This window comes from Nocardia sp. NPDC057227 (genome assembly GCF_042669725.1).
Taxonomy (GTDB): Bacteria; Actinomycetota; Actinomycetes; order Mycobacteriales; family Mycobacteriaceae; genus Nocardia; species Nocardia asteroides_A.
The window spans coordinates 1-229,747 of sequence record NZ_JBHUXA010000011.1 but is presented as its reverse complement, the minus strand read 5'-3'; the positions used below and the strand labels follow the sequence as shown (position 1 = coordinate 229,747).

Here is a 229,747-nt window from a genome sequence, read left to right as displayed (position 1 = left end):
ACGCCACCCTTACCGCGCTGGCCGCCCAGCCGCGGCCGTGGATCGTGGAGAACGTCATGGGCGCGAGGATGCGCCGCGACGTCGTGCTCTGCGGCTCGATGTTCGGGCTTCGGACCTATCGCCACCGTCAGTTCGCCATCGACTCCCGGATCCCGCTGCTGCCGCCGGTGCCGTGGCATCCCCCGCATCGGGTCCGCACCAGCACCCGCGCCCGCAGGGAGGCGTTCGCCGCGGGCATGAACATCTCGGTCACCGGCGACGTCGGTACCTGGGTCGGCCCGGCCTGCATGGGCATCGACTGGATGACCGGAAACGAACTCTCCCAAGCGATCCCGCCCGCCTACACCCACCACCTCGGCACCTTCCTCCTCGACCACCTCACCGAACCCGGGACGGCGGTGGCCGCATGAGCGAGCAGCCCGAGCCCGCCAGCGGGGTGAACCCGATCGTCGCGAAAGCCGCCGCCGGGATCCGGAAACGGCGCCGCATGGTCGCCCCGATGCCCTCGTTCGCCCCGACCCCGGGACAGCTCGAACTGTTCCCCCTGCCCTCCGAAGGAGACCAGCCGTGAGCACCAGGACCACCACCACGACCGAGCACGACACCGACCCGTTCGACGCGATCCTCACCGGCGCCGGATACGCCCTGCTCTACACCGGCTACGCCGCCGCCCTGGCGATCAAATGGGCGATCCTGTTCCCGGCCATCTCCGCCCCGCTCGCCTTCGCCATCACCGCCGGGCTGGTGTTCGGGTGGCCGGTCGGGGTCGGGCTCGGGCTTGTGGCTGCCGCGGGGATCATGCTCTGGCGACACCGGAGTCCGGAGATGTTCGAGCGGTGGGTCACCGCCCGCGCCCGCACCCGGTTCCTGACCTGGTGGCGCTACACCCGCCGCTGGCGTCGCCTCCTCGCCGCCTGCAACCTGGTCGTCCACGAGGGTGAGCGGACCTTCTGCCCGCGGCTGCTCTCGGTCGCGGTCGGCGCCTCCACCGATGTGGTGCGGGTGCGGATGCTGGCCGGCCAATCCCCGGCCGACTTCGAGAACCGCGCCGAGCACCTGGCCCACGCCTTCGGCGCCGACGCTGCCCGCGTCACCATCACCGGTCCGGCCACCGTCGAACTCGCCCTCCGCTACGGCGACTCCCTCGCCGATGTCATCGCCCTGCCCGAGCACCGCCCTCTGCCCGGCGGGCTGGGCTCGACCGACAAGGACGCCGCATGACCGACACCGCCCCGGTGGTGAACGATGCTCCGCCGACGCCACCTTCCCGGGTGACGGCGGCGGATCGTCGTGCGCTCCCGAACCTCGACGCCATCGCCGAATCCGCCGCCGACAAGGAAGGCGTCTGCGCTCGTGTCCTCCCGATGCGCGCGGTCGAGGTGGACACCGGCCGGGTCTCCTACATCGGCGCCCCCTGCAAGTCGACCCTCGATTCGGTCTGCCCGGCGTGCGCGAAGGCAGCCCGCTACACGCGGATGATGCAGTGCAAGGAAGGCTGGTGCCTCGACGCCGAGCCGGAGGTGCCGACACCGGAAACGACTGCCGCACAGCATGATCTGCTCGCCGCCCGCGCGCACCTGTTCGGCGAGTACCAGAACGCCCGCACCGCCGGAGACGACGAACTCTGCGAATCGGTGACCGCGCTCGTGGCCGAGCTGGACCAGGAGTTGCGCGAACTCGGGGTGCGTGGCCCGTTCCCGCCGCTGGATGCCCGCCCCAAGCGCAAGGCCAAATCCACTCGGCGCCGCGACGACGTGCCCGACCTGCCGCGGCTCAAGGTCGCCAAGACCACCGTGGGCCGGGAGTATGGCGGCAAGTACCGGCCGTCCACGTTCTTCACCCTGACCCTGCCGTCCTACGGAGCGATCAACCGCACCCCTGGTGGTGCCGGGCAGATGGTCACCGACGGTTCTCCGCGTGATCCTGAGTCCTACGACTACACCCGGGCCGCTCGGGACATCGTGCACTTCAAGGCGCTCTGGGATCGGTGGGTGCAGAACCTCCGGCGCGCGGTGGGCTGGAACGTGCAGTACTTCGCCACCGTGGAGCCGCAGAAGCGCGGCGCCCCGCACATCCACGTTGCCCTGCGCGGCAGTGTGCCGAATGCGGTGCTCAAGCAGGTCACTGCGGCGACCTACCGCAACATCTGGTGGCCGCACCACGACCGCGAGGTCTACCGCGACGGGCACATGCCGGTCTGGGACTACCAGGCCGACACCTTCGTCGACCCGGACACCGGCGCCCCGCTCACCGCGTGGGAGGACGCGCTGGCGGTCATGGACACCGTGGATGAGCTGGAGCCGTCGCACACGATCCGGTTCGGGGAGCAGTCGAAGCCGGTGCAGATCCTCGCCGGGTCCGATGAGCAGGAGCGCAAGGTCCGCTACCTGACCAAGTACCTCACCAAGTCGGTGGGCGAGATTCTGTCCGCCGACAGCACGCGGGTGGCCGTGCACTACGACCGCCTGGAGGAGGAGCTGAAGCGCACCCCGTGCTCGCCGACCTGCGGGGTGTGGCTGCGCTTCGGCATCGTGCCCAAGGGCGCGAAGGCCAAGATGGTGCCCGGCCGGTGCAAGGGCAAGGCTCACCGCCGCGACACTCTCGGCCTGCCTGGTCAGCGGGTGCTGGCTTCCGGGCTGTGGACCGGAAAGACCGTGGTCGACCATAAGGCCGACCGTGCGGAGTTCATCCGCCAGACCCTCGCCGCGGTCGGCATCACCCGCCCCGAACGCCCCGAGCTGCGCATCAGCCTGGTCCGACCCGGCGATAAGGACGCTCCCCCGCGCTCGCACCTGATCATCGCCACGGTCTCCGAGCGGATCCGCCAGCGCGCCGAGTACGACGCCGCCCGCCTCGCACTCGCAGAGGGGCCACCCGGCCCACCCGACCCCGAATTCGCTCAGCAGTCCGCCGCATAGGAAGAGGTACCCGCCATGTCCAAGCTCCTGACCGAGCAGGAAGTCCGCAAGCTGATCCCGATCGGGCACAGCAAGTACTACGAACTCATCGGCACCGGTGCGCTGCGCTCGGTGAAGATCGGGCGCCGCCGCTTCGTCACCGAACAGGCCGTTGTCGACTACATCGCGGGCCTGGACCAGGCAGCGGCATGAGCAGACGGCAGCTGCCGCCGCAGATCACGAAGGTCACCCTGAAAGACGGGTCGACCCGCTACCAGGTGTTGACCGAGGCGGGGACGGACCCGAAAACGGGTAAGCGGCGGCAGACGAAGAAGCGGTACCGCACCGAGCAGGAGGCCAGGAAGGCTCTGGCCGAGGTGAGCGCGGCCGTGGCGAAGGGCGCCTATATCGCGCGGTCGGTGACGACGGTTGAGCAGGCGTGCGCGGAATGGCTTGCTGGCAAGCGTGTGGCTGCGAGTACGAAGGCTGCGTACCGTCATGCTCTCCAGCCGCTCCGGGATCGGCACGGCGAGCTTCCGGTTCAGCAGCTCACGAAGGCGCATCTGGACGACCTGGTGAGCGATTTGCAGGACGGCGAGTTCGTGTACGCGCATGGGCGCCCGTGCCGGACGTGGAACGCGCAGAGCTTGAATCCGATGCTCCGGCTGACGGGCAAGGTGCTGGCCTCGCAGATCGGCCAGGGACGGTTGGCGCGCAATGTCGCTGAGCTGGTGGACCGGGTGCCGGGGTCGCGGAAGGAGATGCAGACCTATACCGCGACCGAGGTCCGCAAGGTGCTCGCGTCGGCCGATCGGGCTCGCGCTGGGCACGCCTGGCATCTCGCACTGAGCGGCCTACGTCGGGGTGAGATCGGCGGATTGCGTTGGGCTGATGTCGATTTCGCTGCTGGCACGCTGACGATTGAGAACACTCGGATTCAGGTGGACGGCGAGGTGATCGAGAAGCCGACCAAGACCGAGAAGTCCAAGCGGACGCTGCCGCTCACCCCGGTGATCGTGGAGGCGCTCAAGCGGGCGCGGAAGGTCCAGGCCGCCGAGCGGCTTGCTCTGGGCATTGCCTACGGCGCGGGTGCGTACGTGGTGTGTGATGAGGCGGGTCACCCGGTGCATCCGGACCGGCTGTCGCGGGAGTGGAACCGCATCTGCGCCGCGGCGGGCGTCCGGCACATTCGGCTGCACGATGCCCGGCACACCTGCGGGACGCTGCTGCACCTTCAGAACGTCCCGATCGCGGTGGTGTCGGCCTGGTTGGGGCACTGCGATGCGGCGTTCACGATGCGCACCTACGTGCACAGCCAGCCCGATGCGTTGGCCGACGCGGCCCGGAGTTTGAACGCGGTTGTGACAAACCGTGACAAAACCGGAGGTACCCGGCCGATCCGGACCCGGCCGCGCCGGAAGACGACGGGATGACCAGCAAGTTCGTGGCGGAGACGGAGGGATTTGAACCCCCGGTCGCTCTCGCGACGCTCGCTTTCAAGGCGAGTGCATTCGGCCGCTCTGCCACGTCTCCAGTGCTGTCGATGGTAACGGACGAGCCGCTCAGCGGACGATGGAGAGCAGCGAGCGGTCGAGGCCGGTGACGCTCGCCGAGCCGGAAAGGCCGAGGGCGGAGTCGAAGTCGGCGAGCAGGACGCGGAGGGCGTGCCGGACGCCGTCGCGGCCTGCCAGGCCGAGTCCGTAGGCCCAGGGGCGGCCGTAAAGGACGGCCTTGGCGCCGAGGGCGAGGGCGATCAGCGCGTCGGAGCCGGTGCGGATGCCGGAGTCGAAGAGCACGTCGGCGCGGTCGCCGATGGAGGCGACGACGGCGGGGAGCGCGTCCAGGGCGGCGATGGCGCCGTCCACCTGGCGGCCGCCGTGGTTGCTGACGATCACCGCGTCGGCCCCGGCGTCGACCACCTGGCGGGCGTCGTCGGGGTGCAGCAGCCCCTTGACGGCGATCGGGAGGTCTGTCCATTCGCGCAGTTTGGCCAGGTCGGCGGGGCGCAGGGCGTGGTTGCCGAAGAGCCCGACCCAGGTGAGGATGGCCATCCGCAGCGCGTCTTCGGACTCCTCCGGCGGGGTGGCGAGCTTGGCGCGGAAGACCGGGTCGGAGAGGTAGTTGGCGATGCCCTTGCCGAGCAGGAAGGGCAGGTGCGCGTGCTCGAGGTCGCGCGGGCGCCAGCCGAGCGCGGGGGTGTCGGCGGTGACGATGACGGCCTTGGCGCCCGCGGCCTCGGCGCGGGTGACGAAGGAGCGGGCGAGTTCGTCGTCGGCGGGCCAGTAGAGCTGGTACCACCAGTCGCCCGCGGCGGCGCCGACCTCCTCGATGGTGCTGGAGGAGGCGGTGGAGAGCACCATGCCGAGCCCGAGCTCCTTCGTCGCCTCGGCGACAAGCACCTCGCCGCGTTCGCGCAGCAACTCCAGCACGCCGACGGGGGCGGTGAGCACCGGCGCGGCCAGCCGGGTGCCGAGCACCTCGACGGAGAGGTCGCGGGCGCCGGGGGCGGTGGTGCCGCGCAGCATCCGGGGCAGGATCCGGTAGTTGTCGAAGGCCGCCTCGTTGGCGGCGGCGGTGCGCTCGGCGGAGGCGCTGCCCGCGACGTAGGCGTACGCCTCCGGCGACAGTTCGCGCCGTGCACGCTCCGCCAGCCCGGCCGCCGTCATCGGCAGATCCGGGCGCAGCCCGCCGAGTCCGCCCAGGTAGATCTCGTTCTGGAAGTCGACGAAGCTGCTCACGCGGGGAACGCTAGTCCGTCGGCGTGCTTCGCGCAGCCCCCCGCGCGGATCGGCGAACGCGGGTCGGCGGCATGATCCGGCACCGAGCGGGCAGGATGGAGCCGTGCGCGCTGTGCGATTGACCGGATTCGGTGGCCCCGAGGTGCTGACCTGGGGCGAGACGCCCGACGTCACCCCCGCCAACGGTGAGGTGCTGATCGAGGTGGCGGCGGCCGGGGTGAACCGGGCCGACCTGCTGCAACGTCAGGGCAACTACCCGCCGCCGCCGGGGGCGAGCGAGACGCTCGGGCTGGAGTGCTCGGGGGTGATCGCGGAGCTCGGCGACGGCGTGCGGGACTGGTCGGTGGGCGACCGGGTCTGCGCGCTGCTCTCCGGCGGCGGCTACGCCGAGCGGGTCGCGGTGCCATCGGGCCAGCTGCTCCCGGTGCCTGCGGGGCTGGATCTGGCCGCCGCGGCGGGGTTGCCCGAGGTCGCGGCCACGGTGTACTCGAACCTGGTCAGCACCGCGGGGCTGCGCGCGGGGCAACTGCTGCTCGTGCACGGCGGCGGCAGCGGGATCGGTACGCACGCCATTCAGCTGGCGAAGCAGCTCGGGGCGCGGGTGGCGGTCACCGCGGGGTCGGCGGAGAAGCTCGCGCGCTGTGTCGAGCTGGGCGCCGATATCGCGATCGACTACAAGAACCAGGACTTCGTGGAGGTGCTGCGGGAGCACGGCGGCGCCGACGTCATCCTGGACAATATGGGCGCGGCCTACCTGCCCCGCAATATCGAGGCGCTGGCCCCGCACGGCCACCTGGTCGTGATCGGCATGCAGGGCGGCGTCAGGGCGGAGCTGAATCTCGGTGCGCTGCTGCGCAAGTGGGGCACCATCCACGCCACCAACCTGCGCGGCAGGCCCGCAACGGGGCCGGGCAGCAAGGCCGAGGTGATCGCGGGGGTGCGGGAGCGGGTCTGGCCGCTGGTGGCCGCGGGCGCGATCGTCCCGGTGATCCACGCCGAGGTGCGCGATCCGGCCGAGGCGCACCGGCTGCTCGACGGCTCGGACACCGTCGGCAAGGTGCTGCTGACCCTCGGCTAGCTCACTCCAGCGCGGAGAGCGCGCGGCCGAGCTGGTCGATCTCGAAGCGGGTGGTGTACGGGGCGAGCCCGACGGTCACCGCGCCGCCCTCGTCGTTCACGCCGAGCGCGTCGAGCAGCCTGCTGCCGCCGTGGATCCCGCTCACGGTGCCGATCCTGGCATCGGCCAGCTTGGCGGCGACCTTCTCCGCCTGCATCCCGGCGACGGTGAAGCTCACCGTGGGGATGCGGGTGGAGGCGCGGCCGATCACGGTGAGCCCGGTGATCCGATCCAGCACCTCCATCAGGTGCTCGAAGAGCTGATCGTGGTAGTCCTGCAGCGAGGTGATGGAGATTTCCAGCCGCTCGCGGCGGGTACCGCGGGCGCGCTCGTCCAGCCCGGCGAGGAAGTCGATCGAGGTGGTCAGCCCGGAGAGCAGCGCGTACGGGTGGCCGCCGACCTCGAGCCGCTCGGCGCCCTTGGCGTAGGGGTTGAGCGACATGGACGGGATCCGGTCCAGGAACGCGGGGTCGCGGAAGACCAGCGCGCCGACCTGCGGCCCGCCCCAGGACGGCGCGCTCAGCGCGACCACGTCGGCGTTCAACTCCTCGATGTCGATCAGCGCGTAGGGCGCGGCGCCGAAGGCATCGGCGACCAGCAGCCCGCCGACCTCGTGCACCCGGTCGGCGGCGACCCGCACCGACGGCGCCGAGCCGACGATCGGCGAGGCGGCGGTCAGCGCGACCAGCCGCGCGGTCGGGCCGATCAGCTCCTCGAACTGCCAGGCCGGCATCTCGCAGGTCTCGATCTCCACCTCGGCCCAGCGCACGTGCGCGCCGTAGCGGTTGGCGATGCGCAGCCAGGGCGCGACATTCGCCTCGTCGTCGAGGCGGGAGAGCACGATGCCGGTGCCGAGCCCGAGCCGCGAGCTGAGCGATTCGGCCAGCCAGGCGAGCAGCGCCGCGCGGTCGGGGCCGAGCACGACACCCGCCGGGTCGCCGCCGACCAGATCGGCCACCGCTACCCGAGCCGCCTCCAGAATTCCGGCGCTGCGCGCGGCCGCCGGATGCCTGCCGGTATGCGAGAAGGAAGACGTACGAAAACCGGTCGAGACCGCGCGCGACACCGAATCCGGCACCAGCATGCCGATCTGGGGATCGAGGTGAATCCAGCCGTCGCCCAGGGACGGAATGAGGCCCCGCACCCTCGCGACGTCGTAAGTCATGTCGGCCACTCTAGGGGCACCGACCGAGGCTGGGTAACCACGTTGCACCGCTCCCGTACCGAGGAGTAGGGCGACCTGGGAGTCAGCATGGCAATCGACTCGGCATGACAATCGACTTTCCGCAGGAATCCGTTGTTCGCGACCCGAACAGGATAGAACGCCGGGCCGTAACCGGAGGTGGGTACAGGTCAGGTGGTCACCTCGCCGGGCACACGACATGATGGAGCACATGACGCCATCGGACGAAACCCCGAATTCCGTCGTCGTGATCGGTCCGGACGGGCAGCCGCTGAGCATTCCCGTCGAGGCAGGCGCCCCCGGCGGCCAGGAATCCGACGACCAGGAGCAGAAGGAAGAGGCGGGCGAATCGCTCGCGGACATGGTCGAGCAGCCCGCCAAGGTGATGCGGATCGGCACCATGATCAAGCAGTTGCTGGAGGAGGTGCGCGCCGCCCCGCTGGACGATGCCAGCCGCAACCGGCTCAAGGAGATCCACAAGTCCTCGGTGCGCGAGCTCGAGCAGGGGCTCGCGCCCGAGCTGCGGGACGAGCTGGAGCGGCTGACGCTGCCCTTCACCGACGACACCGTTCCCACCGACGCCGAGCTGCGGATCGCGCAGGCGCAGCTGGTCGGCTGGCTGGAGGGGCTGTTCCACGGCATCCAGACCGCGCTCTTCGCCCAGCAGATGGCGGCGCGGGCGCAGCTGGAGCAGATGCGCCAGGGCGCGCTCCCGCCCGGCCTCGCGGTCGCCGACCCGCGCGGCGGCGGGCCGCACACCCAGGCCACCGGGGGTGCCGGTCAATATCTCTGAGAAACAGACCGATCAGCACCTGCCGGGGACGGGCGGCGATGCACCCGGCGGCATCCCGGCGGGCGGGCGCGCCGGGGTAAGGTCTGGCACCGTGCCCGCAGCTGCTGCTCGCCCCGACTCGGACCGGGAGAATACCGCCCCGACGGTGGATACCTCCGTGCCAGAGGACACCGTCGCGCAGGCGGAGAAGGATACTACCGCGCCCGCGCCGAACGACCTGCTCTCCGCACCGCCGATGAAGTCCGACTCCCAGACCTTCGCGCGCGCCTTCGGCGACTTCCGCACCGGCTTCTCGCAGCGCGAGCTCTGGCTCTCGCTCGGCTGGCAGGACATCAAGCAGCGCTACCGCCGCTCGGTGCTCGGCCCGTTCTGGATCACCATCGCCACCGGGCTGCAGGCGACGGCCATGGGCGTCCTCTACTCGATGCTGCTGGACCAGCCGCTGCGCGAGTTCCTGCCGTACGTGACGGTCGGGCTCATCGTCTGGAACGTGATCAACGCCAGCATCCTGGAGGGCGCCGACGTCTTCATCGCCAACGAGGGGCTGATCAAACAGCTGCCGTCGGCGCTGAGCGTGCACATCTACCGGATGGTCTGGCGGCAGCTGCTCTTCTTCGCCCACAACATGGTGATCTACCTGGTGATGCTGGTGGCGTTCGGCGTCTGGGAGGACGTGAGCTGGGCCAGCCTGCTCGCCATCCCCGCCATCCTGCTGCTCTTCCTGAACTGCATGTGGGTGTCGATCTTCTTCGGCATCTTCAGCACCAGGTACCGGGACATCGCACCGATCCTCGGCAGCACCACGCTCATGCTCTTCGTGCTGACCCCGGTCATGTGGACCACCTCCACGCTGGAGAACCAGATGGGGGCGGGCAGCGACCGGGCCAGGCTGGTCGAGCTGGTGCCCACCTTCCACTACCTGGAGATCGTGCGCGCGCCGCTGCTCGGGGAGCCGCAGGCGCTCCGGCACTGGGTGATCGTCGGGGTGATCACGCTGGTCGGCTGGGCGGTGGCGATCCTGGCGATGAAGCAGTTCCGTTCGCGCGTCCCGTACTGGGTATAGGAGCCCGATGACCGACCGTGTGAGTATCGAAACCCACCAGGCGTGGGTCGAGTTCCCGATCTTCGACGCCAAGTCGCGGTCGCTGAAGAAGGCGTTCCTCGGCAAGGCCGGCGGCGCGATCGGGCGCAACCAGTCCGACGTCGTCGTGGTCGAGGCGCTGCGCGACATCACGCTCTCGCTCAAGGAGGGCGACCGGATCGGGCTGGTCGGGCACAACGGCGCGGGCAAGTCCACGCTGCTGCGGCTGCTCTCCGGGATCTACGAGCCGTCCCGCGGCAGCGCCCGGATCCGCGGCCGGGTTGCCCCGGTCTTCGACCTCGGCGTCGGCATGGACCCGGAGATCTCCGGCTACGAGAACATCGTCATCCGCGGCCTCTTCCTCGGCCAGACGCGCAAGCAGATGATGGCGAAGATCGACGAGATCGCCGATTTCACCGAGCTCGGCGAATACCTCTCCATGCCGCTGCGCACCTATTCCACCGGTATGCGGGTGCGGCTCGCCATGGGCGTGGTGACCTCCATCGACCCGGAGATCCTGCTGCTCGACGAGGGCATCGGCGCGGTGGACGCGGAATTCATGAAGAAGGCGCGCAAGCGACTGCAGGAATTGGTGTCGCGCTCCGGAATTCTGGTGTTCGCGAGCCATTCCAACGAATTCCTCGCGCAGCTATGCGATTCGGCGCTGTGGATCGACCACGGGCGTATCCGGCAGCACGGGGGAATCGAGGAAGTGGTGCGGGCTTACGAAGGCCCCGACGCGGGGAATCACGTGGCGCAGGTGCTGCGCGAACTGAACGCCGATGGCGGCAAGGAACTGGAGCCCAACCAGGCATGAGTGAGTCACCGGGAGACGTCGAGGAGTTCGAGGAGTTCGTGCCGCCGGGCACGGGGCCCGACAAGCGGATCATCGCGGTGGTGGTGACGCACAAGCGGCGGGAACTGCTGGCCGAGTCGCTGAAGGCGGTCGGCTCGCAGTCCAGGCCGGTCGACCACCTGATCGTGGTGGACAACGGCAACGAGGACGAGGTCGCCGAGCTGGTCGCGCAGCAGCCGATCGAGGCGACCTACCTGGGCTCGCGGCACAACCTCGGCGGCGCGGGCGGCTTCGCGCTCGGCATCCTGCACGCGCTCACGCTCGGCGCCGACTGGGTGTGGCTGGCCGACGACGACGGCAGGCCCGAGGGCCCTGCGGTCCTCTCCACCCTGCTGACCTGCGCGGACAAACACGGCCTCGCCGAGGTCTCGCCGGTGGTCTGCGATATCGACGACCCGGACCGGCTGGCCTTCCCGCTGCGCCGCGGCGTGGTGTGGCGGCGGCTGCGCTCGGAGCTCGGCGACGACGACTTCCTGCCCGGCATCGCCTCGCTCTTCAACGGCGCGCTCGTCTCGGCCCAGGCGGTCGACCTGATCGGCGTGCCGGACCTGCGGCTCTTCGTGCGCGGCGACGAGGTGGAGGTGCACCGCAGGCTGGTCCGCTCCGGGCTGCCCTTCGGCACCTGCCTGCAGACGGCGTACCTGCACCCGAACGGCGCGGAGGAGTTCAAGCCGATCCTGGGCGGGCGGATGCACACCCAGTACCCGGACGACCCGGTGAAGCGGTACTTCACCTACCGCAACCGCGGCTACCTCATGTCCCAGCCGGGCATGCGGAAGCTGCTCCCGCAGGAGTGGCTCCGCTTCTCCTGGTTCTTCCTGGTGACGCGGCGGGACCCGGCGGGGTTGAAGGAGTGGTTCCGGCTGCGCTCGCTCGGGCGCAACGAGCAGTTCGGCAAGCCGGATTAATTCGGTTGCGCCCGCGGCGGCGGGCTGCGAGGGTAGGCGGCAACCGAACGAGCGAGGAATGGAGGTGTGCACTGTGACCACGGCCTTTGTCGTCGTGGCCGGGTACGGCCACGTGCGCACCTCACTCATTCTTCGCTGAGTCCGGGTCGGGCTCGGCGCCCACTCGAAGGACTTCCCTCACCATGGTCGATTACGACCTGTTGATTCCCTATGGCTGGAACACCACCGGTTACACCGTGCCCGACGGCACCGTGCCCGGCCGGGTGATCCGGACCGATCGCGGCGAATGCGATGTCGCGACACCCGCCGGGCTCGCCAGGGCCACCCTGCCCCGAGCCGATTCCGAGATCTCCGGGCTCTGCACCGGCGACTGGGTGCTGCTCGAAGCCTCCACCGGACTGCTGCCGCTCGCGGTGACCGCGCTGCTTCCCCGGCGCGGGGCGATCAACCGCTCGTCGGCGTCCGGGCGCTCCGCGGGGCAGGTGCTCGCGGCCAATGTGGACACCGTGCTGATCTGCGTGCCCGCCGACGGCGACGTCGACCTCGGGCGGATCGAGCGGCTGCTCGCGCTGGCCTGGGAGAGCGGTGCGCAGCCCGTCGTGGTGCTCACCAAAGCCGATGCGGCGGATGATGTTCCGCTCGAACCCGTGCGCGCGGTCGCGCCCGGCGCGACGGTGCTCGCGGTGAGCGCTACCAGCGGGGCCGGGCTGGAGGTGCTCACCGCCGTGCTGGACGGCACCGTCGTGCTGCTCGGGCCGTCCGGGGCGGGCAAATCCACGCTGGCCAACGCGCTGCTCGGCGAAGAGGCGTTCGCGACCGGGGCGGTGCGGTCGAGCGACGGCAAGGGCAGGCACACGACCGTGCACCGGGAGCTGCGGCCGCTGCCGCACGGGGGCACGCTGATCGACACCCCCGGGCTGCGCGGAATCGGGTTGTTCGACGCCGCCGACGGGCTGGAGAAGACCTTCAGCGATGTCGAGAACCTCGCGCGCGCATGCCGGTTCGGCGACTGCGGGCACGAGAGCGAGCCCGGTTGCGCGGTGCGGGCGGCGCTCGACTCCGGTGAGCTGACCGAACGCAGGCTGGCGAGCTATCGGAAGCTGCTGCGGGAGAACGCCTACATGGCGGCGCGGACGGACAAGCGGCTCGCGGCCGAGCGGGAGCGGGCCTGGAAGGACGTGCACAAGCAGCAGCGGCGGATGTATCGGCAGCGAGGCTCCGGAAAGTAAGGCTCGTTTCGGCGCTGTAGGGTCGGCTCGCACATTCGGTCCATCAGGAGGCTCACATGGCTCAGCCCGGGGGGTACCCACCATCCGGTCCCGTCCCACCGCCGTTCGGTTCGCCGGGTGGGGCGCCCGCCCCCGGTCAGGGGTGGGCGCCCGCCGGGCAGCAGAGTTCGCCCGGGATTCCGCAAGCGGGCTGGGCTCCGGCGGGCCGGCAGAGTTCGCCGGGCTATCCCCAGCAAGGCGGCCCTGCCGCCGGGCAGCAGAGTTCCCCTGGCGTTCCCCGAGCGGGCTGGGCTCCGGCGGGCCAGCAGAGCGCGCCGGGGCATCAGCAGCAGGGCGGGTACCCGGGGGCGCAGCAGGGGGGTTACCCCGGTGGGCCGCCGGGATACCCCGCTACGCAGGCACTTCCGCAGCAGTCCCTGCCGCAACCGGACCCGCCGGGGCTGACGGTCGACGCTTCGTACTCCCCGTTCGCGTTCCTGCTCGCCATCACCAAGCCGAAGATCCAGGTGAACGGCCACCAGGTGCCGGTGACCAGGTGGGGCCCGAACCACATCCCGGTCGGCCCCGGCCAGCACCACGTGCGGGTGAGCACACCGTGGCTGTTCGACATGGGCCCGGCGACGGCATCGGTCCCGGTGCAGCCGGGCCAGGGCACCCGGGTGTACTACAAGGCCCCGGTGGTGATCCTGCTGAACGGCGCGATCGGCCCGGTCCCGCAGAAGGCCCCCGGCCTGCTCTTCCTCTACATCACGTGGGGCTTCGTCGCGCTCATCTTCCTGCTCAACCTGATCGTTCTGGTCGGAGTCGCGAGCGCCTGAGCCCGTGACCAGGGCGTCCGCCGACGGCGGGCGCCCTTTCTCCGCACCCCCTATGCAACTGATTGCATAACCGCGCTACCCTGGTCCAGGCACATCCCGCCCACGACAGGAGCAGTCGATGACGGATCAGGCTTCCAAGCCCCTCGCGAACAGGACGGTCATCATGTCCGGCGGCAGCCGCGGCATCGGGCTGGAGATCGCGAAGCGGGCCGCCGCCGACGGCGCGAACATCACCCTCATCGCCAAGACCGACAAGCCGCACCCCAAACTGCCGGGCACCATCCACACCGCCGCGGCGGAGCTCGAGGAGGCGGGCGGCACGGTGCTCCCGTTCGTCGGCGATGTGCGCGAGGACGAGCAGGTCGCCGCGGCGGTGCGGCAGACCGTCGAGCGCTTCGGCGGCATCGACATCGTGGTCAACAACGCCTCCGCCATCGACCTCTCGCCCACCGAGGCGATCTCGATGAAGAAGTACGACCTGATGCAGGACATCAACTGCCGCGGCAGCTTCCTGCTCTCGAAACTGAGCATCGCCGCGCTGCGCGAATCCGCGGCCGCCGGGCGCAACCCGCACATCCTGACGCTCTCGCCCCCGCTGAACCTCGACCCCAGGTGGGCGGGCGGCTCGCTCGGCTACACCATCGCCAAGTACGGCATGTCGCTCACCACGCTCGGCCTCGCCGAGGAGCTGAAGGACGCGGGCATCGCGGTGAACTCGCTGTGGCCGCGCACCACGATCGCGACCGCGGCGGTGCGCAACCTGCTCGGCGGCGAGGAGATGGTCGCCACCTCGCGCACCCCCGACATCTACGCCGACGCCGCGTACCTGGTGCTGACCTCGCCGGCGAAGGAGACCACCGGCAACTTCTTCCTGGACGACGAGGTGCTCGCCGCGCACGGCATCACCGATCTGGAGAAGTACCGGGTGGTGCCCGGCGACGGCCCGCTCACCACGGACCTGTTCCTCTGACCGGTCGCACGGGGTGCCCCTCGGCGGGAGCACCCCGTGCGGGAATCACGGCCGGATGCCGTAGAGCCTTTCCCAGTTCTCCCGGCTGGTGAGCTCCGGCGCGGCGGCCCGGTACTGCTCCTGCAGCGCGGGCAGCTCGCGGCGCAGCCTGCGCAGCACCTTGAGCGCGCGGATCAGCAGGGCGCGGGCACGGGCCTTGTCGCGCTGCCGGATGCGCACCCCGGACTGCGAGGCATCGGTCACCACGACGTGGTCGAAGAGCGAGACGTGCCACCAGTACGCGTCCTCGCGGGTGATCCCGACCAGGCCGGGGCGGGTGCGCCCGGTCCACTGGCCGATCGCCCGCTTGATCAGCACAAGCAGCGCCCGGCTCGGCTCGCCGGACGCACGCTGGACGGCGATGTGCGTCGACGGCACCGGCGGGGTCGCGGCCGGGTGCTTGATCGTCTCCGGGTAGTCGGCGCGCTGGCCGCGGGCCTGGGCCAGCGCCTCGATTCCGCCGTCCCGCAGGGTCTTCGGGCCGCGCAGGAAGTCCTCGATGCCCTGCAGGGTGGTGTGCACCAGGCCGTACTGCATGGCGACCAGGTGCTCGGCGATATTGCGGAAGAGTTGCTTGCTGATCTTCCTACCGTCGAGATCGGTGTGCAGCGCGCCGACGATGAGCGAGTTGCGGGTGCTGAAGTAGCGCGCCCAGTCGTCGTAGTCCTTCCAGTAGAAGTCGGCGTGCCAGACCGCGGCGTTCGGCAGGGTCACGGTGACGAAACCGTGCTCCCGCGCGCGCACGCCGTACTCCACGTCGTCCCACTGGAAGAACATCGGCAGCGGCAGCCCGATCTTCGCGACCACCTCGGCCGGGATCAAACAGGTCCACCAGGCGTTGTAGCCCGCGTCGACCCGGCGCTCCTGGTTCTTCTTCAGCATGCTGGTGTTGCGCAGCGCCTTGGACACCTTCTGCCCGTGCATGAGCCGGTCCAGGTGCACCTCCTCGGCCCCGACGTTCAGGTAGTCCGGGTTGAGCAGGAAGAGCATCTGCGCGCCGACCAGCGTCGGCTCCACCGTGAGGTTGGCGAAGGCGTTGAGCCGCAGCACCGTCTCCGGCTCGCAGAGGATGTCGTCGTCCATCAGGATGACGTCGGCGTGCTCGTTCACCGCGGAGACCTCGTACAGGCCGCGGGTGAAGCCGCCCGCCCCGCCCAGGTTGGGCTGGCGGATGTAGCGCAGCTTCTCGCCGAGCACCGGCTGCACCTCGCGGTACCGCGGCCGCTCCTCGACCAGGTCGGTGCCCTGGTCGACCACGTACACCGCGTCGATCGCGGCGAGCACCGCCGGGTCGGAGGCGAGCGCGGCGACCGTCTCGGCGCAGTCGGCGGCGCGGTTGAAGGTGCAGATGGCGATGGCGACCGGGCGCATCCGCTCCGGGGCGGCGGCCGACCAGGTGAGCTCGGTGATGCCGAGCGCGCCACCGACGGCGTCCGCCTCGACCCAGAGCGCGCCGCCGTCGACGTACTGGTCCAGCGTGGCGCCCAGCGTCACCGGGCCGCTCGCGGCGACCTCGATGGAGTCGACGATCCGGCGGTGCCCGGCGATGTCGGAGGCCACCAGCCGCAGCCGCGCACCCGCCGCGACGTCCAGCACCAGCGTGACCTGCACCTCGGTGACCGTGGTCCAGCGCTGCCAGTAGGCCGCCGCGAACCGGCCGAAGTAGGTGTTGGTGTGTACCGTCGCGCCCTTGTCCAGCTGCAGCGAGAGGCGGTCGCGCTGGGCGCGCCCCCTGGTGACGACGGCGTACAGCTCGTCGCTGATCTTCGCCGATGGCCCGGTGAAGATCCCCCGCTGCAGCACCAGGCGGTCCGGAGCCCGGTGATCGGAGCGCAGCGCGGTGGGCGCCGCCTCGGCGACAGCTCGGTCGTTCGTTTCGGTAACGGCCTGCGTAGCCGACTGATCCATGAAGTCCTCGAAATTCAGTGTCGTGCCGACGGGACGGGCTGTGCATCCACCTTCGTCCCTGGATACCTTCGCGGCGGGCCCGAGGATATCAACGCGGCGAACCGGGCGCTTGCCCAGCACGGTCGCCGAGCGCGTCGTCGATGTCGTGCTCCAGGTCGGCCCGCGGACCGGTGAAGACGAAGGTGTCGTAGGCCCAGTAGCGGAAGAGCACCGCGACGATCTGGCCGATCAGGGTGCCGGAGATATTGTCCGCGAGCGGCGAGGAGAGATCCAGCACATAGCGGGAGAAGGCCAGGCAGCCGAGCTGCAGCCCGATCGCGATGACGTTGAAGAACGCGTAGAGCAGGTACTCCCGCGCCGCGCTCCCGCCCTGCTTGTGCGCGAACGTCCACCACTTGTTGCCGAAGTAGGTGACCACCGTCGCCACCACGATCGCGATGATCTTCGCGGGCAGCGGCGCGTGGTGGAGCACGCCCTCGCCGCCCCAGAACACCAGCAGGTTGTACGTCCCGGCGTCCACCGCGAAGCCGATCAGCCCGACAACGAGGAAGGCGCTACCCTGCCGCAGCGCGGTCAGCAGGCGGCGGCTCAGCGGTGCGGGAACGGTTTCGGCGGACTCGCGGGACGACACGCTCGCCGACGGTACACCGGGCACGCGGCAGCCGCGCCCGGCCCTGTACCCTCCCCGTGTTCCCTGTTCGAACCCACCGAGATCGAGGATTGACCCGGGTGGACTCCTCCGAGCTTCGCATTGCCGCCGTGGTCCCGTGCCACAACGAAGAGGCTTCGGTCGCCAAGGTCGTCGCCGACCTGCAGGCCGCCGTGCCCGGGATCGTGGTCTACGTCTACGACAACCTGAGTACCGACGCGACCTCCGAGCGCGCGCGGGAAGCGGGTGCGATCGTGCGCAGGGAGAACGTCAAGGGCAAGGGCAATGTGGTGCGCCGCGCCTTCGCCGACATCGAGGCCGACGTCTACCTCATGATCGACGGCGACGACACCTACGACGCGTCGGCCGCACCGCTCATGATCAAGACGCTGCTCGACGGGCCCTACGACCACGTGCTCGGGGTGCGCCGCCAGGACGAGTCGGGGAACGCGTACCGGGCCGGGCACGAGACCGGCAACAAGGTGCTGAACGGCGTGGTCGGCAAGGTGTTCGGGGAGAACGTCGAGGACATGCTCAGCGGGTACCGGGTCTTCTCCCGGCGCTTCGTGAAGAGCTTCCCCGCGGTCTCCCGCGAGTTCGAGATCGAGACCGAGCTGACGGTGCACTCGCTGCACCTGCGGGTGCCGCGCACGGCGGTGCCGGTCGGGTTCCGGGATCGCCCGGCGGGCAGCGAGTCCAAGCTGCGCACGTACCACGACGGGTTCAAGATCCTGAAGCTGATCGCCGGGCTGGCGCGGCACGAGCGGCCGGTCGCCTTCTACGGGCTCTTCGGCACCCTGGCCTGGCTGATCGCGCTGGTGCTCACCATCCCGATAGCGATCACCTACTACGACATCGGCGAGGTGCCGCGCTTCCCCACCCTCTTCCTCGCCTTCACCCTGCTGCTGCTCGGCAGCCTGGCCTGGACCGCCGGCCTCATCCTGGACGGCATCCGCCGCTCCCGCCACGAAGCCGCACGCCTCGTCTACCTGCGCTACAGCGCCGTCACCGACGACGGACCCCGCCGGTGACGGCGTCGGCCACCGGCACCCAGCCCTCCCCCTCCGGCGACGAGCCGGACCCGGCCGAACCCGCGGACTCGAAAGTCGAGCCCCGCCCGGCCCAGCCCACCGCGACCGAACCCACCGCGACCGAGCCCGCCGACGCCGAGCCCACCGACGCCGAACTCACCGCGACCGAGCCGGGCGACGCCGAGCCCGCCCACGCCGAGCCAGGCGTAACGCCGAACTCCACCGGTCCCTCCGGGGCCAAACAGGTCGAGCGGCCGAAGGCCGGGCGAGATGCGAACGCGGGCGCCGCGAACCGCTTCTTCCACAAGCTGGGCCCGGCGACAACGGCGTTCCTGATCCTCGCCGGACTGTTCGGCGCGATCTTCGCCGTAATAACCCCACCCTTCTGGGGCCACGACGAAATCACCCAGTTCGGAAGGGCCTACCAGGTAGCCCACGGCGGCCTCCTCCCCCAGGAGATCGAGGACACCCGAGGCATCGCCTACGGCGGCGACGTCCCGAAATCCATCACCGACCTGATGGGCTACGCCCTCACCGACTACACCACCAACGGCGACGAACAGAACCCGATGGCCGCCGACCCGTCCGCCTACGACCGCTACAAGTCCGCCCCGGTCTCAGCGGAAATGGACGAGGTCTGGTTCACCAACACCGCGGCGTACTCCCCCATCCCGTACCTCCCGAACGCCATCGCACTCCGCGCGGCCGAGGCACTCGACCTGAACGTAGGCGCGACCACCCTGGTCACCAGACTCGCGGGCTTGGCCGCCTACCTGGCGATCGCCGGCTTCGCCCTGTGGTCCCTGCGCGCCCACCGCATCCAGTGGCTCGCCTTCACCGTCGCGGTGCTCCCGATCGCGATCTTCCAGGCGGGCACCGTCACCGCCGACACCCTGACCAACGCGCTCGCCTTCCTGATCTCCGCACTCCTGGTCAAGGCGCTCTTCCTCGGCGACGGCCTGCGCCGCCCGGAGACCGCGGCACTCCTGGCCGCCACCCTTGCGCTGCCGCTCTGCAAACCCGCCTACATCCTGCTCGCCCTGCTCATCGTGGTGATCCCCGGCGACCGGCTCGGCTTCCGCGGCGTCTGGCGGTTCACCCATTGGGCCTTCGCCGCAGCGGGCGGCCTGCTCTTCGCCGTCTGGATGAAGGTGGCCGCCCCGACCGGCGACGGTATGAGCCTCATGCGCCCGGAGGCCCAGTGGGGCACCGTCCGCCCGGACGACCAGCTGAAGGGCATCCTCACCGACCCGATCACCTTCGTCGAGGTGTTCGGCGAGAGCATCTCGCGCCGGGACCAGCGCTGGTTCACCCAGTTCTTCGGCGAGCTCGGCTTCGCCTACATCGACGTGCCCGCGCTCTCCATCCTGGCCTGCCTGCTCGCCTTCGTGATCGGCATCGGCATCGGCGACCGGCTGCGCCCGGAGGCGGCGACCTTCCGCCGCACCCTCATCGTGGCGCTGGTGCTGCTCGCCAATGTGGCGATGATCTACGTGACGCTCTACATGTCGTTCACGCCGGTGGACTACTTCATCATCGACGGTGTGCAGGGCAGGTATTTCGTCCCGCTCGCGGTGCTCACCTTCGCGGTGCTGCTGCGCTGGCTGCCCTGGCGGCTGGCGCTGCCGGACGGCACCGCGCCGGGCCGGGGCGCCGCGCTGACCATCGTCGGCGCCACCGCCGTCGCGCTGATCGCGGCAGCGGTCAAGTACCACGTGCTGGTCTGGGGCTGAATTACAGCGGGAGCACCCGCTCGCCCGCTTTCCGGTAGGCGTCCTCGGTGTGCTCCTTGTACGGCCGCCACCACGCCTCGTTCTCCCGATACCAGCGCACGGTCGCGGCCAGCCCGTCGCGGAAATTCTCGTAGCGCGGGGTCCAGCCGAGTTCGGTGCGCAGCCGGGTCGCGTCGATGGCGTAGCGCTGGTCGTGGCCCGGCCGGTCGGTCACATGGTCGAAATCGTCCGGGGAGCGGCCGAATTCCGCGAGCAGCATTCGGATGACGGTCAGGTTGTCGGTTTCCCCGTCCGCCCCGATCAGATAGCTCCGGCCCGCCTCGCCGCGTTCCAGGACGGCCCAGACCGCGTGGTTGTGGTCGTCGACGTGAATCCAATCCCGGACCTGGTGCCCGGCGCCGTACAAACGCGGCCGCTGCCCGTCGATGAGATTCGTGATCTGCCGCGGGATGAACTTCTCCACGTGCTGATAGGGGCCGTAGTTGTTACTGCAGTTCGACAGCGTCGCGCGCACGCCGAAAGAGCGCGCCCAGGCTCGGACGAGCAGGTCGCTCGATGCCTTTGTCGCGGAGTACGGGCTGGACGGGTTGTACGGCGTCAGCTCGGAGAACGGCGGATCCTCCGAGGTCAGGTCACCGAACACCTCGTCGGTGGAGACGTGGTGGAAACGCACGCCGTGCCTGCGCACCGCCTGCAGCAGCGCGAAAGTTCCCACGATGTTCGTCTGCACGAACGGCCACGGGTCGGCCAGTGAATTGTCGTTGTGCGATTCCGCGGCGAAGTGCACCACCGCGTCGGTCTCCGCGGTCAGTTCGTCGACCAGCGCGGTGTCGGCGATATCGCCCTTCACGAATTCGATTCGGGCGGCGACCGAATCCAGCGATTCCTGATTGCCCGCGTAGGTGAGCGCGTCGAGCACCGTCACCCGGACGTCGGGGCGGTCGGCCACGGTCTGCCGGACGAAGTTCGCACCGATGAACCCGGCTCCGCCGGTGACGAGCAAGCGCATTCCGCGACTCTACCGCCGGGGCGGGGCCGTCCCGGAATCCCGGCCCCCGTCGAAAAGTCCGATTTGCCGCGCCAATCATTCTGCGGGACAGGTGATCTGCATCACAATCCGACCGGAAAGAACGATGTCGCAGGGTTTTAATCACGCCGAAACACCAGTTCAGCGTCTTGATTTCGGAGAACCCACGGACCACCAGGTCTGCTCGGTGAACGGAATTTGAACACCCGGTCACAGCGCATTCACCACGCGTTAGCTGACCTGGCCTTCGATCAGCGGGTCCCCTCCATCCGACCGCTCGATGAGGTTCACAACACATGTTCATCAAGAAATTCGCCGCGACGTCGGCTCTGCTGATCGCCGCGATCGGCGTCACCGCGGGCACCGTGAACGCGGCGCCTGCGGAAGCCCCGGCCGACGCGGTGAACTTCACCGCGCACGCCACCGAGACCGCCACCTTCATCTCCACCGACTCCGGCAAGCTGGTCGCCGAGGACGGCGTCTTCAAGGTCGTCGGCGCCGATGGCACCGTGCTGGCAGGCACCCCGCTGAGCTTCCGGCTCGACGAGTTCGAGTTCCCGATCGCGGCCGAGATCTCCGGCAACGACGCGACCCTGACCCCGCAGCTCGACCTGGAGAAGGCCGTCTACAAGCCGGTCGCGCTGCCCTACGAGGACAAGGCGCCCTGGAAGAACGAGTACGACCGCGAGCTCGCGGCGTTCAACCGGCTGAAGGACACCATCTCCGTCGGCGCCACCGTCGGCACCCTGGTCGGCGGCCTCTCCGGCGGCGCGCTCGGCTGCGTGCTCGGCGGCATCGCAGGCGCCACCGTCGCCTCCGCGACCATCGTCGGCCTCTTCGGCCCGTTCATCCCGGCCGCCGCCATCGGCTGCATCGGCGGCATCCTCGCCATCGGCGCGCTCGGCACCCTGGTCGGCCAGATCCTGATCACCGCCCCGGTGGCGATCGGTGCGGCCATCCAGTACTGGAGCACCCTGAACCAGCCGTTCGCCGCCCCGGCCAAGTAGTTCCGGCGCTCGAACAGCGGAACCCCGCTCGGACCAGGTCCGGGCGGGGTTCCGTCGTTTCAGGTGAACCTTGCCCCGCACCGGGGTGCGGGGCAAGGTTCAGAACTCGTCCGGCCGATCGATGTCAGGCCGTCCGAGCTCGCTCCTGGTGCTCGACCCGGTCCCGCACGAAGCGGGCGACCCGGCCGAGCGCGGCCCTGCCCTCGGGCAGGCTCGGGAAGATGCTCATGAAGGCGTGCACCTGGCCGCGCCACAGCTCCAGGCTGTGCGGCACGCCAGCGGCGGCGAGCCTGGCCGCCATCAGCTCGCTGTCGTAGCGCAGCACCTCGTCCTCCGCGGCGACCAGCAGCACCGGCGGCAGATCCGCCAGGTTGCCGTTGACCGGCGAGAGGATCGGGTCGAGCACGCCGTCGATCTCCGCGCCCAGCCGCACCACCGCGGCCAGCGCGGAGAGCGGGATGTAGGCGTCCCTGGAGACATTGACGTAGCCGCGCTTGGCCACGTGGTCCAGGTCGAGCAGCGGGGAGAGCCCGATCAGCCCCGCGGGCGCGGGCAACCCCTCCTCCAGCGCCTTCAGCGCGGTGGCGAAGGTCAGGTAGCCGCCCGCCGAATCGCCCGCGATCACGATCCGGGACGGGTCGGCGCCGTGCCCGAGCAGCCAGCGGTACGCGGTCAGGCAGTCCTCGACCGACTGCAGGATGGATTTGCCCGGTAGCTGCCGGTAGTCGACGTTCACCACGGGTAGCCCGGTGCGCCGGGCCAGGCTGGCGGCGATCGGCCGGTGCGTGCGCAGCCCGCACACCGCGAAGCCGCCGCCGTGCAGGTAGAGCACCGCACCGTGGCGCAGCGCGCGGGAGCCGCCCGCCGGGCGCAGGATCTCCAGCGAGAAGCCGCGCAGCCGCACCTGCTCGCGCTCGACCCCGCGCGGCTCGCGGCGCAGCCGGGAGAGGCCGTCCACCGCGGCCGCGGCGACGGGGATGGTGTGCCGGTTGATCGGCAGCTGCCGCAGCACCGGGCGGAGCACGCCGGAGCAGGTGGCGAGCAGCAGGCGGGCGGCCGGGCTCGGTCCGTGCGGGTTCATCACCCTGCCCGTGAGTTCGTCACTGATCGCGGTCATGGCGGTACCTACCTCACCCACGGGCGGAGCGTCCTCGCTGACGTCCCACTCCAGAAGATCACGACAAGTGTGATCCGTGCAACAACCATGCCCCGGCCGACCTGTTCGGCAAACCCGTCGTGACCATTTCGCGGTCGGGCTGGAACCTCCCCGTCTCCGGCGCCCCGGCGAGCTGGCAGACTCTGGGGCCATGCGCGGAATCATCCTGGCGGGCGGCACCGGCTCGCGCCTGCACCCGATCACGCGCGGGGTGAGCAAGCAGCTCGTCCCGGTCTACGACAAGCCGATGATCTACTACCCGCTCTCCACCCTGATGCTGGCCGGGATCACCGACATCTTGGTGATCACCACCCCCGAGGAGGCGGGCGCCTTCCGCAGGCTGCTCGGCGACGGCAGCGCCTTCGGCATCGCCATCGACTACGTGGTCCAGCCCGAACCCGACGGCCTGGCCAGGGCTTTCGTCCTCGGCGCCGAGCACATCGGCTCCGACTGCGCGGCACTCGTGCTCGGCGACAACATCTTCCACGGCCCCGGGCTCGGCACCGGCCTGAACCGCTTCCACGGGCTGGACGGCGGTGCGGTCTTCGCCTACTGGGTCTCCGACCCGACCGCCTACGGCGTGGTCGAGTTCACCGAGGGCAGGGCGGTCTCGATCGAGGAGAAGCCGAAGGCGCCGCGCTCCAACTACGCCATCCCCGGGCTCTACTTCTACGACAACGACGTGGTGGAGATCGCCCGCTCGCTGCGGCCGTCCGCGCGCGGCGAGTACGAGATCACCGACATCAACCGCGCCTACCTGGAGCAGGGCAGGCTGCGGGTGGACGTGCTCGCCCGCGGCACCGCCTGGCTGGACACCGGCACCTTCGACTCGCTGCTCGACGCGGCGAACTACGTGCGCACCATCGAGGAGCGGCAGGGGCTGAAGATCGGCGTGCCGGAGGAGGTGGCGTGGCGAATGGGGTATATCGATGACGACCGGCTGCGCGCCGCGGCGGAGCGGCTGGTCAAGTCGGGGTACGGCGGCTACCTGCTCGACCTGCTCGAGCGCGGACGGGACTGGTGAGCATGGAGATCAGGGAGCTGGAGGTCCCGGGCGCCTGGGTGCTGACGCCGCGGCAGTTCCGCGACGAGCGCGGCGTCTTCCTGGAGCAGTTCAAGGCGTCCGAGTTCGAGAAGGCCACCGGGCGGCCGCTGGATCTGAAGCAGGTGAACTGCTCGGTCTCCGCCGCCGGGGTGCTGCGCGGCATCCACTACACCGAGGACCCGCCGGGCCAGGCCAAGTACGTCACCTGCGTGCGCGGCGCCTTCCTCGACGTGGTGGTCGACCTGCGGCCCGGCTCGCCGACCTACGGGCGGTGGGACAGCGTCCTGCTCGACGACGTCGACCGGCGCTCGGTCTTCCTCGCCGAGGGGCTCGGCCACGCCATCCTCTCGCTCGCCGACGAGTCGACGGTGACCTACCTGTGCTCGCTGGAGTACAGCCCGGAGTTCGATCACGAGATCGACGCGCTCGACCCCGCGCTCGGCATCGACTGGCCGCGCGTCGGCCGGGACGGACAGCCGCTCACCCTGGTCCGCTCGCCCAAGGACGAGGCGGCGCCGCCCTTCACTCCCCGCTGACCGGGCGCCACCCGCGTGGAGTGGCACCCGGTCGGGTAGGCGGCTCAGCCCGCTGGCTCGAGGGCAGGCTCGACCGGCTTCCCGCGGCGGCGCACCAGCGCGGCCAGCGAGATCGCCGCGCCGACCGCGGTGACCGCGGCGGCGAACTCCAGCCCCGGCCGGTACGCCGCGAGCATCGCGGCCGGGCTGTCGTCGTGCGGCCCGGACGCGATGAGCGCCGTCGTCACCGCGAGCACGATGGCCGCGCCGACCTGCATGGAGGTCTGCAGCACGCCCGCCGCGAGCCCCTGCTCGTCGTCGTCGATCCCGGCGGTGGCCTGGATGTTGATGGCCGGGAAGCCGATCCAGCCGACGCCGATGAGCAGCACGGCGGGCAGCAGCACGGTGAGGTACGACGGCGCGGTATCGATGCGGAGGAACAGCAGGTAGCCGATGGTCATCACGGTGAGCGTCACCGCGATCACCGGCGCGGTGCCGACCCGGTCGACCAGCCGATCGGAGAAGACCGCCGAGAGCGTCACCATGAGCCCGACCGGGAGCAGCGCGAGCGCCAGCGTGAGCGGCGACCAGCCGAGCCCGTCCTGCAGGTACAGCGTGACGATGAACTGCCAGCTGAAATACGAACCGGCGAGCGCGATCACGGCAAGGCTGGCCCGGACCAGGGTGCGCTTGCGCAGGATGCCGAGCCGCACCAGCGGGTGCCGCACCCGCCGCTCGACGGCGACGAAGGCAACGAAGAGCACCACAACGGCGACGAACGAGCCGAGCGTGCGCGGGGTCGCCCAGCCCACCTCTGGCGCGGTGACCACGGTGTAGACCAGGAGCAGCATGGCCGAGGTGGAGAAGATCGCGCCGAGCAGATCGTGCCCGCCCTCCTCCGCCGCGCGGTCCTTCGGCACCAGCACCCAGGCGGCGGCCAGCGCGGCCAGCGCCACCGGGACCGGGAGCAGGAAGGTCCAGCGCCAGCCGATGCCGGTCATCAGCCCGCCGAAGAGCAGGCCGCAGGAGTAGCCGCCCGCACCGAAGACGGTGTAGATGGAGAGCGCCCGGTTGCGCGCAGGCCCCTCCGGGAAGTTGGTGGTGATGATGGAGAGCCCGGTCGGCGCGGTGAACGCCGCGGCCAGCCCCTTCACGAACCGGGTGAGGATGAGCAGCGGGCCGGAGCTCACCAGCCCGCCGGCCAGCGAGGCGACCGCGAAGACCGCGAGCGCGATCAGGAAGACCCGGCGCCTGCCGAGCAGGTCGGCGGTGCGCCCGCCGAGCAGCAGCAGCCCGCCGTAGCCGAGCACGTAGCCGCTGACCAGCCACTGCAGCGTTGCCGTCGAGAGATCGAGTTCGGCGCCGATCGATGGAAGTGCGACGCCGATCATGGAGACATCGAGACCGTCCAGGAACAGCACGATGCAGAGGGTGATCAGCATGGCCCAGAGCCGTGCCGACCAGCGGGCCGGATCGGTCGCCGCGGAGACGGCGCGATGCGTTGCCGGGGAAGTCATAGGCCGGAACATTACATGCACACGCATTAGATTCCAACGCATTAAATGTCGTTGCATGAGGTTGCCGTGGACACTAAGATGGGGCCATGTCGAACCTGCTCGGTGAGTGGCGGCGGCTCCTCGATCGCCACGCCGCGGTGAGCTGCGCCATGGAGAAGGCGCTGCAGCCGCACGACATCGGGCTGAGCGAGTTCGAGACGCTGGACCGGCTGGTCGACGCGGCCTGCGGCGACTACCGGATGAGCGAGCTCGCCGAGGACAGCCACCTGAGCCAGAGCGCGCTCTCCCGCACGGTCGCCCGGCTGGAGCGCGACGGCCTGGTCGCCCGCAGCATGTGCGCCGACGACCGGCGCGCCATCACGCTCTGCCTCACCGAGAAGGGCCGCGCGGTGTACGAGGCGGCCAGGCCAGCGCACCGCGCCGTACTCGCCGAAATGCTGTTCTGACAGCGGCTTTCACAGCGCGTTTCGGGCGTCCTCGATACCGCGGCGGGCGTCGACCGCCACCGCCTCGATCCCGGCGAAGGCGGCGCGGTACCGCGCTACCTCCTGCTCCTTGTCCACGAAGAGCGGGCCGGTGAAGGCCTCGACGTAGACCACCGGCGGCTCCGGGTAGGCGGCGGTGGCGCCGGGGTCGAACTCCAGCACCACGAAGCGGCCGGACTCCATGCCCGGGTGGTAGCCGGAATCGGCGGGGACCACGCGGATCCGGATGTTCGGCAGGTCGGCCAGCTCGCGCAGCCGGTCCAGCTGCGCACCGGCCACCTCGCTGCCGCCCAGTCTGCGCCACAGCATCGGCTCGGCGATCAGCACGTCCAGCCGCAGCGGCGCCGCCGACCGGGTGAGCTGCTCCTGGCGCACCGCCCGCAACCGCAGCCTGCGCTCGGTCTGCTCCGCGGTGAGCCCGGGACGCGCGCCCGCGAGCAGCGCGCGGGTGTATGCCTCGGTCTGCAGCAGCCCCGGCACGGTGTCCACCTCGTAGCTGCGCAGCGCCGACGCCGCCTCCTCCAGGCCGAGGTACACCTCGAACCCCTCCGGAATGGCGTCGCTGTACCCGGCCCACCAGCCGCGCGCCTTGGTCTGCCGCGCCAGCACGGTGAGCGGCTCGACCAGCTCGGTCGGCGCCGCGTAGACCTTGCACATGGCCTCGACGTCCAGCCCGCGCAGCGAGGTCTGACCGGTCTCGATCCGCCAGATCTTCGCCTCCGACCACTCCAGGTGCCGTGCGGCCGCCCTGGTCGTCATCCCCGCGCGATTGCGCAGGTCACGCAGCTGGCGGCCGAGCTGGCGGCGCGGCAGCGTGGAACCGGTCACTCCCCCTGGTTCGCCTGCTCCGGCGGTCACCCGGCGTGCGTTCATCGTCACGTCCCCCCTGTGTACAACTGTGCCCGTCGCAGCGGCGGGCGACCGGCCTCACCCCTCGGGCCGACGACCGCACCGGAGCGCGGGTTGATCGATCACGAACGCCCGGTTACCAATCCTGGGCACTCGGACGGCATTGTTTCACAGTAAGTCGGGCAATGACGATCACTTGGAACAGCCGACCCGGTTCTGTCGATCGATCGAAGGACATCGGTGTACTCATTTCCGTGAGCCGCGCCGGAAGCGCCAGAACTGCACGGCGCGAACATCTTCGGAGAGCTGGTTCACCGGCTCCGCGACATCGGAGAGCACCTGGAAGAGATCGTCGGCGAGATCGCTGATGTGCTCGACCCGCCCCGCCAGCCGGGCCGCGTTCACCAGGAACTCCAGCACCAGCCGGACCGCGGCCGCGATGGTCAGCCCGAGCGGCACCGCGACCAGCGCGGCCAGCACCCCGAGCACCGCGGAGAACTGCCACAGCGAGACGGTCAGCGCGATCGGCACCGCGAAGGCGAAGACCAGCCCGAGCAGGTACGCCAGCGGGAGCAGGGTGAGCGTGACCTCGCGCCGGAACCGGATGTCGAGCAGCCCGCGCACCGCGTCGGCCACCCACGCGCGCAGCGCCGCCGTGCTCTCGAACGGATCGCGGCGCTCCAGCGCGGCGCGCGGCCGCTCGCCCGCGGCCGAGCGCGCGAAGCGGCGGGCCGCCGCCTCCCGCCAGAGCACCCAGCGCGAGCCCGCATCCGGGTCCGGGTCGGCGGGGCCGGGGTCGGCGGCGGCAGGCGGCTCGCCCGGCGGCGGAACCACTTCCGCGCTGTCCGATCCCGCGCTGAGCGGGGGTTCGCCGGACGGCACCCGCGTGCTGTCGGAGTCGTTGCTCATCCCCGAATCCTCCCCGTATATCATCGCTCGGGCTACCGGCATCGAAGGGCGTCGAGCGCACTACCAGACATCGGCGATCCCGGTCGGGAATGAGACGAACCTGACAGTTCGTAATTTTTCGGCGAACCGCGTAACGCCGAGGACACCGCGCACCGATACCACTCGTGAATGCAGGACCTGACTCTGACCGGGGAATGGAGAAAGACAGTGCGTACCACGTTTCCGACTACCGTCTCGGCGGCCGCGATGACCGCCGCCGCGCAGGACTACACCCAGCGTGGATGGACGGTCGCCGAAACGGCCAACGGCCTCTGCCTGATCGCCGATGAGGCGGTCGCGGGCATCGAGGTCGCCGGCGAGCTCGCCGCGGAAGTCCGTCGTTTCCTCCGCGCCAACAACCTCACCGGCCCCGTGATCGAGATCCCCGGCGCCGAGCGTCGCGAGATCCACCTGGTCACCGGCGTCGCCAAGGCCGAGATGGCGCTGGAGGCGCTGCGCGAGGCGGGTGCGGTCGTGCACACCGACGGCGCCGGCATCCCGCTGCCGCCCACCCAGCTCTCCGCCGGCTCCGCCTCCTGGGGCGTCGCGCCGGGCGAGGCCCGCTGGGTCCCGCCGGTGGTCGCCATCGGCGCCGCCGTCCGCGCCGCGCTTGCCAACCGGCGCGCGCAGCTCACCAGCGTCGCCTGCTGATCGAAGCGGGATAACGCCCGCACCGACCACGACCGGTGTCCGCACCGCCGAGGAACTCCCCACCTCGGCACCGCGGGCACCGGTCGTTCGCGTCGGTATCGAGAGAAATTCCCGTCGTTCCTCTCACCATGGACGATGATGGGGGTATGGCCGCGAGCTCGAACACCAGGAACCTGCTGCGCACCTGCCCGCTCTGCGAGGCGGTGTGCGGCCTGCAGATCACGCTCGACCAGGACGACCACGTGGTCGCGGTCCGCGGTGATCGGGAGGATCCGTTCAGCAGGGGATTCATCTGCCCGAAGGGCGCCAGCCTCGGGCAGCTCGACGAGGACCCGGACCGGGTCACCGAGCCGCTGATCCTGGACCGGGCCACCGGCGTCCGGCGCACCGCGACCTGGGACGAGGCCTTCGCCCTGATCGCCGCGCGCATTCCGGCCATCGCCGCCGCGCACGGCAACCAGGCCACCGCGGTCTACCTCGGCAACCCCAACGCGCACACCGTCGCGGGCGCGCTCTACGCGCCCGCGCTGATCCGGGCGCTCGGCACCAAGAACCTCTTCTCCGCCAGCACCGCGGACCAGATGCCGAAGCAGCTGGCCAGCGGGCTGCTCTTCGGCGACCCACTCGCGGTCGCGGTGCCCGACCTGGACCGCACCGGCTACCTGCTGATGCTCGGCGCCAACCCGCTGGAGTCGAACGGGTCCGTCTGCACCGCACCGGATTTCCCAGGCAGGCTCAAGGCGCTGCGGGAGCGCGGCGGCAGGCTGGTCGTGGTCGACCCGCGGCGCACCAGGACCGCGGAGATCGCCGACGAGCACCTCTTCATCCGTCCCGGCAGCGACGCCTACCTGCTCTTCGGCATCGTGCAGACGCTCTTCGCCGAGGAGCTCGTCGAGGTCACGGTGCCGGTCAACGGGCTGGACGAGGTGCGCGCGGCGGCCGCGGAGTTCACCCCGGCCGCGGTGCAGCGCCGCACCGGCATCCCGGCCGAGACCGTGGTCCGGCTCGCCATGGAACTCGCCGCCGCGCCGAACGCCGTGGTCTACGCCCGAATCGGCACCTGCACCGCCGAGTTCGGCACGCTCACCCAGTGGCTGGTCGACGTGCTCAACGTGCTCACCGGCAACCTCGACTCCCCCGGCGGCGCCATGTTCGCCACCGGCGCCGCGCTCGGCATCGTGCGCAGCAAGCCGTTCCGCCCCGGCCGCTGGCGCAGCCGGGTGCGCGAGCTGCCCGAGGCCATGGGCGAGATCCCGGTGGCGACGCTGGCCGACGAGATCAGCACCCCCGGCGACGGGCAGATCCGCGCGCTGGTGACGGTCGCGGGCAACCCGGTGCTCTCCGCGCCGAACGGCCCGCGACTGGACTCCGCCTTCGCCGGGCTGGAGTTCATGGTGAGCGTCGACCGCTACGTGAACGAGACCACCAGGCACGCCGACGTCATCCTGCCGCCGCCGCGCACCCTGCAGTCGCCGCACTACGACTTCGCGCTGCTGCAGTTCGCGGTGCGCAACTACACCAGGTACTCGCGGCCGCTGGTGCCGCTCGGCGACCGGCCGTCGGAGTCCGAGGTGGTCGCCAGGCTGGCCGCGGCGGTCTCCGGGCAGCCGCACGGGCCGGAGGCGCTCGCCGCGCTGGACGAGTTCGTGATCGCGGGCATGCTGCACCGGGCCGGGCTGGACCAGCGCAGGCCGGAGCTGCAGGGGCTGACCAGCACCGAGCAGCGGATCGACCTCATGCTCCGGCTCGGCCCGTACGGCGCGTGGAACGGCGGGACACTGGAGCTGAACACGCTGCTCGAACAGCCACACGGCATCGACCTCGGCCCGCTGCAACCGCGGCTGCCCGACATCCTGCGCACCGCGTCGAAGCGGGTGGAGCTGGCGCCGCCGGAGCTGCTCGCCGACACCGAGCGGCTGCGCGCGGCGCTCACCGCGGCCGCGCCGGACGTGGTGCTGATCGGCCGCAGGCACCTGCGCTCCAACAACAGCTGGATGCACAACCTGCCCCGGCTGGTCAGCGGCACCAACCGCTGCACCCTGCACATCCACCCGGACGACGTGGCCCGGCTCGGGCTCGGCGAGCACGCGGTGGTGAAGTCGGCGGCGGGCGCCGTGACGGTGCCGCTGGAGCCGACCGAGGCGATCATGCCCGGGGTGGTGAGCCTGCCGCACGGCTGGGGCCACGGCGGCAGCGACCAGGGGGTGGCGCGCGAGCACGCCGGGGTCAACGCGAACATCCTCACCGACGACTCGGTGCTGGACGTGCCGTCCGGCAATGCCGTCTTCAACGGGGTCCCGGTTTCCCTCACCCCCGCGTGACACCGGCGAATACCAACCGGTTCACCAGAAAAAACTGAATTCGCCTGCCCGGCGCCCGCAAACTCTCGGAAAACCCTTGCGCACGAGCATTTCTGCGGAGACATACCTCGCATTCCGGTGAGCGCCGGGTGGGGTTCTCCCTAAACTGGTCGACGTTTTCGTTCGACGACCGGAGGGGGCGCCATGCCTGGTTCTCGACACGGCAGCGACGGGGAGCGCGACCTTCAGGAGCAGTACGGCAGTACCGCCAGGGCCGAGCGCTTCTACGACGAGCAGGTGCTGGATCACCTGAACCCGGCCATGATCGGGTTCATCGCGAAGATGGATATGGCGTTCATCGCGACCGCTGACCGAAAAGGCGAATGTGATTCCAGTTTCCGCGCGGGGGTCCCCGGATTCCTGCACGTGGTGGACGAGCGCACCGTCGCCTATCCCGAATATCGCGGTAACGGCGTCATGGCGAGCCTCGGCAATATCCTGGAGAACCCGCACGTCGGCATCATGCTGCTGGATTTCGTGCACGATCTGATCGGGCTGCACATCAATGGCAGCGCGCACATCGTCGAGGACGACGTGCTGCGCCCGCGAGTGCCCGACCTGCCCGCGCAGCACAAGGGCCGGGTGGCCGAGCGCTGGGTGGTTGTCGACGTCGAGGAGGCCTACATCCACTGCCGCAAGCACATCCCGCACCTCGTCCCGGCGGACCGGGAGCTGCGCGACTGGGGCACCGACAACGTCAGGGCCAAGGGCGGCGACTACTTCGGCGCCAAGGCGAGCCGGAGCGCGCTCAGCGGATCTTGAAGATGACCGCCCGCTGCACCACGAAGTTGATCACGGTCGCGGTGCCCTGGGCGACGACGAACGCAAGGAGCAGGGTGACCGCGGTGTCGTCGAGCCAGCGGTTGATCAGCGAGTTGATCCCCACCTGCACCGCGAAGGTGACGGCGTAGAGCAGGACCACCGCGAGGAAGCGGACGCGGCTTGGCGGCGCCTGGAAGGTCCAGCGGCGGTTGATCAGGTAGGCGGTGGTTGTACCCGCGATGAAGCCGATCGCCTTGGCGGCGTCCAGCGGCAGCCCGGCCGCCTTGTAGAGCAGGACATAGAGCCCGAAGTCGACCACCGCCGAGAGCGCACCGGTGAGCACGAACCGGATGATCTGCGTCTTCAGGTCGACGTCGGTGCCGCCCGGCTCGTCGACCAGGGGCAGCTCGGCGGGCAGCGGGAGGTGCGGTTCGGCTGACACGGGGAGAGCCTAACCCTGCCGTACCGAGGAGTACGACAGACGCAGATCCGCCTCGGCGAGGTACCTGTAGCCTCTATGCCGATGTCCACGAACGCTCCGACCGCCACCACACCGTCCACCGGTACCGGCAGCGCCGGTGACGCCGTCGCACTGCCGACGCGCACCCGCTCGCTGACCGGGTGGGGTCGCACCGCACCCACCTCCTCCGAAGTGCTCTCCACCGGCGATCCCGAGGTGATCGCCAAGGCCGTTGCCCTGGTCGCCGATGACAACGACGGCAAGCCCGCGCACCTGCGCCGCGGCGTCATCGCCCGCGGCCTCGGCCGCTCCTACGGCGACAACGCGCAGAACGCGGGCGGGCTCGTCGTCGACATGACCGCGCTGAACAAGATCCACCGGATCGACCGCGATTCCCGGCTGGTCGACGTCGACGCGGGCGTGAACCTGGACCAGCTGATGAAGGCCGCGCTTCCCTTCGGCCTCTGGGTCCCGGTGCTGCCCGGCACCAGGCAGGTGACGATCGGCGGCGCCATCGGCTCCGATATCCACGGCAAGAACCACCACAGCGCGGGCAGCTTCGGCAACCACGTGCGCTCGATGGAGCTGCTCACCGCCGACGGCACCGTGCACACGGTGTCGCCGAAGAAGAACCCCGAGCTCTTCTGGGCCACCATCGGCGGCAGCGGGCTGACCGGCATCATCCTGCGCGCGAGCATCGAGATGACGCCGACCGAGACGGCCTACTTCATCGCCGACGGCGATGTCACCGCCACGCTGGACGAGACCATCGCGTTCCACAGCGACGGCTCGGAGGATCGGTACGAGTACAGCTCGGCCTGGTTCGACGCGATCAGCCCGGAGCCCAAGCTCGGCCGCGCCGCGATCTCGCGAGGCAACCTGGCCAAGCTGGACCAGCTGCCGACGAAGCTGCAGAAGGACCCGCTGAAGTTCAACGGGAAGACCTTCCTCACGCTGCCCGACGTGTTCCCGAACGGGCTGGCGAACAAGTACACCTTCACCCCGATCGGCGAGCTCTGGTACCGCAAGTCGGGCAGCTACCGGGGCAAGGTGCAGAACCTGACGCAGTTCTACCACCCGCTCGACATGCTCGGGGAGTGGAACCGCGGCTACGGCTCGAACGGCTTCCTGCAGTACCAGTTCGTGGTGCCGCCGGAGTCGGTGGACGAGTTCAAGCGGATCATCGTCGACATCCAGAAGTCGGGTTTCTACTCGTTCCTGAACGTGTTCAAGCTCTTCGGCACCGGCAACCAGGCGCCGCTGAGCTTCCCGATGCCGGGCTGGAACATCTGCGTCGACTTCCCGATCTCGGCCGGGCTCAACGACTTCGTCACCTCGCTGGACCGCCGCGTCCTCGAGTTCGGCGGCAGGCTCTACACGGCGAAGGATTCGCGGACCTCCGCGGAGACCTTCCACCGGATGTACCCCCGGATCGACGAGTGGATCGCGGTCCGCCGAAGCGTCGATCCCACAGGCGTTTTCATGTCGGACATGGCGAGAAGGCTGGAGCTCCAGTGATCAATGCCGTTGGCAACCCGCAGACCATCCTGCTGCTCGGCGGAACCTCCGAGATCGGGCTCGCGATCTGCGCGGAGTACCTGAAGAAGGGGCCCGCCCGGATCGTGCTGGCCGCGCTGCCGAACGACCCGCTGCGCGACAGCGCGGTGGCCCAGCTGAAGGCCGCGGGCGCGACCCGGGTCGACCTGGTCGACTTCGACGCCCTCGATACCGACAGCCACCCCAAGGTGATCGACGCGGCCTGGGACGGCGGCGACGTCGACGTGGCCATCGTGGCGTTCGGGCTGCTCGGCAATGCCGAGGAGCTGTGGCAGAACCAGCGCAAGGCGGTGCAGATCGCAGGCATCAACTACACCGCCGCGGTCTCGGTCGGCGTGCTGCTCGGCGAGAAGATGAAGGCGCAGGGGTTCGGGCGGATCATCGCCATGTCCTCGGCCGCGGGCGAGCGGGTGCGCCGCTCGAACTTCGTCTACGGCTCGACCAAGGCCGGGCTCGACGGCTTCTACCTCGGCCTCGGCGAGGCGCTGCGGCCGCACGGCCCGCGCGTGCTCGTCATCCGGCCCGGGCAGGTGCGGACGACGACCACCGTGAACCACTGGGCGGAGACCGGGGCCAAGGAGGCGCCGTTCACCGTGGACAAGGAGCAGGTGGCCGCGCTCGCGGTGGCCGCGTCGGAGAAGGGCAAGGAGCTCATCTGGGCGCCGGGCACCTTCCGCTACGTAATGTCGGTGCTGCGGCACGTCCCGCGGCCGATCTTCCGCAAGCTGCCCATCTAGTTCCTTGACCAGCACCGGACCCCTGGCGATCCTGTCCCGCCGCGCCGCCGGGGGTATGGGCAACGCGCTGCTCGCCGCGGTGGTGGCCGCTGCCGTGGCCGCGGTGCAGCTGGTCGCGTTCTCGCTGGTCGAGTGGCCCGCGTTCAATTCGTCGAATGTCACGCGGGCGCTCACCACGGTGGGGCAGGTCGGTGCGGCGGTGCTGCTGGTCGCCGCGGTGGTGCTGCTCCGGCGGCACCGGCTGCCGTGGCTCGCGAGGCTGCTGTCCTGGGCCGGGATCTCGACCTTCGTCACGGTCACGCTCGGGATGCCGCTGGCCGCGACGAAGCTGTACCTCTTCGGGATCTCGGTGGACCAGGAGTTCCGCACCGAGTACCTGACCCGGCTCACCGACAGCGCCACGCTGCGCGACATGACCTACGCCGACCTGCCGCCGTTCTACCCGGCCGGGTGGTTCTGGCTGGGCGGGCGGGTCGCGAACCTGCTCGGCATGGACGGGTGGGAGGTCTTCAAGCCGTACGCCATCGTGGCGCTCGCGGTGGCGTCGGTGCTGGCGCTTGTGCTCTGGACTGAGCTGATCCGGGCTGATCTGGCGGTCGCGGTGACGGCGGCGACGGTCGCGCTCACGCTCGCGTACGCCGCGCCGGAGGCGTACAGCGCCGTGCTCGTGGTGCTGATCGCGCCCGCGCTGGTGCTGGCCTGGGGTGCGCTGCACCGGCCGGGGCCGCGCGGCTCCTCGGCCGGCGGGTGGGGTGCGGTGCTCGGCACCGGGCTGTTCCTCGGGCTGTGCGCGACGTTCTACACGCTGTACGCGGCGCTGGCGGCGTTCGCGGTGGGGCTCATGGGGTTGATCGCGGCGTGGTTCGCGGTGCGGGCGCGCCGGGCGGGGCGCGCGGGTTTGCGCGCGCGGCCCGCTTCGGCGCGCGGGGCCGCGAAGTTCGCCGGAAACCCCGAGGGTGCGGAGCCCGCCGACATCTCGGGGGCGCCGGCGTGGCGGGCGGCGGTGCCGCCGCTCGCCCGGCTGGCGGTGATCGCCGGGATCTCCGTGCTGGTCGCGCTGCTGGTCTGGACCCCGTACCTGCTGGAGTCGGTGACCGGGAAAGTCGCGCTCGGCGGCGGCGCCTTCCACTACCTCCCCGAAGCCGGGGCGGAACTCCCGCTGCCCATGGCCGAGTTCTCGCTGCGCGGCGCGCTCTGCCTGCTCGGCCTGGTCTGGCTGGTGGTCCGGATCGGTTCGTCCCGGCGGGCGCAGGCGCTCGGCATCGGCGTCGTCGCGGTGTACCTGTGGACGCTGCTCTCCATGCTGGCGACCGCGGCGGGCACCACCCTGCTCTCCTTCCGGCTGGAGCCGATCCTGCTCGTCCTGCTCGCGGCGGCGGGGACGTTCGGCTTCTTCGAGGGCGCGCGCGCCGTCTACCAGGCACTGAACGAGCCGGAGCGGTTCCGCGCGGTCGCCGTGGCGGTGGGGCTGGCCGGCGCGTTCGCCTTCGCGCAGCAGATCCCGCACGTGCTCGCCGCCGAGATCACCACCGCCTACACCGACACCGACGGCGACGGCGACCGCGCCGACAAGCGCGACCCCTCCGCGGTCACGCACTACCGGCAGATCGACGAGGCGCTGCGCGCGCAGACCGGCCGCGCCCCCGCCGACACCGTGCTGCTCACCGCCGACACCAGCTTCCTCGCCTACTACCCGTACTTCGGTTTCCAGGGGCTGACCTCGCACTACGCCAACCCGCTCGCCGATTTCGCCGGCCGCGCCGCCGCCATCCAGCGCTGGAGCGAGCTGGAGACGCCCGCCGAGCTGCTGGCCGCGCTGGACGCCGCGCCGTGGCGTGCGCCGGACGCCTTCCTCTTCCGGCGCGGCGGTGACGGTTACACCCTGCGGCTGGCCGCCGACGTCTACCCGAACGACCCCAACGTGCGCCGCTACACGGTGAGCTTCCCCGCCGAGCTCTTCGCCGACCCGGCCTTCACGGTCACCGATATCGGGCCGTTCACGCTGGTCACCGTAGCGCGCTGAGGGTATGGGAGGTGCGCGCCCTCGGTGCCGCCGCGGGCGGTCTATAGCATCAACGACCGTGCGACCGGACCGACCCACCGCTGCGTTCACCCGATACCGCCTGATCGCCCTCGTCTCCGGGCTGCTCGGGTTCGTACTCGCCCTGCTCACACCGCTGCTGCCGGTGCGCCAGGAGGCGACGGCGCTGGACTGGCCGCAGGCGGGGGCCGCCTCGGTCGAGGCGCCGCTGGTCTCCTACGTCCCGCTGCGCCTGGACGCCACGCTCCCCTGCGCACTGCTCGGCGCGACCGGGCCGGCCACGCCGGAGCAGGGCACGACCCTGCTCTCCACGATTCCCCCCGCTTCGCCGGACGCGAGCGCCAAGGGCCTCACCGTGACCGTCCGCGACGGCACCCTCTCCGTACTGCTGCGCGACGTCCCCATGCTCGCGGCCCCGGTGGCCGAGATCCAGGGCTGCACCGCGATCACCGCCACCGTGGACGACAAAGCCGCGACCGTTGAGTTCACCGGCGCGACGCGGGCGGACGGAACCGCGTTCCGCAACACCGTCACCCGCGACATCCGCCCGCAGCTGGTCGGCGTCTTCACCGACCTCGGCGAGCAGCAGCTCACCGGCGCGACCCTGCACGCCGAGCTGGACTCGCGCTTCACCTCCAGCCCGTCCCCGCTCAAGCTGACGGTCATGGTGCTGGCCGTGCTCGCCACCCTGATCGCGCTGTTCGCGCTGCACTTCCTGGACACCGCCGACGGCCGGAAGGCCCGCCGCGTGCTGCCCGCGCACTGGTGGCGGTTCACCCTCGCCGACGTCGCGGTGCTCGGCACGCTGGCGCTCTGGCACGTGATCGGCGCCAACACCTCCGACGACGGCTACATCCTGAACATGGCCCGGGTCTCGGAGAAGTCCGGGTACCTGGCGAACTACTACCGCTGGTTCGGGGTGCCGGAGGCGCCGTTCGGCTGGTCCTACGAGGTGCTGGCCTGGATGGCCCAGATCTCCACCTCCAGCCCGTGGATGCGGCTGCCCGCGCTGCTGGCAGGCATCGTCTGCTGGCTGGTGATCAGCCGCGAGGTGCTGCCCCGGCTCGGCGCGCGGGTGCGCCGCGACCGCGTCGCGCTGTGGACCGCCGGGCTGGTCTTCCTCGCCTTCTGGCTGCCCTACGACAACGGCCTGCGCCCGGAGCCGCTGATCGCCGCGGGCGCGCTGCTCACCTGGTGCTCGATCGAGCGCGCCATCGCCACCGGCAGGCTCCTCCCGGCCGCGCTCGGCGTGCTGATCGCCGCCTTCTCGCTGGCCGCAGGGCCGACCGGGCTGATCTGCCTGGCCGCGCTGCTCGCCGGTTCCCGCCCCGCGCTGGTGGTGCTGGTCCGCAAGGTGCGCGGCTCGAACCCGGTCGGCCGGGCGGGCACCGCGCTGCGCTACCTCGCCTACGGCGCGCCGATCCTGGCCGCGGGCACCGCGGTGCTGGTGGTGGTCTTCGCCGACCAGACGCTGGCGACGGTGCGCGAGGCCACCCGGGTGCGCACCGAGGTCGGGCCGAACGTGGCCTGGTTCGACGAGCGCACCCGCTGGGACTCGCTGCTCATGCTCGCCCCGGACGGCTCGCTCGCTCGCCGCTTCGGAGTCCTGCTCATGCTGCTCTGCCTGCTGGTCTGCGTGTTGCAGGTGCTGCGCAAGAACGGCATCCCCGGCACCTCGCGCGGGCCGTCGGTGCGGATTCTCGGCATCGTCTTCGGCGCGCTGCTGCTGATGATGTTCACCCCGACCAAGTGGACGCACCACTTCGGTGTCTACGCCGGGCTGGCCGCCTCGCTGGCCGCGCTGGCCGCCGTCGCGGTCGGCGTGAACGGCATCAAACAGACGCGCAACCGCGCGCTCTTCGCGGCGGCGGTGCTCTTCGTGCTCGCCATCACCTTCACCGGCTCGAACGGCTGGTGGTACGTCTCCAGCTACGGCGTTCCGTGGTGGGACAAGGCGCCGCTGGTGGCGGGCACGGGGCTCTCCACGCTGTTCCTCGGGCTGGCCGGGGTCGCGCTGCTGGTCGCGGCGGTGGCGCACTACCGCGCCCCGTTCCGCCCTGCGGGTGCGCCCGGCCGCTTCGACCGGCTCGCCGCGGCGCCGCTCACCGTCGCGGCGGCGCTGCTCGTGCTCTTCGAGGTGGCCTCGCTGCTCAAGGGCGCGGCCGGGCAGGCGCCCGCCTACAGCATCGCGCTCTCCAATGCCCGCGCGCTGGCCGGGCAGCCCTGCGCGCTCGCCGACGAGGTGCTGGTCGAGACCGACACTCCCGATTCGGTGCTGCTCCCGATCACCGGCACCGCCGCCGACGGCCTCGCCGCGAAGAACACCGGCTTCACCCCGGACGGCGTCGCGGCCGACCTCACCGCGGACGCCGAGGAGACCTCGAGCGGCGGCGCCAACTCGGTGGACGGCGGCGCCGAGAACAAGACGACCAACACGACCGGGGCAGGCACCGGCGGCGGCGTCTCCGACCGGACCGGGATCAACGGCAGCACCGTGGCGCTGCCCTTCGGCCTCGACCCCGCCCGCACCCCGGTGCTCGGCAGCTTCCAGGACGGCGTGCAGCAGCAGGCGTCGCTGACCACCGAGTGGTACGGCCTCAACCTCGGCGACAGCATGCGCCACGACCCCGCCTACCGGACGCTGGTGATCACCGCAGCGGGCCGGATCCGCTCGGTCGACGCCGACGGCGTCACCACCTACGGTTCCGACCTGAAGCTGGAGTACGGGGTGCGCGACGGCGATTCGGTGCGCGCGCTCGGCTCGGTGCTTCCGCTCGACATCGGGCCGTCACCGTCCTGGCGGAACCTGCGGGTGCCGCTGGACGGTATCCCGGTGGAGGCGAACGCGGTGCGGCTGGTCGCGGTGGACAACGACATCACCCCGAAGCAGTGGCTCGCCGTCACCCCGCCCCGGCTGCCCGCGCTCGCGACGCTGAGCAGCGTCGTCGGCACGGCCGACCCGGTGCTGCTGGACTGGCACGTCGGGCTGGCGTTCCCGTGCCAGCGGCCGTTCGACCACGCGCACGGGGTCGCGGAGGTGCCGCGCTGGCGCATCCTGCCGGACCGGGTCGGCTCGGACGCCTCCAATGCCTGGCAGGACGATATCGGCGGCGGCCCGCTGGGCTGGACCGGGCTGCTGCTCGACGCGCAGACCGTGCCGACCTACCTCGACAACGACTGGGGCCGGGACTGGGGTGCGCTGGAGCGCTTCACCCCGCTCGACCCGGCCGCGGTGCCCGCGACGGTCGCGGTCACCGAGGTGACCCGGTCGGGGCTCGCCGCGGAGGCGCCGATCCGGTCGCGGTAGCGGAGCAAAACCGTTGCCGGAGCGAACGTTCCACACAGGGTGCGAAGGCTCCGGTGACACTCCCGCTACCGTCCTGGCAGGTCGCCGGGCAGGGTTTCGCATCTTCGCAGCCGCGCGTCGGATTGCCCGGCGAACTTCCGAATGGATACGTACCCTGACCCGTATGACCACGGAATTCGATGACATGGAGCTGCGCGACCTCGTCGGATTGCTGAACGAGGAGGAGCAGCGCGAACTGCGCCCCGCCGTGCTGCGGATGCTGTCCAAGCTCCCTCCCCAGGAAGTACTCCGCAGGGAATTGGGGCGGCGGTTGACCAAGGTCTAGCCCCTGCGCGCCCGGTTGCCCGGGCACTCCGAGCGAACCGACGAAGGCCGTCGGGGAGGCGCTGAACCAGCGTCGCCCGACGGCCTTCGTCGTGTCGATACCTACCCCGCCGGCGGCCGCGCGAGCGCGGCCGCCGAACACCGCGGGTGCTACTGCGCGAACACCCGCAGCGGGCCTGGGGTCCAGAGCCCGGACCGGCTCACGGTGCCGGTCCGCAGCTGCGCCGGGACCGCCGAGCGGTACTGGTCGTAGCGCTCCAGCGAACCCCAGTCGCGGGCCCAGTCGTTCTCCAGGTAGGTGGGCACCGTGGTGGAGCGGGCCAGCATCTGCGAGAAGCCGAGCGGGCCGCCGAACTCCTGGGCCTGCCAGGTGTTCGTCGAGCTGATCGCCAGCGGCCGGTCCGGCAGGATGCGGTAGTTCGGCACCTCGGCGACGCCGTACTCGTGGTCGAACGGGCGCTGGCAGGGGAACTGCAGCCCGACCGCCCAGTCCAGCAGAATCGGCTGCTCGCGGCCGAGGTACCCGTTCAGCGAGCGCAGCTCGGGCATCCGCGGCGGGGTGAAGGCCAGCCACTGGTCGCCGATCAGGATCGGGTCGTTGGCCACGATGCGCACCGCGTCGGCCTCCGGCGCGATCTCGTCCAGCGGCACCCGCAGGTTGCGCCAGGACGGGAACGGGCCGATGTCGCGCGGCAGGTAGGTGCCGAGCTGCTGCACGGTGCCGTCCGGCTGCCGCTTGCCGTAGTCGACGGTGAGCGACTGGCCGTACTTCATGGCGCCGGTGTCGTCGTAGGAGAGGATCCGGCCTGCCGCGGTGATCACGACCAGCGGGCGCTCCGCCGAGCGCGGCGCCAGCTGGTACCAGCTGGAGGCCAGGTTGGCGGGCTGCTGCACGCCCTCCTGGTAGCTGCCGAGCACCGGGGTGCTCGCCGGGTCGAGGCCGTAGGGCAGCGCGACGGTGCTGCCGTTGACGCCGAGCGCGCCCTGGCCGCCGCCGGTGCCCGCGCTCTCGCCCTCGGCGAAGGCGGCGCCGACCGACTGGGTCGACGTGTTGCCGGTGCCCGGCTTGACCTCGACGCTGTCCGCGGAGAGGTCGTCCGGCACGCCGTTCGGGTCGAAGCCGACCGGGTTCGCGCCCGCCAGCGGGTCGGTGGCCGGGTTCGCCGGGTCGGCGATCGGCTCCAGCCTGCCGCCGTTCGGGTCCGGCTCGACCAGCACGTCGTTGGCCAGGCCGCAGGTGTCGCCGCTCAGCGCGTCGATATTGCCGCGGGCCAGCGAGTACCCCGGGTACTGCGAGACCGCGCCCTTCGCCAGCGACCCCACCTCGATCAGCACCATGAGCGCGGCGACGACGGTGAGCGGGATCGCGGCGAACCGGCGGATCCGCTGCCCGCGCGCGGAGCGCGGCGAACTCGGCGGCTTGGCGTACCCCTCGCGCAGCGAGAGCCAGGCCACCAGCGCCAGCGCGGCGCCGAAGAGCACGAGCATGAGCGTGTTGGACTGGAAGCCGGAGAGCGAGATCCGCTTGTCGAACCACGGGACGCCGAAGCTGGAGACATACCAGTAGCCGTTGATCCCGGAGAACGAGATCGCCAGCACGAACAGCAGCCCGGCCAGGAAGATCGCCCGGTTCTTCCGCGCCCGCAGCGCCGATGCCGACACCGCGACCGCGGTGACCGCCGCCAGCGAGCCCGCGATTCCCGCGTACGCGCCGAAGTGGTGCGTCCACTTGGTCGGGTTGAACATCATGAAGAAGATCGTCCCGAAGACGATGCCCATGAGCCGCCAGGTCGGCGCCGCCGCGATGCCGGGCACCCGGCGCCTGCGCAGCAGCACCAGCATGGTGGTGAAGAGGCAGAGCAGCATCACCAGGAAGGCGAAGCGGCGGGCGAGCGAGCCGTCCACCGTCTCCACGAACAGGTAGTAGTAGCGCAGGTAGTCCTCGTACCAGGCCAGGTTCGGGCCGGTGGCCTGGCGCACCCGGTTCGCCTCCTGGATGCCCGCGAAGGTCTGGTCGCTGTAGACGACGGTGAGCACGAGCAGCCCGGCGGCGGCTATCGGCGCGAGCAGCGCGGCGGTCGCGGCCAGGCTGCCGCCGAGCCTGCGCCTGGAGCGCACCGCGATCCGGACCATCGGGCGGATGCCCGCGAGCAGCGCGGCCACGCACATGAGCCCGGTCGGCGCGGCGGCGAGGGTGAAGGCGGCGACCAGGATCGCGATGGCGGCGGGCAGCAGCCTGCCGGTGGCCACCGCGCGCTCGATCGAGACCCAGGTGAGCAGCGCGCCGAGCGCGACGATCGGCTCCGAGCGCAGGCCGTTGTCGAACGGCAGCCAGAAGGCGAGGAAGACCAGGCCGCCGGTCCACAGCGCGACCCGGCTGGTCCGCACCCCGCGGCCGAGGCGGGGCACCACCTCGCGGCTGATCACCATCCAGCAGAGGATCGCGCAGAGCAGCGCGGGCACCCGGACCCACGGGCTGGCCGTGGAGATCTCGGAGAAGACCTGGATGACGTAGTAGTACCAGCCGAACGGCGCCTCGGGGACGCCGAACCAGCGGAAGTAGTTGGCCATGTACCCGGCGTCCGGGGCCACCCGCACCATGCTCAGGATGTAGCCGTCGTCGGAGGTGTTGGCGCCGATGAAGTGCCAGACCACGAGGGTGCCGAGCACGGCGCCGTCGGCGAGGGTCGGCTTCAGCCAGTTGCGCGGCAGGAAGCGGCGGTGGCCGCGGCCGTCGCTGCCGTCCAGCCTGGCCAGCGCGCCGAGCGCGAGCAGCGTGAGCAGCACCGCGCCGATCATCGCGCTCAGCTTGATCCAGGTGGGGCTGGTGCTGAACCTGGTGTCGACGTCCATGTCGAAGGAGAGCCCCGCCGGGACGTCGCCGCGCAGGTCGGTGAAGACGCCGACCACCTGCGGGCGCAGGTCACCGGTGAGCGTGCCCCCCACCGGCTTGCCCTCCGGCGTGAGCAGCCCGTCGAACACCGCCGTGGTGGCGTCGATATCCGAGCCGATCACGATCGTGCCGCACTCGCCCATGCGGGCGCGCTCCGCCGTCGCGACCACCGCGTTGCGGTCGATCACGTCGACCGCGGTCTCCGAGACCCGCACGAAGAGCGACTCCAGCGCGGCCCCCGTCCCCTGCGGGGGCGCCGTGGCCAGCAGCATCCCGCCCTGCGGCGGCAGCTGCTCCACCGCGGAGCACGGAATCGTGGCCCGCAGCTCCAGCGGCACCTGCGACATCAGCGGCGCCTGCACGTTCTCCACCACCCCGCCCTGCGGCCACTGCAGCGCCGCCGTCGTCTGCGTCACCGGCAGGAACGGCGTCGCCAGCGCCAGCAGCGCACCGAGCACACCGGCGATCAGCGCGATCAGGCGCGCGATGCGGTAGTCCTGCGGCGCGACCTGGGGCGCGGCGGGGGGCTTCGTCAACACAGCGGTAGCGGGGTCGGGCACGGTTGGCAATGCTAACCGCCCGCGTGTCGGCGCGGGCGCGCGCTCGCCCCCAATATGGCGGGGTTGTCCACAGGGGGTGCGGGCTGGGGATGAATCAGCAGCGGTACTCGCGCGCGACACCGGGAAGATGACGGCCCCTGATACACGTCCGGGGGCGCGGAGATGGAAAGCTGGGGGTATGACCAAGGTGAATCTCGAGACCAACCACGGGCCCATCGTGCTGGAGCTGGACGAGGCCAAGGCGCCGGAGAGCGCGCGCAACTTCGTCGAGTACGTGAAGGCCGGGCACTACGACGGCACCATTTTCCACCGCGTCATCCCGGGCTTCATGATCCAGGGCGGCGGGTTCGAGCCGGGTCTGCAGCAGAAGCCGACCCAGGCCCCGATCCAGAACGAGGCGGGCAACGGGCTGAAGAACCTCAAGTACACCGTCGCCATGGCGCGGACCAACGATCCGCACTCGGCCACCGCGCAGTTCTTCGTGAACGTGTCGGACAACGACTTCCTCAACCACTCCGCGCCCGCGGGCCAGGGCTGGGGCTACGCGGTGTTCGCCAAGGTCGTCGAAGGCACCGAGGTGGTCGACGCGATCGCGGGCGTCGCCACCGGCAGCGCGGGCCCGCACCAGGACGTGCCGAAGACCGACGTGGTCATCCAGAAGGCCACCCTCGTCTGATCGAGTAACCCGAATCGGCCCGCCCCGGAATCCCGGTGGCGGGCCGATCGCGTCAGAGCGGGAGCAGGTGGTGTTTGCGCGGGCTCGGCGCGACCTTCTTGTCCGCCAGCAGTTTCAGCGCCTTGCGCAGCTCCAGCCGGGTGGCCGACGGCTCGATCACGGCGTCGACGTAGCCGCGCTCGGCCGCCACCCACGGCGTCGCCATGGTGGCGTTGTAGAAGTCGATCATCTGCTGCCGGATCGCGGCGCGCTGTTCCTCGGGAGCCGCGGCGATCTGCTTGCCGCCGATCAGGCTGACGGCGCTCTCGGCGCCCATGACGGCGATCCGCGCGGTCGGCCAGGCCAGGTTGACGTCGGCGCCGAGCTGCTTGCAGCCCATCACGGCGTAGCCGCCGCCGTACGCCTTGCGGATCACAACGGTCACCTTGGGCACGCTGGCCTCGACGAAGGAGAAGAGGAAGCGCCCGCCGCGCTTGATCACGCCGATCTTCTCCTGCTCGACGCCGGGCAGGAAGCCGGGGGTGTCGACGACGAAGACCAGCGGCAGGCCGTAGGCGTCGCAGATCCGGACGAAGTGCGCGGCCTTGTCCGAGGCGCGGGCGTCCAGCGCGCCCGCGTAGACCATCGGCTGGTTCGCCACCACGCCGACGCTGCGGCCGTCCACCCTGGCGAAGCCGGTGATGACGTTGCGCCCGGCCGAGGCGCCGAACTCGTGGAAGTCGCCGTCGTCGAAGATGCGCAGCAGGATGTCGTACATGTCGTAGCCGGCGTTGTCGGAATCCGGCATGATCGCGTCCAGCTCGCGGTCGCCCGCGGTGACCTCCGGCTCCAGCCCCGGGTTCACCACCGGCGGCCGCTCGGTGCAGCTGGTCGGCAGGAAGCCGAGGTAGCGGCGCACCCAGTCGAAGGCGGCGGGCTCGTCCGCGGCGACGTGGTGAATATTGCCGTACTCGGCCTGGCTGTGCGCGCCGCCGAGCTCCTCCAGGCTGACATCCTCGCCGGTGACCTCGCGGATCACCTTCGGCCCGGTGACGAACATGTACGCCTCCTCGGTGGCGACCACGACGTCGGTGTTGATCGGCGCGTACACCGCGCCGCCCGCGCACTTGCCGAGAATCATGGAGACCTGCGGTACCAGCCCGGAGAGCGGCTCCTGCCTGCGGCCCAGCTCGGCGTACCAGGCCAGCGAGGTCACCGCCTCCTGCACCCTGGCCCCGCCGGAGTCGTTGATGCCGACCACCGGGCAGCCGACCTTGGCCGCGTACTCCATGAGGTGGGTGACCTTGCGGCCGAACATCTCGCCGACCGACCCGCCGTACACGGTCTGGTCGTGCGAGAACACCGCCACCGGCCTGCCGTCGACCAGGCCGTGCCCGGTGACGACGCCGTCGCCGTAGAGCGCGTCCGGATCGCCCGGCTTGCGCACCAGCGCGCCGATTTCCACGAAGGTGCCCGGATCGATCAGCATGCCGATTCGATCCCGCGCGCTCGGAATCCCCTTCTTCGCGCGCTTGGCCACCCCCGCTTCACCCGCCGGCTCCTGCGCCAGCTCCAATCGCTTGCGCAGGTCGGCGAGTTTCTCGGCGGTAGTGGTCACTAGTCCCCTTTCGACTTCTCGATGACGTCGAGCCTGGCACTGAGGTCGGCGCCGATCCGGCCGACCCGCGGCTCGTCGATGATCTGCAGGTGATCGCCGGGGATCTCGATGACGTCGAGGCTGGAGAGGTACTCGCCCCAGCCGCCGTTCGGCTTGCGCTCGGCGTAGCGCGGCTCCAGCTCGATCATGCCGTCGTGGTAGCGGTCGGCGAGGTAGAGCACGACGTCGCCGTCGTACCGGATCGGCTGCATACCGGCCAGGTGCCTGCCCTCGACCCAGGAGGTGCGCTGGTGCTCGAGCACGCCGCCGGGGATCTTGGCGCCGCTCAGCTTGATGAGCTGGCTGACGATCGTGTACTGCTCGTCGTCCGAGGCACTGGCCAGCTCGCGCAGCTGCTCCTCCGGCAGGTCGCCGTCGACGCCGTAGGTCTTGCGGGCGAACTCCTGGTAGCGCTGGATGCGGCGCACCCGCTCGTCCGGGCTGTTGTCCTCCGGCTCGGCCGGGATGGCCAGGTCGATCAGCCCGACCAGCCGGACGTCGGCGCCCTCGTCGCGCAGCAGCCTGGCCACCTGCAGCGCGAAGACCGCGCCGAGGGACCAGCCGTACAGCACGTAGGGGCCGTTGCCCTGGATCTTGCGCAGCTCGGGCAGGTACTGCCGCGCCCGCTCCTCGATATTGCCCTCGACCCGCTCGAAGCCGTACATCGGCGTCTCCGCGGGCAGCCGCTTGAGCAGCGGCTCGTAGACCAGGGTGTTGCCGCCGGAGGGGTGGAAGACGAAGACCGGCACCGCGGCCGAGCCCTCGGTCCTCGTCCGCAGCGGGCGGATGAAGCCGTCCACGTCGGCGCCGGTGTCCTGCAGCTTCCTGACCACGTCGGCGAGCTGCTCGATGCTCTCGCAGTCGAGCACGTCGTCCACCGAGACCTCGGCCTTGACCCGCTCGGTGAGCCGGGCGGCCAGCTTCTCGGCGGTGTCCTCGTCCAGGATCGGCAGGGTATCGAAGATGCCGCCGGGGGATTTGCCGGTGACCAGGGCCCAGGTGGCGTAGGTGAGCCGCTCGGCGGCGTCACGTGGCGGTACGCCCTCCTCGTCCTGCTCGGCGGCGTCCGCGGCGTCGGCCGCGCGCGCGGCCGTGTCCTCGGCGGAGGCCGGCACCGGCGGCATCTCGGTCGGCGCGGTCTGCGCGGGCGGGGTCACCGCGGCGAGCGGATCCTCCCCCGCCTCCAGCGCGGCCCGCGCGGCGGCGACGAAATCGCCGCCGACCTCGAGCTCACCCTCGCCTGCGGCCTGCCGGTCGGCGATGGCCTGCACCTCGTCGCGGTGCTCGATGGCGTAGTGCAGCACCTTGCCGACCTCGTGCAGGCTGGCGTCGCGCACCGCGGCCAGCTGCAGCTGCGGGATGTCGAACTCGTACTCAACCCGGTTCTTGATCCGCATCGCCATGAGCGAGTCGAGTCCGAGCTCCATGAGCGGGATTTCCATGGGCAGGTCCTCGACCGCGTACCCCATGGACTCCGCCACGATGGTGGCGAGCCGGTCCTCGAGCGGCTGCGCCCCGCTCGGGTCCCAGCGGTCGCCGAAGCTCTCGACCACCTCGAGATCGGGCGCGGCGGCGGGCGCGGGCGCGAGCGTGTGCGCGGGCAGCGGCAGCCCGGAGGTGACGACGGCGTCCAGCACCAGCCGGAATACGCTGCCCTCCTTCGCGTGCACCTGCACCGAGGCGCCGCCGGGGTGCGGGGTGAGCGTGGTGGTCAGCGACCCCGAGCCGGGCAGCGCGCCGTGCGCCTGCGCGGCGCCGAGCGCCGGATCGGCGAGCACCTGCGCGGCCGCGACGGTGACCAGCGCGGCGGCGTCGGTGACGGCGCCCGCGGGCACCTCCCAGACGTGCCTGCCGTCCGGCAGCGCGACGTGCGCGCCGGGCACCCCGGCCGGGCCGGAGACCCGGATGGCGGCCTTCGGCCAGTACTGCTTGCGCAGGAACGAGGTGCGCGGGATGTCGCCGAAGCCGCCAGCGGGCAGCAGCGTCGCGAGGTTCACCCGGTGCCCGTGCACGTAGAGCTGGGCGAAGGCGCCGAGCACACCCGCCGACTCGTCTTCCTTGCGCTTGAGCGTCGGGATCAGCTGGGCGTCGTGCAGCCCGGCCGCGAAGGTGGTGCCGAGCACCTGCATGAGCGCGACCGAGTTCGGCGCCAGCTCGAGGAAGGTGCTGTGCCCGGCGTCGACGGCGAGCTTGACGGCATTGGTGAAGTACACGCTGTGCCGCATGTTCTTCACCCAGTAGTCCTCGTCGTGCACCGGCTCGTTCCCGGCCCGGAAGAACTGCTCCTTGTGCACGGTCGAGTAGAGCCCGGCGCGCAGCGCGGTCGGCTCCAGCCCGGCCAGTTCGGCGGCGAGCTCGCCGAGCAGCGGGTCCATCTGCGAGGTGTGGCCCGCGCCGCGGGTGGGCAGCACCCTGGCGAACTTGCCCGCCTCCTCGACCTTCGCCACGATCGCGGCGACCTGCGCCTGCGGGCCGCCGACCACGGTGTTCGTCGGCGCGGCGTACACCGCGACCTCGACGTCCGGGTAGTCCTGCAGCAGCTCGGCGACGTCGGCGGCGCTCAGCTCGACGAGCGCCATGTTGCGCACGTCGTCGTCGGTGATCATGGCCTCGCCCTCGCCCATCAGGCGGGAGCGAGCGCAGATCACGCGCACGGCGTCCTCCAGCGCGAGGCCGCCCGCGATGTAGGCGCCCGCGACCTCACCCATGGAGTGCCCGACCACGGCGGCCGGCTCGGCGCCGTGCGCCCGCAGCAGCGCGGCGAGCCCGATCTGGATGGTGAAGATACCGACCTGCGAGGTGCCGACGTCGTAGTCCTGGCCGTCGTCGAGGAGCATCTCCCGGATCGAGTACCCCGCTTCGTCCTGCACCAGCTCGTCGACCTCGTCGACGGTCCGGCGGAAGACGGCGTTCTCGGCATAGAGCTGCTTGCCCATCTTGCGGTGCTGGGCGCCGAAGCCGGAGAACACCCAGACGGGGCCCTGCGCGGCGGGGGCGTCGGCGCTGAACACGCCGGGGCCCGGCTTGTTCGCGGCCAGCTGCCGCAGCCCGGCGACGGCCTCCTCGTGCGTCTTGGCCAGCACGACGCCGCGCGAGCGCCAGTGGCTCCGCTTGGCGAGCGCGCGCGCCACGTCGGTGAGCGGGGTGGCCTGCCCGGCCTCGGTCTCCAGCCAGTCCGCGAGTTCGGTGGCGGCGCGGCGGCGGCGCGAGGGGAGGTAGGCGGAGACCGGGAGGATGACCGGGAGCGGCTCCTCGCGCTCGCCGGTCCACTCGGCGGGCTCGGCCGACTCGACCAGGATCTCGGTGGCGGCGGCGATCACATCGTCACCGGTCGCGGCGGTGACGGAGTCGTCGGTCGCGCCTGCGATATCGGCACCGGACGGCACCGCGCCATCGGGACCAGGCGCACCGGCGGCATTGCCCGTCGGCACAGCCGCGCCGTTGGCCGACGGCACCGCGGCATCGTCGGTCGTAGCGCTGATGGCGTCGGTGGTCACCTCGTCCGCGGCGTCCGCACCGCCGACCGCGACCAGCGGCCGCGCGGCGACCGCGGCGGAATCCGCGACCTCGGCCGGGGCCGTCGTCCCGGCGGCGGGCACGCCATCCGGGCCGAGGTACTCCTGCAGCACGACGTGCGCGTTGGTGCCGCCGAAGCCGAAGCCGGAGACCCCGACGGTGGCGACGCCGCTGTAGCGCGGGAACGCCGTCGGCTCGTCGACGACCTTCAGGTGCGCCTGCTCGAACGGGATGTACGGGTTGGGCCCGGCGTAGCCGATGTTCGGCGGGAGCACGTCGTTCTGGAACGCCATCAGCACCTTGGCCAGGCTGGCCGCGCCCGCGCCCGACTCCAGGTGCCCGAAGTTGGTCTTGGCCGAGCCGAGCAGCGCCGGCTTGTCGTCGTCCCGGCCGCGGCCGACCACCCGGCCGAGCGCGTCCGCCTCGATCGGGTCGCCGAGCAGGGTGCCGGTGCCGTGCGCCTCGATGTAGTCGACCGAGGTGGGAACGATGCCCGCGTCCCGGTAGGCGCGGCGCAGCACCTCGGCCTGCGCGTCCGGGTTCGGCGCGAGCAGGCCGTTGGAGCGGCCGTCGTTGTTGGTGGCCGTTCCCTTGACCACGGCGAGGATGCGGTCGCCGTCGCGCTCGGCGTCGGCGAGGCGCTTGAGCACCACCAGGCCGCCGCCCTCGGAGCGGACCATGCCGTCGGCGTCCGAGGAGAACGCCTTGATGTGGCCGTCTTTGGCGACCGCGCCGTTCCGGTCGAAGCCGAGGTTGGCGAAGGGCGCGAGGATCATGTTCACGCCGCCGGCCAGCGCCAGGTCGGCGTCGCCGTCGCGCAGCGCGCGCACCGCCTGGTGCACCGCGACCAGCGTGGACGAGCAGGCGGTGTCGATGGCCACCGACGGCCCGGTGAAATCGAAGAAGTACGAAACCCGGTTCGCGATGATGCTGCTGACGCTGCCCATGATGGCGTAGGCGTCGGCCGAGGCCGGGACGTTCGGGTCCCGCTCGCCGCCGAGCCCGAGCGCCGCGATGAGCTGGAAGTCGTTGCTGGAGGAGCCGACGAACACCCCGACCGGGGTGCCGCGCAGGTCGCTGGCCGGGATCCTGGCGTGCTCGAGCGCCTCCCAGGTGAGCTCCATCATGAGCCGCTGCTGCGGGTCGACCCGCTCGACCTCGATCGGCGACATGGCGAAGAACTCCGCGTCGAAGCCCTTCACCACCTCCTGGTCCAGGTAGCCGCCGAGGCTGTTGCTCTCCGCGACGGCCTGCGCGACCTCGGGCTCGCCGAGGAACTCGGACCAGCGGCCCTCCGGCAGCTCGCGGATGGCGTCGCCGCGGTTGATGATGAAGTCCCAGGTCGACTCCGGGGTGTCGCCCGCGCCGGGCAGGCGGGTGGCGAGCCCGACGATCGCGACGTCGTGCGCCGCGCCGGGGCTGTACGAGGTGTAGAAGGCGTCGTCGGTGGTCTCGGCGGGCGCCTCCTGCTCGCCGTTGACGATCCGCTCGGCCAGCGAGGCGATGGTCGGGTGCTGGTAGACCACGGTGGCGGTGAGCAACACGCCGGTGAGTTCCTCGATGTCACCGCCGAGGGCGAGCGCGTCGCGCGAGGCGAGGCCGAACTCCTCCATCGGGCGGTCGACCGTGATCTGCTCGACCGGCTGGCCGGTGGCCTCGGCGACCCAGTTGCGCAACCATTCCCGCAGTTCGGTGACGGAGATGTCGGGCCGCTCCGCGTTGCCTGCCTGCGGGTCGGTGTTGCCCTCGTTGTCAGCCATCAATTCCTCAAGCTACTCGGGTGCGTGCGTCGCACCGGGCGAACGCCGGAATCGAGCAGTGCACCGAGGCTCCGGCATACGGGGACGATTCCCGGCGCCGCTCGGGCGCCGGGAATCCGTGCTCACTCTTCGTCGGGTGCGTCGGGGAATGCCTGCTGGGTGTAGCCACCCCGCAGCGTTCCCTCCAGGTAGGCGGCCTTGCAGGCGCGCCGCGCGATCTTGCCGCTCGAGGTGCGCGGGATCGAGCCCGCAGGCACGAGCAGGACGTCGCGCACGGTGACGCCGTGCCGCTGCGCGACCGCCGCGCGCACCGCGTCGGCGATCGGCTGCGGATCGGCCTTGCCCGCGCCGGGACCGCGCTCGCCGACGATCACCAGCTGCTCGGAGCCGTCGTCGGCGTCGAACTTCAGCCCGGAGGAGTTCTGTTCGAAGACCACGGCGGGCAGCTGATTCGCGGGCACCGAGAAGGCGGCGACGAAGCCGGGGCGCAGCTGGGTGCTCGCCTCCTGCGCCGAGTGCTCCAGATCCTGCGGGTAGTGGTTGCGGCCGTCCACGATCACCAGGTCCTTGACCCGGCCGGTGATGTAGAGCTCGCCGTCGAAGTAGACGCCGTAGTCGCCGGTGCGCATCCAGTCGGCGTCCTTCTCGGTGCCGTCGGCCCTGCTGTCACCCGGCTGCCGCTCGCCGACCCGGTTGCGGAAGGTCTTGGTGGTCTCCTCCTCGCGACCCCAGTACCCGATGCCCATGTTCTCGCCGTGCAGCCAGATCTCGCCGACCCGGCCGTCCGGCAGCTCGGCGCCGACGCCGCTCTCCACGGTGTCCGGGTCCACGATCACGGCCCACTGCGAGCGCGCGACGTAGCCGCAGCTCACCTGGGCGATGGCGTTCTCGTGGGTGGGCTCGACGCGGACCATGCGGCCCGCGTTCAGCTCGGTGCGGTCGACGTAGCTGACCTTGGCCTCGTCCTCGTGCTTGGTGGCCGAGACGAAGAGCGTGGCCTCGGCCATGCCGTAGCACGGCTTGATCGCCGTCTTGGGCAGGCCGTAGGGCGCGAACGCCTCGTTGAACTTCTTCATCGAGGAGGTGGTCACCGGCTCGCTGCCGTTGATCAGCCCGATCACGTTGGAGAGGTCCAGCGATTCGCCGCTCTTCGGCAGGCCGCGGGCGGCGGCGTGCTCGAAGGCGAAGTTCGGGGCGGCGGCGAAGGTGCCCGCCCCGTCCGAGACCGCGGCCAGCTCCTTGATCCAGCGGTACGGGCGCCGGACGAACGCGCTCGGCGACATGATGGTGATGAACTTGCCGCCCACCGCGGGCAGGATCACCGTCAGCAGCCCCATGTCGTGGAAGAGCGGCAGCCAGGTGACGCCGCGCGAGCTCATGTCGAGCTTCAGCGCGTCCACCATCTGCAGCACGTTGGTGCCGACCGCGCGGTGCGTGATCTCCACGCCCGCCGGGGTCCGGGTGGACCCGGAGGTGTACTGCAGGTACGCGATGTCGTCGATGTCGAGTTCCGGCCGCACCCAGCTGTCGCCGACGCTGTCCGGGATCGCGTCGACCGCGATGATCCGGGGCCGCTGGGCGGCGGGCAGCGATCGGAAGAACTGGCGCACGCCCGCGGCCGACGAACTCGCGGTGAGGATCGCCGACGGCTTGCAGTCCCCGAGCACGGCGTGCAGCCGGTCGGTGTGGCCCGGCTCGTCCGGGTCGAACAGCGGCACCGAGATGTTCCCCGCGAAGATCGCGGCGAAGAAGGAGATCACGTAATCCAGCCCCTGCGGGGCCAGGATCGCCACCCGGTCGCCCGGGTTGGTCACCTGCTGGAGTCGGCCGGCCACCGCGCGCAACCGGACGCCGAACTCACGCCACGTCAGCTCGAGTGCCTCACCGTCTCGCTCGCGCGAGTAGTCGATGTAGCGGTACGCGAGCGTGTTCGCGTCGTTCCGCGTGTGCTTCTCGACGTGGTCGACCAGGGTGTGATCCAGGGGAATACGGATGTTCCCGGTCTCGTCCAGGTACTCGTCGAAAGTCGTTTCCATTCCTTCTTCTCCTCCGAGGCACAAACAGCCCGACGGCGAGATGCCGTTGATACCTGTGAGGCCCCGACTCGCTTTCGCCCGGCGGGCACTCCGTGTCCGAGCACCGGCGTGGCAGATTTCGTCGCGGTCTGCGCGGTGACCGCTAAAGGCTAGATGTACTCAAACCAGAGTCATGTTACAGAGAAGACCGGATCACTCTTCCCGCAGCAGCGGAATCACCGGTGCGAAGGCATCCATCTGGGTGGGGAAGATGCCGACGTAGGACAGCGCGGTGAGCTTCCTGACCCGGCGAATCTGCTCCGCGATCTCCTCGAACGTGCCGATGGCGACGTACGGGGAGTTCAGGATGTCCTCCACCGAGAGCTTGGTGTCCACCTCGAGGTCGGGGTGCAGCCCCCGCTCGATGGCGGACAGCGCCATCTCGGCGGTCTTCTCCCGATCGTCGGTGATGACGATGGCGGTGATGGCCCAGTTCAGCTCGATGTCGCCGAACCGGTCACCGGCCGCCTCCCGGATGAGCTCGACCTTCTCGACGGTCTTCTCCAGGGTGATCCCGGAGAGCAGACCCTTGCCGTTCTTGGTGGTGACCGGAACGACCGAGACGATGTCGGCGTGCTTGGCGGCCAGGCGGAGCATCTTCGGTCCACCGCCGCCGGTGCAGATCGGCGGGCGCGGGCCCTGCCGCGGTCGCGGCGTGCCCTTGACCCCCTTGACCTGGTAATACTTGCCCTCGAAGGTGCACTCCCTTCCGCGCAGCAGCACGTCCAGGATGGTGAGCGCCTCATCGAGCTTCGCCAGCCGGACGCCGGGGGAATCGTACTCGAGCCCCGCGGCCAGGAATTCGTCCTGCTTCCAGCCCGCCCCGAGCCCGACCTCGAGCCTGCCCTTGGAGAGCACGTCGATGGTGGCCAGGTCCTTGGCCAGCACGACGGGGTGGCGGAAACCGTTGGCCAGCACCGAGGTGCCGAGCCGGATGCGCTCGGTCGCCTGGCTCAGCGCGCCGAGCGCGGCGATCGGGCCGATCTGGTCGCCGAGGTGGTCGGGCACGACGAAGGTGTCGTAGCCGTACTCCTCGGCCTGCTGCGCGGTCTGCACGAATTTGCGCGCGCCGCCCTCCTGCTTGTTGCCCTCGCCCGCGGCCGCGAACCGGAATTTCCGCAGCGGCGTGCCCAGCGCGGTCAGCTCGGCTTCCGCGGCACGGGGCTCGGCGGTGGCCGGTGCTCCGGCTTGTGTCATGAACTCATGCTCCTCTGGGGCCAGGTGCGATCACCAGCGCACTTTACAGCGTCCCGCAAGCCCCGAGAACGGATGCGGCCACACCGCTGGCGAGCACGCGAACGGGCGCGGCGCGCTGCTGTGAGACCTCACGAATGGGGTGGCCGCGGAGCCCCGTCGATGAGCCCCGCCGCCCAGTCCACGGTCCACCCGGTGGCGGTCGTCCCGGCACCGTCGACCACGTACCCGTTGTAGAGGCTGTGCACCGGATTGCCGACGGCCCTGGTCAGCGTGAGCACGCTGCCCATGATGTTCACCGGGCTCAGCGCGTCGCGCGGGGCATCGCAGATGAGGTCGCCGGGCGAGCACATGGTGTAGACGCGGCCCGCCAGTTCACCGAATCCGCCTTCTCGCGGGCCGGTCATGGTGATTCCGGGCACGTTCAGCCCCTTCAACGCCACCTCGGCGCCGACGCCGGGCGGTGCGGCGCCGATCGTGATGGCCGCGCCCTCGGTGTCGGGGGCCCGCCTGCCGTCCGCGATCAGCGTGACGCCGAGCACCAGCTTCGCCGGGACCGGGCCGTCGCCCGCGCCGATCTGCGCGGCGATGTCACCCGCGATCACCGCGCCCTGGGAGAACCCGGCGATGACGTAGGAGGTGAGCGGGCAGCGCTCGTGCACCGCGGTGAGCAGGTCGATCGCGCGCGTCGTCCCCTCGGAGCGGCTGTTGTTGTAGGACTGCTGGCCGTCCGGCGGGAGCGCGATCGGATTCGAGAACTGCGCCACGTACGGGACGGTGTAGACGTCGACCCGCTCGGCCGGGAACCGCTCCGCGATCGGGCCGGAGACGTTGATCATGAGCGACACCGGGTTCGCCGTCGGGTTGTGCGGATCGTCGGTGCTGTTCGACTCCCAGGTGCCCGGGATCGAGAGGAACTGCACATCCGGGCAGTCCGCGGGCTGCGAGGCGGGCGGCTCCGGCGGGGTCGGCCCGGGGCCGGGCACGTTCAGCCGGCCGGCGAGCAGGTACCAGAGCAGCAGCGCCGCGATGACGATCAGCGCGACGACGAGCAGGAACACCAGGCACCCCGCCGGCCTGGACCGGCGGGGCGACGAACCGCGGCGTGCGCTCACGAGCAGTAGGTCTGCTTGGCGGTGTCGAGGTAGATCTTCCCGGCCTGCTCGACCGGCATCTTGGCCGGATCGAAGGACGGGTCGGAGCCTGCCATCGCGGAGACGAAGGTCATCAGGTCCTGATCCGATGCGCCTGCCGCGCTGCCCTGGCAGACGTAGGCGCCGATGCTGAGCGCGATGTCCGGGGTGGACGGGGTGATGCCCTTGGCGGCCAGCGAGTCGAGGAACTTCTTGTCCTTGTCGCCGAGCGTCGCGGTGTTCGCGGGCGGGACGGCATCGGTCGGCACCGGCTCGGGGCGCTCCGGGGATTCCGCGGCGGGCGGGGCCGAGACCTCGGCCGACGGCGTCGCGCCCGGCTCCGGCGCCGGGGCGGCGGAGGTGGGTGCGTTGGTGGCCGCCGACGTGGTGGTGCCGGTCAGGGACGGGGTGCTCGACGCCGTCGAGTCGTTGTCACCGCAGGCCGCGAGCAGGCCGGTGGCGGCGAGCGCCACGGCGACGCCCATCACCTTTCCACGGGTCCGATGCATGAATTCTTGTCCTCTGGTCGGCGTTCGGGGGTCGGTCGCCCACCAGGCTAGCGGGCCGCGCCCGGACGCCGTTCAGATGCCGTGGATCTCGGGCTTCCCGTCGCGCAGCGTGACGAAGCCCGCCTGGAAGTTCTGCTGGACCCCGCCGGGCACCGGGAACTCGTCGCTGATCGGGTAGCCGAGCCTGCCGTTCTCGAACCCCGCGTCCCGCCAGGCGTCCATGATCGGGCCGTTGCGCACGGCCCAGGCGCCGGAGAGCGGGCTCCAGTACAGGTTGCCGCCCTCGAACCGCGCGTACCTGCCGAGATCCTTCGCGGGCTGCTCCTCGTCGACGGGCAGCCCGACCGGGCTGTTCTCGAAGCCGAGCTGCGCGTACTTGCCGAGGATCAGCCCCTGCACCCGGTGCGGGCCGGTCGCCGCGCTGTAGTAGAAGGCCCCGTTCTCGAAGCTCTGCACCAGCCCGTCCCGGCTCGGCAGCCGCACCTCCGGCCCGGCCGGGTAGCCGGTGGGGCCGCGCTCGAAGCCCTGCTCGCTCCAGGAGCCGAGGATGGCGCCGCGCACCACCTGGGCGCCGGTCTCCCGCGTCCAGTACAGCGAGCCGTTCTGGAAGCTCTGGAACCGGCCGCGGCCGTCGGGGAGCAGCTGCTCGTCGCCGGTGGGCAGCCCGAGCGGCTGCGGCCCCGCCGCGGCCGCCATGTACCCGCCGGCCAGCGCGCCCGCCACCGGGTGCGCCCCGGTGTCGGCGGCGAAGAGCACCCGGCCGGAGCGGAAGTCCTGCGCGACCCCGCCCGGCACCGGGTACTCGCCGGTCAGGCAGTCGCCGAGCCAGGGGTTGACCGCGGCCACCGGTTGGATCGCGCCGCCGGGCGCGCAAGCGGGCTTGTCGGCCTCGACCCCGACCGCGGCTGCCACCTGCGGCCAGGACTGCCGCATCTCGAAGTCCCAGTACGGCCAGGAGTGCGTGCCGGAGGCCCGGTAGTTGGCCTGCACCGGGATATTCAGCCTGCCGAGCTTGTCGACGAAGTTCTGCGTGGTGAGCCGGGAGAGGATCTCCAGCCCGGTGCCCGCGTAGTTGGTGCTGATGCCGGGGATGGTGGAGACCAGGTCGTGCGGGCCGACGGCGCCGCTGCCGCTGGAGACGTAGAGGCTGACGCCGCGCAGCTGCTCGGCGAGCAGGTACGGGTCGTGCTCCTGCCACCCGGGGTCGTTCGGCGGCCCCCACATGGCGTTGGAATCGAAGCCACCCGCGTCCCGCATGGCGAACTGGATCGCCTGCGGCATGCCGAGCGTGGTGGTGGTCAGGAAGCCGGAGTAGGAGGCGGCGAACTTCGCGAAGCCGGGGTTGCGGCCGGTGAGGAACATGGCCGCGGTGCCGCCCATGGAGAGCCCGGCGATGGCGCGCGCGTTCGTCGCCCGCCACTGCTGCTCCAGGATCGGCGGCAGCTCCCTGGTCAGAAAGGTCTCCCACTGGTAGTTGTGCCCGTTGTCCGGGCGCACCCAGTCGGCGTAGAAGCTGGACTGGCCGCCGACCGGCAGCACCACGGTGACGTTCTTGTCGGCGTAGAAGCTCTCCGCGCCCGCGTCCTTGGTCCAGCCGGACTCGCTGTCGGTGGCGCGCAGCCCGTCCAGCATGAGGAGGACCGGGAAGGTGGCGTCCGGGCGGGCGTTCCAGTCCCTGGCCAGCAGCAGCTGCACCTGGGTCGGCGCGCCCATGGACGGCGAGTCGATCCACAGCGAGACCCGCCGGTCGTCCAGCCAGACCACCTTGCTCACCGCGGCCGCGCCCGCCGCCGCGGCGGGCTGGGCCGAGCTCACCGGAGTGACGGCGGGGAGCAGCGTCAGCGCCGCGACGGCGGCAGCTGCCAGCAGGCGGATACCGTGCGGTCGCGCTCCAGTTGCCAGAGAGCGCGCGCGCTCCCATTTTCGTCCCCTGGCGCCCCCAACTTTCGCTGCCACCCATCGTTTGTACCCCGCATACAGGGCTTTTCCCGGGACGACGCGCCAGCCGCAGACCGATGCTCAAGATTTGCCAGCATTATTCGGAGGGATCACTGCCTCCGGAAACGGCAGCGGCGCCGCCGCTTCCCGGAGGAAGCTGACGGCGCCGCGGCGTCGAACGGGGGTGGTGTCACCAACCGCCGGTGGCGTCGAGGATGCCCTGGCGGGAGTTGAAGAGCTCGCCCTCCCAGTACTTCCACGAGTGCGTGCCCGCGGCCGGGAAGTTGAACGCGGCCGGGATCTTCAGCGAGCTCAGGCGGACCTGGAACGCGCGGGTGTTCACCAGCGAGAGCGCCTCGAGCGCCATCGCGTTACCGGTGTTGAAGACGCCGACCGCCGAGTTCGGGCGATCGAACTGACCCGGCAGGCCGGAGGCGGCCGAGATGTACATCGGCAGCCCCTTCAGCTGCGGCGCGAAGACGAAGGGGTCCATGCGCAGCCACGCCGGGCTCCACGGGGCCGCCATCGAGTCGACGTTGAAGCGGCCCGCGTCCAGCATGGCGACGCGGATGGCCTCGCGCATGCCCGGCGCCGAGATGTTCAGGTAGCCGGAGTAGGACGCGGCGTACTTGAACTGGTCCCGGTGGTAGGCGGCCAGCGCCAGGGCGGCGCTGCCACCCATGGAGAGGCCGGCGACCGCGTTGTTGGTCTTGGAGACGCCGTAGCCCGCCAGGAAGTCGGGCAGCTCCTTGGTCAGGAAGGATTCCCACTTGTAGGTGGTCTTCTGACCGTTGGTGTTGCTGGGGGCGTACCAGTCGGTGTAGAAGCTCGACTGCCCGCCGACCGGCATGATCAGGCTGATGTTGTCGTTCTTGAACTGCTCCAGCGCATTGGTCTCGAACGACCAGGCGTTGCGGTCGTCCCGCGCCCGGAGGCCGTCGAGCAGGTAGAGCGCCGCGTTACCGCCGCGAGCCGCCCACTGCACCTGCACCTTGATCGGGCCCATCCCGGACGGGACCATGAGGTCCTCGACCCCGCCCGCCGGCGCCCGAAGCGCCGGGGCGGGAGCCGCCACGGCGGCGGTCGGGGCCGCAATGCCGGCGGCGACCGGCAGTGCTAGCGCCGCAGCGCCAACAGCCAGAATTCGCGCACGCCATCCCGTTTTGATCTTCTTCGGCGCGGCCGCCCTGCCGAAACGCATGAATTCTGCTCTCTTCCTGCTGTCGTGGCACGGCTCCCCACCCCGGCGGGGACCGCACCAGTGTTGCCTACGAGACGCGCGGCCCCGCCGGACCGGATCCCGACCACCGGCCCTGCGGAGCGCACTACAACGATCTGGTCACACTCGCGCTCGCTGGACGATATTCGACCTCGGAATCCTTCGCAAGATGGCGAGGTCGATTACCCACCGGGTGGCGCTGTGATCGTGCGGAGACCATATCGCGTTCTCCGGTTGATGTCGTCGCTTGGTTCCGATTCGTTTCCGTTATCCACAAGAACGGCCACGCCACAGCGAATTTCACGCTTATCCGGGGGCGGATACGGGGGTTTCACTGTGACGAACCCCGCATGTTTCCCAATTCCGGGACGGCGGAAAAAGACGGACCGCCCGGCACCGTGATCGGTGCCGGGCGGTCCGGGAGAGCGGCGGTGTCAGCCGATATTCGCGGAGAGGTCGGGCAGCATTCGCTTCGCCTCCTCCGTCCAGTTCACCCAGTTGTGCACGCCGAACGTGGGGAACGAGTAGGTCGCGTTCCCGCCGCCGAGCGTCGCCATCCGCACCTGGAAGGCCCTGGTGTTGGCGAGCGCGAGCGCCTCCAGCCCCATTGCGTTCAGGGTGTTGAAGCTGGGCCCGTCGACTGCGGTCGGCAGGCCGCTACCGGCGGCGATGTAGAGCCGGGTGCCGTTGCGGACCAGCTGCGGCGCGAAGACGAAGGGGTCCATGCGGAGCCACTGCGGGCCCCACGGCGGCGCCATGGCGTCGACGTTGTAGCCGCCCGCGTCCAGCATGGCGACCCGGATGGCCTCGCGCATGCCGGGCGCCGAGATGTTCAGGTAGCCGGAGTACGAGCCGGCGAAACTGAACTGGTCGGGGTGGTAGGCCGCGAGGGTGAGCGCGGCGCTGCCGCCCATGGAGAGCCCGAAGACGCCGTTGCGGGTCGAGCGGAAACCGAGCCGATCGCGCAGCGCGTTGCGCAGGTCGTTGGTGAGGAAGGTTTCCCACTGGTAGCGGTAGCTCTTGCCCGGCCCGGCCGCGAAGGCGTTCAGCGCGCCGGAGCCGGAGCTGGAACCGGTGCCTGCCGGAATGCCGACGAAGGTGCTCGGCGCATTCCAGTCGGCGTAGAAGCTGGACATGCCGCCGACCGGCATCACGACGTTGATGTTCGCACCGGCCAGCATCTCCGCGACCGGGGTCTCGATTTCCCAGCCGTTCAGATTCTCGGGTGCGCGCATTCCGTCGAGCAGGTAGGCGACGCGGTTGGTGTTGCCGTCGGCCGCGCGCAGCACGCGCGACTTGATCGGGCCCATCCCGGAGTCGACCCAGAAGTCGAAGGCAGCGGGGTTGAACGCCGCCTGAGCAGGCGCGGCGGTACCGGCGACCGCGATTCCCATGGGTGCGAGCAGGGCCACTGCCAGCGCCGCGCTCCACCGTCCCAGCCGGGAGCCGCGTGCTCCCGCACCGGCCCCACGTTTCCATCGCGCACTTCGCATTCGTCGAAACCTTTCGCTCTGGCGACCGGTTGGCAAATCGAAAGCTATCGAAACCGGCCCCTCATCGGGCACCAGGACACGTCATTGCCTCGCATAACGGACATGTGCGACCTCGGCGCATGCTCCCGCTGTATCCATCGGAAGCGCATGCCTCCATGTTGCTGGATAGTGATCCGAGCCACAACCGACGCACCCTGGCGCTACCGATTCGTTGCCGACCGTCCCGCGGACGCCCTCGGGACATCGTCGCCGACGGTACCCGGCCGGGCGGAGCCGTGCCTACCCGGCTCTATCTGGGGCAGCGCCGCGATCACCCGATGCCTGCGGCGAGGTCGGGCAGCATCCGGCCCACTTCGGACTCCCAATTGCGCCAGGTGTGCACCCCGACGTTCGCGAAGTCGTAGGTGACGTTGGTGACGCCGACCGCATCCAGTCTGCCCTGGAACGCCCTGGTGTTCGCGGCCGCCAGGTTCTCCAGCGCGATCGCGTTCAGGGTGTCGAAATCGGCGCCGTCGGCGGGGACCGGACGGCCGTCGGCGGCCGCGATCCAGAGCCGGGTGCCATTCTCCCGCAACAGCGGAGCGAACGAGAAGGGATCCAGCCGCTGCCACAGCGCGCTGGCCGCGGGGGCCATGGATTCGATGTTGTAGCCGCCCGCGTCGACCATGGCCAGCCGGATGGCCTCGCGCATGCCGGGGGCATTGACATTCAGCATGCCGCTGTAGGCGGCGGCGTAGGAGTAGCGCTCCGGGTGGAACGCCGCCAGCGCGAGCGCCGCGCTCGCGCCCATGGAGAGCCCGATGACGCCGTTGCGCGCGGTGGCGAAGCCGTAGCGGTCGCGCAGCGCCTCGGGCAGCGCGCCGGTGAGAAATGTCTCCCACTGGTAGCGGTAGCTCTTCCCCGGGCCCGGGTCGAGCGCCTGCAACCCGCCGGAGCCGGTGGCGGACCCGGCCGAGCCGCTCGCGGGCGGCAGCCCGGCCAGCGAGCTGGGCGCGGCCCAGTCGGCGTAGAAGCTGGACTGCCCGCCGATCGGGAGCACGACGTTGATGTTCGCCGCGGCGAGCTGCCTCGGCACCTCGGTGTGCAGCTCCCAGCCACTCAGGTCCTCCCTGGCGCGCATGCCGTCGAGGGCGTAGACGACCCGGTCGGTGTTGCCGTCGGCCGCGCGGAAGACCCGCGACTTGATCGGCCCCATCGGGGAGTCGACCCAGACGTCGACCCCGGCCGGGTCGTATGCCGCCGAGGCAGGTGCCGCCGTGCCGAGCGCGGTGCCGACCGGCAGCACCACCGCCAGCGTCAGCAGTGCGATCCGGCGGATCCGGGAACCCGCTCGCCTTCGGATGTTCACGCCTCGCATCTGATCAGGGGCCTTCCTCGTCACACGAAAAATCGCACCGAGCCTAGCGGCGCAGCGCGGAGTGCCCGTTATCGAAATGTGATAGAGATTCGGCGGGCGGCTTGTGCCCGATCACGACCGGTTCGGCGCGCCTCGGCACAACGCGCCGGAGACAGCGACGCCGCCCGGTCCGAACCGGGCGGCGACTGTCGGAAAAGGTCAAGAATCAGCGCGGCGGCTGCGGGAACGGGTCGACCAGGCCGCAGCGCTCGATCTCGTACCTCGGCACCCGCTCGATCCGGTACGCCGCGAAATTCAGCGCGTTGCGCAGGTTGTGCTTGAACCGGTCGATGGTGAGCGGGTCGCGGTGCGCGAGCATGAGCGCGTAGGTGTCCGGGCAGGACATGGCGACCCGGGCCTGGCTCACCCACTTCTCGTCCAGGTACCAGGGCATCCACGGCTTCTTGTCCACCATGCCCGCGTCGACGACCACCCAGTCCGGGTAGAGGCTCTTGTCGTGCCCGATGCGGCCGTCGGCCAGCCGGTCGGTGTGCGCGGCGAGCGGGTAGGCCAGCCCCATCGGGTCGACCACCTTGACATCCAGCGGGACGTTCATGCTGGTCATGCCGAGGTTCAGGAAGAAGACGGTGTGCCCGACTCCCCCTTCGGGGATGGGCTGCGGGGGCGGGGCGATGTACCAGAACATGAAGGACGGCGAGTTCAGCAGCAGCCCGCCGTCCGGGGTGTTGGCGATGCCGTCGACCATGGCCCGCATACGCGGGTAGTCCAGGTAGTCCTCGGCCCGGATCGGGTGGTCGCGCCCGGTGTTGAGCACGTAGTACACCCGCTCGTCCACGATGCCGGACGAGCTGATCTTGGTGCCGGTGGTGATGGCGGTGGTGCCCGCGGCGAACAGCGCCCAGCCGACGACGGCCAGCCAGAGCGCCGGGACCAGCAGGTAGCGCACGTCGCGCAGGGAGAACGGCCGGAAGGCGCCGCGCGGCACCCGGACCGGAAGCACCGCGATCGGCAGCAGGAAGAGGAAGAGCTGCGGCAGCAGCATGCGGCCGTGCATGAAATCGCCGCCGACCCGCAGCGCGTAGACCGTCAGCAGCAGCGCGCCGCCGAGGACGAGCGTGACGACCGCGCTCGGCGAGCGCAGCCAGCACCGGAACCGGGTGACGAGGTGCGGGCGCGCCGCCTGCTCCCGCTCGCCGCGCGCGGTGGACTCGCTCGCCAGCCGCAGCGCGCCGAGCCCGGCGAGCAGCAGCAGGAGCAGCGGCAGCCAGAGCCAGTACGGCCCGACCAGGTCCCAGAGGTAGGTGAAGCCCTGGCTCCACTTGGCGCCGCCCGCGTCCTTGGCGACCGCGGTGTTCGGGTAGGGCAGGCCGTAGTAGCCCATCCGCCAGATCTGGTACGCGAGCGGGAGCAGCCCGGCGACGGCGACGATCAGCAGCCGGAGCAGCACCGGGCGCCCGGTCGGCAGCGGCGCCAGGAAGATCATGCCGAGCGCCGCGGCGCCGAGCACCGCCATCTCGGGGCGGATCAGCGGGGCAAGCCCGGCCAGGAACACCAGCCCGAGCAGCGCGGGCACGCGGACCCGCTCGGCCTTGGCCCAGCCGATCATGGCCCACCAGAGCAGCCCGAGCCAGAAGATCACCAGCCCGCTCTCCAGGCCGGAGGTCACGTAGTCGCGGGCGGGTGGCACCGCGATGTAGACCAGCACGCCCGCGGGCAGCAGGAAGGCGGCGCGCGGGCCGCCCCAGAGCCGGGCGGTGCCGAGCATGGCGAAGACGATGGCGCCGAGCGAGAGCGTCAGCGCGAGCGCGAGCGCGACGTACTCCAGCCGCGCGCCGGTGATCCAGCTGAAGAACCAGACCAGGTAGGTCCACGCGGTGCTGGTGTTGGCCTCGACCCGCTCGCCCGCGTTGAAGACCGGGCCGTTGCCCGCCAGCAGGTTGCGGACGGTGCGCAGCACGATCAGGCCGTCGTCGGCAATCCAGCGGCGCTGCCAGCCGCCGATCGCGAAGAGCGCGACGGTCACCGCGATCCCGCCGACGAAGAGGGCACGCGAGAGCCGGGTGTACCGCGGCGCGGAGCGGGCCGAGTCCTCGGCCCGCTCGCGCTCCCCTTCGGTTCTCCCGGCCCCCTCGGCCACTCTCTCGTCAGGCGAGATAGACAGCGACACCTACCGCTCCGATCCAGGCGATGGCGAGGAACTGCAACACACGGTCCCCCAGCGCGATCTCTTCGGGTTCACCGGCCTCGCCACCGTCGACGTCGACCGCGTAACGCAGGATTGCGATGGTAAACGGAATCATGGAGATCGCGAACCAGTTCGTGTCGTTCGCGTCACCCTGCTCGAAGGCCCAGAGGCCGTAGAACACCACGACGGCCGTCGCTGCCAGGGTCCAGATGAACCGCAGGTAGGTCGGCGTGTAGTACTCCAGCGACTTGCGGATCTTGGCGCCGGTGCCGAGCGCGATCTGCAGCTCCGCGTACCGCTTGCCCGCCGCCATGAACAGCGAGCCGAACGCCATGATCAGCAGGAACCACTGGGAGAGCGGGATGTTCGCCGCCGCGCCGCCCGCCACCGCGCGCAGCAGGAAGCCGGAGGAGACGATGCAGATGTCGAGCACGGCCTGGTGCTTGAGCCCGAAGCAGTAGGCCAGCTGGATGCCGATGTAGACCGCCATCACCACGGCCAGCTGCCACGCGGCCAGGAAGGAGATCGCGATCGAGGCGATCAGCAGCACCACCGAGAGCGCGTAGGCCAGGTTCACCGGGACGACGCCCGCGGCGATCGGCCGGAACCGCTTGGTCGGGTGCGCCCGGTCGGCCTCGACATCAAGCGCGTCGTTCACCAGGTAGATGCCGGAGGCCGCGAGGCAGAACACCGCGAAGGCGATGGCGACGTGGATGAGCACGTCGATGTCGGTCGCCGACCCCGCCGCCAGCGGCGCCGCAAGGACCAGGACGTTCTTCACCCACTGGCGCGGGCGCATGGTCTTGATCAGGCCACCGGCGAGCGTCTTCGGCGGACCCTTGGTCACGCCTTCCGCGAGATCGGTGCCCGTCGGCTCTTCGCTCATCTCGGCCCCGGCTTCATCACTTTGAATCACTGCTCTTTCTCGTGCGGTCACTGTCGAGTCGCTTCTCGACGGCGAGCAGGGCGGCGGCGGACGCGGCGCCCAGCGCGGACCCGGCGAGCACGTCGGAGGGGTAGTGCACCCCGAGGACGACTCGCGAGAGCACCATCGGGGGGACCAGCACCGCAGGCAAGGGTAGCCCGGTCAGTTTTCCGAGCAACACCGCAGCCGCCGCGGTGGAGGTCGCGTGCGAGGAGGGGAAACTGAGCTTGCTCGGCGTGCTCACGTTGATCTGCACGGCGGGGTCGTGCGGGCGGGGCCTGCGGACGACCCGCTTGATCACGATCGACGCCGCGTGCGCGCCGACCGCGCCGACCGCAACCCCGGCCCACTGCCTGCGCCTCGGCTTGTCCACCAGCCAGCCGGCCGCGGCGATGCCGACCCAGCCGAGCGCGTGCTCGCCGAAGTGCGACAGGCCGCGCGCGGCGGAGATCACGGCGGGGTTGCCGCCGATCGCCGACTGCACGGCGGTGATGATCGCCACTTCCGGATTCGGCGAGCCTGCCTGCGCCGGGCCGGCGGGCTCTGCGGAGCCTCCCCGGTTCGCCGGCACGGCCTGGCCGTCGTGCCCGGCCGGGTTCAGGGCGCTCACCTGACCTCGCTGGTCTCGACGGTGGGCACGGTGCTCGGGGCATCGCCGATCCCGAAGATCTGCTCCCAGGCGGCGGTGCTGGTGAGCCGCGGGTGCGCGGCCCGGTAGCGCTGCCGCATCTCCGGGAAGCGGGCGAGCAGCTCCCTGCGCAACCGCATGGCCTCCTTGAACAGCCCGAGCGCCTGGCGCGGGTCGCGCTTGCGGTAGACGACGCCGCGCCCGTCCGCGGTGGTGACGGTGACGCCGTCCACCTGGGAGAGCAGGAACCAGCGGGCGTCCAGCGTCGGGACGTTCAGCTGCGGGGTCTCGTGGTGCTCGGTCCGCGCCGGGCGGGTGCTGTGCACCAGCCCGCGCGCCAGCCGGACCACCTTGGCGAGCGGGTTGGCCGGCTCGCCGACCGCGCCGACGCCGGCGTGGCTGGCCAGCGGCAGCGCCGTCGACGAGGGAAGGACCACCGCGTCCGGGTAGCTCCTGCGCATGGCGTGTACCGCGCCGAGCGCGCTCGGCAGTAGCTCGAAGAGCTTGTCCGGCCCGGCGAGGAAGTCGCGGATGGCCTGGTTCTGGATGGCGACGGTGGAGTACTCCAGGCAGAGCAGGTGCTTGAGCGTCGCCTTGACCGTGTTCACCACCAGGGCTCTGGCGTTGCCGGGCAGGTACAGCGAGGCGACGACCAGCCGGTTGCGCAGGTGGAAGTAGGCCTGCCAGTCGATGGCGTCGTCCTTGTCGCTCCAGGCCATGTGCCACACCGCCGCGCCGGGCAGCGTGACCGTGGGGTAGCCGGCGGCGCGGGCGCGCAGCCCGTACTCGGCGTCGTCCCACTTCAGGAAGAGCGGGAGCGGCTGGCCGATCTCCTCGGCGACCTGCCGCGGGATGACGCAGGTCCACCAGCCGTTGAAGTCGACGTCGATGCGCCGGTGCAGCAGCTTGGAGTTGTCCCGGTCGCGCAGCGGGTACTTCGCGAAGTCGTGGTCGTACTCGACGTTCTGCGCCGCGGTCCACATGAAGACGCCGCGGTCGATGACCTCGCCCATGACGTGCAGGTGCGAGCGCTCCTGCAGGTTCAGCATGTGCCCGCCGGTCAGCACCGGCGACTTGGCGAAGCGGCTGAAGGCCAGCGCGCGCAGGATGGAGTCCGGCTCGATCTCGATGTCGTCGTCCATGTAGACGATGAACTCGGCGTCGGTGGTCTTCAGCGCCTCGTACATCACCCGGCTGTAGCCGCCGGAGCCGCCGAGGTTGGGCTGGTCGTGGATGGCGAGCCGGTCGCCGAGCACGGCGGCGGCCGCGGCGAAGCCCGGCTCGTCCACCACCTTGCGGGTGCCCTGGTCCGGGATGATGACCGCGCGGGTGCGCTCCAGCACCAGCGGGTCGGAGCCGAGCGCCTCGAGCGTCTTCACCGCGTCGGTGGGGCGGTTGAAGGTGGGCATGCCGATGGCGATGGTGCCCTGGCCGGGCGCCTGGATCGGCGCGTACCAGCCGCCCGCGTGCAGCTCGACCGCGGTGTCGGTGGTGATGTCGAACCAGAGCCAGCCGCCGTCCTCGAACGGGCCGAGATCGGCCTCGAAGGTGACCGCCACCGGCTCGCCGCCGGAGAACTCCTCGCCGTGCACGTGGATGCGTGAGCCGTCGGCCTTCGAGCGGTAGAGGTCGACCCGGCCGTGGCCGGTGAGCTCCAGTTTCAGCAGCACCGAGTCGAGCACGCTCCAGCGCCGCCAGTAGCTGGCCGGCAGCGCGTTGAAGTAGGTGCAGAAGGACACCTCGGACTCGGCGCCGACCGCGAGCGAGGTGCGGGTGGTCGCGTGCGCGCGGCGCGCGTTGGTGGCCGACTCCTCCAGGTAGAGGGTGCGGACGTCGAGCGGCTCACCGGGCCGCGGCAGGATGACGCGCGCAAGCAGCGCGTGTGAATCGTTGTGCAGCAGACTCATTCAGGACTCCTGGTCGTCGGCGAGCGGCGCGCCGTTCTCCAGGTGCGGGCGCAGCACGTTGTCGAACTTGCTCAGCGCGCTGCCGATCGCCATGTGCATATCGAGGTACTGGTAGGTGCCGAGGCGGCCGCCGAAGATCACCTTGGCCTCGGCGGTCTCCCGCTTCGCCCGGTCCCGGTAGGCCTTGACCTTGGCCCGGTCCTCCGGGGTGTTGATCGGGTAGTACGGCTCGTCACCGGTCTGCGCGAAGCGGGAGTACTCGCGCATGATGACGGTCTTGTCGGTGGGATAATCGCGCTCCGGGTGGAAGTGCCTCGGCTCGATGATCCGGGTGTAGGAGACGTCGCCGTCGTTGTAGTTCATCACCGAGGTGCCTTGAAAGTCACCGGTCTCCAGCACCTCGGTCTCGAAATCGATGGTGCGCCAGCCCAGCTCGCCCTCGGCGAAGTCGAAGTAGCGGTCCAGCGGGCCGGTGTAGATCACCGGGGCGTCCGGGTTCTTGGCGCGGAGCTGCTCGCGCACGTCGAACCAGTCGGTGTCCAGCCGCACCTCGATGAGGTCGGAGGCGGCCATGTTCTCCAGCCACTTCGTGTACCCCTGCTTGGGGAGCCCCTCGTAGGTGTCGTTGAAGTAGCGGTTGTCGAAGGTGTAGCGCACCGGCAGCCGGGCGATATTGCCTGCGGGCAGCTCCCGCGGGTCGGTCTGCCACTGCTTGGCGGTGTAGTCGCGGATGAACGCCTCGTAGAGCGGGCGCCCGATCAGCGAGATCGCCTTCTCTTCCAGGTTCTGCGCGTCGCCGGTCTCGATCTCCGCCGACTGCTCGGCGATGAGGGTGCGCGCTTCCTCTGGGGTGAAGTAGCGGCCGAAGAACTGCGAGATGAGCCCGAGGCCCATCGGGAACTGGTACGCCTGCCCCTTGTGCAGCGCGAAGACGCGGTGCTGGTAGCCGGTGAACTCGGTGAACTGCGTGACGTAATCCCACACCCGCTGGTTCGAGGTGTGGAAGAGGTGCGCACCGTACTTGTGGATCTCGATCCCGGTTTCCGGTTCCGGTTCCGAATAGGCGTTGCCGCCGATGTGCGGGCGGCGATCGAGCACGAGCACACGCTTACCGAGCAGGTTCGCGGTGCGTTCGGCGATGGTCAGCCCGTAGAAACCGGAGCCGACGACGATGAGATCGAAGGGGGCAGCTGCGTTACCGGGGGACGATGCGACGGTCACGGTGGCCCAGCGTATCGGACGCCATCCCCGGCTTTCGGCGCAGTCGAAACTCGCGCCGGAGCGCAGGTGGGTGCGATCAGGCCGGGAATCCGGCGTCGAGTTCGACGGTGTCCCGCTCGGTGTGCAGCCGCCAGCAGTATTCGCCCAGCTCGGCTCCGCTGATCCGGGTGAGTTCCAGCCCCGGCGGGATCGCCTCCGGGTGCGCGTCGACGATCCGCTGGGCCGCGCTGCCCTCGATCAGCGAGCCGATATTGAGCAGCCCGACGTTCACCGGGGTTTCCCTGAGCTCCTGTTCCAGCTGCCGGATGTAGGCGCGCTGGGCGGCGAGGGCGATGCCGAAGTTGGCCAGGTAGGCGGCGGGGTGCTGCTCGGAGGCGCCGGAGGTGAAGAGCAGGGTCCCCTTCTCACGGAAGCGCGGGATCAGGGTCCTGGCCAGGAGCATCGGGGAGTGGAGCTTGAGTGCGAGCGGGACGGCCAGGTCCGCGGTGGTGGTGGCGAGGGTGGAGGCGCTGCGTTCGGACATGTCCGCGGCGGCGGCGTGCAGCGCGACCTCGATCGGGCCGAGCTGCTGCTCGATCTCCTCGATCAGGGCGGGGAGGCGCTGTTCGTCGATGATGTCGGCGGTGAAGGGGCGGGCTTCGATGCCGTTCGCTTGCAGCTCGCCGGCGTTGGCGGCGGCCCGTTCCGCGTCGCGGCCGATGACCGCCACCGGAAACCCCGCGCGGCCGAAGCGGTGTGCCACGCCGCGGCCGAGGCCGGGGCCGTAACCGAAAATCGCCAGCGTCATCGTGTCCTCCGAGTAAATTGAGCCCTGGTTCAACTTGTTCGACGCTACGCCAAGTTGAACCTGTGCTCAACTTATCGGGCGGGTTCGTAGAATCACGGGATGACCACCGAGAAGCCGCTCCGCCGCGATGCCCTGCGCAACAGGGACGCCCTCGTGGTCGCCGCGCGCGCGGTCTTCGACGAGAAGGGGCTGGACGCGCCGCTCAAGGAGATCGCCGCGCGCGCCGGGGTCGCCATCGGCACGCTCTACAACCGCTTCCCCACCCGCGACGCCCTGATCGCCGCCGCGGTCGCGGACCGCATGGAGCTCGGGCTGGAGGTGGCGCGGGCGGCGGCCGAGGTCGCCGACCCGTGGGACTCCTTCGTCGCGCTGGTCGACGGCGTCTGCCGGTTGCAGGCGCACGACCGGCTGCTCGGCGATCTCGCCGTGCGCGCCGCGCCGAGTTCGGAGATCGCCGCCGCCCGCGACGCCGGGCACGCCGTCATGCGCGCCATCGTCGAGCGCGCCCACCGGGCAGGGGTCCTGCGCACCGACTGGACCCTGGAAGACCTGGCCTTCGTCATGTGGTCGCACACCCGCGTAGTCGCCGTCACCGCGGGCATCGCCCCCGACGCCTGGCGCCGCAACCTCGGCCTCCTCCTCGACGGTTTGCGCGCAGGCGCCGCCCACCCCCTGCCCACGCCCCCGCTCACCCCCGACCAGCTCGACGCCGCCCTCCTCGCCACCGGCAAGGTCACTCGGTGATCTTCGGATGTCCCGTCGACGCGGCCCGCAGCCACAGCGTGCGCTTTTCGGCGTCGACCAGGTAGAAGATCCGGCCGCCACCGGTGATCTCGACCTGCCACTGTTCCATCGGCACCCCGCGGTGCGCCGCGCTCGCCAGCCGGCCCTTCAGCCGGTGACGCCTCGGGGTCTGCGGTTCCGGGTCGGCCCGGCGGCGCAGCAGTTCCCAGGTGTCGAGGACATTGGCGGGCGCCTGCTGGCAGAGGTCCTCCCAGCCCTTGGCCGCCTCGCTGGTGGCGAACCGTAGTTCCCAGCTGCCAGCGGCGGCGGGTGGCGCGACCCTGTCGCCGCGCTTCGGGCTCACGGGAGATCGGGCCGGGAGACCGGGCCCAGGTCGAGGTCGGTGTCGACGGTGAGGACGGCGGCCAGTTCGGGGTCGGCCAGAACTTCGGCGGTGTGCCGCCAGCTCTGGATGACCTGCACGACCGGGGCCGGGTTGGGCAACGAATCGGCCGCACGCATGGTCGCGACCAGCTCGAGCACGAATTCCCGCACCTCGTCGCCGGACAGGAACGCGACCCAGGGGAACACCTCGGGCAGCACGTCGGTGACCAGTTCGCGGACGCCCGCATCCCGCTGCATGAGCGCGACGAACATCCGAGTGGTCACCGACGCCGCGGTCTGTTCCAGCTCGGCCCTGGCGGCGGTGGTGAGCACCAGGTCCTCCGCGTCCCTGCGGCGAACCAGCAGGGCCTGGCCCGGCGTGCGGTGCAACCGCTCCACGGTGGCCTTGCCGTGCAGCTGGAGTTCGGAGAACGACACTTCGGGCGGAGGCATACTTCAAAACTACTTTTGAAGTTCCCCGGTGTCGAGACTAAGGGTTCTCCGGGATCATGGAGAGGAGGGTGTCGAAGTCGACGACCTGGGCGCCGAGGGTGTCGGTCGCGACGATGACGCCGTTGGCGAAGAGCTGGTAGGTGCCCGCGCCGAGGGGGAGGTCGAGTTCGGGGCCTACGGGGGTGCCGACGGCGCTCTGGGCGCCGCCGATCCGGTGGTACTCGACCTGGATGGCGGTCGGGCCTTCGGTGGCGTCCACCCGCGGGTCCCGCGGCACCGGGACGGGGTCGAGATACGGGTTGGGGGGTAGGTCGGCGGGGAGCGGGCCGATCTCGAAGGTGTCGATGTCGGCGGGCTCGCCGCCGTCGGGGGCGGCGGAGTACTCGGAGCGCAGCAGGTGGCCGTCGCGCAGCAGGACGGTTCCTGCGGTGGCGGCGACGGCGGCCGTGGTGCGCGGGTCCTCCCGCTCGGTGCCTGGGTACACCTGGCAGTCGGTGCTGTCGCAGGTCTGCGCGTAGTCGTAGCGCTGCTCGGCGAGCGCGTACGACCGTGCCGCGACGGCCTGCGCGCGCAGCGCCTCGCCCGCGCCCTTGTCCGCCCAGTTGGCCTGCATCTCGGTCGGGACGACGCCGAGCAGGTAGTCCTCGACGTCCACCTCGTTGACGGTGCGCGCCGAGCCCTCCTCCAGCGCGACGCCGAGCGCGCCGCGGTACCCGGTGCCGCCGCAGAGCTTCAGGTGCTCGGCGGGCGGCCGGTTCGGGCCAAGATCGATGGGATAGACCCAGGGGTCGTCGGTGGCGCCCTGCCAGACCACCTCGCCGTCGCAGCCGAGCGTGACCAGGACGTTCGCGCCGCCGTCCGGCAGCGGGGTGAGGTGCGCGACCTGCCCGGGCTCCAGCGCGCGGCCCGCGACGATGGCGCCCGCGTCGGCATAGGTGTCGAGCGAGGAGTCGTCCTGGGTCTGCAGCCGGACCCGGAGCAGGGTCGGACCGATTCGGCCGAGTTCGGCGCCCGGGTAGTAGTGCGCCAGGATCTGCTCGGCGTCCCAGCCGTCCTGCGCGCTCTCGAAGGCGCCGTGCTGGCTCAGGCCGCGGCCGTGGCCGTCGTCGGTGGTCGCGCGGTAGGGGGCGCCCGGCCAGGCGACGGCGACCGCGAGCGCGCAGGCGGCGAGCGCGCCGCAGGCGAGCAGCAGTGGCCGCGGGGCTAGAGCCGGGTCCGGGGCGCGGCTGCCGCGCCGCCCCCGGCGCCGATGGATTCGCTGCACGACGAACTCCCTTCGAACGGCATGTCGTAGCTTCCGCACGAGCACGACGGAGGCTACATTCGAGCAATCACCTCAACCTCGACCAGAGGTTTAGATATGTGACAATAGTGACTAGTGTGATAGCAGAACCGTCTGACACGCAAGCCCCGAATCGCGCAGCTTGATCCACCGTTCCACCTGATTGGAGACGCTCGTGCCCTCTCGCAAACCGAAACGCTCCTACGTTCTCCCGGTTGTGGCGATCCTGGCGGTGGCAGCTCCCCTCGCGACGTTCACCCAGAGCGATTCCACCCGCTACGACGCAGCGAACGAGAGCGAGCTCGCCGCGATCCCCGCCCAGCTGGCCGAGGCGGCGCTCAGCGCCGCCCCCGACGTAATCCTCCCGCTGGACGAGCTGACCGGGCTCGACCTGCCCGATCTGCGGCTGTCCGACCTGCGCATGCTCCCGCTGCCGGAATCGGTCCCGGTCCCGCCCGGCATCCCGGCGCCGCCGGGGGTCGCGCTGCCCTCCCAGGTCCCGCTGCCGAGGCTGGGCAGCACCCGATTCATCGCCGACCCCGCCCGGCTGGAGCCGGGCACCACCCCGGCCACCCCCGCGCTCACCCCTGGCGCGCTGCCGGCCGAGTACGCGGAGCTGGTCGGCGCCGGCGTCAAGCAGATCACCAGGGACCAGCCGTTCAGCATGGTCGCGCTGACCGCCGCCGACCTGGCGGGCACCGACGCCCTGGTCCGCGCCGCGGCGCCGGACGGCAGCTGGGGCCCGTGGTTCACCGCCGAGCCGGTGGATACCGGCGCCTCCGACCACAGCGCCCCGCCCCCGGTGGACGGCACCGAGCCGGTCTACGTCGGCAGCACCAACGCGGTGCAGGTGCTGGTCACCAGGGCGGCGCAGCCGGGCCCGTCGATCGCCCCGATCGCCGAGCAGGTCGACCCCGCGCACGGCGTCCCCGACCTCACCGCCGTGCTCATCGACCCGGGCCGCGCCGATATCGACGGCGGGCTGAGCGACATCGCAGGCGCGCTGCCGGACGGCGGGCCGCGGGTGATCAGCCGGGCGCAGTGGGGCGCGGACGAGTCCATCCGCTGCCTGGAGCCCACCTACGACGACTCGCTCGGCGGCGTCACCGTGCACCACACGGCTGGCCGCAACGACTACACGAAGGCGGAGTCGGCAGGCATCGTGCGGGCGATCTACGCCTACCACGCGCAGACGCTGGACTGGTGCGACATCGGCTACAACGCCCTCGTCGACAAGTACGGGCAGATCTTCGAGGGCCGGTTCGGCGGGCTGGACCGGCCGGTGCAGGGCGCGCACGCGGGCGGGTTCAACGAGAACACCGCCGGGGTCGCGCTGATGGGCAACCACGAGGCGGAGGCGCCGACCAGCGTGGCGATCAACGCCGTCGGGCAGTACGTGGGCTGGCGCACCAGGATCGCCGGCCTCGACCCGAAGGGCGAAACCCTCATGTACTCCGAGGGCACCGAGTTCACCCCGTACGCCGAGGGCGAGGAGGTCGCGCTGCCGATCGTCTTCGCGCACCGCGACGTCGGCAACACCACCTGCCCCGGCGACGCCGCCTACGCGCTGATGGACAAGATCCGCGACATCGCCGCGGGCGGGCCGGGGATGAGCGCGCCGCCCGGCGGTGGCAGTGCCGATCTCAACGCGCTCGCCACCCTCACCGGGCGGCTGCTGCAGCGGGTGAACGACAACATCATCGCCAGGTACTACGCGGAGAAGGGCGGCGCGGCGAGCCCGCTCGGCGACGCCGTCTCGGAGCCGCTGCCCGCGGCGCAGGGGCAGCAGTTCGCCCGGTTCACCAACGGATACATCTACACCGCGCCGAACGGGCAGGTGGTCGAGGTGCTCGGCGCGATCCTGGACCGGTTCCTGCAGCTCGGGGCCGACGCCGGGGTGCTCGGGCTACCGCTGACCAGCTCCTACCCGGTGCCGGACGGGCTGCGCGCCGACTTCCAGCACGGGTCGCTGATCCTGAACCAGATCACCGGGATCGTGACCACGATCTGGAAGACCTACAACGACACGTACCAGGAAGAGATGCGGAAGAACCCGGCCGCCGCGCCGATCCCCGCGCCCGCTCCCGCGGGCTGAGAACCTGGCCCCGGCCGGTCGAGGGACCCGGCCGGGGTCAGCTCCACCAGCGCTCGAGCACGCGGGCGACGCCGTCGTCGGAGTTGGTCTCGGTGACCTCGTCGGCGGCGGCCAGCGCCTCGGGGTGCGCGTTCCCCATGGCGACGCCGTGCCCGACCATGCTCAGCATCGGGACGTCGTTGGGCATGTCGCCGAAGGCGACCGCCGATGCCGCCGCCACGCCGAGCCGCTCGGCCACCGCGGCCAGCCCGGACGCCTTCGTCACGCCGGGCGCGGAGAGCTCGATCAGCCCGTTGTCGGTGGAGTAGGTGATGTCGACGGCGGCGCCGACCTCGGCGGCGAGCGCCGCCCGCATGTCCCCGCTGCGCGCGCCGACCAGCCGGATCAGCATCTTGATGGCGGGGGTGTCGATCACCTCGGTGCGCGCCACCGCGGTGTCGTCCGGGTTGAGCCAGGCGTGCTCGTACGACGGGGTGCTGACGAACTGCGGGGTCACCGCGTCGTGCGCGCTCTCCCCGACCCGCTCGGTGGCGAGGCCGCAGCCGGGCAGCGCGCGCTCGGCGACGTCGGCGAGCCAGGCCAGCGTCTCGACGTCGATGGTGCGGCTGATCAGCACCCGGTCGGCCGCGCTGTCGTAGACGACGGCGCCGTTGCCGCAGACGCAGAGCGGCGCGAAGCCGAGCCCGTCGATCACCGGGTGCACCCAGCGCGGCGGGCGGCCGGTGGCGAGCACGAACGGCACGCCGTCGGCGACGACAGCGCCGACGGCCGCCTTCGTCCGCGGCGTCACCCGCTCGTCGCGGTCGATCAGCGTGCCGTCCACATCGGAGGCCACCAGCGCGGGCTTGGGTAGGTGCAGACGGGTCACCCACCCATCCTGCCGGATCGCGCGGACCCGCGGTCGCCGATACACGGCATGCGGGACCGGTACCGCCGTCCCTATGATGCGGGGATCAACATCCGGCCGACGAGTGATCCAGGGGACCGATGACGGGCTTTCTGCTCCGCCGCGCGCTGAACTACGTAGTGCTGCTGCTCCTCGCGTCGTTCCTCACCTTCAGCCTCGCCTCGCTGACCTTCCGCCCGCTGGACAGCCTGGAGCAGCGCAATCCGCGGCCGCCGCAGTCGGTGATCGACGCCAAGGCCGAGGAACTCCATCTGAACGACCCGATTCCGGAGCGCTACCTGATCTGGGTGGCCGGCGTGGCGCACGGCGATTTCGGCACCACCCTGACCGGGCAGCCGGTGAGCGCGGAGCTGGGCCGCCGGGTGCTGGTCAGCCTGCGGCTGCTGATCATCGGCTCGATCATCGGCACCGTGCTCGGCGTGCTGATCGGCGCGGCGGGGGCGATCCGGCAGTACCGGTTCAGCGACTACTTCACCACGATCGTCTCGCTGCTCATCCTCAGCACGCCGATCTTCCTGCTCGCGACGCTGCTGAAGTACGGTGCGCTGCAGATCAATACCGTCACCGGCACGCAGATCTTCCTCTACACCGGCGAGACCTCGGCGAACGCCATCGTCGGGTTCGGCCCGCAGCTGCTCGACCGGGTGCAGCACCTGGTGCTGCCGACGCTCGCGCTCGCCCTCGGCGGCATGGCCGGATACAGCCGCTACCAGCGCAATGCCATGCTCGACGTGCTGCAGAGCGATTTCATCAGGACCGCGCGGGCCAAGGGGCTCACGCGCAGCCGCGCACTCTACAAACACGGGCTGCGCACCGCGCTGATCCCGATGGCGACGCTCTTCGCCTACAGCTTCGGCGGGCTCATCACCGGCGCGGCCTTCACCGAGAAGATCTTCGGCTGGCACGGCATGGGCGAGTGGCTGATCGATTCGATCAATGCCCAGGATCTCTACGTGGTGGTGACGGTGACCGCCTTCGCCGGGCTGGTCGTGCTGATCTCCGGGCTGCTCTCCGACGTCGTGTACGCCGTTCTCGATCCAAGGGTGCGTGTGGGATGACCGAAGCCGAGCTCATCGTCCAGGGCGCGCCGGAGCCGACCGCGGCGGCCGGGCGCAAGAAGCTGGTGCTGCGGCGCTTCCTGCGGAACAAGCCCGCCGTGATCGGCGGGGTCGTGCTGATCCTCATGGTGATCGCGAGTTTCGCGCTGCCGCCGCTGCTGAAGTGGGACTACCAGCAGCTGGATTACACCGCGCTGCAGAAGCCGCCGAGCCCGAGCCATCCCTTCGGCACCAACGCGATCGGCCAGGACGTGCTCGCGCAGACCATGCGCGGGTTGCAGAAATCGCTCATCATCGGCATCTGCGTCGCCCTCTTCAGCACCGCCATCGCGGCCATCGCGGGGGCGATGGCCGGGCTGCTCGGCGGCTGGACCGACCGGGCCATCATGTGGTTCGTCGACCTGCTGCTCGTGGTACCGAGCTTCATCATCATCGCGATCTTCGCGCCGCGGACCAAGGGCAGCGGCTCGATCGTGCTGCTCATCGTGTTGCTCGCGGTCTTCAGCTGGATGATCAGCGCGCGCATCGTGCGCGGCCTCACGCTCAGCCTGCGTGATCGCGAATTCGTCAGGGCCGCACGGTACATGGGGGCATCGACCTGGACCGTGATCATCAGCCACATCGTGCCGAACATCGCCTCGATCCTGATCATCGACACCACGCTCAGCGTCGGCGCGGCGATCATGGCCGAGACCGGGCTCAGCTTCCTCGGCTTCGGCGTGCAGAAGCCGGATGTCTCGCTCGGCTCGCTGATCGCCGACGGCACCCGCTCCGCGCTCACCTTCCCGTGGCTGTTCCTCTTCGCCGGCGGGCTGCTGATCCTCGTCGTGCTCTGCGCCAACCTGGTCGGCGACGGTCTGCGCGATGCCTTCGATCCCAGTGCCGCGCGGGCTCGGTCCAAGAAGTCGGAGAAGAAGTCATGACCGATCCGCTGTTGGAAGTTCGTGACCTGCGGGTTTCTTTCCCGAGCGAAGAGGGGCGCATCGACGCGGTGCGCGGGGTGGATTACACCGTCTCCGACGGCGAAGTCCTCGCCATCGTGGGCGAATCCGGCTCGGGCAAGTCGGTCTCGTCGCTGGCCGTCATGGGGCTGCTGCCGGACCAGGCGCGGGTGAGCGGTTCGATCCGGCTGCGCGGCAGGGAGCTGCTCGGCCTCGGCGACCGCGAACTCTCCAAGCTGCGCGGCAGCACCGTGAGCATGGTCTTCCAGGACCCGCTCTCCGCGCTCACCCCGGTCTACCGGGTGGGCGAGCAGATCGCGGAGGCGCTGCTCGCGCACGGGAAGATGGGCAAGGCCGCGGCGGCGAAGCGCGCGGTCGAGCTGCTCGACCTGGTCGGCATCCCGGAGCCGGAGCTGCGCGCCAAGGCCTTCCCGCACGAGTTCTCCGGCGGCATGCGGCAGCGCGTGGTGATCGCCATGGCCATCGCCAACGACCCGGCGCTGATCATCTGCGACGAGCCGACCACCGCGCTCGACGTCACGGTGCAGCAGCAGATCCTCGGGCTGCTGCGCAAGGCGCGCGACATCACCGGCGCGGGCGTCGTGATGATCACCCACGACATGGGGATCGCCGCCACCCTCGCCGACCGGGTCGCGGTCATGTACGCGGGCCGGATCGTCGAGACGGCGAGCGCGGGCGAGCTCTTCGGCGTGCCGCGGATGCCGTACACGGTGGGGCTGCTCGGCTCCATCCCGCGCATGGACGGCCCGGCACGCAGGCCGCTCATCCCGATCGTCGGCGCCCCGCCCGCCATGCACGCGCTGCCGCCCGGCTGCTCGTTCGCCCCGCGCTGCCCGGTCGCGCTGGACGACTGCCTGGCCGCCGAGCCGCCGCTGGCCGAGGTCGCGCCCGCGCACCGCGCCGCCTGCATCCGCACCGGCGAGATCGGCTCCGGCGACCTCTTCGGCGCCTACCGGGCCGAGATCGCGGCGCCGCCGGAGCCCGTCGCCGCCGCGAAACCGGATGTGGTGCTGCGGGTCTCGGGGCTGGTCAAGACCTTCCCGCTGACCTCCGGGCTGGTCTTCAAGCGGAAGAAGGGCGAGGTCCGCGCGGTCGACGGGATCGACCTGGAGGTGCGCGAGGGCCGCACGCTCGCACTGGTCGGCGAGTCCGGGTCGGGCAAGTCGACCACGCTGACCCAGATCCTGGATCTGGCCAGGCCGCAGGAGGGCCGGATCGAGATCCTCGGCACCGACGTCGCGGCGCTCACCGGCGAGCGCAGGCGGGAGCTGCGCCGGGCCATGCAGATCGTGTTCCAGGACCCCACCGCGTCGCTGGACCCGCGGCTCCCGGTCTTCGATGCCATCGCCGAGCCGCTGCGCATCGACCGGCGGCCGCGCGCCGAGATCGCCCGCCGGGTGCCGGAGCTGCTCGCCCAGGTCGGGCTGCGGCCGGAGCACGCGGAGCGCTACCCGGCCGACTTCTCCGGCGGGCAGAAGCAGCGGATCAGCATCGCGCGGGCGCTCGCGCTCGCGCCCAAGCTCCTGGTATTGGACGAGCCGGTCTCCTCGCTGGACGTCTCCATCCAGGCCGGCGTGCTGAACCTGCTGCGCGCGCTGCAGGCCGAGCACCGGCTCTCCTACCTCTTCGTCTCGCACGACCTCTCGGTCGTCCGCAATCTGGCGCACGACATCGCGGTCATGTACCGCGGCAAGATCGTCGAATCCGGGCCCGCGGAGCAGATCTTCGCGGACCCGAAGCACGAGTACACCCGCGCGCTGATCGACGCGGTACCGATTCCGGTCGTCAGCGGATAGGAGAACGACGGTGGGCAGGCGCACGACACGCTGGGTGATTCCGCTGCTGGCCGCGGGGCTGGTGCTCGGCGGGTGCGCGAGCCCCGACGACCCGGCCGCCGACGGCGACGCGACCCTCGGCAGCACCAGCGACATCAACCCGCGCGACGTCGCCGAGCTGCGCGACGGCGGCAACCTGCGGCTCGCCGCCACCGCGCTGCCGCAGAACTGGAACCCGCTGCACACCGACGCCGACGGCGGGGTGAGCGGCATCGTGCGCCCCACCCTGCCGCGCGCCTTCAATACCGACGCGACCGGCGCGCTCAGCGTGAACGCCGACTACTTCACCAGCGTGGAGCTGACCGGCGAGCAGCCGCAGCGGGTGACGTACACGATCAACCCGAGCGCGGTCTGGTCCGACGGCACCCCGATCACCTACCGCGACCTCGCCGCCCAGGCCAACGCGCTGAGCGGCCGCGACCCGCGCTACCTGATCAAGATGACCAACGGCTTCGACCGGGTCGCGAAGGTCGAGCGCGGCGTCGACGACCGGCAGGCGATCCTCACCTTCGACAAGCACTACGCCGACTGGCGCGGCCAGTTCGCCGGGAACACCTTCCTGGTGCCGGAGTCGGTGACGGCGACACCGGAGGCGTTCAACGACAGCCAGGTGGACGGCATCGGCCTGACCGCGGGGCCGTTCCTGGTGCAGTCGGTGGACCGGGCCCAGGGCCGGGTCGTGCTCGGCCACAACCCGCGCTGGTGGGGGAACACGCCGAAGCTGGACACCATCACCTTCTCGGTGCTCACCGACGACGCCACCATGCCCGCGCTGCAGAACAACGAGATCGACGCCATCGGCATCGCCTCCATCGACGACATGCGCACCGCGCGCGCGACGCCGGGGGTGGCGATCCGGCGCGCGCCGGGCAACAGCTGGAGCCACCTGACCTTCAACGGCGCGCCCGGCTCGATCTTCGCCGACCCGGCGCTGCGGGTGGCGATCTCGAAGGCCATCGACCGGGCGGGCATCGCGAACGCGGTGCAGAACGGGCTGGTGCAGCAGCCGCGGCCGCTCGGCAACCACGTCTACGTGGAGGGCCAGGTCGGGTACGTGGACAACAGCCAGCCCTTCGACCCGGCCGCGGCAGCCGCGGAGCTGGACGCGCTCGGCTGGAAGCTGGACGGCGACGTCCGGGTCAAGGACGGCCGCAGGCTGGAGTTCCGCGACGTCATGTACAACGCCCAGTCCTGGGTGCAGATCGCGCAGATCATCCAGCAGAACCTGGCCTCGATCGGGGTGAAGATGAGCATCGACACCAAGTCCGGCTCGGGGTACTTCACGAACGTGATCAAGCCGGGCGATTTCGACGTGGCGCACTGGGTCTGGTCCGGTGACGCCTTCCCGCTGAGCAGCCTGCCGCAGGTGTACGCCTACAACCCGGACGACCTGCAGGGCAACTACGGCCGGATCGGCACCCCGGAGATCAACGCCCTGATCGAGCGCACGCTGGCCGAGCTGGACCCGGCGAAGGCGATCGAACTCGCCAACGAGGTCGATCGGAGACTCTTCGAGATCGGCTTCTCGGTTCCGCTGGTGCAGTCCACGGGTAACGTCGCCGTGCGGGCCGAGCTGGCGAACTACGGCGCGCCCGGGCTCGCGTCCTACGACTACACCAGGATCGGGTTCCTGAAGTGACCCCGCCGAACCGGACCGGAAGGAGTGCCATGCGTGCCAGAACCACGGTGGCCCGTCTCGCGATACCCCTGATCGCGCTGAGCCTGATCGCGACCGGGTGTAGCACCGACGATTCCGGCGCACCGGACGGCGCGGTGGCCGCGATCGGCAGCAGCAGCGACATCAACCCGCGCGACCCGGCCGACCTGAAGGACGGCGGCAACCTGCGGCTCTCGCTCTCCGCACTGCCCGCCAACTGGAACGCGCTCTCCAACGACGGCAACGACGCCGAGCTGACCGGCCTGCTGCGGCCCGCCATGCCGCGCGCCTACCGCACCGACGCCGCGGGCGCGCTCTCGATCAACACCGACTACTTCACCAGCATCGAGCTCACCGGCACCGAGCCGCAGCAGGTGACCTACACCATCAACCCGGCCGCGGTGTGGTCCGACGGCACCCCGATCACCTGGGAGGACATCGCATCCCAGGCGAACGCGCTGAGCGGGCGCGACCCGGCCTTCCTGATCGCCAACACCAGCGGCTTCGACCGGGTGGCGAAGGTCGAGCGCGGCGTCGACGACAAGCAGGCGATCCTCACCTTCGACAAGCACTTCGCCGATTGGCGCGGGCAGTTCGCCGGGAACTCGTTCCTCTTCCCCAAGGCGGTGACGCAGAACCCGGAGGCGTTCAACAAGAGCCTGGTGGACGGCATCGGGCAGACCGCGGGGCCGTTCCTGGTGCAGTCCGTCGACCGGGCGCAGGGCCGGGTCGTGCTCGGCCACAACCCGCGCTGGTGGGGGAGCAAGCCCAAGCTGGACACCATCACCTACAGCGTGCTCGACAGCGCCGCGCAGATCCCGGCGCTGCAGAACAACGAGATCGACGCCGTCGGCATCGGCTCCCGCGACGACCTGCGCACCGCGCAGAACACGCCGGGCATCGCGATCCGCCGCGCGCCGGGCAACAGCTGGAGCCACCTGACCTTCAACGGCGCGCCCGGCTCGATCCTGGCCGACCCGGCGCTGCGGGTGGCGATCTTCAAGGCGATCGACCGGCAGGGCATCGCCACCGCCATCCACAACGGGCTGGTGCAGGACCCGAAGCCGCTGAACAACCACATCTACCTGCAGGGCCAGGAGGGCTACCAGGACAACAGCCTGCCCTTCGACCCCGCGGCGGCCGCCGCCGAGCTGGACGCGCTCGGCTGGAAGCTGGACGGCGACGTCCGGGTCAAGGACGGCCGCAAGCTGGAGATCCGCGACATCATGTACGACGCGGACACCTGGGTGCAGATCGCGCAGATCATCCAGCAGAACCTGAGCGCGGTCGGGGTCAAGCTGAACATCGAGACCAAGCCGGGTCGCGGCTACTTCACCGACGTGATCCAGCCGGGCAACTTCGACGTCGCGCAGTGGACCTGGGTCGGCGACCCGTTCCCGCTCGGCAGCCTGAACCAGATCTACGGCTACAACCCGAACGACCTGCAGGGCAACTACGGCCGGATCGGCTCGCCCGAGCTGAACGCGCTGATCGAGGAGACCATCTCCGAGCTCGACCCGGCGAAGGCCGTGGAGAAGGCGAACGAGATCGACCGCAAGGTCTTCGAGGAGGGGCACTCGCTGCCGCTGCTGCAGTCGCCGGGCAATGTCGCCGTCCGCGCCGACCTGGCCAACTTCGGCGCGGCCGGGCTGGCCTCGCTGGACTACACCACCATCGGTTTCGTGAAGTGAGCGCGGGCCGTCGAGTGGCGGCCTATCCGGTGTCCGTGACGATCGGCGCCCTCGCGGTCTGTGCCGCGTGGGCGCCGTTCGCCGATCCGGACCAGCTCGGCGGGCTCGCGGCGGTCGCGCTCGGGATTCTCGCGTACAGCGGGGTGCAGCTGGCGTTCGCGCTCGGCTGGATCGGGGGCGGGGTGCCTGCGGGCGGGCAGGTGCGGGTGCGCCGGGTGCGGCAGCAGCATCGGCTGGTCAGCCGGTCGTGGGTCGAGGTGGTTCCGGAGTCGGGGGGTGGCTCGGCCTGGGTTCCGGTCTTCTTCGATCCGGCGCTGCTCACGCTGGTGGAGCGGGACGTTCCGGCCGGGGAGGCGCTGCGGGTCGCCGACGGGCGGCTGTTCCCGTCGGGGCGGGTGCGGCGCACCGAGCCGCCGGGGCAGCTGGTCGACAATCCGTCCCGGCCGGATCCGGGTGCCCGGGCGCGGGGCGGGGTTCGGCGGCGGCTGGTGCTGGATGCGCAGTCCGCGGTCGCCGCGCCGTTCGCCGCGCTGTTCTGGGTGTACATCGTCGGCGGCGGGCTCGATGCCTTCGCGGCGGCCTGTTCGGTGGGAGCGGTGGCGGCGCTGTGGCTGGCCGCGGTCAGGGGCTCCGACCCCAGCTGACTGGTATGACCACTTGACCTCTGACCAATTCCGGCGCAGACTTCCGGCATGCCTTTGCAACCGGTGGTCCGGCGCTCGGTCTCGGCCGACGTCTTCGAACAGATCGCGGCCGATGTCCTGAGCGGCGAGCTCCCGCCCGGCTCGACGCTGCCGAGCGAGCGGCAGCTGGCCGAGGCGCTCGGCGTCTCCCGGCCCGCCGTGCGGGAGGCGCTGCAGCGGCTGGCCGGGGCCGGGCTGGTCGCGGTCAGGCAGGGCGACGCGACCACCGTGCTCGACTACCGGAACGGCTCCGGGCTGGAGATCCTGCCCCGGCTGCTGATCCGGGACGGCGTGCTCGAGCCCGCGGTGGCCCGCAGCATCCTGGAGGTCCGGCTGCACAACGGCCCCAAGGTGGCCGAGCTGGCCGCGGCCCGCCTCGGCCGCCTGCGCACCGCCTTCGGCGACGATCCCGGAGCAGCACCCCACAGCGCTACCGGCGCGGCTCCGCAAGGTGCTGCCGACACGACCTCCCATCGCGCCGCCGGCGCGGCTGCCGCCGTCCGCCGGAGCGACATCGCGGCCGATATCATCGCCGCCGCGGAGGCCGTCGCCGCCGAGTCGGGCGACCCCATCGCCGCGCAGCGAGCCGCCCTCACCTTCTGGGACCACGTGGTCGACGCCGCCGACTCCATCGTCTTCCGGCTCATGTTCACCATGCTGCGCGCCGCCTACGAACCCGCGCTGGCGGCGCTGGCCCCGGTCATGTCCGCCGAGGTGGGCAATGCCGAGGCGTACCGCGCCCTCGCCGCCGCCGTCGCGGACGGCGACCCCGACGAGGCAGCCGCGCTGGCCCGCGCCCTGCTGGAGCCCGCGACCACCGCCCTGATCGAGATCCTCACCCCGGAGGAGCAGCTATGAGCACCAGAACCCGCCAGGTCCGGCGCAACCTCTCCCTGCGCGCCGCGTTCGCGGAATTCGTGCGCCACCCCTCGCCCTGGATGATCGCCGCGACCCTGGTCGCGGCGCTCACCGCCCGGCTCGCGCTCGGCGACTGGCGGCCGACCGACGCCCTGGTGCCGCTGCTCGCGCTCGCCGCCTTCCCCGCCATCGAGTGGGTGATCCACGTGACCGTGCTGCACTGGCGCCCGCGCCGGCTCGGACCGGTCTCGCTCGACTCCGAGCTGGCCCGCAAGCACCGCGAGCACCACGCTGACCCGCGCGACATCCCGCTGATCTTCATCCCGCCGCGCTCGCTGCTGGTCACCATCGCGGTGCTGACCGCGATCGCCCTGCTCGCCTTCCCCCGGATCGAGCTCGGGCTCACCTTCCTGCTGACCATCACCGTGCTCGGCACCGCGTACGAATGGACGCACTACCTCATCCACACCGACTACAAGCCGAAGCGCGCGCTCTACCGCGCGGTGTGGCGCAACCACCGGCACCACCACTACCGGAACGAGCACTACTGGTTCACGGTGACCAGCTCCGGGACAGCGGACCGGCTCTTCGGCACCTACCCGGACCCGGACGCCGCCGCCGCGTCGCCGACCGCGCGGCACCTGCACGGCCTCGACAAATTACCCTAGGGGGGTATGGTAGGGGCAGACCCACCGATGAAGGAGCGCCCGATGACCACGGCCACGCAGCAGCCCGCCGGGCGGATCGAGCTGGTGATCGGCGGCATGACCTGCGCCTCCTGCGCGAACCGGATCGAGAAGAAGCTGAACCGGCTGGACGGCGTCAGCGCGACGGTCAACTACGCCACCGAGAAGGCGAACGTCGAGGTCACCGGGCCGGTGCACACCGATCAGCTGATCGACGTGGTCGAGCAGGCCGGATACACCGCCGCGCTGCCCGCGCCCCCGGAGGCGGCGGCACCGGTCCAGGCCGACCCGGCGGACGAAGCCAGGAATCGGCTGACGATCTCGGCGCTGCTCACCGTCCCGGTGATCGCCATGGCGATGATCCCGGCGCTGCAGTTCGACAACTGGCAGTGGCTCTCGCTGACGCTGGCCGCGCCGGTGGTGGTCTGGGGCGCGCTCCCCTTCCACCGCGCGGCGCTGACCAACCTGCGGCACGGCGCCGCCACCATGGACACCCTGGTCTCGATGGGCGTGCTCGCCGCTTTCGGCTGGTCGCTCTACGCGCTGTTCCTCGGCACCGCGGGCACGCCGGGGATGACGCACCCGTTCGAGTTCACCATCGCCAGGATGGACGGCACCGGTGCGATCTACCTGGAGGCGGCGGCGGGCGTCACCACCTTCATCCTGGCCGGGCGGTACTTCGAGGCGCGCTCCAAGCGGCAGGCGGGGGCGGCGCTGCGGGCGCTGCTCGAGCTCGGCGCCAAGGATGTCGCGGTGCGCCGCGACGGGGTCGAGCGGCGGATCCCGGTGCGTGAGCTGCTGGTCGGCGACGAGTTCGTGGTCCGGCCCGGCGAGAAGATCGCCGCCGACGGGGTCGTGGTCGACGGCTCGTCGGCGGTGGACGCCGCCATGCTCACCGGCGAGTCGGTCCCGATCGAGGTCGGGCCGGGCGCCGCGGTGACCGGCGGCACCGTCGACGTCGGCGGGCGGCTGGTGGTCAGGGCGACCCGGGTCGGCGCCGACACCCAGCTGGCCAGGATGGCGAAGCTGGTCGAGGAGGCGCAGGCGGGCAAGGCCCGCGCGCAGCGGCTTGCGGACCGGATCTCCGGCGTCTTCGTCCCGGTGGTGATCGCGCTCGCGGTCGGCACGCTCGGCTTCTGGCTCGGCACCGGCGGCTCGGTGGCCGCCGCCTTCACCGCCGCGGTGGCGGTGCTGATCATCGCCTGCCCGTGCGCGCTCGGTCTGGCCACGCCGACGGCGCTGCTGGTCGGCACCGGGCGCGGGGCGCAGCTCGGCATCCTGATAAAGGGGCCGGAGGTGCTGGAGCAGACCCGCCGGGTCGACACCATCGTGCTGGACAAGACCGGCACCGTCACCACCGGCGTCATGACGCTGCTCGAGGTCGTCCCGGCCGACGGCGAGGACGCCGACCGGGTGCTCGCGCTGGCAGGCGCGCTGGAGCACGGCTCCGAGCACCCGATCGCCCGCGCGATCGCCACCGCCGCCGAGCAGCGCACCGGCGCGCTCGCCGCGGTCACCGGCTTCGCCAATCGGGAGGGGCTCGGCGTGCGCGGCACCGTCGAGGGCACCGAGCTGCTGGTCGGGCGGGCACGGTTGCTCACCGAGCAGGGCCTCGAGCTCGGCGCCGAGCTGGCGGCCGCGGTCGAGCGGGCGCAGCGCGACGGCCGCACCGCGGTGCTGGCAGGCTGGGCGGGCAGGGCCCGCGGTGTGCTCGTCGTCGCCGACGCGGTCCGGGAGACCTCGGCCGAGGCGGTCGGCCGGCTGCGCGGGCTCGGGCTCACCCCGGTCATGCTCACCGGCGACAACGCCGCAGCGGCGCGGGCTGTCGCCGCGCAGGTCGGGATCGACGAGGTGATCGCCGACGTCCTGCCCGAGGAGAAGGCCGAGACCGTGCGCGAACTGCAGCGGCGGGGCCGGGTGGTCGCCATGGTCGGCGACGGCGTGAACGACGCCGCCGCGCTGGCCACCGCCGACCTCGGGATCGCCATGGGCACCGGCACCGACGTCGCCATCGAGGCGAGCGACCTCACCCTGGTCCGCGGCGACCTGCGGGTGGCCGCGGACGCCATCCGGCTCGCGCGGCGCACCCTGCGCACCATCCACGGCAACCTGTTCTGGGCCTTCGCCTACAACGTCGCCGCCATCCCGCTCGCCGTCGCGGGGCTGCTCAACCCCATGCTCGCCGGCGCCGCGATGGCGCTGAGCTCGGTGTTCGTGGTCAGCAACAGCCTGCGGCTGCGCGCCTTCCGCTAACCGCCGCCGCTGTTCAGCCACTGCTCCTTCATGTGCAGGTGGTTCTCCCACCACCGCCGCTGCACCTCCGGGTCGGCGTCCGCGGCGGGCGGCATCGCCTCGCCGGGGAAGAGCCCGCTCGGCAGCGGCGCGATCGGCGAGGCCGGCGCGGGGGCGGGGGGCGGCTCGGGAGCGGGCTCCGGGGCCGGCTCGGGCTCCGGCGCGGGTGGCGGCGGCGGGGCCTGCGTCGTCCGCGGGGGCGTGGGGCGCTGCGGCGCGGGCTGAGGCGCAGGCGGCGGCGGGGCAGGCTCGGCCACCTCCGCGGTGATGTCCGCGGGCGGGGGCGGCGGTACCTCGGCGGGCGGCGGGGGCGGCTCGACCGGCGGCGGGGGCTCGACGGGCGGCTGGGTCGGCTCCGGCGCGGCCGAGGACGGCGCGGGCGCCGAGCTGGCGACGGCGGCGGGCGACGGCTGCTGCTCGGTGTGGCTGCTGTCGAGCACCTGGGCGGCGGCGAAGCCGGTCGCGCCGAGTACCAGCACTGCGGCGGCCGCGACCAGCAGCGGCCGCACCCCCCGGCGGCGCGCGGCGGCGGCGACCGGAGCCGCCTTGCTGGTCGCCGCGGCGAGCGCGGCGCCCTGGGCGACGGCCTTGCCCGGCGCGGCCGGGTGCACGACCGGCACCCCGAAGGCCGAGCGCAGCGCCTCCTCGAGAGCGGCGTCGTCGGCGGCCGAGCCACAGAGCACCACCGCGTCCGGCGTGGCGTTCACCGCGGTGAGCACCGAGCGGACCCGGGCCAGCGTGCGCTCGATGCCCTCGGCGTCGGCGACGACGGTCTGCCAGGAGTCGCCGACCGGCGCCTGGTTGCGGCCGGGGCCGACCACCGCGCAGGTGGTGTGGAAATCGGCGGCCTCGAGCACCAGCACGGTGTCGTGCCCGGCTACCTCGGGCAGATGCGCGACGAAGGCCGCGAGCGCCGATCTGGTCGACACCAGCGACGCCGTGCGCCACGGGCCGTCGGCCAGCGCGGCCAGGATCTCCCGCCGCTGCGCCGGGGACCGGTAGGCGACGGCGATGTCATCGATCGTGACGTCGGAGCCGGGCGCCGTGCCCACCTCGTCCAGAACCGTGACGATCGTTTCGACGGTCGCGCCGTCGGCGACGTCCCGCCCCGCCGTGCGTAGCACGGTCGGGCTCGCGCCGTCGGTCGACGATCGCGAGAGCAGCACCCCGCTCACCACTGTCCGTTCTGCGGACACACCAGCTGTGGCCATTGGGTTCACACCTCGAGCTCTTGCACAACACACACTCCTCGGCGATTCGACACGACTGCGGCTACCGATTGGTCGGTATCCAGAAATTCCTCGGTGAATTCTGTGCAACGTCGCCGCGCGCGGCGCCGGATCGCGTCGTCGTGTGCATCTGCACGACGCGACCACAGGGGAGATCGTGCCAGGTGACAGGCCGTTACCGCACGGCACATCCAGATTTCGCCCCCGGGGGCGGGGTCTGCCCGCGGTACTCGCCGCCGTAGCGGCCGCCGGGGTGCGCCGGAGCTACTTCCTGGCGTCTCGATGGAGTGTCCGGTTCGGCCAATCACAGCCGCTCCGGATCGACCCTGTGCCCCGGCGCGAGGACCCCGACCAGCGGAATGCCGAGGTTCGGCGCTCGCGGGACGACAGCGTGCGGGTAATCGGACATGTCCGGAGGGTTGCCGGAAAACTCCGGCCGAATCAGGCGAAGAGCGGATGACGGGATTCGAACCCGCGACCCTCACCTTGGCAAGGTGATGCGCTACCACTGCGCTACATCCGCGCGCGCCCCGCGAGGCGCTGGAAAGAATTTTATCCGTCCGCGTCCGGATTCCGGAAATCGCGCTGGTCGGGATCGTTCAGGGCGGCGCGCTTCGCGGCCCGCTCCGCCACCTCGGCGGCGTCCAGCTCGTTCGCCTGCTCCAGGGTGGGCGCCGAGCCGCCGAGGCGGGACGGCACCCAGTGCGCGCCCTCGTCGTGCTTGTAGTCGCGCTGGGCTTCCAGCAGCAGTCGCTGCATGGTCGCGCGCAGCTCGGCCGTCAGCTCGGCGGCGGGCTCGTACGGCTGGATCGGCTCCCCGACCACGATGTGGATCGGCGTATTCGTGCGGCCGAGACGCTTGGGGTGGCCCTTGGTCCAGACCCGCTGCGCGCCCCAGATCGCCACCGGGATGATCGGCACCTGGGCCTCCAGCGCCATTCTGGCCGCGCCGGACTTGAAGTCCTTGATCTCGAAGCTGCGGCTGATGGTGGCCTCGGGATAGACGCCGACCAGCTCGCCGCGGCTCAGGTACTGCACGGCGGCCTGGTAGGAGTCGGCGCCCGCGCCGCGATCCACCGGAATGTGCTTGAGCGCGCGCATGATCGGGCCGGAGATCTTGTTGTCGAAGACCTCCTTCTTCGCCATGAAGCGGATGTACCGCTTCGGCGTGCGCGCGGGGAGGCCGGCGTAGGTGAAGTCCAGGTAGCCGGTGTGGTTGATGGCGACGACGCCGCCCCCGATGGCGGGGATGTTCTCCGCGCCGGTGACGGTGAATTTCAGGCCCTGCACGAAGAAGACGGTCCGGGCCAGGCCGATGATCGTGCGGTAGACGGGTTCCACAGTTCCGCTAGCGTAGTCGCCGCATCCTTCCGCTCCGGCACCAGGCATCACGAGAGAAGAGGTACGTCGACGTGCACCGCGATCCGCGAGCCCAGCCCCCCGCTCCCCCGCTCCGCCCGAGGCGGCAGGCGCGGAGACTGGTGCTTGGTGGTCTCGCGGTGGCGCTGATCGCGGGCTGCGACTCCGTCTCCGGCATCCCCGGCGACGAACCTGAGCTGCCTGCGGCGCAGGTCACGACGTCCGCCGCCGTGCCGAGCAGCAGTATTCCGGCCGCGCCGCCCCCGCCGGAGGCGCCGCCGGTACCCGCGGACGCCCCGCCGGTCGGCGCGGTGCCCGGCACGCCGGAGGCCGCGCCCGCGCTGCGCCGCTGGGCCGCCGACCTGGCCACGCAGCCGATCGAGGAGCTGCAGGAGTCCTGCTGGACGCTGGCGCCCGCGCACGCCGCGGAGATGTACGCCGACGCCGCGCCGATACTCGCCGCGCTGGCCAGGCCGGGGACTGCCACCGCGACCGCCGTCAGCTGGCAGGGCCCCGCGGTGACGGTTCGCGCCGAGCTGCGTGACATCGAGTCCGGCTACGCCTGCCCCCGGGTCTTCGCCACCGGGACCACCCCGCAGTTCGACGACGCCGACGCCAGGCACGTGGTGCGCCGCTACCTCTCCCGCTTCGTCGGGCAGCCGCTCGACCCCGCCGACACCGAGGGCGAGCACCCGCTGGTCTGCACCGCCACCCCGGCCGGCTGGGACCCGCGCGGCACCGGCTCCCCGCTGCCCGCGCCGCTGGCGAACAAGCCGGGCGCGCTCACCGGTGTCACCGCCTTCGACGACACCGAGCTCACCTCGGCCTGGCTCGGCGCCGGCTACATCACCGTGCAGGCGCCGGTGACCCAGGCGACCGGCGCCACCCAGACCCGCACCTTCACCCTCACCGACGGCTCCGCGACCGGCGAGGCACAGGGCTACTGCATCGGCGACGTCACCCCCTGAGCAGGCGCCGTTCCGACGGATTACCCTTGGCATCTGGCAACGGTCAGGAGGAGTATTCCGTGCAGATCACCAGCGTCGGACACGCCGGTTTCCACATCCGCACCACGGCCGGGACGATTCTCTGCGATCCCTGGGTGAACCCGGCCTACTTCGCCTCGTGGGTACCGTTCCCGGACAACACCGGGCTGGACTGGGACGCCATCGGCGACGTCGACTTCCTCTACGTCTCGCACCTGCACCGCGACCACTTCGACGCGAAGAACCTGCTCGAGCACGTCAACAAGAACGCGACCGTGCTGCTGCCCGACTACCCGGTACCGGACCTGCGCCGCGAACTGGAGAAGCTGGGCTTCGAGAAGTTCTTCGAGACCGAGGACTCGGTCAAGCACACCGTCACCGGCCCCGGCGGTGAGCTGGAGATCATGATCATCGCGCTGCGCGCGCCCGCCGACGGCCCGATCGGCGACTCCGGCATCGTCGTCTCCGACGGCGAGACCACCTGCTTCAACATGAACGACGCCCGCCCGGTCGACATGGAGCTGCTCGACCAGGCGTTCGGCCACATCGACATCCACCTGCTGCAGTACTCCGGCGCCATCTGGTACCCGATGGTCTACGACATCCCGTCCCGCACCAAGGCCAACTTCGCCAGGCAGAAGCGCCAGCGCGGAATGGACCGGGCCCGCTCCTACATCGAACAGGTCGGCGCGACCTGGGTGGTGCCGTCGGCCGGGCCGCCGGTCTTCCTCGACGACGAACTGCGCTACCTCAACGACACCGAGGACCGCTTCTCCCCCGAGAACAGCAATATCTTCCCCGACCAGGAGACCTTCCTGGAGCAGATGCGGCTCAACGGCAACTCCGGCGGGATCCTGATGATCCCCGGCTCGGTGGCCGAGGTGCACGGCAAGGAGCTCGAGCTCACCCACCCCGTCGACCCTGCCACCGTCTACGGCGACAAGGCCGCCTACATCGAGGAGATGGCCACCCGGCTGGCCCCGGTGATCGCCGCGCAGAAGGCCACCTGGGCCTACGGCGACGGCCCGCTGCTGGAGCCGCTGCGCGCCAAGTTCGAGCCGATCATGGCCCAGAGCGACCTCATCTGCGACGGCATCGGGTACGCGGTCGGGCTGGTCATGGGCGACGAGACGGTGGTGCTCGACTTCCCCAAGCGGGTGGTCCGCGCCCCCATCGAGGGCGAGGGCAAATACCGCTACGGCTTCCGCATCGCGCCCGAACTGGTCCGCACCGTGCTGCGCGACGACGAACCGGACTGGGTGAACACCATCTTCCTCTCCACCCGGTTCCAGACCTGGCGCATCGGCGGCTACAACGAGTTCCTCTACACCTTCTTCAAGTGCCTCACCGACGAGCGGATCGCCTACGCCGACGGCTGGTTCTCCGAGGCACACGACGATTCCGCCTCGGTCGAGCTGGCGGGCTGGGAAATCCAGCGCCGCTGCCCGCACCTCAAGGCCGACCTCTCCCGGTTCGGGGTGATCGAGGGCAGCACGCTGACCTGCAACCTGCACGGCTGGCAGTGGGACCTGGCGAGCGGGCGCTGCAAGACCTCCAAGGGCCACGAGCTGCGGTCGAAGAAGCTGGAGACGCACTGACGCCGGTCCGGCGGTCGGCCCCGCAGCGGGCCGACCGGCGGACCGCCGCGGTCAGGCGCTGACGCGGGCGCCGACCTCCCTGGTCAGCTTGGACGACCAGGGGCACCAGAAGCAGCCGGGCAGGAAGGCGCCGCAGGCCTCGTCCAGGTGGTCCTCGGTGTAGGTGATGGACGAGTCGCACACCTCGATCGCCATGGTGAAGAAGGTGATGGTGTCCGGGTCCAGGTGGAAGCTCCAGTGCGGGTTGTAGTCCACCTGCTGCTTCCGGATGCGACCCATCACGTGGATCGACATCGTCTCCTCCCCGGCCAGGATGCGCCGGGCCTCCTCGATTCGCTGCTCGTTGTTGAGCCGGATGATGAATTCCTTGCCGGAGTAGTCCGTGAACGCGAAGTCGGCCATATGTCACCTCGAAGTCGTCGGGCGATGGAGCCTTGCGGAGCCGATCGTAATGGGGATTGACAGTTCATCGCGTGAAAATGATTCAGTTGCAGCGAATTTCGGGCAAACTCCCCGGAACGGTCCGCGTTACCGAGGCGCGGCCACCTTCGGGTGCACGATCAGGTCCCTGATGGCCATCGCACCGCGGCCGACCGGGGCGGCGACCCGGCCTTCCCGGTCGATCAGGACCGCCGACGGGGTTCCGCGCACCCGATAGCGCAGCGCCGCCTCGTTTCCCTGCTGCACCAGGACCGGGATATCGCCGAGCCGCTGCTCCGCCCCCCACGCGGCATGTTCCGCCGGGTCGCCGTTGCCGACCGTGACGATGGTGAGCGTCTCCGCGACCCGGCGCTGCCAGCGCGGCAGCTCCCTGGCCAGCGCCGCGCACATCTCGCAGCCCGGGTGCACGAAGACCAGCAGCACGCCGCGGCCGTCGGCGAGCAGGTCGGCCAGCGTCACCGGGGTCGCGTCGGGATCGGCCGGGCGCAGCTCGAATTCCGGTGCGACGGCACCGGCTGGCAAACCCTCGGCGCCGAGCATCGTCAGCGCCTGCTGGTCCAGCCTGCGGCGCACCGCGAGCAGCTCGCCCGCCAGCCACAGCAGCACCGCGGCGAGGAGCGCGAAGAGGGTGAGGCCGAAGGTGTTGTCCGCGGGGAGGATCTCCGGGACCTCGGGGTAGCGCAGCGCGCCTGCCAGCACGATCGCGGCCAGCGCCAGCAGGATTCCATTGCGCGCGAGCGTTCTTCCGCCGATCGGCCGCTCGCTCGCGCCGAAGCAGGCGCAGGCCGGGCGCTTGCCCGCGCGCAGCAGCCGCAGCACGGCGCCGGTGAAGATCAGCAGCGTCAGCACCGCGGCGCCCGCCGCGAGCCCGGCCACCGGCCGGACCAGCACCCCGGCCGCGATCACCGCCTCCAGCCAGGGCAGCCCGGCGGCGACGGCGGGCACCGCGCGCACCGGTACCCCGAACTCCCCCACCGCCTTCCGCGTCGCCGGGCCGTCCAGGAACTTCCCCGCCGCGGCGAGCCCGAACACCATGCCGAGCAGCAACCGCGACACCCACACCCCGTATTCGATCAGCATGCTGGCACCCAACCACACAGCGTGGCATTCGCTGGTCAGTTGCGGAGAACCGGTCGGGATTGCGGGTTTCGGGTGGCGGCGAGGACCGCGGCGAGCGTGAGCAGGCAGCCGGCCAGGGCGGGGGCGGAGAGGCCGGGGCCGGTCGGGGTGCGGAGGTCGAGCAGGACGGCGGCGGTGAGCTGGCCTGCCACCGAGGTGAGGCCGAGCAGCAGGACGCCGATCCAGCGGACGGCGAGGGCGGCGACCGCGATGAAGACGACGCCGATCAACCCGCCGAGGTAGAGCCAGGGCTCGGTGGGCGGTGCGGCGGGCAGGCCGCGCACCGCCGCGACCACCGCCGCGAGCGGGACCAGCAGTAACAGCCCGACGACGAAGTTGACCAGCGCGGCGGCGGGCGGGCCGCCCACCGCGGCGACCCGCCCGTTCACGGCCTGCTGCCAGGCCAGCCCGACCCCGGCCAGCGCGGGCAGCAGCACCAGCAGCACCGGCGGGACGTCCGGCAGCAGTGCCACCGCGCCCGCGGGTGCGCCGTGCTGGCCGAAGGCGGCGAGCGCGACCGCGCCGATGCCGAGCACCGCGCCTGCCAACCGCCGCGGGGTCACCGGCGTGTGGCCGCTCGGCGCGATCCCGAGCCGGTCGACCACCAGGCTGCTGATGAGTTGCCCGGCCACCGCAGCCGTGGTGAAGGCGGTGACCCCGATCGCCGCCACGGTGAGCCCCTGCCCGGCGACGAAGAAGGCACCGCAGAGGCCGCCGAGCAGTTGCCAGGGCCGCAGCGACCGGTCGGCGACCGCGGCCCGCACCCGGCGCAGCCCGGCGCGCACCCGGCGGTCGAGCAGCGCCGCGAGCAGCAGCGCCGCCAGCCCGACCAGGAAGCTCACCGTCGCGGCGGCGATGCCGTCCTGCAGCCGGGCACCGAGCGCGCCGTTGATCCTGGCCTGCACGGCGACCCCGGCGCCGATCCCGAAGCCGAGCAGCACCCCGATGCGCGTGCGTCCGGTCACCCCGCGCACGCTACCGCCGGGGCGGCAGCCAGCGCGGGGTGACCGCCGCGATGGCGAGCACCGCCAGCCCGAGCAGCGCCATGGTGGCAGCCAGCGAGAGCACCGCCGTCGCCAGCGCGACGAAGCCGAACACCGCGAGCGCCACCACCTCGGAGAGCAGGCCGGAGACCGAGGTGACGGTGGCGCGGGCCGGGCCGTCGATCGCCTCCTGCAACCTGGCGTCGGCGACCACCTCCGCGTTCACCCCGACGCCGTATCCGACGGCGATGGCGAGGAACCCGGCGAGCACCGCCACCCCACCGCCGACGCTGCCCGCCAGCACCGAGCCCGCCGCGAGCAGCAGCGCGCCCACGCCGACCAGTGCGCCGAGCACCCGGCCGGAGAGGTTCTCGGTGCGGCCTGCGGCCAGTGCGCCGAGCAGCGAGCCGACCACCGTCACCCCGACCAGCAGCGGGACCACCGCGGTCGCCGCGCCGCCCGCCTCGGCCAGCAGCCCGAAGTACTCGTCGTAGGAGGTGATGCCGTACAGCGCCGCCCCCAGCAGCACGCCCCGCCGCACCGTCCGATGCGTGAGCGCCTCCCCGAGCCCGCTGCGCAGCATGGCGATCCAGCGCCCCCCGACACCCGTCGGCGCCCGCGCGGCATCGGTACCCGCTGCGGACTCGGCCGCGGCGCCGCACGTACCGGACAGATCCCCACCGGCGCCGGACGACCCCACGGCGGGTACGCCCGGCTCAGCGGGCACGCCCGGCCCGGCAGGCTCGATCTCGTCCCCGTCCTCCGGGACGTCACCGACTCCGACCACCCGCGGCGCCGCGGGCAGCGCGCAGGCGGCCAGCGTGTGCACCGCGGCGAGCCCGGTGCTCACCCACCCGACCAGCGCGTACCCACCCCAGGCGTACAGCGGCGCGGCCGCGAGTATCGCCAGGACGACGGTGAATTCACCGGCCGCCCTGGTCCGGCCGAGGATGACCGGATACCGCCCGGCCGCCCCGAGCGCGGTGAGCTCGTCGTAGAGCAGCGCCTCGAAGGTCCCGGAGGAGAGCGCCCCCGCCGCACCCCACACCACGAACCCGACGGCGAAGCCGAGATACCCCGGCCACACCGTCCAGACCCCGAACCCGGCGACCAGCAGCAACCCGCTCAGGATCAGCAGCGCCCGCCGCGAGTAGGCGTCGGCCCAGGCGCCGGATGGCACCTCGAGCAGGAACGCCGTCCCCGACCAGAGCGCGAGCAGCGACGAGATCTGCGCGGTGCTCAGCCCGTGATCGGCGAAGAACACCGCGTACAGCGCGTAGTACGGCACGAACTCGCGCGTGCCGGTGTAGAGCACCGCGCGGAGCGCGAGCCCCGCCTCGGTGCGGCCGCGCTCAGCGCGACCGAGCACAACTCAACAGGCGTAGATCAGCAGGTGCATGGCCCCATCCTGCGCTCGTGCCGATGGTCGGTCAACGGGATTTCCGCTCAGCCGAGCGGGAGCCACCCGTCGGCGGTCTCGTGCGTGTCGTCGTCCCCGGTGCGCGGCGGCGCGGCGGGCTCGGCGGTGAGCTCCCCTCGCCCGCTGTTCAGGTCGGTGATCAGCTCGGCGACCGGGTGCGAGTCGCTGTAGTGGTACCCCTGCGCCAGCGCGAAGCCGAGCTCGGTGAGGACGGCGGCCTGGTACTCGGTCTCCACCCCCTCCGCGATCACCTGCAGGTCGAGCGCGTTGCTCAGCGCCGCGATCACGCCGAGCAGCGGCGGGGCGGGCGAGTCCGAGCGGATGGCGGCGACGAAGGACTGGTCCACCTTGATGATGTCGCTCGGCAGCGTGGCCAGCCTGCTCAGCGAGGAGTAGCCGGTGCCGAAGTCGTCGATGGCGATCCGGACCCCACGCTCGCGCAGCGTGTGCAGGTTCGCGATGGCGGTCTGCGACTCCGCCGCGAGCTCGCTCTCGGTCACCTCGAGCACCAGCTGGTCGGCGGGCCAGCCGGTGTTCTCCAGGATGCCTGCCACCCGGTCCGCGTACTCGGTCTCGGCCAGCTCCAGGCCGCTGACATTGACGTTCAGCGTCAGGTCGAGCTGGGCGAAGGTCTCCTGCAGCCGGGCCGCGTCGGCGCAGGCCTTGCGCAGCACCAGCTCGTCCAGGTCGGAGATGAGGTTGAACTCCTCGGCGACCCGGATCAGCCCCTCGGTGGTGACGTCCGGCTGGGCCGCGGGCGACCAGCGCAGCAGCGCCTCGACGCCGACCGCCTTGCCGCCACCCTCGGTCAGGCTGACGATCGGCTGGTAGTGCACGTCGAGCGCGCCGCGGTCGATGGCGTCGCGCAGCTCCACCGCCAGCGGCTGCTGCCGCGACGACTCCAGCACCGTCCGGTTCCGGCCGCCCTGCTTGGCCCGGTACAGCCCGACATCGGCGCGGCTGACCAGCAGCGAGCCGGACTCGCCCTGCTGCCACGAGGTGACGCCCGCCGAGCAGCCGGTGGTGACGGCGGCGCGCAGCCGCTCGGTGAGCAGGATCGCGGCCTGCTCGGTGGTGTTCGGCAGCAGCAGCGCGAAGGCGTCGCCGCCGTAGCGGGCCAGTCGCTGGTCCGGCGCGAGCAGCTCGGTCCAGGCGTCGGCGACCCGCTGCAGCACGGCGTCGCCCGCCCGGTGCCCGAGGTGGTCGTTGATCTTGCGGAAGCGGTCCAGGTCGACCAGGACCAGGGCGAGCCCCTGGCCGGTGCGCCCGGCCTGCTCGATCGCGGCGTTCAGCAACCGGTCGAAGCCGCGCCGGTTGAGCAGCCCGGTCAGGGTGTCGATATCGGCCTCGGAGGCCATCCTGGTCAGGATCCCGACCACGACGCCGACACCGAACGTCACGCCCGCCGGGATCACCCCGGACCAGCCGGGCAGATCCCGGGTCGGCAGCGCCCACAGGCACATCACCATGGCGAAGCCGATGTGCGCGACCGCGAGCGGCCAGGCGAAGAAGAGCGCGGCGTCACAGGCGACGAAGACGTAGAAGGAGGCGAGGCTGATCGCGCCGACGGTGTTCGGGAAGGAGTGCACCGCCACCGTCACCAGCACGGTCGCGATGGCGACGTAGCCGTGGTGCACGTTGTGCGGCATCCGCGGGCCCCAGCCGAGCAGGCTCAGCCCGAGCAGCAGCGCGACCGCCGCCGCGCTGCCGACGAGCATCCGGTTGCCCTCGTCGCCGGGCGCGATCGCGGTGAGCAGCAGCCCGAGGGCACCGCCCATGACATAGAAGGCGCCGGTGGTCCTGGACATGACCATGGCCGTCGCCAGCGCTGACGCGGCCCGCACCCGGGTTCGGGTATCGCCGCGAGACCCGATTCCTCGCACGACAACAGGGTAGAGGCAACCCACCCCGACCACAGCCCGATCCCTGTTTTCGACCCCCGGCGAACTCCCGGCTATCGCGGCGTCAGGCCGTTGTCCTGGTTTGCGGCGGCAGCACATCGGTTCCGACGAACGGGACCAGCGCCGCCGGCACCCGCACCGAGCCGTCGGCCCGCTGGTTGTTCTCCAGGATCGCGACGATCCAGCGGGTGGTCGCCAGCGTGCCGTTCAGGGTGGCCGCGATCTGCGGTTTCCCGTCCGCGTCGCGGAACCGCGTGGAGAGCCTGCGGCCCTGGAAGGTGGTGCAGTTCGAGGTGGAGGTGAGCTCCCGGTAGGCGCCCTGGGTCGGCACCCACGCCTCGCAGTCGAACTTCCGCGCGGCCGAGCTGCCCAGGTCGCCCGCGGCGACGTCGATGATCCGGTAGGGCACCTCGATGGCGGCCAGCATCTCGCGCTCCCAGGCCAGCAGCCGCCGATGCTCGGCGTCCGCCTCGGCCGGGTCGCAGTAGACGAACATCTCGATCTTGTCGAACTGGTGCACCCGGATGATGCCCCTGGTGTCCTTGCCGTAGCTGCCGGCCTCCCGGCGGAAGCAGGACGACCAGCCCGCGTACCGCTTCGGCCCGTCGCTCAGGTCGATGATCTCGCCCGAGTGGTAGCCGGCCAGCGGCACCTCGGAGGTGCCGACCAGGTAGAGGTCGTCCTCCTCCAGGTGGTACACCTCGGCCGAGTGCTGCCCGAGGAACCCGGTGCCGGCCATGATCTCCGGCCGGACGAGCACCGGCGGGATCATCATGGTGAAGCCGTTCGCCACCGCCCGCTGCGCGGCCAGCTGCAGCAGCCCGAGCTGCAGCAGCGCGCCGTACCCGGTGAGGAAGTAGAAGCGGGCGCCGGAGACCTTCGCCCCGCGCTCCATGTCGATCAGCCCGAGCGCCTCGCCGAGCTCCAGGTGGTCCTTCGGCTCGAAGTCGAACTCCGGCAGGGTGCCGACGGTCTCCAGCACCACGTAGTCGTCCTCGCCGCCCGCGGGCGCGCCATCCTGGACCACGTTGGAGATCGCCCGCTGCGCGGTGTCCAGCGCGGCGTCGGCCGCGTGCTCGTCCACCTCGGCCGCCTTCACCTGCGCCGACATCTCCTGGGCGCGGGCGAGCAGCTCGGGGCGCTCGTCCGGGCTCGCCTTGCCGACCCGCTTGCCCATGGCCTTGTGCTCGGCGCGCAGGTTGTCGGCCCTCGCCACCGCGGAGCGGCGCGCGGAGTCGGCCTCCAGCAGCGCGTCGACGAGCGCCGGGTCCTCGCCGCGGGCGCGCTGGGAGGCCCGGACGGTGTCGGAATTCTCCCGCAGGAATCGGAGGTCGATCATGGGCGACCAGCGTAATCGACCCCACTGAACCCCCGCTGATACACCCGAACGTGGCACGCCGGGCGATGGCGCTGCCATGATGGATCGCGATGTCTCCCGACGAGCCGAACCCCCGCGACCGCGCCCGAGGAAAAAAGGGCGACGGCGAGCCGCGCGCCGCCAGGCGCGGGCTGCACCTGTCCGCCCGCACGCTGCGCCTCTCCCTGCTCGCGGTCGCGGTCGGCGCGGTCGCGGCCGCCATGGTGACGCTCTTCGTCACCGGGTTCGACAACGAGACCGGCCTGGAGGCGCACAACCCCGCCGCCCCTGCGGGCGTGCGCGACGCCGCCTTCGGCACCGCGGCCGCCGGCGACTGCCTGACCTGGAGCACCACCGACCGCAGCGACCTGGTGAAGGTGAGCTGTGACGGCAAGCACCTGTTCGAGGTCGCCGCCGAGGTGGACATGAGCCGCTACCCGGGGCGCGAGTTCGCCCCCGGCTCGCGCTTCCCGGACTCGCTGCGGCTCACCGAGCTCAAGGAGGAGCACTGCGTTCCCGCGGTGCAGAAGTACATGGACGGGCGGTTCGATCCACGCGGCCGCTACGTGGTCGGGCTGATGTACCCGAGCGCGGACGGCTGGCAGGCGGGCGACCGCACGCTGCGCTGCGGGCTGCAGGTCGCCGCCGCGACCGGGACCCCGAGCACCGTCGGCAGCGCCGCGAAGCAGGACCAGTCCCGGGTCTACGAGCCGGGCGTCTGCCTCGGCATCAACCAGAACCTGCCGTCGGACCCGGTGGAGTGCGCCCAGCAGCACGCGGTCGAGATCGTCTCCACGATCGACCTCGGCTCGCACTTCACCAGCGGCCTGCCGACCAAGGACGACCAGGACAAGTTCATGGAGCAGGAGTGCACCCGCACCTCCACGGACTACCTGGGCAGCCCGGACGCCATCCGGAACAAGACGCTCACCCTCTTCTTCGACTACCTGGACGCGCGCAGCTGGCTGGCAGGCAGCCGCAGGCTGGACTGCATGGTCGGAAAGGGCGCCGACCGCGAGGGTTTCGCGCCGATCCAGGGCTCGGCGCGCGGTGACATCCTGATCAACGGGCAGGCCCCGGTGCCGCCGCCGAACAGCGGCCGCTCCACCCCGGCCCCGCTGCCGGGCGCGGCCCCGCTGCCGCCGCAGCCCGCGCCGCGGTGACCGTCGCGATGCCAGCCGCCCGGTTCGAGGAACTGGTCGGCGACGCACTGGATCTCGTCCCGGCGGCGCTGGCGCGGGCCATCGACAATGTGGTCGTGCTGATCGAGCCACGCAATCCGGAAGACCCACATCTGCTCGGGCTCTACCACGGCATCGCGCTCACCGAGCGGGACAGCCACTACGGCGGCTCGCTGCCGGACACCATCACCGTCTACCGGGACGCCATCCTCGACATCTGCGGTGACGAGGCCCAGGTGGTCGAGGAGGTGGCGATCACCGTGATCCACGAGATCGCGCACTACTTCGGCATCGACGACGAGCGGCTGCACGAGCTCGGCTGGGGTTGAGTTTTCCCCGCTGCGAACGCGCGGAAGTGCGTTAGTCTCAGGGAACTCGAGGACTCGAGGGAACCGATGGTGTCGCCGTCGCGTCCTAGAACTCGTAGGGGGAATTCTCGTGGTTCCGCCCCATAGCCACTAGAAGGAGTCGAGTCATGGTTGGCCACGTACTCATGTCGCCGGAGGCCGTGCTTCTGGCCGCGGCCGAGCTCGATCTGCTCGCCGAGCGGCTCGCCACCGCCGCCACCGTCACCGCGCCTGCCACGCACGTGCTGCCGTCCGGCACCGAAGAGGTCTCGCTGCTCGCGGCGAACCACTTCAACAGCGCGGCAGGCACGCACGACCACGCGGTCGCGCAGGGGATCCTCGAGCTGCACCACGCCGCCGCCGTGTTGCGCAGCCAGCTGGCCGCACAGCTCGGCCAGGACGTCGTCCAGGCCGCCGCGCTCGGCGCGATCGGCGCCTGATCCGCGAGCGAATTCGAACAGGGGAGAAACGAGAATGACCGCAGGGATCACCGGGGTTTTCTGGCTGCCGCGCATGGCCGAGGTGAATTCGGTCGCGCTGAACTCGGGCGCGCACGCCGTTCCCATCTCCGCCGCGGCGACCGCGTGGGGCGCGCTCACCGGGGTGTGGGTGGACGCGACCGCCACCGTCGCGCGGGTGATGGCCGAGCTCGGCGTCGGCATGCAGGGCGTCAACGGCATCGCCGCGCTCTCCCGGCTCACCGGTTTCATGGGCTGGGCCGAACAGCAGGGCGTGATGGCGGCGGGCATGGCCACCAAGACGGCGGCCAACGCGACGGCGTACACCGTCGCCTCGCTGGCCATGCCGAGCCTGCCGGAGATCGTCGCCGTGAACGCGGCCGTCGTCGCCTCGGCGAACCCGCCCGGCGCGCTCTCCGGCGCCTTCGAGGTGGCCGAAGTCGCCAAGAATGCGATGGATATCCGCGCCGCCCTCGTCATGGAGACCTACGAGGCCGCGACCAGCGCGCTCGTCACCACACCCGGTGAGTTCGCCCGGCCGCCCGCCATCGCCAACGGCGCGGGCACGGCGGAGGGCGCGTCGGAGCAGTCGGCCGAGACGGCCTTCCAGGGCGACCCGGTCCAGAGCGCGGTCGCCGCGGCCGCCGCCTTCGTGCAGAACCCAGCGGTGGTCAGCGCCGCGACCCAGGCCGCGAACGTGGCCGGCTCGGTGGTCGGCACCGGCGTCACCACCGCGGGCAACCTCGGTGGCGCCGCCATCTCCGCGCTCACCTCCGCGGGCAGCACGGCCCCCGCCGCGGTCGCGCCGATGGGGCTCGGGGTGGCGGGCGCGGCAGGCGCGGCGGCCGCGAGCACCCGTTCGGCGGCGCTCTCCGGCGTCGGCGCGGGCGGCTCGGCGAACGGCAACGGCAAGCTCACGCTCCCCGAGGGCTGGGGCGCGGGCGCCGCGCTCGGCGCGGGCGTGCCGGTCGCCGCCGCGGTCGGCGACTCCGTCGTCGCCCGGGTGGACGCCGCTCCGGTGCGCTCCACCGGCAGCGGCCAGAGCCCGCTGCTCGGCAACGCCCGCGCCGCCGGCCAGGACGACGAGGGCGAGCACGACGCTGCCGACTACCTGCGCAGCGACGAGCCCTTCCACGACGGCCGCTGGGCCACCGACGGCGTGATCGGCGCGGACGCCGGCACCACTCGGTGACCGTGCTCGGTGCGGGCCGTGGTCCCACGGCCCTCGAGTCGGTGGTGCTCTCCCTCGACGAGATGCAGTTCCTCCTGGAGGAGCTGCAGATCGACGACGTCCCGGTCGTGCTCGACGCGATCGGCCGGTACGACAACGTCGCCGAGCACGACGCCGCGCTCGCCGCGGCCGCCGGGTCGCTCACCGAGCGCGCCCTGCTGACCGGCGGCGAGGTGCACCCCGAGCTCGCCGACCGCCTGCGCACGCTGAACCGCCCGCACTGGGTGGTCGCGCTGCGGCTGGTGGTCGACGGCCGGGTGAGCAGGCTCTGCCTCGCGAAGGGCGACGACCTGGTGACCGTCGCCCTCCGCGGGCCGAACTCCTACGTCCTGGACGAGGTCGACGACGATCTGCCCGCCCCGCTGCTCGCCGCGCTCGGCCCGGCCGAGCCGCTCGACCTCACCGGCCTGAACGCCTACACCGACGACCTGGTGCCGATCTTCGGCGAGCTCGGTGATGCCGCCGCCACCGCGCGGCGGCTCGCCGCCGTCGGCACCCCGGATCGGGACGCGCAGGCGCTTGCCTCGGCGCTGGTGCACCTGGAGGCGCACGCGGAGATCGTCGGGGTCGCCTACCGCGACGGCAGCCGCGAGTACGCGGACAACCACATCGCCGTCTTCGACACCCGCAACGGCCGCTTCCTCGCCACCGCCAGCCGGGCCGACGACGGCAGCAAGTGGACCTCGCTGAGCAGCGGAACGCCCGCCCGGCTGCGCGCCGCGCTGCTCGACCTGGTGAACGGCCTGCCCGAGCGCGACGAGTTCCCGGTCCGGTAGGGCGTCAGCCCATCGGGTCGTCCTGCTCCGGCTCGGTATCCGGGCCGAAGGGCGGGGTGAAGCGGCCCCAGCGGATGAGTTCCCAGCCGCGGTCCGGCCGCGGCAGCAGCTCGATGGTCTCGGTGTTGTCCAGGTGGTTGTTCGTGGTGAACGGCGGCCGGATATCGGTGAGCACCCGGGCCAGCAGCCGCATGGCGGCGCCGTGGATCACCAGCAGGACGTCGCCGTCGGCGCCGTCGGTGAACCAGGTCTGCCGCAGCTGCTCCACGACCGGAAGGAAGCGGGCGAGCACCTCGTACCCGGACTCCCCGCCCGGCGGCCTGCGGTCCAGCTCGCCCCCGTGCCAGGCGTGGTAGATGTCCTGGAAGAGGTCGTGCGCGGCGGGCGTGTTCTGCCCCTCCATATCACCGACCTGCACCTCGTAGGTGCCGTCGAGCACCTGGGCGGCCACCCCGGTGGCCTCCTCGATGTAGCTCGCGGTCTGCCTGGCGCGCAGCGCGGCCGAGCAGTACAGCGCGCGCGGCGGCGCGGCAAGCGCGGCGCCGAGCGTCTTCGCCTGCGCCACCCCGCGTTCGGTGAGCGGGAGGCCGGGCACCCTGGTGTCGAGCAACTTGGCGACGTTGCCCTCGGTCTCTCCGTGCCGAACCAGGATCAGTCGTGCGCTCAACGGTCCGCCACCCCCTTTCGTAGCTGGGAAAGCCACAGCGCGGCATCGGTATCCGGCGGCGGCGGCGCGCCGGGTTTGGCGAACGCGGGCCACGATCCGAGGTAGCGGATGCGCGGCGCCGAGCGGTGCAGCGCCTTGAGCGCCTCCGCCACCGCGCTGTCGTCGATGTGTCCGACGCAGTCCAGGTAGAAGCGGTAGGCACCCATGCCGGTCCGGGTCGGCCGCGATTCGATCCGGGTGAGATCGATGCCGCGCGTGGAGAATTCGGCGAAGGCGCGCATGAGCGAGCCCGGTTCGTTGGTCAGCTCCAGCACCACCGAGGTGCGGTCGGCACCGGTGGCGGGCGGGGCCGAGCGCGGCGGCGTCACCAGCACGAAGCGGGTGATGGCCTGGTCGTGGTCGGCGACCCCGGCGGCCAGCGTGACCAGCCCGAGCCGCTCGCCCGCCAGGACGGTGGAGACGGCGGCGTCGGCCTTGCCCGCCCGCACGTCCTCGGCGGCGGCGGCGTTCGAGGTGGAGGTGTAGTAGGCCGCGTCCGGCAACTCGCGCGCCACCCATTCGCGCACCTGTCCGGCGGCCACCGGGTAGGCGGCGAGCAACCGCACGTCTGCGCGCTCGGTGCCCGGCCTGGCCAGGATGCTGAAGGTCACCTCGAGCTCGGTCTCGGCGACGATCTGCAGCCGCGCGCCGAGCGCGAGGGAGTCGAGGGTGGCGGCGATCGAGCCCTCGACCGAGCTCTCGACCGGCACCACCGCGCCATCGACCGCACCCGCCCGGATCAGCTCCAGCGCGGCACCCTGGCTCGGCGCGGCGACCCGCTCCACCTGCCCGTCGAAGGCGCCCGTCGATTCGAATCGGGCGAGCGCCATCTCGGTGAAGGTTCCGGATGGTCCGAAGTAGGCGATACGCGGCACGCCTATGACACTACTTGCGTCGCGCGGAACTCATCCCGCCGTTGCGCTGCCCGCGCCGCCCCCGCGCAGCAGGACCGCCAGTTCCGCCGTCAGCTCGGCCGGATTCTCCGCCTCGATCCACAGCAACACGCCGCGCACCGCCTCGACGGCCTGCGGATTCAGCCCGGTCAGGAAGGGGATGTCCGGGGCGGCGAGCGCGCGGCGAACGTCCTCGCCGCAGAGCGCGGCCGCGGTGGCGGCGAGGATCGCCAGCGCGCGGGCGGCGTTCCCGGTGCGGGCGACGAACCCGTCGGCGGTGTGCACCACCGTGCCGACGAGATCGGCCAGTTCGGCGTCGGGCAGCTCCGGCTCCAGCGCCCTGATCCCCGGCGGTACCGGCCCCGGCGGCCGCACCAGGCCATCGGCCAGGCTGCGCCGGGCGGGCGGGCGCAGCGACATGAGCACCGGCTCCGCATCGCGAGCTGCCGTCGGCGACTCGCCGTTCACGGTCTCCGCCGCAGCACCCCGACGCGCCGCCATCGCGGAACCAGCGCCAGGAAGTTCGGCATCCGACGCCTCCGCCCCTGCCGGCCCGGCGTCCGGTACTCCGGCGCCGGGCAGCGTGGTGCGGGGCCTCGGGGCCTCGACGCGTGGCGCGGCGGACGACTCGGTCATCCGATCACGGTAACCCCGGCTCGACCGGCAGCGGCGCGCGCTCCCGGCCGGCCCGGACCTCCCGACCACCCGGATCGAAGCTCTTGCGCAAGATCGTCCACTCACTTAGCTTAGGGTAACCTAATTCTCGCCGAGCCGGGCGAGCGGGCACCAGGAGGACTACATGCCGCAATCGACCCTCGCACCGTCGACCGCGGAACGGGTGCGCAGCGCCTGTGCGCACGCCGAGCACGCGGTGCTCGCCATGCCGGGCATCGACCCGACCCCGGTGTCGGTGCACCACCTGCGCGAGTGCGGCGACGCGGTGGTCGCGGTGCCGAGCACCTCGGTCGCGGCGGTGCTGGTCGCCAACTCCGGCGGCGGCGGCGCGCCCGCGGTCCTCGAGCTGACCGACCACGCCCCCATCGTGGTGCGCGAGCCGGTGCGCTCCCTGGTCTGGCTGCGCGGCTGGGTGCGGGCGGTGCCGCTGCCCGCGCAGCGCGCGCTCGCGGGCGAGGTCGCCGCGGAGCTGCCGCACCCCATGCTGCTCGACGTCGGGCACGGCCTCACCCTGCTCCGCGTCGTGATCAAATCCGCCGTCGTCGCCGACGCGACCGGCGCCGAATCGGTGGACGTCGACGAGCTGCGCACCGCCGCCCCCGACCCCTTCTGCGCCATGGAATCCGCCTGGCTCCAGCACATGGAGAGCGACCACGCCGACCTGGTCGCCATGATCGCCAGGCAACTCCCCGCCCACCTGCAGCGCGGCATCGTGCACCCGCTCGCCATCGACCGCTACGGGCTGACCCTGCGCATCGAGGGCATCGACGGCGACCACGACTTCCGCCTCCCCTTCCGCACCCCCGCCGACGACATCGAAGGATTGAGCCGGGCGGTCCGCACCCTCGCGGGGTGCCCCTTCCTGAACGGCCTGCGGAGAATCTGACGCACTACGGCTGGAGCCAGCCGGAGACCATGCGGGCGATCTCCGCGATGACCCGGTCGCGGTCCAGGTGGGCCGGGGCCTCCAGGCCGATGCGGAGGCTGCTCGCCACGCCGACGCTGACCATGACGTAGGCCTTGACCTCCAGTTCGGCGTCGGGGAGGGGGCCGAGCAGGTTGAGCAGGTAGCCGCGGGTGAGGACGAGCAGGCGGCGTTCCAGGTCGCCGAGGCCGAGCGCCTCCAGGGTGGCGTGCGGGGAGAGGGCGCGGACCAGTTCGCGGCGGCGGGCGAGGGTGTCGGCGATGCCGTGCAGACTGCGGGCGAAGGACTCGGCGGGGGCGAGCGTCATGCCCGCGAGCACGGCGGCGGTGAACTGCTCCTCGAGTTCGCCGACCAGGCGCAGCCGCAGCGTCTCCAGGATCGCCTCCTTGTCCGCGAAGTAGCGGTAGAGCGAGCCGATGCTCATGTTCGCGTGCGCGGCGATGCGATTGGTCGACACGTTTCCGACCCCGTGCTCGGCGAAGAGCTGAGTCGCGGCGGTCAGGATCCGCTCGCGGGATTCCCGCGAACGCTCCTGCTGCGGCCTGCGCCGCTGGTCACCGATCTTCTCGACCACCGAACCCACCCCCGGAAAATGCGAGTAGAACCTGAGCTTTTGCTCACTTTACGCTGAATACGTGGCAACTCGAATCGCGCCGGACGAATTCAGGTACTGGGACCGGGTGAACGACCCGGCCGTACAGCGCATGCGCAGGCTCTGGCGCACGATCTTCCGCTTCGACCCGCAGCCCGACGACGAGCTCGTGCACCGCTTCGCCGCCGCCTACTACCAGGCCGACCCGGTCGCCGAGGCCTTCGTGGACGAGGTCTACCTGGGCGAAGCCGGTCCGAAGGCGGGCCGCGCCATGCTCGACCTCGCGCTGGAGCACGGCATCGACGCGGTGCCCGACCCGCCCGCCTCACTGGTCCGGCTCTTCGCCGAGTTCGAGACGCCGCCGCCCTGGCTGGACCCGGCGCTCGTCGAGCGCGGCGCCGCGGTCTTCCGCCGCTGGGGCACCTCGGTCTTCGCCTTCGCCACCACCAGCACGCTGGAGATGTACTCGGAGAGCTCGATCACCAAGCCGCTGGCCTACACCGGCGGCTACGCGGGCGCCCGCGCGCACAAGCGGCAGCTGGAGACGGTGCGGTTCTGGATCGACATCTCCGAGCCGGGCGGCCTCGAGATCGGCGCCCGCGGCAGGCAGACCACCATGCGGGTGCGGATCATGCACGTCTTCATCCGGCGCAAGCTGGTGCAGCGCCCGGAGTGGGACGCCGCAGCCTGGGGCGTGCCGATCAGCGTCGGCGACGCCACGCTCACCCTGATGGCGGGCAGCGTGGTGCCCGGGCTCGCGCTCTGGAGCGTCGGGCTGCAGACCACGAAGCGGGAGATCGAGGCGACGCTGCACTTCTGGCGCTACGTCGGCCACCTGCTCGGCGTGCAGCCCGACTGGTACCCGCGCGACTTCAGGGAGTCGGTGCAGCTCATGTTCGCCGCCTTCGTGAAGCGGGCGCACACCGCGGGGGCGGACGGGGCGGAGCTGGTCGAGTCCTACCTGCCCGCCTTCGCGCCCGCGCCGGGCACACCCTGGCGTAAGCGGCTGCGCGACGAGGTCAACTACCGGATGCAGATCGGGTACACCGCCTTCTGGCTGCCGCCGGGCACCTACGCCAGGCATGCCATGCCGCGCAGGCTGCCCTGGGTGCTGCATCCGCTGGCGCAGTTCCCGGTGCTGCTGACGCTGGAGACGGCGCGCAGGCTGATCCCCGGCCTCGACCGGGTGGCCGATCGAGTGCAGCGCGCCCGCAGGGAGACCTGGTACCGCAACGAGATGGGCGCGACGGCGGCGGAGTACACGCCGGTGGAGGAGTTCCGCCGCTGACTAGATTCGCTGTCATGCCCGCCGACCAAGCCCCGCCACGCCCGCTCGACGAGTCCGAGCGGCGCGCACTCCGGATCGAGGTCGTGATCGTCCTCGCCCTCACCTTCGGGGCGAGCGGACTCAGCGCCGCGCTTTCGCTGCTGGAGAGCGCGCTGCAGCCGGGCGGGGTCGGCGGCCGGACCGTCGCGCTGAACGCCTCGCGCGCCGATCAGCCGCTGCTCGACCTGGCCTTCCAGCTGCTCGGCGTGCTCCGGCTGGCCGCGTGGGCCGCGCTCGGGCTCTACCTGCTGTGGCGCAGCGGGATCGGGCCGAAGGTGGTCGGGCTGGCCAGGGACCGCTGGCGCGGCGACCTGTTCGCCGGGCTCGGTTTCACCGCGCTGATCGGGCTGCCCGGGCTCGGGCTCTACCTGCTCGCGCAGGCGCTCGGCTTCAGCGTGACGATCGTGCCGAGTTCACTCGGCGAGCACTGGTGGCGGCTGCCGGTGCTGATCCTCTCCGCCTGCGCCAACTCGGCGGCGGAGGAGATCATCGTGGTCGGGTACCTGCTCACCCGGCTGCGCGGGCTCGGCTGGTCGGAGAACTCGTCGCTGCTGGCCTCGGCGCTGCTGCGCGGCAGCTACCACCTGTACCAGGGGCTCGGCGGCGGGCTCGGCAACGTGGTGATGGGGCTGATCTTCGGGCGCTGGTGGCAGCGCACCGGGCGGCTCTGGCCGCTGCTCGTCGCGCACGCGCTGATCGACACCATCGCCTACGTCGGCTACACCGCGCTCCGCGGCCACGTCGGCTGGTTGCCCTGAGCCGCTAACATCGGCGGCCCCCGGGGTGATTCATCAAGTGAGCGGGGGGATCCCGCGTACCGCCCGATCGACCCGACGGATCAGTAGAGTCTGCATGATGAACGGCGAGGACCCCAAGTACCCCGCGCGCCGGACGCCGCCACCGCCCGGACAGCAGGAGCGCAGGCCGGGGCCCCCACCGCCGCGCGGCGCCGAGCCGCCGCACCGCGGTGCGCCGCCGCGCCGGGAGGGCCAGCCCCCCGCCGCGCCGCGCGGTAATCCGCCGCACCGCGGCCAACAGCCGCCCCGTGATCACCAGCCGCCCCGTGATCACCAGCCGCCCCGTGATCACCAGCCACCGCGCGGCCAACAGCCACCTCGCGATCACCAGCCACCTCGCGATCACCAGCCGCCGCGCGGCGGTCAGCCACCGCACCGCAACCAGCCGCCCGGCGCCCGCCCGCCCGGCGGTGACCAGCGCCGCCCGCCGCCGGGGGCGGGCGGGATCGAGCCGACCCAGGTCGTGCGCCGGGACGGCGGGCGCGACCGGGAGCAGCTCGCCTACTCGCGGTCGCCCGAGCCCGAGCAGGCCACCAGGCGCTACACCAGCAAGCACCCCACCCAGCAACCGCAGCAGCAGCCGCCGCAGCGGGCGCGGCACGCGCCGACGCAGCAGCCGCAGCCCTACCGGGACGACCGCGGCGCTCCCCCGCCACCGTCCCGCGGCCGCGGCGCTCCCCCACCGCCATCCCGCGGCCGCGGCGCTCCCCCGCAGCCGGAGCGCAGGCGCCGCAAGCGGCACCCCTTCCGCTGGTTCCTCGTCATCCTGCTGGTCCTGATCGTCGGCATGGTGGCGGCCGTCGTGCACCTGGACAATTCGCTGACCAGGATCGACGCGCTCAGCGCGTACGAGGACCGGATCGGCGACACCCCCGGCACCAACTGGCTCCTCGTCGGCTCGGACAGCAGAGCAGGGCTCTCGGAAGAGCAGGAGCAGGATCTCGCCACCGGCGGCGAGGTCGGCTCGGAGCGCACCGACACCATCATCCTGGTGCACATCCCGAAGTCGGGGCAGGCGACGCTGGTCAGCCTGCCGCGCGACTCCTACGTGAGCATCCCCGGCCAGGGCAGGGACAAGCTGAACGCCTCGTTCGCGTTCGGCGGCCCGCCGCTGCTCGTGCAGACCGTCGAGGGCGCCACCGGCCTGCACATCGACCACTACGCGCAGATCGGCTTCGGTGGCTTCGCCGCCGTCGTCGACACCCTCGGCGGCATCGACGTCTGCCTGGACGCCCCGATCAGCGACCCGCTGGCAGGCATCGACCTGCCCGCCGGCTGCCAGACCCTGGACGGCCCGCAGTCGCTCGGCTTCGTCCGCAGCCGGGCAACGGCGCTCGCCGACATCGACCGGATGAACAACCAGCGCAAGTTCATGGCCGCGCTGCTGAAGAAGGCGACCGGCGCGGGCACGCTGGCCAACCCGTTCAAGCTCTGGCCGCTGGCCACCGACACCGTCGGCTCGCTGAAGGTGGACGAGAGCGACCACCTCTGGCACGTAGCCTCGCTCGGCTGGGCGATGCGCGGCGACACCGTGAACACCACGGTGCCGATCGGCGGCTTCGAGGACACCGACAGCGGCAATGTGCTGCTCTGGGACCGGGACCGGGCCAGCCGGTTCTTCGACGCCCTCGCCAACGATCAGCCGATTCCCGAAGACCTCCGCACGGGGTAGTTTCGAGGGATGTCCGGCCTATCGGTGGAGCACCCCTTCGCGGGGCTGCTCCGCGACCACATCCGTTTCGAGCTGACCACGTCCCAGCAGTACCTCGCGGTCGCGGTGTATTTCGACGCGGCCAAGCTGCCGCGCTCGGCGGCGTACGCGTATCGGCGTTCCGAGGACAACCGCACCGACGCGCTGCGCATGATCGGCTACCTGCTGGACCGGGAACTGCCGGTCGGGGTGACCGGAATCGATCCGATCCGCTCGGAGTTCGGTTCGTCACAGGATGCCGCCACGCACATCTGCGCGCTGGAGAGCGAGCGCAGCGCGCGCCTCACCGATCTGGCCCAGCAGGCCCGGCGGGCGAACGACTACCTGGGCGAGCAGTTCACCGGCTGGTTCCTGGAGAAGCAGATCGAGGAGGCGGCGCGGGCGAACACACTGGTCACCGTGGTGGAGCGGGCCGGGGGCAATCTCTTCGACGTCGAGGAGTTCCTGGTGCGGGAGCAGCCGGCGCGGCCGTCGCTGCCCATCGGAGTGCCGCCGCGCATTCCCGGAATTGTTTCCCGTAGCTCGAGCTGAATTGCGCTTTCCATTCAGCGCAGAATTTAGGCAACACTATCCTCAATAAGGGTGTACTTGGATGACAAGGCCCTTGACCAGCACTAATCTCGGTCACATGTCGACCCACCCGGAGCCCCCGCGCAGTAAATTCCACAGCCTGCTGCAGGATCAGATCCACAACGAATTCAATGCGGAGCACCAGTACATCGCGCTAGCGGTCTGGTACGACAACGCGGATCTGCCGCAGCTCGCCAAGCTCTTCTACAAGCAGGCGGTCGAAGAGCGCAACCACGCCATGATGATCGTCCAGTACTTCTTGGACCGCGACATCAGCGTCGAGATCAGCAGCGTCGACGCCGCCAAGTCGCACTTCGAGAATGCCCGCGAGCCGATCGCGCTGGCGCTGGCGCAGGAGAAGACCGTCACCGACCAGGTGGTCCAGCTCGCCAGCACCGCCCGCGAGGAGGGCGACTACCTCGGCGAGCAGTTCATGCAGTGGTTCCTGAAGGAGCAGGTCGAGGAGGTCGCACGGATGACCACCCTGCTCACCATCGCCGACCGGGCCGGTGCGAACCTGTTCGATCTGGAGGAGTTCATCGCCCGCGAGATGGACGGCCCCGCCGACACCTCCGGCGCGCCGCACGCCGCTGGCGGGCACATCTGACCCGACCCGATCAGCTCCACGGCGACTGGAACACCGCGGGCCCGGCTCCCCCAGGGAGCCGGGCCCGCTGCCGTTCGCTCAGCGCAGGGTGACCTGGCGGGAGCGCAGACCATCTCTGGAGCGCCGCTCCTCGGAGCTCAGCGGCTCGTCCGTGCCGAGCGCGGCCGCCAGCCGCGCCGCGAACTCGTCGGCGGGAGCGGTCCACTCGTCCGGGTGCCGCTCGCGGTCCAGGTCGAAGACGGGGACCAGCAGGCCGTGCGTGCGGAAGGTGCCCGCGAAGCGCGAGCCGTCGCCGAGGTGCAGCCCGCCCGCGGCGTGCAGCCGGGCCAGCGCGGCCATCAGCTCGTCCTCCGGCTCCGGCCGGACCCAGCGCACGTGCGCCTTCTCCCCGGCATCCACCCACCAGGCGGCGCCGGTCGCGTCCGGGCCGAGCGCGATCCGCGCCGACGGCATGATCGCCTGCTTCGCCTGCTCGATGGTGGCGGCCACCTGGGCGTCCGGGGTGACGCCGTCGGGCACCCACCAGTCGAAGTCCTGGTGCACGGTGAGCTCCAGGTCGGCGCCGGGATCGAGCACGTCGGCCAGGCTCGGACCGCCCTCGATGGCATTCGCGCTGCTCAGCGACTCGCCGCCCTCGGCGGATTGGGTCCACAGGATGGCGGCGGCGAGGTCGGCCGCCGGGTCGGGGCCCTGCTGCTGCACCTGGACGCCGACGAAGCCGACCTCCTCGTCGCCCGCCCGCACCAGCGCGGCGACGGCGCCGGGCAGCACGGTCGCCAGCACCACCGAGCGCTCGGCGGCGACGCCGGGCGCGAGCTTCAGTGTCGCGGTAGCGGAGGGCACGAACTCGCGGAGCGCGACCAGGTCGCACTCGGCGGCCAGTCCCTGGAACGGCCGGGTGACGGCGTTGGCCGCCTGCTCCTGCGCCGCCCTGCGCTCGGCGAGCCGCTGGGCCCGGTTGCTTTCGGGCTTCGGAGTGTTGCGCTTGCTCTTACCCACGAGGGGTCAACCTACAGGGTCGCGGAGCCGGTGTGGTTCAAGCGGGGGCGGCGAGCAGCGCCTTGGTGCGGCCGGGGTGGTTGGTGGCCACCCAGCTGACCCCGAGTTCGGCGCAGAGCGTGACATCCTCCGGGTCGTCGACGGTCCAGCAGTAGGTGGCGCGGCCCGCCGCGGCAGCCTTGTCCACCAGGTCCGGATGCTCGCGCAGGGTCTTGACCGACGGCCCGACGGCGGTGGCGCCGACCGTGGTGGCCGCGCTGCCGCCGAGGTAGCGCGAGGACTCGCCGAGCAGCACCGTCGGCAGCAGCGGTGCGGCGCGGCGGATCCGCCAGACCGCGCTCGCCGCGAACGACATCACCACCGCGCGCGAGTGGTCCGCGGAGGCCGGGGTCGCGATCCCGAAGCGCTGCAACTCGGCGAGCAGCTTGTTCTCCACCAGCGCGCCGTAGCGCACCGGGTGCTTGGTCTCGATGAAGAGCTTGGTCGGCCTACTGCGCCAGTCCAGCACCAGCTGGATCAGCTCGGCGAGGGTGAGCAGCCCGGCCGGGGCGCCGGGGGCGCCGAAGTCTAGGTCGGCCAGCTCGGCCAGGGTGAGCTCGCTGACGAGGCCGCTGCCGTCGGAGGTGCGGTCGACGGTGCGGTCGTGCACGCAGACCAGGTGCCCGTCGCGGGTCAGCCGGACGTCGCACTCGACGCCGTCGGCGCCCTCCTCCAGCGCGAGCTCGTAGGCGGCGAGGGTGTGTTCCGGCCGCGCCGCCGAGGCGCCGCGGTGCGCGACCACGAACGGCGCGCGACTGCCCTGGGTCACTTGGCCCCGACCTCCTCCTGTTCGCGGTCGCCCGCTTCGTCGCCGGTATTGTCACCCGCCGCCGAGTTCTCGCGCGCGTCGGCGGTCGATTGCGCCCGCTCGGTGCGGTGCAGCGGCGCGATGACCGGGACCGCGGGGTCGACCGCGACGGTCAGGCGGTGCGCGCTCCTGGCCCGGCCGCGCAGATCGCGGCCGGAGAGCGCGTTGAGCACGCCGAACGTCAGCAGCGCGACGGCGGCGGCGATCAGGTCGGTGAACGCGGTGAAGAGCACGCCGTCCGCCTTGCTCTGCAGCGAGTCGGCGGCGCGCCAGCCCAGCGCGGCCACCGCGGTGATGCCGCCGAGCACCCAGAGCACCCACCAGATCCGGATGAGCCGCAGCGCGCGCGGGTCGTCCCGGCCGGTGAGCGCCTCGGTGAGGAAGACGCCGGGCCAGACCAGGTTGAGCACCGGGATCAGGCTGCCGAGCAGCAGCGTTCGCGGCGAGCGCGGATCCCGCCCGCCGACCCGGGCGTAGGCCGCCGCACGCAGCTGGATCAGCCTGGCCACCGCGGCGATGGCGGCGAGCAGCGCGAGCACGCAGGCCAGCACCGCGAAGGTGAGCACCGCCGCGTCGGAGACGCGGAGCAGCAGCGGCGCGACCAGCCGGGTGCGGTTGTAGAGCAGGATCGCGTAGCGCCCCAGCTCGGCCAGCGCGGCCAGCGCGAAGGCGAGCGCGGTCCAGAGCAGCAGCCGCCCGGCCGCGGCAGCCGCGCGGGCCTGCCTGCTCGCGGGGGCCGCCTCCGGCGCGGCCGGGGTGTCGAGCAGCCCCCAGCGCGGGATCTCGGCGTACCTCGGGGTGCCCGGCGCCGCGGCGGCCCGCGGCCGCCCGGCGCCGCGGACGCCGCGGTGATCGGGTTTGCGCGCGACCCAGCGGTAGTTGCGCCGCTCCGGCGGCGCGTCCACCGGGCCGGGCGAGAGCAGGACGCCGCGGCAGCGCGGGCACCAGTGCATGGGCGCGCCGTGCACCGCCCAGCGCGCGCCGCACCTGGCGCAAGGCTGCACCACCGTACTCACCGCTCCCCGCCCTTCAGTAGATCCGCGCCTCGTGGTCGCCGTCGGCGGTCAGCGGGCGCCCCGCCTGCTGCCAGGACACCATGCCACCGCCGACGTTCACCGCCTCGTACCCGATGTTCGCCAGGTACCTGACCACCTCCAGCGACCGGCCGCCCTGGCGGCAGATCACGTAGATGTCGGCATCCGGGTCGAGCTCGCCGACCCGGGCGGGCACATCGGCCATCGGGATGTGCACCGCGCCGGGCGCGTGGCCGAGGCGCCACTCGTCGTCCTCGCGCACGTCGAGCAGGATCGCCGGCGGGGTGACCGCCGCCGGCTCGACCGCGTCGAACGCGCCGGGGACCTCCCTGACCGGAACCGTCGGAACATCGGGGCTCGTCACGGTTCCGATCCTGCCATGCGTGCCGGGCGCCCGTGCGGATTGTCCGCCGGGTATCCACAGCGGTCGCCTATTCGACAGCGCGAACGAGCATGGGGTAGGTTTCGAAGCTCCGGCGCCGGACGCCGCTCTCGATCTCCCCGCGTTGTGCATGGCCACGACCGAGTTATCCACAGATTCCACAACCTGATCCACAGGGGTCAGCTATCACGTCGTACGCGATTCACAGGCGGCGACTATCGCATTAGGGCTCTTCAGCTACCTCTTGGTGAACTCCGTCGCAGAAGCTGTCCACCGAGTTATCCACAGGCTGCGTGCTTCGCCGGCGGCGGGAGCGACCGATCCGGGACTCCCCTCCAAACATCCCGGAGCGGCCACTCGCCGCCGGCTCGAAACCCAGGGAGGTCCCGATATCTAGTTGGACGGCGCCGAGATCGATTCGGTTCCCTCGGCCGGCGACCCCGATGCCGGGCCACGGGACTCTTCCTGCGGAAACACCGACGCGGGGCGGCACCATCGGTAGCCTGGCGCTATGACCAGCGGCGCACGGCAGACGGCACTCGACCCCACCTCGACGCCGGAAACCGACCCGACCGCCGCGCCCGCCGAGGTCATCGCGCGGCGTGATGCCGGGCACGATTCCCGCGCCCTCGATCCGCTGCTCGACATCGCGGGGCTGAACATCGCGCTCGCCGAGGCGGTCTGCCTGGGCTCGGCGTTCGACCCGGACGGCCGCACGCTCAGCCTGGAGCTGGAGGTGCTGCGGCTCCCGGAGACCCGCTCCGGGGTCACCGCGGACGGCAGGGACGGGCGGGTCCGGCTGACGCTGCGCGGGGTCGGCCGGGTGGCCGCCTCGCTGCGCGCCCAGCGCTGGAACCACGTCGACGCCGACATCCTCCCGCTCACCCCGGACACCCTCGACCAGGCGATCAAGAGCTTCGGCGGCGGCAGGCTGCACGGCTGGGAGTTCGTCGACGTGGACGACAGCGGCTGGTCGCTCTGGCGCGAACTGCTCAGCTTCGACGCGGTGCTCGACCCCCAGCGGCCCGGCGCGCACGTCTTCGAGTTCTCCCAGGAGGAGGGGGTCGACCCGCGCGAGCTGGACGTCCGGGTGTGGTTCGACGAGCTCTCCGTGCAGGACGCCACCGGCGCCGAGCTCTCGGCGGCGCACTTCGTCGCGGACGGCAGGCGCTGGTGGGCGGCGCACGACGCGGGCGACCCGCGCGCCGTCCGGCCGGGTATCGCGCCGCCGTTGTGATCAGCGTGCGCGGAATACCGTGCCGAGACGCCGGTTGATACCGAGCAAGTGTACGAATGATGGTCGGGGGTGGTTCCGCGCCGGAACGCGCCCCGGCCCGACACAGGAAGGGACAACGTGGCTGAGTACACGCTGCCGGATCTGGATTACGACTACAGCGCCCTGGAGCCCCACATCTCCGGGCAGATCAACGAGATTCACCATTCCAAGCACCATGCCGCCTACGTGGCGGGCGTGAACACCGCGCTGGAGAAGCTCGAGGGTGCCCGCGAGGCGGGTGACCACGGCGCCATCTTCCTGCACGAGAAGAACCTCGCCTTCCACCTCGGCGGCCACGTCAACCACTCCATCTGGTGGAAGAACCTCTCCCCGAACGGCGGCGACAAGCCGGTCGGCGAGCTGGCCGCCGCGATCGACGACCACTTCGGCTCGTTCGACAAGTTCCGCGCGCAGTTCACCGCCGCGGCCAACGGCCTGCAGGGCTCCGGCTGGGCCGTGCTCGGCTACGACACCCTCGGCCAGAAGCTGCTCACCTTCCAGCTGTACGACCAGCAGGCCAACGTGCCGCTCGGCATCATCCCGCTGCTCCAGGTGGACATGTGGGAGCACGCCTTCTACCTGCAGTACAAGAACGTGAAGGCGGATTACGTGACCGCGTTCTGGAACGTGGTCAACTGGGCCGACGTCCAGGACCGCTTCGCCAAGGCGACCGGCCAGGCCAAGGGCCTGATCTTCGGCTGAGCCGACCCGCTCCGACGGCCCGCGGACGAATGTCCGCGGGCCGTTGTGTGTTTCGGGCGGGTAAAGCATTCGTCGCTGGCAGTCGTTGGTACTTGTGTGCCAGATGATCTCTGCGTCATCCTCGGAACTCCCACGGCACGGGAGGCAGCAATGCGCGCGAACGAACCCATCGGCATCACACCGTTCCACTCCAGCGGGGTACTGCGCGGCTTCGTGATCTCCGGCCGCTGGCCGGACAGCACCAAGGAGTGGGCCCAGTTCCTGATCCTGGCCGTCCGGGTGGCCTCCATGCCCGGGCTGCTCGCCACCACCACCGTCTTCGGGGTGCGCGAGGACCTGCCCGACGACCCGGCGCCGGGCACCATCGGCATGGTGCTGGCCGAGGGGCCGGTGCTCGGTGCGGAGGCGCTGCCGCCCGGCCGGTTCGCCGATCCGGTGCCGCCCGCACTGATCATGCTGCACCCGCCGTCGGAGACGAAGCCCACACTCCCGGAGTGCGCGGGCGCCGCTTCGGGCTGCGTGCTGCTGCCCGGAGTGCCGCATCTGGGCCTCCAGCACCGCGCGGCGTGGGCCGAGGCGGAGTCGGACGGAACGGTGACGTCGCTGGTCAGCCGGGTCGGGGTGGACCCGATCAGCGATCCCGACACCGCAGTTCTTGCCATGCTGCTGGCAGCTTGAGGGTTCCCTAACTTTCGGAACGGGGATTCCCAAACTTATTGTGGCGGTTGCCTTTTGACGAGAACGCTATTGCCCTACCCGCATTTCCGCAGGTAGATTCGGTTCGTGTTCACCACCGCAATGCTGGCCGTCGGCATCGTCTTCCTCGCCGAGCTCGGCGACAAGTCGCAGCTGATGGCGCTGACATTCGCGCTCAAGTACCGCTGGTGGGTGGTGCTGAGCGGCATCGCCGTCGCCGCCGCGGGGGTGCACCTCATCTCGGTCGGCGTCGGCCACTTCCTCGGCTCGGCGCTGCCCACCACCGCCATCGCGCTGCTCGCCGCGGTGATCTTCCTCGCGGTCGGCGTCTGGACGCTGCGGGAGCACGCGGGCGGCGCCGCGGACGAGCCGGAGGAAGAGCCGAAGCTCAGGACGCGGGCTGCGCCGTTCTTCGTGGTCAGCTCGGCCTTCCTGCTCGCGGAGCTGGGCGATCGCACGATGTTCGCCACCGCGGCGCTCGCCACCGACTACGACTGGCTCGGGGTGTGGATCGGCTCGACCATCGGCATGGTCGCCGCCGACGCGCTCGCCATCGCGCTCGGCATCCTGCTCGGCAAGCACCTGCCCGAGCACGCCATCGGTATCGGCTCCGGGCTGCTCTTCCTCTACTTCGGCGCGCTGACCGGGCTCGGCACCGTGCTCACCGCACCGGTCGCCGCGCTGCTCGCGCTCGTCGCCCCCGCGCTGGCCGGTGCCGCGCTGCTCGCGCTGCGCCGCAGGCGCGCGGAGCAGCCCGCCGAGCCGCCGGTGCGCGCCGAGCGCTGACTCCTCAGCGCGGGGCGGGCTCGGCGAAGGCGTTGCCGTAGAGCGCCCCGCCGCGGTGCACCAGATCCAGGAGCGGCGCGCGCAGCGCGCGCACCCCGGCCATGTCGCCCGCGGCGATCCGCCCGGTCACCATGCCGCCGATCCCGGCCGCCAGCGAGGCGCAGGCGAACATCTGCGCGTCGGTCTGCACATCGAGCACCTCGGCGATCAGCTCGACGAAGAGCCGCTGCAGCTCGGCCCTGCGGGCCACCGCGGGCGAGCCCACCGCGAACACCTCGACCAGGAAGACCCGGGCGCTGGCCGGATCGTCGACCAGATACTCGAGGTAGGCATCGAAGATCCGGTCCATCCGGTTGCTGCGGATGGACCACTCGTCCATCGACTCCGGGTCGTCCACGGTCGCCGCGGCCCGCTCGATCTTGTCCAGCAGCAGCGTCACCGCGCGCTCGTAGGTGGCCTCGAAGCAGTGCTCCTTGGAGCGGAACTGCTCGTAGAAGGTCTCCCGCGACACCCCGGCGCGCTTGAGGATGGCGGCCACCGACGTCCCGATGTAGCCGTACTCCACCATCGCGTCGGCCATCGCGCTCAGGATGCGTTCGCGCTGGGACGCCACCACCTGCTCGCGCGGCAGGCCGTGCCGACCGCGCGGCAGGTGACGGACGCTTGGCACCGGTTCGGTCATGTGGGTCGGCTCCGTTGCTCGGGGGTAGCGCCGCCGCCGAATCCTGGACGGGCCACCGGGCCTGTCCATTGTGCACAACCCGCTGTCAAGCCGATCGCTCGATCCTCCGCGTCCGCGGCGGCTGGTCGGTGGTGAAGCCGGCGCGCTCGGTGCGCGCGATCTCCACCGCCTGCTCGACGCCGTGCCGCAGGGCCACGTCGATCACGCGCTGGGCGATCCCGCGGAAGGGAAGCACCCCGGCCACCCACCAGGGCGAGACCACCTGCCTCCGGCGCCGCAGAATGGCGCGTTCGAGCGTATCGATCGCCGGGCCGAGCGGGGCGACGCCGGACACCGTAGCCCGGCCGAGGATGGCGCGGGCGGCCGCGGTGCCGAAGCCGCGCGAGGTCATATCGGTGTCCAGTTCGGCGAAGTAGGCGATCCCGACCTTGGCGCCGGTGTGCCTGATCTCGTTGCGCAGGGTGTTGCCGAGCACCTCGACCCCGGCCTTGGAGACGCTGTACGCCCCCGCCAGCGGCAGGTTCACCGCGCCGGCGAGCGAGGAGACCAGCAGCACGTAGCCGCCGGGGTGCGCGACGTGCGGGCCGGTGGCGCGCAGCGTGTAGTAGACGCCGAGCACGTTCACCGCGAGCGTCTCCTCCAGCACCCCCGCGTCCCCGCTCAACAGCGGGAACTGCTTGGCGATGCCCGCGTTCGCGACCACGACGTCGAGCCCGCCGAGCTCCCCGACCAGGGTCCGGACCACCCGCTCCACCTGGGCCTGGTCACCGACGTCGCAGTAGCGCCACGGGGCGTCGCCGCAGTCGGCGGCGACATCGGCGAGCAGGTCCGGCTCCAGCCCGAGCAGCGCCACCGCGGCGCCGCGGGCGTGCAATTGCCTGGCGAGGGCGGCGCCGATACCGCGGGCCGCACCGGTGATCAGAATCTTGCGACCGGCGAGCGAAGCACCGGCGGACAGCTTCATGGTTCGACGGTACCACCTCACGAACAACAGTGTTCGCTGATCGGCGGGCAGGGACGCGGGCGAACCGGAAAAACTGACCGGTTAGGGTGCGAATGACCCAGAGTGCCAATGGGCTGTCACGAACGAGAGGACCATCGTGGAGATTTCGGGTTCCGCCGCCATCGTCACCGGAGGGGCATCCGGCCTGGGTGCCGCCACCGCCAAGCGCTTCGCCGACCTGGGTGCGACCGTGTTCGGGCTTGACATCCCGCAGTCGATCGAGCGCGCAGGCGACAACGTACCCGACGGCGTCACGCTGCTGGCCGCCGATGTCACCAGCGGTGACGATGTCGCCGCCGCGGTCGCGAAGGTCGTCGAGTCCGGCATCCCGCTGCGCATCGTGGTGAACTGCGCCGGGGTCGGCTGGGCCGGGCGCATCCTGTCCAAGAACGGCCCGCACGATCTGGAGCTGTTCCGCACCGTCATCACGGTGAACCTGCTCGGTTCGTTCAACGTCATGCGGCTGGCCGCCGACGCCATCTCGAAGACCGACCCGGTGGACGAGTTCGGCCAGCGCGGTGTGGTCATCAACACAGCCTCGGTCGCGGCCTTCGAGGGCCAGGTCGGCCAGATCGCCTACTCCGCCTCCAAGGGCGGCGTGCACGGCATGACCGTCCCGGCCGCGCGCGACCTCGCGCAGTTCGGCATCCGGGTGAACACCATCGCCCCCGGCATCATCGACACCCCGATGCTGGCCGGTGTCACCGAGGAGTACCGCAAGGGCCTGGAGGCCGGGGTGCCGTTCCCGTCCCGGCTCGGCCGCCCGGACGAGTACGCGCAGCTCTCGCAGTACATCGTCGAGCACGACTACCTGAACGGCGAGACCATCCGGATGGACGGCGCGCTGCGCATGGCCCCGCGCTAGTCTCCGTGCACGGCGAACCCCCCCACGGCTCCGGTCGCGGGGGGTTCGCCCGTCTCAGGCAGGCTGCGGCTTGTGCCCGATGCCGAGCAGCGCGATGGCGGGCAGCGGCTGGTTCGGGCGGTACCGCCGGTCCAGGTAGTCCCGGACCCGCCCGGAGCGCTCACTCCACTGCTCCTCGCCCCACAGCGTCCGCATGACCTGCAGCGCGGCGCTGCTGGCCACCATGGTCTCCCAGAGCTCGACGCCGTCGGCGAACCTGGTGACGATGGAGTGCCGCTGGATCACCACCCCGTGGAACCCGGCCCGGCGCAGCTCGCTCTGGAACACCTCGGGGTTCTCCAGGCTGAGGAAGTCCTGCTGCGGCTCGCCGATCTCGGGCACCGCCTCCCGGAACGCCTCGTAGAGCAGGGTCAGCAACGGGGACTCGCAGATCGGCGCCCAGTTCGAGATCACGACGGTGCCGCCCGGGCGGAGCACCCGGTACAGCTCGCCGAGCGCGCGGTAGCGATCGGGGAAGAACATCAGCCCGAACATGGAGAAGGCGGCGTCGAAGCTGCGGTTCGCGTACGGCAACACCCTGGCGTCGGCCACGTCGGTCACGATGTTGTCCAGCCCGGCGGCGGCCGCCGCGTCCTCCAGCAAACGCAGCATCTCCGGCGAGATGTCCACCGCGCAGACCCGACCGGCCCGCGCGGCGGCGGGCAGGGTGAGCGCGCCGGTGCCCGCGCCCACGTCGACCACCGCCGACTCCCCGGTCAGCGCGGCGAACTCCAGCGCGAGCGCGGCAAAGGGCCGCATGACCGCGGCGGCGAATTCTCCGTAACCGACCGCGACCGCGTCCCAGACCTCTGCGGTCTCCAGCGGACTCCCCGACATGTTCCGACGATCCTTTCGACCGCACCAGACTACGTCCGCATCCCGCTGGCAAACCGCGGTCCGCGGAATCGTGCGGAAAACGGACGTGCCGCCGGGGACCGGATCCGACCGGTCCCCGGCGGGCAGGTCACACGGTCCGGGTGAGCCGATCGGTGAGCAGGTGCGCGAACCGCGCCGGGTCCTTCAGCTCGCCGCCCTCGGCCAGCACCGCGGTGCCGTAGAGCAGCTCCGCGGTCTCGGCCAGCTCGGGCACCTTGCCCGCGTCGGCGTCGTCGCGTCGGGTGTCGTAGGCGTCGCGCAACCCGGCGACCAGCGGGTGCGCCGGGTTCAGCTCCAGGATCCGCTTGGATTCCGGCAGCTCCTGCCCGGAGGCGCGGTACATCCGCTCCAGCATGGGGGTGAAGTCGAAGACGTCACCGACCAGGCAGGCGGGCGACGAGGTCAGCCTCGACGACAGCCTGACCTCCTTGACCTGCTCGGAGAGGGTGCTGCCGAGCCAGCCGAGCAGCTCGGCGAACTCCTTGTCCTGCTGTTCGCGCAGCGCCTCGGAGGCCTTCTTCTCCTCCTCGGTCTCCAGGTCGACCTCGCCCTTGGCGATCGAGGTGAACGGCTTGCCGTCGAACTCCGGCACCGAGCCGACCCACATCTCGTCGACCGGGTCGGTGAGGATCAGCACCTCGCGCTCCTTGGCGCGGAACGCCTCCAGGTGCGGGGAGCTCTCCACCTGGTGCCGGTTCTCGCCGGTCATGTAGTAGATCGCGTCCTGGCCCTCCGGCATCCGCTGCACGTACTGCGCCAGCGTGGTCAGCTCGGAGTCGGAGTGCGTCGAGGCGAACGACGACACCTGGAGCAGCGTCTCCCGGTTGTCGACGTCGTTGAGCAGCCCCTCCTTGAGGACGCGGCCGAACTCGCGCCAGAAGGTCTGGTATTTGCCCTGGTCCTCGGCCCCCAGCAGGTCCTTCACGGTGGAGAGCACCTTGCGCACCAGCCGCTTGCGGATCATCTGGATCTGCCGGTCCTGCTGCAGAATCTCGCGCGAGACGTTCAGCGACAGGTCCTGCGCGTCCACCACACCCTTGACGAAGCGCAGGTACTCCGGCATCAGCTCCTCGCAGTTGTCCATGATGAACACCCGCTTGACGTAGAGCTGCACCCCGCGCTTGTGCTCCCTGGTGAACAGGTCGAACGGCGCGGTCGACGGGATGAACAGCAGCGCCTGGTACTCGAAGGTGCCCTCGGCCTTGAGCGGGATGATCTCCAGCGGGTCGTCCCAGGCGTGGCTGACGTGCTTGTAGAACTCGGTGTACTCCTCGTCGGAGACCTCCGAGCGCGGCCGGGTCCAGAGCGCCTTGCGGGAGTTGAGGGTCTGCTCCTCGACGACGGTGTTCTCGGTCTGCTCGTCGCCCTCGCCCTCGGTGACGGTGCGCTCGACCTTCATCCGGATCGGCCAGGCGATGAAGTCGGAGTACTTCTTGACGATCTCCCTGAGCTTCCACTCCAGGGTGTAGTCGAAGAGGTGGTCGTCCTCGTCGGCCGGCTTCAGGTGCAGCCCGACCGAGGTGCCCTGCGGGGCGTCCGGGACGCTTTCGATGGTGTACGTGGAGCTGCCCGCGGCGGCCTCCCACCGCGTCCCCTCGGTCTCTCCGGCCCTCCGCGTGGTCAGCACGACCTTGTCCGCGACCATGAAGGTCGAGTAGAAGCCGATGCCGAACTGGCCGATCAGCTCGCCCGCGTCCGTGCTCTGCGCCTCCGCGAGCTGTTTGCGCAGCTCCGCGGTGCCGGACTTGGCGAGCGTCCCGATCAGGTCGACCACCTCCGCGCGGGACATCCCGATGCCGTTGTCCCGCACGGTGAGCGTGCGCGCCTCGGTGTCGGTCGCCAGCTCGATGTGCAGATCCGAGGTGTCGACCTCGAGATCCTTGTCGCGGTAGGACTCCAGCCGTAGCTTGTCCAGCGCGTCGGAGGAGTTCGAGATCAGCTCGCGAAGGAAGGTGTCCTTGTTGGAGTAGACCGAGTGGATCATCAGGTCGAGCAGCTGATGGGTCTCCGCCCGGAACTCGAGTTGTTCGACGTGCTCTGTCACGTCGCGATACTACGACGGGCGAAATCGTCGAGTGCCGGAACCTCCAGGTCTGCCCGCTCGGTCATCCATTCGCGCAGCACCCTGGTGGCGCGGACGTCGTCCTCGTTGTACTCCAGCAACCGGGTGCGCTGGCTCAGGTCGGGCTCGGCCTCGTAGCCGACGGCCCGGCGGTACCAGCTCATCGATGCCTCGCCGCCCGCCTCCGGGTCGCGCCAGGCGAACCCGGCCACCGGCGCGATCTTCTTGAGCCCCTTGCCGTTCGGGCAGATGAACTGCTCGGAGACGGCCTGGAACATGTCCACCCACTCCGGCCCGTCCACGAAGGCGCGCACCTGCTCCACGCTCGGCACCCCCGGCTTGCCCGCGAAGCGCCGCGCGGACTCGTAGAGCCACTTGTCCTCGGCGGTGCGCGAATAGCAGTAGGCGGCGAAGGTGCGGCCCGCGGCGTGCGCCTGCGCGCGGGTGCGCATGAGCCAGCTCCAGAACTCGCCGAAGGAGCGCGCCTCGTCCACCGTCGGCAGCGGATCCCAGGTGACGAAGGGGCGGTAGACGCCGTCCAGCAGGGTGCCCCACAGGTAGGCGCCGAACTCCTGGAAGCTCTCCAGGTCGACGTCGACCTCGACGTCGGCGCGCTGCACCCGCACCGGCTGCACCCGGCGCACCAGCGGCGCGCCCGCGATCCAGGCGCGCGCGGTGACGACGGCCTCGACGAACGGCCCGTGCTGCCAGTCCTCCGGCTCGGGGCCGGACCACGCGGCCAGGTCGTCGATGGTCTGCACGCCGTGCCCGCGCAGCACCTCGGCGCGCGAGCCGGGCGCGACCAGGCTGACGTCCCTGCGCTCGATCAGCACGCCCTCGCAGCCGGGCCCGGCCTCGGGGCCGCGGCTCCACCACGGGCACTGCCTGCACTCCGGGATCTTCGACGGCAGCGTCGGCAGCTCGCCGCGGACCACCGCGATCCGGTCCGCGTAGCGCCGGTCGTACTCGGCGAGCAGCGGGCCGAGGTCGTGCACCAGGATGCGGCTCCCCTCGTAGCCGATCACGCCGCCGACCAGGGCGGGCGAGGCGAGGCCGTGGCGCTGCAGCATCCGGTACAGGTGCGCGAGGCGCTGCTGGTCGCGCGGCTGCTGGCGCAGCTTGCGGTACGGGTCGGGCGCGGGGTTCCAGACGTAGGGGTCGGTGGTGGTCGGGTGGAAGTCGGCCGGCTCCGGCCTGCGCGGGTCGGTGACCTTGTGGTTGACCACGAGCACCGGGATGTAGCCGCCGCGCTCGGCGTCGCGGAGCAGGATCTCCACGCCGCCGCGGCGGCCGGTGTCCGGCTCCTGCGGCAGCAGCGCGCCCCAGATCCGCGGCGCGGCGTCCGCGCAGGCGCGCAGCGTGGCGGCGGCCCGATCGGCGGCGCGGCCAGCCGGGTCGATCACCACCCACTGCTCCGGCGCCGCGCCGACCAGCGCCGCGCGCACCTGCTGCCGGTGCAGCGCGGCCGCCTCGCGGCGCTCGATGACCCCCGCGTCCTCCCGAACGCCCGCGATCTGCTGCCCGAATGCCGCGTCCAGATGCAGCCGGTGCCTGCACCCGATCAGGGAGCGGGCATCGATGAACGCGGGCACGCGTTCGCCCGGTCCGTCGGCCCCGGAGGCACCGCCCCCGCCATCACCCGTGATCACGTCAAGCAGTATGAGCCCTACCCCCGACAGTTCCGCGAATCCGACGGTGGCTGCCCGCTCCCGAGCAAGTAGGGTTGGGCGCGAATTGCGTGCTCGTGACCATGGCATGACGGAGGGCCTTCGATGGGGTTGTTCACCAAGCGCAAGCGGCGCCCGAGCCGGCGAGCCGAGGCAAAGGCTCTCAAGCACAAGGCCGGGCTGGAAGCCAAGCTGGTTGCCAAGAACGACCGGAAGTCGCGGCGGGCAGAGGCGCGCACCCAGCGCAAGGTGGCGAACGCGCAGATCGCCGCCTACCAGGCCGAGGAGAAGGCCGCCGACAAGCTGGCCGCCAAGGCCGAGCGCGATCCGTTCAGCCCCGGCCAGGTGAAGAAGTACCTCGGCGTCGCGCGGATCCTGATCCCGGTGCTCGCCCCGCTGGCCTACCGGGCCGCCACCTACGTGCGCGGCCAGCTCGACGTGCGGCGCGCGCAGCAGCTCGGGATCGGCATCGACCAGCTCGGCGACTTCGCCGGCCACGGCGGCAGGTTGCAGGCGCGGATCGCCAATACCGAAGCGGCGCTGGATAAGGTGAGCGGCGAGGGCAAGGCGGACGACACCCGCTCCTTCGTCGGTACGACGAAGGAGCGGCTGGAGAGCCTGAGCGCCGCCGTGCGCACCGCCGACCAGATGCCCGCCGCGCGCAGGCGTGCGGTGCACACCGCCGTCTCCAGCGAGCTGGCCGGGCTCGAAGCCGACGTGCTCGCGCGCCTCGGCGTGCGCTGACCGTCCCGTGCGTACCGCCCCCGATCCCGGCCTTCGCGGTCCGGTGGTCGGGGCGCTGGTCGCGGCGCTCGCCGTCGCAGCGCACGGTGCCGCCGGTGGGGGTTTCCCCGGCGGCGCGGATTTCGCTCTGCTGCAAGCGGTTTCGGTACTGACCGGAGCGGTCGCGGTGCTCGCGCGGCGGCGCGGGCGGTTCGCCGACGCGGCGGGGTTGCTCGCGGTGCTCGCCGGCGGGCAGTACGCGACGCACCTGCTACTGGCGTCGCATCTCGGCTCGTCCGGGAGCGGCCACTTCGCCGGTTCGGCCGCGATGGTCGTCGCGCATGTGCTCGCCACCCTGCTGGTCGCGCTGGCGATTCCGGCGGCGGAGCGGTTCGCCGCGCTCGCCGCGACCACCGTGCGGGCGCTGCTCGGCCCCCATCGGGCGGCGCGACCGCGCGCCCGCACCGCCGGGTTCCCCGGCACTCCCCTGCTCCTCCGCGCGGCCGGACCGCTCGGTGCGATCGGTCCGCGTGCCCCGCCGGTCGGGCGCTGAACCCCGACCGACACCCGCACCGACCGAAAGCGAATCCCCCATGCACTCGACGCTCACCCGCGCCTCCGTCACGGCCGCGGCCGCCGCAGGGCTGATCCTCACCGCCTGCGGCAGCGCCGCCGCGCACGTCACCGTGGACGCCCCAGGGGCTGCCCAGGGCGGTTACAGCGTCGCCACCTTCCGGGTGCCGACCGAATCCGATACCGCGAGCACCACCGCGCTCACCGTCACCATCCCCGGCCTGCGCAGCGTGCGCACCGAGCCGCTGCCGGGCTGGACGGCCAAGGTGGACAAGAACCCGGCCGGCGAGGTCACCGCCGTCACCTGGACCGCCGACCCCGGCAACGCGGGCGTCGGCCCCGGCCAGTTCCAGCGCTTCGTCGTCTCCATCGGCCCGCTGCCGAAGGAGCACGAGGTGAGCTTCCCGGCCACGCAGAGTTACAGCGACGGCAGCGTGGTGCGCTGGGACCAGCCCGCCGCCGCGGACGGCTCGGAGCCGGAGCGCCCCGCCCCCAGCGTGCACCTCGCCGAGGCCGCCGCCGACGGCCACTCGCACGGCGGGAGCGACACCGAGGCCGCCGCCCCGGAGAGCACCGACCAGACCGCGCGCTGGCTCGCCGGCATCGGCCTCGCGTTCGGGCTCTTCGCGGTGGCGCTCGGGCTCGGCTCGGTGTTCCGCGGGCGCAGGCCGTGAGGCCGCTACGCGCGCTCGCCATCGCCGCGCTGGCCGGGCTGCTCGTCACCGTCGGCGCAGGCACCGCGGCCGCGCACTCGATCGTGGTCGGCAGCGTGCCGACGGACGGTTCGTCGGTCGAGGTCGGCCCGGAGCGGGTCAGCGTCACCTTCAACGAGCCGCTGCAGCCGAGCTTCCCCGCGCTCACCGTCGTCGGCCCGGACAACCACTTCTGGCAGCAGGGTGACCCGGTGGTCGACGGCGCGACGGTGAGTGTCCCGGTCGGCGAGCTCGGCCCGGCGGGCACCTACACGATCGCCTTCCGGGTCACCTCCGCCGACGGGCACGCGGTGAACGGCAAGCGCACCTTCACCCTGACTAGGGCGGGCAGCGGTACGCCAGGCGCGGAGGTGTCGGCGGCCGACGAGGGGTCGGGCGGCATCCCCGTCTGGATCTTCGTCGCGGGCGGCGTGCTGATCTTCGCCGGCGGCCTCGCGGTCGCGCTGGTCGGCGGCAGGGGCCGCGGAAAACGCGCGTGAACCCGCCCTCCACCGCACGGCGCCGCGCCATGTGGCTGCTCCCGGTGGCCGGGCTGCTCGGGGTCGGGGTGGCGTGGCTGCTCGGCCGCGGCGCCCCGGCCGAGGCGCCGGTCCGGATGCTCGCCGACGGCCTCGGCGCCACCGTGCTCGGGCTGGCGGCGCTGCCCCGGCTCGGCGAGCGGCTGCGGCCGCCGTGGCGGCTGCTCGCGGCCGTGGCGGGCGGCTGGTGCGCGGCCGAGTTCGCGGTGCTCGTCCTGGAGGCGGCGGAGGTGGTCGACGTGCCGGTCGGCGAGCTCGGGGCCGGTGCGTTCGGGGCCTTCGTCCGGGACACCAGCGGCGGCCAGGTCGGGGTGGCGGTCCTGGCCGCCACCGCGCTGATCGCCTGCTACGGCGCGTACTCCTTCCGTACCGGGGACGGCTCGCCCGACCTCGTACTGGTCTTCGCGGCGGTGGCGCTGGCGCTGCGGCCGATCACCGGGCACATGTCGCAGCAGGCGTTCGGCTCGGTGCTCGCCGCCGCGCACGCGCTGGCCGCCGGGCTCTGGTTCGGGCTGCTCGTCGCGCTCGCGCTGGTGCTGCGCGGCCGCGGCGAGTGGGCCGCCGCGCTGCCCCGCTACTCCGCGCTGGCCGGGGTACTGATCGCGGTGGTCGCGCTGACCGGGGTGCTGAACGGGCTGGTCCGGCTCGGCGGGGTGAGCGAGCTGGTCGGGTCCGGGTACGGCCGGATCATGCTCGCCAAGACGGCGGTGCTGCTGGTGCTGGCCGGGCTCGGCTGGTGGTGGCGGCGCGGCTGGGTGCCGCGCGCCGCCGACCACCGGGTGCGCGCCGAGGATTCGCTGCGCCGGGCGATCACCGAGACGCTGATCATGGCGCTCGCCTTCGGCCTCGCCGCGACGCTCGCCGTCACGGCGTAGCCGGAATCGGGCGATTACAGTGGCGGCGTGACCGTGGTGACGATCGTCGAGGACTGCGTGGCGTCGGCCGAATCCGCCTTCGCCTACGTGAACGACCACCGGAATCTGCCTGTTTTCCTGCACGGCCTGGAGTCCTTCACGCCGGTCGGCGCGAAGGACGAGGGGCTCGGCGCGGTCTTCGACGGCAGGATCAAGCTCGGCCCGGTCGCGCTGACCTCCCGGGTCGAGGTCACCCGCTGGACCGAGAACGCCCTCATCGAGGTGACCTCGATCAAGGGCTTCGAGATCGCCTCCACCTTCGTCTTCCACCCGAAGGGCGCCGCGCTCTGCACCATCGACGCCATCGTGGAGTACCGGGTGCCGGGCGGGCTCGCCGGGAAGGCGCTCGGCCGCACCATCGAGCCCTTCGTCAAGCTCGCGGTGAAGCACACCACCGACAACCTGGTCGCGCAGATCGCCGCCTTTCACCTGACCCGCGAGCCGTGACGCCCTCGCTCACCCAGCGCCTCGGCTACCTGTTCGGCCGCACCCTCCCCGCCTCGATGTCGGACTGGGTGCTGCGCGACCTCACCGGCCCCGGCGCCACCCGCAGGTACCTGCTGCGCATCCTGATTCCGGTGATTCCGCCGCTGCTGCTCTTCCTGCTGCTGCCCGGCCCGCTCTGGATGGGCGCCGCCATGATGGCGCTGCTCTACATTCCGCTCGTCTACTTCACCGTCGCGCTGATGTACGTCTACCGGCGGCACCGGCTGGTCCAGCACGGCCTCGACCCCGCGCTCGCCGACGCCGAAGCCCGCGCCAGGGGCGCCGCCGAGCGCGCCGAGTACGAGCGCAGACACGGCCGGGGAGGTGCCGGTCACACCGGGTGACCGGGCACAATCGGGGGCGTGACCGATACTTCGAACGTCGATTCCGTTGCGACCGCCGACCTGGCCGACGAGATCGGCCCCGAGATCCGCAGCTGCGACACCCAGTTCACGCAGTTCGGTGGCAGGGCCGCGTTCTCCGGGCGGATCACCACCATTCGCTGCTTCCAGGACAACCTGCTGGTGAAGCAGACCCTGAGTGCGCCGGGCGCGGGCAGGGTGCTGGTGGTGGACGGCGGCGCGAGCGTGCACACCGCCCTGGTCGGCGACATCATCGCCGGGCGTGGCGTCGACAACGGCTGGGCCGGGGTGATCGTGAACGGCGCCGTCCGCGACTCCGCGATCCTGCGCACCCTCGACATCGGCGTGAAGGCGCTCGGCACCAACCCGCGCAAGAGCACCCAGACCGGGTCCGGCGAGAAGGACGTGCCGGTGGAGTTCGGCGGGGTCACCTTCGTGCCCGGCGAGGTGCTCTACAGCGACCACGACGGCGTCGTGGTGCGCGCCGAGGACTAGCGGCGGCGGGGCGCGGTCACCCGGACCTGCCTGCCCGCGAGGGCGACGGTGTCACCGACCTCGAGCTGCCTGCCGCGACGCGTCTCGACCTCGTCGTTCACCCGGACGAGCCCCGCCGCGATCACCGTCTTGGCCTCGGCGCCGGACTCGATGAGATCGGCGAGCTTGAGGAATTGGCCGAGTTTGATGGCCTCGTCCTGAATCGGGACGTCGACTGTATCCGCCATGCCACTATGCATACTCCCCCGTCGGAACGGGTCGGGCACCGGGCCGGGCGGCTGAGCGCGGCGTTCCGATTCAGTTACCATCCGGCGAACGGTCGGACACGCGGCGGGCGAAAGGCTCGGCATTCCACCCGATCGGCACGCACACTGGTCCGGTGACTTCCACGCAGGCCGCTCCGCACGCCGACACCGAGCTACCACCGGATCGGCCGACACCGCCGGTTCCGCACCGCGGCCACGGCAGGCTGCGCGAGGTTCCGCACATCGCCGCGACCGTGCTCGGCGTCTTCGCCGTGCTGATCTTCCTGTGGAGTCTCTCGCCGACCCTGCGCTGGATCACCGCGACCCCGCGCCGGTACATCGACGACTACTACTTCGACGCGCCCGACACCAACCTCATGTGGGCGCTGCTCGTCGGACTGCTCGCCGGTGCGCTGGCCAGCCGCAAGCGCATCGCCTGGTGGTTGCTGGTCGGTTACCTGGCGCTGTACACGATCATCAATGTCGTCACCTTCACCACGCAGGGCGATGTCAACGCGCTGGTGGCCATGGTGCTGCACCTGGCGGTGATCGGCGTGCTGCTGGCCTCGTGGAGCGAGTTCTACACCCGGGTCCGGCGCGGCGCGGGGTTGAAGGCGCTCGGCGTGCTGCTCGGCGGGCTGACGCTCGGGTTCCTGGTCGGCTGGGGGTTGCTCGAGCTCTTCCCCGGTTCGCTGCCCGGTGGCTGGCAGCGCCCCGGCTGGTCGCTGTACCGGGTCACCGCGGCGGTGCTCGCCGACAACGAACACTTCGACGGGCACCCGCACCCCTTCGTGAACTTCCTGCTCGGGCTCTTCGGCGCGCTCGCGCTGCTCGCCGCGGTGCTGGTTCTGCTGCGCTCGCAGCGCGCCGCCAACGCCATGACCGGGGTGGACGAGTCGGCGATCCGCGGCCTGCTCGCGCACTCCGATATCGAGGATTCGCTCGGCTACTTCGCCACCAGGCGGGACAAGGCCGTCGTCTTCGCGCCGAACGGCAAGGCGGCCATCACCTACCGCGTCGAGCTGGGCACCTGCCTGGCCAGCGGCGACCCGATCGGCAGGCGCGAATCCTGGCCGCAGGCGATCGACGAGTGGCTGCGGCTGGCCGATCGCTTCGGCTGGGCGCCCGCGGTGATGGGTGCCAGCGAACCGGGGGCCACCGCGTACCGGCGGGCCGGGCTCGCCGCGCTGCGCCTCGGCGACGAGGCGATCCTGGACACCCGTTCCTTCTCGCTCGCCGGGCCGGAGCTCAAGCAGGTGCGCCAGGCCGCCAACCGGCTGCGCAAGCAGGGCGTCACGGTGCGCATCCGGCGGCACGGCGACATCCCCGCGCGGGATTTCGGGAGCATCACCGCGCGCGCCGACGCCTGGCGGGACACCGCCGAGGAGCGCGGCTTCTCGATGGCGCTCGGCCGGCTCGGCGACCCGCAGGACGCCGACTGCCTGCTGGTCGAGGCGGTCAACCCGCAGGAGCGGGTGCTCGGCATGCTCTCCCTCGTCCCCTGGGGCCGCACCGGCGCCTCGCTGGAGCTCATGCGCCGCGACCCGGGCGCGCCGAACGGCGTGATGGAGCTGATGATCTCGCAGCTCGCGCTGAACTCCGAGCAGTACGGCATCACCCGGGTCTCGCTGAACTTCGCGGTGTTCCGCTCGGTCTTCGAGGAGGGCGGCCGGATCGGCGCGGGGCCGGTGCTGCGGATGTGGCGCGGCGTGCTGCTCTTCTTCTCCCGCTGGTGGCAGCTGGAGGCGCTGTACCGCTCGAACGTGAAGTACCAGCCGACCTGGGTACCGCGCTTCTTCCTCTTCGAGGAGCGCAGGCAGCTGCCGCGGGTGGCGCTGGCCAGCGCGCTCGCCGAGGGCTTCCTGCCCCGCTTCGGCGCGGAGGGCGATACCGCCGTGCACACCGGGCTGCACAGCGCCGTGCCCGCGGGCGTCGCCGGGCTGCACGCCGACGGCAGCGCGCCGGACTGGCCGGAGGACGAGGACGAGGAGGTCCGTGCCCGGCGCCCGGAACAGGTCCGGGTGCGGCTGGACAAGCTCCGCAAGCTCGCCGACCAGGGCATCGAGGCCTACCCGGTCGCCTACCCGCCGACGCACAGCATCGCGGCCGCGCGGCGCACCCCGCGCGGGACCACGGTCCGGGTCTGCGGGCGGTTGCTGCGGATTCGCGACTACGGCGGGGTGATCTTCGCGCTGCTGCGCGACTGGTCCGGCGAGATCCAGCTGCTCATCGACCGCGACCGGGTCGGGGCCGAGCGCAGCGCGGAGTTCACCGAGTACTTCGACCTCGGCGACCTGATCGAGGTGAGCGGCCAGCTCGGGGTCAGCAGGCGCGAGGAGCTCTCGCTGCTCGCCGCCGACTGGCGGATGCTCGGCAAGTGCCTGCACCCGCTGCCGGACAAGTGGAAGGGGCTCGCCGACCCCGAGGCCAAGGTCCGCCAGCGCTACGTGGACATGGCGATCAACGCCGACACCCGCGAGGTGATGGCCAAGCGCAGCGCGGTGCTGCACTCGCTGCGCGACTCACTGCACGGCGCGGGCTTCCTCGAGGTGGAGACGCCGATCCTGCAGCAGGTGCACGGCGGCGCAAACGCCACCCCGTTCCGCACCCACATCAACGCCTACGACCTCGACCTCTACCTGCGCATCGCGCCCGAGCTGTACCTCAAGCGGCTCTGCGTCGGCGGCATGGAGAAGGTCTTCGAGCTGGGCCGGACCTTCCGCAACGAGGGCGTCGACTTCAGCCACAACCCCGAGTTCACCATCCTGGAGGCGTACGAGGCGCACAGCGACTACCAGCGCATGATGCACCTCTGCCGGCGCCTCATCCAGGAGGCCGCGGTCGCCGCCAACGGCGCCGAGGTGGCGCTGCGCCCGACCGACGGCGGCGGCTACGAGGAGGTCGACATCTCCGGCGAGTGGACCGTGAAGACGGTGCACGGCGCGGTCTCCGAGGCGCTCGGCACCGACATCACGCCCGCGACCGGGGTGACCAGGCTGCGCGAGCTCTGCGATGCCGCCGACATCCCGTTCCAGCACAACTGGGACGCCGGGCAGATCGTGCTGGAGATGTACGAGCACCTGGTGGAGTCGCGCACCGAGCGGCCAACCTTCTACTGCGACTTCCCCACCTCGGTCTCCCCGCTCACCCGCTCGCACCGCAGCATCGCCGGCGTCGCCGAGCGCTGGGACTTGGTGGCGTGGGGCGTCGAGCTCGGCACCGCCTACAGCGAGCTCACCGACCCGATCGACCAGCGGCAGCGGCTCACCGAGCAGTCGCTGCTCGCCGCCAACGGCGACCCGGAGGCGATGGAGCTGGACGAGGACTTCCTGCAGGCGCTGGAGCACGCCATGCCGCCCACCGGCGGGCTCGGCATGGGCGTCGACCGGATCGTCATGCTGATCACCGGCCGCAGCATCCGGGAGACGCTGCCCTTCCCGCTGGTCAAGCCGCGCTGATCGCGTCCTGCCCCCCGAACTGGGGGCGGTGCGGGCCGAATCGCCCTGTTAGGGTTCGGCATTCGGCGCCAGGGAGGACGCCGCTCACATCTCGGAGGGAAATTCGTCGTGCCTGTCGGCCTGCTCGTCACATCGGGGTTGCTCGATCCGCTGCTGTCCGCTCAACCAGATCCGGTCCTGCTCGCCGACGCGCTCGAGGCGCGCAAGCGCGGGGGAAGCCGCGGGAGCGGGGGTGGGGGGATCGGCGCCTTCGCCGTCGGGATCGTCTGCCTCGGGCTCGTCGCGGCGATCGTCATCGGGTTGGTGCTCCGCAGTCGGAAGTCGGGGTCGGGGACCCCCAACCCGCCGGGGGTCGGGGGGCAGGTCCAGCCCGGCTACGGTGCCCGACCGGGTCACGGCGCGCAGCACGGGTTCGCCGGCGGACCCGGACAGCCCGGTTACGGCCCGCCACAGGGGTACGGAACCGCGCCGGGTTACGGCACCGGCCCGAGTGCCCAACCCACCTACGGCGCCCAGCCGGGTTACGGCTCGCAGCCGGATTACGGCACCGCACCCGGCGCCCAGCCGAACTACGGCTCGCAGCCGGATTACGGCACCGCACCTGGCGCCCAGCCGAGTTATGGCTCGCAGCCGGGTTACGGCGCCGCACCCGGCGCCCAGCCGAACTACGGCGCCCAGCCGGGTTACGGCACCGGCCCGGGTGCCCAGCCCGCCTACGGCTCCCAGCCGAACTACGGCGCTCCGGTGCAGCCGGACACCCAGGACCGCGGCCGCCCGGGCGGCCAATGGCCCCCGCACTGAGCGAAGAAATTTCGCGCCACGTGTAAACGCCCGGCGGCGTACCCGCGATCTTGAAAGCAGGCCACCGGGCCGGAACCGCTCCCGCGGGCAAACCCGGCGGCTAGCCTGAACATTCGGCTCCGGGAGGAGGCCGAACCCGCCGACGAGGGGAACACCATGTATCTCGACCTGCTCACCCAGGCCCCGCTGCTCGACCCGCACATCTGGGCCAGCCCGGACGTCCTGACCTCGGTCATCGACTACGAGGCCGCCAAGAAGAAGAAGTCCCGCGGTGGCGGCGGCCTGATCTTCGGCGGCATCTGCTGCCTGCTGGTCGTCGTGGCGATCGTGGTCGGCATCTACCTGCTCACCAAGCGCAAGAAGCAGCAGTAGCGGCGGATACGGTGGACGGGTGCAGCTCATCTTCGTCCGCCATGCCCAGCCGGTCCGCATCGTGGGCTCGCAGGCCCCCGCCGACCCGGAGCTGGCCCCGCTCGGGACCAGCCAGGCGGCGCGGGTCCCCGATGCGCTGCGGCACCACCGCCGGATCACCCGGATCGTGAGCAGCCCGCAGCGGCGCGCCCTGGAGACGGCGGCGCCCGCGGCGGCCGCACTCGGCCTCGAGGTCGAGGTCTTCGACGACCTCGCCGAGTACGACCGCGACCTGCCCGCCTACATCCCGATCGAGGACGCGAAGACCGAGTTCCGCGCCGCCTACGACCGGATCAAGGCGGGCCACCTGCCGGAGCAGATCGACGGCCCCGCCTTCGCGGCCAGGGTCGCGGCGGTCGTCACCGACCTGGTGAAGGCCGCCGACCCCGCCGACACCGTGCTCGCCTTCGCGCACGGCGGCGTGGTGAACGTGACGCTGCAGGACGTGCTCGGGCTGCCCCGCCCGCTCACCTTCCCGATCGACTACTGCTCGATCACCCGAATCCTGTACTCGCGCAACGGTGATCGCACGGTCGCGACGGTGAACGAGAACGCGCACGTCTGGGATCTGCTTCCGCGCAACCTCGAGTCCTGACCCCGCACAGCGGACTGCCAGCCTGGTCGCACCGCCGTCCCAGGGAGAAGCCTTTCGATGGGTGCAGTGCGCCGCTCCGCGGCGCGCTGGTCCAAGGAAAGGAAACCGTGTTGCTCTCCTCGAAGATCGCTCGACGCGTCGCCGGTGTCTCGCTGGCAGGCGCGCTCTTCGCCGCCCCGGTAGCCCTGCTGGCGGGCACCGCCTCCGCCGCCGAACCGGCGGCCACCGTCCAGGTCGACCCCGCGGGCACCGAGGTCGCCCGCCCCGACCATCGCGACGGCGACCGCCCCTGGGACGGGCAGCGGAACGACCGCCGCGACGACCACCGGGCGCCGGACCAGTTCCGGCAGTTCCAGCAGCAGTTCCTGCCGCCCACCGGCTCGGCGCTCTGAGCTGAGTACGACGAAGGCCACCGCCCGGATCGGGCGGTGGCCTTCGTCGTGGTCAGGGCGGCGTCAGGCCATGCCCGCGATCCAGTCGTGCATCCAGCGGACCGCGCTCTTGCCGTTGTCCACCCGGTAGCTGCCGTACAGGGTGTGCGCCTGCGAGCTGTAGAACCGCTCCAGATCCTTCACCCGCTGCTCGTTGGCCGACTCGGTGAGCTGGCCCTGCAGCGTCGGCACGCCGCCGTGCGCCATCAGGTCGTTGATGATGGAACCGGCTTCCTGCTGGTAGCGGCCCATATTGGCGACGTTGGCCTCCGAGCTCATGGCGAGGAAGCCGGCGAAGCGGGTGATGAAGTCGTCGGTCGCGGTGGCGCAGTAGAGATCGTCCACCGCGCAGATGGTGCGGGTGCGGTCGCTGATCCAGCCGAAGCCGCCGACCCGGGGCCCGCCCGCGCCCGCGCCGCCCGCCACCGGGCCGACCTGCACGTCGGTCGGGGAGCGGCGCGGGTCGGAGATGAGCCCGACGCCCGCGATGCGGTCCGGCGAGACGACGCCGAGCCCGGTGCCGATGTCGGCGGCCAGGTCACCGGCGGCATCCGCGCCCTGGCTGTAGCCGACCAGCGCGATCTGGGTGGCCCCGCAGGCCCGCGCCATGTCGCCGATCAGCCCGCGGGCGGCGTTCACGGCCTCCTTCTTGGAGTTGCCGTATACCTCGCCCTCCCACGGGAACGCGGTGGCGGAGTAGGTGACGTAGTCGACCTCCACTGAGCGCGGCAGGTTGTTGGTGACCCCGGCCAGCATCCCCGGCCCCGGCTCCTTGTCGCGCCCCGTCTCCCAGGTGCCCGGGATCGCGACCACGTACAGGCTGGGGCAGCCGGGATCCGCGACCGCGGTCCCGGTGCCGCCGAGCACCACGCCGGAAACGAGTGCCGCGGACGCACCGAGAGCCGCGACGACCTTCTTCAACTGCATTCCGCTCCAGTTCCAAAACCGTTGCCCCCGCAGGAGCGAGCCCGACAAGTTGCCGCCTCGATGCTGTCCTCGACGCGTTTCACGCCTGTGCACGGCGGGTGAACAGTTCTCACCCCGGGGTCGTTGCCACCCGACCCCATCCCAAGATCAACGGCACACCGCCGACCACAATAGAGGTAGCGCCGAGGCAACGCCATCCGAACCCCGGACTTGTCCGATTACCTCGATACTCCGGCCGCCCGCTGGTCCGGCGAGTGCGGGGCCGTCTTCTTCCAGCACGTCACAGCCGAACGGCGCACTCAGCGAACCACGAAATCGACCGCGGTTTCGACATTGCCGGGCTGCATCCCCGTAGTGGTCAACGCCTTGAAATCACAGCGACTACGCAGCTTGTAGTTCTTGCCGCGCTGCACCTTCACACTGGAATGCAGAAGGTAGTCCGGCGGCAGATTCCGATGATCGTCCACGTAGCCCTGGATACCGTCGATCTTGGTCTGGCAATTCATCGTTCCGGCGATCACCGCCTGAGTGGACGGCGTCATCTCCAGCGACCACGCCAGCGTCACCGTCCGGAAGTCGACCTGGGCGGTGAAGCGCGACACGCTGTTGGCGTACTCCCGGTAGGGCTGACCGGCGGTGAACTCCATCGACACCGGATTCGGCGCGGCGGAGGCGGGACCGGCCGACGGGAAAACGACGGCAGGCAGACAGGCGGCGATAGCCACGAGATATTTCATTGTTCCCCCCGATATTCACGGCTCTACTCGAGCCACCTCACATGGGTAGCCCGCAAACTGTGCGAATCCTGTTGAGCCACAACGTATTCGACGGTTACACGATCACCGATCGCGACGTCGTCGAAGTTCCGCCCGCGCAGCGAGTTGACCGCGAACCACACCTGATCCCCATGGTCGGTCAACACGATTCCGGTGGCACGCTTCCTGTTCCAACGCCATATCTCCCCATCGGCGACGGAACCCCCCTCAGGCTGCACGCATCCACATTAACATCGACCCGCCCGGTCCCGGAGACGCGAAAGGCGCCTGTGGACTCCGTTGTCCACAGGCGCCCGCCTTCCCCCTGCCGGGGAAATCGGGGGGTCAGCGCTGGGCGACCATGGTGGGGGTGATGGGCGCGGGCAGCGCGGTCTCGCCCTCCAGGTAGCGGTCGACGGCGGCGGCGGCCGCGCGGCCCTCGGCGATGGCCCAGACGATCAGCGACTGGCCGCGGCCCATGTCGCCCGCGACGAAGACGCCGGGGACGTTGGTGGCCCAGCTCTTGTCGCGCTGGACGTTGCCGCGCTGGTCGTAGCCGACGCCGAGGTCGGTGAGGAGCCCGCCCTTGTCCGGGCCGACGAAGCCCATGGCGAGCAGCACCAGGTCGGCTTCGAGGGTGAACTCGGTGCCGTCGACCTTCTCGAAGCGGCCGTTGACCATCTTCACCTCGTGCGCCTGCAGCCCGGTGACGGTGCCGTCGGCGCCGACGAAGCGCTCGGTGTTCACCGAGAACACCCGCTCGCCGCCCTCCTCGTGCGCCGAGGAGACCCGGTACATGAGCGGGTAGGTCGGCCACGGGGTGGAGCCCGCGCGCTCCTCCGGCGGGCGCGGCATGATCTCGAACTGGTGCACCGAGGCGGCGCCCTGCCGGTGCGAGGTGCCGAGGCAGTCGGCGCCGGTGTCGCCGCCGCCGATGATGACGACCTTCTTGTCCCGCGCGTTGATCGGCGGGAGGCCGCGCTCGTCGGTGACCTCGTCTCCGAGCTGCACCCGGTTGGCCCAGGGCAGGAACTCCATGGCCTGGTGGATGCCGTCCAGCTCGCGGCCGGGGATCGGCAGGTCGCGGGCCTGGGTGGCGCCGCCGGAGAGCACGACCGCGTCGAACTGCTCGCGCAGCTCGTCGGCGGTGATGTCGACGCCGACGTTCACGCCTGCCCGGAAGATGGTGCCCTCGGCCTCCATCTGCGCCATCCGGCGGTCGATGAAGCGCTTCTCCATCTTGAATTCCGGGATGCCGTAGCGCATCAGCCCGCCGATGCGGTCGGCGCGCTCGAACACCGTGACGGTGTGGCCGGCGCGGGTCAGCTGCTGCGCGGCGGCCATGCCCGCCGGGCCGGAGCCGACGACCGCGATCTTCTTGCCGGTGAGCCGGGTCGGGTACACCGGGGCGACCCAGCCCTCGTCGAAGGCGTTCTCGATGATCTCGACCTCGACCTGCTTGATGGTCACCGGGTCCTGGTTGATCCCGAGCACGCAGGACGCCTCGCACGGCGCCGGGCACAGCCGCCCGGTGAACTCGGGGAAGTTGTTGGTGGCGTGCAGCCGGTCGATGGCGTCGCGCCAGTTGTCCTTGTACACGAGGTCGTTCCAGTCCGGGATCAGGTTCCCGAGCGGACAGCCGTTGTGACAGAACGGGATACCGCAGTCCATGCAGCGGCTGGCCTGGGTGCGGAGGGTGTCGTGCGAGAAATCCTCGTACACCTCCTTCCAGTCCATCAGCCGGAGCGGGACCGGGCGCCGCTTGGGCAGCTCCCGGGCGGTGTGCTTCAGAAAACCCTGGGGGTCAGCCACGAGCGGCCTCCATAATCGCAGCGTCGACGTCCCGGCCGGCCTTCTCGGCCTCGGAGATCGCCAACAGGACCTTCTTGTATTCGCGCGGCATGACCTTCACGAAGTGGTTCACCTGCTGCGACCAATCGCCGAGAATGCGATCGGCCACCGCGGAACCGGTCTGCTCGCGGTGTTCGGCGATGATGTCGCGCAGCCAGGTGAAATCGTCACCCGAGAGCTGCTCCACCGCCTCGCTCTGCTCCGGGTTCACCTTCGCGGCGAAGGTGCCGTCCGGGTCGTAGACGATGGCGACGCCGCCGGACATGCCCGCGCCGAAGTTGCGCCCGGTCTCGCCGAGGATCACCACCCGGCCGCCGGTCATGTACTCGCAGGCGTGGTCACCGACGCCCTCGACCACCGCGACGGCGCCCGAGTTGCGCACCGCGAACCGCTCGCCGACCACGCCGTTGATGAACGCCTTGCCGTTGGTCGCGCCGAACAGGATCACGTTGCCCGCGATGATGTTCTCCGCGGCGACGAAATCGGCCGGTGCGTTCGGCGAGGGCCGGACCACCAGGTGGCCGCCGGAGAGCCCCTTGCCGACGTAGTCGTTGGCATCGCCCTGCACCCGCAGCGTGATGCCTGCGGGCACGAAGGCGCCGAAGCTGTTGCCCGCGGAGCCGGTGAAGGTGATGTCGATGGTGTCGTCGGGGAGCCCGGCGCCGCCGTAGAGCTTGGTCACCTCGTGGCCGAGCATGGTGCCGACGGTGCGGTTCACGTTGGAGATCTTGGTCTCGAACTTCACCGCCTTGCCGCGCTCCAGCGCGTCCCGGCTCTGCGTGATGAGCTGCTGGTCGAGCGCCTTGTCCAGGCCGTGGTCCTGGGTCTTGGTGCAGCGGCGGTCCTGGTACATGAACGCCGTCTCGACGTCGTCCAGGATCGGCGAGAGGTCGAGCTTGCTCGCCTTCCAGTGCTGCTTGGCCTTGCTGGTGTCGAGCAGGTCGACCCGGCCGACGGCCTCGTCGATGGTGCGGAAGCCGAGCGAGGCCAGCAGTTCGCGCACCTCCTCGGCGATGTAGAGGAAGAAGTTCTCGACGAACTCCGGCTTGCCGGTGAAGCGCTCGCGCAGCACCGGGTTCTGCGTGGCGACGCCGACCGGGCAGGTGTCCAGGTGGCAGACGCGCATCATGATGCAGCCGGAGACCACCAGCGGCGCGGTCGCGAAGCCGTACTCCTCGGCGCCGAGCAGCGCGGCGATCATCACGTCGCGGCCGGTCTTCATCTGGCCGTCGACCTGCACGACGATCCGGTCGCGCAACCCGTTCAGCAGCAGCGTCTGCTGGGTCTCGGCCAGGCCGAGCTCCCAGGGGCCGCCCGCGTGCTTGAGCGAGGTGAGCGGCGAGGCGCCGGTGCCGCCGTCGTGCCCGGAGATCAGCACCACGTCGGCGTGCGCCTTGGAGACGCCCGCGGCGACGGTGCCGACGCCGGGCTCCGCGACAAGTTTCACGTGAATCCGAGCCTGCGGGTTCGCGTTCTTCAGGTCGTGGATCAGCTGCGCCAGATCCTCGATGGAGTAGATGTCGTGGTGCGGCGGGGGCGAGATCAGCCCGACGCCCGGCGTCGAGTGCCGCACCTCGGCGACCCACGGGTACACCTTGTGCGCGGGCAGCTGGCCGCCCTCGCCCGGCTTGGCCCCCTGGGCCATCTTGATCTGGATGTCGCTGCAGTTGGTCAGGTAGTGCGCGGTCACGCCGAAGCGGCCGGAGGCCACCTGCTTGATCGCGCTGCGCCGCCAGTCACCGTTCTCCTCGACCTCGAAGCGGGCCGGGTGCTCGCCGCCCTCGCCGGAGTTGGAGCGGCCGCCGAGCCGGTTCATGGCGATGGCCAGCGTCTCGTGCGCCTCGGCGGAGATGGAGCCGTAGCTCATCGCGCCGGTGGAGAAGCGCTTGACGATCGCGGTGGCCGGCTCGACCTCCTCGATCGGGATCGGCGAGCGCGCGCCGTTGCGGAACTTGAAGAGCCCGCGCAGCGAGGCCAGCCGCTCGGACTGGTCGTCCACCAGCTTGGTGTACTCCTTGAAGACCGAGTACTGCCCGCTGCGGGTGGCGTGCTGCAGCTTGAAGACGGTGTCCGGGTTGAACAGGTGGTACTCGCCCTCGCGGCGCCACTGGTACTCGCCGCCGACCTCGAGCTCGCGGTGCGCGCGCTCGTTGCGGTTCTCCAGGAACGCCACGCCGTGCCGCGCGGCGACGTCGGCGGCGATCTCGTCGAGGCCGATGCCGTCCAGGTGCGAGCGCAGCCCGGTGAAGTACTCGTCGACCAGCTCCTGCGCCAGGCCGATGACCTGGAAGAGCTGCGCGCCGTTGTACGAGGCGAGGGTGGAGATGCCCATCTTGGACATCACCTTGAGCACGCCCTTGCCCGCGCCCTTGATGTAGTTGGCGACGGCCGCGCGGTAATCGGCCCCGGTGTCGCCGGTGCTGCCCGGCATGGCGAGCGCGCCGCGCTCCAGCATGTCCTCCAGCGACTCGAAGGCCATGTACGGGTTCACCGCGCCCGCGCCGAAGCCGACGAGGGTGGCCATGTGGTGCACCTCGCGGGCGTCACCGGCCTCCACGATCAGCCCGACCATGGTGCGGGTGCGCTCGCGCACCAGGTGGTGGTGCACCGCGGCGGTGAGCAGCAGCGACGGAATCGGCGCCAGCTTCTCGTTGGACTCGCGGTCGGAGAGCACGATGATCCGCGCCCCGCCCTCGATCGCGGCCGAGACCTGGGTGTTGATCGCCTTCATCGCCTGGCGCAGCCCCTTGCCGCCCTTGGCGACCGGGTACAGCCCGCGCACGACCACCGAGCGCAGCCCGGGCTGCGAGCCGTCGTCGTTGATGTGCACCAGCTTGGCGAGCTCGTCGTTGTCCAGGATCGGGCCCTCGATGGCGATCTGCCGACACGACTCCACGCTGGGGTGCAGCAGGTCGCCCTCGGGGCCGAGGTTGCGCTTGAGGCTGGTGACGACCTCTTCCCGGATCGCGTCCAGCGGCGGGTTGGTGACCTGCGCGAAGATCTGCGAGAAGTAGTCGAAGAGCAGCCGGGGCCGCGCGGAGAGCACCGCGATCGGGGTGTCCGTGCCCATCGAGCCGAGCGCCTCGCCGCCGGTCTTCGCCATCGGCGAGAGCAGCAGGTTCAGCTCCTCGGTGGTGTAGCCGAAGATCTGCTGCCGAATCAGCACCCGGTCGTGCGACATGTGCACGTGCGGGCGGTCGGGCAGGTCGGAGAGCTTCTTGACGCCCTCGTCGAGCCACTCCTGGTACGGGTGCTCGGCAGCCAGGGTCGCCTTGATCTCCTCGTCGCCGACGATCCGGCCCTGGGCGGTGTCGACCAGGAACATCCGGCCCGGCTGCAGCCTGACCTTCCTGACCACCTTGGCCGGGTCGATGTCGAGCACGCCGACCTCGGAGGCCATCACGACCAGGCCGTCGTCGGTGACCCAGATCCGGCTCGGGCGCAGGCCGTTGCGGTCGAGCACGGCGCCGACGACCGAGCCGTCGGTGAAGCAGACCGATGCCGGGCCGTCCCACGGCTCCATCAGCATCGAGTGGTACTGGTAGAACGCCCGGTTGGCCGGGTCCATCGTCTCGTTGCGTTCCCAGGCCTCGGGAATCATCATCAGCACGGCGTGCGGGAGGCTGCGGCCGCCGAGGTGCAGCAGCTCCAGCACCTCGTCGAAGCGGGCGGTGTCGCTGGCCCCCGGCGTACAGACCGGGAAGATCTTCTCCAGCCGGTTCTTGCCCGCCTGGTCGATGCCGAAGACCTCGCTGCGCAGCAGCGCCTCGCGCGCGCGCATCCAGTTCTCGTTGCCGGTGACGGTGTTGATCTCGCCGTTGTGCGCGACCCGGCGGAACGGGTGCGCCAGCGGCCAGGAGGGGAAGGTGTTGGTGGAGAACCTGGAGTGCACGATGCCGAGCGCGCTCTCCACCCGGTCGTCCTGCAGGTCGAGGTAGAAGGCGCGCAGCTGCGGGGTGGTGAACATGCCCTTGTAGACGAAGGTCTGCCCGGAGAGGCTCGGGAAGTAGACCGTCTCCCTTCCGGTCGCGCCCTCGCCCGCGCCCTGCTTGCCGAGCTCGTGCTCGACCCGCTTGCGGATGACGTAGGCGCGGCGCTCCAGGTCCATGCCGGAGAGCTGCTCGGCTGTGCCTGCTCCCGCCCCACTCCCACCCGCGTGCTTCGGGGAGGCGATGAAGATCTGCCGGAAGGTGGGCATGGCGTCGCGCGCGAGCGCGCCCAGCGAGCTCTCGTCGATCGGCACGTCGCGCCAGCCGATGACCTCGAGCCCCTCCTCCTTGACGATCTTCTCCACGCCGTACGCGGCCCTTGCCGCCTCGCGGCGGGCCTGCGGCAGGAAGGCGATCCCGGAGGCGTAGGAGCCTTCGGCGGGCAACTCGACGCCGGCCACGGCACGGAAGAAGCGGTCCGGAAGCTGGATCAGGATGCCCGCGCCGTCGCCGGAGTTCGGCTCGGCGCCGGCGGCACCGCGGTGCTCCAGGTTCAACAGAGCCGTAATGGCCTTGTCGACGATGTCGCGGCTGCGGCGGCCGTGCATGTCGACGACGAACGCGACGCCGCAGGAGTCGTGCTCGTTCGCCGGATCGTAGAGACCGATGGGTCCGGGTGACCGGTGGCCGGGAAGTTGCGTCATGCCTCTGCCTTCAGGAAGTAGGCGATCGAGGAGCGGGGCCATCGCGATAGCGGCCATCTCGTTCGAACGCCTGGTCAAGACTGCGTCCGTACGTTCCGAATCCAGCCGCGCTGATGGTCTCGGCGTGCAGTCACGTCTCCAGTTGTCCACCCGCAGGGTGTTACGTGTGGGCTGCTCGGTGATAGCGAAGCGCTGGGGCGATCACTACCTCCGTGCGGGTGGCCGCCCGCTACCTGAGCACCGACTCGGGGCTGCGGCGCGCGGGGCGGCAGGCCGGACGGTGTCCGGCGTAAGAGCAAACGATAAGTCAGGTCCGAAGCCCAACCAACTCAGATTCAATGGAAATCAGGTCTAGCTGGGCTTCTTCATGCGGTCCTCCACTTTGTGCGCGTTGTCCAGTGTAAGGCAGGGCTCGCGGGTCGATCGATCCCCTGGCACCGGGTGCCAGCGACGCGACGCACCCGGGTTTCGGCGGCGAAACCCGGGTGCGGAACTGGAGAAGCAGCGCCCACCTGCGTCGATACAGATTTCCCCCGCGGAGGGGAGAACAAACCAGCCGCACCGCGGCTAACTCGGGCGCGTGCTGGCTGAGACGGATATGACAGGGATGTGACAAGCGGGTGACGTGATACGACCGTCCGGCATCTTTGTTCCGGCGCGGAGCCCGGCACACTTTCAGCTAACTCGTCGAGTGGGGTTCACCACAGACCGGGCGTCCGGTCCAGCGGCGGCACCCTGTCGTCCTGCGGGGCAAGGGCTTCCGTGTGAACTCGACCACATCGCCGCGCACCCCCTCGAAGCGTCGGCCGGATGCTGTCACTCTGTGAACGCCCCGGTCCGCCACCGACACGGAGGATGTGGAGTCCATGACCGTGACCGGACTGTTCACTTGGCTTGGCGGTGCGCCTGCCGATGCTCCCGCGCTACCGCACGAGCGCTCCGGCTACGTCACCACCGGTGTGGCCGTGCTCGGCTTCGCCCTGGTCGCGGGCGGGGTCACAGCCGCGGCTTCGGTTCCCGCGCTCCCGGTCGCCGGTGCCGTCGCGGCCGGAACCGCGGCCGCCGCCTTCGCCGCGCTGGTCGGGCGCGCCTGCGCCACCGCGCGCCCGGGGCGGACGCCGGACCCGCTCGGCACGGCCGGGCGCGCGCTGCTCGCGGTGCTGACCGGCGTGGTCCTCGCCGAACTCGCCGCGACGGTGCTCTTCGCCGGCGCCGTCGACCGCACCCTCGACGACCGCGCGCTCGCCGCGGCGGAGTCCGGGCCCGCGGTCACCGCCGCCCGCGCCGAGCTGGAGCTGGCCCGCGCCGAGCGCACCGCGCTGGACGCCGCCGTCGCCGCCGCACGCGCCGATATCGACACCGCGCTGGTCACCGCGCGCTGCGAATTCAACCCCGGCCCCGGCTGCCCGGACACCAGGATCACCGGGGTGCCCGGTGACGGGCCGGAGGCGCGGACCGCCAACGAGTTGCTCACCGACGCCCGCAACCGGCTCGCCACCGCCGAGCAGCGCGCGCCCGCGCTGGACCAGCGGGTCGGCAGCGCCGAGCGGGAGCTGAGCGCGACTGCGGCGGCCGCCGCCACCGATCGCGGGCTCGGCGCCCGCTGGTCGGCCATGAACGAGCGCGCCGCGCTGCTCCCCCGGCTGCTCTGCCTGCTGGTCTTCGTGGCGCTGGCGCTGCTCCCGCTGCTGCTGCGGCGCTGGCGCGGCGACACCACCTTCGATCGAAGGATCGCCGCCGACCTGGTGCGCGACCGGGCCGAGCGGGAGGCCGACGCGGCCATCGCGGTCCAGCGCGCGCAGACCCGCACCGAGACCGAGCGGGTGCGGGCCGAGCAGGAGCTCACCGCCGTCAAGCTGGTCGCCGACGCGGATACCGCGATCGACCGGGAGCGCCAGCGCACCCGGGTGATCGCGGCCATCGGCGGGCTGGAGATCGGGATCACCGAGCCGGCGCCGCGGGCGACCGGGCTCGCCCTGCCCGGCGACCAGGAAGGCACGCCCGCGTTGCCCGCCGCCGTGCCGGTCGAGCCGGTGCGCGTCACCGACCTGCCCGCGCGCACCGACCCGGACGCCGTGCACCTGCCGGTCCTCGGCACGGTGCCGTTCTCCGGCACCGCCGTCCGGCTCGTCCGGCCGTTCGTGCCCGGCGTCGTCGCCGCTGCCATCGGCACCGCCGCCCAGCCGCTGCGGATCGCGGTGCGGGCGCTGGAGGAGCGGGAGGAGATCACCTTCACCGTCCGGCGCACCCGCACCGTTGTGGTCGGGGCGGTCCTGGAAGGCGAGCCGGAGCATCCGGTGGTCGCCACCGTCGCGCCCCCGTACGCCCCGGCCGGTCCGGGCCGGCATCCCGACCGATCCGAGCCGGAAGTCGCCGGCCCTGGCCGCTACGAGCCGGACGCCGTTGCCATCGCGAAGCGGCCCGCCCTTCCGCCGGCCCGGTGAATCGACCGACCCCTCCCGCCGCCCGGCGGACAAGCCCGAGCCGGGCGCTGGCCCGGTCTCTAGGCTGCGTCCATGACCTTCGGTGACCGATATGCCCGAGACTGACGCCGCGGTACAGCCTGCCCCCGCCGCGCCGACGGTGGTCGGCGCACCGTGGGGTTCGCCGCTGCTCGGCACGGTCGAGGAGCCGGCCGGGCTGCGCCGGCTCCGGATCCAGGGGCTGCTCACCGTCTCCATCGTGCTGGCGAACTTCGTCGGCGTCGTCGTCTCCATCGCGCTGATCGGCTTCGTGCTGCCCGGCCCCTCGGTCTTCACCGGCGACCTGCTGCTGAGCGTGATCGCGGCCCCGGTCTACGCGCTGGTCGCGATTCTGATCGGGGTCTGGTGGGGCACCACCGGCGGGCTGCGCGCGCTGCGCTGGGCCATCGACCCGGACCACGTGCCGACCGAGGCCGAGCAGATCGCCGCAGGCCGGGTGCCGCGCACGCTGGTGCTCTACCAGGCGGCGCTCTGGCTGGGCGGGGTCACGCTGCTCACCGTGCTGGCCGGGCTGGCCGATCCGCGCTTCATCCCCAAGGTCTCGCTCGGCATCGCGTTCAGCGCGATCGTGGTGTGCGCCAACAGCTACCTGCTGATCGAGTTCGCGCTGCGGCCGGTGACCGCGCGGGTGCTGGACGCGGCGCCGACCCGCAGCAGGCGCGGCATCGGCGTCTTCGGCCGCACCCTGCTGGTCTGGATGCTCGGCTCCGGCGTCCCGGTCGCGGGCACCATGGTGGTCGCGATCCTGGCGCTGGCCAGGGACGACGTCAGCGCGGCCCGGCTCGCGGTCTGTGTGCTCTCGTTCGGCGGCGCCACCCTGGTCTTCGGCCTTGTCCTGCTGGCGCAGACGCTCTCCGCCACGGTCGCGCCGATCAACGGCGTGCGCCGCGCGCTGCGGCTGGTCGAGGACGGCAGCCTGGACGCCGCCGTCGTCGTCTACGACGGCACCGAGCTCGGCGAGCTGCAGAGCGGCTTCAACCGCATGGTCGCAGGGCTGCGCGAGCGCGAGCAGCTCAGGGACCTGTTCGGCAGGCACGTCGGCCGCGACGTCGCCGCCGCCGCGCTGGAGCGCGACCCGGTGCTGGGCGGCATGGAGACCGACGCCGCCACGCTCTTCATCGACATCGTCGGCTCCACCGCCATGGCCGCGAGCAGGCCGGCGCCGGAGATCGTCGCCATCCTGAACCGCTTCTTCGACGTGGTGGTGGCCGAGGTGGAGCGGCACGGCGGGCTGCTGAACAAGTTCGAGGGCGATGCCGCGCTCGCGGTCTTCGGTACCCCGGCGCCGCTCGCCGACGCGGCGGGGTCGGCGCTGGCCTGCGCCCGCGCCATCCGCGAAAGGCTGGTCGACGCGAGCGATTTCACCGCGGCCGTCGGGGTCGCGGCCGGGCGGGTGGTCGCGGGCAATGTCGGCGCGCGGCAGCGCTACGAGTTCACCGTGATCGGCGACGCGGTGAACCAGGCGGCCCGGCTCTGCGAACTCGCCAAGCGTGAGCCGCTGCTCGTGCTCAGCTCGGAGAGCACGGTGCGCGCCGCCGACCCGGCCGAGGCCGCGCACTGGGAACTCGGCGAATCGGTGACGCTGCGCGGGCGTCCGGAGCCGACGCGGCTGGCCCGTCCGTCCGGTTAGACTCGCCGCGTGCTACCTGCCGCTGCCCCGGCCGGTGCCGTCGGGGTGGGAGGTGATCCGGTACCGGGCTCCCCCGGCACGACGGTCCCGGTGCGCCCGCTCAGCTTCCGCGAACAGCTGGACGAGCCGTTCGCGCTGCTCCAGAGCTCCGTCGTCGCGCTCGCGGTGCTCACCGGCGCCGGGGTCGCGCTGGCCGAGGGGCTGGTCTTCGGGGTGACGGCGCTGTTCTCCGAGCTGAGTGGCGGGTCGGATGCCGGGATCGCGTGGGGAGCCGTGCTCGGCAGCGCGCTCGCGATCCTGCTGCTGCGCTTCCTGATCCGGGGCTGCACCGTCGCGCTCGGGCTGGCGACGCTGCGCGGGGAGAAGCCGGGCCCGGTCGCCGCGCTGGCGGCACTGCGCCCCCGGCTCGGCGGGCTGCTGCGGTACCAGCTCTGGTTCACCGGCGTCGGGGTGCTGGTCGGCGGGATCGTGCTGCCGCTGACCGGAGGGGCGGGCGTGCTGTGGCTCGCCTACCTGCGGGCGCGGTACTACCTGGTGATCCCGCTGCTGCTCGGGGAGCGGCTGCCGTACGGAGCCGCCGTCGCCCGCTCCCGGCTGCTCGCCGACCGCGCGAGCTGGTCGCTGGCCTGGCTCTGGATCTGCCGGATGCTGCTGCTCACCGTGCTCGCGGTGCCGCTGCTCGCCATCCCGCTCTACCTCTCCGACTACACCGGCACCCGCCGCTGGGCGGTGATCCTGCTGATCACCGGCGGTGTGCTGCTGATCGCCGCGATCGGCGAGCTGATCGACGCCGCGGGGCGGGTCGTCTGCTACGTCGACCGGCGCTGCCGCCGCGAGGGGCTCGACATCGTCGTCACCGGCGGCGCCCGGTGAGCCCCGACCTGAGCAAGCCCGGCCCCGGCCCCGGCCGGCACGACTCCGGCCCGGGCGGGCACGGCCCGGGCCCGGGCGGGCACGCCGCCGACCCCAGCGGGCATGGCGCCGGCCCCAGCGGGCATGGCGCCGGCCCCAGCGGGCATGGCGTCCATACCCCCGCGACACCGCGGCTCGGCCCGGCGGCCGAGCACCGCGCCGCGTCGGAGGCGGCGGCGGCCCGCCGCGACTACGACACCGCGCTGCGCGAGCGCTTCCGCGCGGTCCTGCGCGGCCTGGAGCAGAACGGCACTCTCGAGGTCCGCCGCTCGCGCACCGCGCAGGAGACCGCGGACGACGCCTCCACCACGCTCCCCCTGGAGTCCGCGACCCCGCTGCACCCGGCGGCGGGCTCGTTCGACGAGGTCGTCTACGGCGGCAGACACGCCACCGAGGACGAGTACCGCCGGCTCGAGTACGCCGACCGCTACTCCGCGGGCGCACCGCCACCGGCCCCGGAGCCGGAGGAGCGCCCCGAGGTCGAGAGCCGCCCCGGACGCAAGCGTCGCCGCGCCCGCCCGGAACTGCCGCGGCTGCTGCGCAACCCGCGCTTCTGGGGCATGCTCGCCGCCGCGATCGCCACCGGCTTCCTGCTCTACGCCCTGCTCCAGGCATGCAGCGCCCCCATGACCCCGCCGCAGCCGCCGCCCCCCGAGCTACCGCCGCCGCCCCCCGACTACCCGGACGACATCGACTTCCCCGGCTTCGGCCCCGGCTCGGACTCGATCTTCAGCCGCCTCCCCGCCCCGCTCGCCTTCGGCGGGCTGCAACTGCTCATCGCCGCCGCGGTACTGGTCTGGTGGCGGGCGCGGCGGCGCGGCGCACTGGTCGGCGAGCCGCGCCCGATCGAGGTGCGGGCCAACGAGCTGCTCGCCGGGCAGGCCGCGCTGTACCGCCGCTCCGGCGACCACGAGCACATCGCGGCCACGCTGCGCCGCGCCACCCTGCGCCGGGTCCGGCCGCGGCTCGGGCTGCACCCCGGGGACGGGCCGGAGCGGGTGGTCGCGGTGCTCGCCACCCGGCTGCGCGTCGAGCCCGCGCTGCTGCACGGCGTGCTCTACGGCCCGGTGCCGGACGCACGCACCATCGACCACGTCGCCACCCACCTTGATCTGATCGAAGCGGAGGTCGGATGACCAGCACGGACACCACGCACACCCCCACCGCGGCGGACGCGCACGCCGCGTTCACCGCGCTGCGCGCCGAGATCGGGAAGGCGGTGGTCGGCAACGACGACGCCGTCATGTACCTGGTGCTCGCCCTGCTCTGCCGCGGGCACGTGCTGCTGGAGGGGGTGCCGGGCGTGGCGAAGACGCTGCTGGTCCGGGCGCTGGCCACCGCGCTCGACCTGACGCACACCCGGGTGCAGTTCACCCCCGACCTGATGCCGGGCGACGTCACCGGGTCGCAGATCTACGACCCGCACTCGGCCGAGTTCACCTTCCGGCAGGGCCCGGTCTTCACCAACCTGCTGCTCGCCGACGAGATCAACCGCACCCCGCCGAAGACCCAGTCCTCGCTGCTGGAGTCGATGGAGGAGCGGCAGGTGTCGGTGGACGGGACGCCGCGCCCGCTGCCCGACCCGTTCGTCGTGGTCGCCACGCAGAACCCGATCGAGCAGGAGGGCACCTACCCGCTGCCGGAGGCGCAGCTCGACCGCTTCCTCTTCAAGGTCGACATCCACCTGCCCGGCCGGGACGACGAGTTCCGCATCCTGCACCGGCACGCGAGCGGTTTCGACCCGCGCGACCTGAACGCCGCCGGGTTGCGCCCGGTCGCCGGCGCCGCGCACGTGGCCGCCGGCCGCGCCGCGATCGCTCAGGTGACGCTCGCCCCCGAGGTGCTCGCCTACATCGTCGACCTGTGCCGGGCCACCAGGACCGCGCCCGCCGTGCAGCACGGCGCCTCCACCCGCGGCGCCACCGCGCTGATGGCGGCGGCCCGCGCCTTCGCCTGGCTGAACGGCCGCGGCTTCGTCACCCCGGACGACGTCAAGGTGGTCGCCGTCGCGGTGCTGCGGCACCGGCTGCAGCTCAAGCCGGAGGCGGAGCTGGACGGTGCGAGCACCGAGGCGGTGATGGCGGCGCTGCTGCACGCCGTCCCGGTCCCGGTCTAGCCCGATGGTCGTCACCGGCCGGACGGCGGCCGCGGCGGCGGTGCTCGGGCTGCTCGTCGCGCTGGTGCTTCCCTCCTGGATCGGCGTCGTCGGCGCCACCGCGGCGCTGGCCTTCGCGGTGCTGGTCGACGTGCTCGCGCTGCCGCGGCGGGACGAGCTGACGCTGCGCCGGGCGCCGATCACCACGGTCCGGCTCGGCCGGGAGGCGAGCGTCGAACTCGTCGTCACCAATACCGGCGGCCGCGCGGCGCGCGGCACGCTCTGGGACGACTGGCCGGACAGCGCGCGCGCCGCAGGCCGCGAGCACCAGCTCGAGCTGCCCGCGGGCACCACCACCCGGCTGCACACCACGCTCACCCCCACCTACCGCGGCGATCGCGCCGCCGGGCCGGTCACGGTGCGGCTGCGCGGCCCGCTCGGCCTCGCCGGCAGGCAGTTCCGCTACGAGGCCGCGGCGCGGGTGCGGGCACTGCCCGCCTTCCGCGCGGAGAAGCTGCTGCGCTCGGCGGTCAAGCGGCTACAGCACCTGGAGGGCCGCAATGTCGCGAACATGCGCGGTCAGGGGACCGAGTTCGACTCCTTCCGGGAGTACGTGGCAGGCGACGACGTGCGCGCCATCGATTGGCGCGCCACCGCCCGCGCCACCGACGTGCTCGTCCGCACCTGGCGGCCGGAGCGCAACCGGCACGTGGTGCTGCTCATGGACACCGGGCGGCAGGCCGCGGGGCGGGTCGGGGATGGGACGCGGCTGGACGCGGCCATCGAGGCGGCGCTGCTGCTCGGCGGGCTGGCCGCGGCGGCGGGCGACACCGTCGACCTGCTCGCCTTCGACCGCGAGGTGCGCGCCGAGGTGCGCGGGGTCACCGGGAACAAGCTGCAGCAGCGGCTGCTGCACGCCACCGCGGGAATCACCCCCGCGCTGGTGGAGACCGACTGCGCCGGGCTGGTGCGCGCGGCCATCCGGCGCAGCAGGCGGCGCAGCCTGATGGTGCTGTTCACCGCGCTGGACGGCGCCGCCGTCCGGGAGAACCTGCTTCCGGTGCTCCCGGTGCTCGCCCGCAGGCACCGGGTGCTGCTGGTCTCGGTGACCGATCCGGAGATCGCCGCCGCGGTCGCCGGGCGCGGCGCCGATCCGTATACGGCGGCCGCCGCCGAGCAGGTGCTGGCGGAGCGCGCCGTCGTCGCCGAGGCGCTGCGGCGCGGTGGCTATGCCGTCGTCGCGGCCGGGCCGGAGCGGCTGCCGGAGGCGCTCGCCGACGAGTACCTGGAGCTCAAGCAGTCCGGGACGCTGTAGGGCTCAGCCCACCGGCGGCGGGAGAAAGCCGTTCCCGCCCCGCTGGCTCTCGGAGGGCGAACTACCGCTGGGCTGCGGGCCCCAGCCGTTGCGGTGCGGCAGACCGAAATCGCTGTTCGGCGGCAGCCCAGGCGCGGGGCCGGAGCCATTGCCCGGCAGCGGGCCGAAGGGGGCGCCCGGCAGCGGTGCGTGCGCACTCCACGGCGACGGCCCGCCGGTCGCCACGCCCTGTGCGGCGAGAGGCTGGGGCACCGCGGGCCCGAAACCGTTGCCCGCCCCCGGAACCAGCACCGGCCCGCGCAGCCCGGGCAGGGCCCTGCGCTGCCGCTCGGCGACGACGGCGCCGAGGATCTGCACCGGCGGCAGCTCCCCCGGCGCGGGGACGCCGAGCGCCGCGCAGACCGCGCGCACCAGCGCGACCCCGAGTTCGTGCGCCGCGGCGGGGGTGAGATCGGGCAGCCGGGTGAGGTAGCGGCGCACCGCGAGCGCCAGATCGTCCGGCAGCGCGGTCGGGTCGGTGCGCGCGACCCACCCGGCCAACCAGGGCGGCGGCACCGCGAGCGCGGGCAGCGGCAACCGCCGCTGCGCGTGCACGACGACCGTGCCCGCGAGCACGTCCCCGACCCGCCGCGCGTTCGGCGAGCAGAGCGAGGTCACCACCGCGACCGCACCGAACACCCCGAGCAGCCAGAAGTCAACGATGGCCCCGGCCAGCCCGCGGGTCAGCGTGTGCCGCAGGTCGACCGGCCCGCCGTCGGCCCGCACCACCCGCAGCCCGACCACGAACTTGCCGGGGGTGCGGCCGGTGGTCAGCGTCTCCCAGAGCACCGGGTAGCCGATCAGGACGCCGACGATCAGCACGACGACGAGCGCCTCGAACCAGGCGGAGTCGATGTCGTACCTGGTGCCGAGCACCAGCAGCCCGCCCGCCGCGATGAGTGCGAGCACGATTTGGAGCACCACGTCGATGAGGAACGCGGTGGCGCGGGTGGGGATGCGGGCGATCGGCAGTTCGAGCGCGACCGCTTCGCCCGTGGTGAAGGCAGCCATGTCGCCTAGCATTCTTGCTACCGGCGGGAGTGGGAGGCAACCGAATGGACGTCGACGCGTACGGCTACACCCATCGCCGGTCCTGGGCCCGGCTCGACGAGCTCGCCACCAAACGCGGCCTGACCGGCCAGGAGGTGGACGAGCTGCTCGCCCGCTACCGCCTCACCTCGCAGCAGCTGGCCCGGCTGCAGCAGCACAGCCCCGACCCCGAGCTGGTCGCCGGGCTGAGCGCGGTGCTGACCAGGGCCCGGGTCCGGGTGCTGCGCACCCGCTCGGACAACTGGTCGCAGGTCGGCCGCTTCTTCACGCACCGCTTCCCGGCCGCGGTCTACCGCGCGTGGCCGTGGTGGACCACGGTGACGCTGCTCTTCCTCGCCGTCGCCACCGGCGTGGCCGGCTGGGTGGCCGGGTCGGGCTCGGCCCGCTCGGCGCTCGGCCTGCCCGCGGACACCTCGCATCTCACCGAGGCGGGCGGCGCCTTCGAGTCGTACTACTCCGAGCATCCGAACGACGCCTTCGCGGCCCAGGTGTGGACCAACAACGCCCTGGTGGCCGCGGTCGCGCTGTTCACCGGCGCGCTCATCCTGCCCGCGGTCTACGTGCTGGTGATGAACGCGGTGAACGTGGGGGTGAGCGCCGGGCTGATGGCCGACGCGGGCAGGCTGGACGCCTTCTTCGGCTTCATCCTGCCGCACGGCATGCTCGAGCTGACCGCGGTCTTCGTGGCGGGCGGCGCCGGGCTCAAGCTGGGCTGGACGATCATCGACCCGGGCAGGCTGAGCCGGATCGAGGCCGCCGCCAGGCAGGGAAGGGCCACCGCGACGATCGCCCTCGGGCTGGTGGTCGTGCTGCTCGTCTCCGGCCTGCTGGAGGGGTTCGTGACGCCGAGCGGCTGGCCGACCCCGATCCGGATCGGGGTCGGGCTCGCCGCCGAGCTGGCCTTCCTCGCCTACGTCTTCGGCCCCGGCCGCAGGGCGGCGGCCGAGACCGACCAGAAAGCGCTCGCGCGCTGAGGAACTCGTTTCCGAATCAGCATCCGGCACACCTCGCGACACCATCCCGCGAACCGAATACCGCAACTCCAGCCAACTCCGAGCAGCCGCACCGGTGAACGGGGTGCGGAGCGGAGGTTCGGGGAGGACTACCACGGGGCCGGAAAGCGGCCTGCACCGAGGTTCCTGTCGGGATGAATTCCCTACTCCCCCATTGAGTTCCGCTGGCCGCAGCGAGTCGCCGCTCAACTGCGGCCAGCGTTACCGACAACTCTACACAGTCGTTATCGGGACGCAACCCTCTCCTTCGAGGTCAGCAGGGGTGCGGCAGCCCCTCGGCAACCGCTTCGGACGACCCGTTTCCGCACCGCCGCGGCCGAGCCGAACGACCATCGGAACCCCCTTTTCCAACCCCAGCCACCGAGCCTCGCGGAGCACGCGCCCCGACTTCCGGGGGCGCTCCGCGGCCGTTTGCGGACCCCGATCGAAAGAATCGGAATGTTTCCATGACACCCAGTTTCACCAGGGGTTTTCCGGAAGTTCACGGAGATAGCCACCGGTTGGACGCACAGAAAAAAACCTGAGGTTGGTTCCAGATGCAATTCACTACATGCCGCGTCCGCGGCGGTTCATACAGATGTACTTGCATTTGTACGACCGCGGTTTTCGCCCGCTGTGAAACACCCCCGAAAACCCCCTCCGGGAGGGCTCCCGAGCACCGATACCGCAACCCGAATCCACGGTGTGATCTTCGCCTCACCTACACCGCGACCTGCGGAAACGATATGAACCGTCGTTAACGCGAACGATTGACGGCCGCCGGGGTGGACATCCTGTGCAGCTCGGGGCCCGCTGGACAGCGTCACGATCGCCAGCAGTTAGCGGCAACCGTCGCGCCAGCCCGTCAGAGCCCCTGATTCAGCAGTCCAGGGTCGGATAGACCCCGGTAGCCACGCGATTCTGCCCGCATAACAGACCCGAAGTCCGGTTATGCGGGCAGAAATCAAGATCAGCTTCTGGTACCCGGCGTCACGCCTCCGCCAGGCCGAAGCGGCGGTGCACCCGCCGCAGCGGCTGCGGCGCGTACCAGGCCGCCCGGCCGAGCAGCCGCATGGTCACCGGCACCAGCACGCCGCGCACCAGGGTGGCGTCGATCAGGATCGCGAGCCCGGCCCCGAGGCCGAAGAACTGGATGAAGCGCACGTCGCTCACCACGAAGGCGAGGAAGCTGATCGAGATCAGCGCCGCGGCCGTTGTCACCAGCCGCCCGGTCCTGGCCAGCCCCTCGACCACGGCCTCCTCGTCACCGAGGCCGCCGTCGCGCAGCTCCTTGATCCGGCTGATCACGAAGACCTCGTAGTCCATGGAGAGCCCGAAGGTGATGCAGAAGAGCAGCAGCAGCATCGAGACGTCCAGCGGCGCCGGGGTGAAGCCGAGCAGCCCGGCGAAGTGCCCCTGCTGGAACACCCAGACCATGAGTCCGAGCGTGGCGGCCAGGCTCAGCGCGTTGGAGAGCAGCGCGCGCAGCGGCTGCACCACGCTCCCGGTGAAGAGGAAGAGCAGCACGAAGGTGGAGAGCACGATCCAGCCGACCGCGTACGGCAGTCGCGACCCGATCGCGGCGAGGCTGTCCCGCAGCTCGGCCACCTGGCCGCCGACCAGCGCGGTGCTGCCCGCCGGGCCCGGCACCGCGCGCACCAAGTCGACCAGCTCGCGGGCCTGCGGCGTCTCCCGGTCCAGCTCGGTGCGGACGGTCAGCTGCTCGGCATCGGGCCGGGCGAAGCGGGCGTCGGCGGGCGAGCTCGCCCGGAGCGCGCCGTCCGCGAAGGTGCCAGCGGCGGAGTCGACCTGGGTCACGCCGGGCACCGCGGAGAGCGCCGTCGCGTACCCGGCCAGCGCGTCGGGGGCGACCGCGCCGGTGGTCACCACGGTGAGTGAGTTGAGGTCGCCGCCGCCGAAGTCCGCCCGCATGGCGTCGCCGACCTGCCGCACCTCGGTGCTGACCGGGAGCACCCGGTCGTCCGGGGTGCCGAAGCGCACGTCGAGCAGCGGCGCGGCGGCCAGCAGGAGCAGCGCGAGCACCGGCAGCCCGGCCAGCACCGGGCGGCGCAGCGCGAAGCCTGCCACCCGCTGCCAGAACGGCGCCGCCGCGCCGCGGATGCCGCGCACGCCGGGCACCTTCCAGGCGTCCGCCCGCTCGCCGAGCAGCACGAGCAGCGCGGGCAGCACCACGACGCCGGCCACCGCGGCGATGGCGACCACGCCGATGCCGCCGTAGGCGAAGGAGCGCAGGAAGTACTGCGGGAAGATCACCAGCGCGGCCAGCGCGGCCACCACCGTCGCGGCGCTGAACGCGATGGTGCGCCCCGCGGTGGCGACCGCGCCGATCACCGCCTCGTCCGGGCTCCGGCCCGCCGCCCGGTGCTCCCGGAACCGCGCCACCATGAGCAGCCCGTAGTCGACGGCGAGCCCGAGCCCGAGCCCGGTGGTGAGATTGACCGCGTAGATCGAGACGTCGGTGATCGAGCCGAGCACCGACAGCTCGGCGAAGGTGCCGAGGATGGCGATCCCGCCGACGACGAGGGTGAGCAGTGCGGCCACCACATTGCCGTAGGCGAGGACGAGCAGGATCAGGATGAGCGGCACCGCGATCGCCTCGGCCAGCGCCAGGTCCGAGCCGATCTGCTCGGAGACCGCGTGGAAGACGGCCGAGCCGCCGCCGACCAGCACCCGCACCGGTGGCCCATCGGCCTGGTAGGCGGCCACGATCTGCGCGGCCGCGCGGTCCTGCTCGGCCGGGTCGGTTGCGGCGTTCCCGGCCAGCACCACCGCGGCGCCGCCGTCGGCGGCGCGCATGGCGGGCGAGCCGGTGTCCCAGTACGAGACCACGTTCACCAGCCGGTCGTCGGCGGCCAGCCGCGCGGCCAGCGCCCGCCCTGCCGCCGCGGCCTCCGGGTCGTCGATCCCCCGTTCCGCGGTGACCAGGAAGATGTAGTCGCTGTCGGTCCCGAACTCCGCGGCGAGCCTGCTCGCGGCCAGGCTCGACTCGGCGCCGGGATCGGTCTGGCCCCCGGATTGCAACTTGCCGAAGGCGGTCGCGCCGAGCAGCCCCCCGCCGATCAGCGCGAGCACGCCCGCGATCAGCACCAGCCGCGCGTGGCGGACAACGAATCCACCGAGTTTCTCGAACATCCCCGCTCCCTCAATGTGCACAGTCATAAACTTTATGGGCGTTAACTTGCCATACGATGTGTACAGGCGTCAACATCGAGCGGGTGACGAAGAAGAAGCCGGTCGGCGTCTACCACCACGGCGACCTCCGCAATGCCCTGGTGCAGGCGGCGGGCGCGCTGGCGGTGCGCGGCGGCCCGGGCGCGGTGACGGTGCGGGCCGCGGCGCGCGAGGCCGGGGTGACGCCGACGGCGGCGTACCGGCACTTCGCCAACCACGAGGCGCTGCTGCAGGCGGCCCAGCAGCAGGCCCAGCACACGCTCTTCACCGCCATGTCCGCCGACGTGGATCCCGGTGCCCCCGCGATCGAGCGGCTGCGCGCGGCCGGCCGCGGCTACATCACCTTCGCGCTGCGCGAGCCGGGGCTCTTCCGCACCGCCTTCTGCGCCCCGGCGAACATCGGCGCGCTGGCCGACGACGAGCCCGCCTTCGCACTGCTGTCCACGCTCCTGGACGAGCTGGTCGAGACCGGTTACACCGCGCCGGAGCACCGCCCCGACGCCGAGGTCGCGGCCTGGGCCTCGGTGCACGGCGTCGCCGCGCTGCTCCTGGACGGGGTCTTCACCTGGATGGAGCGCGACGCCGCGATCGAGGCCGTGGTCGGGGTGGTCGCACGCGGCCTCGCCACCGGCCCCGGCGCGCGCTGACCCGGCGAGTTCGAGCCGCGCAGAGCGCAATTCACCGCGCCGCCCGGCGCTAGCATGGGCGGTATGGCAGGTCTGCGCGCTCGCGCCCTCGGCACCCTTGCCGGGCAGCTCGGCAATCCGCACGGAATCCTCGGCACGGTGGTGGCCGGGATGCTGAATCGGGGCAATCGCCCCGCGGTGGCGGCCGCCGTCGCCGCGGCGGGCATCACGCCGGGGGCCACCGTCGCCGACCTCGGCTTCGGCGGCGGGGCCGGGCTGGCCATGCTGCTGGACAAGGTTGGCTCCAGCGGCATCGTGCACGGCGTCGAGATCTCCCCGGACATGATCGCGAGCGCGCGCAAGCGGTACGCGCCGCAGGTGCGCTCCGGCACCCTGCAGGTGGCCGAGGGCTCGCTCACCGCGCTGCCGCTGCGGGACGGCGTGCTCGACGCCGCGATCACCGTCAACACGGTCTACTTCGTCGACGACCTGCCCGCCGCCTTCGCCGAACTCGCCAGGACGATCCGCCCCGGCGGCGTCGCGGTGGTCGGCATCGGCGACCCGGAGGCGATGGCGAAGCTGCCCTTCACGACGCACGGTTTCCGGCTGCGCCCCGCCGACGAGGTGGCGGGCGCGCTGGAGCAGAGCGGCTTCCTGGTGCAGCGCAGCAACCCGGAGGGCACCCAGATCCCGTTCCACGTGCTCGCCGGGCGGCGCGGGGTCGATTAGCGGCTCCGGAAACTACCAGCCCCGGAAACGCGAGAAGCCCGGTCCGATGGACCGGGCTCTCATACTGTGGGCGAAGGGGGACTTGAACCCCCACGTCCTTACGGACACTGGCACCTGAAGCCAGCGCGTCTGCCATTCCGCCACTCGCCCGAGCGACTCGAAGACCGTAGCACGCACCGTCGGCCAAACCGAAATCGCCTGTTGACAAGCTGTGACCAGTCCTTGACCACTCCGGGAACCTCCTGGGCTTTCCGGGAGTTACAGGGGTGGAGGATCGTGGATATCATGCAGTGAACGTGCTCGAACCACGACACGCCAACCAGTTGTGTCGTTGTTACGGATCGGTAGGAGTTCACACACCGGAGGGAGGCTGAGATGGGCATCGTCGATCGATTCGAACGGCGCCTGCAGGGCGCCGTCGGTGATGCGGCCGCTCGCGTCTTCGGTGGCAGCGTCGTCCCCAAGGAAGTGGAGGCGGCGCTGCAGCGTGAGGCCTCCGATCGGGTCCAGGACGTCGGCGGCGGGCACCTGCTCGCGCCGAACAGTTATGTGATCACCGTCGCCGCCTCCGATCACGAGCAACTCGTCGCAGATCCCGAGCTCACCAGCAAGGCTTTCGCCAAGCACCTGCACGACTACATCCGCGATCAGGGGTGGCAGACGTACGGCGAAGTACACGTGGCATTCGAGGCATCCCCTACGCTGCACACCGGACAGTTCAGGGCGAGCGGCCGGGTGGATCCCGACGTCGGCCGCGGAGCTCCGGCTCCTGGCCGATCGGGGGCGTCCGCTCCGTCGCCAGGAGCTGCGCAACAACGACCCGCAAACCCGCAACCAGGAGCTGGCCCCATGACGCAGAACTCTGGCTACGACCCGAGCCGTGAGCCCGCGGAGTCCGATCCACGCAACCGCGGGTACGCTCCGCCGCCCGCCGGCAGGCCGCAGAACGGCGCCTACGGCGACGACTACGGCCGCGGCGGTGCCGCGCCGGAGGGCTACGGCGACTACCAGGCCGGTGGCGACTACCAGAACGGCTACGGCCAGCCCGGGTACGGCGCCGAGCAGCCCGGGTACGGCGCGGGCCGGGCCTACGGCGAGCAGCCGCCCGGCTACGGCCAGCAGGGCGGGTACGGCGCGGCCGGCGGTGCGCCGCAGGCCTACTCCGAGCCGGGTTACGAGCAGCAGCAGCAGGGTGGCTACGGCGGGCAGCCGCCCGGATACGGCGCCGAGCGCGGCTACGGCCAGCAGGGCGGAGGCTACGGCGCCGAGCAGCCGGGCTACGGCGCGGCCCAGCCCGGGTACGGCGAGCCGGGTTACGCCGCCGAGCAGCCGGGTGGCTACGGCGCGGAGCAGCAGCAGGGCTACGGCCAGGCCGGGTACGGCGCGGGCGGGCAGGCGGGCTACGGCGAGCAGGGCTACGGCCAGGCGGGCGCGGGCTACGGCGATCGCGCGGGCTACGGCGCCGCCCCCGCGGCCCCGGCCGGCTACGGCCAGGCGCCGGGCGCGGCACCGGGCTACGGCCAGGAGCAGGAGTACCGCGATCCCGGCTACGGCGAGCAGCCCGGCTACGGCCAGGGCGGCGGCTACGGCGCCGAGGAGCGCGGCGGCTACGCGGGCCAGCAGGCAGGCTACGGCGACCGCGGCGGCTACGCGGGCGGCGCGGCGGCACCGGCGGCCCAGCCGGGCTACGCGGCCCCCGCGGCGGGCTCCGGCTTCCAGGCCACCCTCCAGCTGGACGACGGCAGCGGCCGGACCTACCAGCTCCGGGAGGGAAGCAACATCATCGGCCGCGGCCAGGACGCGCACTTCCGGCTGCCGGACACCGGCGTCTCGCGCAGGCACATCGAGGTTCGCTGGGACGGCCAGACCGCGATGCTCTCGGATCTCGGTTCCACCAACGGGACGCTGGTCAACGGGTCGCCGGTGCAGGACTGGCAACTCGCGGACGGCGATGTGATCCGGGCCGGACACAGCGAGATCCTGATCCGAATCGTCTGATCCCGTAAGCTCGCCAACCAGATCACAGGTACGACGGCAGCCGTAGGCGCCGTCGTACCGTGTTCGAACCCGGCTTCGGGCCCTATGATGCTGCCAATCCACGCGCGGCTCGTCGGACGAATTCGAGCCGGGTGAGGTCAGCAAGCCGGTGGGGGCTCTCGAGCCGCCACCGTCGTCCGCGCGCACACGGTGAACAGGAGGTGGAACGCCGTGCAGGGACTGATTCTGCAAGTGACCCGTGCGGGGTTCCTGCTGCTGCTGTGGCTGTTCGTGTGGGCTATCCTGCGGACCTTGCGCAGCGACATCTACGCGGCATCCGGCATCCGGATACAGCCCAGGGCCACACGCGGGTCAACGGTGCTGCCTTCCTTCAGCCGAGGCCAGAAGGGCGCCAAATTCCTTGTGGTGACTCATGGTTCACTCGCCGGCACCCGCATCACGCTCAGCACCCAGCCGGTGCTGATCGGACGTGCGGACGACTCGACGCTGGTACTCACCGACGACTACGCCTCCACCCGGCATGCCCGGATCTCACCGCGCGGTGAGGACTGGTACGTCGAGGATCTCGGCTCCACCAACGGCACGTATCTCGACCGTGCGAAAGTCACCACCCCCGTTCGTGTTCCGCTCGGCACCCCGGTGCGAGTCGGCAAAACAGTGATCGAGCTCCGATCGTGACACTTGTTCTCCGCTATGCAGCGCGCAGCGACCGCGGTCTCGTCCGGGCCAACAACGAGGACTCCGTCTACGCGGGCGCACGCCTGCTCGCCCTGGCGGACGGCATGGGCGGCCACGCGGCGGGCGAGGTCGCCTCGCAGCTGATGATCGCCGCGCTCGCCCACCTCGACGACGACGAACCCGGCCCCGACCTGCTCGGCAAGCTGGACCATGCCACCCGCGAGGGCAACGCCGCGATCGCCGACCAGGTCGAGGAGGAGCCCGAGCTCGACGGCATGGGCACCACGCTGACCGCGATCCTCTTCGCGGGCAAGAAGCTCGGCATGGTGCACATCGGCGACTCCAGGGCGTACATGCTCCGCGACGCCGAACTGGCCCAGATCACCAGGGACGACACCTTCGTGCAGTCGCTGGTCGACGAGGGCCGGATCACCGCCGAGCAGGCGCACACGCACCCGCAGCGCTCGCTGATCATGCGGGCGCTCACCGGCAACGAGATCGACCCGACGCTCGTCATGCGCGAGGCCAAGGCGGGCGACCGGTACCTGCTCTGCTCGGACGGCCTCTCCGACGTGGTCAGCGACGAGACCATCGCGAACACCATGCGCGAGGGCAATACCGACGAGTGCGCCGACCGGCTCATCGAGCTGGCGCTGCGCAGCGGCGGGCCGGACAACGTGACCGTCGTCGTCGCCGACGTCATCGACCTCGACTACGGCCAGAGCCACCCGATCGTGGCGGGCGCCGCCTCCGGGGTGGACGACGACACGCCACCGCCGAACACCGCGGCGGGCCGGGCCGCCGCCATCCGGCCGCCAAGGCAGAGCTCGCCGCGCCGCACCGCGGCGAGCCCGGAGCCGGAGCCGCCTGCCAAGTCGAAGAAGCTGCGCTGGATCGCGCTCGCCGTCGCGCTGGTGCTCGCGGTCGGGATCGGGCTGATCGTCGGCTACAAGATGATCCGCAGCAACTACTACGTCGGGGCCGACAACGGCTCGGTGGTGATCCTGCGCGGGCTGCCTGGCACCGTGCTCGGCTGGTCCGTGCACGATGTCGACCTGGTCGGCTGCGTGAGCAAGACGGGGCAGCTGACGCTGGCCGTCCCCGGCTCCGACCAGCCGGCCGGCTGCCTGCCGCTGAAGGTCGACGACCTGGAGCAGACCGGCCGCGACCAGGTCGAGAAGGGGCTGCCGCCGGGCTCGCTGGAGAAGGCCAGGGACCAGATGGAGGTGCTGGCGCAGCGCGAGTTGCTGCCCGCCTGCGTCAAGGCCAGCACGCCGGCGCCGCAGCCGAGCACCCCCGCGCCGCAGCCGGCCGCCTCGCCCGAGCCGGGCGCCCCGGCGCCGGAGCCCGCGCCCGCCCCGCAGCCGGGCGAGCCGCAGCCGGAGAACCGGGAGGGGCAGCCTCCGGCGCCGAAGCCGGAGCAGGCGCAGCCGTCCACCCCCCAGATCGCGGGGGAGAACTGCCGGGTGACGGACTGATGTCCGCTCCGGCACCGCCGCAGGCCGGGGGATACCCCAGCCCGCCCGGCGGCTTCGCGCCCGCACCCCCGCCCGCCACCAGGCGGAACGCGGAGCTGCTCCTGCTCGGCTTCGCCGCGGTGATCACCACCGCGTCGCTCTTCCTGGTCGAGGCGAGCCAGGAGCAGTCGCTCACCTGGGACATCGCCAAGTACGGGCTGGCCTACCTGGCGCTGTTCGGCATCGCGCACCTCGCGGTGCGGCGGTTCGCCCCGTTCGCCGATCCACTGCTGCTGCCGATCGCCGCGCTGCTCAACGGCCTCGGGCTGGTGCTCATCCACCGGCTCGACCTCGCCGCCGCGCAGAGCGCCGCCTACAACGGCTCCGAGACGCCGTCGCCGGACGCCAATTCGCAGGTGCTCTGGACCGCGCTCGGCATGATCGTCTTCGTCGGCGTGCTCGTCGTGCTGCGCGATTACCGCACGCTCGCCCGCTACAGCTACACCCTCGGGCTGGTCGGGCTGGTCGCGCTGGCCATCCCGGCGCTGCTGCCGGGGCGCTTCTCCGAGGCCAACGGCGCCAAGATCTGGATCCGGCTGCCCGGCATCAGCCTGCAGCCGGGCGAGTTCGCCAAGATCCTGCTGATCGTCTTCTTCGCCTCGGTGCTGGTCGCCAGGCGCGACCTCTTCACCGTCGCGGGCAAGCGCTTCCTCGGCATGGAGTTCCCGCGCGCCCGCGACCTCGGGCCGATCCTGGTGGTCTGGATCGTCTGCATCGGCGTGCTGGTCTTCGAGAAGGATCTCGGCACCTCGCTGCTGATCTTCAGCACGGTGCTGGTGATGCTCTACATCGCCACCGAGCGGGTGGGCTGGCTGCTCATCGGCTTCTCGCTGCTCGGGGTCGGCTTCGTCTTCGCCTACCAGCTCTTCGGCCACGTCCGGGTGCGGGTGGACACCTGGCTGCACCCGTTCGAGGACTACAGCAACACCGGCTACCAGATCTCGCAGTCGCTCTTCGGCCTCGCCACCGGCGGGCTGGCTGGCACCGGGCTCGGCAGCGGCCGCCCCTCGCAGGTGCCGTTCGCCAAGACCGACTTCATCGTCACCACCATCGGCGAGGAGCTCGGGCTGATCGGGCTGGCCGCCGTGCTGATCCTGTTCCTGATGCTGGTGGTGCGCGGACTGCGCACCGCGCTCGCGGTGCGCGACAGCTTCGGCAAGCTGCTCGCGGCCGGGCTCGCCTTCACCATCGCGGTGCAGGTCTTCGTCGTGGTCGGCGGCGTCACCAAGCTGATCCCGCTGACCGGCCTCACCACCCCGTTCGTCTCGTACGGTGGCTCGTCGCTGCTGGCCAACTACGCGCTGCTCGCGCTGCTGATCCGGATCTCGGACGCCGCCCGCGCCCCGGCGCCGGTGGCGCGCAGGGAGCCGGCCGCACCGCTCGCGGAGGCGCAGACCGAGATGATCGGGCGCCGACGGGAAGCGAGGCCCCAGGAATGAACACCCCCCTACGCCGCGTCGCGGTCGCGGTGATGGTCATGATCGTGGCGCTGCTGATGAACGCGACCTACGTGCAGGTCATCAAGGCCGACGACTACCGCCTCGACCCGCGCAACTCGCGCGTGCTGCTGGACGAGTACTCCCGCCAGCGCGGCCAGATCGCCGCGGGCGGCACGGTGCTGGCCAGCTCGGTGGCGACCGACGACCGGTACAAGTACCTGCGCACCTACCCCACCGAGCCGGCCGCCTACGCCCCGGTCACCGGCTTCTACTCGATGAACTACGGCAGCACCGGGCTGGAGCGCGCCGCGGACTCGCTGCTCAACGGCTCGGACAGCCAGCTCTTCGGGCGCAGGCTGATCGACATGATCGCCGGCCGCGACCCGCGCGGCGCCAATGTCGTGACCACCCTGAACCCGGCCATGCAGCAGGTCGCCTACGACCAGCTGACGAGCAAGGGCTACACCGGCTCGGTGGTCGCGATCGAGCCGTCCTCCGGCAAGATCCTGACCATGGTGTCCACCCCCAGCTACGACCCGAACCTGCTCTCCGGGCACGACGGCGCGGCCACCACCCAGGCCTACGACGAGCTCAGCTCGGACCCGGAGCTGCCGATGCTGAACCGGGCCGTCTCGCAGACCTACCCGCCCGGCTCCACCTTCAAGGTGATCACCACCGCGGCCGCGCTCTCCGCCAACGTCGCCAGGCCGGAGGACCAGCTCACCGCCGCTCCGACGATCACGCTGCCCGGCACCAGCACCACGCTGGAGAACTACAACGGCAACACCTGCGGCGGGGGCGGCACCGCCTCGCTGTTCGACGCGTTCCGGCTCTCCTGCAACACCGCCTTCGTCGAGCTCAGCCAGCGGGTCGGCGCGGCCGGGCTCAAGGACGAGGCCGCCGCCTTCGGCATCGGCCCGCACCGCGGCATCCCGATCCCGGTGGCGGAGAGCACCGTCGGCAGCATCCCGGACGCGGCCGCGCTCGGCCAGTCCAGCATCGGTCAGCGCGATGTCGCGCTGACCCCGCTGGACAACGCCGTCGTCGCCGCCACCGTCGCCAACGGCGGCGTCCGGATGGAGCCGTACCTGATCGACCAGACCCAGGGCCCCGACCTCAGCGAGCTCTCCCGCACCGAGCCGGTCTCGGTGGGACAGGCGGTCAGCGCCCAGGTAGCGTCTCAGCTGACCAACCTGATGATCGCCTCGGAGAACAACACCGCCGGCAGCGGGCGGTCCGGATACCAGATCGCCTCCAAGACCGGCACCGCCGAGCACGGCAGCGACCCACGGAACACCCCGCCGCACGCGTGGTACATCGCCTTCGCGCCCGCCCAGAACCCGAAGATCGCCATCGCGGTGATCGTCGAGAACGGCGGGGATCGCGCGCTGGCCGCGACCGGTGGCTCGGTGGCGGCTCCGGTCGCGCGCGCGGTGCTCGACGCCGGGCTGCGAGGGGGCTGAACAGATGGACGTGCGAGTGAATGTACGGGGGCCCCAGTGCTGAACAACGGCGCCATGATCGCCGACCGATACCGGCTGCACCGGCTCATCGCCACCGGTGGCATGGGGCAGGTGTGGGAAGCCCTCGACACCCGGCTCGACCGCCGGGTCGCCGTCAAGGTGCTCAAGTCCGAGTTCTCCACCGACCCGACCTTCCGGCAACGCTTCCGCACCGAGGCGAAGACCACCGCGCAGCTGAACCACTCCGGCATCGCGGGCATCTACGACTACGGCGAGACGCTCGACCCCTCCGGCGGCGAGATGGCCTACCTGGTCATGGAGCTGGTGCAGGGTGAGCCGCTGAACGCGGTGCTGAACCGGCTCGGCAGGCTCTCCGTCGTGCAGGGCCTCGACCTGCTGGAGCAGACCGGCCGGGCGCTGGAGGCGGCGCACGTCGCCGGTGTGGTGCACCGCGACGTCAAGCCGGGCAACATCCTGGTGACACCGACCGGGCAGGTCAAGATCACCGACTTCGGCATCGCCAAGGCGGTCGACGCCTCGCCGGTGACCAAGACCGGCATGGTGATGGGCACCGCTCAGTACATCGCGCCCGAGCAGGCGATCGGCGAGGACGCCACGTCCGCCTCCGACGTCTACTCGCTCGGCGTCGTCGGCTACGAGGCGCTGGCCGGGCAGCGGCCGTTCACCGGCGACGGCGCCATCACCGTCGCCATGAAGCACGTCCGCGATACGCCGCCGCCGATGCCTGCCGATCTGCCCGCCAACGTGCGCGAGCTGATCGAGATCGTGATGGCAAAGGACCCGAAACAGCGCTACGGCAGCGGCGGCGAGTTCGCCGACGCCGTCGCTGCGGTCAAGGCCGGGCGCCGCCCGCCGCCGCCGCGCGCCGCCGCCACCGGTTCGATGACCGGCGCGACCCGGGTGCTCCCGCCCGGCCCGACCGCCATGATCCCGTCCGGCCAGCAGACCTACGAGGGCGCCACCGTGCGCTACTCGACGCCCGCCGCGCACGCGGTGGCGAACGCGGGCCCGCCGACGCACGGCCACGCCCCGGCCACCGCGCACGCCCAGCGGATCCCGCCGACGAACGGCGCGCCGGACCGCGGGGACGACAACAAGTCCACCCGGAACTGGCTGATCGCGCTCGGCATCGGCGCGGTGCTGCTCGGCGGCGCCGTGATCTACCTGCTCTTCGGCGGCGACACCAACCCGGAGAACACCCCGGCGCCGACCACGACGCAGTCGCCGGTGGCCCCGCCGCCGCCGCCCGCGCCGATCACCACCACCAGGCAGGCGCCCCCGCCGCAGCCGGAGCCGAGCTACGAGCCGCCGCCGACCACGACGGAGGCCCCGACCACCACGCAGGCGCCGACCACGACGACGGTGCCGCCGAGCAGCGCGCCGACCACAACCAAGCCGACCACCACCGCGGGCAGCACGACGACGCGCTCCCGTATCCCGACGCTCGACCTGCCGTTCCCCGACGCCCCCGGTGCCCAGGGGGCGGACTCCACTTCCCGCGCGCCCTACACCCCGTGGCAAGGACAACAATGACGACGCCGAAGAATCTCGGCTCCCGGTACGATCTGGGCGAGATCATCGGGTTCGGCGGGATGTCCGAGGTGCACAAGGCCCGCGACGTCCGGCTCAGCCGGGATGTGGCGATCAAGGTGCTGCGCGCCGACCTGGCCCGCGATCCCACCTTCTACCTGCGCTTCAAGCGCGAGGCGCAGAACGCGGCCGCGCTGAATCATCCCGCCATCGTCGCGGTGTACGACACCGGCGAGGCCGAGATCGACGGCGGCCCGCTGCCGTACATCGTGATGGAGTACGTCGACGGCGATACCCTGCGCGACCTGGTGCGCGGCAAGGGCCCGCTGCCGCCGCGGCGCGCGATGGAGGTCATCGCCGACGTCTGCGCCGCGCTCGACTTCAGCCACAACGCGGGCATCGTGCACCGCGACATGAAGCCCGCCAACATCATGATCAACCGCTCCGGCGCGGTGAAGGTCATGGACTTCGGCATCGCCCGCGCCATCGCGGACAGCGCCAACCCCATGACGCAGACTGCCGCGGTGATCGGCACCGCCCAGTACCTCTCCCCCGAGCAGGCCCGCGGCGAGACCGTCGACGCCCGCTCGGACGTCTACTCGGTCGGCTGCGTCCTCTTCGAGATCCTCACCGCCGAGCCGCCCTTCACCGGCGACTCGCCGATCGCGGTCGCCTACCAGCACGTCAGGGAGGATCCCCGGCTGCCGTCGCACGTGCACTCGGGCGTGCCGCGCGAGCTGGACTCGGTCGTGCTCAAGGCGATGAGCAAGAACCCGGCGAACCGGTACCAGAGCGCCGCCGATATGCGCGCCGATCTGATCCGGGTGCTCGGCGGGCAGAAGCCGAGCGCCCCGATGGTGATGACCGACGAGGATCGCACCGGCATCATCGACTCCGAGGAGCATGCCCCGCGCAGCTACCGCACGGTGGAGCGGCGCGCGGATCCGGACGACGACGAGCAGCCGGAGCAGCACGAGCGCCGCCGCTCGGCGTACCTGGCGCTCGGCGTCGCGGCCGCGGTGCTGGTGGCCTTCGGGCTGTTCTGGGTGTTCCTCGGCCCGGGAAGCAAGCCGGACCAGCGGGCCGTTCCCGACCTCTCCGGCAAACCGGCCGCGCAGGCGCAGACCTCGCTGCAGCAGCTCGGATTCAGCGTCGCCGTCCAGGAGAAGCCGGACGCGCGGGTGGCGGCGGGCAACGTGATCGCCACCCAGCCGCTCGGCGGTTCGCGGGCGGACGAGGGAAGCACCATCACCGTGCAGGTCTCCACCGGCCCGCAGCAGGTGCAGGTGCCGCGGCTGGACGGCCTCACTCAGCAGCAGGCCGAGCAGGAGCTGAACTCCAAGGGGCTGCGGCTGGACCCGAACGTCCGCAGGCAGCCCTCCGGCGACGCGGAGCGCGACAAGGTGATCGCGCAGGAGCCGTCGGCCGGGTCCAGGATCGACGTGGACGGCGCGATCCTGCTGACCATCGGCACCGGCCCGGAGCAGGTGCGGGTGCCGAACGTGGTGGGTCAGGACATCAACGTCGCGCAGCCGAACCTGGTGGACAGCGCAGGCTTCGAGATCGTGATCCAGGAGGTCCAGTCCAGCAAGCCGAAGGGCGAGGTGGTCGCGACCACGCCGTCCGGCGGCACCAGCGCGGAGAAGGGCTCGACCGTCACCGTGCAGGTGTCGAGCGGTGAGCAGGTCAGGATGCCGTCGCTGGTCGGGCTGACGGTGGCGCAGGCGGTCGACCGGCTGCGCGCCGAGGGCTGGTCCGGCGGGGCCGGGCAGATCGACCAGACCACCCAGGGCACCTTCGACACCCTCGCGGTCGGCAAGGTGATCGGCCAGCAGCCGAGCGCGGGCTCGTCGATGGCGAAGAACGGCACCGTCTCGCTCACCGTCGGGGTGCTCGGGCCGCCCTGATCGCTCAGGAGAGGTCGAGGTGGCGGTTCACCGCGCGCGCCGCCGCGGCCAGCTCGGGCAGCTCGACCACCTCGACGCCGTGCTGCCGCAGCAGTTCCACGCCGACGCAGTCGGCCACGAAGGTGGCGGGCTCGCGCCAGGCGATCACCACGCGCGGGATCCCCGCGTCGAGCACCCGCTGCGTGCACGGCCGCCTGCTCGCCGTCGCGCGCTGGGAGCAGGGCTCCAGCGTGCTGTAGAGGGTGGCCAGGCGCAGCCGCGGATCGTCGGCGGCCAGCTTCGCCAGCGCCGCCTCCTCGGCGTGGTTCTTCTCGTCCAGTTCGCGCGAGTAGCCGGTCGCGAGCTCGATTCCATCCGCCACCAGCACCGCGCCCACCGAGAAGGCGGTCGCGCTCGGCGGGCTCAGCCGGGCGAGGGCGATGGCGCGTTCCAGGAACCGGTGGTCGTCGTCCTCTGGCATCAGCTCTCCTCCCGGCCGCGCGGCAGGTAGCGCAGCACGGCCACGTCGCCGACGGCTTCCACCCCCGCCAGCCGCATGCGGTGCGCGGGGCCGCCGGGGAAGGCGGCCTGCCCGACGAAGCGCGGGGCCGCCGCGTCGCCGACCAGGATCGGCGCGACGGCGACGTGCAGTTCGTCGGCGAGCCCGGCGGCGAGGAAGGCGGTGTGCATCCTGGTGCCGCCCTCGACCATGAGCCGTCCGATCCCGCGCGCGCCGAGATCGTCGAGCAGCACGGACAGGTCGAGCTCGGGGCCGAGGCTGCGCACCTCGGCCAGCCCGGTCAGCCGGTCGCCGAGCCTGGTCCGGCCCGCGTCGGTGGTGTAGACGAGCTTGGCGCCGCCGTGGTGCCAGAACCGCAGCCCGGCATCGAGATTTCCCAGCGCGGTCACCGTGATCTTGAGCGGGTACTCCGGCCTGCCCGCCGCCGCCCGCGCGGCGCGCCGCTCGGCGCTGTTCACCAGCAGCCGGGGATTGTCCCGGCGCAGCGTCTCGGCGCCGATCAGAACGGCGTCGGACTCGGCCCGCACCTGATCCACCCGGTCGAAATCCGCGGCGTTCGAGAGCAGCAGGCGCTGCGGGCTCGCGTCGTCGATGTACCCGTCGACACTGACCGCCACGGACAGCAGCACGTGCGGCCGCGCCGCGCTCACTGCGGCACCAGCGCGGCGACCTCCGCTTCCAGCGTCGCGACCAGCCCCTCGGGGGGACGCTGCCCGCACACCGCCAGCCAGTTCGCGAGCATCCGGTGGCCGCCGCGGGTGAGCACCGACTCCGGGTGGAACTGCACGCCGTGGATCGGCAGCGTGCGGTGCCGCATCGCCATCACGATCCCGCTCTCGGTGCGGCCGAGCACCTCGATCTCCGGCGGCAGCGTCTCCTCCAGCACGGTCAGCGAGTGGTAGCGGGTGGCGGTGAAGGGGTCGGGCAGCCCGGCCAGCACACCGGCGCCGAGGTGATACACCTCGCTGGTCTTGCCGTGCAGCAGCTCGGGGGCGCGGGTGACGGTGCCGCCGAAGACCGCGCCGATCGCCTGGTGGCCGAGGCAGACGCCGAGCAGCGGTGTCACGGCGTCGGCGCAGGCGCGGACCAGCTCCATGCTGACGCCCGCGCGGTCCGGGGTGCCGGGGCCGGGGCTGATCAGCACCCCGTCGTACTCGGTCGCGATTCCGGCCGGATCGGCCAATTCCGGGTCGTCGTTGCGCCACACCACGGCCTCGACCCCGAGCTGGCCCAGGTACTGGACCAGGTTGAAGACGAAGCTGTCGTAGTTGTCGACGACCAGAACGCGCATGACACGAGGGTACTGGCCCGCGCAAACCGGTATTCGGGGCCGTGACCTGGTGGGCTAGCCTGGAACCCGAGACCACGCGGGCGGCCGGTACCCCGCCCGGACGCCGAACGCGAGGACACCATGCCGAAGTCGAAGGTCCGCAAGAAGACCGACTACACCATCAACCCGGCCAGCCGCACCCCCGTGAAGGTGAAGGCGGTTGGCCCGTCGCCGGTCTGGTACGTCGCCATCATGCTCGGTTTCATGCTGGCCGGCCTGGTCTGGCTGCTCGTCTACTACCTGGCGGCCGAGCAGATCCAGTGGATGGCCGATCTCAATGCCTGGAACTTCCTGATCGGCTTCGGGCTCATGGTGGTCGGGCTGATCATGACCATGCGGTGGCGCTGACCTGGTCCGCACCCGAATCACACCGGTGTGTTTCATGCACACCTGTGGATGATTCTGTGGACAACTCGAGGACAACCTGGGGAGAACACCCGTGAACGCCGGTGACACCGACGATCGCACCACCTGGACCACCCCCGCACCCGCCCTGGCCGCCGTGGCCGCGGGCGGGGTCGCGCTCGGCATCGCCGCGGTCTTCGCCGCCGATGCCCCGAGCATGGTCCTGGTCGGGGTGGCCGCGCTCGGGCTGCTCGGGCTGGCCGGGCTCGGCCTGCGCCAGCGCCCCCGGGTCACCATCGTGCCCGGCGCCGAGCCGCGGCTGGTGGTGCGCGGGCTCACCGGGCCGGTGAGCTACACCCGGCCGCAGATCCTGCGCGCGCGGATCACGCACTACCGCAGGCTCGGCCGGAAGACCCCGATGCTGGAGCTCGACGTCGAGCGGCCGGACCACGACGACGATCGCCTGCTCATCTTCGGCCGCTGGGATCTCGGCACGAACCCGGAGGAGCTGTTCGAGGCCATGCTCCGGCACAACCTGGTGCACCGGGGCTGATCAGACCAGGCTCATCCCGGCGACGCCGATCACCGCGAGCGCCCCGAGCCCGACCGCGGCCAGGCTCACCCAGCCGATGGTGCGCGCCGCCTCCGGCGATTTCGCGCCCGCCCACTGCGGCAGGAAGAGCACGCCGAGCGTGGCGAGCGTGCCCGCGGTCAGCCCGCCCAGGTGCCCCCAGAGCGAGATGCCGGGCAGCGAGAGGCTGATGATCACGTTGATGCCGATCACGATGAGCATCTGGTTCGGGCTCTGCCGCAGCCGGATCAGTACCACGGTGACCGCGCCGAAGAGGCCGTACACGGCCCCGGAGGCACCCGCCGTCAGGCTGTCCTGGGAGAAGAGCATGACGCCGGCCGAGCCGCCGAGCAGCGCGACCAGGTACACCAGCAGGTACCGCACCCGCCCCAGCACCAGCTCGCAGTCCCGGCCGACCACGTACAGCGCGAACATGTTGACCAGCAGGTGCAGCGGGCCGTAGTGCAGGAAGCCGGAGCCGAGCACCCGCCACCACTCGCCGTCCGCGACGGCGGGCGGGTAGAGCACCCACTCCAGGAAGAGCTGCGAGCGCTGGTTGTCGACCACGCTGCTCGCCTGGGCCGCGGTGATGCCGAAGACCAGCAGGTTGAGCGCGATCAGCGCGTAGGTGACCAGCGGGCGCGGCGCGGTGCCCGCAGGCGCCCCCGCCACCGTGCGCACCTGCGGCGTCGAGCGCCGATCCTGCTGCAGGCAGTCGACGCAGTGCTGCCCGACCGCCGCGGGGCGCAGGCAGTCCGCGCAGGCGGGGCGGTTACAGCGGGTACACGCGAGGCCGGTCGCGCGGTCCGGGTGCCGGACGCAGACGGGGGCGGGCGGTTGTGGTTGCATCATCTCCTCGCTCCGTTCCCGCCGCGCGGCGGTACCACCGGCCATCCTGCCATCTCCCGCCGATCGCGCAGGTCGCAGCCGTATTCGAGACACTGCCGGATTCGGCGATCTGCTGCGCGGTGTGCCACAGTGGTGCCATGAGCTCGGCTTCCCGCTCCCGTTTGCGCAACCGCCTGATCGCCGCGGCCGCCGTCACCGCCGCAGGCGCCGCCGCAGCGGTGGCCCGCAGCCGCCGCCCGCAGCCACCGGCCCCCGCCCCGGCGCCGCCGCGCATCGGCTATTCGCGCAGCGCGGTCGTCGGCGAGCCGGAACCCGGCACCACCGCCTGACCGAGCGCGCGGCCGGCGAGCCGCGCGCTCGGACCGCGGTCCCCTACCGGCTGACGGTGCGCTGGTACTGCCGCAGCGACAGCGGAATGAAGATCCCCAGGATCACGACGACCCAGATCAGCGTCGTCGCCACCGGGTGCTGCATCGACCACGCCTCGGACGGCGTCGCCACCGGGCTGGTGTTGCCGAACAGCTCGCGGCTCGCCTGCGCCAGCGCCGAGACCGGGTTCCACTCCGCGAACACCCTGAGCACCGTCGGCAGGTCGTCGATCGGCACGAAGGTGTTGGCCAGGAAGGTGAGCGGGAAGATCACCATGAAGCTGGCGTTGTTGAACACCTCGGGGGTGCGCACCAGCAGCCCGACCGTCGCCATCATCCAGGACAGCGCGTAGGCGAAGAGCAGCAGCAGCAGGTAGGCGAGCACCGCGTCCAGCACCGACCCGCGGATCCGCCAGCCGACCACGAGGCCGGTCAGCGACATGACGATCAGGCTCACCACATTGATCACCACGTCGCTCAGCGTCCGGCCGACCAGCACCGCCACCGGCGCCATCGGCAGCGACCGGAAACGGTCGATGATGCCCTTCTGCATGTCCTCGGCCAGCCCGGCGCCGGTGAAGGAGGCGCCGAAGACAACGGTCTGCACGAAGATGCCCGCGATCAGGAACTCGCGGTACCCGCCCTCGAGTCCAGGCACCTGGATCGCGGTGCCGAAGACGTAGGCGAAGAGCAGCACGAACATGATCGGCGACAGCGTCGCGAAGACCAGCACGTCCGGCACGCGCTTGATCTTGATGACATTGCGCTTGGTCACGGTGATGCTGTCGATCACCACGATCCGCATCCGCTCCACCAGCCCGGGGTCGCCTGGCAACTCCACCGGCGCGCTCGTGGCGGTCATCGGGTCCGTCCTTCCGTCGATTCGAGCTGCTTGGCAGCGTCCTCGGGCGCCGGGGCGTCCGGGATGAAGGGTGTTTCGTCGTCGTCGGCGGGCGGCCGCTCCTCGGCTTCGTGGCCGGTGAGGGTGAGGAAGACATCGTCCAGCGACGGCCTGCGCAGCGCGATGTCACGCAGCCGCACGTCGTTCTCGGCGAGCTTGCCGATCGTGGCGACCAGCGCCGCCGAGCCGTCGCTCACCGGAACGGTGAGCTTGCGCAGCCCGGCCTCCACCTGGATCTCGCCGTCCGCGAGGCCGCGCAGAACCTGTTGCGCGACAGCGACCTTCGACTGGTCGTCGACGGTCAGCTCGATCCGGTCGCCACCGACCATGGACTTGAGCTCGTCGGCGGTACCCTGCGCGATCACGGTGCCGTGGTCGATCACCCCGATGGAGTCGGCGAGCCGGTCCGCCTCCTCCAGGTACTGGGTGGTGAGCAGCAGGGTGGTGCCGCCCGCCACCAGCTCCTCGATGACGTCCCACAGGTCGAACCGGGCCCGCGGGTCGAGCCCGGTGGTCGGCTCGTCCAGGAAGAGCACCGGCGGATTCGCCACCAGCGCGCCCGCCAGGTCGAGCCTGCGGCGCATGCCGCCCGAGTAGGTGCGCACCGGGCGGTCGCCCGCGTCGCTGAGCCGGAACCGCTCGAGCAGTTCGCGGGCCCGCTCCTTGGCGCGCTTGGTGCCGAGGTGGTAGAGCCTGCCGACCATCTCGAGATTCTCGAAGCCGGTGAGGTATTCGTCGACGGCCGCGTACTGGCCGGAGGTGCCGATCCGCGAGCGCAGCTTGCGCGGATTGCCGAGGACATCGATGCCGGCGACGGTCGCCTTCCCCGCGTCCGGGATGAGCAGGGTGGTGAGCACCCGGACCGTGGTGGTCTTCCCCGCGCCGTTGGGACCGAGCAGCGCGGTCACCGTGCCCTCGGGCACCGACAGATCGAGTCCGTCCAGCGCCACCACCTTGCCGTATCGCTTGACCAGCCCCTCGGCGACGATTGCGTCGGGCATGATTCTCCTGAGTTCGTGATCGGAAGTCGGAACATTCGGTCATCCGGCGCCGCGTCGTATCCGGCGCCGCCACGTCACTGATCGGTCCGCGGACCGATTCGGGCGCCAGTATTACCCCGGGGTCCGACAGATTCCATCGAATTGTCCGGGTTCTCCGGGAGATTTTCCGCGCTACCTGCGCTGATGCCGATCGAAATCGATCAGGAGGGCCGCACCCCGCGACGCTCGGGGTTACCGCGGGGCGCGGCCTGTTCCCATCCTTCGTCGGCGCCCGGGCCCGGACACGCGTAGTCGACTACTCGACCGCTCCCCCCGGCCCGCCGCGACACGCGGAAAGACCGAATTTCACCACCGCCGGAGCGGGTTGCCCCGACGTCCGGAACACGGTCGATTCACAGTCGTGTATGTCCGGTTGTTGACGGGTATACCAATGCGGGCCAGCCCTTTTGGCAAACTTCGGGCACCCGCCACTCGGACCGAGCCGGAGCCTTCCGGAGACCCGGTCCCCGACCTCCCGCGGCACGCCGGAAAATTCTCCGAAAGTGGTGCTTGCCACGCACCCGCGAACGCGAATCTTCGCGTAGGATCGTTCTCGTCGGCCCCTCCCCCCCGGGCCGACCACACGCGGGCCTCGGCTAACTCCCCCCCTTCGCCGAGGCCCGCTCCCCTTTTTGCAGGAGGTTTTTCCGCCATCTCGGCAGGTCGCTCCCGATGCCGGAGCGAGCGGCGGGCTACCCGCCGGTCACCCTCGCGCGAGGGCCTGCCAGGCGGCGCTGGTGCGCAGCGCGCGCACCCGCTCGGCGGTGTTCAGCAGCCGCCGATCGCGCTCCCAGCGCTCCCGCACGACCGGGTCGGCGGAGTTCCACAGCGAGCCGACCTCGGCCAGCAGTTGATCGACCAGATCCAGCGTTCCGGCGAGGGCGATGTGCACCGCGGGCGATTTCGCCACCGCGAGTACCGGATCCGGCGGGCCCGCGGGCACGGCGGGCGAGCCGGACGGCCTACCGAGGCCGAGCCCGCGCACCTGGGCGACCGCGCCCAGGAGCCGCTGCACCGTCGCGGGCGGCCAGCCGGACTGCCTGGCCACGCGGACCAGCAGCCCGAGCGTGGCGGCGAGCACGTGCGCGTCCTCGAAGGTGCGGAACGGCTTGAGGTGGTCGGCGTAGCCGTCGCCGAGCAGCGGGACGGCGGGGGCGTCGGTGAAGGTCAGGACGGCGTGCGGGATCTCGGGGGCGAAGGGCGTCGCGGGCAGCGGCTCGGCGTGCACGCCAGGGCCGCGCGGGTCGACCATGGCGGTGCGCACGGTGTTCCTGCCGTCCGCGCCCGGCCCCGCGCTCGCGATCACCACCAGCGCGTCGGCCTCGGTGCCGAGCGTGGCGAAGGTCTTGGTGCCGCTGACCGTCCAGCCCTCCCCCTGCCGCCGCAGCGCCGTCTCGATGACCGCCGGGTGCGCCCCGCCCGCCTCGGTGGCGGCCAGCGCGACCAGCGCCGCCGACGGCAGCCCGGGCAGCAGCGCCCGCAGCGCCTCCTGGTAGCCGGCCACGAAGGCGTAGCCGAGCCGGTCGGCCGCCCAGCCGCCGAGCACCGCGGCGTCGATCGAGTCGGCGCAGCGCGCCGTGACCTGCCGATGCGCGGCCCAGGCCGCGGCGACCGAATCGAGCGGAGCGGTGCCGGGCGGGCCGGTGAGCAGGTGATCGAGCAGCACGCCCAACGGTAACCGGTCGCTCACTCCCACGGCGGCGGCCCCTCCCCGGTCTGCCACGCGGTGAGTTCGTGGTTGTCCACCAGCACGATCCCCATGTGCGCGGCGTACTCCCGCGCCTGCTTGCGAAACCCGCCCGCGGTGGTGACGACCGCGGCCACGTCGGCGCCGTGCACCGCGAAGCAGGTGCCGCCGAACTTCTGCAGATCCGGCCCCGACACCCAGTTGTCCACCCGGTACCGCTTGGCCTGCAGCACGATCCGCCGCCCGTCCGGAGCCCGCGCCACCACATCGGCCCCCAGATCGCCCGCCCCGCCGACCACCGCGACCCGGCTGCACCCGTCCCGCCTGCACAGATCGGCCAGCGCGTGCTCGAACTGCCCCGCGCTCATCTCCGCGAAGGTCAGCGCTGCCCGGATCCGCCGCTCCCGCCGCAGCCGCCTGCGCGCCGCCAGCCCGCTCCACCACATGCTCACCGCGATCACCGCACCGACCAGCAGCACCGCCACCACCGCGACCAGCGCCGCGTTCGCGGAGATCCACCGCCAGACCGGCGCCGCCACAATCGCGAGCAGCACCAGCGCGACAACCGCCGAAACGGCCCCGTTCACACTCCGGCTCCGCGCCCGCCTACCCCTGTTCGCCACGCGCACCCCTACACGTTCCACCGACAATGCGCCCACCCTACGGGCAGGCGCTGACCGGTACGGAACAGGCGGAAGGAAGAAGAAGTGGAGCCTAGGGGAATCGAACCCCTAACCCCTGCCTTGCAAAGGCAGTGCTCTGCCAATTGAGCTAAGGCCCCGAGCCGAGGAACCGCGTCAGCGGGAGGTGACCTCGTGCCAGAGATCGGCTTCGTCACGCTTGCGGAGCTTGGTGATCGCGAGGAGAACCGCTGCCACGATGCCGACCGTGAGGAGAAGCTTCATGGTTGCCACCCTACTGTGCGTATCCGGGAGTGGGCCTAGGAGGACTTGAACCTCCGACCTCTTCGTTATCAGCGAAGCGCTCTAACCGCCTGAGCTATAGGCCCGTGTCGTTCGAGTTGACTAAAATCGAACGAGTTGAGCGTACACAACACCACGACCCGGAACCAAAACGGCTGGTAGCGCCGGTCCGGCGCTACCAGCCTCGGTGGTCTAGTCCGGGTCGGCGAGCGTGACCTGGATGCCGCCGACGAGGTCGCAGCACTGGTTGTAGATGAACACCCCGACCGTGCCGAGCGCGGTGAAGAGCACCACGTTCACCAGGCCGATGACGCCGGCGTAGCCGAAGACCGTGCCCGCGTCGATCAGGCTGGCCGAGCCGCCCTCCTGGGAGACCATGTCGCCCAGCGTGGTGTCCAGCCGCTCCCAGACGCCCATGCCCTCGAGCACGATGTAGAGCAGGCCGACGGCGAGCATCCACACGAAGAACATGGCGACGCTGATGACCAGCGTGATCTTCAGGGTCGACCAGGGGTCGATCCGGCGGATCTGCACGGTCGCGCGCAGCGGCTCGCCCGCCTGCACCGCGGCCGCGACGGCGACCGGGGCGGACGGCGAGATCGGCGGTTGCTGCTGCTGCCCCGGGGTGTAGTACGGCAGCGCCTGGTCGGGCTGCTGCTGGGGCGGCACCGGGTGCCTGATGTCGGAGAGGTCGGGCATGTCCTTGACCAGCTCCGGGCGCGAGATGCTCCGGGTCGGGCCGTCGATGCCGACCGACTTGACCATGGCCGCTTCCTTGCGGGTGGCCTTGGCCGCGAGGTCGGCCGTGGTGCGGGCGTTGGTCACGCCGCCACTGAGCCCGGCCGACCCGGACGGGCGGCCGGTGACCGGCGCCTGCCCGGGGCGGTACAGGTTGGACTGCGGCTCGCGCTGCGGCAGGTTGGACTGCGCCTCGCGCTGCGGGAGCTGCCCCCAGCCGCCGTCCTTGAACGCCTGCTGACCGCCGCTGCCGGGGCCGCTGTCGGACCCCTGCTGGTTCCCGCCGAGCCGGACGGTCTCCTGGTCACCGGTCTTCGGGGCCTCGGGCGCGCGCTCCCCGTTGCCCTGCGCACCCTGACCCTGCGCGCCGGAACCCTGCTGGCCGGGCCCCTGCGGTCCCTGGCGGCCCTGTGCCGCAGCCGGATTCGAACTACCCGGCTGCCGCTGCGGCAGCTGGCCGTGCCCCTGGTTCGGCGCACCCTGGTTCTGCGGCCCCTGCCCCGGAGCGGGCGCGGAGGGCGCCTTTCCCTGACCATTGCCCGGTGCATCCGTTCCGTTCTCGCCTCCCGGACGCGGGATCGGGCGCGGCGGAATGGGGGACGGTGCGATCCGCTCGGTCACGCCGTTCGTCTGATGGCGCTCGTCGTTCGGCTGATTCGGAGTGGTCAATGGGATTCCTTAGATCCGTTCTGTGCCGCCGCTGTGAGGACTACTGCTGGGAGGAACCGGGGTCTTCGACCTGATCGGGCTCGTCGGCATTGCGTGCGATAGCAAGCAACGTATCCCCATCGCCGAGGTTCATCAATCGCACGCCCTTGGTCTGCCTGCCCGCCCTGCGGACCTGCCTGGCCGCGGTCCGGATGACGCCCCCGACGGAGGTGATCGCGTAGAGCTCGTCGTCGTCGTCGACGATGAGTGCCCCGACAAGCGTCCCACGCTTGGCATCGAACTGGATGGTCAGTACCCCCTTACCGCCGCGGCCCTGCGCGGTGTACTCCTCGATGGCGGTGCGCTTGGCGTACCCACCCGAGGTCGCAACCAGAAGGTAGGTGCCTTCGCGCACCACGTTCAGCGAGAGCAGCTCGTCGGAGGCGTTGAACCGCATGCCCTGCACGCCGGAGGTGGCCCGGCCCATCGGGCGCAGCGCCTCGTCGGTGGCGGCGAAGCGGATCGACTGCCCCTGCGCCGAGACCAGCAGCAGGTCCTCCTCGGCGGAGCAGAGCACCGCGCCGACCAGCTCGTCGGTGTCGCGCAGGTTCACCGCGACGATGCCGCCGCTCCGGTTGGAGTCGAAATCGGTCAGCCGCGACTTCTTGACCAGGCCGTTCTTGGTGGCGAGCACCAGGTACGGCGCATCGGCGTAGGTCGTGATCTGGATGATCTGGGCGATCTTCTCGTCCGGCTGGAAGGCGAGCAGGTTCGCCACGTGCTGGCCGCGGGCGGTGCGGTTGGCCTCCGGCAGCTCGTAGGCCTTGGCCCGGTACACCCGGCCCTTGTTGGTGAAGAAGAGCAGCCAGTCGTGCGTCGAGGTCACGAAGAAGTGCTTGACGATGTCGTCCTGCTTGAGCCCGGCGCCCTGCACGCCCTTGCCGCCGCGCTTCTGGCTGCGGTAGAGGTCGGTCCTTGTGCGCTTGGCGTAGCCGGTCTCGGTGATGGTGACCACCACGTCCTCGCGGGCGATCAGATCCTCGTCGGCCACGTCGCCGTCGGCCGAGACGATCTGGGTGCGCCGCTCGTCGCCGTGCCGGTCGACGATCTCCGCGAGCTCGTCGCGGACGATCGCGCGCTGCCGCTCCGGCTTGCCGAGAATGTCCTTGTAGTCGGCGATCTCGATCTCGATCTTGGCCAGGTCGTCGACGATCCGCTGCCGCTCCAGCGCCGAGAGCCTGCGCAGCTGCATGTCCAGGATCGCGGTCGACTGGATCTCGTCGATCTCGAGCAGCTGCATCAGCCCGGTGCGCGCGGTGTCGGTGTTGGCCGAGCGGCGGATCAGCGCGATCACCTCGTCCAGCGCATCCAGCGCCTTGACCAGGCCGCGCAGGATGTGCGCGCGCTCCTCGGCCTTGCGCAGCAGGTACTTGGTGCGCCGGATGATGACCTCGATCTGGTGGTTCACGTAGAACCGGATCATCTGGTCGAGGCGCAGCGTGCGCGGCACGCCCTCGACGATCGAGAGCATGTTGGCGCCGAAGCTGGTCTGCAGCTGGGTGTGCTTGTAGAGGTTGTTCAGCACCACCTTGGCGACGGCGTCGCGCTTGACGGTGACCACGATCCGCATCCCGACCCGGTCCGACGACTCGTCGTGGATATCCGAGATGCCCGCGATCTTGCCGTCCTTGACCTGCTCGGCGATCGCGTTGATGAAGTTGTCGGTGTTGACCTGGTACGGCAGCTCGGTGATGACGATCGTGGTGCGGCCGCGGCTGTCCTCCTCGATCTCGACGACGCCGCGCATCCGGATCGAGCCGCGGCCCGTGGTGTAGGCGTCGTGGATGCCCTGGGTGCCGACGATCAGCCCGGAGGTGGGGAAGTCCGGGCCCTTGATCCGCTCCATGCAGGCGGCGAGGGTGGCTTCCTCGTCGGCGTCGTGGTTCTCCAGCGCCCAGTAGATCGCGGTGGCGAGCTCGGTCAGGTTGTGCGGCGGGATGTTCGTCGCCATGCCGACCGCGATGCCGTTGCTGCCGTTCATCAGCATGTTCGGCACGCGGCTCGGCAGGACCGTCGGTTCCTGGGTCTTGCCGTCGTAGTTCGGCACGAAATCGACCGTCTCGTGGTCGATCTCGCGCAGCATCTCCATGGCGAGCGGCGTCAGGCGGCACTCGGTGTACCGCATGGCGGCGGCGCCGTCGTTGCCGCGCGAGCCGAAGTTGCCCTGGCCGTCGACCAGCGGGTACCGCATGGACCAGGGCTGGGCCATCCGGACCAGGGTGTCGTAGATGGCCGAGTCGCCGTGCGGGTGGTAGTTGCCCATGGTCTCGGAGACCGGGCGGGCGGACTTCACGTAGCTGCGGTCCGGGCGGTGGCCGTTGTCGTACATCGCGTAGAGGATCCGGCGGTGCACCGGCTTGAGGCCGTCGCGCACCGCGGGCAGCGCGCGGCCGACGATCACGCTCATCGCGTAATCGATGTAGCTGTTCTGCATCTCCTGCTGGATGTCGACCGGTTCGATCCGGTCGCCCGCGCCGTTCGGTGGCAGCGTGGTGTCGGTCATGCGGGAAGTCTCCTTGGTGGGCTGACGTGCGCGGACACGGGAGCGCCGCCGCTGGGCGGCGGCGCGTCACCGGTCACACGTCGAGGAAGCGGACGTCCTTGGCGTTGCGGGTGATGAAGCTGCGGCGGGCCTCGACGTCCTCGCCCATCAGCACGCTGAACAGCTCGTCGGCGGCGGCCGCGTCGTCGAGGGTCACCTGGCGCAGCACCCGGACGCTGGGATCCATGGTGGTCTCCCACAGCTCCTTCGGGTTCATCTCACCGAGACCCTTGTAGCGCTGGATGCCGTCGTCCTTGTTGATCTTCTTGCCCGCCGCGAGGCCTGCCTCCATCAGCCCGTCCCGTTCCCGGTCGGAGTACGCGAACTCCGGCTCGCCGCGCTGCCACTTGAGCTTGTACAGCGGCGGCTGGGCCAGGTACACGTGGCCGTGCTCGACCAGCGGCCGCATGAAGCGGAAGAGCAGGGTGAGCAGCAGCGTCGAGATGTGCTGGCCGTCCACGTCGGCGTCGGCCATCAGCACGATCTTGTGGTACCGCAGCTTGGCGATATCGAACTCGTCGTGGATGCCGGTGCCGAACGCGGTGATGATCGACTGCACCTCGTTGTTCTTGAGGACCCGGTCGATCCGCGCCTTCTCGACGTTGATGATCTTGCCGCGGATGGGCAGGATCGCCTGGTACATCGAGTCGCGGCCGGACTTGGCCGAGCCGCCGGCCGAGTCACCCTCCACGATGTAGATCTCGGACTTCTGCGGGTCCTTGGAGCGGCAGTCGGCCAGCTTGCCCGGCAGCCCGCCCAGGTCGGTGGCGGACTTGCGGCGCACCAGCTCGCGCGCCTTCCGCGCCGCCATCCTGGCCTGCGACGACGAGACGGCCTTCTGCACGATGGTCTTGGCGTCCGCCGGATTGGCCTCGAACCAGTGCTGCAGGTGCTCGTTGCAGGTCTTCTGTACGAACGACTTGACCTCGGTGTTGCCGAGCTTGGTCTTGGTCTGCCCCTCGAACTGCGGCTCGCCGACCTTGACGCTCACGATGGCGGCCAGCCCCTCGCGGATGTCGTCGCCGGTGAGGTTGCCGTCCTTCTCCTTGAGCAGCTTCTTGTCCTTGGCGTACCGGTTCACCACCGTGGTCAGCGCCGCGCGGAAGCCCTCCTCGTGGGTGCCGCCCTCGTGCGTGTTGATGGTGTTCGCGAAGGTGTGCACCGACTCCGAGTAGCCGGAGTTCCACTGCATGGCGACCTCGAGCTCGTGCCCGGTGCCCTTGCCGGTGAACCCGACGACGGAGTTGTGGATCGGCTGCTTGGTGCGGTTGATGTGCCGGACGAAGTCCTCCAGCCCACCGGGGTAGTGGTAGGTCCTGGTCTTGACCTTGTGCTCGGTCTGCTCGGCCGCCAGCTCCTCGGCCTGCTTCGGCGCCTCGGCGGTCTCGCCCGCCTCGTCCGCGGTCACCTGCTCAGCGGTCACCCGCTGGTCGGTGAGGGTGATGGTGAGCCCCTTGTTCAGGAACGCCATCTCCTGCAGCCTGCGCGCCACCGTCTCGAAGTTGTAGACGGTGGTCTCGAAGATGTTCGGGTCCGCCCAGAAGCGGATGACGGTGCCGGTGCGGTCGGTCGGCTCGCCCTGGACCAGCTTGCCCGGCTTGGCGTCCTTGTACTCCTGGATCCAGTGGTAGCCGCGGTAGTCGATCTCGGCCTGGAGCCGGGTGGAGAGCGCGTTCACCACCGAGATGCCGACGCCGTGCAGGCCGCCGGAGACGGCGTAGGACTCGCCGTCGAACTTGCCGCCCGCGTGCAGCTGGGTCATGACCACCTCGATGGTGGGGATGCCCTGGGCGTGCATGTCGGTGGGGATACCGCGGCCGTCGTCGACCACCTCGACGCCGCCGTCGGCGAGCAGCGTGACATCGACCCTGGTGGCGTGGCCCGCCATCGCCTCGTCGACCGAGTTGTCGACGACCTCCCAGATGAGGTGGTGCAGACCGCGCTCACCGGTGGAGCCGATGTACATGCCGGGACGCTTGCGGACCGCCTCCAGCCCTTCGAGCACCGTGATGGAGGAGGCACCGTAGTCCTGCTTGCCCGTTGCCGAGCCCGATGCGTTGGAGTCCTTGGCAGCCACTGGTCGGTAGCTCTCCTTACTTGCTGATCCCGGCCTCTCGCCCGGCTCGCACACACGTGGCCCCCGACCGGTGCGGTTGGGGGAGATCACGCCGATCCACGGGTGGCGGTGCCGATCGAGCCGAGCGCCTCGCCGCTGGTTACTCCACCATCCTACTGGTAGGGCCGACATACGTGGTACCTGCGACACCCCTGAGAGCTTCCAGGAGCGGAGAAATCGGTTTTCGGCGGGACCGGTATGCCTTCGGAGGCTCCGCACGGCATCTCCGGGCGATCAGGGGGCAGTGCGAAGCGGCTTTCTCAGCTCGCCCGCGCCGCGCCCGTTCGCGCGACGAAACCGGCGGCGGCCGCGGCCAGCTCGGCCGGGTGCGAGAGCGGTGTCCAGTGCCCGCCGTCCAGCCGGACGGTGTGCAGGTCGCGCACCCAGTTCGGCGCCTCGGCGTGCACCACCGGGCGCACCGCGCGGTCGCCGGAGGCGATCACGAGCTGCACCGGGACCTCGACCGGGCGCGGCCGCGGCGCGCGCAGCCTGCGCCGGATGTTGGCCCGGTACAGCCGCATTCCGTTCACCATGTCCCGCGCGAGGGTCGGGGCCGGGGTCACCAGGGCGGGGTCGATCCCGTCGAAGAACGCCAGGAAGGCGGGCCAGCGGGTGGCGAGCAGCCGGAGCGCCGGATCGGGCAGCCGCGGGATCTGGAAGGCGACGGTGTAGGCGGAGGCCACCGACTGCTGCAGCGCGCCCGCCATCCGGCTCGCGGTGCGCGGGCCGCGCAGGTAGGCGCCGAGGTAGTCCAGGTTGGGGCCGGAGACGCAGGTGAAGGAGGCGATGGCGGACGCGGCGTCCGGCGCGGCCGCGACCTCCCAGCCGAGCACGCCGCCCCAGTCGTGGCCGACCAGATGCACCCGCTCGCCGGGCGCGACGGCCGCGAGCACCGCGCGCACGTCGGCGGCGAGCTCCTCCAGCCGGTAGTCCGCCACGGCGGGCGGGGCCGTGCTGGCTCCCGCGCCGCGGTTGTCGAAGGCGATGACGCGGTGCGTCGCCGCCAGCTCGGCGGCGACCGAGTTCCATAGCGTGTGGGTGTCCGGCCAGCCGTGTACCAGCAGTACGGGCGGGGCGTCAGGGGCGCCGGTCTCGAAGACGGCCAGTTCGACGTCGCCGCGGCGTACGGTCGCGGCGGGTTCGGCGGGGAAGGCCATGGACAATCCTTTCGCGGGCCGCGACTGGTTCCACGTGAAACCGGCGCCGCCCTCGTCGGGATTGAATGTAACACCGAGTATCAGGTAATTGCCACGGTCAGCCGTAGGTGTCCCGCGGGCCCCGGCCCCTGACGTGCCGGTCGCCCTTGCGCCAGCTCGGCGCGGCGGGGCCGGCGATGCGCAGCGAGGTCACCACGCCGGGGCCGACCGCCGCGGAGATCTTGGCCAGGATCTGGCTCTGCAGCATGCGCAGCTGGGTCGCCCACGCGGTGGACTCGGCCTGGATGTGCAGCACGCCCTCGCGCAGCGTGAGCGGCGTCGCGTGCGCCGCGACGTCCTCGCCGACCACCCCGGCCCAGCGGCCGAAGACCACGCCCTCGGCGACCTTGGCCGACCAGCCCCTGCTGCGGACCAGCGAGCCGGTGAGGCTGGAGAACATCTGGGGATCGCGATCGTCCGGGCCCGCGCCGGACCAGCCGCTGCGCCTGCGGCCGCGCCGTGCCGCCCGGCGCGGCGAGGCGCGCCCCTGCCCGACCGACTTCCCCGCGGCCCGCGCGGCGGCCCGCGCCTCCTCGAGCGCACGCCGGGCGAGGTCGATTCCGCGCAGCTCCGGCTGACCGTCCGGGCCGGTCGTCGGTGCTGGTGACGGTGGTGTCCGCGGGCGGCCCGCGTCGTCGGGATCGGTCATCGGGGGCGCTCCCTTCACCGCTGCGCCGGGGAGTTATCCCCAGTTTTGTCGTGTTATCCACAGGGGCCGGGATAACCGGCTCCGCTGGCAGCCGCGCTGCGGCCGATTGTCGCCCCGATCCGTCGAACGCCTGTTCGCGATAGGTTTTTCCACTGCTCGAAAGGCTTGTGGAGAGCCTCGAGCTGCGGTTTCCCGGTCCCCGCCGGGACGGTTGTCCCGAATTTCTCCACAGGCACCCCGGAAGTGTGGGGAGAACGGGGGACGGTGTTCGAGGGCGGCGCGCGCCGTGTCACTCTACGGCAGCGGAGGCGTCCGCGGCGAGCAGGGAGACCCGGCTGTCCGGGTCACCGGTGGTCCGCACCCGCAGGGGCGTGGCATCCAGCTCCGCCGGCACGTCCTCCGGCACCGCGGCGGTGATCAGCACCTGCTCCGCGGCCGCGGCGACGGCCGCCAGCGCGGTCCGGCGGCGCCGGTCCAGCTCGGCGAAGACGTCGTCCAGCAGCAGCACCGGCTCGGCGCCGGAGCCGCGCAGCAACTCGAAGGCCGCGAGCCGCAGCGCCAGCGCGAACGACCAGGACTCCCCGTGGCTGGCGAACCCCTTCGCCTGCCCGCCGCCGAGCAGCAGCTCCAGGTCGTCCCGGTGCGGGCCGACCAGGCAGACCCCGCGCTCCAGCTCCTTCGTCCGCGCCGCGGCGAGCTCGCGCAGCAGCACCGCCGCCAGCTCGTCCGGATCGCTGGCGGCCGGCGGCCGCGCCGGGTCGAGCAGCTCGGGGGGCAGGTAGCCGCTGCGGTAGCCGATCGCGGCGGGCCGCGATTCCGGCGCCAGCGCGCGGTACGCGTCGGCCAGGTGCGGCGCCAGGTCGTGCACCAGCCGCAGCCGGTGCTCGAGCAGCACGGAGGCGTGCGCGGCGAGGTGCCCGTCCCACACATCGAGGGTGCTCAGGTCGGAGCGCGAGCGGACGTTCCGCCCCGCCGTCTTCAGCAGCGCCGAGCGCTGCCGCAGCACCCGGTCGTAGTCCGAGCGCACGGCGGCGAGCCGCGGCAGCCGCGCGGTGGCCAGCTCGTCGAGGAAGCGGCGGCGCTCCCCCGGGTCGCCGCGCACCAGCGCGAGATCCTCCGGTGCGAAGAGCACGGTGTGCAGGACGCCGAGGATCTCCCTCGGCCTGCGCGCGGGCGAGCGGTTGAGCTGCGCGCGGTTCGCCGCGCCGTGGTTCAGCTCCAGGTCGATCCGCAGCTCCCGGCCCGCGTTCACCACCGCGGCCCCGATCCGGGCGCGCTCGGCGCCGGTGCGGATCAGCGGGGCGTCGGCGGAGACCCGGTGCGAGGCGAGTGTGGACAGGTAGCCGAGCGCCTCGAGCACGTTGGTCTTGCCGTTGCCGTTCGCCCCCAGCAGTACCGTGCGGCCTGGGGACAACTCCACATCGAGCTGTTCCCAGGAGCGGAAGTCGCGCAGTGAGAGCGCGCGCACGAACATCCGCTACCCCCGGGGGGAACGGCCGGGCAGTGCTCCGCTCACCCGGATCAGCCCGGCAGCCGGACCGGCATCAGCAGGTAGGTGTACGGGCTCTCGATGGCCGCGAACGCCCCCGACTCGGACGGCTGCGGCTCCTCCTCGGCCGCGGGCAGCAGCACGGCGGGGCGGCTCGGCGTGGTGAAGCCGAAGGTCACCCGCTCGGCGTGCAGCGCGGAGAGGCCGTCCACCAGGTAGCCGGGGTTGAACGCGATGGTCAGCGGCTCGCCGCGGAACTCGGCGACCAACCACTCCTCGGCGCGCCCTGCGTCGTCGCCGCCCGCGGAGAGCTGCAGCCCGTCCGCGGAGAACTCCAGCCGGACCTGGGCGCCGCGCTCGGCGACCAGCGCGACGCGCTTGATCGCCTCGGTGAGCGGCGCGACCCCGAGCGTGGCGATCGAGGTGTGCTCCTTGGGGAGCAACTGGCGGAACTTGGGGAATTCCGCGTCGAGCAGCCGGGTGGTGGTGCGGCGGCCGCCGTTCACGATGCCGAGCAGCCCGTCCGCGCCCGCGCCGGAGCCGAGCGAGAGCTGCACCGGGGCATCGGCGGCGCCGAGCGTCTTGGCGGCCTCGGAGAGCGTGCGCGCGGGGATCAGCACCGCGGTCTGCACGTCCGGGCGGGCCGGCTGCCACTCCAGGTGCCGCACAGCGAGCCGGAATCGGTCGGTGGCGGCCAGGACCACCTTCTCGCCCTCGATCTCCACCCTGATGCCGGTGAGCATCGGCAAGGTGTCGTCCCGGCCCGCGGCGACGGCGACCTGGCCGACGGCGGCGGCGAACACGTCGACGCCGACCGAGCCGGTCTGCTGCGGCACCTCGGGGAGCTGGGGATAATCCTCCACCGGCATGGTCGGCAGCGAGAACTTGGCGCTGCCGCAGGCGATCAGCACCCGGGTGCCGTCCAGCGAGACGTCGACCGGCTTGTTCGACAGCGACTTGGTGATGTCCGCGAGCAGCCGCCCCGAGACGAGCACCCGGCCCGGCCCGGCGACCTCGGCGGCCACCCGCATCTGCGCGGAGACCTCGTAGTCGAAGCCGGAGACGGTCAGCCCGTCCTCGTCGGCGACGAGCAGCACACCGCCGAGCACCGGCACCGGCGGCCGGGACGGCAGGCTGCGCGCCACCCAGGCCACGGAGTCGGCGAAGTCCTCGCGGGCGACCCGAAACTTCATGCCGGAGAGCTCCATCGCCCGACCTGTCCTTCCCGTTGGCGTCCAGTTCCCGTGATCTGCGTGCCTGCGAACCCGCGGCTGCGCGCTCGGCGGGGCGAATCGATCGCTGCCCACGCAGTCTGGCACACGCGACCGACATCAAACCGTACTCGCGCGGTCGAGCGCATATCGGCCTAACCCCGGCTCCGCCTCCCTGCTCCCGTCGCGCTCCGGCCGCGAGCCCGTCGCACCGTTTTCCACACAGCCTGTTTTAAGAGAGATCTCTCCAAGAAGGGAAAAGAAGTAGTAGTAGGTCCTGTGGAATCTGTGGATTCGCGGCCTTTGCGCAGGTGGCACGGCGTGGTGCCCTGGGGATGGACGGTGAGTGTCTCGAGGATGAACGGGGGTCGGCTGTGGACAGCCGAAAGCTGTCCACAATCCATCCTCGAGTCATCCACCGGTTGTTCCACCATGAAACCCCAGTTGTGCACACCTGTGCAGGAATCCGTGGACAACCTGTGGATTCCTCGAGGAGTCCACAGGGATTCCTCGAGGAATCCACAGGCCCCTGACCGGTATCTGCCCAGCTCAGCGCCTGGGGGTGAAATCACCTGTGGAAACTGTGGATTCCCCACCTGTGCACAGTGCTCCCGAGGGGCGGTGCCGAGCCTGTGGATCAATCGGTGGACAACTCGGTGTTTCCTCGAGGACAACCTGTGGATTCCTCGAGGAATCCACAGGGACAAAAAATGCACTGCCCCTGGTCAGGGGCAGTGCACAGGTGTTAGTAGACGATCAGCGCGAACGCTGCTTGATCCGGGCCGTGAGTTCTTGCACCTGGTCGTACACCCGGCGCCGCTCGGTCATCTCCTTGCGCACCTTCTTCTCCGCGTACATCACCGTGGTGTGGTCGCGGCCGAAGGCCTGGCCGATCTTCGGCAGCGAGAGGTCGGTGAGCTCCCGGCAGAGGTACATGGCGATCTGCCTGGCCTGCGCGAGCGGCCGCGCCTTGCCCGGCCCGGTGAGCTCCTCCAGATTGGTGTTGAAGTACTCCGCGGTGACCGCCATGATCGTCGCCGCGTTGATCTCCAGCGCGGCGGTGTCCGGCATGAGGTCGCGCATCACCACCTCGGCCAGTGAGATGTCCAGCGGCTGGCCGTTCAGCGAGGCGAAGGCGGTGACCCGGATCAGCGCGCCCTCCAGCTCCCTGATGTTGCGCTCGACCCGGCTCGCGATCAGCTCCAGCACGTCGTGCGGGACGTCGAGGCGGTCCATCCGCGCCTTCTTGCGCAGGATGGCGATCCGGGTCTCCAGCTCCGGCGGCTGCACATCGGTGATCAGCCCCCACTCGAAGCGGGTGCGCAGCCGCTCCTCCAGGGTGGCCAGCTGCTTGGGCGGCCGGTCCGAGGAGACCACGATCTGCTTGTTCGCGTTGTGCAGCGTGTTGAAGGTGTGGAAGAACTCCTCCTGGATGCCTTCCTTGCCCTCGATGAACTGGATGTCGTCGACCAGCAGGATGTCGGTCTCGCGGTAGCGCCGCTTGAAGGCGACCTTGCGGTCGTCGCGCAGGCTGTTGATGAAGTCGTTGGTGAATTCCTCGGTGGAGACGTACTTCACCCGCATGCCGGGGAAGAGCCGCTGCGCGTAGTGCCCGGCCGCGTGCAGCAGGTGCGTCTTGCCGAGGCCGGAGGCGCCCCAGACGAAGAGCGGGTTGTAGGCGCGGGCGGGTGCCTCGGCGATCGCCACCGCGGCCGCGTGCGCGAAGCGGTTGGAGGCGCCGATGACGAAGGTCTCGAAGGTGTACTTGGCGTTCAGGCTGGCCGAGGAGGGCGGCGTCGAGCTCTCCTGGCTCTTGGCGAAATACGTCGGCCAGGCGTTGCGCACCGGGACCACCGGCTCGTCGTCCGGCGCCGCGGCCGGCTCCGGCTGCGGGGCGGCCTGGCCGTCCGGTTCGTCGTCGCGGCTCCAGCCGCGGCCGGGGAGGTCGGCGCCGAAGAGCGTCTCCTGGCCCGCCCGCGGAGCCTCCCTGCGCTCCGGCTCGCGGAAACTCCGGTCGCCATCGGCGCCGTCGAAGCCGCGCTGCTCGCGTCGCTCGCCCTCGGGGTACGGCCGCGGCCGCTCGCCGTCGTAGCCGCGGTGTTCGTCGCCGTCGGCGAAGCGGGGCGGATCGGCGTAGCGGGGCTCGGCGTAGCGCGGGGCCTCCTCGTACCCGGTGTCGTCGGCGCCGGGGAACGGTCTGCGCTCGGCGCCCTCGTCCTCCGGCTGCCTGCCGAAGCCGTGGTCTCCGTAGCCCGGATAGCGGGCGGCGGGTGCGCCCTCCGGCTCGCCGGAGTAGCCGTAGCCCGCGGGCCCGGTGCGGTATGCGGTGTCGGCGCCGTACTCGTTCGCCTCCGGGTAGCCGGGCTCGGCGAAGCGGGCGCCGCCCTGGTAGCCGGGCTCACCGCGGTACTCCTCGCGCGGCGCGGGCTCGGCGGGCTCGGCGGCTTCGTACCTGCCGTAGCCGGTGCGCGCGTGCTCACCCTCGGGGCGCGAGGTCATCCTGGCGTGCCGCGCTCCGGTGCCCGAGCGCTCCGGCGTGCCTGGCACGGGTGCCGCGATGCGCACCCCGAGCCCTTCGACCTGCGGCCCGAGCCTGCGTCCGAGCGACCGCAGGATGGGCTCGCGCAGGTCGCGCTCGATCGCCTCCTGGGCGAGCGAGGACGGCACCGACAGCAGCGCGAACCCCTGCGCGACCGTCAGCGGCTTGACGAGCTTGAGCCAGGCCTGCTGTGCTCGGGAGACCGCCGCGATCGCACCGTCCGGCGAACCGGCGGTGAGTTCGGCGACCACCTCGGGCCAGACGGTGGCGAGCACATTCTGCTCGTCGTCCATACAATTGCCTCCCCGGAATGGGTCGAGTGGAGCGGACGCGATGACCAGGCGCGTACCCGTGATCTCGCATACATCCGAAGCCGGCTCGTAGCTGCCCGAATCCCCCGTCCGGGCCGCGGCGTGGCGCCGTCGGCTCTACGAATATGCCACTCGGCCGGTCTTTGTACACAATCTATCCACAGATGTGGAGAACCCTGGGGATGAACGCAAAAGCCCCGGTGAGCGGCGCTGCGGGGCCTGGACCTGCGCTTCTTTGGCTACCAATGAGCAACTGCGGTCCGGCGGGCGGGGCACGCGCGTCAGGGGATGTGGACGAACTCACGATAGCCGGTGCTCGGGACCCGCGGAAGGGAGGGGGTGCGCGGAACCCCGGGGGCGAGTTTGACCTGCTCGAACGGGCTCAGTACCCTCATACAGTCATCCCCTGGTGTGATGGGTGGTCCTGTGCTGACCGGAATCGGTCGTGATCGACCGACTGTGCGCCGGGACTGATCCGCGCCGACGAGGCCGGACAGATGTATCACCGACAAGCTTCGGGCGCCGCGGGGTGCCCACCGACTCGAGGAGTGTTCAACCGTGGCCAAGGGCAAGCGGACGTTCCAGCCGAACAACCGTCGTCGGGCGCGGGTGCACGGCTTCCGCCTCCGGATGCGCACCCGTGCGGGTCGCGCCATCGTCTCGGCGCGGCGCCGCAAGGGCCGCTCCGAACTGACTGCCTGATCCCCGATCGCTCTCGGACGCTCGGGTGTTGCCTGAGCCGTATCGGTTGCATCATCGTGCCGATTTCTCCCGGGCGGTGCGCCGCGGCCAGCGAATCGGGAGACGAGATCTGGTCGTGCACGCGTTCACGCACGGGTACGACCAGGGCTCCGGCACGTCCGCAGCCACCGGGAGCGAACCAGCGCAGTCTCTACCGGCCGAGCCCGCGGTCCGCATCGGCGGGCCCCGCTTCGGCCTGATCGTCAGCAAGGCGGTGGGCAACTCGGTGATCCGTCACCGCGTCGCCCGCCGCCTGCGTCATATCTGCGCCCAGGTGCAACCCGAGCTGCCCGCGGAGATCGACATCGTGATCCGGGCACTCCCCAGCTCCGCCGCGGCGGGCTCGGACGACCTGCTCCGGCAGCTCCGGGCGGCGCTGCGCAGGCTCGGGGCGACCGAGCGGGCGGGCAGTCCGTCGTGAAGCGCATCGCCCGGTTGCCCGCGAACGCGCTGATCTTCCTGATCGAGCTGTATCGGACCTACGTGTCCCCCACCCGCATGCCGATCTGCCGATTCACCCCCACCTGCAGCGAGTACGCGGTCACCGCGCTGCGGTCGAGGGGGCTGGTGATCGGGCTGTTGCTGACGGTCGTGCGTCTGGTCAAATGTGCGCCCTGGCACCCTGGTGGGTGGGACCCGGTTCCGGAACGGAAGCGAGGCGCGCGCCGCACCGCGGACGCGGCGGGGCCGAAGGCTTGGTAAAGGATCGCCGCCAGCGGTGATCGGCGAGACGTAACGACGGGAGTACACAGAACCGTGCTCGATTTCATCTACTATCCGGTGTCCTGGATTCTGTGGTTCTGGCACCGAGTATTCGGGTTCGTGTTCGGCGCGGACAACGGTGCCAGCTGGGCGCTGGCGGTGGTGTTCCTCGTCTTCACGCTGCGGCTGGTGCTGTACAAGCCCTTCGTGCGCCAGGTGCGGACCACCAAGCAGATGCAGGAGCTGCAGCCCCAGATCAAGGAGCTGCAGAAGAAGTACAAGAACGACCGCCAGAAGATGGCGACCGAGATGCAGAAGCTGCAGAAGGAGAACGGCTTCAACCCGCTCATGGGTTGCCTGCCGATCCTGGCCCAGGTGCCGGTCTTCCTCGGGCTGTTCCATGTGCTCCGCTCCTTCAACCGCACCGGCCACGGCATCGGCCAGCTCGGCATGAACGCCTACGACAACGCGCACACCCCGAACTACGTCTTCAGCGCGGTCGACGTCCAGTCCTTCCTGAGCGCCCGGATCTTCGGTGCGCCGATCTCCGCGTTCATCACCGCGCCGGTCTCCGAACTGCAGGCCTTCGCCGACTGGGGCGGGGTGCCGAGCAAGCTGAGCATCGCCATCGTCGCTATCCCGCTCATGGTGATCGCCAGCATCGCGACCCACTTCAACGCGCGCGCCTCGGTCGCCAGGCAGACGCCGGAGGCCGCGGCCAACCCGCAGGCCGCGATCATGAACAAGCTCGCGCTCTGGGTCTTCCCGCTCGGCGTGCTCGTCGGCGGCCCGTTCCTGCCGATCGCCATCCTGCTCTACTGGGTCTCCAACAACATCTGGACCTACGGGCAGCAGCACCTCGTCTTCGGCCGCATGGAGCAGGAAGAGGAGGCCAAGAAGCAGGCGAAGCTGGACCTGCGCTCGCAGAACGCCCCGAAGCCCGGCGCCAAGCCGGTGGACACCAGGAAGAAGCCGCAGCAGCCGGCGGACGAGCCGGAGGCGACGGAGGAGGCCGCGAGCACCAACGGCTCCGCGCCCGCCGCCAAGCCCGCCGCGAAGGCATCCGGGAAGAACGGCCAGAAGCGTCCCGGCGGGCAGAAGCGCCCGGCCAACCGCGGCCGTGCCAATCAGAAGCGCAGGCGCTGACCGCTGTCCGTCGTCGCGGGTAACGGGGCGAGGCGAACCGTTTCCCGCGGAGAACAGATGAAGGAAAATCACATGACTGCTGAGATCGACGGAGGGGAAGCCACCGTGGCGACGACGACTGTGAACGCCGATCCGGAGACCGATGAGGTCGAGACCGACGCCGAAGAGGAGCTCATCGAAGAGGGCGAGATCGCCGGCGATTACCTCGAGCAGTTGCTCGACGTACTCGATTTCGACGGTGACATCGATCTCGATGTCGAGGGCGACCGCGCCGTGGTGAGCATCGACGGCGGCACGGATCTCACCAAGCTCGTCGGCCGCAACGGCGAGGTGCTCGACGCGCTGCAGGAGCTGACCCGGCTCGCGGTCCAGCAGGCGACCGGCGAGCGCAGCAGGCTCATGCTCGACGTCGCCGGTTGGCGGGCCAAGCGCCGCACCGAGCTGAGTGCGCTCGGCGAGGCCGCGGCGCAGCGGGTGCTCGCCAGCGGCGCCCCCGAGCCGCTCGTGCCGATGACCCCGTTCGAGCGCAAGATCGTGCACGACGCGGTCGCGTCGGTGGACGGCGTCGCCAGCGAGAGCGAGGGCGTCGAGCCGAACCGGCACGTGGTGGTCGTCCCTGCGTGACGCACCCCGCCGCGGCGGATGATTGGATAGGGCCTCTGGTCTCCGGACCGGAGGCCCTTGCCGTCTCCGGGCCCGGTGCGCCCCTCCTGTGTTCGGAAGGATGTTTCACGTGGAACCTGATCCCGGCGCCGTCGAGCCGAGTCTCGTCGAGCCGCCGCCGGCCGCCGCGCTGATCTTCGGCGACCGTCTGCCGCTCGCGGTGCGGTACCACGCCGCACTCGCCTCGTTCGGTGTCGAGCGCGGGCTCATCGGCCCACGCGAGGTGCCCCGGCTGTGGGATCGGCACATTCTCAACTGCGCCGTCCTCGGTGAGTTGATCGAGGCGGGGGCGACGGTCGTCGACGTCGGCAGTGGTGCCGGGCTGCCCGGGATCCCGCTCGCCATCGCCCGGCCGGACCTCCGCATCTCGCTCGTCGAGCCCTTGCTTCGCCGGACCGCCTTCCTCAGCGAGTTCCTGGAGGAGGCGGAGTTGCCGGTGACCGTCGTCCGGGGGCGTGCCGAACAGGACGGGGTGTTGAAGGAGGTCGGTGGAGCCGATGTCGTGACATCCCGCGCCGTCGCTCCGCTCGGCAAGCTCGCCCAGTGGTCGATGCCGCTGCTCCGGGATCACGGGCGGATGCTCGCGCTCAAGGGGAGCAGTGCGCGGGAAGAGGTCGAGCGGGATGCGCACGATCTGGCTCGGGCCGGTGCCGGGGGTGTGGCGGTGCTCGAGTGCGGGGGCGAAGTGCTGGAGGTGCCGACGCTGGTGGTGTCCGCGGAGTCGCTCCCCCGCGCCGAGCGGGCTGCGTTGCGGCGTGCGGTGAAGGGGCGGAAGGGTCGGTAGGTCGGAGTCGCGTTCCACGTGGAACATGGGGGGCCTTGGCCGCACTTCCCGTGTTCGATGCCGGTAGGCCGTATACGCGGGAGTGCCCGCCGCACGCGGCCGGAGGCGGAGACGGGCACTCGGCGTCGGAGATCGACGGTCGGGTGGCGCGAAGGTGGCACGCGGCGCTTGGTTGGCGGCGATCAGCTGAGCAGCGGCAGTTCTCCCGCATCGACACGAGATGCTCGTGGAAGGTGCGTGGGCGATTGTCGACGGCGTGCCGCGGTGCGAGCCGGGTTCGAGCGGCGGCCGGTCGGCTCGGGCGATGCTCGCCCTGAGCTATTCCAGGGTTTCGAGGTCATCTGCTTCAGGAGCAGTGCGGGACTGGGTCGCGCTCCGCGTACTCCCCTCTTCGCGTGCTGACGCGCTGAGCTGAACGCTCGCGCGACCATAGATGGCGCTGGGCGCGACGCAGACCCCGTCTCTGTCGAGACCACCGCGTGCGCCTGGATGCGGTCCCGGAGACGCGCAACGAAGTTCGGCCGCCACGCGGCCAGGACATCCGACTGTTGCGGCCCGGAGGACAACCCGCCCTCATGGCTGGGCAGTCGCGCCCAGTCTCGCCTTGTCCGTCGACGCTGACGGGCGCGTGGCAGGGCGATCGCAGCGTCCGCGATGGCGCGAGTGTTTCCCGTGAAACACAGCGGGGACCGCATCACCGGTAGGTCCCTCGGGCAGAGCGGTCGCATTCGAACGGAGTACGGATGTTTCACGTGAATCAGCTCGACCTCGCCGAGACGGAAGGTGCTGGAGTTCGCACTTGCTGTTGACCGCCGACCGCCGACCGTCGAAGCGTGCGCTGCCACTCGCAGTGTTGTGCTGCTTCCAAACGGACCCGCCCGCTGGATCCCCAGCGATGGGCGAGCCCGGCCCTGGTCCAGACGCGCGCGCTTTGGTATGTGCGGAGCGCGGCGCGGCTCGGGTTCCATCCAGTCGTGCCGTCGAACGCGGTTGCGGCACGCTGGCGGAGGAGACGGTTCGGCGGACTCCCGAGCGCGGCTGTGCCGAGTAAGCCGAGGAGCTGCCACCTCCCCGGGGAACTGCCCGCTCGCGGCTCGGAAGCACGCGCAAGGGTCGGCATCGCCTTCCGGCTCATGCGGTCAGCGAAGCGCCGAAGTGTCACCGCGCACTGTTTCACGGGAAACACGACCCGACCCCGCTCCCCCGCAAACCACTCCGAACAGACCGCAACTGCGAAAAACGCCCGATGTTTCACGGGAAACCACGCACATTCCGCGTGTCGTCCGCGCCCCGCCGCGATTCAGCTTTCGTTCCGCCCGCACTGCTGGCAAAGTAGTCACCGTCGGCGTGAGCGTAGTTGCCACGAAGAGATGTGGGTGTCACAGCGGCAGCAGAATGCTCCGCTCGACCATCGGGTCTCGCGAATCCGATCAACGCATTTCGATCCCCCGACACGGCTGTGAACGATCCGACTCCGTGCGCATGCGTGCCGGTGTGCGGGGTCGTGAGTTCTCGGGTTAGGAGCAGTTATGTCGAGCGGGCCGGCGAATGTTTCACGGGAAACCACGTCGAGAGTTCCGGGGATGCTGGACTCCAGCAGCCTCGATGCGGACTCCTTCGGAAACACGCCCTTCGGGCATATTTCCGCCAGCGAGACCCCGATCGCCGTGGAGGCGCATCGGGCCAGTCAAGTGCTTCATCCAGGAGGTGTGACCGTGCCGAAGCCGCGCGAGCAGCGCATCATGACGATCGCCAACCAGAAGGGCGGCGTTGGCAAGACCACCACGGCGGTGAACCTGGCGGCCGCGCTGGCGCACCAGGGCATGACCGTGCTGGTGATCGACCTCGATCCGCAGGGCAATGCGAGCACCGCCCTCGGCATCGACCACTACTCGGGCGTGCCCTCCAGCTACGAACTCCTCATCGGGGAGACCACGGTGCGGGAGGCGATCAAGACCAGCCCGCACAGCGAACGGTTGCTCTGCATCCCGGCCACCATCGACCTCGCGGGCGCGGAGATCGAGCTCGTCTCTATGGTCGCCAGGGAGGGCAGGCTCAAGGCCGCCATCCAGGAGGCCAACCTCGCCGGCTACAACATCGACTACGTCATGATCGACTGCCCGCCCTCGCTCGGTCTGCTCACCGTCAACGCGATGGTGGCGGCGAAGGAGGTGCTGATCCCGATCCAGTGCGAGTACTACGCGCTGGAGGGCGTCGGGCAGCTCATTCGCAATATCGGGCTGGTGCAGGCGCACCTCAACCCCGACCTGCACATCTCCACCGTCATCCTCACCATGTACGACGGCCGGACCAAGCTGGCCGACCAGGTGGCCGAGGAGGTGCGCGCGCACTTCGGCGACGTGGTGCTGCGCTCGGTGATCCCCCGCAGCGTGAAGGTCTCCGAGGCGCCCGGCTACGGCATGACGGTGCTCGACTACGATCCCGGTTCCCGGGGCGCCATGAGCTACCTCGACGCGGGCCGGGAAATCGCTGCCCGCGGCGCGGCGCAGCGCGACGACGCCGCCAGTGCCTGACCGCCTGCGAAGATTGAGAACAGGGTCCGGTGGCGAACAAGGAAGGGATCGGTAGGCCGATGACGCAGGCGAAGAAGGGCGGATTGGGGCGCGGGCTGGCCGCGTTGATTCCGACGGGTCCGGTCGGCGCGCCCGGCAACGGCAACGGCAACGGCACCGCGCTCGGCGAGGTGCCGCAGGCACCGACTCCCCTCCCCCGCGCGGTGCCGATCGGCGCCGCCGACCTCCCCGACCTCACCGGGTTGGTCGACACCGGCGCCGCGGTCTACCGCGAGATCCCGCCGGACAAGATCGAGCCGAACCCCAAGCAGCCGCGCACCTACTTCGAAGAGGACGCGCTGGCGGAGCTGGTGCACTCGATCCGCGAGTTCGGGCTGATGCAGCCGATCGTGGTTCGCCGGGTGCAACCGGGCGCCGACCGCTACCAGCTCGTCATGGGCGAGCGGCGGTGGCGGGCGAGCCAGGAGGCCGGGCTCACCGCCATCCCGGCCATCGTCCGGGAGACCGCCGACGACTCCATGCTGCGCGACGCGCTGCTGGAGAACATCCACCGGGTGCAGCTCAACCCGCTCGAAGAGGCCGCCGCCTACCAGCAGCTGCTGGAGGAGTTCGGCGTCACGCACGAGGAGCTGGCGGGCAAGCTGGGCCGCTCCCGCCCGGTGATCACCAATATGATCCGGCTGCTGAAGCTGCCGATTCCGGTGCAGCGCCGGGTCGCGGCCGGCGTGCTCTCCGCGGGCCACGCCCGCGCGCTGCTCGGGTTGGACTCGGGCGCGGACGCCCAGGAGGTGCTGGCCGCGCGGATCGTCGCCGAGGGACTCTCGGTGCGGGCCACCGAGGAGGCCGTCACCCTCGCCAACCGCGACGACTCGGTGATCAGGCCCGCCCCCGTGCGGCGCAAGCCGATCCACATGCCGGGGTTGCAGACGGTGGCCGAGCGGCTCTCCGAGTCGTACGACACCCGGGTGGTCGTTAGCATGGGTAAGCGGAAGGGCAAGATCGTTGTCGAGTTCGGCTCGGTCGAGGACCTGGAACGCATTGTCGGAATGATGGAGCAGCAGCAGCTCGGCGGGTGACCCGAATTGTTGATTTTCGGCGCTGTCAGCCGATGACCGAGAGGCCAGGCTTGAAACGTCACTGTGACAGTGCCGGAAATCCGACTGTGAAATCGGCTTCGCCCCCGAAGGGTTTCGGAATTCGGCGGATCGCCTATTCTTGCGAGCGAGACCAGTGAGCGTAGACGAATCGGAGAGCTGGAGGCTGAGCAGAGCGGTGTCGACCAGCGTCACAGCACTCACCCTCGGGGAGCTCGACAAGTTGCCCACCCACGCACGGCGGTGCGTGTTCTGGGAGATCGATCCCGCGGTCGCCGAGGACTCCAGGGAATTCAGCGACCCGGTCTTCGAGAAGGAGGCCTGGCTCTCCACCGTGATGCTGGAGTGGGGCTCCTGCGGTCAGATCGCTCAGGTGGACGGGCAGGGCGCGGGGTGTGCGCTGTACTCGCCGCCGAACGTGGTCCCGCGCGCCGGACTCTTCCCGACCTCGCCGGTGAGCCCGGACGCCGTCCTGCTGACCACGCTGCGGGCCGAAGCCATCTACGCCGACCGCGACGTCACCCACCAGCTGATCCAGGCCGTGGTGGCCGATCTGGTCCGCCGCGGCGTGCGCGCCCTCGAGGCATTCGGCATTCGCTCCGCTCCCCCGGCCACCCTGCTCGGTGATCGCACCGCGGGCTCCATGCGGCTGATGGAGCGCATCGATAGCCCCTCCCTCGGCGCCGCGCCGAGCGCGAGCGCCGCCATCGGCCCGTGCTCGCCGGAGACCTGCATGATCGAGGCCGACTTCCTGGAGGACGCCGGCTTCGAGGTGGTGGCGCCGCACCACCGCTTCCCGCGGCTGCGGCTGGAGATCGACTCCGACCACGGTTGGAAGGAGGACGTCGAGCGCGCGCTGGACCAGCTGCTCGCGGCCGCCTCGATGACCCCGCCCGCCCGCGTCGGCGCGCCCTGCTGATCCCGGAGAACGACGATGGCCCCGTCCGGGAATCGGGCGGGGCCATCGTCGTGCGGGGGCGGACTACATCCGGTCGGCCGCGGCCAGCTCCTCGGCGAGCAGCTCGGCGAAGGTGTAGGTGCCGGTGGGCTGATCGTCCTGGCCGAGCAGGTACAGCCGCTTCACGGACACCAGGATGGCCTCGGCGATCACGTCGCGCATCCGGGGCGTGGTGAGCACCGAGGCGTCGTATTCGTTGGTCAGGTAGCCGATGTCGACCTGGACCGTCGGCATCTTGGTGAGCCGGAGCAGATCCCAGGTGCGCGGGTGCGTGCGGCAGTCCTGCAGCGAGGTCCGCGCCACCACCTCGCGCTGGATGTAGCCGGCCAGCACCTGGCCGATCATCGAGACCGAGCCGTGCGAGTTGCCGAAGTAAAAGCCGGCCACGCCGTTCGCCGACGGGCTCGGGTTGGTGGCGCAGCGCAGCGAGATCATCAGGTCGGCGTCGAAGGCGTTGGAGGTCTCGGCGCGCTCGGCATCGCTGGGGTTGGCGTTCCAGGGCCGGGAGAGGAAGGTCTCCATGCCCGTGGCGGCCATCCGGCCCTCCAGCCTGGCGGCCAGATCCCAGAGCACCTCGGACTCGTAGACTTCACCGAACTCGGTGGCGACCGAATGCCCGCGATCGGGGCCGCCGAGGCCAGGGTCGATCACGATGCGCTTGCCGGTGAGCTGCGGGCCCGCCCGGTGCACGACCTCCTCCTCGGCGATCCGGTGCGGATTGCCACCGGTGACGCGGGCGCCGAGCAACTCCAGCGAGCGCAGCGTGTCCGGGCCGCAGATGCCGTCGGCGGCGAGCCCGATCTCCCGCTGGAAGGCGGTGAGCCCCTCGTGCGTGTGCGGGCCGAAGTAGCCGTCCACCCGGTGCACGTAGAAGCCGAGATCCTGGAGCCTGCGCTGCAGCGTGGCGACGTCGTCGCCGTACAGCGGGGCGGAGAGCTGGTAGATGAGGGTGCGGGCGCCGAGCCGGTAGGAGGCTTCCTTGAGCGCCCGGTAGGTCGCCGGGCCGACGATGCCGTCGACCAGCAACCCGCGGTGCTGCTGGAAGGCGCGCACCGCGGAGTCGAGCGGATGGTCGAAGGACGCCTCGACGTCCTTCCAGTACTCCGGCGGGTCGTTCTGATCCGCGCCCGCATGAGAGTTCAGGAATCCCAGACTCGCCAGGGTGCTCCGGACTTCCGCGACCGCCGGACCGCCGTCGCCGTGACGAAGTCGGTGCATGCGTGAGGGCCCTTTCCTTCCGTTGATCCCGGGTACCCACTCATGCGACGGTGTGAACCCTCGCACGACCGGAGCGTCGGTCGATTGTCGCAGACCTCGGCCACAACCCCGCAATCGCGGGTCCCAGGCATCCTACGGGGAGTCGGCTGTTCCCGGCGTCAGATGACGCCGTCGAGTTCGCGCAGCAGCGCGGCCTTGCCCTTGGCTCCGACGATGCTCTTGACCGGCTTTCCACCGGAGAACAGCATCATCGTCGGCAGCGAGAGCACCTCGTAGTCGCGGGCGGTGCCGGGGTTGGCATCCACGTCCAGCTTGGCGATGGTGAGCTTGTCGGCGTGCGTGCCCGCGATCTCCTCCAGCACCGGGGCGACCATCTTGCACGGGCCGCACCAGTCGGCCCAGAAGTCGACGAGTACGGGCTTCTCGCTGAGCAGGACGTCGTCGGCGAATGTGGCGTCGGTGACGGTCACGGTCTTCTTGTCGGACACGGGTATCTCCTTGCGCTGGTACGGGGTCCGTCAGGAGACCGGGGTCACCGGGGAACCGGCGTGGTCGAGCGTGTTCGACGTGATGTCGCCCTGCTCGCCCAGCCACCGCTCGGCGTCGATCGCGGCGCGGCACCCGGTGCCCGCCGCGGTGATCGCCTGGCGGTAGATGTGGTCCACGAGATCGCCGACGGCGAAGACGCCGGGGACGTTCGTGGCGGTGGTCGGGTGCTGCACCTGGACGTAGCCGTCGGCGTCGAGCTCGACCTGCCCGCGCACCAGCTCACTGCGCGGGTCGTGGCCGATCGCGACGAAGAGGCCGGTGGCGGCGAGCTCGGAGGTCTCCCCGGTCCTGGTGTCCCGCAGGGACAGGCTCGTCACCGCGGAATCGCCGTTGACCTGCACGACCTCGGTGTTCAGCACGAACCTGATCTTCTCGTTGGCCTTGGCGCGCTCCAGCATGATGCGGGAGGCGCGGAACTCCTCGCGCCGGTGCACGATGGTGACGGTGGTGGCGAACTTGGTCAGGAAGATCGCCTCCTCCATCGCCGAGTCGCCGCCGCCGACGACCACGATCTCCTGGCCCTTGAAGAAGAAGCCGTCACAGGTGGCGCAGGCGCTGACGCCGCGGCCGAGCAGCTTCTCCTCGCCGGGGACGCCGAGGTAGCGGGCGGCCGAGCCCATGGCGAGGATGATCGCGTAGGCGCGGTAGGTCTCGTCGCCGACGGTCACGGTCTTGATCGGGCCGGAGAGGTCGATGGCGTCGACGTCCTCGGTGCGGATCTCGGTGCCGAAGCGCTTGGCCTGCTCGCGCATCTCGTCCATGAGGTCGGGGCCCATGATGCCCGCGCGGAAGCCGGGGAAGTTCTCCACCTCGGTGGTGGTCATCAGCGCGCCGCCGAACTGGGTGCCCTCGAACTGCAGCGGCTCGAGCTCGGCGCGCGCGGCGTAGACGGCGGCGGTGTACCCGGCGGGGCCGGAGCCGACGATGATCAGGTCGCGAACAGGCGTGCTCATGGGGCCCTTCCGAAGGAGTGGGACGTCTGACGTCTCGGTCAACACCAGGGTATCGGGTGGAATTCCCGGGGTGGTGCGGGCCGCTCGGGGGCGAAAACGGTGGCTGTGCGGGCGATCACCCGATGTCGGTGCGGGTGAGCTGCTGCGGATCGCCGGTGGTGCAGCCGGTGCCGACCACCAGCGCGGTGACGCCGGGCGAGCGCGGCCCGGCCAGCAGGACCAGCACGGCTGGGCCGCCGCGGAAGAGCACGTCGGTGGAGCCGAGTACGGGGCGCTCCAGGCCGTTGGCGGCGACGCAGCGGCGCAGGGCGGCGGCGCTGCCGAGCGGGCCGGTGACGTCGTTGCGGCCCATGATGCCGAGGGCCGCGGTGGAGGTCAGCTCGTCCCCCACGTCGAGTGCGGTCGGCGGTTGCGCGGTCGGGGTCCCGGTCTCGGTGCCCGTGCGCAGGAGGGCGGTGATGCCGATGCCGACTGCCAGTACCAGCAGCGCGGCCGCCGCTGTGAGCAGGTAGGTGGGCCGTCTACGCCGGGCAGCCAGCGGGATGACGGTCTCCGAAACCGGCTGGCGCGAGGGCGCCTCGCGAGCACCGAGCCGGGTCGTCGCCTCGACGTCCTCGGGGGCCGAGCCGATCGGGAGCGTGGCCGCGCCGGGGGCGAATCGGGCCGTTGTCCCGACATCGTCGGGGGCCGAGCCGATCGGGAGCGTGGCCGCGCCGGCGCCGGGGGCGAGCCGGGTGGTCGCCTCGACGTCGTCGGCGGGCGACCCGGGCCGGGCGGGCACGGGCCGCTGTTCGGTCGGCTCGACCCCGTCGAGATCGGTGACGAACCGCTCCAGCCGGGCGGCGATATCGACGGGCATGGCGTGCACCACCCGCTCCTCGCAACCGAGCGCGCGAATCCGGGTGCTCACCTCGTCCAGTGAGCGCAGCACGCGGAGCGCGTCGGGGTCGCGTTCGACCGCGGGCCACAGCTGCTCGCGGACCTCGGGCTCGAAATTGCCCGCGTGCAGATCGGCCAGCACGTCCACCGAGAAAGGAGGCTGCGGGACCGATCGGGTCGCCATCGCACCTCCGCTGTTCTCATCCGACATGGAACTCACCTGACATCACAGGTCCCCTTCGCGACGGGGGCGGTCGTCGTGGTCATCGCGCTGTGGTCCGTCACTACTTATGACGCACCGCCGCTACGTCCGGTTCCCCGGGTCACGGAGATCCTCCAGCTGCTCCCGCAGCCGGAGCCGGGCGCGCGCGCACCGGCTCTTGACCGTGCCCTCGGCGACCCCGAGCAGCGCCGCCGTCTCCGCGACGCTGAGCCCCTCCAGGTCCACCGCGACCACCGCCGCGCGCTGATCCGGCGGCAAGGTGAACAGTGCCCGCCCGAGCATCAACGAAACTTCCAGTTCGGCGATTCCATTCCGGGGATCCGCCGGATCCGGCATGGTCTCCGGCGAGAGCGAGATGGCCCGCCTGGTCTTGTTCCGCCGGATCCGGTCGAGGCAGGCGTTCACCACGATGGTGTGCATCCAGCTGCGCACCTCGGAATCACCGCGGAACGAGGCGGCGGTGCGGTGCGCGTTCAGCAGTGCGTCCTGCAGCGAATCGGCCGCGTCCTCCCTGGTGTAGGCGATGCGCATGGCGGTCTGCCAGAGATGGTCGCGGTGCCTGCGCAGCAGCTCCGCGAAGGCGTGCTGCTGCCCGGCGACGTGCGCGCGCAGCAGTTCGATATCGCTCGGCTCGCCGGGCTCGAACGGCCGCGACTTCCCCCCGCGGTTCACTTCGGACGACAATGCCAACCCCTTGGACTGCGCTCACTGCGGTGCGGGCGCGGTCGCCTGCACCAGCTCCCCTGCCGAGAGCGCGCAGCGATCATAGCCTCGGTAACGATGTGGTAGCAACCGGGCGGTGCGGGCCGGTGAACCCCTGTTACGCAGGGATTTTCAGGGCGCGGCTTCGAAGCGGAGCTCGCCGATGGTGGTCTGGAAGCGGCCGCCGTCGTTGCCGAGGCCGGTGATCCAGATCAGCACGTAGCGGGCGGCCTGGTCGGTGCGCACCGGGATGTCGGTGACGCCGTTCTGCAGCCGCGCCGAGCCGATCAGCTGGGTCTGGTCCAGCGTCGGCGCGTCGGTGGGCGAGGTGCGGATCTCCACCGTCGTGCCCGCGCTCGGCGACTCGATGGCGACCGAGTTCAGCCGTGCCGGGGTGGGCAGCGTGGCCAGCAGCCCGACGCCCTTCTTGAGCGCGGGGAACTGCTGGAAGTACTGGTCGGTGCGCCAGGTGCTGGCCGGGTCGCGGTCGATCACGGCGGCGGCGCTGCCGGTGCCGTCCGGCGTGCCCTCCGGGGAGAAGACGCCGACCGCGGTGGCGGGCACCGGCGCGCCGGCGCCGCCGCTCGCGGCGGGCTCGGCCGGGCCGATCGGCGCGGCGGGCGGGGCGGTGGTCTCGCTGGTCAGGCCGATGTTGTTGGACTGGTCGAGCGGTGCCGACGGCTCGCCGCCCGCGAACATGCTCACCGTCCACCAGATCACTATGCCGACGACGAGCGCGGCCAGGATGCCGAGCCCGACCATGATCCAGAGCATTCGCTGCGAGCGCTCCCGCTCGGCGGCGAGCAGCTCCGGGTCGGCCAGCGACTCCTCGACCGGCGGCTGCTGCCGCTGGCCGAGCCGGAGCACCGGGATGAAGTCGGTCTTCTGATCGACGACCGAGGCCTGCTCCAGCACGTGCTGGACGGTGGCGGCGGTGCGCACGCCCTTGTTCGCCTCCAGCGAGCGCACCGCGACCGCGGAGATCTCGAAGGGCACCTCCGGCCGCACCTGGCGCGGCTCCACCGGGGTGCCGTCCTGGCCGAAGTCGGCGAGCCGGAGCCCGCCGACGGTGGCCGCCTGGCCGCTCAGCCCGCCGGAGCGGATCGGCCAGCGGGCCAGGATCAGGGCGTAGAGCATGGCGCCGAGGCCGCGCACGTCACCCTGGGCGTCGGCGTCGCTGAGCGTGCCGGGGAAGGCGAGCACGGCGTCGCCGGAGGCGCTGATCCGCACCCGGTCCGGGTGGTCGATGGAGAGCGCGCCGCCGCCGCGGTGCGCCAGCTCGGCGGCCGAGGCGAGCACCCGGATGGCGCGCGCGGCGCCGATCGGGGAGGGAACGGTCTCGGCCATCTCGCGCAGCGAGCGGCCGGGGGTCCACTCGGCGACCACGATGCCGCCGGAGGAGCCGCGCACCACGTCGAGCACCCTGGCCAGGCCGGGCGAGTTGATCCGGCCGAGCCGCAGGGTGCGGGAGAGGATCGCCTGCGGGCCGTCCTGCCCGGAGTTCTCCCCCGACTTCTGGTCGGCGTCGACGAAGGTCAGCGCGACCTCGCGGTCCAGCTTGATGTCGAGCGCCTGCCAGAACTTGAGCCCGCGCGAGCCGCCGCAGTCGGCGAGCAGCCGGTAGCGGCCGCCAGCGACCGAGGCGCCGGGGATGAGCTTCGGGCCGCGCGGGATCCGGCGGCCCGGCCCCTGCTCGCCGCCGACCGGCGGGATCGGCAGCATGCCGGTGTCGTACATCGGATCGCGCGGCGGGTGTGCGTGCGCCGAGCCGGTGTCCGGCTGCGCTATCGGCGGCACAACCGCCTCCGGCGGCAGGCTGCCGGGGCCGATCCGGACCGTCGCCTCGGCGTCCCGCGGCGGCACCCCCTGCGGCGGAGCGCCTGGCACCGGGGCCTGCGGCGGCACCCGGCCGCCCTGCTCCGGCTGTGGCGGCTGGTCCGTGGGCCGATGCTCGGTGGAGAGCCCGGCTGGCCGGTTCCCTGGAGAATCGTCGGCCGGGACGCCGCCCACCGCGTCGTCGCTCACCCTCGGTCCTCCTTCGGACGGATACGTCGAAGTCTCGTCGTCGCCACTTGTGCTTCTCTGCCGAACAGGGTACGGGAAGTGGCCCGACCCGGTACGGCCAACGGCGTCCGGCCGGATGACCGGAAGCACCATGGTCTGGGTGGAATCCCCGTACGGGTCGAACCGAGGGTATTCGTACTGGTCGCGGCGCTGCAGCACCCGGGTCGCGCCCTCGTCGACCTTCGCGTCGAGATCGAGATCGGGGGCGGGCGGGGTGATGCCGAGGCGGCGCGAGACGGCGACGGTGATCGCCACGATCTCCGGGATGCCCGCCAGGCGCATCAGCCCGAAGGCGACGCCGAACATGACGACCGCGAGGATCGCCACCCGGATCAGCGAGCCGGGGCCGCCGAACGCCTCGGAGAGCTTGCCGAGCCCGAGCACCCGGTCCGCGATCAGCATCACCGCGCCGCCCGCGATCGCGGCAAGCGCCACCCGGGACACCGTGCGCCCGACATTCGCCATGCGGAGGTCGCCGAGGCTGCGGTGCAGCAGGTAGCCGCCGATGATCGCGCCCGCGGTGTAGCCGAGGCCGTTGGCCGCGCCGAGCATGATCACCACGTGCGAGCTGTCGCTGGAGAGCACCGGGGCCAGCGCGGAGAAGACGATCTTCACCGCGGTGATGCCGAGCACGATCCAGGTCGGCGTCCACGCCTGCTCGCGGGCGTAGAAGACGCGCAGGTGGATCAGCACCAGCGAGTACGGGATCAGCGCGAAGGCCGACCAGCTGACCGCGAGGCCGAGCCGCTCGGCGTCCTCGGAGAACTTGGCGTAGCCGAACAGCGCCTGGCCGACCTGCGGGCCTGCCAGGGTCAGGAAGACCACCACCGGGACCAGCGCGATCATGGTGAGCCGGGTGGCGACCGAGAGGTCGTCGACAACGGCGGGGGTGTCGTCGGCGGCGGCATTGCGGCTCAGCCGCGGCATGATCGCGGTGAGCAGGGTGACGCCGAGGACGCCGTACGGCAGCTGCAGCAGCAGCCAGGCGTTGGAGTAGATCGCCGGGCCCGCCTCGTCGGCGTGCGACGAGATGTTGTTCGCGACGATCAGCCCGACCTGGCTGATCAGCACGTACAGGATGATCGCGATGCCCATCCGGCCGAACTGCTTGAGCCTGGCGTCGATTCCCCACAGCGGGCGCAGGTCGATGCCGTGCCTGCGGATGGCGGGCAGCAGGCTGGCGGCCTGCACGAAGACGCCGGTGGTCACGCCGAGGCCGAGGACGAGCAGTTTCGAATCGCCCATGCTGACCGGGTTCAGGCTGATCTCGCCTGGGGTGAGCGCGTAGGCCCCGAGCATGATCAGCACGACCACGTTGTTCAGCACCGGCGCCCACGCTCCTGGCCGGAACGCCTGCCTGGTGTTCAGGATCGCGGTGAGCAGGGCCGACATCCCGTAGAAGAGGATCGCCGGGACCAGCAGGAAGGTGAGCGCGGTGGTGAGCTCGGTGTTCACCTTGCCGTCGGAGGAGACGAAGACGTGCGTCGCCAGGATCGGGGCGGAGGCGGTGGCGAGCAGCGCGGCCACGGCGAGCACGGTGAACGCCGCGGTGACCAGGCGGCGGACGAAGGCGGCGCCGTTGTCGTCGTCCTCCTGCTCGGCGCGGATCAGGGTGGGGACGACGATGGCGGTGAGCACGGCGCCGAGCACCAGCTCGGCGATCATGTTCGGGATCAGGTTCGCCGAGACGAACGAGCTGGCCACCGCGGGGCCGAGCACCGCGAGCAGCAGCAGCTGCTTGCCGAAGCCGGTGATCCGGCTGACCAGGGTGGCGATGGCGATCGAGCCGGAGTCGCGGAGCAGGCGGGCGTTCGCGCTCTCCGTGGACTCGGGCTGCTCCGGCTCGGCGAGCGCGGTGCCCGCCCTGGCGGACTGCGCGTAGTGCGAGGTCGCGGGCTCGGCCGGGCGGGCGTGCTTGGGCTGGGCCGCCGGGATGCGCTGCGGAGCGGGGCGGGCGGGCGGAGCCTCGTGCGCGTGCCTGCGGTCCTGGCCCGGCTCGGCCGGGTAGCGCTGTTGCCCCGGGTGCGCGGGCTGGCGCGGCATGCCGCCGGAGGGGGGCTGGGCGCCGGGGCGGCGCGGGGGTGCGGTGCGGCGGGGTTCGCCGGGGAGCGGCTCGCCGTGCGAGAGGGGGCGGGCGTCGCGCGGCGGGGCCTGGGGCGCGCCGCGCGGGGTCTGCGGGGGTGCTTCGGGGCGCGGAGGGCGGCCGTGCGCGGCCGGGTGGTCGCCCGGTGCGGGAGGAAGCGGTCCACCGCGTTGCGGCGGACGGCCCTGCGGCATTCCGCGCTCGTCCAGCGGGGGTGCGGGGCGCGGGGGACGCTCGCCACGCGGTAGCGGGGCGGGACGTTCGCCGTAATTCGGCGGCGGGACATGCCGCTCGTCACGAGCGGGACCTGGCGGTCGCTGCCGCGGAACCGCTCCGGAGGGCGGCGCCTGCCGCGCGGGGTCGCCGGACGGCGGCACCTGCCGCGGCCGGGCTCCCTGCTGGGCAGGGCCGGGCGGCGCCTGCCGCGGCATCCCGCCGGACTGGGGCGCACCGGCATCGGGCGAGATCGGCCGTGGTCTGCCGCCGGACTGTGGCGCACCGGTTTCGGGCGCGATGGGCCGCGGTCTACCGCCGGACTGCGGAGCACCGGTTTCGGGTGACGTCGGCCGTGGTCTGCCGCCGGACTGTGGCGCACCGGTTTCGGGCGCGACGGGCCGCGGTCTGCCAGCGGACTGCGGAGCACCGGCTTCGGGCGAAATCGGCCGCTGCCTGCCGCCGGGAGCGCCGCTATCGGGCGGCATCGGTCTACCGCTGGGCGGTGGTGCACCACCATCGGGCGGTATCTGCCGTGGCCTGCCATCGGGCCCGGGCGGACGGGCCTGCGGCATTCCGCCGGACGGCGGCGCCTGCCGGGACATTCCCCCGCTGGGGGCGGGGCCGACGGTGCGCGGCGGCGGCGTGCCGTTCCGCCCGCCCGCAGGCGGGACGGACCGCGCGCCGTCGGGGCCGCGCGGTCCGGGCTCCGCCCTGCTCACCTGCGGGACCTGCGGCGGCGCGTCGTCCCCGAACCGTTCGGTGGCGCCGTCGGGCATCCCCGCTCCCCCTTCCGGATCCGCCCGGGGGCGGTGCAGCTGACGTTCCCACGGCGCGAGCGGGGCGCGGCGGATGCGCGCACCGTCCGGCTCGTCCTCCGGGTGGGGCCGATGAGCGGTCGGATGTTCGTCGCTCATCCTGCCTCCTGCTGTACTAGCGCACCGTGATTGTCCCTCACAGCGGCTCGCCGCGGCGGACAGCCCGGGCGAGGAACCTCCGGTAGCGGCTCACCTGGCGCTGGACCTCCGGGTCGAAGGTCTCGTCGGCCGGGTCGGGCCTGCCCCGGAACCGGTGCCAGAGGCGCCGCCCGGCCAGCAGCAGGAGCAGCGTCGCCGCACACGCGGTGAGGATCGCCAGCGCCTGGCCGTAGGCGTTCGAACGCACCGACACCGAGGTCGCGTTGCCGAGTGCGACACCGTCGGGAGTGGTCAGCGAGATCGGGATGACGAGATTGCGGCTGTCGTTCACCTCGGTCGGGATCTGGAAGGAGCGGGTGCCGTTCGGCGGCAGGATCTGCTCACCGGTGTCGTCGATGGAGGCGTCCGGCGGCGCCTCGATCCGGAACTTGACCCGGATCGCCACCGGCAGCTCGTTCCGCGCGACCAGCAGCAGCGGGCTCTGCTCGGAGGCGAGGGTGTAGACGCCGCCGGGCGGGAGCACCGTCACCGAGCCGTAGATCCGGTCCATGGTGCTCGCGGTGCGGTCCAGCCTGCGCTGGGCGTAGACGTCGGGCTGGGCGGTGCCGCCCGCGCGCCGGTCGGAGAGGGTGAGCGCGCGGAGCAGGTCGTCGCGCAGCGGGGTCACGTACTCGGTCGGGGTGAGCTCCAGCTCCGGCACCTCGACCAGGGCGCGGGAGAGCGCGGTGATCCGGGCGCCCTGGTCGCGGATCGGCGCGACGAAGCGCTCCGGCACCCCGTCCGCGACGGCGCGCGGCAGGTGATCCGGCTCGTACGGGCGCGGGTCGGCGGGCTGGGCGAGCAGCTCGGGCAGCGTCCGCGCGGTGGCCATGCCGCCGGTGAGCAGCGCGTCGACCTGGCGGAGCAGCGCGATGGCCTCCTCCCGGTTGGCGCCCCACTGCTGCGGCGGGACCAGCAGCTGCGCGCGCGGCCGGTCCGGCCGCGGGTTGAGCGCGGTCCAGGTGAGCGCGCCGAGCGCGTCCTGCAGCCGGGCGGTCCTGGAGTCGTTGGTGACGTCGTAGCGCACCCGGGCCGGGGTGAACGACGGGGTCGGCGGATTGGAGCCGACGGCGGCGAGCGCGGTGGCGGACCAGATGTCGTAGGTGAGGGCGTGCAGCGACGGGTCCGGCCTGCTGCCAGGCCCGTCGCCCGCCGGGGTCTCGGCCAGCGCGGTGACCGGGGCGGCTGGCACGATGTCCGGCATCCGGACCACCTCGGGGCGCGCCGGTTCGGCCGGGGTCGGCTCGGCGCCGGACGGGTCCTGCGTCAGGTCGTCGGCGCCGCCCGCACCGGCCGTCCCCTGCTCGGCGACGGCGGTCTCGGCCAGGACGGCGGTGCGGATGTTCTGGTCCCTGAGCAGCCCGCCCGCGATCGGGTCGATGCTGCCGGAGTCGGGGATGCCGACCCCGCGCAGCGAGCGCGCGCCGAGGATCCGGTCGACGATGTCGGCGGGCTCGCTCACCGCGCGCGCGGTGAGCGCCGGGTCGTGCACGGCGGCCAGCGCGCTGAGGTCGGCCTGCGCGAAGGGCAGCGCGACGGTGCAGTTCGCGGCGGCGACCACGCGCAGCCGGTCCAGCCAGGCCCGCGCCTGCGCGGCGCCGCCGCCGTCCCTGGTCGGCCCGTCCGGGTCGGACGGGCTGGCCAGCACCCGGTAGCCGTCGGTCATGGCGGTGGCGGTGAGCAGCAGGTCCGGGTCGATGGCGAGGCAGAGGCTCCTGGCCAGGGTGCGGTTGCGCGCGCCGTCGGCCCCGATCTCGTTCTCCAGCGCGCCGAGCAGCTGATCGAGCCTGCCGCCCTTGCCGAGCGAGGCGGCGAGCTCGTCGTCGGTGAGCAGCACCTGGCCGCGGTCCTCGGCGGGTTCGGTCGGTACCCAGCGCGGGCGGTCGGCCAGCGGCCAGAGCACCGTGGTGGCGACCGGCGGCGCGGGTGCGGCGGGTACCGCTGGCTCGCTGCCGCCGGACGGCGGGACGCCGAGCACCGGGAGCAGGAAGCGGGCGTCGTCCAGCCTGGCCTGGGTGCCGTAGGCGGGCTCGCCGTTGACGTTGAGCAGCAGCGGGTAGACGCCGGGCGCGGTGATCTCCAGCGCGCCGTCGGAACCGCGGACCGGAACCGTGAGGATGAACTGCTTGCGCTGGCCGGGGCTGAGCCGCTCGGCAACGTCCTGGAACGCCCCGACGACCTCGTAGTTCACCTGGTCCAGCCGCAGGCTGCTGCGCACCCCGCCCGGCTCGGTGACGGCGGGCGCGCGCTGGATCCGGACGCTGATGTCGTCGACCACCCGGTCGCCGATATTGGTGACGGTCCCGGTCACGGTGACCACCGGGTCGCTGGCGGTGGTCACCGCGGTCGGCGTCACCGAATCGAGGGAGAGCTTGAGGAACTTCGGTATCCCGATCTGCTGGTCGGCGTCGCCCGCACCGCTGGGCTGGGCCACTGCCTGACCCGTCAGCGGTGCCATCACCAGAATCGAACCGAGGATGGTCAGGATCGCCGCGGCGATCCGGAACAGCCCGCGCGTCATCGCTTACCGGTCTCCATCCGGTCGATCAGCCGGTTGGCCACCTCGGCGAGCCGCCGTTCGTCGGCGTAGGCGAGCCGGGAGTTCAGTTCGGTCAGCGGCACCCAGGCGACCTGGGTGACCTCGACGTCCGCGTCGGACAGTTCGCCGCCGACCGAACGCAACAGGAAATGATGCACGGTCTTGTGTACCCGCCTGCCCTCGGTCACGAACCAGTAGTCGATGCTCCCGAGTTCGGCCACAACGAGTCCGTTGATGCCGGTTTCCTCGGCGACCTCGCGGATCGCGGTCTGTTCGGCGGTCTCCCCTTCTTCGATGTGGCCCTTCGGCAGCGACCAGAGCAGCCGCCCACGCCGATCGGTCCGTCCGATGAGGGCGGCGCTGCGCTTCTCGGCGGGGCCGTCCAGCCCGTCGACGACGAGGCCGCCCGCCGAGGTTTCCCGGACGGTGCGCAGCCGGGGCCGCGACCCGTCGGCGGCCGAACCGCGACGCCGCGGTTGGCGGCGTCTGCTGTTCGCGCGATCGGCCTGAGACACCCGGTAATCCTACTGTGCGCCGGGCCGGTCGCCGCGTGACGGCGGGGGTGCGCGCGGAAAAATGCCATCGATCCCTGCTCGGTAAGCTGCTGACTCGTGGTTTCTCCGAAGTCCGACAGCCCGGCCGCCGCCGACCGGGACCGCCGAACCAGGCTGCTCGCCGCCGCTGCGGTGACGCTCGGCGCGCTCAGCCCGGTGCTGACCCCGCTCGGCGCGCTCTTCGCGGCCGGCGGCCACCGGCTCTACCTGGTCGGCGGCAGCGTGCGGGACGCGGTGCTCGGCAGGCTCGGCACCGACCTGGACTTCACCACCGACGCCCGCCCGGAGCAGGTGCAGGAGCTGCTGCGCGGCTGGGCCGACCACCTCTGGGACACCGGCGGCCTCGCCTTCGGAACGGTGAGCGCGGCCAAGGGCGACCAGCAGCTGGAGATCACCACCTTCCGCAGCGACAGCTACGACCGGGTCTCGCGCAACCCCGAGGTCACCTTCGGGGACACGCTCGAGGGCGACCTGGTGCGCCGCGACTTCACCGTGAACGCCATGGCGGTGCGGATCGCAGGCGACGGCTCGATGGAGTTCGCCGACCCGCTGGACGGCATGACCGCGCTGCTGGCGGGCGTGCTCGACACCCCGGCCGCGCCGGAGGACTCCTTCGACGACGACCCGCTGCGCATGCTGCGCGCCGCGCGCTTCGTCTCCCAGCTCGGCTTCACGGTGGCGCCGCGGGTGCGCACCGCGATGACCGCCATGGCCGGTGCGATCGACCGGATCACCGCCGAGCGGGTCCGCACCGAGCTGGACAAGCTGATCTGCGGCGCGAACCCGCTCGACGGCATCGACCTCATGTGCGAGACCGGGCTCGCGGAGCGGGTGCTGCCCGAGGTGCCCGCCATGAAGCTGGAGATCGACGAGCACCACCAGCACAAGGACGTCTACTGGCACTCGCTCACCGTGCTGCGCCAGGCCGTCGACCTGGAGGAGGGCGACCCGGACCCGGTGCTGCGCTGGGCCGCGCTGCTGCACGACATCGGCAAGCCGGAGACCAAGCGCAACGAGCCGGGCGGCGGCGTCAGCTTCCACCACCACGAGGTGGTCGGCGCCAAGCTGGTGCGCAAGCGGATGAAGGCGCTGAAGTACCCGAAGCAGTTCACCGAGGAGGTGGCGCGGCTGGTCTATCTGCACCTGCGCTTCCACGGGTACGGCAAGGGGCAGTGGACCGACTCCGCGGTGCGGCGCTACGTCACCGACGCCGACGATCTGCTGCCCCGGCTGCACAAGCTGGTCCGCGCCGACTGCACCACCAGGAACAAGCGCAGGGCCGCCGCGCTGCAGGCCACCTACGACGAGCTGGAGCGGCGCATCGCCGCGCTGCGCGAGCAGGAGGACCTCGCCAGGGTGCGGCCCGACCTGGACGGCAACGCCATCATGGAGCTGCTCGACCTGGCTCCCGGCCCGGACGTCGGTAGGGCGTGGCGCTTCCTGAAGGAGCTGCGGCTCGACCGCGGTCCGCTGGACCGGGACGAGGCCGAGGCCGCGCTCGTCGCCTGGTGGAAGGGGCAGAAAGCCTGATCAGAAGAGGATCAGCGCCGTCCCGGTGACGATGGCCGAGCGCATCTCCGCCAGGTCGAAGGAGGCGCTCACCGCGGGCACCTCGGCCCGGAAGTGCACCAGCTCGCCGTCGCGCGTTCCCTGCGTGACGCGGGCGTCGAAGGGGAGCTCGGCCAGCGGAACCGTGCTGGTGCCGAGCATCCGGCGCGGGACAGGGAGCCCGGACCAGCGCGCCTTCAGCACCTCGATGGTGAGCGCGCCGTCGCGGATCTCGGCGTCCACCCACGCGGTGATCCGGCGGCGCCGGTGCGTCGCCCGGATCCGGCCGTCCGGCTCGACCGCCAGCGACCACTCCAGCTGCCTGGTGCCGAGCCACTCCAGCAGCGCGGCGGTGGTGACGGTGCCGGCCACCTCCACCCGGGCGGCGCGCACCCGGGTCGGGACGCCGGGGACCAGCCGGACGCCGTGCGCGATCACGGTGACCGTCTCGATCGGGTGCCCGTCCCAGCGCAGCCCGGCGAGCACCGTCTTGGTCTGGAAGTGCGCCCCCATCCGGCGCACCTTGAGCACCTCGAGGGTGGCGTGCAGCTCGTGGCCGAGCACGGTGGCGTCGATCGCGCGGCCGCCGAAGCGGCTCAGGATGCCCTCGCTCAGCAGCGTCATCAGCACGTCGGGGAGCAGCGCGGTGACGGTGCCCGCGCCGAGATCGGCGACCGGGTCGACCCAGGCCGTCGTCGCCGCCACCCACTGGGTGGCCCAGGACTGGTCGAGCAGCTTCTTGCCCACGTCCATGGCGCGCAGCGGCGACCAGAGCGGAGGCACCGACCAGGATCTCGGATCGAATGTGGCCATGACCGATCCGAGCGTAGCCGCGCGACGTGAACGGGGGTATACCGCAGTGGCTTCGGGCACATGCCCGATCCGGCGCGGTGCCGCGGCCCCGGCTGCGATCCTGGACACTCCCCGCCTGCCATCGAGGAGGAGCGCCATGACTCGGGAACCGGCCTTCGACATCCGCCCGGCGGGCGAGACCGCGCTGCTGCTCACGCTCGCCGCGGGCGCCGACCCGATCGCGCTCGCCGAACACCTGGCCGCCCGCGCGGTGCCCGGCGTGCTCGAGCTCGTGCCCGCCGCCGAGACCGTGCTCGTCCTCGTGCGCTCGGCCGCGGCGCTGGAGCGGGTGGCAGGCGCGCTCGCCCGGATCGCAGCCGAACCGGGAGCTCATGTTTCCCGTGAAACGGCGCGCTCCGCCGATCCGCTCGAGGTGCCGGTGCGCTACGACGGCGCCGACCTGGACGCCGTCGCCGCCCACCTCGGGCTGACCACCGCCGAGGTGATCGCCGCGCACACCGGGGTGCTCTGGCAGTGCGCCTTCGTCGGGTTCGCGCCGGGGTTCGGGTACCTGCGCGCGCCGGACGGCAGGCTCGCCGTCCCCCGCCGGGACCGCCCGCGCACCGCCATCCCGGCGGGGTCGGTGGCGCTGGCGGGCGGGTACAGCGCCGTCTATCCGCGGGCGACGCCGGGCGGCTGGCAGCTCATCGGAAGTACCGACCTGGCGTTGTGGGATCTGGGCCGCGAGCCACCCGCGCTCGTCCACCCGGGCGCCACCGTTCGCTTTGTCGCAACGCGCGCCGCAACGCGCGTTGCGGATACCGGCGAACCCGCAACCGCCGTGGTGGACGACCCCGCTGTGCTGGTCGAACGGGTCGGCCCCGCGGTCACCGTGCAGGATCTCGGCCGACCGGGGTGGACCGATTCCGGGGTCGGGCACTCCGGCGCGGCCGACCCGGCGGCGCTCGCGCTGGCCAACCGGCTCGTCGGCAATCCGGAGGCGGCCGCGGCGCTGGAGGTGCTCGTCGGCGGGCTGGTGCTGCGCGCTCGCCGCCGGATCACCGTCGCCGTCACCGGGGCGCCGCTGCCCGCGACCGTGGACGGGGTGCCGGTGGGGCACGCGAGCGTGCTGGAGCTGGCGGCGGGGTCGGTGCTCGCGCTCGGCGTGACCGCGGTGGGGTTGCGCGGGTACGTCGCGGTGCGCGGCGGCATCGAGGTGCCCGCGGTGCTCGGCTCGCGCAGCCGGGACACCCTGGCCGGGATCGGGCCCCGACCGGTGGCCGCGGGCGACGAACTCCCGATCGGGCCGCCGCCGCTGGCGTGGCCGATAGTCGACCAGGCCCCGGTTCCGCCGCTACCCGCCGCGCCGGTCCCGGTGCGGGTGCGGCCGGGGCCGCGTGACGGCTGGTTCGCCGACCCGGCCGCGCTCTTCGCCGGCGAGTGGCGGGTGACCGGCGACGTCGATCGGGTCGGGGTCCGGCTGGAGCGCAGCCGCGGCCCCGCGCTGCGGCGCGCGGTGACCACCGAGCTGCCCACCGAGGGGCTGCCGCTCGGCGCCATCCAGGTGCCGCCCGGCGGCGAGCCGGTGATCATGCTCGCCGATCACCCGGTGACCGGCGGCTACCCGGTGATCGGCGTGGTCGCCGCCGCCGACCTCGGCACCGTCGCCCAGCTGCGGCCGGGCACCGCCCTCCGCTTCCAGCCGCTGAACTGAGTCAGCGCGGCTCGTTCAGCCTGGCGTGCATCAGGTAGACGTTGTAGGTGTCCCAGGCCGAGAGCAGGAAGTACAGGTCTTGCCCGGTGGACCAGGGGTGGATGAAGCCGCCGTAGGTCTTGGGGTAGTCGGCGGTGGAGACCAGCGGCACCGCGTCGCTCCAGACGCCCTGCGGCTCCGCGGCGGTGCGCAGCACGATGGCGCCGGTCATCGAGTCCAGGTAGGTCATCTGCCACTGGCCGGAGGCGGCGTCGTGGCGCACCGAGAGCTCGCTGGCCATCCCGAGGAAGAGCGGCGTCGCCCGATTCTCCGCGGCCGGGGCCCAGCTGCCGTTCACCCAGTACTGGTAGGCGGATTTGTTCGCCACGTCGGCCTGCGCCACCCGGGCCAGCCCGGCCACGCCGATCCGGCCGTTGGGGGTGCCGAACATGTAGACGTAGTCGTCGTGCGGCACCATCGCCGCCACCTGGAACCGGCCGAGCCCGAAGAGGTTCTCCCACTTCGCGTGCTGATCCTTGGTCCAGGTGCGGCCGCCGTCGTCGGACCAGGCCAGCCCGCCGTGGTTGGTCCACCAGAGCCCCGGAATGCGATCCCACCGGTTCACCGACATGTAGCTGAGGTACTGCCGGTCGCCGAGCGCGAACCCGGAGGTCGGGATGGTGGTCGTCTCCCAGTTCTTGATCTTGCGGCTGCCGAGCACCTCGGCCGCGTGACACGGGCTGTCCTGCACCATGGTGTCGATGGTCATGCCGTCGGCCAGGTCGCGGTCGGTGCTGAAGCCGAGCACGTTGCTGCGCCAGTCCTCGTCCGGCGTGCCGACGCCGCCGGGGCCCCAGCCTTCGCCGAAGGTGTCGCCGAAGACGACGGCCACCTCGCCCGGCTTGCTCTCGTAGACGAATCCGAGGTCGGTGCCATCCACCGACCAGCGCATATCGGTGCGGTTCTGCGAGCCGGGGCCGGTCACCTGCCCGACCACCGAGACCTCGGCCACCGAGCGTGCGGCGACCGGTTTCGCGACCGGGCCCGGCTCGACGGGGTTCACCACCGGCGGCGGGGCGGGCTGCGGTTCGGGGCCGGGGCCGCCGGGCACCGGGATCGGAATGGGCTCGACCTCCGGTTTGATCACGACCCGGGGCAGCTTGACCGGCTCACCGGATCCGGAACCACCGGAACCCGTTCCGCTGGAACCGGCGCTGCCCGACGCGGAGCCGGAGTCCGGCGCGGCGCCCGGCTTCTGCTCCGGGGCGGCGCCGGGGTGCGGGTCGGGGTCGGTGCCGGTGGACGGCTCCTCCGGCCGCACCGAATCGCGGACGTCCGGGCACGGGTTGTGGCACGGGTCGGCAGGCAGCGGGGGCTGGGCGACGCGGGTGTCGTTCTGCGGCGGGTCCGGCACCGGGACGGGGGTGATCTCCGGCCAGATCACCGGAATCTCGATGACCTCGGGGATCTGGATCAGCGGGGCGGGCGGGCCGTTCGGGTCGGGGGCGCGGAGCAGCGGGTGGAACCCGGTCTCGCCGCAGCTGTTCACCGGCGGCGGCGCCCAGGGATGCGGCGCGGCCTGCGCGTTCGGCATGCCGAAGGCTCCGGCCAGTACTAGCGCGGACATTAGCGGTGCGCGCTTTCCGGCACGACCCATCTGCGGTGCACTCCTGTCGTCGAGCGGGATTTCGCGGACGTGGAACGGCCGAGCAGGCACAACCTACCCGGAACCGGCGCCCGGCGTGCCGCGTCCAAGCCGGTATGAGCGAGATCGAGTACGTCTTCGGCACCGGCGACGGTGTGCTGCACGGCTGGTCGAGCCCGGCCGATCTGGCGCTCGGCGGGGCACTCGACGCGGTGCGGCTGGATTTCGACGGGGACGGGCTGCTGGACGACGCGCTCTGGGATGCCGATCGGGACGGTATCGCCGAGCTGTCCGCGCTCGATCTCACCGACGACGGGGTGCTCGACCACTTCTATACCGATCCGACCGGGCTCGGTACCTGGAATCACCAGGTCACCGGGGTGCCGGAGGATGCGGCGGCCGAGCCGCTCGGGTGGACGGTCCGGGGCGAGGGGCAGGGCGCGTCGCTCCGGATCGGACCGGACGGCCGGGCCGGGCCGCCCGAGCTCGAGCCGGAGGACAGGGCCGCGACGGATGGCCGGGCTACCGCAGCCGCGCCTGCGCCGGATATCTCCTGGCCGGTCGGCCCGTGTCTGCTCGCACCGCAGCCCGGTACGGACCCGCCGCCGCGCTCCCTCGCACCCTCGCAGCTCTCGCGTCCGCTCCCTGAGTTCCCGCACTCGGTCCCGGTCGGACCGTGAGATCGCGCCGACGACGCCGAGCCCGCTCGGGGCATCCGGTTCGGGTGGCGCGTTGGTCGCCCGAACCGGAGGCGAACCCGTTCACCCGCAGGGAACGCGCACCTCGGCCCGCGCCCGGCGGCCGGTGAGCAGGACGGCGGCGATCCCGGCCAGGTAGCAGCCTGCGCCCGCCAGCACGACGGGGAGGGAGCGCCCGTCGGCGGGCACCACCGTGGCGGTCGCGGCCAGCGCCAGCACGAAGGTGATGTTGAAGACGGTGTCCTGCAGGGCGAAGACCTGCCCGCGGTGCGTGTCATCGATATCCAGCTGCATGGTGGCATCGCCGGTGAGTTTGATCGTCTGCCCGGCCAGGCCGAGCAGGAAGGCGCCCGCCAGCAGCAGGTACTGGGCGCGCTGCGCGGCGGGCCCCGCCGCGGCGACCGCGATCGGCGTCACCAGGGTCAGCTGCACCACGGTCGCCAGCACCAGCCCGGCCAGCACCGTGCGCGGACGGCCGAGCCGCGGAATCAGCAGCGGGGTGAGCACCGCGGCGAGCAGCATGCCCGCCGCCGTGACGCCGATCGCCACCCCGAAGCCGAGCAGCCCGGAGCCGACGCCCGCCTCCCCCGAGTCGGGGCGGCGCAGTACCAGCACCATGACCAGCGTGTTCATCCCGAAGACGACGCGGTGCGCGCCGATCCCGAACATCGCGGTGGTGACCTCCGGCGAGCGCCACACCGCGACCGCCCCAGTGCGCAGCCCTGCCGCCACCGCCAGCAGATCGGCCCGCACCGCCCGCCGCCGGTCACCCGCACCAACGTCGGCACCGCGCCCCGGCCCGGAATCGGGCCCGAACTCCGCCCCTGGCCCGAGCCGGCCCGGCGGGAACCCGGCGACCAGCAGCGCGCCGAGCAGCGGCCCGCTCCCGGCCACCGCCACCGCGATCGCCGACGCACTGTCCCCCGACCCGAACGCGCCGATCACCCCGACTGCCACGGCGGCACCGCCCGCCGCACACCCGGACGCCACCGTGGCCAGCACCGAGTTCATCGGCACCAGCAGCCGCGCGGGCAGCACGAGGGGCAGCGCCGCGGAGACCCCGGCGGAGACGAACCGGCTGATCCCGACCACCGCGAGCGCGCCGATCAACAGCAGCTGCGACGAGGCCCCGCCGAGCAGGCTGACGCTCACCGCGACGATGAGCAGCAGCCGCAGCAGGCTCGCGCCGAGCAACACCCTGCGCCGATCCCAGCGGTCCAGCAAAGCCCCCGCATAGGGCCCGATCAGCGAGTACGGCAGCAGCAGCACCGCGAAACCCGCGGCGATGGCCGCCGGATCGGTCTCCCGCTCCGGGTTGAAGAGAATCGCGCCGGAGAGCGCGGCCTGGAACACCCCGTCGCCGAACTGCGCCGCGAACCGGACCAGCGACAGCCGCAGCGCCGCGGGGTGCGCGCGGACCGCCTCCACACCCGAACCCCACCGCTCCCGCACACCGGTCACGGGGTGAGGCTACCGGTCACGGGCGATGGCACCGGTCACGAGGCACGCGGCTCCTCGACGAGGGCCCGCACCGCCTCGCGGACGTCCTCCGCCATCGGCAGCCCGGAGAGCGATTCCGCGTCGATCCAGGCGTGGTCGTCGTGTTCGCCGGGGGCGAGCGACACCTCACCCGGCTCGGTTTCCACCAGGAATCCGAATTTCCGCACCCGCGCCCGGCGCCTGGTCGCGTAGTCGGTGGCGCCGAGGTATTCGGTGATCCGGCGCAGTCGCAGCCCGGATTCCTCCAGCAGTTCCCTGGCTACCGATTGCGCGAATGTCTCGCCGGATTCCACCCCGCCGCCGGGCAGCTCGTACAAACCGCCGCGATAGTCGCCGGGCACCCGCCGGACCACCAGCAGTTTGTGTTCGCGGAACACCGCCACGCCGACCACGAAATCCGAAATTCCGTCACGCGCGGCGGTACCCCGGAGTTCGCGCTCCAGCCGTTCGAGCACATCGGGTCGCATGGCCCGCCACCTCCGCTCACGTTGTGCCGCTCGGCATCCCGCCCTCGGCCCAGCCGTTCCCCCGCACCGGTTCGTCCACTCTGCCGTATAGCGGCGGCATCGGGCGAATCGCGCCGGTTCGTCACGGTCCGTTCATGCGGCGGTCGTCCGCGTAAAGTCCGATGCGCCGGACTTTTCACGAGGAATTCGGGGAACCGCGACCACCGGTGCTCCTAACCTGAAGAAAGACCGAGAGGAGGGCGGGTGTCAACGCTCACCACACCACACATCGACATCCATCGGGCCGGCGACCGAATGAAGACCCGAATCGCCTGGCTGGATTCCAAGCATTCCTTCTCCTTCGGCCCGCACTACGACCCGGAGAACACGCACCACGGGCTGCTGCTGGTGAACAACGACGACGTGGTCGCGCCCGGCCAGGGTTTCGAGACGCACCCGCACCGGGACATGGAGATCGTCACCTGGGTGCTGGAGGGCAGCCTGGTGCACCAGGACTCGCTCGGCCACAGCGGCGTCGTCTACCCGGGGCTGGCCCAGCGCATGAGCGCGGGCACCGGCATCCTGCACTCCGAGAAGAACGACTCCTGGCGCGCCGACCCGCGCTTCACCGCGCACGACGAACCGGTGCGCTTCGTGCAGATGTGGGTGGTGCCGGACGAGCCCGGGCTCACCCCCGGCTACCAGCAGCGCGAGATCGACGACGAGCTGGCCCGGGGCGGGCTGATCACGGTCGCCTCCGGCATGCCGAGGCACCGCGAGCACGCCGCTATCGCGCTGAACAGCTCGCACGCCGCGCTGCACGTGGCGCGGCTGGCGCCGGAGCAGACGGTGGAGCTGCCCACCGCGCTGTACCTGCACGTCTTCGTCGCGCGCGGCGAGGTGACGATGGAGGGCGCAGGCCCGCTGGACGAGGGCGACGCGGTGCGCGCCACCCGCACCGGCGGCCAGCGGATCACCGCGCTGCGCCCGTCCGAGGTGCTGATCTGGGAGATGCACGCGCGGCTCGGCGCGGACTGAGCGTCGCCTGCCGGACATCTTTTCCCGGCATCATTAACATCCGATCAGCACCGGTGCGATTCCCCGGCGAGCGCATGCCGCACCGCACCGGTCCGGCGCACGGCACCCGACCGAGAGGACAGCCATGTCGCACTACCCGCCCCCGGGCCAGTACCCGCCGTCCGGGCAGTACCCCCCGCCGCCCGGCCAGCCCGGCTACTGGCAGGAGTCGCCCAAGGGCAAGGGCCTCGCGATCACCGCGCTGGTCCTCGGCATCATCGCGCTGCTCAGCTGCTGGACCCTGGTCGGCGGCATCCTGTTCGGCGTCTTCGCGATAATCTTCGGGCTGATCGCCGGGATCAAGGCGCGGGCGGGCACCGCGGCGGGCGGCGGCATGGCGATCGCGGGCGCGCTGCTCGGCCTGGCAGGCATCGTGATCAGCGTGGTGATCGGGCTGTTCTTCTGGAACATCTTCGAGGACGCAGGCTTCACCGACTTCGTCGACTGCGTCAGCAGCGCGGGCAACGACCAGGCCAAGGTCCAGCAGTGCGAGGACGAGTTCAACCAGAACGTCCAGGACCGGTTCAGCATCACCATCACCCCCGGCCCGACCAACTGACCCCGCCCCGGAAGGCGGGTGCGTCGGCATACTGGAGGTGTGACCTCCGATGAACTCACCCGTCCTTCCGGTATCGATCTCAGCTACCTCGACGAGGGCGTGCGAGCGCAGGACGACCTGTTCACGCACGTCAACGGCAAGTGGCTGGCCGACTACGAAATCCCGGCCGACCGCGCCGTCGACGGCGCCTTCCGCACCCTGTACGACCAGGCCGAGCGGGACGTCAGGGCGATCATCCTGGAGGCCGCCGAGTCCGACGCGCCCGCAGGCAGCGACGCCAGGCGGATCGGCGACCTCTACAGCAGCTTCCTGGACGAGGCCGCGATCGCGGCCGCGGGCGCCGGGCCGATCGCCGACGAACTCGCCGCGGTGGCCGAGGTCGCCGATCGCTCCGCCTTCGCGGCCCTGCTCGGCAGGTTGCAGCGCACCGGGGTGCGCGGCGCGGTCGGCGTCTACGTCGACACCGACGACAAGGATTCCACCCGCTACCTGGTGTACCTGACCCAGTCCGGGATCGGCCTCCCGGACGAGTCGTACTACCGCGGCGACGAGTACGCGAGCATCCGCGAGGAGTACGTCGCGCACATCGGCCGGATCTTCGCGGTCGCCGCCGCCGACGAGCGGGTGCGCCCGCTGCTCCCCGCCGACCTGGACGGCATCGGCACCCGCGTGCTGGAGCTGGAGCGCACCCTCGCCGCTGGCCACTGGGATGTGGTGCGCCGCCGCGACGCCAAGGCGAGCTACAACCCGAGCACCCTCGCCGCGCTCGCCGCCGAGCACCCCGGCTTCGACTGGGCGGCCTGGACCGACGCGCTCGCCGCCGGGCTGGACCGGCCGGGCGCCGAGGTCTTCGCCGAGCTCGTGGTGCGCCAGCCCGGCTACCTCGGCGCCTTCGCCGCCGCCTGGGCCGAGCTGCCGCTCGTGGACTGGCAGGCCTGGGCCGCTTGGCAGGTGCTGCGCGCCCGCGCCGCCTACCTCACCGACGAGCTGGTCGCGGAGAACTTCGCCTTCTACGGCCGCACCCTGACCGGCGCCACCGAGAACCGGGAGCGCTGGAAGCGCGGCGTCGCGCTGGTGCAGGAGCTGCTCGGCGAGGCGGTCGGCAAGCTCTACGTGGCCAGGCACTTCCCGCCGGAGGCGAAGGACCGGATGCTCGAGCTGGTCGGCAACCTGCAGGAGGCGTACCGGCGCAATATCGCCGAGCTGCCCTGGATGAGCCCGGAGACCAGGACCGCGGCGCTGGCCAAGCTGGAGAAGTTCACCCCGAAGATCGGCTACCCGGACAGCTGGCGGGACTACTCGGCCATCGTGATCGACCCGGCCGACCCGGTCGGCAACTACCGCCGCGGTTACGCCGCCGAGTTCGACCGCGACCTCGGCAAGCTGGGCGGCCCGGTCGATCGCGGCGAGTGGTTCATGACCCCGCAGACCGTGAACGCCTACTACAACCCCGGCCTGAACGAGATCGTCTTCCCGGCCGCCATCCTGCAGCCGCCGTTCTTCGACGTGCGCGCCGACGACGCCGCCAACTACGGCGGCATCGGCGCGGTGATCGGCCACGAGATCGGGCACGGCTTCGACGACCAGGGCGCCGAGTACGACGGCGACGGCAACCTGGTCGACTGGTGGAGCGATGCCGACCGCGCCGAGTTCGGCATCCGGACCAAGGCGCTGATCGCGCAGTACGACGTGCTCTCCCCGCAGGCGCTGCCGGACGAGAACACGGTGAACGGCGAGTTCACCATCGGCGAGAACATCGGCGATCTCGGCGGCCTCTCGATCGCCCTGGCCGCCTACCGGATCTCGCTGAACGGGGCCGAGCCGCCGGTGATCGACGGCCTCACCGGGCTGCAGCGGGTCTTCTACGGCTGGGCCCAGGTGTGGCGCACCAAGGCGCGGCCGGAGGAGGCGATCCGCAGGCTCGCGGTCGACCCGCACTCCCCGCCGGAGTTCCGCTGCAATGCCGTCGTCCGCAATATCGACAGCTTCCACGAGGCGTTCGCGGTGCGGCCGGGCGACGGGCTCTACCTGGAGCCCGCCGAGCGCGTGCAGATCTGGTGAGAACGACGAACGCCCCCGGTCGCGAGACCGGGGGCGTTCGCCTGCAGGGGGACGGGCAGATCAGGGGTTCCAGTCGCCGAGGCCGTCGGCGCTGGAGAGGGTGCCGCCGTCGGTGTTCTGCACCACGACGGGATCGCCCTTCGTGGCGTTCTCGAAGAACCACCTGGCGTCCTCGGTGCTGAGGTTCAGGCAGCCGTGGCTCACATTGGCCCGGCCCTGCTGCCCCACCGACCACGGCGCCGCGTGCACGAAGATGCCGCTGTTGGAGATCCGGGTCGCGTACTCGACGTCGAGCTTGTAGCCCTCGGGATCGGTGACCGGCACACCGTAGGTGGAGGAGTCCATGACCATCTTCTGCTGCCGATCGCCCACGTAGTAGATGCCGTTCGGCGTCTCGTGCTTGGGCTTGCCCATGGAGGTCGGCATCTCCCGGATCACCTCGCCGTTGCGCGTGACGGTGAGGGTGTGCGTGTTGTCGTCCGCGGTCGCGATGACGGCATCGCCGATCCGGAAGGCGCTGGTGGTGTCACCCGCCTTCACCGTGACGTCGGTATTGGCGGGCCAGTAGTCGTTCGGCCGCCAGCGCACCTGCTGGTCCGAGCGCCAGTAGAAGTGCCCGGGGGTTTCGGTCGACGCGGTGACCTTGATGGCCCGCTCGGCGGCAGCGCGATCCCCGATCGGCTCCTTGAAGGTGATCGCGATCGGCTGCGCGACCCCGACCGTCTCGCCGTCGGCGATATTGATCGAGGGCGGCGCGAAGTTGGCCTGCGGCTCCGCGGGCGGGAGCACGGCGCCGTTCCCGGAGCCGGTGTCGATCCCGGGGAACAGCGGCTCCGCCTGGGCGGGCGCGGCGATCAGGGCAGAGGCCGCCGCGATCGCCGCCGACAGCAGGATGCCCCGCCGGACCCGGCTCACGGTCCCGCTGCTCAGAGCGACATGCATAGGTTTCTCGTCCATTCCATCTCTGCACGCCCACCGGCGGGGCGCGCGCGTGCGCGGTGACGCCTGCCGGCGGATGAGATTCTTCGGTGACGCGGAGCCCGGTGAAGCGGCCCCGCATTGATGACGACCCGACCCTGGCGTCATTCCTACCGGGCTACCCCGGGTCGGGGCCAGTTCTCCCGGCGAGTCATAGCGCGTAGCCGGAGCGGTGACTCAGGTCACTGTCCGGGATGTGGTGCCGACGGTGTGGAGAAAGGTGCCGCTCATAGCGGTTGCGGATGAGGTGCGTGGTGGTCGCGGACAATCTGGAATCGCCCGCTACCCAAACTTTTCGGTGAGCTAAATCACTCCGAGGCGGGCTGTGCGGACGGTGCGTCCGAGGTGAGCCAGCGCCCGAACGGGGTTGCCAGGCAACCGCGGCCGGTGGCCGCGTCCCAGGCGAGCGCGGCGGTGCCGAGGCAGATCACCTCGCCCGCTTCGGTGCGCACCTGCGCGCGCGAGCCGTCCAGCGCGACGGTGACCGCCAGCGGGCGGGCCGGGTCGGCGGCGGTGATCGTGGTCCTGGCGACGGCGTCGCTGCCGTAGCCGAGCGCGATCGGGATGCCGGTGCTCCCCTCGCTCACCCCGACGCCGCCCGCGGCGCCGATGCCGAGCGCCCGTGCGCCCGCCGCCGCGCTCGCGTAGCCGACGCCGTCCAGCCCGGCGGCGTGCGCCTGCCCGGAGGCGTCCGAGGAGGCGCGGCAGCCCGCCCTCCCCTCGATCAGGGTGACGTCGGCGCCGTTCTCCGAGGCGCAGCGCACCTGTGCGGCGGAGGCTGTTCCCGGCAGCAGGAACGAGGTGCCGACGGCGGCGGAGCAGACGATCGCGCTGATCAGCTTCATGTCGAGTCCCCTTTCGCCCCCGAGTCCACCTTACGCAGCCCCTATCCGCGCGCCTCCACTCGACGCGCTGCCCCGGGATGGTGTAAGCATTGCTTGATATTTCCAGCATCGCTATGCCACTTCGGATTCATACGGGGGTACGAGTTCGGAGCGTTACAGGCTCGGGAGGACTGTTTCGTGTCTCGTCTCGTCGTTCGCCGTGTACTCACGGCCACCTTCGGCGCGGTCGCCGCGCTGACCCTCATCGGGTGTAGCTCCACCGTCACCGGGACGGCGCAGCCCGAGATCGGCAACGGCACCGTCGACGCCGTCTCCACCACGAGCACGCCGAAGCCGTCCGGCAAGCCATCCAGCGGCAAGCCGACCCCGTCGAACAGCAACAATGGCGGCAACATCGATTTCGAGGCATCGGTCGGCGACTGCGTGACGCTCGGCGGCACCATCAACGACGCCACCATCGCCAAGGCGTCCTGCGGCAGCCGCGCCTCCAACTACAAGGTCATCGGGAAGGCGCCGACCAGCACCGGCTGCATCGGCGACCGGGACAACTACTACGCCGAGACCGTCAACAGCGTGCAGACCGGCGCACTCTGCCTCGACATCGACTGGGTGGTCGGCGGCTGCATGGACGTCGGCGGCGACGACCCCAAGCGGATCGACTGCACCGAGTCCGCCATCGAGGGCATCAAGGTCACCAATATCGTGCAGGGCACCGACGACGTGAGCGCCTGCAGCAGCGGCTCCGGGTTCAAGTACTCCGACCGCCGCTTCGTGGTCTGCGTCGAGGACCTGTAGGCGACACGCCGGACCGGAAACAAGAAAGGAGCGGGTGGGCCGGTCGGCCCACCCG

Annotated in this window: 195 protein-coding genes, 5 tRNA genes and 2 pseudogenes; 107 read left to right on the top strand and 95 right to left on the bottom strand. The window is 71.5% G+C overall.

Annotated elements, in window-relative coordinates; all coding sequences use genetic code 11:
- The 6 genes and pseudogenes from ACFUJ1_RS18030 to ACFUJ1_RS18005 all read left to right on the top strand — a co-directional run.
- Nucleotides 1-410, top strand: a pseudogene (locus tag ACFUJ1_RS18030) (DNA methylase); the annotation flags it as partial.
- Nucleotides 407-571 carry a hypothetical protein gene (locus tag ACFUJ1_RS18025; protein ID WP_378646911.1) on the top strand — a complete coding sequence of 55 codons (165 nt, stop codon included), beginning with the start codon at nucleotides 407-409 and terminating at the stop codon, nucleotides 569-571. The pseudogene ACFUJ1_RS18030 and the gene ACFUJ1_RS18025, both read left to right, overlap by 4 nt.
- Complete coding sequence (locus ACFUJ1_RS18020; RefSeq protein WP_378646909.1) at nucleotides 568-1,221, top strand: hypothetical protein; 654 nt, start codon at nucleotides 568-570, stop codon at nucleotides 1,219-1,221. The genes ACFUJ1_RS18025 and ACFUJ1_RS18020 overlap by 4 nt, the downstream gene beginning before the upstream one ends.
- Nucleotides 1,218-2,918: a replication initiator gene (locus ACFUJ1_RS18015; protein ID WP_378646907.1), complete on the top strand. Its 1,701-nt coding sequence runs from the start codon at nucleotides 1,218-1,220 to the stop codon at nucleotides 2,916-2,918. Before ACFUJ1_RS18020 ends, ACFUJ1_RS18015 begins: the two co-directional genes overlap by 4 nt.
- Nucleotides 2,919-2,933: 15 nt before the next feature.
- A complete protein-coding gene (locus ACFUJ1_RS18010) occupies nucleotides 2,934-3,110 on the top strand; it encodes a helix-turn-helix domain-containing protein (protein WP_378646905.1) in 177 nt (58 codons plus the stop codon).
- On the top strand, nucleotides 3,107-4,330 hold the full coding sequence (locus ACFUJ1_RS18005; protein ID WP_378646903.1) for a tyrosine-type recombinase/integrase: 1,224 nt from the start codon (nucleotides 3,107-3,109) through the stop codon (nucleotides 4,328-4,330). The genes ACFUJ1_RS18010 and ACFUJ1_RS18005 overlap by 4 nt, the downstream gene beginning before the upstream one ends.
- Before the next feature lie 12 nt (nucleotides 4,331-4,342).
- On the opposite strand, the gene ACFUJ1_RS18000 is transcribed toward ACFUJ1_RS18005, so the two are convergent.
- Nucleotides 4,343-4,430 (bottom strand) — tRNA-Ser (locus ACFUJ1_RS18000).
- A 29-nt stretch (nucleotides 4,431-4,459) separates the two neighbouring features.
- Complete coding sequence (locus ACFUJ1_RS17995; protein WP_378646901.1) at nucleotides 4,460-5,635, bottom strand: alpha-hydroxy-acid oxidizing protein; 1,176 nt, start codon at nucleotides 5,633-5,635, stop codon at nucleotides 4,460-4,462.
- A 103-nt stretch (nucleotides 5,636-5,738) separates the two neighbouring features.
- Between ACFUJ1_RS17995 and ACFUJ1_RS17990 the strand changes: the two genes are divergently transcribed.
- Nucleotides 5,739-6,713 carry an NAD(P)H-quinone oxidoreductase gene (locus ACFUJ1_RS17990; protein WP_378646899.1) on the top strand — a complete coding sequence of 325 codons (975 nt, stop codon included), beginning with the start codon at nucleotides 5,739-5,741 and terminating at the stop codon, nucleotides 6,711-6,713.
- A 1-nt stretch (nucleotide 6,714) separates the two neighbouring features.
- Here the strand turns inward: ACFUJ1_RS17990 and ACFUJ1_RS17985 are convergent, their stop codons facing one another.
- A complete protein-coding gene (locus ACFUJ1_RS17985; RefSeq protein WP_378646897.1) occupies nucleotides 6,715-7,917 on the bottom strand; it encodes a cysteine desulfurase-like protein in 1,203 nt (400 codons plus the stop codon).
- Between the two features lie 229 nt (nucleotides 7,918-8,146).
- Here ACFUJ1_RS17985 and ACFUJ1_RS17980 point away from each other — a divergent pair, with 229 nt between their 5' ends.
- From ACFUJ1_RS17980 to ACFUJ1_RS17950, 7 genes are all read left to right on the top strand, one after another.
- Nucleotides 8,147-8,728 (top strand): bacterial proteasome activator family protein, encoded by a 582-nt coding sequence (locus ACFUJ1_RS17980; protein WP_378646895.1) that lies wholly within the window; start codon nucleotides 8,147-8,149, stop codon nucleotides 8,726-8,728.
- A gap of 235 nt (nucleotides 8,729-8,963) precedes the next feature.
- Nucleotides 8,964-9,791 (top strand): ABC transporter permease, encoded by an 828-nt coding sequence (locus ACFUJ1_RS17975; RefSeq protein WP_378646930.1) that lies wholly within the window; start codon nucleotides 8,964-8,966, stop codon nucleotides 9,789-9,791.
- A 7-nt stretch (nucleotides 9,792-9,798) separates the two neighbouring features.
- Nucleotides 9,799-10,626: an ABC transporter ATP-binding protein gene (locus ACFUJ1_RS17970; protein WP_378646893.1), complete on the top strand. Its 828-nt coding sequence runs from the start codon at nucleotides 9,799-9,801 to the stop codon at nucleotides 10,624-10,626.
- Nucleotides 10,623-11,573, top strand: a complete 951-nt coding sequence (locus ACFUJ1_RS17965; protein WP_378646891.1) for a glycosyltransferase — start codon at nucleotides 10,623-10,625, stop codon at nucleotides 11,571-11,573. The genes ACFUJ1_RS17970 and ACFUJ1_RS17965 overlap by 4 nt, the downstream gene beginning before the upstream one ends.
- A 182-nt stretch (nucleotides 11,574-11,755) precedes the next feature.
- Entirely contained in the window at nucleotides 11,756-12,802 is a 1,047-nt protein-coding gene (gene rsgA, locus ACFUJ1_RS17960) for a ribosome small subunit-dependent GTPase A (protein WP_378646889.1), read from the top strand.
- A gap of 56 nt (nucleotides 12,803-12,858) precedes the next feature.
- Nucleotides 12,859-13,620: a hypothetical protein gene (locus tag ACFUJ1_RS17955; RefSeq protein ID WP_378646887.1), complete on the top strand. Its 762-nt coding sequence runs from the start codon at nucleotides 12,859-12,861 to the stop codon at nucleotides 13,618-13,620.
- 118 nt (nucleotides 13,621-13,738) lie between these two features.
- Nucleotides 13,739-14,590: an SDR family oxidoreductase gene (locus ACFUJ1_RS17950; protein ID WP_378646885.1), complete on the top strand. Its 852-nt coding sequence runs from the start codon at nucleotides 13,739-13,741 to the stop codon at nucleotides 14,588-14,590.
- Between the two features lie 45 nt (nucleotides 14,591-14,635).
- On the opposite strand, the gene ACFUJ1_RS17945 is transcribed toward ACFUJ1_RS17950, so the two are convergent.
- On the bottom strand, nucleotides 14,636-16,537 hold the full coding sequence (locus ACFUJ1_RS17945) for a glycosyltransferase (protein WP_378646883.1): 1,902 nt from the start codon (nucleotides 16,535-16,537) through the stop codon (nucleotides 14,636-14,638).
- 88 nt (nucleotides 16,538-16,625) lie between these two features.
- Nucleotides 16,626-17,168 (bottom strand): GtrA family protein, encoded by a 543-nt coding sequence (locus tag ACFUJ1_RS17940; protein ID WP_378646881.1) that lies wholly within the window; start codon nucleotides 17,166-17,168, stop codon nucleotides 16,626-16,628.
- 98 nt (nucleotides 17,169-17,266) lie between these two features.
- Between ACFUJ1_RS17940 and ACFUJ1_RS17935 the strand changes: the two genes are divergently transcribed.
- Both ACFUJ1_RS17935 and ACFUJ1_RS17930 read left to right on the top strand, forming a co-directional pair.
- Complete coding sequence (locus ACFUJ1_RS17935) at nucleotides 17,267-18,217, top strand: glycosyltransferase (protein ID WP_378646879.1); 951 nt, start codon at nucleotides 17,267-17,269, stop codon at nucleotides 18,215-18,217.
- The gene (locus tag ACFUJ1_RS17930) at nucleotides 18,214-19,950 is read left to right on the top strand and encodes a DUF2142 domain-containing protein (protein ID WP_378646877.1); all 1,737 of its coding nucleotides are present in this window, start codon (nucleotides 18,214-18,216) and stop codon (nucleotides 19,948-19,950) included. The genes ACFUJ1_RS17935 and ACFUJ1_RS17930 overlap by 4 nt, the downstream gene beginning before the upstream one ends.
- Before the next feature lies 1 nt (nucleotide 19,951).
- Here the strand turns inward: ACFUJ1_RS17930 and rfbB are convergent, their stop codons facing one another.
- Complete coding sequence (gene rfbB, locus ACFUJ1_RS17925) at nucleotides 19,952-20,959, bottom strand: dTDP-glucose 4,6-dehydratase (protein ID WP_378646875.1); 1,008 nt, start codon at nucleotides 20,957-20,959, stop codon at nucleotides 19,952-19,954.
- Between the two features lie 314 nt (nucleotides 20,960-21,273).
- Here rfbB and ACFUJ1_RS17920 point away from each other — a divergent pair, with 314 nt between their 5' ends.
- On the top strand, nucleotides 21,274-21,984 hold the full coding sequence (locus ACFUJ1_RS17920; protein ID WP_378646873.1) for a hypothetical protein: 711 nt from the start codon (nucleotides 21,274-21,276) through the stop codon (nucleotides 21,982-21,984).
- A gap of 124 nt (nucleotides 21,985-22,108) precedes the next feature.
- Here ACFUJ1_RS17920 and ACFUJ1_RS17915 read toward each other — a convergent pair whose 3' ends face one another.
- Nucleotides 22,109-23,101: an alpha/beta hydrolase gene (locus ACFUJ1_RS17915; protein WP_378646871.1), complete on the bottom strand. Its 993-nt coding sequence runs from the start codon at nucleotides 23,099-23,101 to the stop codon at nucleotides 22,109-22,111.
- Nucleotides 23,102-23,291: 190 nt separating this feature from the next.
- Between ACFUJ1_RS17915 and rfbA the strand changes: the two genes are divergently transcribed.
- On the top strand, nucleotides 23,292-24,164 hold the full coding sequence (gene rfbA, locus ACFUJ1_RS17910) for a glucose-1-phosphate thymidylyltransferase RfbA (RefSeq protein ID WP_378646869.1): 873 nt from the start codon (nucleotides 23,292-23,294) through the stop codon (nucleotides 24,162-24,164).
- Between the two features lie 2 nt (nucleotides 24,165-24,166).
- Nucleotides 24,167-24,721 (top strand): dTDP-4-dehydrorhamnose 3,5-epimerase family protein, encoded by a 555-nt coding sequence (locus tag ACFUJ1_RS17905; RefSeq protein ID WP_378646929.1) that lies wholly within the window; start codon nucleotides 24,167-24,169, stop codon nucleotides 24,719-24,721.
- Nucleotides 24,722-24,765: 44 nt separating this feature from the next.
- On the opposite strand, the gene ACFUJ1_RS17900 is transcribed toward ACFUJ1_RS17905, so the two are convergent.
- Complete coding sequence (locus ACFUJ1_RS17900) at nucleotides 24,766-26,217, bottom strand: MFS transporter (protein WP_378646867.1); 1,452 nt, start codon at nucleotides 26,215-26,217, stop codon at nucleotides 24,766-24,768.
- An 86-nt stretch (nucleotides 26,218-26,303) separates the two neighbouring features.
- Here ACFUJ1_RS17900 and ACFUJ1_RS17895 point away from each other — a divergent pair, with 86 nt between their 5' ends.
- Nucleotides 26,304-26,663, top strand: a complete 360-nt coding sequence (locus tag ACFUJ1_RS17895) for a MarR family winged helix-turn-helix transcriptional regulator (protein WP_378646865.1) — start codon at nucleotides 26,304-26,306, stop codon at nucleotides 26,661-26,663.
- Nucleotides 26,664-26,672: 9 nt separating this feature from the next.
- Here the strand turns inward: ACFUJ1_RS17895 and ACFUJ1_RS17890 are convergent, their stop codons facing one another.
- Together ACFUJ1_RS17890 and ACFUJ1_RS17885 are read right to left on the bottom strand one after the other, a co-directional pair.
- On the bottom strand, nucleotides 26,673-27,530 hold the full coding sequence (locus ACFUJ1_RS17890; RefSeq protein WP_378646864.1) for a helix-turn-helix domain-containing protein: 858 nt from the start codon (nucleotides 27,528-27,530) through the stop codon (nucleotides 26,673-26,675).
- Nucleotides 27,531-27,797: 267 nt separating this feature from the next.
- On the bottom strand, nucleotides 27,798-28,460 hold the full coding sequence (locus ACFUJ1_RS17885) for a DUF4282 domain-containing protein (RefSeq protein ID WP_378646863.1): 663 nt from the start codon (nucleotides 28,458-28,460) through the stop codon (nucleotides 27,798-27,800).
- Nucleotides 28,461-28,667: 207 nt separating this feature from the next.
- Between ACFUJ1_RS17885 and ACFUJ1_RS17880 the strand changes: the two genes are divergently transcribed.
- The 3 genes from ACFUJ1_RS17880 (at nucleotide 28,668) to ACFUJ1_RS17870 (ending at nucleotide 32,272) form a co-directional block, all read left to right on the top strand.
- Entirely contained in the window at nucleotides 28,668-29,150 is a 483-nt protein-coding gene (locus ACFUJ1_RS17880; RefSeq protein ID WP_378646861.1) for a hypothetical protein, read from the top strand.
- Between the two features lie 146 nt (nucleotides 29,151-29,296).
- Nucleotides 29,297-31,471, top strand: coding sequence for a molybdopterin oxidoreductase family protein (locus ACFUJ1_RS17875; protein ID WP_378646859.1), 2,175 nt, complete (start codon nucleotides 29,297-29,299; stop codon nucleotides 31,469-31,471).
- A 183-nt stretch (nucleotides 31,472-31,654) separates the two neighbouring features.
- Nucleotides 31,655-32,272: a pyridoxamine 5'-phosphate oxidase family protein gene (locus ACFUJ1_RS17870; RefSeq protein WP_378646857.1), complete on the top strand. Its 618-nt coding sequence runs from the start codon at nucleotides 31,655-31,657 to the stop codon at nucleotides 32,270-32,272.
- Here the strand turns inward: ACFUJ1_RS17870 and ACFUJ1_RS17865 are convergent.
- Nucleotides 32,259-32,714, bottom strand: coding sequence for a GtrA family protein (locus ACFUJ1_RS17865; protein ID WP_378646855.1), 456 nt, complete (start codon nucleotides 32,712-32,714; stop codon nucleotides 32,259-32,261). The two genes, ACFUJ1_RS17870 and ACFUJ1_RS17865, sit on opposite strands and share 14 nt — an antisense overlap.
- Before the next feature lie 81 nt (nucleotides 32,715-32,795).
- Between ACFUJ1_RS17865 and ACFUJ1_RS17860 the strand changes: the two genes are divergently transcribed.
- The 5 genes from ACFUJ1_RS17860 to ACFUJ1_RS17840 all read left to right on the top strand — a co-directional run bounded on the left by ACFUJ1_RS17860 (nucleotide 32,796) and on the right by ACFUJ1_RS17840 (nucleotide 40,699).
- The gene (locus ACFUJ1_RS17860; protein ID WP_378646853.1) at nucleotides 32,796-34,250 is read left to right on the top strand and encodes an FAD-binding protein; all 1,455 of its coding nucleotides are present in this window, start codon (nucleotides 32,796-32,798) and stop codon (nucleotides 34,248-34,250) included.
- Entirely contained in the window at nucleotides 34,247-35,026 is a 780-nt protein-coding gene (locus ACFUJ1_RS17855) for a decaprenylphospho-beta-D-erythro-pentofuranosid-2-ulose 2-reductase (RefSeq protein ID WP_378646851.1), read from the top strand. Before ACFUJ1_RS17860 ends, ACFUJ1_RS17855 begins: the two co-directional genes overlap by 4 nt.
- 55 nt (nucleotides 35,027-35,081) lie before the next feature.
- Complete coding sequence (locus ACFUJ1_RS17850) at nucleotides 35,082-37,049, top strand: galactan 5-O-arabinofuranosyltransferase (RefSeq protein WP_378646927.1); 1,968 nt, start codon at nucleotides 35,082-35,084, stop codon at nucleotides 37,047-37,049.
- Nucleotides 37,050-37,107: 58 nt separating this feature from the next.
- Complete coding sequence (locus tag ACFUJ1_RS17845; RefSeq protein WP_378646849.1) at nucleotides 37,108-40,374, top strand: arabinosyltransferase domain-containing protein; 3,267 nt, start codon at nucleotides 37,108-37,110, stop codon at nucleotides 40,372-40,374.
- A 163-nt stretch (nucleotides 40,375-40,537) separates the two neighbouring features.
- Nucleotides 40,538-40,699 (top strand): hypothetical protein, encoded by a 162-nt coding sequence (locus ACFUJ1_RS17840; protein WP_169811444.1) that lies wholly within the window; start codon nucleotides 40,538-40,540, stop codon nucleotides 40,697-40,699.
- A gap of 149 nt (nucleotides 40,700-40,848) precedes the next feature.
- Here ACFUJ1_RS17840 and ACFUJ1_RS17835 read toward each other — a convergent pair whose 3' ends face one another.
- A complete protein-coding gene (locus ACFUJ1_RS17835) occupies nucleotides 40,849-44,151 on the bottom strand; it encodes an arabinosyltransferase domain-containing protein (protein WP_378646847.1) in 3,303 nt (1,100 codons plus the stop codon).
- A 178-nt stretch (nucleotides 44,152-44,329) separates the two neighbouring features.
- Between ACFUJ1_RS17835 and ACFUJ1_RS17830 the strand changes: the two genes are divergently transcribed.
- Nucleotides 44,330-44,827, top strand: coding sequence for a peptidylprolyl isomerase (locus ACFUJ1_RS17830; protein ID WP_378646845.1), 498 nt, complete (start codon nucleotides 44,330-44,332; stop codon nucleotides 44,825-44,827).
- A gap of 52 nt (nucleotides 44,828-44,879) precedes the next feature.
- On the opposite strand, the gene ACFUJ1_RS17825 is transcribed toward ACFUJ1_RS17830, so the two are convergent.
- From ACFUJ1_RS17825 to ACFUJ1_RS17750, 16 genes are all read right to left on the bottom strand, one after another.
- Nucleotides 44,880-46,424: an acyl-CoA carboxylase subunit beta gene (locus ACFUJ1_RS17825; RefSeq protein WP_378646843.1), complete on the bottom strand. Its 1,545-nt coding sequence runs from the start codon at nucleotides 46,422-46,424 to the stop codon at nucleotides 44,880-44,882.
- Nucleotides 46,424-51,739, bottom strand: coding sequence for a polyketide synthase Pks13 (gene pks13, locus ACFUJ1_RS17820; protein ID WP_378646841.1), 5,316 nt, complete (start codon nucleotides 51,737-51,739; stop codon nucleotides 46,424-46,426). Before pks13 ends, ACFUJ1_RS17825 begins: the two co-directional genes overlap by 1 nt.
- A gap of 122 nt (nucleotides 51,740-51,861) precedes the next feature.
- On the bottom strand, nucleotides 51,862-53,775 hold the full coding sequence (gene fadD32 / locus ACFUJ1_RS17815) for a long-chain-fatty-acid--AMP ligase FadD32 (RefSeq protein ID WP_378646839.1): 1,914 nt from the start codon (nucleotides 53,773-53,775) through the stop codon (nucleotides 51,862-51,864).
- A gap of 192 nt (nucleotides 53,776-53,967) precedes the next feature.
- Entirely contained in the window at nucleotides 53,968-55,011 is a 1,044-nt protein-coding gene (locus tag ACFUJ1_RS17810) for an LLM class F420-dependent oxidoreductase (protein ID WP_378646837.1), read from the bottom strand.
- A gap of 128 nt (nucleotides 55,012-55,139) precedes the next feature.
- Nucleotides 55,140-56,123 carry a cutinase family protein gene (locus tag ACFUJ1_RS17805; protein ID WP_378646835.1) on the bottom strand — a complete coding sequence of 328 codons (984 nt, stop codon included), beginning with the start codon at nucleotides 56,121-56,123 and terminating at the stop codon, nucleotides 55,140-55,142.
- On the bottom strand, nucleotides 56,120-56,650 hold the full coding sequence (locus ACFUJ1_RS17800) for a DUF732 domain-containing protein (RefSeq protein ID WP_378646833.1): 531 nt from the start codon (nucleotides 56,648-56,650) through the stop codon (nucleotides 56,120-56,122). Before ACFUJ1_RS17800 ends, ACFUJ1_RS17805 begins: the two co-directional genes overlap by 4 nt.
- A 72-nt stretch (nucleotides 56,651-56,722) precedes the next feature.
- On the bottom strand, nucleotides 56,723-58,552 hold the full coding sequence (locus tag ACFUJ1_RS17795; protein WP_378646925.1) for an alpha/beta hydrolase-fold protein: 1,830 nt from the start codon (nucleotides 58,550-58,552) through the stop codon (nucleotides 56,723-56,725).
- A gap of 226 nt (nucleotides 58,553-58,778) precedes the next feature.
- Nucleotides 58,779-59,789, bottom strand: coding sequence for an alpha/beta hydrolase family protein (locus tag ACFUJ1_RS17790; protein ID WP_233015476.1), 1,011 nt, complete (start codon nucleotides 59,787-59,789; stop codon nucleotides 58,779-58,781).
- A gap of 452 nt (nucleotides 59,790-60,241) precedes the next feature.
- Nucleotides 60,242-61,300, bottom strand: coding sequence for an alpha/beta hydrolase (locus ACFUJ1_RS17785; RefSeq protein ID WP_378646831.1), 1,059 nt, complete (start codon nucleotides 61,298-61,300; stop codon nucleotides 60,242-60,244).
- Between the two features lie 310 nt (nucleotides 61,301-61,610).
- Nucleotides 61,611-62,657: an alpha/beta hydrolase gene (locus tag ACFUJ1_RS17780; RefSeq protein WP_378646829.1), complete on the bottom strand. Its 1,047-nt coding sequence runs from the start codon at nucleotides 62,655-62,657 to the stop codon at nucleotides 61,611-61,613.
- A gap of 205 nt (nucleotides 62,658-62,862) precedes the next feature.
- Nucleotides 62,863-64,794: a flagellar motor control protein ZomB gene (gene zomB / locus ACFUJ1_RS17775; protein WP_378646827.1), complete on the bottom strand. Its 1,932-nt coding sequence runs from the start codon at nucleotides 64,792-64,794 to the stop codon at nucleotides 62,863-62,865.
- Nucleotides 64,795-64,801: 7 nt separating this feature from the next.
- Entirely contained in the window at nucleotides 64,802-65,728 is a 927-nt protein-coding gene (locus ACFUJ1_RS17770) for a decaprenyl-phosphate phosphoribosyltransferase (protein ID WP_233015474.1), read from the bottom strand.
- Between the two features lie 16 nt (nucleotides 65,729-65,744).
- Nucleotides 65,745-66,269, bottom strand: a complete 525-nt coding sequence (locus ACFUJ1_RS17765; protein WP_378646923.1) for a phosphatase PAP2 family protein — start codon at nucleotides 66,267-66,269, stop codon at nucleotides 65,745-65,747.
- Nucleotides 66,270-66,373: 104 nt separating this feature from the next.
- Nucleotides 66,374-68,302 (bottom strand): glycosyltransferase, encoded by a 1,929-nt coding sequence (locus ACFUJ1_RS17760; protein WP_378646825.1) that lies wholly within the window; start codon nucleotides 68,300-68,302, stop codon nucleotides 66,374-66,376.
- A complete protein-coding gene (glf, locus tag ACFUJ1_RS17755) occupies nucleotides 68,303-69,523 on the bottom strand; it encodes a UDP-galactopyranose mutase (protein WP_378646823.1) in 1,221 nt (406 codons plus the stop codon).
- 76 nt (nucleotides 69,524-69,599) lie between these two features.
- Nucleotides 69,600-70,310, bottom strand: a complete 711-nt coding sequence (locus ACFUJ1_RS17750) for an SDR family NAD(P)-dependent oxidoreductase (protein WP_378646821.1) — start codon at nucleotides 70,308-70,310, stop codon at nucleotides 69,600-69,602.
- Nucleotides 70,311-70,409: 99 nt separating this feature from the next.
- Here ACFUJ1_RS17750 and ACFUJ1_RS17745 point away from each other — a divergent pair, with 99 nt between their 5' ends.
- On the top strand, nucleotides 70,410-71,054 hold the full coding sequence (locus ACFUJ1_RS17745; protein ID WP_378646819.1) for a TetR/AcrR family transcriptional regulator: 645 nt from the start codon (nucleotides 70,410-70,412) through the stop codon (nucleotides 71,052-71,054).
- On the opposite strand, the gene ACFUJ1_RS17740 is transcribed toward ACFUJ1_RS17745, so the two are convergent.
- From ACFUJ1_RS17740 to ACFUJ1_RS17730, 3 genes are read right to left on the bottom strand one after another with little or no spacing between them, the layout of a single operon-like run.
- The gene (locus ACFUJ1_RS17740; RefSeq protein ID WP_378646817.1) at nucleotides 71,044-71,397 is read right to left on the bottom strand and encodes a hypothetical protein; all 354 of its coding nucleotides are present in this window, start codon (nucleotides 71,395-71,397) and stop codon (nucleotides 71,044-71,046) included. The two genes, ACFUJ1_RS17745 and ACFUJ1_RS17740, sit on opposite strands and share 11 nt — an antisense overlap.
- Nucleotides 71,394-71,870, bottom strand: coding sequence for a hypothetical protein (locus ACFUJ1_RS17735; protein ID WP_378646815.1), 477 nt, complete (start codon nucleotides 71,868-71,870; stop codon nucleotides 71,394-71,396). The genes ACFUJ1_RS17740 and ACFUJ1_RS17735 overlap by 4 nt, the downstream gene beginning before the upstream one ends.
- Before the next feature lie 37 nt (nucleotides 71,871-71,907).
- Nucleotides 71,908-73,134 (bottom strand): SpoIID/LytB domain-containing protein, encoded by a 1,227-nt coding sequence (locus tag ACFUJ1_RS17730; RefSeq protein ID WP_378646813.1) that lies wholly within the window; start codon nucleotides 73,132-73,134, stop codon nucleotides 71,908-71,910.
- A gap of 250 nt (nucleotides 73,135-73,384) precedes the next feature.
- On the opposite strand from ACFUJ1_RS17730, the gene ACFUJ1_RS17725 reads away from it, so the two are divergent.
- Nucleotides 73,385-75,247 (top strand): N-acetylmuramoyl-L-alanine amidase, encoded by a 1,863-nt coding sequence (locus ACFUJ1_RS17725; RefSeq protein ID WP_378646811.1) that lies wholly within the window; start codon nucleotides 73,385-73,387, stop codon nucleotides 75,245-75,247.
- Nucleotides 75,248-75,284: 37 nt separating this feature from the next.
- On the opposite strand, the gene ACFUJ1_RS17720 is transcribed toward ACFUJ1_RS17725, so the two are convergent.
- The gene (locus ACFUJ1_RS17720) at nucleotides 75,285-76,115 is read right to left on the bottom strand and encodes an HAD family hydrolase (protein WP_378646809.1); all 831 of its coding nucleotides are present in this window, start codon (nucleotides 76,113-76,115) and stop codon (nucleotides 75,285-75,287) included.
- Nucleotides 76,116-76,234: 119 nt separating this feature from the next.
- Between ACFUJ1_RS17720 and ACFUJ1_RS17715 the strand changes: the two genes are divergently transcribed.
- The 9 genes from ACFUJ1_RS17715 to ACFUJ1_RS17675 are packed head-to-tail and all read left to right on the top strand — an operon-like array spanning nucleotide 76,235 to nucleotide 87,837.
- Nucleotides 76,235-77,212, top strand: coding sequence for an ABC transporter permease (locus ACFUJ1_RS17715; RefSeq protein WP_378646807.1), 978 nt, complete (start codon nucleotides 76,235-76,237; stop codon nucleotides 77,210-77,212).
- A complete protein-coding gene (locus ACFUJ1_RS17710) occupies nucleotides 77,209-78,135 on the top strand; it encodes an ABC transporter permease (RefSeq protein WP_378646805.1) in 927 nt (308 codons plus the stop codon). The genes ACFUJ1_RS17715 and ACFUJ1_RS17710 overlap by 4 nt, the downstream gene beginning before the upstream one ends.
- Nucleotides 78,132-79,970: a dipeptide ABC transporter ATP-binding protein gene (locus ACFUJ1_RS17705; protein WP_378646803.1), complete on the top strand. Its 1,839-nt coding sequence runs from the start codon at nucleotides 78,132-78,134 to the stop codon at nucleotides 79,968-79,970. The genes ACFUJ1_RS17710 and ACFUJ1_RS17705 overlap by 4 nt, the downstream gene beginning before the upstream one ends.
- 10 nt (nucleotides 79,971-79,980) lie before the next feature.
- Complete coding sequence (locus ACFUJ1_RS17700; RefSeq protein WP_378646801.1) at nucleotides 79,981-81,648, top strand: ABC transporter family substrate-binding protein; 1,668 nt, start codon at nucleotides 79,981-79,983, stop codon at nucleotides 81,646-81,648.
- Between the two features lie 29 nt (nucleotides 81,649-81,677).
- Nucleotides 81,678-83,357, top strand: a complete 1,680-nt coding sequence (locus ACFUJ1_RS17695; RefSeq protein WP_378646799.1) for an ABC transporter family substrate-binding protein — start codon at nucleotides 81,678-81,680, stop codon at nucleotides 83,355-83,357.
- Between the two features lie 35 nt (nucleotides 83,358-83,392).
- The gene (locus ACFUJ1_RS17690) at nucleotides 83,393-84,001 is read left to right on the top strand and encodes a hypothetical protein (protein ID WP_378646797.1); all 609 of its coding nucleotides are present in this window, start codon (nucleotides 83,393-83,395) and stop codon (nucleotides 83,999-84,001) included.
- 48 nt (nucleotides 84,002-84,049) lie between these two features.
- A complete protein-coding gene (locus tag ACFUJ1_RS17685) occupies nucleotides 84,050-84,898 on the top strand; it encodes a FadR/GntR family transcriptional regulator (RefSeq protein WP_378646795.1) in 849 nt (282 codons plus the stop codon).
- Complete coding sequence (locus ACFUJ1_RS17680) at nucleotides 84,895-85,566, top strand: sterol desaturase family protein (RefSeq protein ID WP_378646793.1); 672 nt, start codon at nucleotides 84,895-84,897, stop codon at nucleotides 85,564-85,566. The genes ACFUJ1_RS17685 and ACFUJ1_RS17680 overlap by 4 nt, the downstream gene beginning before the upstream one ends.
- A 42-nt stretch (nucleotides 85,567-85,608) precedes the next feature.
- Nucleotides 85,609-87,837 (top strand): heavy metal translocating P-type ATPase, encoded by a 2,229-nt coding sequence (locus ACFUJ1_RS17675; RefSeq protein ID WP_378646791.1) that lies wholly within the window; start codon nucleotides 85,609-85,611, stop codon nucleotides 87,835-87,837.
- Here the strand turns inward: ACFUJ1_RS17675 and ACFUJ1_RS17670 are convergent.
- The 3 genes from ACFUJ1_RS17670 to ACFUJ1_RS17660 form a co-directional block, all read right to left on the bottom strand.
- Nucleotides 87,834-89,042 carry a hypothetical protein gene (locus ACFUJ1_RS17670; protein ID WP_378646789.1) on the bottom strand — a complete coding sequence of 403 codons (1,209 nt, stop codon included), beginning with the start codon at nucleotides 89,040-89,042 and terminating at the stop codon, nucleotides 87,834-87,836. The two genes, ACFUJ1_RS17675 and ACFUJ1_RS17670, sit on opposite strands and share 4 nt — an antisense overlap.
- A 514-nt stretch (nucleotides 89,043-89,556) precedes the next feature.
- Nucleotides 89,557-89,628, bottom strand: a tRNA-Gly gene (locus ACFUJ1_RS17665).
- A gap of 29 nt (nucleotides 89,629-89,657) precedes the next feature.
- Nucleotides 89,658-90,446: a lysophospholipid acyltransferase family protein gene (locus ACFUJ1_RS17660; protein ID WP_378646787.1), complete on the bottom strand. Its 789-nt coding sequence runs from the start codon at nucleotides 90,444-90,446 to the stop codon at nucleotides 89,658-89,660.
- A 140-nt stretch (nucleotides 90,447-90,586) separates the two neighbouring features.
- On the opposite strand from ACFUJ1_RS17660, the gene ACFUJ1_RS17655 reads away from it, so the two are divergent.
- Both ACFUJ1_RS17655 and ACFUJ1_RS17650 read left to right on the top strand, forming a co-directional pair.
- Nucleotides 90,587-91,432, top strand: a complete 846-nt coding sequence (locus ACFUJ1_RS17655) for a hypothetical protein (protein WP_378646785.1) — start codon at nucleotides 90,587-90,589, stop codon at nucleotides 91,430-91,432.
- Between the two features lie 59 nt (nucleotides 91,433-91,491).
- Complete coding sequence (locus tag ACFUJ1_RS17650; RefSeq protein ID WP_378646783.1) at nucleotides 91,492-93,048, top strand: Rieske 2Fe-2S domain-containing protein; 1,557 nt, start codon at nucleotides 91,492-91,494, stop codon at nucleotides 93,046-93,048.
- Between the two features lie 51 nt (nucleotides 93,049-93,099).
- Here the strand turns inward: ACFUJ1_RS17650 and ACFUJ1_RS17645 are convergent, their stop codons facing one another.
- The 6 genes from ACFUJ1_RS17645 to serS all read right to left on the bottom strand — a co-directional run bounded on the left by ACFUJ1_RS17645 (nucleotide 93,100) and on the right by serS (nucleotide 100,251).
- Entirely contained in the window at nucleotides 93,100-93,450 is a 351-nt protein-coding gene (locus tag ACFUJ1_RS17645; RefSeq protein ID WP_378646781.1) for a calmodulin, read from the bottom strand.
- Nucleotides 93,451-93,576: 126 nt separating this feature from the next.
- Nucleotides 93,577-94,569: a MauE/DoxX family redox-associated membrane protein gene (locus ACFUJ1_RS17640; RefSeq protein ID WP_378646779.1), complete on the bottom strand. Its 993-nt coding sequence runs from the start codon at nucleotides 94,567-94,569 to the stop codon at nucleotides 93,577-93,579.
- Between the two features lie 35 nt (nucleotides 94,570-94,604).
- Nucleotides 94,605-95,573 carry a DMT family transporter gene (locus ACFUJ1_RS17635; protein WP_378646777.1) on the bottom strand — a complete coding sequence of 323 codons (969 nt, stop codon included), beginning with the start codon at nucleotides 95,571-95,573 and terminating at the stop codon, nucleotides 94,605-94,607.
- Between the two features lie 10 nt (nucleotides 95,574-95,583).
- Entirely contained in the window at nucleotides 95,584-96,960 is a 1,377-nt protein-coding gene (locus ACFUJ1_RS17630) for an MFS transporter (RefSeq protein ID WP_378646775.1), read from the bottom strand.
- A 77-nt stretch (nucleotides 96,961-97,037) separates the two neighbouring features.
- A complete protein-coding gene (locus ACFUJ1_RS17625) occupies nucleotides 97,038-98,855 on the bottom strand; it encodes a putative bifunctional diguanylate cyclase/phosphodiesterase (protein WP_378646773.1) in 1,818 nt (605 codons plus the stop codon).
- Between the two features lie 121 nt (nucleotides 98,856-98,976).
- Entirely contained in the window at nucleotides 98,977-100,251 is a 1,275-nt protein-coding gene (serS, locus tag ACFUJ1_RS17620) for a serine--tRNA ligase (protein WP_378646771.1), read from the bottom strand.
- An 89-nt stretch (nucleotides 100,252-100,340) separates the two neighbouring features.
- On the opposite strand from serS, the gene ACFUJ1_RS17615 reads away from it, so the two are divergent.
- The 5 genes from ACFUJ1_RS17615 (at nucleotide 100,341) to ACFUJ1_RS17595 (ending at nucleotide 104,262) form a co-directional block, all read left to right on the top strand.
- On the top strand, nucleotides 100,341-101,432 hold the full coding sequence (locus ACFUJ1_RS17615; RefSeq protein ID WP_378646769.1) for a septum formation family protein: 1,092 nt from the start codon (nucleotides 100,341-100,343) through the stop codon (nucleotides 101,430-101,432).
- Nucleotides 101,433-101,440: 8 nt separating this feature from the next.
- Nucleotides 101,441-101,779, top strand: a complete 339-nt coding sequence (locus ACFUJ1_RS17610; protein WP_378646767.1) for a metallopeptidase family protein — start codon at nucleotides 101,441-101,443, stop codon at nucleotides 101,777-101,779.
- Nucleotides 101,780-101,925: 146 nt separating this feature from the next.
- Entirely contained in the window at nucleotides 101,926-102,237 is a 312-nt protein-coding gene (locus tag ACFUJ1_RS17605) for a PE domain-containing protein (protein ID WP_233015441.1), read from the top strand.
- A gap of 34 nt (nucleotides 102,238-102,271) precedes the next feature.
- Nucleotides 102,272-103,447: a PPE domain-containing protein gene (locus ACFUJ1_RS17600; RefSeq protein ID WP_378646764.1), complete on the top strand. Its 1,176-nt coding sequence runs from the start codon at nucleotides 102,272-102,274 to the stop codon at nucleotides 103,445-103,447.
- 41 nt (nucleotides 103,448-103,488) lie between these two features.
- The gene (locus tag ACFUJ1_RS17595) at nucleotides 103,489-104,262 is read left to right on the top strand and encodes an ESX secretion-associated protein EspG (RefSeq protein ID WP_378646762.1); all 774 of its coding nucleotides are present in this window, start codon (nucleotides 103,489-103,491) and stop codon (nucleotides 104,260-104,262) included.
- A gap of 4 nt (nucleotides 104,263-104,266) precedes the next feature.
- On the opposite strand, the gene ACFUJ1_RS17590 is transcribed toward ACFUJ1_RS17595, so the two are convergent.
- From ACFUJ1_RS17590 to ACFUJ1_RS17580, 3 genes are read right to left on the bottom strand one after another with little or no spacing between them, the layout of a single operon-like run.
- Nucleotides 104,267-104,929 carry a histidine phosphatase family protein gene (locus ACFUJ1_RS17590; RefSeq protein ID WP_378646760.1) on the bottom strand — a complete coding sequence of 221 codons (663 nt, stop codon included), beginning with the start codon at nucleotides 104,927-104,929 and terminating at the stop codon, nucleotides 104,267-104,269.
- Complete coding sequence (pheA, locus tag ACFUJ1_RS17585; RefSeq protein WP_378646758.1) at nucleotides 104,926-105,843, bottom strand: prephenate dehydratase; 918 nt, start codon at nucleotides 105,841-105,843, stop codon at nucleotides 104,926-104,928. Before pheA ends, ACFUJ1_RS17590 begins: the two co-directional genes overlap by 4 nt.
- 30 nt (nucleotides 105,844-105,873) lie before the next feature.
- Entirely contained in the window at nucleotides 105,874-106,497 is a 624-nt protein-coding gene (locus ACFUJ1_RS17580) for a hypothetical protein (RefSeq protein WP_378646756.1), read from the bottom strand.
- A 163-nt stretch (nucleotides 106,498-106,660) separates the two neighbouring features.
- Between ACFUJ1_RS17580 and ACFUJ1_RS17575 the strand changes: the two genes are divergently transcribed.
- A complete protein-coding gene (locus ACFUJ1_RS17575; protein ID WP_378646754.1) occupies nucleotides 106,661-107,422 on the top strand; it encodes a DUF2470 domain-containing protein in 762 nt (253 codons plus the stop codon).
- 4 nt (nucleotides 107,423-107,426) lie between these two features.
- Here ACFUJ1_RS17575 and ACFUJ1_RS17570 read toward each other — a convergent pair whose 3' ends face one another.
- On the bottom strand, nucleotides 107,427-108,035 hold the full coding sequence (locus ACFUJ1_RS17570; RefSeq protein ID WP_378646752.1) for a TetR/AcrR family transcriptional regulator: 609 nt from the start codon (nucleotides 108,033-108,035) through the stop codon (nucleotides 107,427-107,429).
- A 61-nt stretch (nucleotides 108,036-108,096) separates the two neighbouring features.
- On the opposite strand from ACFUJ1_RS17570, the gene ACFUJ1_RS17565 reads away from it, so the two are divergent.
- The 5 genes from ACFUJ1_RS17565 (at nucleotide 108,097) to ACFUJ1_RS17545 (ending at nucleotide 113,065) form a co-directional block, all read left to right on the top strand.
- Entirely contained in the window at nucleotides 108,097-109,341 is a 1,245-nt protein-coding gene (locus ACFUJ1_RS17565) for an oxygenase MpaB family protein (RefSeq protein WP_378646750.1), read from the top strand.
- A 14-nt stretch (nucleotides 109,342-109,355) separates the two neighbouring features.
- The gene (locus ACFUJ1_RS17560) at nucleotides 109,356-110,138 is read left to right on the top strand and encodes a CPBP family intramembrane glutamic endopeptidase (protein WP_378646748.1); all 783 of its coding nucleotides are present in this window, start codon (nucleotides 109,356-109,358) and stop codon (nucleotides 110,136-110,138) included.
- Between the two features lie 484 nt (nucleotides 110,139-110,622).
- Entirely contained in the window at nucleotides 110,623-111,849 is a 1,227-nt protein-coding gene (locus ACFUJ1_RS17555) for an LCP family protein (protein WP_378646921.1), read from the top strand.
- Nucleotides 111,850-111,858: 9 nt separating this feature from the next.
- Nucleotides 111,859-112,419 carry a ferritin gene (locus ACFUJ1_RS17550; protein ID WP_378646746.1) on the top strand — a complete coding sequence of 187 codons (561 nt, stop codon included), beginning with the start codon at nucleotides 111,859-111,861 and terminating at the stop codon, nucleotides 112,417-112,419.
- Nucleotides 112,420-112,516: 97 nt separating this feature from the next.
- On the top strand, nucleotides 112,517-113,065 hold the full coding sequence (locus ACFUJ1_RS17545; RefSeq protein ID WP_378646744.1) for a ferritin: 549 nt from the start codon (nucleotides 112,517-112,519) through the stop codon (nucleotides 113,063-113,065).
- Between the two features lie 78 nt (nucleotides 113,066-113,143).
- Here ACFUJ1_RS17545 and ACFUJ1_RS17540 read toward each other — a convergent pair whose 3' ends face one another.
- From ACFUJ1_RS17540 to ACFUJ1_RS17525, 4 genes are read right to left on the bottom strand one after another with little or no spacing between them, the layout of a single operon-like run.
- A complete protein-coding gene (locus tag ACFUJ1_RS17540; protein ID WP_378646742.1) occupies nucleotides 113,144-114,064 on the bottom strand; it encodes a DUF5926 family protein in 921 nt (306 codons plus the stop codon).
- A 37-nt stretch (nucleotides 114,065-114,101) separates the two neighbouring features.
- Complete coding sequence (locus tag ACFUJ1_RS17535; RefSeq protein ID WP_233015428.1) at nucleotides 114,102-114,872, bottom strand: glycerophosphodiester phosphodiesterase; 771 nt, start codon at nucleotides 114,870-114,872, stop codon at nucleotides 114,102-114,104.
- Nucleotides 114,869-115,918, bottom strand: coding sequence for a DUF4328 domain-containing protein (locus tag ACFUJ1_RS17530; RefSeq protein ID WP_378646740.1), 1,050 nt, complete (start codon nucleotides 115,916-115,918; stop codon nucleotides 114,869-114,871). The genes ACFUJ1_RS17535 and ACFUJ1_RS17530 overlap by 4 nt, the downstream gene beginning before the upstream one ends.
- Before the next feature lie 22 nt (nucleotides 115,919-115,940).
- Complete coding sequence (locus ACFUJ1_RS17525) at nucleotides 115,941-116,309, bottom strand: rhodanese-like domain-containing protein (RefSeq protein ID WP_233015426.1); 369 nt, start codon at nucleotides 116,307-116,309, stop codon at nucleotides 115,941-115,943.
- 529 nt (nucleotides 116,310-116,838) lie between these two features.
- Between ACFUJ1_RS17525 and ACFUJ1_RS17520 the strand changes: the two genes are divergently transcribed.
- The 4 genes from ACFUJ1_RS17520 to ACFUJ1_RS17505 all read left to right on the top strand — a co-directional run bounded on the left by ACFUJ1_RS17520 (nucleotide 116,839) and on the right by ACFUJ1_RS17505 (nucleotide 119,787).
- Nucleotides 116,839-117,564, top strand: coding sequence for a hypothetical protein (locus ACFUJ1_RS17520; RefSeq protein WP_378646738.1), 726 nt, complete (start codon nucleotides 116,839-116,841; stop codon nucleotides 117,562-117,564).
- A gap of 117 nt (nucleotides 117,565-117,681) precedes the next feature.
- On the top strand, nucleotides 117,682-118,305 hold the full coding sequence (locus ACFUJ1_RS17515) for a superoxide dismutase (protein ID WP_378646736.1): 624 nt from the start codon (nucleotides 117,682-117,684) through the stop codon (nucleotides 118,303-118,305).
- Nucleotides 118,306-118,455: 150 nt separating this feature from the next.
- Complete coding sequence (locus ACFUJ1_RS17510; RefSeq protein ID WP_233015423.1) at nucleotides 118,456-118,983, top strand: peptidase; 528 nt, start codon at nucleotides 118,456-118,458, stop codon at nucleotides 118,981-118,983.
- A gap of 105 nt (nucleotides 118,984-119,088) precedes the next feature.
- The gene (locus ACFUJ1_RS17505) at nucleotides 119,089-119,787 is read left to right on the top strand and encodes a TMEM165/GDT1 family protein (protein ID WP_378646734.1); all 699 of its coding nucleotides are present in this window, start codon (nucleotides 119,089-119,091) and stop codon (nucleotides 119,785-119,787) included.
- Nucleotides 119,788-119,791: 4 nt separating this feature from the next.
- On the opposite strand, the gene ACFUJ1_RS17500 is transcribed toward ACFUJ1_RS17505, so the two are convergent.
- Both ACFUJ1_RS17500 and ACFUJ1_RS17495 read right to left on the bottom strand, forming a co-directional pair.
- Entirely contained in the window at nucleotides 119,792-120,469 is a 678-nt protein-coding gene (locus ACFUJ1_RS17500; protein WP_378646732.1) for a TetR/AcrR family transcriptional regulator, read from the bottom strand.
- 85 nt (nucleotides 120,470-120,554) lie between these two features.
- Entirely contained in the window at nucleotides 120,555-121,433 is an 879-nt protein-coding gene (locus ACFUJ1_RS17495; RefSeq protein WP_378646730.1) for an SDR family NAD(P)-dependent oxidoreductase, read from the bottom strand.
- A 136-nt stretch (nucleotides 121,434-121,569) separates the two neighbouring features.
- Between ACFUJ1_RS17495 and ACFUJ1_RS17490 the strand changes: the two genes are divergently transcribed.
- Nucleotides 121,570-122,337 carry an SDR family NAD(P)-dependent oxidoreductase gene (locus ACFUJ1_RS17490; RefSeq protein WP_378646728.1) on the top strand — a complete coding sequence of 256 codons (768 nt, stop codon included), beginning with the start codon at nucleotides 121,570-121,572 and terminating at the stop codon, nucleotides 122,335-122,337.
- A 54-nt stretch (nucleotides 122,338-122,391) separates the two neighbouring features.
- Here ACFUJ1_RS17490 and ACFUJ1_RS17485 read toward each other — a convergent pair whose 3' ends face one another.
- From ACFUJ1_RS17485 to ACFUJ1_RS17475, 3 genes are all read right to left on the bottom strand, one after another.
- A complete protein-coding gene (locus tag ACFUJ1_RS17485; RefSeq protein ID WP_378646726.1) occupies nucleotides 122,392-123,213 on the bottom strand; it encodes a class I SAM-dependent methyltransferase in 822 nt (273 codons plus the stop codon).
- Between the two features lie 127 nt (nucleotides 123,214-123,340).
- On the bottom strand, nucleotides 123,341-125,296 hold the full coding sequence (htpG, locus tag ACFUJ1_RS17480; RefSeq protein ID WP_378646724.1) for a molecular chaperone HtpG: 1,956 nt from the start codon (nucleotides 125,294-125,296) through the stop codon (nucleotides 123,341-123,343).
- The gene (locus ACFUJ1_RS17475) at nucleotides 125,293-126,906 is read right to left on the bottom strand and encodes a TM0106 family RecB-like putative nuclease (RefSeq protein WP_378646919.1); all 1,614 of its coding nucleotides are present in this window, start codon (nucleotides 126,904-126,906) and stop codon (nucleotides 125,293-125,295) included. The genes htpG and ACFUJ1_RS17475 overlap by 4 nt, the downstream gene beginning before the upstream one ends.
- A gap of 180 nt (nucleotides 126,907-127,086) precedes the next feature.
- On the opposite strand from ACFUJ1_RS17475, the gene ACFUJ1_RS17470 reads away from it, so the two are divergent.
- Genes ACFUJ1_RS17470 through rraA form a run of 8 tightly spaced genes read left to right on the top strand, consistent with a single transcriptional unit; the run spans nucleotide 127,087 to nucleotide 131,765 of the window.
- Nucleotides 127,087-127,725, top strand: coding sequence for a DUF6474 family protein (locus ACFUJ1_RS17470; RefSeq protein WP_378646722.1), 639 nt, complete (start codon nucleotides 127,087-127,089; stop codon nucleotides 127,723-127,725).
- 7 nt (nucleotides 127,726-127,732) lie between these two features.
- Nucleotides 127,733-128,257 carry a hypothetical protein gene (locus ACFUJ1_RS17465; protein WP_378646720.1) on the top strand — a complete coding sequence of 175 codons (525 nt, stop codon included), beginning with the start codon at nucleotides 127,733-127,735 and terminating at the stop codon, nucleotides 128,255-128,257.
- Nucleotides 128,258-128,297: 40 nt separating this feature from the next.
- Nucleotides 128,298-128,951: a YcnI family protein gene (locus ACFUJ1_RS17460; RefSeq protein WP_378646718.1), complete on the top strand. Its 654-nt coding sequence runs from the start codon at nucleotides 128,298-128,300 to the stop codon at nucleotides 128,949-128,951.
- Nucleotides 128,948-129,469, top strand: coding sequence for a copper resistance protein CopC (locus ACFUJ1_RS17455; protein ID WP_378646716.1), 522 nt, complete (start codon nucleotides 128,948-128,950; stop codon nucleotides 129,467-129,469). The genes ACFUJ1_RS17460 and ACFUJ1_RS17455 overlap by 4 nt, the downstream gene beginning before the upstream one ends.
- A 29-nt stretch (nucleotides 129,470-129,498) precedes the next feature.
- On the top strand, nucleotides 129,499-130,383 hold the full coding sequence (locus tag ACFUJ1_RS17450; protein WP_378646917.1) for a CopD family protein: 885 nt from the start codon (nucleotides 129,499-129,501) through the stop codon (nucleotides 130,381-130,383).
- 27 nt (nucleotides 130,384-130,410) lie between these two features.
- The gene (locus tag ACFUJ1_RS17445; protein WP_378646714.1) at nucleotides 130,411-130,869 is read left to right on the top strand and encodes an SRPBCC family protein; all 459 of its coding nucleotides are present in this window, start codon (nucleotides 130,411-130,413) and stop codon (nucleotides 130,867-130,869) included.
- A complete protein-coding gene (locus ACFUJ1_RS17440; RefSeq protein WP_378646712.1) occupies nucleotides 130,866-131,252 on the top strand; it encodes a DUF5313 family protein in 387 nt (128 codons plus the stop codon). Before ACFUJ1_RS17445 ends, ACFUJ1_RS17440 begins: the two co-directional genes overlap by 4 nt.
- A gap of 18 nt (nucleotides 131,253-131,270) precedes the next feature.
- On the top strand, nucleotides 131,271-131,765 hold the full coding sequence (gene rraA, locus ACFUJ1_RS17435) for a ribonuclease E activity regulator RraA (protein ID WP_378646710.1): 495 nt from the start codon (nucleotides 131,271-131,273) through the stop codon (nucleotides 131,763-131,765).
- Here rraA and ACFUJ1_RS17430 read toward each other — a convergent pair.
- Nucleotides 131,762-131,992: an RNA-binding S4 domain-containing protein gene (locus ACFUJ1_RS17430; RefSeq protein WP_378613555.1), complete on the bottom strand. Its 231-nt coding sequence runs from the start codon at nucleotides 131,990-131,992 to the stop codon at nucleotides 131,762-131,764. The two genes, rraA and ACFUJ1_RS17430, sit on opposite strands and share 4 nt — an antisense overlap.
- Nucleotides 131,993-132,144: 152 nt before the next feature.
- Between ACFUJ1_RS17430 and lysX the strand changes: the two genes are divergently transcribed.
- The 5 genes from lysX to ACFUJ1_RS17405 all read left to right on the top strand — a co-directional run bounded on the left by lysX (nucleotide 132,145) and on the right by ACFUJ1_RS17405 (nucleotide 137,667).
- Nucleotides 132,145-135,468: a bifunctional lysylphosphatidylglycerol synthetase/lysine--tRNA ligase LysX gene (gene lysX / locus ACFUJ1_RS17425; protein ID WP_378646708.1), complete on the top strand. Its 3,324-nt coding sequence runs from the start codon at nucleotides 132,145-132,147 to the stop codon at nucleotides 135,466-135,468.
- Between the two features lie 108 nt (nucleotides 135,469-135,576).
- The gene (locus ACFUJ1_RS17420; RefSeq protein WP_378646706.1) at nucleotides 135,577-136,269 is read left to right on the top strand and encodes a hypothetical protein; all 693 of its coding nucleotides are present in this window, start codon (nucleotides 135,577-135,579) and stop codon (nucleotides 136,267-136,269) included.
- A gap of 156 nt (nucleotides 136,270-136,425) precedes the next feature.
- Nucleotides 136,426-136,641 carry a hypothetical protein gene (locus ACFUJ1_RS17415; protein WP_378646704.1) on the top strand — a complete coding sequence of 72 codons (216 nt, stop codon included), beginning with the start codon at nucleotides 136,426-136,428 and terminating at the stop codon, nucleotides 136,639-136,641.
- Between the two features lie 19 nt (nucleotides 136,642-136,660).
- Nucleotides 136,661-137,275 (top strand): histidine phosphatase family protein, encoded by a 615-nt coding sequence (locus ACFUJ1_RS17410; RefSeq protein WP_378646702.1) that lies wholly within the window; start codon nucleotides 136,661-136,663, stop codon nucleotides 137,273-137,275.
- Between the two features lie 107 nt (nucleotides 137,276-137,382).
- A complete protein-coding gene (locus ACFUJ1_RS17405) occupies nucleotides 137,383-137,667 on the top strand; it encodes a hypothetical protein (RefSeq protein ID WP_378646700.1) in 285 nt (94 codons plus the stop codon).
- Nucleotides 137,668-137,730: 63 nt separating this feature from the next.
- Here the strand turns inward: ACFUJ1_RS17405 and ACFUJ1_RS17400 are convergent, their stop codons facing one another.
- The 4 genes from ACFUJ1_RS17400 to gltB form a co-directional block, all read right to left on the bottom strand.
- On the bottom strand, nucleotides 137,731-138,633 hold the full coding sequence (locus tag ACFUJ1_RS17400; RefSeq protein ID WP_378646698.1) for a cutinase family protein: 903 nt from the start codon (nucleotides 138,631-138,633) through the stop codon (nucleotides 137,731-137,733).
- A gap of 299 nt (nucleotides 138,634-138,932) precedes the next feature.
- Nucleotides 138,933-139,370 carry a hypothetical protein gene (locus ACFUJ1_RS17395; RefSeq protein WP_378646696.1) on the bottom strand — a complete coding sequence of 146 codons (438 nt, stop codon included), beginning with the start codon at nucleotides 139,368-139,370 and terminating at the stop codon, nucleotides 138,933-138,935.
- A 363-nt stretch (nucleotides 139,371-139,733) separates the two neighbouring features.
- Complete coding sequence (locus ACFUJ1_RS17390) at nucleotides 139,734-141,200, bottom strand: glutamate synthase subunit beta (RefSeq protein ID WP_378646694.1); 1,467 nt, start codon at nucleotides 141,198-141,200, stop codon at nucleotides 139,734-139,736.
- The gene (gltB, locus tag ACFUJ1_RS17385) at nucleotides 141,193-145,872 is read right to left on the bottom strand and encodes a glutamate synthase large subunit (RefSeq protein ID WP_378646692.1); all 4,680 of its coding nucleotides are present in this window, start codon (nucleotides 145,870-145,872) and stop codon (nucleotides 141,193-141,195) included. The genes ACFUJ1_RS17390 and gltB overlap by 8 nt, the downstream gene beginning before the upstream one ends.
- Nucleotides 145,873-146,738: 866 nt before the next feature.
- On the opposite strand from gltB, the gene ACFUJ1_RS17380 reads away from it, so the two are divergent.
- From ACFUJ1_RS17380 to ACFUJ1_RS17355, 6 genes are all read left to right on the top strand, one after another.
- Nucleotides 146,739-148,316, top strand: a complete 1,578-nt coding sequence (locus tag ACFUJ1_RS17380; protein WP_378646690.1) for a DUF4407 domain-containing protein — start codon at nucleotides 146,739-146,741, stop codon at nucleotides 148,314-148,316.
- A gap of 91 nt (nucleotides 148,317-148,407) precedes the next feature.
- Nucleotides 148,408-149,985 carry an adenylate/guanylate cyclase domain-containing protein gene (locus ACFUJ1_RS17375; protein WP_378646688.1) on the top strand — a complete coding sequence of 526 codons (1,578 nt, stop codon included), beginning with the start codon at nucleotides 148,408-148,410 and terminating at the stop codon, nucleotides 149,983-149,985.
- A gap of 9 nt (nucleotides 149,986-149,994) precedes the next feature.
- Entirely contained in the window at nucleotides 149,995-150,858 is an 864-nt protein-coding gene (locus ACFUJ1_RS17370; protein ID WP_378646686.1) for a hypothetical protein, read from the top strand.
- Entirely contained in the window at nucleotides 150,855-152,033 is a 1,179-nt protein-coding gene (locus tag ACFUJ1_RS17365) for a DUF4129 domain-containing protein (RefSeq protein ID WP_378646685.1), read from the top strand. The genes ACFUJ1_RS17370 and ACFUJ1_RS17365 overlap by 4 nt, the downstream gene beginning before the upstream one ends.
- Nucleotides 152,030-153,013 carry an AAA family ATPase gene (locus tag ACFUJ1_RS17360; RefSeq protein ID WP_378646683.1) on the top strand — a complete coding sequence of 328 codons (984 nt, stop codon included), beginning with the start codon at nucleotides 152,030-152,032 and terminating at the stop codon, nucleotides 153,011-153,013. The genes ACFUJ1_RS17365 and ACFUJ1_RS17360 overlap by 4 nt, the downstream gene beginning before the upstream one ends.
- Nucleotides 153,014-153,017: 4 nt before the next feature.
- The gene (locus ACFUJ1_RS17355) at nucleotides 153,018-154,307 is read left to right on the top strand and encodes a DUF58 domain-containing protein (RefSeq protein ID WP_378646681.1); all 1,290 of its coding nucleotides are present in this window, start codon (nucleotides 153,018-153,020) and stop codon (nucleotides 154,305-154,307) included.
- Nucleotides 154,308-154,310: 3 nt separating this feature from the next.
- Here ACFUJ1_RS17355 and ACFUJ1_RS17350 read toward each other — a convergent pair whose 3' ends face one another.
- Nucleotides 154,311-155,357 carry an RDD family protein gene (locus ACFUJ1_RS17350; RefSeq protein WP_378646679.1) on the bottom strand — a complete coding sequence of 349 codons (1,047 nt, stop codon included), beginning with the start codon at nucleotides 155,355-155,357 and terminating at the stop codon, nucleotides 154,311-154,313.
- 44 nt (nucleotides 155,358-155,401) lie between these two features.
- On the opposite strand from ACFUJ1_RS17350, the gene ACFUJ1_RS17345 reads away from it, so the two are divergent.
- Nucleotides 155,402-156,370 (top strand): stage II sporulation protein M, encoded by a 969-nt coding sequence (locus tag ACFUJ1_RS17345; protein WP_378646677.1) that lies wholly within the window; start codon nucleotides 155,402-155,404, stop codon nucleotides 156,368-156,370.
- A 1,008-nt stretch (nucleotides 156,371-157,378) separates the two neighbouring features.
- Here the strand turns inward: ACFUJ1_RS17345 and ACFUJ1_RS17340 are convergent.
- A complete protein-coding gene (locus tag ACFUJ1_RS17340) occupies nucleotides 157,379-159,541 on the bottom strand; it encodes an MMPL family transporter (protein WP_378646675.1) in 2,163 nt (720 codons plus the stop codon).
- Nucleotides 159,542-159,597: 56 nt separating this feature from the next.
- Here ACFUJ1_RS17340 and ACFUJ1_RS17335 point away from each other — a divergent pair, with 56 nt between their 5' ends.
- Both ACFUJ1_RS17335 and ACFUJ1_RS17330 read left to right on the top strand, forming a co-directional pair.
- Nucleotides 159,598-160,227 (top strand): TetR/AcrR family transcriptional regulator, encoded by a 630-nt coding sequence (locus ACFUJ1_RS17335; protein ID WP_378646673.1) that lies wholly within the window; start codon nucleotides 159,598-159,600, stop codon nucleotides 160,225-160,227.
- Between the two features lie 63 nt (nucleotides 160,228-160,290).
- A complete protein-coding gene (locus tag ACFUJ1_RS17330; RefSeq protein ID WP_378646671.1) occupies nucleotides 160,291-160,935 on the top strand; it encodes a class I SAM-dependent methyltransferase in 645 nt (214 codons plus the stop codon).
- Nucleotides 160,936-161,002: 67 nt separating this feature from the next.
- On the opposite strand, the gene ACFUJ1_RS17325 is transcribed toward ACFUJ1_RS17330, so the two are convergent.
- Nucleotides 161,003-161,085: transfer RNA gene (locus tag ACFUJ1_RS17325), tRNA-Leu, on the bottom strand.
- Between the two features lie 225 nt (nucleotides 161,086-161,310).
- Here ACFUJ1_RS17325 and ACFUJ1_RS17320 point away from each other — a divergent pair.
- From ACFUJ1_RS17320 to pknB, 8 genes and pseudogenes are all read left to right on the top strand, one after another.
- A pseudogene (locus ACFUJ1_RS17320) lies at nucleotides 161,311-161,601 on the top strand (DUF3662 domain-containing protein); the annotation flags it as partial.
- Between the two features lie 183 nt (nucleotides 161,602-161,784).
- Nucleotides 161,785-162,933, top strand: coding sequence for an FHA domain-containing protein (locus ACFUJ1_RS17315; RefSeq protein ID WP_378646915.1), 1,149 nt, complete (start codon nucleotides 161,785-161,787; stop codon nucleotides 162,931-162,933).
- A 210-nt stretch (nucleotides 162,934-163,143) separates the two neighbouring features.
- On the top strand, nucleotides 163,144-163,611 hold the full coding sequence (locus ACFUJ1_RS17310) for an FHA domain-containing protein (RefSeq protein ID WP_233015391.1): 468 nt from the start codon (nucleotides 163,144-163,146) through the stop codon (nucleotides 163,609-163,611).
- On the top strand, nucleotides 163,608-165,089 hold the full coding sequence (locus tag ACFUJ1_RS17305) for a protein phosphatase 2C domain-containing protein (protein ID WP_378646669.1): 1,482 nt from the start codon (nucleotides 163,608-163,610) through the stop codon (nucleotides 165,087-165,089). Before ACFUJ1_RS17310 ends, ACFUJ1_RS17305 begins: the two co-directional genes overlap by 4 nt.
- Nucleotides 165,089-166,567: an FtsW/RodA/SpoVE family cell cycle protein gene (locus ACFUJ1_RS17300; RefSeq protein ID WP_378646667.1), complete on the top strand. Its 1,479-nt coding sequence runs from the start codon at nucleotides 165,089-165,091 to the stop codon at nucleotides 166,565-166,567. Before ACFUJ1_RS17305 ends, ACFUJ1_RS17300 begins: the two co-directional genes overlap by 1 nt.
- On the top strand, nucleotides 166,564-168,030 hold the full coding sequence (locus ACFUJ1_RS17295; RefSeq protein WP_378646665.1) for a peptidoglycan D,D-transpeptidase FtsI family protein: 1,467 nt from the start codon (nucleotides 166,564-166,566) through the stop codon (nucleotides 168,028-168,030). The genes ACFUJ1_RS17300 and ACFUJ1_RS17295 overlap by 4 nt, the downstream gene beginning before the upstream one ends.
- 54 nt (nucleotides 168,031-168,084) lie before the next feature.
- On the top strand, nucleotides 168,085-169,584 hold the full coding sequence (locus ACFUJ1_RS17290; RefSeq protein WP_378646663.1) for a protein kinase: 1,500 nt from the start codon (nucleotides 168,085-168,087) through the stop codon (nucleotides 169,582-169,584).
- Complete coding sequence (pknB, locus tag ACFUJ1_RS17285) at nucleotides 169,581-171,488, top strand: Stk1 family PASTA domain-containing Ser/Thr kinase (protein ID WP_378646661.1); 1,908 nt, start codon at nucleotides 169,581-169,583, stop codon at nucleotides 171,486-171,488. Before ACFUJ1_RS17290 ends, pknB begins: the two co-directional genes overlap by 4 nt.
- A 4-nt stretch (nucleotides 171,489-171,492) precedes the next feature.
- Here pknB and ACFUJ1_RS17280 read toward each other — a convergent pair whose 3' ends face one another.
- From ACFUJ1_RS17280 to ACFUJ1_RS17270, 3 genes are read right to left on the bottom strand one after another with little or no spacing between them, the layout of a single operon-like run.
- Nucleotides 171,493-171,948: a deaminase gene (locus tag ACFUJ1_RS17280; protein ID WP_378646659.1), complete on the bottom strand. Its 456-nt coding sequence runs from the start codon at nucleotides 171,946-171,948 to the stop codon at nucleotides 171,493-171,495.
- On the bottom strand, nucleotides 171,948-172,637 hold the full coding sequence (locus ACFUJ1_RS17275) for a RibD family protein (RefSeq protein ID WP_378646657.1): 690 nt from the start codon (nucleotides 172,635-172,637) through the stop codon (nucleotides 171,948-171,950). Before ACFUJ1_RS17275 ends, ACFUJ1_RS17280 begins: the two co-directional genes overlap by 1 nt.
- Entirely contained in the window at nucleotides 172,634-173,278 is a 645-nt protein-coding gene (locus ACFUJ1_RS17270; protein ID WP_378646655.1) for an aminodeoxychorismate/anthranilate synthase component II, read from the bottom strand. The genes ACFUJ1_RS17275 and ACFUJ1_RS17270 overlap by 4 nt, the downstream gene beginning before the upstream one ends.
- A gap of 120 nt (nucleotides 173,279-173,398) precedes the next feature.
- On the opposite strand from ACFUJ1_RS17270, the gene crgA reads away from it, so the two are divergent.
- Together crgA and ACFUJ1_RS17260 are read left to right on the top strand one after the other, a co-directional pair.
- Nucleotides 173,399-173,665 carry a cell division protein CrgA gene (crgA, locus tag ACFUJ1_RS17265; protein ID WP_233015383.1) on the top strand — a complete coding sequence of 89 codons (267 nt, stop codon included), beginning with the start codon at nucleotides 173,399-173,401 and terminating at the stop codon, nucleotides 173,663-173,665.
- 91 nt (nucleotides 173,666-173,756) lie between these two features.
- Complete coding sequence (locus ACFUJ1_RS17260) at nucleotides 173,757-174,215, top strand: PH domain-containing protein (protein WP_378646653.1); 459 nt, start codon at nucleotides 173,757-173,759, stop codon at nucleotides 174,213-174,215.
- Here the strand turns inward: ACFUJ1_RS17260 and ACFUJ1_RS17255 are convergent, their stop codons facing one another.
- Nucleotides 174,216-175,085, bottom strand: coding sequence for a rhomboid family intramembrane serine protease (locus ACFUJ1_RS17255; RefSeq protein WP_378646651.1), 870 nt, complete (start codon nucleotides 175,083-175,085; stop codon nucleotides 174,216-174,218).
- A gap of 134 nt (nucleotides 175,086-175,219) precedes the next feature.
- Between ACFUJ1_RS17255 and ACFUJ1_RS17250 the strand changes: the two genes are divergently transcribed.
- Nucleotides 175,220-175,411 carry a hypothetical protein gene (locus tag ACFUJ1_RS17250; protein WP_378646649.1) on the top strand — a complete coding sequence of 64 codons (192 nt, stop codon included), beginning with the start codon at nucleotides 175,220-175,222 and terminating at the stop codon, nucleotides 175,409-175,411.
- 43 nt (nucleotides 175,412-175,454) lie between these two features.
- Here the strand turns inward: ACFUJ1_RS17250 and ACFUJ1_RS17245 are convergent, their stop codons facing one another.
- The 15 genes from ACFUJ1_RS17245 to dnaA all read right to left on the bottom strand — a co-directional run bounded on the left by ACFUJ1_RS17245 (nucleotide 175,455) and on the right by dnaA (nucleotide 193,482).
- Nucleotides 175,455-176,255: an ABC transporter permease gene (locus ACFUJ1_RS17245; RefSeq protein ID WP_378646913.1), complete on the bottom strand. Its 801-nt coding sequence runs from the start codon at nucleotides 176,253-176,255 to the stop codon at nucleotides 175,455-175,457.
- 53 nt (nucleotides 176,256-176,308) lie between these two features.
- The gene (locus ACFUJ1_RS17240) at nucleotides 176,309-177,352 is read right to left on the bottom strand and encodes an ATP-binding cassette domain-containing protein (protein ID WP_378646647.1); all 1,044 of its coding nucleotides are present in this window, start codon (nucleotides 177,350-177,352) and stop codon (nucleotides 176,309-176,311) included.
- A gap of 742 nt (nucleotides 177,353-178,094) precedes the next feature.
- Nucleotides 178,095-179,057 carry an acyl-CoA dehydrogenase family protein gene (locus ACFUJ1_RS17235; protein ID WP_378646645.1) on the bottom strand — a complete coding sequence of 321 codons (963 nt, stop codon included), beginning with the start codon at nucleotides 179,055-179,057 and terminating at the stop codon, nucleotides 178,095-178,097.
- A 20-nt stretch (nucleotides 179,058-179,077) separates the two neighbouring features.
- Complete coding sequence (locus ACFUJ1_RS17230; RefSeq protein WP_378646643.1) at nucleotides 179,078-179,665, bottom strand: restriction endonuclease; 588 nt, start codon at nucleotides 179,663-179,665, stop codon at nucleotides 179,078-179,080.
- A gap of 121 nt (nucleotides 179,666-179,786) precedes the next feature.
- Nucleotides 179,787-179,859, bottom strand: a tRNA-Ala gene (locus ACFUJ1_RS17225).
- A 16-nt stretch (nucleotides 179,860-179,875) separates the two neighbouring features.
- Nucleotides 179,876-179,983, bottom strand: coding sequence for a DLW-39 family protein (locus ACFUJ1_RS17220; RefSeq protein WP_233015370.1), 108 nt, complete (start codon nucleotides 179,981-179,983; stop codon nucleotides 179,876-179,878).
- 30 nt (nucleotides 179,984-180,013) lie between these two features.
- Nucleotides 180,014-180,087, bottom strand: a tRNA-Ile gene (locus ACFUJ1_RS17215).
- A 106-nt stretch (nucleotides 180,088-180,193) separates the two neighbouring features.
- Nucleotides 180,194-181,408 (bottom strand): DUF3566 domain-containing protein, encoded by a 1,215-nt coding sequence (locus ACFUJ1_RS17210; RefSeq protein WP_378646641.1) that lies wholly within the window; start codon nucleotides 181,406-181,408, stop codon nucleotides 180,194-180,196.
- 40 nt (nucleotides 181,409-181,448) lie between these two features.
- The gene (gene gyrA, locus ACFUJ1_RS17205) at nucleotides 181,449-183,950 is read right to left on the bottom strand and encodes a DNA gyrase subunit A (RefSeq protein WP_378646639.1); all 2,502 of its coding nucleotides are present in this window, start codon (nucleotides 183,948-183,950) and stop codon (nucleotides 181,449-181,451) included.
- A gap of 73 nt (nucleotides 183,951-184,023) precedes the next feature.
- Complete coding sequence (gyrB, locus tag ACFUJ1_RS17200) at nucleotides 184,024-186,066, bottom strand: DNA topoisomerase (ATP-hydrolyzing) subunit B (protein ID WP_378646637.1); 2,043 nt, start codon at nucleotides 186,064-186,066, stop codon at nucleotides 184,024-184,026.
- Nucleotides 186,067-186,365: 299 nt separating this feature from the next.
- Nucleotides 186,366-187,262 (bottom strand): alpha/beta fold hydrolase, encoded by an 897-nt coding sequence (locus tag ACFUJ1_RS17195; protein ID WP_378646635.1) that lies wholly within the window; start codon nucleotides 187,260-187,262, stop codon nucleotides 186,366-186,368.
- A gap of 97 nt (nucleotides 187,263-187,359) precedes the next feature.
- Nucleotides 187,360-187,950, bottom strand: coding sequence for a DUF721 family protein (locus tag ACFUJ1_RS17190; protein ID WP_378646633.1), 591 nt, complete (start codon nucleotides 187,948-187,950; stop codon nucleotides 187,360-187,362).
- A 289-nt stretch (nucleotides 187,951-188,239) separates the two neighbouring features.
- Entirely contained in the window at nucleotides 188,240-189,424 is a 1,185-nt protein-coding gene (gene recF, locus ACFUJ1_RS17185; RefSeq protein ID WP_378646631.1) for a DNA replication/repair protein RecF, read from the bottom strand.
- Nucleotides 189,425-189,471: 47 nt separating this feature from the next.
- Entirely contained in the window at nucleotides 189,472-190,647 is a 1,176-nt protein-coding gene (gene dnaN / locus ACFUJ1_RS17180; protein ID WP_378646628.1) for a DNA polymerase III subunit beta, read from the bottom strand.
- Between the two features lie 759 nt (nucleotides 190,648-191,406).
- Nucleotides 191,407-193,482, bottom strand: coding sequence for a chromosomal replication initiator protein DnaA (dnaA, locus tag ACFUJ1_RS17175; RefSeq protein WP_378646626.1), 2,076 nt, complete (start codon nucleotides 193,480-193,482; stop codon nucleotides 191,407-191,409).
- Nucleotides 193,483-194,058: 576 nt separating this feature from the next.
- On the opposite strand from dnaA, the gene rpmH reads away from it, so the two are divergent.
- From rpmH to ACFUJ1_RS17130, 9 genes are all read left to right on the top strand, one after another.
- Nucleotides 194,059-194,202, top strand: a complete 144-nt coding sequence (rpmH, locus tag ACFUJ1_RS17170) for a 50S ribosomal protein L34 (RefSeq protein WP_071932098.1) — start codon at nucleotides 194,059-194,061, stop codon at nucleotides 194,200-194,202.
- A gap of 25 nt (nucleotides 194,203-194,227) precedes the next feature.
- Nucleotides 194,228-194,662 carry a ribonuclease P protein component gene (rnpA, locus tag ACFUJ1_RS17165; RefSeq protein WP_378646623.1) on the top strand — a complete coding sequence of 145 codons (435 nt, stop codon included), beginning with the start codon at nucleotides 194,228-194,230 and terminating at the stop codon, nucleotides 194,660-194,662.
- A complete protein-coding gene (gene yidD / locus ACFUJ1_RS17160; RefSeq protein ID WP_378646621.1) occupies nucleotides 194,659-194,943 on the top strand; it encodes a membrane protein insertion efficiency factor YidD in 285 nt (94 codons plus the stop codon). The genes rnpA and yidD overlap by 4 nt, the downstream gene beginning before the upstream one ends.
- Before the next feature lie 54 nt (nucleotides 194,944-194,997).
- Entirely contained in the window at nucleotides 194,998-196,089 is a 1,092-nt protein-coding gene (gene yidC / locus ACFUJ1_RS17155) for a membrane protein insertase YidC (RefSeq protein ID WP_378646619.1), read from the top strand.
- 72 nt (nucleotides 196,090-196,161) lie between these two features.
- On the top strand, nucleotides 196,162-196,713 hold the full coding sequence (locus ACFUJ1_RS17150) for a protein jag (protein ID WP_233015358.1): 552 nt from the start codon (nucleotides 196,162-196,164) through the stop codon (nucleotides 196,711-196,713).
- Between the two features lie 100 nt (nucleotides 196,714-196,813).
- Nucleotides 196,814-197,536, top strand: a complete 723-nt coding sequence (rsmG, locus tag ACFUJ1_RS17145) for a 16S rRNA (guanine(527)-N(7))-methyltransferase RsmG (RefSeq protein WP_378646616.1) — start codon at nucleotides 196,814-196,816, stop codon at nucleotides 197,534-197,536.
- Between the two features lie 1,529 nt (nucleotides 197,537-199,065).
- Nucleotides 199,066-200,070 carry a ParA family protein gene (locus tag ACFUJ1_RS17140; protein ID WP_378646613.1) on the top strand — a complete coding sequence of 335 codons (1,005 nt, stop codon included), beginning with the start codon at nucleotides 199,066-199,068 and terminating at the stop codon, nucleotides 200,068-200,070.
- Between the two features lie 59 nt (nucleotides 200,071-200,129).
- The gene (locus ACFUJ1_RS17135) at nucleotides 200,130-201,146 is read left to right on the top strand and encodes a ParB/RepB/Spo0J family partition protein (protein WP_378646611.1); all 1,017 of its coding nucleotides are present in this window, start codon (nucleotides 200,130-200,132) and stop codon (nucleotides 201,144-201,146) included.
- Nucleotides 201,147-201,342: 196 nt separating this feature from the next.
- Nucleotides 201,343-202,083, top strand: coding sequence for a GNAT family N-acetyltransferase (locus ACFUJ1_RS17130; protein ID WP_378646609.1), 741 nt, complete (start codon nucleotides 201,343-201,345; stop codon nucleotides 202,081-202,083).
- Nucleotides 202,084-202,146: 63 nt separating this feature from the next.
- Here ACFUJ1_RS17130 and ACFUJ1_RS17125 read toward each other — a convergent pair whose 3' ends face one another.
- The 8 genes from ACFUJ1_RS17125 to ACFUJ1_RS17090 form a co-directional block, all read right to left on the bottom strand.
- Nucleotides 202,147-203,340, bottom strand: coding sequence for an N-acetylmuramoyl-L-alanine amidase (locus ACFUJ1_RS17125; RefSeq protein WP_233015353.1), 1,194 nt, complete (start codon nucleotides 203,338-203,340; stop codon nucleotides 202,147-202,149).
- Nucleotides 203,341-203,498: 158 nt separating this feature from the next.
- Entirely contained in the window at nucleotides 203,499-203,828 is a 330-nt protein-coding gene (trxA, locus tag ACFUJ1_RS17120) for a thioredoxin (protein ID WP_233015352.1), read from the bottom strand.
- A gap of 30 nt (nucleotides 203,829-203,858) precedes the next feature.
- On the bottom strand, nucleotides 203,859-204,842 hold the full coding sequence (trxB, locus tag ACFUJ1_RS17115) for a thioredoxin-disulfide reductase (RefSeq protein WP_378646606.1): 984 nt from the start codon (nucleotides 204,840-204,842) through the stop codon (nucleotides 203,859-203,861).
- Nucleotides 204,843-204,957: 115 nt separating this feature from the next.
- Nucleotides 204,958-205,905: a hypothetical protein gene (locus ACFUJ1_RS17110; protein WP_378646604.1), complete on the bottom strand. Its 948-nt coding sequence runs from the start codon at nucleotides 205,903-205,905 to the stop codon at nucleotides 204,958-204,960.
- 120 nt (nucleotides 205,906-206,025) lie between these two features.
- On the bottom strand, nucleotides 206,026-206,616 hold the full coding sequence (gene sigM / locus ACFUJ1_RS17105) for an RNA polymerase sigma factor SigM (RefSeq protein ID WP_378646602.1): 591 nt from the start codon (nucleotides 206,614-206,616) through the stop codon (nucleotides 206,026-206,028).
- Between the two features lie 162 nt (nucleotides 206,617-206,778).
- Nucleotides 206,779-210,987 (bottom strand): lipid II flippase MurJ, encoded by a 4,209-nt coding sequence (locus ACFUJ1_RS17100; protein WP_378646600.1) that lies wholly within the window; start codon nucleotides 210,985-210,987, stop codon nucleotides 206,779-206,781.
- 973 nt (nucleotides 210,988-211,960) lie between these two features.
- On the bottom strand, nucleotides 211,961-214,483 hold the full coding sequence (locus tag ACFUJ1_RS17095; protein ID WP_378646598.1) for a DUF6049 family protein: 2,523 nt from the start codon (nucleotides 214,481-214,483) through the stop codon (nucleotides 211,961-211,963).
- Nucleotides 214,480-215,016 (bottom strand): NUDIX hydrolase, encoded by a 537-nt coding sequence (locus ACFUJ1_RS17090; protein ID WP_233015347.1) that lies wholly within the window; start codon nucleotides 215,014-215,016, stop codon nucleotides 214,480-214,482. The genes ACFUJ1_RS17095 and ACFUJ1_RS17090 overlap by 4 nt, the downstream gene beginning before the upstream one ends.
- Before the next feature lie 96 nt (nucleotides 215,017-215,112).
- Here ACFUJ1_RS17090 and ACFUJ1_RS17085 point away from each other — a divergent pair, with 96 nt between their 5' ends.
- Nucleotides 215,113-216,585, top strand: a complete 1,473-nt coding sequence (locus ACFUJ1_RS17085; RefSeq protein WP_378646595.1) for a CCA tRNA nucleotidyltransferase — start codon at nucleotides 215,113-215,115, stop codon at nucleotides 216,583-216,585.
- Here ACFUJ1_RS17085 and ACFUJ1_RS17080 read toward each other — a convergent pair whose 3' ends face one another.
- Complete coding sequence (locus ACFUJ1_RS17080) at nucleotides 216,586-217,416, bottom strand: hypothetical protein (RefSeq protein ID WP_378646593.1); 831 nt, start codon at nucleotides 217,414-217,416, stop codon at nucleotides 216,586-216,588.
- A 136-nt stretch (nucleotides 217,417-217,552) separates the two neighbouring features.
- Between ACFUJ1_RS17080 and ACFUJ1_RS17075 the strand changes: the two genes are divergently transcribed.
- A complete protein-coding gene (locus ACFUJ1_RS17075; protein ID WP_378646591.1) occupies nucleotides 217,553-219,109 on the top strand; it encodes a 5-oxoprolinase/urea amidolyase family protein in 1,557 nt (518 codons plus the stop codon).
- A gap of 1 nt (nucleotide 219,110) precedes the next feature.
- On the opposite strand, the gene ACFUJ1_RS17070 is transcribed toward ACFUJ1_RS17075, so the two are convergent.
- Entirely contained in the window at nucleotides 219,111-220,682 is a 1,572-nt protein-coding gene (locus ACFUJ1_RS17070; RefSeq protein ID WP_378646589.1) for a DUF4185 domain-containing protein, read from the bottom strand.
- Nucleotides 220,683-220,849: 167 nt separating this feature from the next.
- Here ACFUJ1_RS17070 and ACFUJ1_RS17065 point away from each other — a divergent pair, with 167 nt between their 5' ends.
- Nucleotides 220,850-221,413 (top strand): hypothetical protein, encoded by a 564-nt coding sequence (locus tag ACFUJ1_RS17065; RefSeq protein WP_378646587.1) that lies wholly within the window; start codon nucleotides 220,850-220,852, stop codon nucleotides 221,411-221,413.
- Nucleotides 221,414-221,494: 81 nt separating this feature from the next.
- On the opposite strand, the gene ACFUJ1_RS17060 is transcribed toward ACFUJ1_RS17065, so the two are convergent.
- Nucleotides 221,495-222,892 (bottom strand): hypothetical protein, encoded by a 1,398-nt coding sequence (locus ACFUJ1_RS17060; RefSeq protein WP_378646582.1) that lies wholly within the window; start codon nucleotides 222,890-222,892, stop codon nucleotides 221,495-221,497.
- A gap of 35 nt (nucleotides 222,893-222,927) precedes the next feature.
- Nucleotides 222,928-223,398, bottom strand: a complete 471-nt coding sequence (locus ACFUJ1_RS17055) for an NUDIX domain-containing protein (RefSeq protein WP_378646580.1) — start codon at nucleotides 223,396-223,398, stop codon at nucleotides 222,928-222,930.
- A 243-nt stretch (nucleotides 223,399-223,641) separates the two neighbouring features.
- Between ACFUJ1_RS17055 and ACFUJ1_RS17050 the strand changes: the two genes are divergently transcribed.
- From ACFUJ1_RS17050 to ACFUJ1_RS17040, 3 genes are all read left to right on the top strand, one after another.
- A complete protein-coding gene (locus ACFUJ1_RS17050) occupies nucleotides 223,642-224,415 on the top strand; it encodes a pirin family protein (protein WP_378646578.1) in 774 nt (257 codons plus the stop codon).
- A gap of 124 nt (nucleotides 224,416-224,539) precedes the next feature.
- Entirely contained in the window at nucleotides 224,540-225,013 is a 474-nt protein-coding gene (locus ACFUJ1_RS17045; RefSeq protein WP_378646576.1) for a DUF4190 domain-containing protein, read from the top strand.
- A 39-nt stretch (nucleotides 225,014-225,052) separates the two neighbouring features.
- The gene (locus ACFUJ1_RS17040) at nucleotides 225,053-227,074 is read left to right on the top strand and encodes a M13 family metallopeptidase (protein WP_378646574.1); all 2,022 of its coding nucleotides are present in this window, start codon (nucleotides 225,053-225,055) and stop codon (nucleotides 227,072-227,074) included.
- Nucleotides 227,075-227,134: 60 nt separating this feature from the next.
- On the opposite strand, the gene ACFUJ1_RS17035 is transcribed toward ACFUJ1_RS17040, so the two are convergent.
- Both ACFUJ1_RS17035 and ACFUJ1_RS17030 read right to left on the bottom strand, forming a co-directional pair.
- Nucleotides 227,135-228,016 (bottom strand): Ig-like domain-containing protein, encoded by an 882-nt coding sequence (locus ACFUJ1_RS17035; RefSeq protein ID WP_378646572.1) that lies wholly within the window; start codon nucleotides 228,014-228,016, stop codon nucleotides 227,135-227,137.
- Nucleotides 228,017-228,360: 344 nt separating this feature from the next.
- The gene (locus ACFUJ1_RS17030; protein ID WP_378646571.1) at nucleotides 228,361-228,897 is read right to left on the bottom strand and encodes a DUF6764 family protein; all 537 of its coding nucleotides are present in this window, start codon (nucleotides 228,895-228,897) and stop codon (nucleotides 228,361-228,363) included.
- A 177-nt stretch (nucleotides 228,898-229,074) separates the two neighbouring features.
- Between ACFUJ1_RS17030 and ACFUJ1_RS17025 the strand changes: the two genes are divergently transcribed.
- Nucleotides 229,075-229,692: a hypothetical protein gene (locus ACFUJ1_RS17025; protein ID WP_378646570.1), complete on the top strand. Its 618-nt coding sequence runs from the start codon at nucleotides 229,075-229,077 to the stop codon at nucleotides 229,690-229,692.
- Nucleotides 229,693-229,747 lie beyond the last annotated feature (55 nt).

Bases quoted from the DNA above. Each gene is read 5' to 3' on its own strand.
- ACFUJ1_RS18025 (WP_378646911.1), top strand. From the start codon at position 407: ATGAGCGAGCAGCCCGAGCCCGCCAGCGGGGTGAACCCGATCGTCGCG.
- ACFUJ1_RS18015 (WP_378646907.1), top strand. From the start codon at position 1,218: ATGACCGACACCGCCCCGGTGGTGAACGATGCTCCGCCGACGCCACCT.
- ACFUJ1_RS18010 (WP_378646905.1), top strand. From the start codon at position 2,934: ATGTCCAAGCTCCTGACCGAGCAGGAAGTCCGCAAGCTGATCCCGATC.
- ACFUJ1_RS18005 (WP_378646903.1), top strand. From the start codon at position 3,107: ATGAGCAGACGGCAGCTGCCGCCGCAGATCACGAAGGTCACCCTGAAA.
- ACFUJ1_RS17985 (WP_378646897.1), bottom strand. From the start codon at position 7,917: ATGACTTACGACGTCGCGAGGGTGCGGGGCCTCATTCCGTCCCTGGGC.
- ACFUJ1_RS17980 (WP_378646895.1), top strand. From the start codon at position 8,147: ATGACGCCATCGGACGAAACCCCGAATTCCGTCGTCGTGATCGGTCCG.
- ACFUJ1_RS17975 (WP_378646930.1), top strand. From the start codon at position 8,964: ATGAAGTCCGACTCCCAGACCTTCGCGCGCGCCTTCGGCGACTTCCGC.
- ACFUJ1_RS17970 (WP_378646893.1), top strand. From the start codon at position 9,799: ATGACCGACCGTGTGAGTATCGAAACCCACCAGGCGTGGGTCGAGTTC.
- ACFUJ1_RS17965 (WP_378646891.1), top strand. From the start codon at position 10,623: ATGAGTGAGTCACCGGGAGACGTCGAGGAGTTCGAGGAGTTCGTGCCG.
- rsgA (WP_378646889.1), top strand. From the start codon at position 11,756: ATGGTCGATTACGACCTGTTGATTCCCTATGGCTGGAACACCACCGGT.
- ACFUJ1_RS17955 (WP_378646887.1), top strand. From the start codon at position 12,859: ATGGCTCAGCCCGGGGGGTACCCACCATCCGGTCCCGTCCCACCGCCG.
- ACFUJ1_RS17950 (WP_378646885.1), top strand. From the start codon at position 13,739: ATGACGGATCAGGCTTCCAAGCCCCTCGCGAACAGGACGGTCATCATG.
- ACFUJ1_RS17945 (WP_378646883.1), bottom strand. From the start codon at position 16,537: ATGGATCAGTCGGCTACGCAGGCCGTTACCGAAACGAACGACCGAGCT.
- rfbB (WP_378646875.1), bottom strand. From the start codon at position 20,959: ATGCGCTTGCTCGTCACCGGCGGAGCCGGGTTCATCGGTGCGAACTTC.
- ACFUJ1_RS17920 (WP_378646873.1), top strand. From the start codon at position 21,274: ATGTTCATCAAGAAATTCGCCGCGACGTCGGCTCTGCTGATCGCCGCG.
- ACFUJ1_RS17915 (WP_378646871.1), bottom strand. From the start codon at position 23,101: ATGACCGCGATCAGTGACGAACTCACGGGCAGGGTGATGAACCCGCAC.
- rfbA (WP_378646869.1), top strand. From the start codon at position 23,292: ATGCGCGGAATCATCCTGGCGGGCGGCACCGGCTCGCGCCTGCACCCG.
- ACFUJ1_RS17905 (WP_378646929.1), top strand. From the start codon at position 24,167: ATGGAGATCAGGGAGCTGGAGGTCCCGGGCGCCTGGGTGCTGACGCCG.
- ACFUJ1_RS17900 (WP_378646867.1), bottom strand. From the start codon at position 26,217: ATGACTTCCCCGGCAACGCATCGCGCCGTCTCCGCGGCGACCGATCCG.
- ACFUJ1_RS17895 (WP_378646865.1), top strand. From the start codon at position 26,304: ATGTCGAACCTGCTCGGTGAGTGGCGGCGGCTCCTCGATCGCCACGCC.
- ACFUJ1_RS17885 (WP_378646863.1), bottom strand. From the start codon at position 28,460: ATGAGCAACGACTCCGACAGCACGCGGGTGCCGTCCGGCGAACCCCCG.
- ACFUJ1_RS17875 (WP_378646859.1), top strand. From the start codon at position 29,297: ATGGCCGCGAGCTCGAACACCAGGAACCTGCTGCGCACCTGCCCGCTC.
- ACFUJ1_RS17870 (WP_378646857.1), top strand. From the start codon at position 31,655: ATGCCTGGTTCTCGACACGGCAGCGACGGGGAGCGCGACCTTCAGGAG.
- ACFUJ1_RS17860 (WP_378646853.1), top strand. From the start codon at position 32,796: ATGTCCACGAACGCTCCGACCGCCACCACACCGTCCACCGGTACCGGC.
- ACFUJ1_RS17850 (WP_378646927.1), top strand. From the start codon at position 35,082: ATGGGCAACGCGCTGCTCGCCGCGGTGGTGGCCGCTGCCGTGGCCGCG.
- ACFUJ1_RS17840 (WP_169811444.1), top strand. From the start codon at position 40,538: ATGACCACGGAATTCGATGACATGGAGCTGCGCGACCTCGTCGGATTG.
- ACFUJ1_RS17830 (WP_378646845.1), top strand. From the start codon at position 44,330: ATGACCAAGGTGAATCTCGAGACCAACCACGGGCCCATCGTGCTGGAG.
- pks13 (WP_378646841.1), bottom strand. From the start codon at position 51,739: ATGGCTGACAACGAGGGCAACACCGACCCGCAGGCAGGCAACGCGGAG.
- fadD32 (WP_378646839.1), bottom strand. From the start codon at position 53,775: ATGGAAACGACTTTCGACGAGTACCTGGACGAGACCGGGAACATCCGT.
- ACFUJ1_RS17810 (WP_378646837.1), bottom strand. From the start codon at position 55,011: ATGACACAAGCCGGAGCACCGGCCACCGCCGAGCCCCGTGCCGCGGAA.
- ACFUJ1_RS17800 (WP_378646833.1), bottom strand. From the start codon at position 56,650: ATGCATCGGACCCGTGGAAAGGTGATGGGCGTCGCCGTGGCGCTCGCC.
- ACFUJ1_RS17790 (WP_233015476.1), bottom strand. From the start codon at position 59,789: ATGCGTTTCGGCAGGGCGGCCGCGCCGAAGAAGATCAAAACGGGATGG.
- ACFUJ1_RS17785 (WP_378646831.1), bottom strand. From the start codon at position 61,300: ATGCGAAGTGCGCGATGGAAACGTGGGGCCGGTGCGGGAGCACGCGGC.
- ACFUJ1_RS17780 (WP_378646829.1), bottom strand. From the start codon at position 62,657: ATGCGAGGCGTGAACATCCGAAGGCGAGCGGGTTCCCGGATCCGCCGG.
- ACFUJ1_RS17770 (WP_233015474.1), bottom strand. From the start codon at position 65,728: ATGAGCGAAGAGCCGACGGGCACCGATCTCGCGGAAGGCGTGACCAAG.
- ACFUJ1_RS17760 (WP_378646825.1), bottom strand. From the start codon at position 68,302: ATGAGTCTGCTGCACAACGATTCACACGCGCTGCTTGCGCGCGTCATC.
- ACFUJ1_RS17750 (WP_378646821.1), bottom strand. From the start codon at position 70,310: ATGACGCTGGCGATTTTCGGTTACGGCCCCGGCCTCGGCCGCGGCGTG.
- ACFUJ1_RS17745 (WP_378646819.1), top strand. From the start codon at position 70,410: ATGACCACCGAGAAGCCGCTCCGCCGCGATGCCCTGCGCAACAGGGAC.
- ACFUJ1_RS17735 (WP_378646815.1), bottom strand. From the start codon at position 71,870: ATGCCTCCGCCCGAAGTGTCGTTCTCCGAACTCCAGCTGCACGGCAAG.
- ACFUJ1_RS17715 (WP_378646807.1), top strand. From the start codon at position 76,235: ATGACGGGCTTTCTGCTCCGCCGCGCGCTGAACTACGTAGTGCTGCTG.
- ACFUJ1_RS17710 (WP_378646805.1), top strand. From the start codon at position 77,209: ATGACCGAAGCCGAGCTCATCGTCCAGGGCGCGCCGGAGCCGACCGCG.
- ACFUJ1_RS17705 (WP_378646803.1), top strand. From the start codon at position 78,132: ATGACCGATCCGCTGTTGGAAGTTCGTGACCTGCGGGTTTCTTTCCCG.
- ACFUJ1_RS17695 (WP_378646799.1), top strand. From the start codon at position 81,678: ATGCGTGCCAGAACCACGGTGGCCCGTCTCGCGATACCCCTGATCGCG.
- ACFUJ1_RS17685 (WP_378646795.1), top strand. From the start codon at position 84,050: ATGCCTTTGCAACCGGTGGTCCGGCGCTCGGTCTCGGCCGACGTCTTC.
- ACFUJ1_RS17680 (WP_378646793.1), top strand. From the start codon at position 84,895: ATGAGCACCAGAACCCGCCAGGTCCGGCGCAACCTCTCCCTGCGCGCC.
- ACFUJ1_RS17675 (WP_378646791.1), top strand. From the start codon at position 85,609: ATGACCACGGCCACGCAGCAGCCCGCCGGGCGGATCGAGCTGGTGATC.
- ACFUJ1_RS17645 (WP_378646781.1), bottom strand. From the start codon at position 93,450: ATGGCCGACTTCGCGTTCACGGACTACTCCGGCAAGGAATTCATCATC.
- ACFUJ1_RS17640 (WP_378646779.1), bottom strand. From the start codon at position 94,569: ATGCTGATCGAATACGGGGTGTGGGTGTCGCGGTTGCTGCTCGGCATG.
- serS (WP_378646771.1), bottom strand. From the start codon at position 100,251: ATGATCGACCTCCGATTCCTGCGGGAGAATTCCGACACCGTCCGGGCC.
- ACFUJ1_RS17615 (WP_378646769.1), top strand. From the start codon at position 100,341: ATGTCTCCCGACGAGCCGAACCCCCGCGACCGCGCCCGAGGAAAAAAG.
- ACFUJ1_RS17610 (WP_378646767.1), top strand. From the start codon at position 101,441: ATGCCAGCCGCCCGGTTCGAGGAACTGGTCGGCGACGCACTGGATCTC.
- ACFUJ1_RS17605 (WP_233015441.1), top strand. From the start codon at position 101,926: ATGGTTGGCCACGTACTCATGTCGCCGGAGGCCGTGCTTCTGGCCGCG.
- ACFUJ1_RS17600 (WP_378646764.1), top strand. From the start codon at position 102,272: ATGACCGCAGGGATCACCGGGGTTTTCTGGCTGCCGCGCATGGCCGAG.
- ACFUJ1_RS17580 (WP_378646756.1), bottom strand. From the start codon at position 106,497: ATGACCGAGTCGTCCGCCGCGCCACGCGTCGAGGCCCCGAGGCCCCGC.
- ACFUJ1_RS17575 (WP_378646754.1), top strand. From the start codon at position 106,661: ATGCCGCAATCGACCCTCGCACCGTCGACCGCGGAACGGGTGCGCAGC.
- ACFUJ1_RS17560 (WP_378646748.1), top strand. From the start codon at position 109,356: ATGCCCGCCGACCAAGCCCCGCCACGCCCGCTCGACGAGTCCGAGCGG.
- ACFUJ1_RS17550 (WP_378646746.1), top strand. From the start codon at position 111,859: ATGTCCGGCCTATCGGTGGAGCACCCCTTCGCGGGGCTGCTCCGCGAC.
- ACFUJ1_RS17545 (WP_378646744.1), top strand. From the start codon at position 112,517: ATGTCGACCCACCCGGAGCCCCCGCGCAGTAAATTCCACAGCCTGCTG.
- ACFUJ1_RS17520 (WP_378646738.1), top strand. From the start codon at position 116,839: ATGACCAGCGGCGCACGGCAGACGGCACTCGACCCCACCTCGACGCCG.
- ACFUJ1_RS17510 (WP_233015423.1), top strand. From the start codon at position 118,456: ATGCGCGCGAACGAACCCATCGGCATCACACCGTTCCACTCCAGCGGG.
- ACFUJ1_RS17500 (WP_378646732.1), bottom strand. From the start codon at position 120,469: ATGACCGAACCGGTGCCAAGCGTCCGTCACCTGCCGCGCGGTCGGCAC.
- ACFUJ1_RS17495 (WP_378646730.1), bottom strand. From the start codon at position 121,433: ATGAAGCTGTCCGCCGGTGCTTCGCTCGCCGGTCGCAAGATTCTGATC.
- ACFUJ1_RS17485 (WP_378646726.1), bottom strand. From the start codon at position 123,213: ATGTCGGGGAGTCCGCTGGAGACCGCAGAGGTCTGGGACGCGGTCGCG.
- ACFUJ1_RS17470 (WP_378646722.1), top strand. From the start codon at position 127,087: ATGGGGTTGTTCACCAAGCGCAAGCGGCGCCCGAGCCGGCGAGCCGAG.
- ACFUJ1_RS17460 (WP_378646718.1), top strand. From the start codon at position 128,298: ATGCACTCGACGCTCACCCGCGCCTCCGTCACGGCCGCGGCCGCCGCA.
- ACFUJ1_RS17450 (WP_378646917.1), top strand. From the start codon at position 129,499: ATGTGGCTGCTCCCGGTGGCCGGGCTGCTCGGGGTCGGGGTGGCGTGG.
- ACFUJ1_RS17430 (WP_378613555.1), bottom strand. From the start codon at position 131,992: ATGGCGGATACAGTCGACGTCCCGATTCAGGACGAGGCCATCAAACTC.
- ACFUJ1_RS17415 (WP_378646704.1), top strand. From the start codon at position 136,426: ATGTATCTCGACCTGCTCACCCAGGCCCCGCTGCTCGACCCGCACATC.
- ACFUJ1_RS17400 (WP_378646698.1), bottom strand. From the start codon at position 138,633: ATGCAGTTGAAGAAGGTCGTCGCGGCTCTCGGTGCGTCCGCGGCACTC.
- ACFUJ1_RS17395 (WP_378646696.1), bottom strand. From the start codon at position 139,370: ATGAAATATCTCGTGGCTATCGCCGCCTGTCTGCCTGCCGTCGTTTTC.
- gltB (WP_378646692.1), bottom strand. From the start codon at position 145,872: ATGACGCAACTTCCCGGCCACCGGTCACCCGGACCCATCGGTCTCTAC.
- ACFUJ1_RS17380 (WP_378646690.1), top strand. From the start codon at position 146,739: ATGACCGTGACCGGACTGTTCACTTGGCTTGGCGGTGCGCCTGCCGAT.
- ACFUJ1_RS17375 (WP_378646688.1), top strand. From the start codon at position 148,408: ATGCCCGAGACTGACGCCGCGGTACAGCCTGCCCCCGCCGCGCCGACG.
- ACFUJ1_RS17360 (WP_378646683.1), top strand. From the start codon at position 152,030: ATGACCAGCACGGACACCACGCACACCCCCACCGCGGCGGACGCGCAC.
- ACFUJ1_RS17355 (WP_378646681.1), top strand. From the start codon at position 153,018: ATGGTCGTCACCGGCCGGACGGCGGCCGCGGCGGCGGTGCTCGGGCTG.
- ACFUJ1_RS17350 (WP_378646679.1), bottom strand. From the start codon at position 155,357: ATGGCTGCCTTCACCACGGGCGAAGCGGTCGCGCTCGAACTGCCGATC.
- ACFUJ1_RS17345 (WP_378646677.1), top strand. From the start codon at position 155,402: ATGGACGTCGACGCGTACGGCTACACCCATCGCCGGTCCTGGGCCCGG.
- ACFUJ1_RS17340 (WP_378646675.1), bottom strand. From the start codon at position 159,541: ATGTTCGAGAAACTCGGTGGATTCGTTGTCCGCCACGCGCGGCTGGTG.
- ACFUJ1_RS17335 (WP_378646673.1), top strand. From the start codon at position 159,598: ATGTGTACAGGCGTCAACATCGAGCGGGTGACGAAGAAGAAGCCGGTC.
- ACFUJ1_RS17330 (WP_378646671.1), top strand. From the start codon at position 160,291: ATGGCAGGTCTGCGCGCTCGCGCCCTCGGCACCCTTGCCGGGCAGCTC.
- ACFUJ1_RS17315 (WP_378646915.1), top strand. From the start codon at position 161,785: ATGACGCAGAACTCTGGCTACGACCCGAGCCGTGAGCCCGCGGAGTCC.
- ACFUJ1_RS17300 (WP_378646667.1), top strand. From the start codon at position 165,089: ATGTCCGCTCCGGCACCGCCGCAGGCCGGGGGATACCCCAGCCCGCCC.
- ACFUJ1_RS17295 (WP_378646665.1), top strand. From the start codon at position 166,564: ATGAACACCCCCCTACGCCGCGTCGCGGTCGCGGTGATGGTCATGATC.
- ACFUJ1_RS17290 (WP_378646663.1), top strand. From the start codon at position 168,085: ATGATCGCCGACCGATACCGGCTGCACCGGCTCATCGCCACCGGTGGC.
- pknB (WP_378646661.1), top strand. From the start codon at position 169,581: ATGACGACGCCGAAGAATCTCGGCTCCCGGTACGATCTGGGCGAGATC.
- ACFUJ1_RS17280 (WP_378646659.1), bottom strand. From the start codon at position 171,948: ATGCCAGAGGACGACGACCACCGGTTCCTGGAACGCGCCATCGCCCTC.
- ACFUJ1_RS17270 (WP_378646655.1), bottom strand. From the start codon at position 173,278: ATGCGCGTTCTGGTCGTCGACAACTACGACAGCTTCGTCTTCAACCTG.
- crgA (WP_233015383.1), top strand. From the start codon at position 173,399: ATGCCGAAGTCGAAGGTCCGCAAGAAGACCGACTACACCATCAACCCG.
- ACFUJ1_RS17255 (WP_378646651.1), bottom strand. From the start codon at position 175,085: ATGATGCAACCACAACCGCCCGCCCCCGTCTGCGTCCGGCACCCGGAC.
- ACFUJ1_RS17250 (WP_378646649.1), top strand. From the start codon at position 175,220: ATGAGCTCGGCTTCCCGCTCCCGTTTGCGCAACCGCCTGATCGCCGCG.
- ACFUJ1_RS17245 (WP_378646913.1), bottom strand. From the start codon at position 176,255: ATGCGGATCGTGGTGATCGACAGCATCACCGTGACCAAGCGCAATGTC.
- ACFUJ1_RS17240 (WP_378646647.1), bottom strand. From the start codon at position 177,352: ATGCCCGACGCAATCGTCGCCGAGGGGCTGGTCAAGCGATACGGCAAG.
- ACFUJ1_RS17220 (WP_233015370.1), bottom strand. From the start codon at position 179,983: ATGAAGCTTCTCCTCACGGTCGGCATCGTGGCAGCGGTTCTCCTCGCG.
- gyrA (WP_378646639.1), bottom strand. From the start codon at position 183,950: ATGACCGACACCACGCTGCCACCGAACGGCGCGGGCGACCGGATCGAA.
- ACFUJ1_RS17195 (WP_378646635.1), bottom strand. From the start codon at position 187,262: ATGGCCTTCCCCGCCGAACCCGCCGCGACCGTACGCCGCGGCGACGTC.
- ACFUJ1_RS17190 (WP_378646633.1), bottom strand. From the start codon at position 187,950: ATGACCGATCCCGACGACGCGGGCCGCCCGCGGACACCACCGTCACCA.
- recF (WP_378646631.1), bottom strand. From the start codon at position 189,424: ATGTTCGTGCGCGCGCTCTCACTGCGCGACTTCCGCTCCTGGGAACAG.
- dnaN (WP_378646628.1), bottom strand. From the start codon at position 190,647: ATGGAGCTCTCCGGCATGAAGTTTCGGGTCGCCCGCGAGGACTTCGCC.
- dnaA (WP_378646626.1), bottom strand. From the start codon at position 193,482: ATGGACGACGAGCAGAATGTGCTCGCCACCGTCTGGCCCGAGGTGGTC.
- ACFUJ1_RS17150 (WP_233015358.1), top strand. From the start codon at position 196,162: ATGACTGCTGAGATCGACGGAGGGGAAGCCACCGTGGCGACGACGACT.
- rsmG (WP_378646616.1), top strand. From the start codon at position 196,814: ATGTTTCACGTGGAACCTGATCCCGGCGCCGTCGAGCCGAGTCTCGTC.
- ACFUJ1_RS17140 (WP_378646613.1), top strand. From the start codon at position 199,066: ATGTCGAGCGGGCCGGCGAATGTTTCACGGGAAACCACGTCGAGAGTT.
- ACFUJ1_RS17135 (WP_378646611.1), top strand. From the start codon at position 200,130: ATGACGCAGGCGAAGAAGGGCGGATTGGGGCGCGGGCTGGCCGCGTTG.
- ACFUJ1_RS17125 (WP_233015353.1), bottom strand. From the start codon at position 203,340: ATGCACCGACTTCGTCACGGCGACGGCGGTCCGGCGGTCGCGGAAGTC.
- trxB (WP_378646606.1), bottom strand. From the start codon at position 204,842: ATGAGCACGCCTGTTCGCGACCTGATCATCGTCGGCTCCGGCCCCGCC.
- ACFUJ1_RS17110 (WP_378646604.1), bottom strand. From the start codon at position 205,905: ATGGCGACCCGATCGGTCCCGCAGCCTCCTTTCTCGGTGGACGTGCTG.
- ACFUJ1_RS17100 (WP_378646600.1), bottom strand. From the start codon at position 210,987: ATGCCGCAGGGCCGTCCGCCGCAACGCGGTGGACCGCTTCCTCCCGCA.
- ACFUJ1_RS17095 (WP_378646598.1), bottom strand. From the start codon at position 214,483: ATGACGCGCGGGCTGTTCCGGATCGCCGCGGCGATCCTGACCATCCTC.
- ACFUJ1_RS17080 (WP_378646593.1), bottom strand. From the start codon at position 217,416: ATGGCCACATTCGATCCGAGATCCTGGTCGGTGCCTCCGCTCTGGTCG.
- ACFUJ1_RS17075 (WP_378646591.1), top strand. From the start codon at position 217,553: ATGACTCGGGAACCGGCCTTCGACATCCGCCCGGCGGGCGAGACCGCG.
- ACFUJ1_RS17070 (WP_378646589.1), bottom strand. From the start codon at position 220,682: ATGCCGAACGCGCAGGCCGCGCCGCATCCCTGGGCGCCGCCGCCGGTG.
- ACFUJ1_RS17065 (WP_378646587.1), top strand. From the start codon at position 220,850: ATGAGCGAGATCGAGTACGTCTTCGGCACCGGCGACGGTGTGCTGCAC.
- ACFUJ1_RS17055 (WP_378646580.1), bottom strand. From the start codon at position 223,398: ATGCGACCCGATGTGCTCGAACGGCTGGAGCGCGAACTCCGGGGTACC.
- ACFUJ1_RS17045 (WP_378646576.1), top strand. From the start codon at position 224,540: ATGTCGCACTACCCGCCCCCGGGCCAGTACCCGCCGTCCGGGCAGTAC.
- ACFUJ1_RS17035 (WP_378646572.1), bottom strand. From the start codon at position 228,016: ATGCATGTCGCTCTGAGCAGCGGGACCGTGAGCCGGGTCCGGCGGGGC.
- ACFUJ1_RS17030 (WP_378646571.1), bottom strand. From the start codon at position 228,897: ATGAAGCTGATCAGCGCGATCGTCTGCTCCGCCGCCGTCGGCACCTCG.